The sequence below is a fragment of the Burkholderia sp. Z1 genome, assembly GCF_014893795.1.
Lineage (GTDB): Bacteria > Pseudomonadota > Gammaproteobacteria > Burkholderiales > Burkholderiaceae > Burkholderia > Burkholderia theae.
On the sequence record NZ_JACFYL010000002.1, the window covers coordinates 2229602 to 2459368 of the forward strand.

Here is a 229767-nt window from a genome sequence, read left to right on the forward strand (position 1 = left end):
GGATCGCCGCGCCCGCTTCGCCATCGAGATAGGCGGCACGCGCAGCCGCTACAACCGGCCGGTATGCGTCCGGTAGACGCTCCAGCACCCATGCCGCGGCGACGTCCTTGGGCGCGATCCTGCCGGTCGCGGCGCTGTACCCGATGCGCGCAAGCGCGAGCACCACGCTGCACGCGTCGCCGCGCCAGTCCTGTTCGACATCCCACTGCGCCACGGTAGCGAGAAGCGCGGCCTCAAAATCACACGCGGGCACCGGCTCGAACAGCACGGCCGCCGGCGGCCCGACCAGCGCGACACTGTGCTGTCGCGCCTTCGTCAACATGATTGCCAGATCGTGATCGAAGAGTGCCGGTTCGACGATGCCGGCTTCGAGGTCGCCGCGCTGCCACTCGCCGAACTGCAATTCGCGCCGCGCCGGATGACGCCACGGCACCACCTCGCCGTGCGCGACGACGGTGACCTCCAGCGCACGCAAGCCGCCTGCGCAACCGGGCGGTGACGACGCCGCGAGCAGGTCGAGCATCAGCGCGCGCCGTGCGGGTTCGTCGAGCCGCGCCGCCACCGTCACCAGCAGGTCGATGTCACTGCGTGGCTTCAATCCGCCGTCGAGCGCCGATCCGAACAGGTGGATCGCATTCAGCATCGCGCCGAGATGCCGCTCGATCGCGGAGCGCGCGGCGGCCACCTGCCCAACGATTTCGGTCGGAATGCATTCAGTCACGATGCGCATGCAACGGGCACGGCGTGCCGCGAATGGAAAGCAGCAAGCGTGAATGAAGATTGCCGTTCGGTATTGCGTGGGCGCGGCATGTCATTCGCCACGCGTTGCACGTCGAACCGGACATCGCTGCCGCACGATTTGCGCAGCGCAATAAAAATCCCCGCACGCTTTCGCGTACGGGGATCGTCGGACACTGCAACGGCTGCCGACATGCATCGGCAGCCGTTGCGCGGCATTACGCCGCCGCGTCCTTCAGCTTCTTCAGCGCACGTGCCTTCACGCGCACGCTGGCCGGCTTCGCCGGGAACCAACGCTCTTCGCCCGTGAACGGATCCTTGCCGAAGCGCTTCTTCTTCGCCGGCACGACTTGTGCCGTGATCTTCAGCAGACCCGGCAGCGTGAACTCGCCTGCGCCCTTCTTGTGGACCGAGCCCAGCACGACGTTCTCGAGTGCGGCGAGCACTGCCTTGACCGCCTTCACTTCCACGGCTGCGCGCTCAGCGATGTGCGTTGCGAGCGATGCCTTCGTGAACTTGTCCTTCAGCGGCGTCGGAGCAGCGGGCGCCTTCGCGACGGCGGCCTTCTTGGCCACTACTTTCTTCGCGGGCGCTACTTTCTTAGCAGCCACTTTCTTGGCCGGTGCGGCGGCAGCCTTCTTGGCCACCTTTTTTGCGGAAGTCGCCATGTTTCTCCTACCAGGTGTGGTCGTTCGTTGGATACACGAAGCGTGCAATGCGCGCGCTTCAACGCCGGATTCTACAAGCGCCTTGACGCTTCGTGCAGTACTTTTATGCGTTTTCGCGGGGTTTCCCGCAGGTTTTGTTGCGCCCGACCGACTTCGCCGATGCTCGAACGTCGAAAAACCTCGTTACGTATGCGTCCGAACGCGAATTACGTTCGATATTTGCGCACCTATACTGGGCTCGCTCAATGCCCGGATGCCTCCATGCGCGAAGCCAGATACGTCAAAGGACTCGACGGCCTGCGAGCCATCGCCGTCATCCTCGTTTTCCTGTCCCACAAGGGCCACGTCCTTGCCGTCGACGTCGGCAAGCTTGGCGTGTGGACGTTTTTCCTCATCAGCGGATTCCTGATCGTCGGCGAGCTGCATCGCAACCGCCAGGCGCTCGAGTGCGGCACGATGACGCGCCGCCACGCACTGGCGCTGTTCCTCGCGAAACGCGCGCTGCGGATCTTCCCCGTGTACTACCTGCTGCTCGCCGCGCTCGCGATCGCGCACGCGCTCTTCTACCAGCGCGGCGTCAATCTCGGGCTCGCGTGGCACGCGGTGTTCCTGTCGAATTACTGGATCGGTGTCGTCAAGGACGGCTGGCCGGGCTCCACGTCGCACTTCTGGAGCCTCGCGGTTGAACAGCAGTTCTATCTGATCGCGCCGCTCGCGCTGCTCGCGGTACCCGCCGCGCGACACGTCGCGCTCGGCATCGCGGCCATCGTGCTGTTCGCGGTCGCGCATCTCGCGCTCTACCTGTCCGACGCGTCGCCGGTGCTGATCTACGCGTTTTCCCCGTGGAATTTCGCGCTGATCGCGCTCGGCGGCGTCGGCGCGATGGCGCTCGCCGATCACGGCCCGGCCACCCTGCGCCGCATTCCGCCCGGCTGGCTCGGCGCGGCAGGCGTCGTGTTCTTCCTCGTGCTGCCCGCGTGCACCGCGTTGCCCGACGCGGTCGCGGGGCTCGCGGATCTCGGCCTGTCGGCATCGCTCGGCGCGCTGATGCTGTGGATCGTCAGCGAACCCGAGCATCCGGTCGTGTCGCTGCTCGACTGGGCGCCGCTCGTCTATCTCGGCACGATCAGCTACGGCTTCTACCTGTTCCACAACCTGATTCCCGCGCGCTTCGGCATGCTGCCCGCTCACTTCGCGCACGTGCCGATTCCGGAATTCGTCCGGGAAGCGCTGCCCGAGATGCTGCAATTCGCGCTCGCCGTGCTGCTCGCGCACCTGTCGTGGCGTTATCTCGAAAAGCGGCTGCTCGACTTCAAGAAGCCGATCGCCGCGATGCTGGCCCGGCACTTCGTCGCGCGGCCGGGCACGTCGGCGCGTTGAGCGCCACGAAGACGGCGACACGAAGGAACGGGAAAAACGCGATGCCGGTAACGGCCGGATGCTGATGCACGACGGCGCGGCGTCATTGACCGACTCCGGCAGGACCAACGCCAGCACACACGTCGATGCGCATCGCGCAACAATACCGACGATCCGCTCGCCCGGGCGAGCGCTTCGGCACCGGTTTCAGACGTCGCGCCAGACCACGACCGAGCGCCCCGCTCCACACACGGCACCACTCGTCACTCGAACCCGACGCAACGCGACACGCCAGTTGCACGCACCACGATCGCGCATCGGCAAAAGCAAAAAAGCCCCGGCGCGCGAACGGCCGGGGCCAACGGAACAACCACCACCTGAAACAACGGAGCGCGCGACTGCTTAAGCGACAGCAGCCAGCGCGGGCAAGCAGGTACGCAGGTACGCCTCGAATTCGCGGCTCACTTCCGGGTGCTGGAGCGCAAGCTCGACAGTCGCCTTGAGGTAGCCGATCTTGCTGCCGCAGTCGAAACGCGTGCCGAAGTAGCGATACGCGAGCACCTGTTCGTTCGCGAGCAGCGACTGGACCGCGTCGGTGAGCTGCAGTTCGCCGCCCGCGCCCGGCTTGAGCCGGCGCAGGTGATCGAAGATCGTCGGCATGAACACGTAGCGGCCGACCACGCCGAGGTTCGACGGCGCATCTTCCGGCGCGGGCTTCTCGATGATGCCCGACAGCTTGATGATGTCCTCCTCCCATTCGCGGCCTTCGACCACGCCATACGAGCGGCTGTCCTCGCGCGCGATCGTCTCGACCCCGATCACCGAGCTGTGATAGTGGTCGAACACGTCGACGAGCTGCTTGAGCACCGGCTGCTCGCCGTGCAGCAGGTCGTCGGCGAGGATCACCGCGAACGGCTCGCCGTGCACGAGCTTCTCCGCGCACAGCACCGCATGGCCCAGGCCGAGCGCTTCCGGCTGGCGCACGTAGAAGCAGTTGACGTTGCTCGGCTTGATGCCGCGCACGAGCTCGAGCAGCTTTTCCTTGCCGCGCGCCTCGAGTTCGGCCTCGATCTCGTACGACTTGTCGAAGTGATCCTCGATCGCGCGCTTGCTGCGCCCGGTGACGAAGATCATTTCGGTGATACCGGCGTTGATCGCTTCCTCGACCGCGTACTGAATCAGCGGCTTGTCGACGACGGGCAACATTTCCTTCGGGCTCGCCTTCGTAGCCGGGAGGAACCGCGTGCCGAGACCGGCAACGGGAAACACGGCCTTGGTGACTTTCAACATGTTCGCATCCTGATTGCGTTGACTGCGCCGCGTCGACCAGCGACCCGGCGCGATGGTTTTCCGAACGGCATATCGAGAATCGACGGCACTGCCAATTCCACTCCGCTCATTTTCGATATGGGCCGATTGCCCAATGATTCCGAAAAAAATATAATCCTTTCAACCCGGTCGATCTTGCCGGACCGCATGCCGAAGCGGAAACATATTACCGATTTTCTTGATACAAATTCTTACGATTCGAATTCCTCGATATAGGGCACGCCGCCCCGTTCGAGACCCGGGCGAATCGGTTCGTTCTTCAGCGCCTCGCGGTACGCCGACAGCACGACCATGACCAGCAGTACTGCCGCGCTCGCGATCCAATGCATGTCCATCTTGCCGCTCCTTGCATCAATCAACTGGAGCTTCAAACTATCAGAAAAAAATCGGTAAATAATTGAAGCGCCGCTGGAACCGCTTTCAGATCCGGATAAAACCATCATGCGGAATAGCATTATTTCCGCGCGATATTTTTTTATTCATTGATCGAATTCTTGCGCATTACGATTGGACCAGACTTCCCATTCGTCCATGCTCCACTCCATCCGTCGCAAGGAATCGAATCGCATGCAAGCTTTCAGCGGATCGTCTCTGACCGCGCCGCCCGTCGCCGATCACAAGGAACACGTGATCGACGCGATGCGCGGGTTCGCGGCGCTGCTCGTCGCCTATTTCCACTGCCGCCAGGTCGTCTGGGTCGGCATGCAGAGCTTCCATCACGCTTACGGTCACGCGCTCACCCCGAGCGCGATCGCCGGTTACCTGACCTTCCCGTTCGCGTGGGGTTCCGCCGGCGTACCGATCTTCTTCGTGATCAGCGGCTACTGCATCCACCGCAACGCGGCGCTCAAGCTCGCGGCCGATCCGGCATACCGGCTCGACGCGCCGAACTTCTGGGCGCGCCGGTTCGCACGCATCTACCCGGTGCTGCTCGCCGCGCTGCTGTTCACGCTCGCGCTCGACGCGGTCAGCCTGCAGATCGAGCCCGTCAGCCACAAGATCCGCGACATCGGCGTCACGGCGTTCCTCGTGAACCTGTTCTCGCTGCAGGGTGTCGCCGGCTACACGTACGGGTCGAACGGCGCGCTGTGGACGCTGTCGCTCGAAGTGCAGTTCTACGCGATCTACCCGCTGCTGTTCGCGCTGCGCCGTCGCATCGGCATGCCGGCCGTCGTAGCCGCGGTCGCCGTCGTCAACGTCGCGTCGGCGTGGCTGCTCGAACGGCACGACCTGCAATTCTTCACGTCGTACTGGCTGTCGTGGACGATCGGCGCGTGGATCGCCGACGTGCGCGCGCAGCAGGCCCGCGGCGCGGCCACCGTGCCGTCGCGTGCGTGGTACGGCGCGGCCGCCGTGCTGCTGGCCGCCGGCTGCGGCGCGTTCCATTTCGGCCAGTACGGCGCGTTCCAGCTGTGGTCGGCCGGCTTCGCGTGCTTCCTGTACCGCGCGCTCGCTCGTCCGCCGCAGCCGACGCCGCCGCTGCGCGTGCTCGGCTGGTTCGGCGACTTCAGCTACTCGCTGTACCTGATCCACCTGCCGCTGTTCGTCTGCCTCGGCTCGGTGCTGTTCCACTCCGAGTTGCAACTGTCGATCTGGCCGTCGTTCGCGTTCATGGCCGCCGCGATCCCGGTCGCGTACGTGTTCTACCGTTTGTTCGAACGGCCCGCGATGACGTGGTCGGCCAGCTTCAAGCCGACACGCAGCACCCGCGTGGTCGCATCGGCGCCCGAACGGGCTACCTGACCCGGCCGGTCCGCTTCCGGAGGAGCCCCCGCGCGGCATCTCGCTGCGCGGGGGCTTTTTCATGGCCGGAGCGCGGTCGCACACTGGGTTGAGCCGGATGTGCAACCCGCCTCGATCCGGCCGCGCTACGGCCCGCGTGGGCCGCTCCTGACCGGCTTTCATCACGTGCTTGCCGCCGCGCCGCCTTCGCTTCGCGCGTTGCCAGCGGCGCGCGATCCCGATCGGAACGGCGACCGGCCCGGCTCGTGCCCGATATGGCAGGCAGCAGCCCGACCGCAACTCACGCGACACGGCACCCGAGCCGAAAAGCGAAGCCCCCACGCAGCACAACGCCGCCTGGGGGCCCGTTTACCGCCGGCTCGCGCCGTTACTGCTTCTTCGCTTTCGCGGCCTTCGCCGTATCCGCGAGGATCTTCTCGACCCGCTGCACGTAAGTCTCGGTCCCGAACCGGCGCACCGCCGTCGCGCGCCCGCTCGCGACGAGCCGCTCGCGCAGCGCGCCGTCGCGCTTCAGCGTGTCCAGCGCATCGGCCAGCGCGGTCACATCGCCCGGCTCGCAGAGCAGCCCGTTGTCGCCATCCTCGATGATCTCGACGACACCGCCCGCGCGAGCCGCGACGACCGGCCGGCGCGCGAGCATCCCCTCGACGATCACGCGCCCGAACGGCTCGGGCGTGATCGACGTGTGCGCGACGACGTCGACCGCCGTCATGCACGCGGCCACGTCGCGCTGGAACCCGAGGAAATGCACCCGCTCGTCCATCCCGTGCCGCGCGACGGTTTCGTGCAGCTGCGCCGCGTATTCGTCCTCGCCGAACAGCGGCGCGCCGACCAGCACCACGTGCATGTCGGGATGCCGCGCGGCGGCCTCCAGCAGCACGTGCTGCCCCTTCCAGCGCGCGAGACGGCTGAACGAGCCGACGAGCCATGCATCCTTGGGCAACCCGAGGCGTGCGCGCAGCGCGGCCTGGCTGACGCCTTCCAGCGCATCGAACGGCTCGGCCGAAATGCCGTTGAACACGACGTCGACGTGCTGCGGCGTGAAGCCCGTCAGCGTGCGGAACGCCTGCGCGGACGCGTCGGAGTTCGCGATCACGCGCGTAACGCCGAGCCGCGTGCAGTATTTGATCGCCAGCAGCTGCTTGCTGCCGAAATGATCGGTGCTGACGATGTCGCGCAGGTGCCACACCACCGGCTTGCGCGCGAGCCGCCCGGCGAGCGCGGCAACCACCATCGCGCGCTGCGTATTCGCGTAGATCACCTCGGCGCGGCGCGCACGGCGCGCGACGTCGCGCACGAGCCGCACGAGCTGTTTCAATGCGCCGGCCGACACGCCGCCCTGCTTGCGCACGCCCGCGAGCGCGCCCTGGTCAACCACGTCGACGCGCGCGCCGATCTCGTCGAGCGCCGCGCGGAACGGACCGTCGTCGAACAGCAGCACGTCGGCGTTCGCGCGCATGTGCTTCATGATCTCGAGCAACGACAGCTCGGCGCCGCCGAGCACGCCGCTCTGGTCGAGCACGAGCGTCGCCGGGCCGCGTGCAGCCGGCATCGGCGCGGCGGCCTTGCCGCGCTGCGCGGTCGAGCCCGGCAAAGCTGCCTCCACGTAGTCGAGGAAGCGCCGCCGGAACGTATCGGCGGAAAACCGCTCCGCGTTCGTGCGACATGCATTCGGCGTGAAGCGCTGTGGCGCACGCTCGAAGTCGTCGACCGCCGCGACGATCGCGTGCGGTGTCTGTTCGTCGAAGAACAGCCCGGTCGGGTTCGGGGCCGATCGCGGGTCGAGCACGGTTTCGAGCGCGCCGCCCTTGCCGTACGCGATCACGGGCGTGCCGCAGGCCTGCGCCTCGACGACCGAGATCCCGAAATCCTCCTCGGCCGCGAACACGAACGCCTTCGCACGCCGCATCCGGTCGTGCAACACCGCGAACGGCTGGTAACCCATGATCTCGACGTTCGGGCCGGCCTTCGCACGGATCTTCTGCATCTCGGGGCCGTCGCCGATCACGACGAGCTTGCGCTCGGGCGTGCGCGAGAACGCATCGACGATCAGGTCGATCTTCTTGTACGGCACCATCCGCGACGCGGTCAGGTAGAAATCCTCCTTCTCCGCGTTCAGCGAAAACGCGTCGACGTCGACCGGCGGGAAGATCACCGCCGCATCGCGGTGGTAGACCTTGCGGATGCGCCGCGCGATGAACGCGGAGTTCGCGACGAAACCGTCCACCGCGTTCGCGGTGCGCGTGTCCCAGTTGCGGATGTAATGCAGGATCATCCGCGCGAGCAGCGATTTCGGCCCGTGCGTGAGGTTCGACTGCTCCAGGTACTGGTGCTGCAGGTCCCACGCATAGCGGATCGGCGAATGCACGTAGCTGATGTGCACCTGGTCCGGTCCCGTCAGCACGCCCTTCGCGACCGCGTGGCTGCTCGAGATCACGAGGTCGTACTCCGACACGTCGAGCTGCTCGATCGCGAGCGGCATCAGCGGCAGGTAGCTGCGGTACTTGGTGCGCGCGAACGGCAGCTTCTGGATGAACGACGTCGTCACCGGCTTGCCGCGCACGAACGCGCGGTCGTCGAGGAAATCGACGAGGCTGAACAGGTCCGCGTCGGGAAAGCACGCGACGATCTGCTCGAGCACGCGCTCGGCGCCGGCATAGGTGACCAGCCAGTCGTGGACGATCGCCACGCGCAGCGCACGCGCCGGGTGGCGCGCGTCGGCCCGCCCGGCCGGCTCGGAGCGACGCAGCGCAACGGTATCGCCCGCTTCGGCCACGGCCGCATCGGCGGTGGCGAGATTCAATACGGCGTGTTCCGCCAGATCGCGATTCATACGGTTTTCCTCGCATTGAGACGGACAAACAGGTCGCGCACGAGCGCGCGCAGCCCCGGCGTCATCGTGAGCGACCACGCGACGTTCAGTACCAGCACGATCGCGCACATGCCGATCGACTCGCCGAGCCCCGGCCACGCCTGCGCGAGAAACAGGCTCGCGAGCAGGAAGGCGAGGTGCGCCAGCATGTCGAGCACGATCGCGCGCATCCGGATCGCCGACAGATAGAGCAGCACGCCGTAATCGACGAACGCGCGCACCGCGACGACCACCGCCGCGCCGATCAGCCCGAAGTGATGAATGCCGAACCACAGGCCGCCGACGAAGAACGGCATTTCGACGAGCCCGGCGAACGCCGCGCGGGCCGGGTTGACCTGCGACTGGATCAGGATCCGCGTGACGCTCGCCTGGCCGACGAGCCACACGCTGATCACCAGCACGCGGCCGACCGGCGCCGAATGCGCGGCGAGGTCGGCGCCGACCCACAGCGTGAGGAACGGCGCGAGTGCGAAAATTGCAACGATGCCGACCGGCGTGAACACGCCGTTCAGGAATTCGAGCGACTGGCGCGCGAGCGTGTCCGCGTGGTCGCGGCCGACCGCCGACAGGCGCGGGAACAGCGTGCGCACGAGCGCGTTCGGCAGCATGTTCAGGCGCGTGACGAGGTTCTGCGGCACCGTGTAGTAAGTGACGAACTTCGCGCCCATGCCCGCGCCGAGCATCACGCGGTCGAGCGTGTCCGCGATCATGCTGGTCGTGCTCGCGATCAGCATCCAGCCGCCGAAGTTGAACAGCCCTTTCGCGGTGCCCCACTGCGGCGGATCGATGCGCCGGATCCCGAGCACCTTGATGCTCGCGTGGCCCAGCATCACGGCCGCGATCAGGCGCGCGACGACGGCCGCGGCAAGCACCGTCTGCAGGTTCGGCGCGATCCACCACGCGGCGCCGAGCGGCAACAGCTGGAACAGGAACGTGCCGATCGTCTGGTTCGTGTTGAACACGCCGAACCGTTCGGCGCCGTTGATCGCGCCGGCGAACACCCACGACACGTTCGCCAGCGGAATCGCGAGCGCGAGCCACGGCAGCGCCAGATACACCTCGTGCTGCATCGCGGCCGACACCTTCGTGAAATACGCGGTGTAGATGAACGCGCCGAAATAGATCAGCAGCCCGCCCACGATGCCGGTGCCGAGGTTCAGCCAGAACGCGCTCCAGAACACGCGCGCGCTTTCGTCGTCGTTGCCGCTCGCGAGCGCCTTCGAGATGTGGTTCTGCGCGGCCATGCTCATCCCGAGATCGAGGATCCCGAAATAGCCGATCAGCGTCCACACGAGGCTGACGACACCATATCGCTCGACGCCGAGCGCGTGGATATACGCGGGAACCGTCACCAGCGACACGAAGGTCGGCAGGATCAGCCCGATGAAGTTGATCGAAACGTTCTTGAGTATGCCTTTGTCCATGCTTGAGCCTTGTGTGACGGGGACGACGACGGCGCGCCGCCCGTCACGGTTTCCAGCGATACATCAGCACCTTGCCGCGCGCGTCTTCCTCGACGAACACGAGGTATTCGCCGTTCTCGCGCTTGAAGGCGCTGATGCCGAACGGCACGTCGACCCAGCCGGATGCCTTGCCGACCTCGGTGCCCGGGCTCATCACGCCCACTTCCTTGCCGGTGTCCTTGTCGTACACGTGGATCTTGCCGACCGGCTCCACGGTGAAGATGTAGCGGCCCTCGACCGTGATCCCGATCAGGTCCAGGATCGGCTTCGCGTCGAGCTGCCACGGCAGCGCGACCGTGTAGCGCACGACGGGCGAGCCGGTCGACCACTTGTCGAAGCGCACCAGCACGCGGCCGACTTCCTTGTTGATGCCCGGTTGCGGCGGCGCGTCGGCCGTGTAACCGGTCACGTACAGCGTGTCCGCCTGCGCGTCGTAGATCGAGCGGCGCAGTTGCGTGAACGGCTGCGGCATCGGGTAGGTCGTGACCTTGTCGTACGAGTAGATCGGGTTGCCGGCCTTGTCGACGCCGCCGTACCGGAACCGGTGAATGCCGCGCACGTCGCTCGTGCGCCAGATGTCGCCCTTCGTGTCGACCCACCAGCCCCAACCGCCCGCTTTCGCCTTGCCGGTCGTGTTCAGCTCGAATTCGTCGGCATCGAGGCGGCCGTTGCCGTTCGCATCGCGCCACAGCCAGTCGCCGCCGGGCGGCTTGTTCGGCACCTTGTCGACCGGCCGTGCGCGGCCCGCGATCACGCCCGACGGAATCGCGACCTCACCGTCGCGCTTCGCATCGAAGCGGTAGATCTTCAGGTGATCGGCGTACATGTCGGTCAGGTACAGGAACGTGCGGCCGTCGACGCGGCGCGCGATCGGCATGCCCGGCCACTGGTCCGTATGGAACACGGGGTCGTCCGGATACTTGAAGCGGTTCGACAGGAAGCCGACATATTTCCAGTCCTGGCCCGGCGGCTTCGACAGGTCGAGCTCGAAGCGCTTGTTGCCCGTGTACACGCTGTTCGGCCGTGCGGGATCGAGCCACGCGCCGTCGACGAACAGCAGCCCCTGCACCTGCCAGCGCGGCTTGCCGTCCGGCGTGTAGCTTTCGAGCACCGCGCCGAGCCCCGCGCCGATCGTGTCGTGGCGCAGCCCGATGCCGTTCATCGACACATAGACGTTACCCGCGCGGTCGACGCCGACGCCCGTCAGCCCGTTGAAGCGCTGCGGCCCCGGCCGCCCCGGCACGGGGCCCGCGAAGATGCCGCCGCGCTCGCCGAGCGTGCCGGACTGCGCATAACCCTTGCCGCCTTTCGAGAAGATCAGGATCTGCTGACGCGGCCCGTTGTCCGCGACGAGCACGCGCCCTTTCGTATCGACGGCCACGTCCACCGCGTCGGTGCCGTCGGGCAGCGCGGGCGCGTCGTCGATCTTGCGGCCGTCCGCGCGCATGTGCACGAGGTGCGCGGGCCCGTTGATCGTGTCCGTGAGCAGCCACAGCGTGCCGTCGCCCGCCAGCGCGATGCGGCCCGGCTCGTGCGCGCTCCACGTGCCCTTCTGCTGCATCGCCTCGGCGTCGTATACATCCACCGCGTCGCGCGACGGATTCGTCGCGAACAGCGTCTTGTCGTCGGCCGCGAGACCGCCCACTTCCGCCTTCGCGTCGCCGACTTCCGAGCGCGCGGGGGCCGGCACCTCGTTGACCATCATAAAGCTCGCGGCCATGCGCGCGCGGCCGGTATCGGCCCGGCCGCCCGGCGCCGGCTGCGGCGCCGCGCGAAACGGCGCGGGCTGCTTCAGGTCGCCGATCGTGCGCCGCGAAATGCCGAACCACTGCTTGCCCTTGTCCGGCCAGATGCCGGGCGACTGAAGGTGGCCGCGCTCGTTGCCGACGCCGATCGCGACGTACGCATACTTGCTGTTCACGGCGATCGCGTTGCCGCCGAGGTTGCCCCAGCCGTGCGTGCCGCCGGCGAAACCGAGCATCTTGCCGTCCTGGTAGACGCTCGCCTCGGCCCCGCTCTCGTCCCACGGCGCATTCGTATACACCTTGCCTTCAGGCGTCACCGCGATCGCGCGGATGTCGATCTGCGTCCAGCTGCCGTCGCCATAGCCGAACGTGTTGCCGATCCACGACGTCGTCGCGGGCAACACCGTTTCGGCCGGTGCGGCGCTCGCCAGCAGCGCCGCGCCTACCGTCATGCCAACCAGAATCAGACGTCGCAATGCGCTTCTCCAGACTTGATGCGGAAGCGACCGGCGCGGCCGCGGACTGCCGCCGGCGCACCCTGTCGCTACTAAATAGGTTTCAAACGTCGCGATGCAGGTTACAAGCAAAAATAATCACAAGAAATTTGGAAATATTTGGGGATGTTTCCGCCTGAAATATCGAACCGGAACAGGTTGAAAATCGCACCCGAAAACGGAAATAACGACCGCCTTTCATGCGTCGCGCTGTACAAAGTGCCGCTCTGCGTGGCTTGTCGCGGCTGCGCGGACGTCAACCTTTCATCTCGTGACCGAAATAATCGGCATTTGAACGTTTGTCGTCAGATAAATTGCGCGCGTTTTTTTACCGATTTCTTTTCCCTAGAATCGATTTCGAATCAATATTCCATTTAAAGGCATGCAATACGTACACGCATCGGATGCACGTCGCGAAGGAACCGCGCAATGACCGGCCTCGCGCGACCCGTCGACCTCGCCTCGCCGCAACACGGCCGCATCGTGCAGCTCGACGGGCTGCGCGCGATCGCGGTGGGCGCCGTGTTCCTGCAGCACGCGCTGAAGGCGCCGCTATGGATGGGCGTCGACCTGTTCTTCGTGCTGAGCGGCCTGCTGATCACCGGCATCCTGCTCGAGCGCAAGGCGCGCGGGCAGTCGTACTTCAGCCACTTCTACGCGCGCCGGGTGCGCCGCATCCTGCCGCCGTACGTGCTGCTGCTGGTGGTCTCGACGATCCTGTTCGGCGCGAGCTGGCTGCCGCACTGGCCGTGGTTCGCGTTCTTCTCGACCAACATCGGGCTGTCGCTCGGCAGCATCGGCCACGACAGCCTGAACGTGCTGTGGTCGCTGGCGGTCGAGGAGCAGTTCTATATCTTCTGGCCGTTCGTCGTGCTGTGGTGCTCGGAACGCGCGCTGCTGTGGGTCGCCGCCGCTCTGATCGTTGCCGCGCCGGTGCTGCGCGCGATCGCGACGCCGTGGTTCGATTCGTTCTGGCCGATCTACTACCTGACGCCGTTCCGGATGGACCTGCTCGCGGCCGGCGCGCTGCTCGCGATCGTGCTGCGCCGCGACCGGCGCGCGCTGGAGCCGTTCTACCCGCTCGCGATCGTCGGCGCGCTCGTGTCGCTCGCGATCCTCGGCTGGCTGCACCTGTCGTTCCCGCGCTTTCGCGCCGCGAACACGCCGCTGTCGAATGCGGCGCTCTACAGCATCTCGCTGCTGCTGTGCACGTCGATCGTCGTGATCGCGCTGCGCGGCCGCGGCGTCGTGCAACGCGTGCTGACGAACCCGATGCTCGTCTACGTGGGCACCGTCAGCTACACCGTCTACCTGATTCACCTGAGCGTGCTGTACGCGCTGTGGCCGCTGCACCTGAACCGCTTCGTCACGGCCGCGCTCGCGCTCGCGATCACGCTCGCCTACGCGACCTTGAGCTGGTACGGCTTCGAACGGCGCCTGACGCGCGGCCCCGCGCGCAGCCCATTACCGGCCGCCGCAAGCACGACCGCCTGAATTTCTCTATTTATGTTTTCGACAAGGACAACGCCATGAGCCAAACCCGCAAGAAGGCCATCATCACGGGGATCACCGGACAGGACGGCGCCTACCTGACCAAGCTGCTGCTCGACAAGGGCTACGACGTCACGGGCACCTATCGCCGCACCAGCTCGGTCAACCTCTGGCGCATCGCCGAGCTCGGCGTCAACATGCACCCGAACCTCACGCTCGTCGAGCACGACCTGACGGACGCCGGCTCGAGCATGCGGCTGCTGGAACGCACGCAGCCCGACGAGCTGTACAACCTGGCCGCGCAAAGCTTCGTCGGCGTGTCGTTCGAGCAGCCGTCCACGACCGCCGACGTCACGGGCCTTGGCCCGCTGCACCTGCTCGAGGCGATCCGCGTCGTGAGCCCGAAAACACGCTTCTATCAGGCGTCGACGTCCGAGATGTTCGGCAAGGTGCAGTCGATTCCGCAAACGGAAGCGACCTCGTTCTATCCGCGCAGCCCGTACGGCGCCGCAAAACTGTATGCGCACTGGATGACCGTGAACTACCGCGAGTCGTACGGCCTGTTCGGCAGCAGCGGGATCCTGTTCAACCACGAATCGCCGCTGCGCGGCCGCGAGTTCGTCACGCGCAAGATCACCGACACCGTCGCGAAGATCAAGCTCGGCAAGGCGACCCGCCTCGAACTCGGCAACCTCGACGCCAAGCGCGACTGGGGCTTTGCACTCGAATACGTCGAAGGGATGTGGCTGATGCTGCAGGCCGACGAGCCCGACACCTATGTGCTGGCCACCAATCGCACCGAAACCGTGCGCGACTTCGTGCGGATGGCGTTCGCGGCGGCCGGCTATCAGATCGAATGGGCCGGCAAGGGTGAGCAGGAACGCGGTCTCGATGTGGCGACGGGCAACGTGCTCGTCGAAGTGAATCCCAGGTTCTACCGTCCCGCGGAAGTCGATCTGCTGATCGGCTGCGCGGACAAGGCCAAAAGCAAGCTCGGCTGGGCACCGGAGACGACGCTCGAACAGCTTTGCCAGATGATGGTCGAGGCGGATCTGACGCGGAACCAGCACCATGACACGTTCTGATCTCGAACACGCCCCGCGCCGGGCGTTCGTCACGGGCCTGACGGGCTTCACCGGCCGCTACATGGTGCAACACCTTGAAGCGGCCGGCTACGAAGTCTGGGGCACGGTCGCGCCCGGCTCGCCGCCGTCCGACGATCCGTTGTTCGCGAACTGCACGCTGCTGCCCGTCGACCTGCTCGACGCGGATGCGGTACGCGCGGCCGCAGCCGACGCGCGCCCCGATGCGGTCGTGCATCTCGCCGCGCGCGCGCATGTCGCGCAAGATGACCCGTCGCAGACCTACGCGGTCAACGTGGTCGGCACGCGCAACCTGCTGGCCGCGCTCGCTGGCCTCGACCGCCGCCCGTCGGCCGTGCTGCTCGCGAGCAGCGCGAACATCTACGGCAACTCGACGGCCGGCGTGCTCGACGAAAACGTCCCGCCCGCCCCCGCGAACGACTACGCGATCAGCAAGCTCGCAATGGAGTATGCGGCGAAGCTGTGGGCCGACCGGCTGCCGATCGTGATCGCGCGGCCGTTCAACTACACGGGCGTCGGCCAGAGCGATACGTTTCTGCTGCCGAAGCTCGTCGCGCACTACGCGCGCAACGAACCGCGAATCTCGCTCGGCAATCTCGACGTGCGCCGCGATTTCTCCGACGTGCGCGACGTGACGGCCGCCTATCTGAAGCTGATCGAAACCGCGCCGGCCGGCGAGATACTCAATGTCTGCTCGGAGCGTGCGTATTCGTTGAAGGAAGTGCTGGCGATACTGTCCCGCATCACCGGCTACGTGATCGACGTGACGGTCGATCCGCGTTTCGTGCGGCACAACGAAGTGAAGAGCCTGAGCGGGTCGCGCGACAAACTGCGGCGCGCGGTGGGCGAATTGCCCGTCACGCCGCTCGACGAAACTTTGCGGTGGATGGTGAGCGCGGTGCGTGACGACATGCCGACCGCACGTACGCCGAACGGATCGCGCACGCGCGAAGGCGTGCGCCGTGACTACGGTGCCGATGGCGACAGGACGCCGGCGCGCCCCGTCGCATCGTTATGAACCCGCTCAGCCCCCGAGACCGCGCGCGAGATCGTTGCGCAGGTCGCCCGCGTCCTCGAGGCCGACCGACAAGCGGATCAGCCCTTCGGTGATCCCCGCCGCCGCACGCGCTTCCGGCGTGATGCGGCCGTGCGTCGTGGTCGCCGGATGCGTGATCGTCGTGCGCGTGTCACCGAGGTTGCCGGTGATCGAGATCAGCTTCGTGCTGTCGATCACGCGCCATGCATTCGCGCGCTGCTGCTCGGGCGTGTCGCCCTTCAGTTCGAACGACAGGATCGCGCCACCCGCCTTCTGCTGACGCTTCGCGAGTTCGTGCTGCGGGTGCGACTCGAGGCCCGGATGAAACACGCGCGCGACCGCCGGATGCGAATCGAGCCAGCGCGCGATCTCCAGCGCGTTCGCCGATTGCTTCTCGACGCGCAGCGACAGCGTCTCCATCCCCTTCAGCAGCACCCACGCGTTGAATGCCGACAGCGTCGGGCCCGCGCTGCGCACGAACGGGAACACCTTGCCCATGATGAACTCCTTCGAGCCGACCAGCGCGCCGCCGAGCACGCGGCCCTGCCCGTCGAGGAATTTCGTCGCCGAGTGCATCACGACGTCCGCGCCGAGCTTCAGCGGCTGCTGCAGCACCGGGCTGCAGAAACAGTTGTCGACGACGAACAGCGCGTTCGCCGACTTCGCGATCTTGCCGATTGCCTCGATGTCCGCGAGTTCGGTCAGCGGGTTCGACGGCGTCTCGAGGAAAAACATCTTCGTTTCCGGCCGCACGGCTTCCTGCCATGCGTTCAGGTCGGTCGGGTCGACGAAGGTCGTCGTGATCCCGAACTTGCTGAAGATCTGCGAGAACATCCCGAGCGTCGAGCCGAACAGGCTGCGCGAGCTGACCAGGTGGTCGCCCGCCTGCAGCGCGGACATCACGACCGACATGATCGCGGCCATCCCCGACGCGGTCGCGATGCACGCCTCGCCGCCCTCGAGCGCCGCAAGGCGCTCCTGGAACATGGTGACGGTCGGGTTCGTGAAGCGCGAATAGGTGAAGTAGTCTTCCGAATTCGCGAAGCGCTCGGCCGCGTCGGCCGCGCTCGAGAAGCAGAAGCTCGACGTGAGGAACAGCGCTTCCGAGTGCTCGTTGAAGTCGCTGCGCAGCGTGCCCGCGCGCACGGCAAGCGTGTCGAAGTTGAGGGAGTCGTCCATGTTCCGTTTTCCGTATTCGATGGTTGCGCGTGTCGCGCAAACCTGACCAAAACCAGGCCAAAACAAAAAGCCCGCTATGCATCGGCATCAGCGGGCTTCGGGGTACGACAGCGATCGACTCGGGCCGACTTCCGCCGACCTTCGCTTTAGCTGTTTTGGGAAGTTGCCCCGCGTCCGCAAGCTGATATCAAATCGACGCAAGGCCACATCCTATCACGCTTCGGCGAAAGCGTACGCCGGTGTCACTCGACCGACAATTGCAGGTTCATCTGCGAGCGCTCGGTCTCGCCGGCCGTGTCGCGATCGGCCTGCGACGCCGGCGTGAGGCGTGCACGCTCGATCCTGTCGAGATACTCGGGCGTCACGTCGCCGGTGATGTAGTTGCCGTCGAAGCACGACGCCTCGAAGCGTTCGAGCTTCGGGTTGATGTCGCGCACCGCGCGGCGCAGATCGTCGACATCCTGGTAGATCAGGTGGTCGGCGCCGATGATCTTCGCGACTTCGTCGTCGGTGCGGCCGTGCGCGACGAGCTCGCCACGCGTCGGCATGTCGATGCCGTACACGTTCGGGAACTTCACCGGCGGCGCCGCCGACGCGAAGATCACCGACTTCGCGCCCGCATCGCGCGCCATCTGCACGATTTCGTGCGAGGTCGTGCCGCGCACGATCGAATCGTCGACGATCAGCACGTTCTTGTCCTTGAACTCGATGCTCATCGCATTGAGCTTCTGGCGCACCGACTTCTTGCGCACGGCCTGCCCCGGCATGATGAACGTGCGGCCGACGTAGCGGTTCTTGAAGAAGCCTTCGCGATACTCGACGCCGAGCTTCGCGGCGACCTGCATCGCAGCCGGGCGCGACGAATCGGGAATCGGCATCACGACGTCGATCGGCACGTTCGGCAGCTCGCGCTTGATCTTCTCGGCGAGATAGTCGCCCATGCGCAGGCGCACGTTGTAGACGGGTACGCCGTCGAGGCACGAATCCGGACGCGCAAGGTACACGTACTCGAACATGCACGGGTTCAGCGTCGGCTTCTCCGCGCACTGCTGGCTGTGGAAGTTGCCGGCCGGGTCGATGAAGATCGCTTCGCCGGGCTGCACGTCGCGCACGAATTCGAAACCGATGCCTTCGACCGCCACCGACTCCGACGCGACCATCCACTCGGTGCCGTGCTCGGTCTCGAGCTTGCCGAGGCAGAGCGGGCGGATGCCGAACGGATCGCGGAACGCGAGCAGGCCGTAGCCGGCGATCAGCGACACGATCGCATACGAACCCTGCAGGCGGCGATGCACGCCCGACACTGCCTTGAACACCGAGGCCGGATCGAGCTCGAGGCCCGTGGTCGACAGTTGCAGCTCGTGCGCGAACACGTTGAGCAGCACTTCGCTGTCGGAATTGGTGTTGATGTGCCGGCGATCGATCCGGAACATCTCGTCCTTCAGTTGCTGCCAGTTCGTCAGGTTGCCGTTGTGCGCGAGGATGATCCCGAACGGCGCGTTCACGTAGAACGGCTGCGCCTCGGCTTCGCTCGACGCCGAACCGGCCGTCGGGTAGCGCACCTGGCCGATGCCGTAGGTGCCGGGCAGGCTGCGCATGTTGCGCGTGCGGAACACGTCGCGCACCATGCCGTTCGCCTTGTACATGTGGAAATTGCTGCCGTCCGCCGTCGCGATGCCCGCCGCGTCCTGACCGCGATGCTGCAGCAGCAGCAGGCTGTCATAGATCAGCTGGTTGACCGGGGATTGGGAGATAACGCCTACGATGCCGCACATGGCATGTCCTTCAGAATGACAAAATCGGTTCCGTCCTGCCCGGCCGCGTCGTCACACGCGTACGTACTGGGCCATGCCGTCGGGCAGGAGCTGCTTCAGCTCGTGCACGCCCTGTTCGGCAAAAGGACGCAATAGCGCATTGCGCCAGAAATCCTGTTTGGGCAGTTCGGTCAGCCCGGCCGCCGCGACCAGCAGCACCACCAGCACACAGCCGCGGACGAGCCCGAACATCATGCCCAGCGAGCGGTCGACGCCGCCCAGGCCACTCGCCTGCGCGATCCGCGACAGCAGCGCGTTCGCGACACCGGCGACCAGCACGACACCGATCACGAGCAACGCGAAGGCGATCACCCACTGCGTCAGCGCGCCGCCCGGCCAGTTAGCCGGGATATATGGCACGACCAGCCCGACGTAGCGGCCCGCGATCACGATCGCCGCAATCCAGCCGATCAGCCCGAAAATCTCCGAGACGAAGCCGCGCCACGCACCGCGTAGCGCCGACAACACGATCACCGCCAATACAGCGTAGTCGAAAGCCGTCAGCATCGTGCGTTATTGCGTCAGACCGGCTTCGCGCACCTTCGCGATCGCGGCGGAAGCCGCCGAGCGATCCGCGAATGGGCCCGCACGCAGCAGTGTAGCCGTGCTGCCGTCCGCCTGCTTGCGATGCTCGACATATGCGGGCACGCCCGCCGATTTCAACTTGGTGGCCCACGACCGGGCCGTCGCGTCATCCTTGAACGAACCGAGCTGCACCGCGAAGCGCGCACCGGCCGGCGACGCCGGCGACGATGCATCGCCGCTGTCCGGGCTCGCGGTGTCGGCATTCGCGACCGTCGCGGGCGCCGGCTTCGGCGCGGCGGGCTTCGGCGCGGCCGGTTTCGCCGCGGGGGCGGCCGGCTTCAGCGGCGTCACGCTTGCCGTGGTCGTCGTATCGGGTTTCGCGGCCGGCTTGTCGGCATCCTTCGGCGCGGGCGCCGGGACCGCCGCGATCGCGGCATCGGACGCCGGCGGCTCGTCGTGCGCGACGCCCGCCTGCACATCGGATGCGTCGTCGTCGCGCGGCGCGACCGCCTGGTGCGCGGGCCGGTTCGGGATGTCGATCGCGATGTCGTCCGTCACCGGCTTCGGGTGCGAATCGAGCACCATCGGCAGCACGATCACGGCGGCCACGACGAGCGCGATCGCGCCGACGAGGCGACGGCGCGCGCGTTGCTTTTCTGGAAGGGTCGGATCGAGGAGCAGCGCGTCCGATTCCGGACGCTCGGTGCGGCGTGAGCGTCGCTCGACGCGTTCAGTGCGCTCCGTGCGCACGTTCCGGGAGGTCCCGGTGCGACCGCCGCGCCGCGTGGGCGCGTCGTCGTCTTTTTTGCCGAACGAGAAAATTCCCATGAATGGCTGAGTCCGAAACTGCCCGTCAGTCAGTGTTGCTGCGATTTACGGTAGGCCAGCACGCCGGCAACCGTATGGAAACTGCCGAAAACCACGATTCTATCATTCTCGGATGCTCTTTTTAGTGCATCGCGAAACGCTTCGGCGGGCGACGCGTAACGCGTCACGCTCGAATCGGCCCCCTCCTCCACGCCGGCCTTGCGCAGCGCGGCTTCGAGCTGCTCCGCGGAGGCCGCGCGCGGCAGCGGCAGGTCGGTCACGCACCAGTGGTCGATCTCGCCCTTCAGGTGCCGCAGCACGCCGTCGATGTCCTTGTCGTGCATCGCGCCGAACACCGCGTACGTGTACGGGAAGAAGCCCATGTTGCCGAGATTCTGCTCGAGCACGGCCGCCGCGTGCGGGTTGTGCGCGACGTCGAGCACGATCGCCGGCTTGCCGGGCAGCACCTGGAAGCGCCCCGGCAGCTCGACGTTCGCGAGCCCGAGCCGGATGTCCTGCGCGGACACCGGCAGCAGCGGGCGCAGCGCCTCGAGCGCGGCGAGCGCGGCCGACGCATTGATCAGCTGATTCGCGCCGCGCAGCGCCGGATACGCGAGCGCCGGATAACGCTTCTCGCGACCGAGGTAGCTCCACTGCTGGCGCTCCGCACCTGCCTGCGCCTCGTAGCGGAAATCGCGGCCGACGAGCCACAGGTCGGCGCCGATCGCTTCGGCGTGGTCGACGAGCGTCTGCGGCACGGCCGGATCGCCGCAGATCGCCGGCTTGCCCGCGCGGAAGATCCCGGCCTTCTCGAACGCGATCTTCTCGCGCGTGTCGCCGAGATATTCGGTGTGGTCGATGTCGATGCTCGTGACGATCGCGCAGTCGGTATCGATGATGTTGACCGCGTCGAGCCGGCCGCCGAGGCCGACTTCGAGGATCACCGCGTCGAGCCCGCGCGACGCGAACAGATGCAGGATCGCGAGCGTCGTGAATTCGAAGTACGTGAGCGACACGGGCTCGGGCAGCGACGTGCGCGCGGCTTCGACGGCCTCGAAGTGCGGCAGCAGTTCGTCATCGGTGACGTTCAGCCCGTTCACGCGTGCGCGCTCGTTGAATTCAAGCAGGTGCGGCGACGTGTGGCAGCCGACCTTGTAACCCGCGCGCACGAGAATCGTCTCGAGGAACGCGCAGGTCGAGCCCTTGCCGTTCGTGCCGCCGACGGTAATGACGGGGCACGCGAATTCGAGCTGCAGCGCCGCCTTGACCTGCCCGATGCGGGTCAGGCCCATGTCGATGCCGACCGGGTGCGCGCGTTCGAGATGCGAAAGCCACGCGTCGAGAGTGGGAAAAGTGCTCATCGGATCAAATCTGGATCGGTACCGCCACTACGCCAAAAAACGAAGCGCGCCGCCTGACGCTGAAGCCAGGCGACGCGCAGAGTTCACCACCTTGCGCCGGTCAGGCCAGCGCGTCGGCCGGCTGTCGCTGCAGCAGCGCGAGCAGCTGCGCGATCTCGTCGCGCATCTTGCGGCGGTCGACGATCATGTCGATCGCACCCGTCGTCAACAGGAATTCGGCGCGCTGGAAACCTTCCGGCAGCTTCTCGCGGACCGTCTGTTCGATCACACGCGGGCCGGCAAAGCCGATCAGCGCCTTCGGTTCGGCGATCACGACGTCGCCGAGGAACGCAAAGCTCGCCGACACGCCACCCATCGTCGGGTCGGTCAGCACCGAGATGAACGGCAGCTTCGCTTCGGCCAGCTTGGTCAGCATCGCGGTGGTTTTGGCCATCTGCATCAGCGACAGCAGGCTTTCCTGCATCCGTGCGCCGCCCGACGCCGTGAAGCAGATGAACGGCACGTGCTGTTCGAGCGCGTTCTGCGCGCCGCGTGCGAAACGCTCGCCGACGACCGAGCCCATCGAGCCGCCCATGAACGAGAACTCGAAGCAGGCCGCGACGACGGGCAGCGTGTGGATCGCACCGCCCATCACGACCATCGCGTCGGTCTCGCCCGTCTCGTCCATCGCTTCCTTCAGACGATCGGGGTACTTGCGGCTGTCCTTGAACTTCAGCGTGTCGACCGGCACGACTTCCTGGCCGATCTCGTAACGGCCTTCCGGATCGAGCAACCCGTCAAGACGCTCGCGCGCGCCGATGCGCATGTGGTGATCGCACTTCGGGCACACGTGCAGGTTCGCGTCCACGTCGTTGCGGTACAGCACGGCCTCGCAGGACGGGCACTTGACCCACAGGCCTTCCGGAATGCCCTTGCGGCTTTTCGGGTCGGTCTGCTTGATCTTCGGCGGCAACAGTTTGTCGAGCCAGCTCATCGTATGGTTTCCTGTTCCGTGGCGGGCCGGGCCGCGTGCCCCGTTCCCGCCTTCCTATGTTGGTGTTATCGCGCCGCCTTGCCCGCGCCGTCCAGCGCGGCACGCAGCTCGGCGATGAACGTCTTCAGCGCGGCGGCGGCGCCTTCCGGCGCGGCGCTTTCGAGCAGCTGCACCAGACGGCTGCCGATCACGACGGCGTCCGACACTTCGGCCACCGCGCGCGCCGTTTCGGCGTCGCGGATACCGAAGCCGACGCCCACCGGAACCGGCACGCGCGACTTGATGGCCGGGATTTTACCCGCAATGCTCGAAACATCCAGATTTCCCGCACCGGTCACGCCCTTGAGCGACACGTAGTACACGTAGCCGCTCGCGATCTTGCCGACGTCGGCGACGCGTTCGTCGGTCGACGTGGGCGCGAGCAGGAAGATCGGATCGATCTGCGCGGCGCGCATCTTTTCGGCGAACACGCCCGCCTCTTCCGGCGGATAGTCGACGACGAGCACGCCGTCGACACCGGCCGCCTGTGCTTCGGCCGCGAACGCGTCGACGCCCATCCGCTCGATCGGGTTCGCATAGCCCATCAGCACGACGGGGGTTTTGGGGTCGGTTTCCCGGAAGCGCTTCACGTCAGCGAGCACGCTCTTCAGCGTGACGCCGCGCGCCAGCGCGCGTTCCGACGAGCGCTGGATCACGGGGCCGTCGGCCATCGGGTCCGAGAACGGCACGCCGAGTTCGATCACGTCGGCGCCGCCTTCGGCGAGCGCGTGCATGAATTCGACGGTCTTCGCGGGGTCGGGGTCGCCGGCCGTGATGAACGGGATCAGGCCCTTACGGCCTTGTTCGGCGAGCGCGGCGAAGGTCTGCTGGATACGGGACATGGCAATTTTCCTGGATGCATTGCGTTCGGCGATGCGGCGGCGCGATTCACGCGCATGCCTGCGCGGCGAGCGCGTTCACGCGCTCGTGCGCGATCGCACAATAACTTTCGTTGATCTCGTAGCCGACGAAGTCGCGCCCCTGCCGTGCGCAGGCCACCGCGGTCGTGCCGCTGCCCATGAACGGATCGAGCACGCGGCCGCCCGGCGGGCAGCTTGCGAGCACCATCCGCTCGATGATTTCCAGCGGTTTCTGGGTCGGATGATCGACGCGCTCCGCGTGCTGCCGGTGCAGGCGCGAGACCGACCAGACGTCCTTCGGGTTGTAGCCCATCTCCAGCCACTTGCTGCCTTCGAACAGCTTGCGCGAGCGGGCCTTCTTCGTGTCGGCGTCGTACGGGATGCGGACCGGATCGAGATCGAAGTAATACGCCTTGGAAACCGCGAAAAAGCCGATGTTGTCGTGCACCGACGTGAAACGGCGCGTCGTGCCGCCCATGCTCGGCACGCGCCGGTCCCAGATGATCTCGTTGACCATCGTGAGCTGCGTCTTCAGGAAACTGAAGATTTCGGGCGCGTACTGCCATGTGCAGAAGATGTACATCGACCCGCTCGGCTTGAGCTTCGGAATCGCCAGTTCGAGCCACTCGCGCGTCCACGCGAGAAACACGTCGCCCGACAGCTTGTCCGAGTCGTTGCCGTAGTCCTTGCCGAGCCCGTACGGCGGATCGGCGACGATCAGGTCGATCGACGCGTCCGGCAGGTGCGCGGCATGGGTCAGGAAATCGCGGTTATGCAGTTCGATACCGGACGGCAGCGCGCGCGGCACGGCGGCGGCAGGCTGAACCGCCTCCGCCTCGCTCGCGGCACCGCCGCCCGGTTCTTCGATCAGGTCACGCATCGGTCGGGGTCAGAGCTCGATGCCCGATCGCTCGGCGACCGTGTGCATGTCCTTGTCGCCACGGCCCGACAGGTTGACGAGCAGGATCTTGTCCTTCGGCAACGTCGGCGCGAGCTTCACGCCATATGCGATCGCGTGGCTCGACTCGAGCGCGGGAATGATCCCCTCGATCCGGCAGCAGTCGTGGAACGCCTTCAGCGCTTCCTCGTCGGTGATCGGGACATACTGCGCGCGGCCGCTGTCCTTCAGCCATGCATGCTCGGGGCCGACGCCCGGATAGTCGAGGCCCGCCGATACCGAATGCGTCTCGATGATCTGGCCGTTGTCGTCCTGCAGCAGGTACGTGCGGTTGCCGTGCAGCACGCCCGGGCTGCCGGCGATCAGCGACGCCGCGTGATGGCCCGTGTCGAGGCCGTCGCCGGCCGCTTCGACGCCGATCAGCTGTACCGATTGATCATCGATGTACGGATAGAAGATGCCCATCGCGTTCGAACCGCCGCCGACGCAGGCGATCACCGCGTCGGGCTGCCGGCCCGCGAGCTCGGGCATCTGCACCTTGCACTCGTCGCCGATCACGCGCTGGAAGTCGCGCACCATCATCGGGTAAGGATGCGGGCCTGCGACCGTGCCGATGATGTAGAACGTGCTCTCGATGTTCGTGACCCAGTCGCGCATCGCCTCGTTCAGCGCATCCTTCAGCGTGCGCGAACCCGACTCGACCGGCACGACCGTCGCGCCGAGCAGCTTCATCCGGTAGACGTTCGCGGCCTGCCGGCGCACGTCCTCGGAACCCATGTAGACGATGCACTCCATCCCGAAGCGCGCGCAAATCGTCGCGGTCGCGACGCCGTGCTGGCCGGCACCGGTTTCGGCGATCACGCGCTTCTTGCCCATGCGCTTCGCGAGCAGCGCCTGGCCGATCACGTTGTTGATCTTGTGCGCGCCCGTGTGGTTCAGGTCCTCGCGCTTCAGGTAGATCTGCGCGCCGCCGAGCGTCTCGCTCCAGCGCTGCGCGTGATAGATCGGCGACGGACGGCCGACGAAATGCTTCAGCTCGCGCTCGAATTCGGCGACGAAGTCGGGATCGTTCTGGAATTTTTCATACGCCGCGCGCAGTTCGTCCAGCGCGTGAATCAGCGTCTCGGCGACGAACACGCCGCCATACGGGCCGAAGTGGCCGCGACTATCAGGAAGGTTGTACATGGTGTCTCTCTCGATCGGTCGATGCGCCCCGCTTTCGGGGCCGCACCGGCTTGCATCACCCGGCGTCCGCTTCGCGCACCGCGCGTACGAACGCCGCCATTCGGGCGTGATCCTTCACGCCCTTCGCGCCCTCCACTTCGATGCCACTCGAGACATCGACAGCAAACGGGCGCAGCTGGCGGATCGCATCACCGACGTTTTGCGCGTTCAAGCCACCACTCAAAACGGCCCGACGCGCGAGCTCTGCGGGAATAAGAGACCAATCGAAGACCTTGCCGCTACCACCGTAGTCCGGCACCAGGGTGTCGAACAGGAGGCCGCGCGCTTTCGAATAATGAAGGTCCGATTCTACCAAATCGGACGGCTGCGTCGAGGGGCCGACGCGCACCGCGCGCAGCCACGGCAGGCGGGCCGCGCGGCCGAGCGCATCGCACTGCTCGGGCGTCTCGTCGCCGTGGAACTGCAGCAGCGTGAGCGGCACGTCGCGCACGACGGCCTCGATCTCCGCTTCGGTCGCATTCACGAACAGCCCGACCACCGACACGAACGGCGGCGCCAGGCGCGCGAGTTCGGCCGCCTGTGCGATCGTCACCGCGCGCGGGCTCTTCGGGTAGAACACGAGGCCGATCGCATCGGCGCCGAGCGCCGCCGCGTGCAGCACGTCCTCGGGACGCGACAGCCCGCACAACTTGATGCGCGTGCGCGGCGGCAGGCCGGCCGCGGCGGGAGTCGAAGGAGAAACCGCGTGATCCGTCATGATTGAAGGTCCAGATCGGCCCAGACGCTGCTCCACGGCACGCTGCCGAGCTGCGCGGGCGGGACGGCGAATTCCGCCGGGTAGCCGACGTGGGCGAGGTACAGCCCGTCGGCCATGAACGTGGGCGCCGCGAGGCCGCGGTCGCGCCCGGCCAGCACGTCGGCGACCCAGTCGGCCGGATAGCGGCCGCGCCCGACCGCGACGAGGCAGCCCATCAGGTTGCGCACCATGTGGTGCAGGAACGCGTTGGCACGAAAGCGGAAATGGATGAAATGGCCCGCGCGCCGCACGTCGATCTGATACAGGTGTTTGACCGGCGTCTTCGATTGGCATTCCGACGACCGGAACGACGAGAAGTCGTGCTCGCCGATCAGGTGCGCGGCGGCGGCGCGCATCGCGTCGTCGTCGAGCGGCGTATGGATCCAGCCCGCGCGGCCGGCCAGCATCGGCGAACGCACGGGGTGCACGTACAGCACGTAGTAATAGGTGCGCTCGAACGCCGAGAAACGCGCGTTGAAGGCCTCCGGCATCGGCTTCGCCCATTGCACCGACACGGTCGACGGCAGGAACGCGTTGGTGCCGCGCACCCACGAGAAATCGTCGCGATCGAGTTCCGTGTCGAAATGCACGACCTGCCCGAGCCCGTGCACGCCGGTGTCGGTCCGCCCTGCCACCGTCGTGTGCAACGGCACCCGCGCGAACTCGGCCAGCGCGTGCTCGAGTTCATTCTGCACGGTCTTTCCGTGCGGCTGCGCCTGCCAGCCGCAGAACGCCGCGCCGTCGTACTGGATACCCAGTGCGATCCGCATCACGCCTCGTCCGCCAGTTTCGCGAGCAGCGCACGCGCGTCGTCGCGCGTCGCGGCGTCGTTCGCGTCGACCACTTCCTGCAGCAGCGTCCGCGCGCCGGACAGGTCGCCCAGTTCGACGTACTCGGACGCGAGATCGAGCTTGTTGCGCGCGATGCGTGCGAGTTCGCCCGGCGTCAGCGCGGGCAGCGCGGCGCCCGGCGTGGACGGCAGGTCGAGATCGAAATCGAGCTTCAGTGCACCGAACTGCGCGCCGCCGAGCGGCGGCAGCGTCGACGTCGCGGACGGGCTGCCTGCGTGGCCGGCGGGTGTCGCCGCGTCCGGGTCCCAATCGAACTCGTCGTCCTGGTCGGCCAGATGTTCCGGGGTCGGATCGCTCGAGCCAATCGGCGGGTGCGGCGCGAATTGACCGTTAGTTGCGATTTGTTCGGTGTTGGACGGCTCTGCCCGAGCAGCCGGCTCGTCCGATGCCAGCGACGCCGGCGACAGCTCGTCAGGTGCGCGCGGCGGCAGCGGCATGTCGAGGCTGTTGAGCGCGCTGATCGCGTTCTGCATCAGCGCCGCGTGCTGCGCTTCGGGCGCCAAAGGCGCGGCCGGCGTCTCGGCCGGCTGGTCGGCGGCGGCCTCTTCCACCGGTTCCGTGTCGTTCGGCGCCGGCGGCGCGGCCGCCTCGCTCACGGGCAGGTCTTCGGCGTGGGCGGACGGCAACTCGAGCTGCTCGTCATGCGGCTTCGCCGCTTCCGGCACCGCCGCTCCATCCGCATCGTGCGGCTCGATCGTCTCCGCCGCTGCGGCAGTCGCCGCGGCAAGGTGCAGGTCGGCAGCCGCGTCGCGGGAGACCGGCATTTCGGGCTGGATCGGCAACTCGCGTTCGACGGCCGGCGCAACGTCAGCTTCCGCAGCCGCGGCACCGCCCGCTGCGGCAGCCGCCGTACCCGTATCGTCCGTGCGCCGGCCCTTGCGGCGCTTGCGCCACATGAAACCGGCCGCGAGGACGATCACGGCCGCGCCGGCCACCGCGGCCGGACGCCAGTCCATCTGCTCGGTACGGCGCGCAGGCGCCGCCACGGGTGTGGCCGGTTGCACGGGCACCGATGCCGGTTGCACCGCGCTGGCGGCTACGCCGGACGCGGCTTCGCCTGCCGTCGACGCGGCAGCCGACGCACCCGCATCGTTCGCGGCCGCACGCGGCGCGGCAGGAGCCGGCGCAGTCGACGGCGCGACGTCGTTCGGCCCGGCCGGCTTGCCGATCCCGTGCTTCTGCAACTCCATCAACACGCGGTTCTTCAGCGCCAGCAATTGCTGCAGGCTCGACGGCCGCGGCTGCGACGCGCCCGCGACGGGCGCCGCGCCGGCCGGTTCGTTCGCGCCGGAACCCTGGCTGCCCGGCGCAGGCTGGACCGCAACCTCGCTCGCGGACGACGGCGCCGACTGGATCGCGCCGCTCCACACGTGCGGGCCGCTTGCACCGGCCGCGGGCGCCGCCGGCTGCATGTTGTCGACAGCCGACGCGCCGACCGAAGCCGACGCCCCCGCAGCCGTCGCGACGCTCGCACCACTCACCGGAGCCGCATGCACGGCCGGCGCCACCGGCGCGGATTGCACGGCCGACACCGGATGCGGCGCGGACGCGCCATGCTGCGCGACCGCCGCCCCGCCCGATGCGGCGGCGGGTGCCGAGGCTGCCGCCACACCGGATGCGCCAGAGGCACCGGCCGGCACGAGTGCCGCGCCTGTCGCGTCGAGCGCGGGCACGGTCAGCGTCGCACCGACTTTCAGGCGACTCGCATCATGCTTCATGAACGCCTGCGGATTGGCGTCGAACAGCGCGCGGCCGGCGCGCGCGAGCACACCGGGATCGTGCGACTGCGTGGCCGCTTTCGCGAGATCGTTCAGCGACTGGCCCGGCTGGACCGTCACGGTAAGCGGCGCGGCGCCGGCAGCGGAAGCCGGCAGTTCGCCGGTGCCGGCCGCCCAGGCCGACGCGGCTGCGCCGAGCGCCAGGATCGCCAGCGCGCCACGCACGGCGCGCGACAGACGGGACTGACGCGGAAACAAGGAAATTCGGGACATCGTTGGCTCTATCGCCGCGCGCGGGCGCGGCTCGGATTCGCGGTTGGAAGCGTCAATAAAGTTGCCGCAGAAATGCAAAAGCGTCGCGCGGAACGCGACGCTTTAGGCGGGTCTGTGCGTCGTAACCGCGTAGTTTACTTCACGCGATCGGGTTCGGGCCGAATTCGTCGCCGGCAGGTGCAACCGGCCGCGCCGCCGCCCCGGTCCGCACGCTGCAGCCGGCGCGCCGGGGTGGTCAAAAGAACGCTCCCCGATGAACAAAAGCCCTCGCATCCCGAACGAATCACGCGGCTTTCGGGCGCGCACCGGAGGCTCGCCCGCTCAATAATTCGCACCGCCTGCCGTTAATGGATTAACAGCCGACAATCAAAACAAATCCCACCGGCCCGCCAATCCCATTCCAATAAATTTCAATTGAACGATAAGAAGGCAATTCCCCTCTCTTATCGTCGAATTGAACATTTCGGCCCAGAAAGCCCCGCCCCATAAGGCTTACAGCTCATACCGCCCTCCCCATTGGTCGTACAAAAGCAATCGTTTCACCGGCAATTCAATTACATTACACAAAATTACACAGATCAAATAATTGCGGTCGCTACGATCGACTTCAAACAAGAATCGGCGCAATTCGACCATCGCGTTCGCACATGCCGGAAAGGCGGGAGCGCGGGCCGGGCTGACGCCGTGAGGTGTCAGGGGGTCATCGCGCAGTCGCACGACTGCATTCACTCACCAGCTCGTTACGGGGATCGAACATGGGCTATCAGCAGGGTTTGAGCGGGTTGGCCGGCGCGTCGAGCAATCTCGACGTGATCGGCAACAACATCGCGAACGCAAACACGACCGGCTTCAAGCAGGGCCGCGCGAACTTCTCCGACATGTATGCGAATTCGGTCGCGACGTCGGTCAACACGCAGATCGGCATCGGCACGCAGCTCGCGTCGGTGCAGCAGCAGTTCGGCCAGGGGACGATCAATACGACCCACTCGTCGCTGGATATCGCGATCAACGGCAACGGTTTCTTCCAGATGTCGAACAACGGCGTGACGACGTACTCGCGTGACGGCACGTTCCACCGCGACAAGAACGGCGCCATCGTCGACTCGCAAAACCGCAACCTGATGGGCTATGCGGCCGGCGCGGGCGGCGCGATCAACACCGCGGCGACCGTGCCGCTGCAGGCGCCGACCAACAACATCGCGCCGCAGGCGACGACCAAGATCACCGGTCAGTTCAACCTGAACTCGCAGGACAAGGTGCCGGCCAAGACGCCGTTCAACGCGACCGACAACACGACGTACAACTACAACTCGTCGATCCAGGTCTACGACACGCTCGGTGGTTCGCAGCAGGTCACGATGTATTTCACGAAGGGCGCGGCCGGCACCTGGCAGGCGTACGCGGGCGTGCAGGGCCAGACGCCGACGAATCTCGGCACGGTCACGTTCGACACGTCGGGCCGGATCAGCTCGACGACCTCGGCCGCCACCGGCCAGCCGACGCCGAGCCTCGGCCAGTTCGCGTTCTCGGTCCCCAACACGACGGGCGGCGCGAACCCGCAGAACCTGACGCTCGACCTGGGCGGCACGACGCAGTACGGCGGGAAGAACGGCGTGACCAATCTCGCGCAGGACGGTTTCGCGAGCGGCACGCTGACGACGTTCTCGATCGGCCCCGACGGCAAGCTGACCGGCAACTACTCCAACGGGCAGAGCGCGCTGCTCGGCCTGATCGCGCTCGCGAACTTCAACAACCCGAACGGGCTCGTGAACATCGGCGGCAACCAGTACACCGAATCCGCCGCGTCGGGCGTGCCGCAGATCTCCGCGCCGGGCAGCACGAACCACGGCACGCTGCAGGGGAGCGCGCTGGAAAACTCGAACGTCAACCTGACGACCGAGCTCGTGAACCTGATCACCGCGCAGCGCAATTACCAGGCGAATGCGCAGACGATCAAGACCCAGCAGACGGTCGACCAGACGCTGCTGAACCTGCGCTGATCCGCGCATGAAAAACGCGCCACGCCAGCCTTGATTTCGTCAAGGCCGACGCGGCGCGTCATCTGGTGCAGCCCGGCCCGCGGGCCGGACCGGCAAGCGGGCTTACTTGTCGAGCAGGATGCGCAGCATGCGGCGCAGCGGCTCGGCCGCGCCCCACAGCAGCTGGTCGCCGACCGTGAACGCCGACAGGTATTCGCCGCCCATCGCGAGCTTGCGCAGGCGGCCGACCGGCACCGTCAGCGTGCCGGTGATCTTCGCCGGCGACAGGTCGCGCATCGATGCTTCGCGCTCGTTCGGCACGACCTTCACCCAGTCGTTCGCCGAGGCGAGGATGCCGTTGATCTCGTCGAGCGGCACATCCTTCTTCAGCTTGATCGTCAGCGCCTGCGAGTGGCAGCGCATTGCGCCGATCCGCACGCACAGGCCGTCGACCGGGATCGAGCCCGGCTCGCCCATGGCCGGCTTGCCGAGGATCTTGTTGGTTTCCGCGCCGCCCTTCCACTCTTCCTTCGACATCCCGTTGCCGAGATCCTTGTCGATCCACGGGATCAGCGAGCCGGCGAGCGGCACGCCGAAGTGGCTGGTCGGCATCGCATCGCTGTTCATCGCGGCCAGCACGCGGCGGTCGATGTCGAGAATCGCGGAAGCCGGATCGGCGAGCTGCTCCTGCACCGCGCCGTTCAGCGTGCCCATCTGCGACAGCAGCTCGCGCATGTTCTGCGCGCCCGCGCCCGATGCGGCCTGGTAGGTCATCGCCGTCATCCAGTCGACGAGATTCTCGCGGAACAGGCCGCCCAGCGCCATCAGCATCAGGCTGACCGTGCAGTTGCCGCCGACGAAGTTCTTCGTGCCCTTGACCAGCGCGTCCTTGATCACGTCGAGGTTGACCGGATCGAGGATGATGACCGCGTCGTCCTTCATCCGCAGCGACGATGCCGCATCGATCCAGTAGCCGTTCCAGCCGGCCGCGCGCAGCTTCGGGAACACGTCGTTCGTGTAGTCGCCGCCCTGGCACGTGATGATCACGTCGCACTTCTTCAGCTCGTCGACGTTGGTCGCGTCCTTGAGCGTAGTCTCGTTTTTCGCGAACGACGGCGCTTTGCCGCCCGTGTTGCTGGTGCTGAAAAACACCGGTTCGATCAGGTCGAAATCGCCCTCTTCCTGCATGCGCTGCATCAGGACGCTGCCGACCATGCCGCGCCAACCTACGAGACCTACGTTCATGACTAACCCTTTGATGGAGCTTCCCCGCCATTTCCGTCCCCGCTGTGACCGCGCGGGGAAAAAGGCGGGCACGACGGACGATCAGCGTTTAATGATCGTTTTCGTGGTAATGGTTTTCGTGATGACGATGGCGCGCGCACCCGCACGGGCAATGTTGCCGTGGAGTTTCAAGACCGGGGAGATCAGGGAAATATGCGCCATCGTTCGAGTCTACACAAAGCCGGTTGGCCGCACAACGGCCAACCGCGCGCAAACCGGCCGATTTTGCGGCCCGTTCGCGCCCTTTCTACATGATTGCCTGCGTGGTTGCCGCGCCGCTTACAGCGCCGCGATCACCGCATCGCCCATTTCGGTCGTGCCGACCAGCTTGCCGCCCGGCGTCGCGATGTCGCCCGTGCGGTAACCCTGTTCGAGCACCGTTTTCACCGCGCGCTCGATGCGATCGGCCTGCTCCGCGCGATTCAGCGAGTAGCGTAGCAGCATCGCGGCCGACAGGATCGTCGCGAGCGGGTTCGCGATGCCCTTGCCCGCGATGTCCGGCGCCGAACCGTGCGACGGTTCGTACAGGCCCTTGTTGTTCTTGTCGAGCGACGCCGACGGCAGCATGCCGATCGAGCCCGTCAGCATCGACGCTTCATCCGACAGGATGTCGCCGAACATGTTGCCCGTCACGATCACGTCGAACTGCTTCGGCGCCTTCGCGAGCTGCATCGCCGCGTTGTCGACATACATGTGCGACAGCTCGACGTCCGCGTATTCCTTCGACACGTCGATCATGATGTCGCGCCAGAACTGCGACGTTTCGAGCACGTTCGACTTGTCGACCGACAGCAGCTTCTTCGCGCGCTTGCGTGCCGCCTGGAACGCGACGTGCGCGATGCGGCGCACTTCCGGTTCCGAGTAGCGCATCGTGTCGAAGCCTTCGCGCTCGCCGGCGAACGGGCCGTCCGGTGCGGCGCGCACGCCGCGCGGCTGGCCGAAGTAGATGTCGCCGTTCAGTTCGCGCACGATCAGGATGTCGAGGCCCGCGACGAGCTCGGGCTTGAGCGGCGACGCGTCGACGAGCTGCGGATAGCAGATCGCCGGACGGAAGTTCGCGAACAGCTCGAGATGCTTGCGCAGCCCGAGGATCGCCTGCTCGGGGCGCAGCGCGCGCTCGAGCGAGTCGTACTTCCAGTCGCCGACCGCGCCGAACAGGATCGCGTCGGCTTCCTTCGCGAGCTTCAGCGTCGCGTCGGGCAGCGGATGACCGCTCGCCTCGTAGCCCGCGCCGCCGACCGGCGCCTGCTCGAGCTCGAACGTCTCGTCGAGTGCGTTCAACACCTTCACGGCTTCATTGACGATTTCCGGACCGATGCCGTCGCCGGGCAGCACTGCAATCTTCATGCGTTATTCCTGACTGGGTAGGTTATGGAGGCAGGCCGGCGAGCGCGCCGACAGCGCGCCCGCCTCGAAGGCGATATCAGCCGACCAGCTTGGTGTTGAGCCACGGCTGCTTCACGAGCCGCTCGGCTTCGAACTGGCGGATCTTGTCCGCGTGGCGCAGCGTGAGGCCGATGTCGTCGAAGCCGTTCAGCAGGCAGTACTTGCGGAACGCGGCGATCTCGAACGGATACTCGCGGCCGTCGCCCGTGCGCACCACCTGCGCGTCGAGGTCGATCGTCAGCTGATAACCGTTGAACGCGTACGTGTCGTTGAACAGGTGATCGACCTGCTGCTCGGTCAGCACGATCGGCAGCAGACCGTTCTTGTAGCAGTTGTTGAAGAAGATGTCCGCGAAGCTCGGCGCGATGATCGCGCGGAAGCCGTACTGCTGCAGCGCCCACGGCGCGTGCTCGCGCGAACTGCCGCAGCCGAAATTCTTGCGCGCGATCAGCACCGATGCGCCCTGGTAGCGCGGCTGGTTAAGCACGAAGTCGGGATTCAGCGGACGCTTCGAGTTGTCCTGGCCCGGCTCGCCGTGATCGAGGTAGCGCCATTCGTCGAACGCGTTCGGACCGAAGCCCGTGCGCTTGATCGACTTCAGGAACTGCTTCGGGATGATCGCGTCGGTGTCGACGTTCTCGCGATCGAGCGGCGCCACGACGCCGGTATGCACATTGAATTTTTCCATGATCCGTCTATCCGGTTGAAGGGCCGGCGTTCAGCCGGCGCACATCGACAAATTCTCGGCGGGAATCGTCACTCCGCGGCGCGCTTCAGCGCGTTGCCGGCGGCGTTGACGTCCTGCCCGAAGCCCTGGACGGTATTGCAGCCGGCGAGGCCGAAACCCAGCCCCGCCAGCGCCAGCGCGGCGACCAGCCGCGCGATGACCTTGGATGCCGTCACGCGTTACCCCAGCTTGCGAATGTCGACGAAGTGACCTTCGATCGCCGCGGCGGCGGCCATCGCGGGGCTCACGAGGTGCGTGCGACCGCCCGCGCCCTGCCGGCCCTCGAAGTTGCGGTTCGACGTCGACGCGCAGCGCTCGCCCGGCTCGAGCCGGTCGGCGTTCATCGCGAGGCACATCGAGCAGCCCGGCTCGCGCCATTCGAAACCGGCGTCCGTGAACACCTTGTCGAGCCCCTCGCGTTCGGCCTGCGCCTTCACGAGGCCCGAGCCCGGCACGACCATCGCGAGACGCACGTTCGACGCGATGCGACGGTTCAGCTTCTTCACGACATACGCGGCCGCGCGGATATCCTCGATCCGCGCGTTCGTGCACGAGCCGATGAAGATCTTGTCGACCTTGATCGCTTCCATCGGCGTGTTCGGCTCGAGCGCCATGTAGGCCAGCGCGCGCTCCATCGCGTCGCGCTTGACCGGATCCTTCTCGCGCTCGGGATCGGGCACGCGACCGTCGATCGACGTGACCATTTCCGGCGACGTACCCCACGTGACCTGCGGGACGATCTCGGCCGCGTTCAGCTCGACCACACGGTCGAACTGCGCGCCTTCGTCGGACTTGAACTGGCGCCAGTACTCGACGGCCTGGTCCCATTCCGCGCCGGTCGGCACGAACGGACGGCCCTTCAGGTAATCGATCGTCGTATCGTCGACCGCGACCATGCCCGCGCGCGCGCCGGCCTCGATCGCCATGTTGCAGACCGTCATGCGGCCTTCCATCGTCAGCGCGCGAATCGTCGAGCCGCCGAATTCGATCGCGTAGCCCGTGCCGCCTGCCGTGCCGATCTTGCCGATGATCGCGAGCACGATGTCCTTCGCGGTACAACCGCGCGGCAATGCGCCCTCGACCTTCACGAGCATGTTCTTGCTCTTCTTCTGCAGCAGCGTTTGCGTCGCGAGCACGTGCTCGACTTCCGACGTGCCGATGCCGTGCGCGAGCGCGCCGAACGCGCCGTGCGTCGACGTATGCGAATCGCCGCACACGATCGTCATGCCCGGCAACGTCGCGCCCTGCTCCGGCCCGATGATGTGGACGATGCCCTGGCGCACGTCGTTCATCTTGAACTGCGTGATGCCGAATGCATCGCAGTTGGAGTCGAGCGTGTCGACCTGCAGCTTCGAGACGGGATCGGCGATGCCGTGGCTGCGGTCCGTGGTCGGCACGTTGTGGTCCGACACGGCCAGGTTCGCGCTGATGCGCCACACCGGACGCTGCGCGATCTTCAGCCCTTCGAACGCCTGCGGGCTCGTGACTTCATGCAGCAGCTGACGGTCGATGTACAGCAAAGTCGTGCCGTCATCCTCGGTGTGGACCACGTGGGTAATCCACAGTTTGTCGTAGAGAGTCTGTGCCATGGGTATGCGGGGTCGTTGTGACTACAAGCCTTACGGATGCGGTCGATTATGCCACGCAGAACGCATCGCGGCGCAGGCCGGATGCGAAAAAACCCATTAAAAACAGTGGTTTGGCTGGTAGTGCCAATACCTGTATCGGCATTACCCGGCAAACGGGGCGCGCGGGATCCGCTGAACTGCGACCGCGGATCGCGTCGCCCGGATCGCGCGCGCCGGGCCGAAGCCCCGCGGTTCAGCCGTTCGGATATTCGCGGTTGATCAAATCGAGCCGCAGCATCGCGAGCTGCATGCCGACGTTGCTCATCAGGTACAGATCGCGGCGGCGCATCGCCGGCTGCTGCGCGGACGTATCGTAGAGCGACGGCAGCGCCAGCCCGGCCGGCACCGCCGCCTGCATCCCCGCCGCATTCGACACGCGCACGGCGATCGACGCCTGATCCGCGTGCGTGACGATCCCGACCGTGCCGAGCGCCGCGGCCGAGCCAGCCTGCCGGACGATCGCGGCGGCGACACCGTCGGGCGTCGGGATCGGGCTGCCGGCAACCGCGGCAGGCGTCGCGATCGACGTCACGCCGGCGGTCAGCCCGTACTTCAACGCGAGCACCGTCGCGACCTCCTGCTGCGCGAAAACCGGCATCGCAATCGTCTGACGCAGCCGGAACACCGCATCGGCGATCGCTTCGTTCACCGGCCCCGGTACGGGCACGGTGCCGGATGCCGGCGCGCGACTGCCGAAGCCGTACGCAATGATCGTGCGGATGCGGCTCGAATCGACGGTCGGCGGCGTCCACGAGAAGAAGGTGTCGAACAGGTAGCCGGTCTCGTCGGCAGCCGTTGCTTGGTCGTTCAGCTCGGTCGTCAGCTTGCCGAGCATCTGGCGTTGCAGTTCGGCATCGGAAACCGGTGCGTCGCTCGCGAAACTCGGCGCGCTGGTGGCGCACGACGCGGCGAACACGGAAGTGGAAGCCAGGAAATGGCGGCGGGTCGTCATGGTCATGAGATTCGAGTGAAAAACGGAAGGCATCAGCCCTTCGGGAACGCCTGCATCGTCGCAGCCATCGCGCGGCCAAGCATCTGCGCATACATGTCGTGCACGAGGTACAGGCTGCGATTGCGCGTCCACGGCTGGCCCGATTGCGGGTCGTACGTCGTCGGGAGCGGCACCTCGGCAACGGCTGCCGCCTTCATGCCCGCCTGCTGCGAGGTCTGGATGCAGCGCTTCGCATGGTCGCGATGGCCGACCACCGCGACGGTGCCCATCGCGGCCGCGCCGCCCGCGCGCGATACGGCCACCGCCGCGACGCCTGCCGTGCTCAGGTACACGATCGAACCGTCGCTCGCGATCACCGGCTCGATCGACGACAACACGTCGGTGCCCATCCCGTATTTCGACACGAGAAAGCGCGCGATTTCCCACTGCGCGTAGACCTTCACGGGCTTCAACTGGCGGATGCGGTACACGGCATCCGCGAGCGCTTCGTTGACCGGCCCCGGATCGGGCAGCGCGGACTGGTTGCCGCCCGTGCTCGACGTGTTGCCGCTTGCCGCGTTCGGACGGTTGCCGAAGCTGTACGCGACGATCGCGCCGACCTGCGCGGCCGGGGCCGTCGGCAGGTCCCACGTGAAGCCGACGTCGGTCAGCGCCGGCACGATCGCGTTGACCGTCGCCGCATCGCCGAGCTGCGCGTTCAGTTTTGCGGACATCTGGGCAGCAAGCGCCGTATCGGTGATGGGCGCCGACGTAACGTCGTCGCCGCCGCATGCGCTCAGCAGCGGTGCCGCAGCAACGGCCGGTGCGGCGGCAAGAAATTTTCTGCGTAAAGAGGCCGACGGATTCAGATTCATAAGAAATACGAAACGATGCGAACAGCGCCGGCGACGAGTCGCGGCGATGCAAATCGCGGGTTCACGGGAAATGACAATCGGGCACGTCGCGCGGTTGGAAGACGGGCGACAGGATCGACGCGCGGATCGGATCGCAGCATGCTGTCGATCGACGAGGCTGGATCGTAGTGGGCGTTTATTAAATTGCGGTGAACCTGTCGATCGAATGCGGGCGCATCGTGACGCCGTTTCACCGATGGACGATTTTGTTTCATGTGTGGCGAGCAGGCTTGCCGATGTTTCATCGGTGGCGAGCGATGCGATTCGCGTGCATCGTCGCGCGCTGAACCGTGATCGCCCAATTTCGCGATACGATGATGCAACGCACGTCCCCACGATCGGATCCGGAGCCCACCACGATGAAGCTCGGCCTGAACGAATCGCTTGCGCGCCTCGACTACGAAGGCACGCTATTCATGACACTGTTTCGCCACGGTTCGCTCGACGTCGAACTGTACCGGCCTCGCGTCGAGGACAAGCAGAAGCCGCATACGCGCGACGAGGTTTACGTGATCGCCACCGGCACGTCGCGCTTCGTCGTCGACGGACGCGAATGCAGCGTCACGGCCGGCGATGCGCTGTTCGTCGCCGCGCATGCGGAGCATCGCTTCGTCGGCTTCTCCGACGACTTCTCGACGTGGGTATTCTTCTACGGCCCCGAAGGCGGCGAACGCGGCGAGTGAAGCGTCATGCGTAACGCGCGCAGCGCTTTTCCCGTGATCTTCTAGACTGTCTATTCGCAACGGGCGGCACACGGCCGCCCGGTCTTCACGAAACCGCCAGCAGCCGATTCAGCGGACAGGAGCACAGCATGCGATATGAACTCTATTACTGGCCCGAGATCCAGGGCCGCGGCGAATACGTGCGGCTCGCGCTCGAGGCGGCCGGAGCCGACTATGTCGACGTCGCGCGCGAATCGGGGCGCGGGATGGGAGTGTCGGCGATGATGCGCATGATGGACAGCACGAAGGCGGAATACCTACCGCTCGCGCCGCCGTTCCTGAAGGCTGGCGACCTGGTCGTCGCGCAGACCGCGAACATCCTGCTGTTTCTCGGCGCACGGCTCGGGCTCGCGCCCGACGACGAAGCCGGCCGGCTGTGGGTGCACCAGCTCCAGCTGACCGTCGCCGATTTCGTCACCGAGATCCACGACACGCATCATCCGATCGCAAGCTGCCTGTACTACGAGGACCAGCAAGCGGAAGCGGCCGAACGCGCGGCCGATTTCCTCGAGAACCGGCTGCCGAAATTCCTCGGCTACTTCGATCGCGTGCTCGAACAGAATCCGCACAAGGGCGGCTACCTCGCCGGCAGCGCGCTCAGCTATGCGGACCTGTCGATGTTCCAGCTCGTCGAGGGCCTGCGCTACGCGTTTCCGAAGGCGATGAAGCGCGCGGAGCGGAAGGTCGCGGGGCTCGTCGCGCTGCACGACCGCGTCGCGCAGCATCCGCCCGTCGCGCGCTATCTCGAGTCGGAGCGCCGCATCCCGTTCAACGACATGGGGATCTTCCGGCACTATCCGGAGCTCGACAAGTAACAGCTGCCGACACACGCGCGTCGTCGCGCGCGGCGGCACCGTTCCCGTTCACGCGACCACGCACGTGCCGCAGAAGGTGCGCGCGTGGGTCGACTGTCTGGCCTGAACGCGGCGGCACACTCAGCCGCCGCGAACCCCCGCAGCCCCGCGTCGAACCGGCGCGCGTACTACGCGCCGTGCGATCGCTCGCGCGAGTCCGCCGCCGCGTCGATCGCCTCGACCGAGCGCGTCAGCCACGGCCCGATCTCCATCTCCTCGTAGCGCACGAGCCGGCTCTTGCGCGCACGGCGATACGCCCACCAGATCGCGACGAACAGCGGAATCCACACATAGATCGACAGCACTTCCATCCAGTCGATGCGGGCCGCGAAGAACGCCTGGTAATCCTGCCCGAGCGAGATCACGATGCAGATCGCGATCGCGAACAGCGGCCCGAACGGGAACCACTTCGCGCGATACGGCAGCTGATCGAGCCGGTAACCCTGCTTCAGAAACCCCTTGCGGAACCGGTAATGGCAGACCGCGATGCCGAGCCACGCGATGAAACCCGTGATGCCGACCGTATTCAGCAGCCACAGATAGATGCTCTGGTTGTTGGTCAGCGACGTGAGGAAGCACAGCCCGCCGACGGCCATCGTCGCGTACAGCGCGTTGCGCGGCACACCGCCCGGCGACAGCGTCGCGAACATCGCCGGCGCGCGCCCTTCCGAAGCGAGGTTGTACAGCATCCGTGTCGCCGCGTACGTGCCGGAATTGCCGGCCGACAGCACGGCCGTCAGGATCACGAGATTCATCGCGCCGGCGGCAAGCCCGAAGCCCGCATGGCTGAACACCAGCGTGAACGGGCTCACGCCGATGTCGGTCACGTCGCTCTTCAGCAGGTTCGGGTCCGTGTACGGCACGAGCAGGCCGATCACGAAAATCGCGAGCACGTAAAACAGCATGATCCGCCAGAAGATCTGTTTCACCGCGCGCGGGATCGTCTTGCGCGGATTCTCCGATTCGCCGGCCGTGATCCCGACCAGCTCGGTGCCGAGAAACGAGAATCCCGCGATCAGCGCGACGCTCATCATCGCGTGCACGCCGCCGACGAATGGCGCGTCGCCGGTCGTGAAGTTGTGCCAGCCGACCGGATGCGCGCTGCCGAGCACGCCGGCCGCAATCAGCAGCCCGGCCGCGATGAACGCGATCACGGTGACGACCTTGATCAGCGAGAACCAGTATTCCGATTCGCCGAAGCCGCGCACCGACAGCGTATTCAGCATGAAGATCAGCACGAGGAAAGCCGCGCCCCACCATACGCCCGGCACGGCGGGAAACCAGTAGCGCATCACGATCTGCGCAGCAACCAGCTCGATCGCGATCGTCACGGCCCAGCTATACCAGTAGGTCCAGCCGAGCGCGACGCCGAAGCCTTCGTCCACGTATTTCTCGCCGTAGATCGCGAACGAGCCCGACACAGGCATCAGCGCCGCCATCTCGCCGAGGCCCGTGACGACGAAGTAGACCATGATCCCGATCGCGATATACGCGGCGATCGCACCGCCCGGCCCCGCCTGCGCGACCGACGCGCCCGACGCGACGAACAGCCCCGTGCCGATCGAGCCGCCGATCGCGATCATCGCGATGTGGCGGCCCTGCAGACGGCGCTTGAGCGTCGTCCCGGACGGTGCGGCCGTCTCCGCTGCCGCTTGCAAAGCATCCATAGTTTTCACCTTGATTGGATTTCGGTTCGATCGATTTGATTCGGAATACAAATCGATTGGTTCGGTCATTCGCATTGAAGCCAGACCTTCCCGGCCGCGTCAAACGACGCTGCGCTTGATCGCCTGCAGTTCGGCCGTCGTCACGATCTTTTCGATCCGGAACCGCGGGCTTTCCAGCCAGACGTTCGCGATCCGCCGGTACTCGTCGAGATCCTCGCACGCGAGTCGCACGAGAAAATCGAACGTGCCGCTGACGAGCCAGCAATCGAGCACGGCCGGATTCGCCCGCATTTCGTCCTCGAACGGCGCCTGCGAACGACCGTGGTCGGCCAGCACGATCTGCGCGATCACGACGACCGGCTTGGTCGCGCGCGGCGCCTTGATCACTGCCCGGTAGCCTTCGATCACGCCGAGCGCCTCGAGTCGCTCCACGCGCGCCTGGCACGGCCGCGGCGTGAGATTCACGAGCTCCGACAGCTTCCGGTATGAAATCCGTCCGTCGGTGCGCAGAATGTCGAGGATCCGGAGATCGATCTTGTCGAGCTGCATCTTCTTGTCGGTCATCCGCGTTCGCTCCGGTCGGGTCGTGGCTGGTGCGCGGAACGTCTCCTTTTCCGCGCAGGGGCCACATTATCCGGCCGAAGCGGCCGCGCGCCAATCGGCTAGAACCGCAGCGACAGGCAGGTCAGGCCGCCGTCCATCTTGCGGAACTCGCTCGTGTCGATCACGTGCAGCGGCAGCCCGAGCGATGCGATCGCATCGTGCACGCGCGGATAGCCGGCCGGCGTGATCAGCGTGCCGTTCACGCGCAGCGTGTTGCCCGCGTATTCGTCGGCGGCCGAGATCGCGATCCGGCGGTAGTCCGCGAACGCCGGATGCGCGGCCAGCGCTTCGGTCACGAGCAGCGTGTCGTCGCCGAGCGCGTTGACGACCGATTTCAGGTGCAGGCCGGCGCCCACCGGCACCGCGACGACCGAATAGCCGTAGCGCGACACGAGCGATTCGAACGCGGCGATGCCTTCGGCGTCGGTGCGCCCCGTCAGGCCGATGTAGAAGCGCTTGCCGACCAGCATCACGTCGCCGCCGTCGAGACGGCCTTCCTGCATCGGCAGCAGGTCGCGATGCGCGGCGAGCGCCGCTTCGATATGCACCGTCTCGCCGCGCCGCGCGGGCGCGCCGGGGCGCGTGATCACCGCGAATTCCGGCGTCACGACGGCGACGTCCTCGACGAAGTGCGAATCGGGGAACGCCTCCAGCGGCGGCAGTTCGGTCAGCGCGACGCCGAGCGTGCGCAGCGCGTCGCAATACGCGTGGAACTGCGTGAGCGTCTTGTCATAGTCGGGTGCGCCGAGTTCGGCGGTGGTCAGGCCCGCGGCACAGGACGGCGCGGGACGGCGAACGATCGCTTGCGTAAATTGCATCGACTCCTCCATGGTCATCGCCACACCCGTGCGGGGCACGGGGCAGCTGCGTTGTGTCCGGACCATTATCGGAAGCCAAATTGCGCAATTCGCGTCGATTTCAGCTGCGCCGACAGCCGATTGCGTCGAATTGCATGCGGCAGGCAGCGGATTCGGCAGACGGCCGACCGCTGCATCGCGAACGGCCGCTTTCGCGCGCGGCGCGCCCCATTACGCGCCGGGCCCGAACCCCATCTGCGCGCGGCCGAGCGCCGTAAGATCGCCCTCCCCGCCACGGCCGTCGAATTCGACCTCGAAATGATCGGCCGGGAAATCGGGCGGGCTCTCGCCACGCAGAAACGCGGCCTGCTGGCGCTGCAGGTACGCGTCGTTCTTCGCGCAGCCAGGCGTGGCCGCGATGTACATCACGTTGCTGTCGCCGCTGCCGCGATGCGCATCCTCGACCGCATGCACGACGTCGCCGTGCCAGAACACCGCGTCGCCCGGCGCCATGTGCGGGATCGGCACCAGCGCATCGAGCAGCAGCGCGTGCCATTCAGGCCGGATCGACAGCGCGCGGCCGGGACGTGCGCCGCACAGGTCGTCGTCGGCGACATCGTCCTGCAGCGCGCGCAGCACGACATAGGCCATCGCGTTCGCCACCGGAATCAGCTGCAGCGTCCCGTCGCCCGGCCCCTGCGGCGTCAGCGCGGTCCAGCCCTGGAACGTGCGGAACATCGAACACACGGCCGGCGACGGAATCTCCTCGACGTCGGGGCGGAACGCGGCATCGAACGGGTCGTAATCGCGCCAGCGGCCGGCCAGCACGTGACGGTAGACCTGGCGGAAGTTCGCGCCGAGCCAGCGCTCGACGGAGCCGCCGTCGACATGCGGCGACAGCCCGAGCGACGTCGAGCCCGGCGGCCGGCGGCGAATCCGGTCCGCGTAGGCGGGCACCTGGTCGGGATCGAAATGCGTGTGCGCGCCGTCCGCATGCCGCCACAGGCGGTTCAGGAACACACGCGCCTGCGTGAGCGCCGGCGACTGGCGCACGGCCACCTGCGGCTTCGACCAGTAGACGCCGTAGATCTGCGGCTTGCCCGACGCGAGATTGCCGAAATAGCGGTCCTCGGCACGCGCATTCAACCGGTCGGCGAAGCGGTTCGATTCCAGGTACGCGCCGATCTCGTCATTCCAGTCGCGCGCCTGCTGCGCATCGAATACGCCGCGAATCACGACCGCGCCGTGCGTGCGGACCACGGCAATCGCGTGCGGATCGACGGTCCCGCCCGCGATATCCGCGAACGGCACCACCGGAATCACGTCATGACCATGCGCATGCGCGCGGCGAATCGCGTCGACCTGTCGCGCGATGTCGCCCTCCAGCTCGCGGAACGTCGCCGCGTAACCGGGCAGGTCGGCGCGCAGCGCGCGTTTCGCCGCGCGGATCGCGGCGGGCAGATCGTCAATCGTCAGTTGCATCGTGGTCTCCTCGCTGACGCGTGTCGTGATGTGCTATCAGCGTACGGCGAGCGCAGGGCCACCATCACCGCTATCCGGTCAACTATCGATACAATCCTGACAACCGCGCGTTACTCGGGACGATGACAGACCACGCAAAGCTTGTTGCCGTCCGGGTCGCGAAAATAGGCGCCGTAGTAGTCGCGGTGATAGTGCGGCCGCGGCCCCGGCGGCCGTTCGCAGGTGCCGCCGTGGCGCAGCGCGAGCGCGTGGCAGCGATCGACGTGCGCGCGGGTCGGCGCGTCGAATGCGATCGTGTGGCCATTGCCCGGTTCAGGCGCGCGTCCGTCGAGCGGCTGGCCGAAAAAGAACAGCGGCCGGTCGGTATCGGCCGGCATCCAGCCCGACCAGCCGTCCGGCTCGCGGAACTTCAGGCGCAGCCCGAGTTCCGCGAAAAGCGGCGCGTAGAAATCGTAGGCGCGCGCGGTGTCGCTGACGCCCACGCAAACATGTGAAAACATGGCATCGCTCCGTCGTGACGATCGCTCACGATCATGCCACGGCGCGGTGCCTGCCCTCGCCCGGAGGCCGCGATGAAACCGCAGTACGAGCACGTGACGTTCGCGCCCGGCTGTTCGATCCGCGTGTATCACCGCCAGCTCGCGCGCATCCCGTTCGAATGGCACCGCCATCCCGAATACGAGCTGACGCTGACGCTCAACAGCCGCGGCCAGCGCTTCATCGGCGATCACGTCGCGCGCTACGCGGACGACGATCTGGTGCTCGTGCCGCCCAACCTGCCGCATACCTGGTCGTCTAATGCGCGTATCGACCGCGATGCGCCCGAAGTCGCACTCGTCGTCTGGTTCGATGGCGACTGGGTGCGACGGCTCGCCGACTGTTGTCCCGAATACGCGCCGCTGCGCTCGCTGCTGCGGCGCGCGGCGCCGGGCCTGCGCTTCGATACCGACACGGCCCGCGCGATGCGCGCACGGCTACCGCGCTTGCTCGATCCTGCTCCGCGCATACGGCTCGCGGCCGCGCTCGACACGCTCGCCGACCTCGCGGAAGCCGGCGGCGAACCGCTCGCCACCGCCCATGCCTACGACCGGCGCGACGGAACGTCACCACCCGCCGATGCTGCCGCGCCCGAAGCCGAGCGCCTCGATCGCGTGCTTGACGCGATCGACCGGCACTTCCATGAACCGCTGCGCATCGACGCGCTCGCCGCTGCCGCGCATATGTCCGAACGCACGTTGCAGCGCCTGTTCGTCCGGCATCTCGGCGAAAGCGTCGGCCGCTACGTACAGCGGCTGCGGCTTGCGCACGCGTGCCGTCATCTCGTCGGCACCGACTGGCCGATCGCGATCGTGGCCGCGCGCTGCGGCATTCCGAATCCCGCGAATTTCAACCGCCAGTTCCTCGCCGCACGCGGAATCACGCCCGGCGCATACCGCCGGTTCTTCCTGCAGCACGGCCACCCGCCCGACGACGACGCACCGGCGCTCGAGACACGTCCGCCGTCGCTGGAGCGCCGCACCGATCCGGCGCGCAAATGAAAACACCCCGACGGGATGACCCGTCGGGGTGTCGTGGCGTTGCGTTTCGCCCGACGCGAGCGGCCTGCCGGCCGTTCGCGCCGCGCACGACTTAACGTGCGCTGATCGGCTTCGCTTCGCGCGGCGAATCGCCGATGAACAGCTGGCGCGGACGGCCGATCTTCTGTTCCGGATCGGCAATCATTTCGTTCCACTGTGCGATCCAGCCGACCGTACGTGCCATCGCGAAGATACACGTGAACATCGACGTCGGGATGCCCAGCGCGCGCTGGACGATGCCCGAGTAGAAGTCGACGTTCGGGTACAGCTTGCGCGACACGAAGTACTCGTCTTCCAGCGCGATCTTCTCGAGCTGCATCGCGAGCTTGAACAGCGGGTCGTCGTGCAGGCCCAGTTCGTTCAGCACTTCGTAGCACGTCTCGCGCATCAGCTTCGCGCGCGGGTCGTAGTTCTTGTACACGCGGTGACCGAAGCCCATCAGCTTCACGCCCGAATTCTTGTCCTTCACCTGCTTGATGAATTCGGGGATGTTGTCCGGCGAGCCGATCTGCTCGAGCATGTTCAGCGCGGCTTCGTTCGCACCACCGTGCGCCGGGCCCCACAGACAGGCGATACCGGCCGCGATACATGCGAACGGGTTCGCGCCCGACGAGCCGGCCAGGCGGACCGTCGACGTCGATGCGTTCTGCTCGTGGTCGGCGTGCAGGATCAGGATACGGTCGAGTGCGCGGACGAGCACGTCATTGACCTTGTACTCTTCGCACGGGTTCGAGAACATCATGTGCATGAAGTTCGCGCTGTACGACAGCGAGTTCTTCGGATACACGAACGGCTGGCCGATGCTGTACTTGTACGCCATCGCGACGAGCGTCGGCAGCTTCGCGATCATGCGGATCGCCGACACTTCACGGTGACGCGGGTCGTTGATGTCGAGCGAGTCGTGGTAGAACGCGGACAGCGCGCCGACCGCGGCGACCAGGATCGCCATCGGGTGCGCGTCGCGGCGGAAGCCACGGAAGAAGAAGTGCATCTGCTCGTGCACCATCGTGTGCTTCGTGACGGTGTCGACGAATTCCTTCTTCTGCGCTGCGTTCGGCAGTTCGCCCTTCAGCAGCAGGTAGCAGCTTTCGAGGAAGTCCGCATTTTGCGCGAGGTTGTCGATCGGGTAGCCGCGGTACAGCAGTTCGCCCTTGTCGCCGTCGATGTACGTGATCGCCGAATTACAGGCTGCCGTCGACATGAAGCCCGGGTCGTACGTGAACTTGCCGGTCTGGCCGTACAGCTTGCGGATGTCGATTACGTCCGGGCCCATCGTGCCCTTGTAAATCGGCAGTTCGACGCTCGGCGAGTTGTCGCTGAACGATAGCGTGGCTTTAACATCAGACGGAGTCATGGCACATCCTCAATCGAAATAAAGAAACGGGATTCGATAACGGGCGTAACGCGTTACACGTTGCGCAGCATCTCCAACAGCCGGTGAATATCCGGGCTGTCTAGGTCGCCTTCTGGTTCCTTGCGCGCGAGGAGCAAGTCCATCAGGTCGTTGTCGCTCAGATCGAGCAGGCGCGACAACGCGCCTACGTCTGCATCGGTGAGGTCATGCTCGTATCTGCTGAAGAAACGCTCGAAGATGATGTCGTTTTCCAGCAGACCCCGCCGCGCGCGCCAGCGAAGGCGCGCGCGGCGGTGCGGGTCGGATTGATGCGAATCGTCGCTCATCTCGACCTTAAACCGCGCGGCGGACCATCAGTTCCTTGATCTTGCCGATCGCCTTCGTCGGGTTCAGGCCCTTCGGGCAAACGTCGACGCAGTTCATGATCGTGTGGCAACGGAACAGACGGTACGGGTCTTCCAGGTTGTCGAGACGCTCGCCGGTAGCCGTGTCGCGGCTATCCGCGATGAAGCGGTAAGCCTGCAGCAGGCCGGCCGGGCCGACGAACTTGTCCGGGTTCCACCAGAAGCTCGGGCACGACGTCGAGCAGCTCGCGCACAGAATGCACTCGTACACGCCGTCGAGCTCGTCGCGTTCTTCCGGCGACTGGAGGCGTTCCTTCTCCGGCGGCGGCGCGTCGTTGATCAGGTACGGCTTGATCGAGTGATACTGGTTGAAGAAGTGCGTCATGTCGACGATCAGGTCGCGCACGACGGGCAGGCCCGGCAGCGGGCGCAGCACGATCTTCTGCGGCAGGTCGTTCAGGTTCGTCAGGCACGCGAGACCGTTCTTGCCGTTGATGTTCATCGCGTCCGAACCGCACACGCCTTCGCGGCACGAACGGCGGAACGACAGCGTCTCGTCCAGTGCCTTCAGCTTGACCAGTGCGTCTAGCAGCATGCGCTCGTGCTGGATGTCGAGCTCGTACGTCTGCATGCGCGGCGCTGCGTCCTTGTCCGGATCGTAGCGGTAGACTTCAAAAATGCGTTTTGCCATTTCGGATTCCTTTGACTCGGCTTAGAACGTGCGCGGCTTCGGCGGCACGGATTCGACCGTCAGCGGCTTCATTTGAACCGGCTTGTAGTCGAGGCGATCGCCTTCGCTGTACCACAGCGTGTGGCGCAGCCAGTTTTCGTCGTCGCGGTGTTCGTAGTCGCTGTGTGCGTGCGCGCCACGGCTTTCCTTGCGCGCTTCCGCCGACACCATCGTCGCGCGGGCGACTTCGATCAGGTTCTCCAGCTCGAGCGCTTCGACGCGCGCGGTGTTGAACACCTTCGACTTGTCCTTCAGGTGGATGCTTTCCACGCGCTCCTTCAGGCCGGCCATCTGGTCGACGCCTTCCTTCAGCAGTTCGGACGTGCGGAACACGCCTGCATGCTTCTGCATCGTCGAGCGGATGTCGTTCGCGACGTCCTGCGTGTATTCGCCCGCCGTCGACTTTTCGAGCTTGGCCAAACGCGCCAGCGAGAAGTCGGCCGCATCGGCCGGCAGCGGCTTGTGTTCCTTCTGGTTCTTCACGTGCTCGACGATGTGGTTGCCGGCCGCACGGCCGAACACCACGAGGTCCAGCAGCGAGTTCGTGCCGAGGCGGTTCGCGCCGTGCACGGACACGCACGAGCACTCGCCCACTGCGTAGAAGCCGTTGACCGGTTCCTTGTGATCGCGCGACGTACCGACGACCTGACCATGGATGTTGGTCGGGATGCCGCCCATCTGGTAGTGGATCGTCGGGACGACCGGGATCGGTTCCTTGATCGCATCGACGTTCGCGAACTTCAGCGCGATTTCGCGGATCGACGGCAGACGCTTCATGATCGTCTCGGCGCCGATGTGCGACAGGTCGAGCAGCACGTGGTCCTTGTTCGGACCGACGCCGCGGCCTTCCTTGATTTCCTGGTCCATCGAACGCGACACGAAGTCACGCGGCGCCAGATCCTTCAGCGTCGGCGCATAACGCTCCATGAAGCGCTCGCCGTTCGCGTTGCGCAGGATACCGCCTTCGCCGCGCACGCCTTCGGTGATCAGCACGCCCGCGCCGGCCACGCCGGTCGGGTGGAACTGCCAGAACTCCATGTCCTGCAGTGCGAAGCCCGAACGCGCAGCCATGCCGAGGCCGTCGCCGGTGTTGATGAACGCGTTGGTCGACGCCGCGAAGATCCGGCCTGCACCGCCCGTCGCGAACAGCGTCGTCTTGCCTTCCATGATGTAGACGTCACCCGTCTCCATCTCGAGGGCCGTCACGCCGAGCACGTCGCCGTCCGCGTCGCGGATCAGGTCGAGCGCCATCCATTCGACGAAGAACTGCGTCTTCGCCTCGACGTTCTGCTGGTACAGCGTGTGCAGCAGCGCGTGACCGGTACGGTCGGCGGCCGCGCAAGCGCGCTGGACCGGCTTTTCGCCGTAGTTCGCGGTGTGGCCGCCGAACGGACGCTGGTAGATCGTGCCGTCCGCGTTGCGGTCGAACGGCATGCCGAAGTGCTCGAGTTCGTACACGACGTTCGGCGCTTCACGGCACATGAATTCGATCGCGTCCTGGTCGCCGAGCCAGTCGGAGCCCTTGATCGTGTCGTAGAAGTGGAAGTGCCAGTTGTCTTCGCTCATGTTGCCGAGCGATGCACCGATGCCGCCCTGCGCGGCCACCGTGTGCGAACGGGTCGGGAACACCTTCGACAGCACGCCGACCGACAGGCCCGCGCGCGACAGTTGCAGCGCAGCACGCAAGCCGGAGCCGCCCGCGCCGACGATCACCACGTCAAACTTGCGACGCGGGAGGGAAGTTTTGATTGCAGCCATTCTTTACACTCTCCAGAGAATCTGCGCGGCGTAGCCCGCACATGCGAGCAGCCAGACGATGGTCAGCGATTGCAGCAGCAGGCGCACACCGACGGGCTTCACGTAGTCCATCCAGATGTCGCGCACGCCGACCCACGCGTGGTAGAAGAGGGAAAGCAGCATCACGAAGGTCGCGAGCTTCATCCATTGCGCGGAGAAGATCGATGCCCAGCCTTCGTACGAGAAGTCGTGCGCGCCGAAGAACAGGACGAGCAGAATGACCGTGTAGACCGCCATGATCGTGGCGGTGATACGCTGCGCAAGCCAGTCGCGCAGGCCGTAATGTGCGCCGACGACGAGGCGCTTCGAGCCGATTCGGTTGTTGGCTGCCATTTTCTTAGAATGCTCCGAACAGTTTGAGTGCCATGGCGATCGTCAGTGCGATCGAGACGACAAAGACGACGACTGCCGTCCGCTTGCCGCCTTCCTTCGTGACGGCGTCGTGGTTGACGTCCATCAGCAAGTGGCGAATGCCGGCGCAGAAATGGTGGAAGAACGCCCACGACAACGCGAGGACGATCAGCTTGACGATGATGTTGGAGAGGAAAGCCTTGAAGACTTCGAAGCTGAGCTCTGACGTGAGGCTTTGGTCGAAGAGGAACAGCAGGAACGGCAGGAACAGGAACAGCAGCGCGCCGCTGACTCGATGGAGAATCGACAAAGTCGCTGCCAGCGGCATGCGATATTTCATCGTGATATCGCTGAATCCGATGTTCCGGTATTCCGGCCTCGGCTTTCTTACTGCGTCAGTCATGCTAGACCCCTACTATGTTGTCACACTAATCCGCGATTTTAGCGCCTTTTTATATCGCGCTGCAGCGAAAGTCTGCTCTGGATAGTTGCGCGAACAAGAACAAAGGCGGCCCGAAACGTGCTTCGCGAGCGTGGGAAACGCGAATGCACTCGGCCTGAGCCGAATCATCGTCAACTCAAGTCATTCTGATAGTAGTACCCGGTTGTGACATACCAGCCGCGACGCACTTCCACCGGCCGATCCCCGTATGTATAGGACACGCGCTCGACCGACAGCAAAGGAAAACCCGCCGGCACGTGCAGCAGGTCGGCAACCGCCGGCTCCGCCGCCACCGCGCGGATCTTCTCCGTCGCGCGGATCATCCGCGTGCCGAACTCCGTCTCGAACATCGCGTAGAGCGGCCCCTTGTAGTCGCTCAGCCGCTCGAACGTGAGCCCGCGAAACATCGCGCCCGGCAGCCAGATCTCGTCGAGCACCGTCACCTCGCTGTCGAACTCCAGCAGGCGGCGCACCTGCACGACCGGATCGGCCGGCTTCAGGTCGAGCTGCCGCGCGATCTCGGCCGGCGCGCGCAGGCGCCGGCATTCGAGCAGGCGACTCACGTGCGGATGCTCGGCACCGTCGTCGGCCAGCAGACGAAGAAAGCGAAACTGCGCGCGATCCTCATTGTGCGTCGCAACAAAAGTACCCTTGCCCTGCCGCCGGACCACGAGGTTTTCGGCAGCCAGTTCATCGATCGCCTTGCGAACGGTGCCCTGACTCACCTTGTAACGGGCCGCGAGTTCCACTTCACTCGGGATGATCTCGCCCGGCTTCCATTCACCGGTTTCGAGACTTTGCGTGATCAATGACTTAATCTGCTGGTATAACGGGCTGAACGTCGGCGACGGAGAGGCCGCAGGCGAAGCGACGGGATCACCCGCGCCCGGCTGCCCTGGGCCGCCTGCGCCGGTCTGATTCGCGGTATTCGCCTGGTTCGATGTCATGGCGCGCATTTCATCACAAACCGCACTTTTTCGTCCACTCAATTTCCGCAAAACATCTGTCTTATATAAGACATATGATACCGTTTGACAATGCGCGTGACGGCTCCTACACTCCCGGTCGAGCAAGGGTTCGCGGGTGCAAGAGCGCGTCCCCGGCTACGTGCCACGGCCGTCTCCAGGTTCACCGCGTCTGCCATCGCGAGTCCTCCGCCCTGCTTCAATGCAACGTTACGCACAACGCGCATAGAATGGCGTTTTCGCTAGCGTCCAACGCTTCAACCGTCCTGGAGATTTTCAATGGCTAAGCCCGCAAAGCGCGTTGCCGTCACCGGCGCCGCAGGTCAAATCGCTTACTCCCTGCTGTTCCGCATCGCGAACGGCGACCTGCTCGGCAAGGACCAGCCGGTCATCCTGCAACTGCTCGACCTCCCGCAAGCCCAAGCCGCCGTCAAAGGCGTGGTGATGGAGCTCGACGATTGCGCGTTCCCGCTGCTCGCGGGCGTCGTGATCACCGACGATCCGAAGGTTGCATTCAAGGATGCCGACGTCGCGCTGCTGGTCGGTGCACGTCCGCGCTCGAAGGGCATGGAGCGCAAGGACCTGCTGTCGGCGAACGCCGAGATCTTCACGGTTCAGGGCGCTGCGCTGAACGAAGTCGCGAGCCGCGACGTGAAGGTGCTGGTCGTCGGCAACCCGGCGAACACGAACGCATACATCGCGATGAAGTCGGCACCGGATCTGCCGAAGAAGAACTTCACGGCCATGCTGCGCCTCGACCACAACCGCGCGCTGTCGCAGCTCGCCGCCAAGTCGGGCAAGCCGGTCGCGTCGATCGAGAAGCTCGCCGTGTGGGGCAACCACTCGCCGACGATGTACCCGGACTTCCGCTTCGCGACCGCCGAAGGCGAATCGATGCTGAAGCTGATCAACGACGACGTGTGGAACCGCGACACGTTCATCCCGACCGTCGGCAAGCGCGGCGCGGCGATCATCGAAGCGCGCGGCCTGTCGTCGGCAGCGTCGGCAGCCAACGCGGCGATCGACCACGTCCGTGACTGGGTGCTCGGCACGAACGGCAAGTGGGTCACGATGGGCATCCCGTCGGACGGCTCGTACGGCATCCCCGAAGACATCATCTACGGCGTGCCGGTCGTTTGCGAAAACGGCGAGTACAAGCGCATCGAAGGCCTGGAAATCGACGCATTCTCGCGCGAGAAGATGGACGGTACGCTGGCCGAGCTGCTCGAAGAGCGCGACGGCGTCGCCCACCTGCTGAAGAACTAAATTCAGCACCGTGACGGGCCGCCTCCGGGCAGCCCGGCACCGCAGGGCCGGCACGCAGCACCGCCGTCCCTGCAGCCCGATCCGATCCGGGCACGTTTTGCCGCCCCGCGCTCGCCGCGCATCGGCCCAGAACGCGCCCGAATCCGATTTTCTCCACGTTGACCCGCTTCCCTGACGTAGAAGAGATGGCCGCGCTCACTCCTGCACAAGTGCTGTACGACGGGGCGTCCCCGCCCGCGATCCTGCCATGCTGCGATCACTACGCGGGCAGCGAAAAGCTGATGCGCAAGTCGCTCGCGCTGCAGGCCGAAACGGGCCCCGTGTTCGACATCACGTTCGACTGCGAGGACGGCGCCGCCGTCGGCCAGGAAGCCGCGCACGCGGAACTCGTCGCCGAACTGCTCGGCAGCGCCGAGAACCGCTTCGGCCGCGTCGGCGTACGCATCCACGACTTTTCCCATCCGCACTGGCGCGACGACGTGCGCATCGTGCTGCGCGCCGCGCGCGCCCCCGCCTACATCACGCTCCCGAAGATCGCGAACGCCGCCGACGCGGCCGAAATGGCCGCGTTCATCGAAGGCACGCGCCGCGAGCTCGGCATCGCGCAGCCGATCCCGGTCGACGTGCTGGTCGAGACGCACGGCGCGCTCGCGCAGGCCGCCGCCCTCGCCGCGCTGCCGATGGTCGGCACGCTGAGCTTCGGGCTGATGGACTTCGTCTCCGCGCACCACGGCGCGATTCCCGATACCGCGATGCGCTCGCCCGGCCAGTTCGAACACCCGCTCGTGCGCCGCGCGAAGCTGGAAATCGCCGCGGCCTGCCACGCGCACGGCAAGACGCCGTCGCACAACGTGACGACCGAAGTGCGCGACATGGCCGTCGTGGCCGGCGACGCGCGCCGCGCGCGCGACGAATTCGCGTTCACGCGGATGTGGAGCATCCACCCCGCGCAGATCCGCCCGATCGTCGACGCCTTCGCGCCGCGCACCGACGAGGTCGCGCTGGCCGCCGAGATCCTGCTGGCCGCGCAGGCCGCCGACTGGGGGCCGACGCGCCACGGTGATACGCTGCACGATCGCGCGAGCTATCGCTATTACTGGTCGGTGCTGCGCCGCGCGCGCGCCACCGGCCAGCCCGTACCGGCCGAAGCCGCGCCGCTGTTCGGCCCGGCCGCCGCGGGCGACGCGCCGTGAGCGTGCGCCGCCGTGCCGATACACGCGTTTCATGCATTCGAAGAGGCGCGAACCCGACAGAGGTTTGCGAAACGACAAAAAACGTAACGGAGCCCGAAAACCTGATGAATGCGCGGCCAAATAGGTGAAAATAGCGGCCGCTGCGCGCTTTCGGGGCGCGTGCAGTTTCAAACCGGTCGGCAGTTTCGATTGCCGGCCCTTGTCAACTGATTATCGAAAGGTTCTGACTCCATGAAGAAACTCCTGATCGCTACCGCCATCGGCGCCTTGTCCGCCACGATGCTGGTGTCGGCTCCGAGCGCGTTTGCCCAGGGTACGACCACGACAACCGCGAAGAAGGCAACGGCCAAGCGCCCGGCGCCGGCCAAGCGCATCATCCCGCGCAGCAAGAAGGCACAGGCGCGTGCCGCAGCGAAGGTCGATCCGGTACCGGACGGCGCGGTGAAGTGGTCCTGTAAGGAAGGCCTGTCGTTCGATCTCGCCGGCGACATGAAGCGCGACCAGGTCGTCACGGTTCACTGGGCGAAGAAGAACTACAAGCTGCCGCGTCAGACCACGACGACGGGCGCCGACACGTTCTACGATCCGGCAGCAGGCTTCAAGCTGGTCGTGATCCCGACCAAGGCGATGCTGTTCTCCGACGCAAACGGCGGCGAGCGTCTCGCGGACGAGTGCGTGACGCCGGAAATGACCCAAGGCACGCCGGCGCCGACGCAGTCGAACGAGCTGAAGCCGGCAACGAACTAAGCGCGTTCCCCGCCCCTCGATGTCCGCCCCGGTCTCCAACGTCCGCCCTGCTCCGGATACGGTACTCGTCGATATCGTCGACTACGTGCTGAACGCCGGCATCGACAGCGCGCTCGCGCTGGAGACGGCGCGTCATTGCCTGATCGACACGCTCGGATGCGGACTCGAGGCGCTGTCCTACCCTGCCTGCACCAAGCTGCTCGGCCCCGTCGTGCCCGGCACGATCGTGCCGAACGGCGCGAAGGTGCCCGGCACGTCCTTCCAGCTCGATCCCGTGCAGGCCGCGTTCGGCATCGGCGCGATGATCCGCTGGCTGGACTTCAACGACACCTGGCTCGCCGCCGAATGGGGTCATCCGTCCGACAATCTCGGCGGAATCCTGGCGACGGCCGACTGGCTCTCCCGCACGGCCGTCGCGGCCGGCCGGAAGCCGCTATCGATGCGCGACGTACTGGTCGCGATGATCCAGGCCCACGAAATCCAGGGCTGCCTCGCGCTCGAGAATTCATTCAACGCGGTCGGGCTCGACCACGTGCTGCTCGTGAAGGTCGCGTCGACGGCCGTCGTCGGCCGGCTGCTCGGGCTCACGCGCGACGAGCTGATCAACGCGGTGTCCAACGCGTTCGTCGATGGCCACGCGCTGCGCACCTACCGCCACGCGCCGAACACGGGTTCGCGCAAATCATGGGCGGCCGGTGACGCCACCTCCCGCGCGGTGCGTCTCGCGCTGATCGCGAAAACGGGTGAAATGGGCTACCCGTCGGCGCTCACCGCGCAAACCTGGGGCTTCTACGACGTGCTGTTCGACGGGCAACCGTTCCGCTTCCAGCGCCCGTACGGCACCTACGTGATGGAGAACGTGCTGTTCAAGATCGCGTTCCCCGCCGAATTCCATGCACAAACCGCCGCCGAGGCCGCGCTGCAGCTGCACGCGCAGCTCGCCGCGGCGGGCCGCACAACTGACGAAATCAGCCGGATCACGATCCGCACGCACGCGGCCGCGATCCGCATCATCGACAAGCAGGGCCCGCTCGCCAATCCGGCCGACCGCGACCACTGCATCCAGTACATGGTGGCCGTGCCGCTGCTGTTCGGCCGGCTGACCGCGGCCGACTACGAAGACGCGGCCGCGGCGGACCCGCGCATCGACGCGCTGCGCGCGAAGACCGTGTGCGTCGAGGATCCGCAGTTCACGAAGGATTATCACGATCCGGACAAGCGATCGATCGCGAATGCGCTGACGATCGAGTTCACGGACGGATCGAAGCTTGCCGAAGTGGTAGTCGAGTATCCGCTCGGCCACAAGCGACGCCGCACGGACGGCATCCCGCTGCTGGTCGAGAAGTTCCGGACCAACCTCGCCCGCCGTTTCCCGGCAAAACAGCAACAAGCGATTCTCGACGTGTCGCTGGACCAGGCAAAGCTCGAAGCGATGCCGGTCGATGAGTACGTCGACTTGTATGTGATATAGCCGTCAGATACAGGACTCTTTGTTTCCTAGCCTTAAACCCAGGAAAATCACCATGGCCCACAATCTCCACAAGACCCTCAAGGAATTCGACAGCGGTTCCGGCAAAGGCAAGTTCTACTCGCTGCCGCAACTCGGCAAGGAGCTGAAGACGAAGATCGAACGCCTGCCGGTGTCGATCCGTATCGTGCTCGAGTCCGTGCTGCGCAACTACGACGGCAAGAAAATCACGGAAGAGCACATCGCGCAGCTCGCGAACTGGAAGCCGACCGCGAAGCGCGTCGACGAGATCCCGTTCGTGGTGTCGCGCGTCGTGCTGCAGGACTTCACGGGCGTGCCGCTGCTCGCCGACATCGCGGCCATGCGCGGCGTCGCGGAGCGCACGGGCAAGAACCCGAAGAAGATCGAGCCGCTGGTCCCGGTCGATCTCGTCGTCGATCACTCGGTCCAGATCGACTACTTCCGCCAGAAGGACGCGCTCGACCTGAACATGAAACTGGAATTCCAGCGCAACAACGAGCGCTACCAGTTCATGAAGTGGGGCATGCAGGCATTCGACACGTTCAAGGTCGTGCCGCCGGGCGTCGGCATCGTCCACCAGGTGAACCTCGAATACCTCGCGCGCGGCGTCCACAAGAAGGCGGACGGCGGCGACACCGTGTACTACCCGGATACCCTCGTCGGCACGGACAGCCACACGACGATGATCAACGGCATCGGCGTGGTCGGCTGGGGCGTGGGCGGCATCGAGGCCGAAGCCGGCATGCTCGGCCAGCCGGTGTACTTCCTGACGCCGGACGTCGTCGGCGTCGAGCTGAAGGGCAAGCTGCGCGAAGGCGTGACGGCCACCGACCTGGTGCTGACGATCACCGAAATGCTGCGCAAGGAGAAGGTCGTCGGCAAGTTCGTCGAATTCTTCGGCGAAGGCACGAAGTCGCTGTCGCTGCCGGACCGCGCGACGATCGGCAACATGGCGCCGGAATACGGCGCGACGATGGGCTTCTTCCCGGTCGACGAAAAGACGATCGACTACTTCGAAGGCACGGGCCGCACGAAGGCGGAAATCGCCGCGTTCGAAAACTACTTCAAGGCGCAGAAGCTGTTCGGCATTCCGAAGGCCGGCGACATCGACTACACGAAGACGGTGACGCTCGACCTCGCGACGGTCGCACCGTCGCTGGCCGGCCCGAAGCGCCCGCAGGACCGCATCGAGATCGGCAACGTCAAGTCGACGTTCACCGACCTGTTCTCGAAGCCGGTCGCCGACAACGGCTTCGCGAAGAAGGCGGACGACCTGAACACGCAGTACACGACGAGCAACGGCGTCGACGTGAAGAACGGCGACGTGCTGATCGCCGCGATCACGTCGTGCACGAACACGTCGAACCCGAGCGTGCTGCTGGCCGCCGGCCTGCTCGCGAAGAAGGCGGTCGAGGCCGGCCTCACGGTCGATCCGAAGATCAAGACCTCGCTCGCGCCGGGATCGCGCATCGTCACCGAATACCTGACGAAGACGGGCCTGCTGCCCTACCTCTCCAAGCTCGGTTTCGAAGTCGCGGCGTACGGCTGCACGACCTGTATCGGCAACGCGGGCGACCTGACGCCGGAACTGAACGAAGCGATCACGAAGAACGACATCGTCGCGGCCGCCGTGCTGTCGGGCAACCGCAACTTCGAAGCACGTATCCACCCGAACATCCGCGCGAACTTCCTCGCATCGCCGCCGCTCGTCGTCGCCTACGCGATCGCCGGCAACATCACGCGCGACCTGATGACCGAGCCGGTCGGCAAGGGCAAGGGCGGCCGCGACATCTACCTCGGCGACATCTGGCCGACGAGCGATGAAATCCACGCGCTGCTCAAGTTCGCGCTCGATCCGAAGAAGTTCGAGGACAACTACGCGAAGCTGACCAAGAAGGGCGACCTCTGGAGCAAGATCGAAGGCGAATCGGGCCAGGTCTACGACTGGCCGAAGTCGACGTACATCGCCGAGCCGCCGTTCTTCGGCAACGACTTCTCGATGGAACCGGCTGCGTCGATCCCGACGGTCAAGGGCGCGCGCGCACTGGGCATCTTCGGTGACTCGGTCACGACCGACCACATCAGCCCGGCAGGCTCGATCAAGGAAGACTCGCCGGCAGGCAAGTGGCTGAAGGAAAACGGCGTGCAGAAGGCCGATTTCAACAGCTACGGCTCGCGCCGCGGCAACCACGACGTGATGATGCGCGGCACGTTCGCGAACGTCCGGATCAAGAACCTGATGATCCCGGCGAAGGCAGACGGCTCGCGCGTCGAAGGCGGCCTGACGATCCACCAGCCGAGCGGCGAACAGCAGTCGATCTACGACGCGGCGATGCAGTACGTCGGCGCCGATACGCCGACCGTCGTGTTCGCGGGTGAAGAGTACGGCACGGGCTCGTCGCGCGACTGGGCCGCGAAGGGCACGCAACTGCTCGGCGTGAAGGCCGTGATCGCACGCAGCTTCGAGCGTATCCACCGCTCGAACCTGGTCGGCATGGGCGTGCTGCCGCTGCAGTTCAAGGGCTCGGACAGCATCCAGTCGCTCGGCATCACCGGCGAAGAGACGTACGACATCGAAGGCCTCGGCGACGATTTCAAGCCGCAGCAGGACGTCACGCTCGTGATCAACCGCAAGAACGGCGAAACGCAGCGCGTGCAGGTGCTGCTGCGTATCGATACGCCGATCGAAGTCGACTACTACAAGCACGGCGGTATCCTGCCGTTCGTGCTGCGCTCGCTGCTCGCAGCGTAAGCGCCCTGCTTTTGCAGGTGCCGCAGCCGCCTCGCGGCGGTTGCGGCCGATTTGGTGCCCGACCTCGTGTCGGGCTTTTTTTTGCCTGCGCGCTACGCGGCGCTGCCGCGGGCCTTCGCGCCCGTCCGTGCGTTCTTCTTCAGATGCGTGCGGTTGTATTCGATCGCCGCGCGCACGAGGGTCTTCAGCGCCCGCTTGTCGATCCGGTCGCCTTCGAAGAAGTCGATCGCGCGCCGCGCATTGCCGTCGAGGCCGTCATTGAACAGCGCGCCGGGATCCGGCAGATGCGCGCCGTGCATGAAGGTCAGCTTCACCTTGCCCTTGTGCGCGTTCGCGACCGCGATCATCCCGTCGCACGACCACACGGGGCTGCCCATCCATTTCCAGTCCTCGACGATCCCGTTGTCGGCCGCGAGAATCGTCTGGCGGAGATCGGCGAAGAGCGGGCCGCGCCAGTCGGCGATGCCGGCGATCAGCGCATCGATGCGCGCCGACGGTTGCAGGTCCGTGGTACTCATGCGCGGGCCTCCGTGCCTTCTTCCGGGCGTGCCAGCACCTGTTCAAGCGACTCGAGGAACCGGACCCAGCCGTGCTGCGCGCCGCGGTATGCCTGCTCCTGATCCGCGCGGAAGCCGACCTGCTCCATGCGCAGGTGCGTGCCAGCCGGCGTCGGCGTGAGCGTCCATGTGACGACGCTTTCGAGGCCGTACGCGGCCCACGTGTAGGACAGCGCCCGCGGCGGCTCGATCGTCAGGACCGTGCAGTCGACCGAGCCCCAGTCCGCGCGGAAGCTGAACGCGCGGCCCGCAACGGGCTCGAAGTCGCTCTTCATCAGCCACGCCTCGATCAGGTGCGGTTGCGTGAGCGCGCGCCAGATCTTCTCCGGCGGATGCGGGAGCTCCCGTTCGACGACGACGGAGCGCGTTTCGGTCGTGGCTTGGTTCATTACTGATCCATCCTTTTGAGCAGATCTTCGAGGGCATCGAACCGGTTCTGCCAGAAACCGGCCATCTGGCTTGTCCAGTCGATCAACGGGGCCAGCGCATGCGGCTGCGCGCTGTAGTGCGTCTGCCGGCCTTCGTGACGGTCGCTCACGAGCCCGGCCTGCTTCAGTACGCCGAGATGCTTCGAGACGGCCGGCTGCGAGACGCCCGCATGGGCCGTCAGCGCGGCAACCGTCAACTCGCCGTCCGCGCACAGCCGCTCGAAGAGCGCGCGGCGCGTCGGATCGGCAAGCGTCCTGAAAAGCATGTCGTGTGCGTTCTGCATGTCCAAATCCATAACCCTGTGGTTATGAATCGAAGGATATCCGCTGATCGGCGCAAGTCAAGACGGAATTTCGCGAACGACGTCGTTCGAACTTGCGCGGGCAGCGCATCCGTCGCATCGGCTCGTGTCCGCCCCGGAATTCGAGCGTTTCCTCTAATCCACCATCGCGGCACGCGATCCGAAAGCCCCCTGCAAGACTGCCCGGCGCGCTGTTCCACAGTTCGGGAAACGTTTGCGATCGGCCGGCCCCTTTCTTGTGCACGCGCGAATCCGTTCCTGCCGTGTCGCTTCGTTTGACCACATAGTGCGACGCGGCACACGGCAACGGCCGGTCGCCCGTCACGCGTTCGCGTGTCGATCCGCTCCGCGATCGCGCGCGTTCCGCTGCCGCGACGAACAACTCGTGCGTGCGAACGTCGCGCCTTGCCGCGCCGCCGTACCGCGAACCGGTTCCGTTCGCCGGGCTCGCCATCGCATGCGCGTACGACGCATCGCGTGCAAGCGCGGGCGCGGATGTCAGAACTGACAGCTATGGAAACTGGCAGCTACCCGAACGGCACCGACGCCCTACGCTCGTCACCGCTCGCGGCCCCACAAGGGTCGAGGGCTCCAGCAACGTCGTCTCTCCTAAAAAGGACTCCCGATGAAAAGGAACGCCTGGTTTGCCCTGCCCCTGCCGTCGCCCCGCCGCCTTGCGTGCGTGGCACCGCTCGTGTTCGCCGCCGCTGCGGCGCATGCGACGACGGATTGGGTCGATACTCATACGAAGGCCTTTCTGACCGGCCCGCAGTTGATGGCGCGCAGTGCCGCGCCGTCGCTCGAACTCGCGGCCGGTGAAACGACCAACGTCGTCGTCAGCCTGAATCTGCGCAACGCCGCGCAGCTCAAGCAACTGGCGCGCGACGTGAACCGGCCCGGCAGCGCGCACTACCGCAAGTACCTCACGCACGCGCAGTTCCTCGCCAGCTACGCGCCGACCGAAGCGCAGGTGAAGTCGGTCGTCGACTATCTGCACAAGAGCGGCTTCGTGAACGTCGTGGTCGCGCCGAACCGGCTGCTGGTGTCCGCGCGCGGTACGGCCGGCACGGTGAAGACCGCGTTCAACACGTCGCTCGTGCACTTCCAGTACGCGGGCCGCTCGGGCTTCGCGAACGCGTCGACCGCGCAGGTGCCGCGCGCGCTCGGCGACGTCGTTGGCTCGGTGCTCGGGCTGCAGAGCGTCGCGCGCGCACGGCCGATGCTGCGCGTCGGCAACGTGGCGAAGCCGCAGGCACTCGCGGCCGGCACGGCGACGGGCCACTATCCGAAGGAATTCCCGGGTCTCTACAACGCGACCGGCGTGCCGACCGCGGCCGGCGTGACCGTCGGCATCATCACGATCGGCGGCGTATCGCAGACGCTGCAGGACCTGAACCAGTTCACGTCGAGCAACGGTTACGGCACGGTCTCGACCCAGACCGTCCAGACCGGCGGCGCGGGCGGCAACTACAGCGACGACCAGGACGGCCAGGGCGAATGGGATCTCGACAGCCAGTCGATCGTCGGCTCGGCCGGCGGCCAGGTCGGCCAGCTCACGTTCTACATGGCGGACCTGAACGCCAGCGGCAACACGGGCCTCACGCAGGCCTTCAACCAGGCCGTGTCGGACAACACCGCGAAGGTGATCAACGTGTCGCTCGGCTGGTGCGAGACCGACGCGAACGCGGACGGCACGCTCAACGCCGAGGAACAGATCTTCACGACGGCCGCGGCGCAAGGCCAGACGTTCTCGGTGTCGTCGGGCGACGAAGGCGTGTACGAGTGCAACAACCGCGGCTATCCGGACGGCTCGAACTACACGGTGTCGTGGCCGGCTTCGTCGCCGCACGTGCTCGCGATCGGCGGCACGACGCTGTACACGACGTCGGCGGGCGCATTCTCGAACGAGACGGTGTGGAACGAAGGCCTCGACGGCAACGGCAAGCTGTGGGCGACGGGCGGCGGCGTCAGCACGATCCTGCCCGCACCGTCGTGGCAGTCGGGCAGCAACCGTCAGTTGCCGGATGTCGCGTTCGACGCCGCGCAAAGCACGGGCGCGTATATCTACAACTACGGCCAGTTGCAGCAGATCGGCGGCACGAGTCTCGCCGCGCCGATCTTCACGGGCCTCTGGGCGCGCCTGCTCGCGGCGAACGGTACGGGCCTCGGCTTCCCGGCCAGCAACCTGTATCGCGCGATTCCGTCGAACCCGTCGCTCGTGCGCTACGACGTCGTGTCGGGGAACAACGGCTATCAGGGGTATGGCTACACCGCGGGCACCGGCTGGGATTACACGACCGGCTTCGGCAGCCTGAATATCGCGAACCTCAACAAGCTGATCAAGTCGGGCGGGTTCTGAGCGACGTGTGAAGCGCGGCGCGCGGCGAAGCGGGTCGCGCGCCGGTTCGTGACTTTTCCTTGACCTACTCCGCCGCGGGCTCCTTCGCACGCTCAGGCGCGGCCGGTACGCCGGCCCGATGCGACGGCGCAAACAGCCGCAAGCCGCTCGCGACACTCGCGGCCCCGGCGAAGCCGGCGCCAAGCATCAGCGCCAGCGTCGGCCCGTGGCGCCCCGCGATCCCGAACGACAGCGCGACGAGCGCCGCGCCCGTCGCCTGCCCGATCAGCCGCGCGGTCGCGATGATCCCGCTCGCGCCGCCGCTGCGCTCGGGCGGCGCGCTCGACATCAGCGCCTTCAGGTTCGGCGACTGGAAGAAACCGAAACCCGCGCCGCACAGCATCATCCGCCAGCCGATGTCGATGACGCCCGGCAGCGCCGGCAGTGCCGCGAGCGACACCATGCCCGCGCTCAGCAACGCGAGCCCGATCGCGCCGAGCAGGCCCGGCGGGTAACGATCCGACAGCCGGCCCGCGATCGGCGCGGCGAGCGCGACGATCGCCGACCACGGCGTCATCAGGAACCCCGTCTCGACCGCGCTGCGATGCAGGACGGTTTCGAAATAGAACGGCAGCGACACGAACGCAAGCCCCTGCGCGGCGAACGCGCACACGGCGGTCAGCGCGGACAGCGTGAACACGGGCCGGCGAAACAGGTCGACCGGCAGCATCGGCGCCGGGTGCCCGGCCTGGCGGCGAATCAGCAGCCAGCCGAACGCGAGCGCAACCGCGGCCGCCGCGAACACGACGGAAAGCGGCCCGCGCTGCGCGAATTCGCCAAGCGCGAAGATCAGCGACGCGAACGTGATCACGTTGAACAGCGCGGCAATCGGATCGAACGCATGCTTGCCGCGCGCCGTCTGCGGCAGCGACGGAATCGCCACCGCGAGCGCGAACACGCCGAGCGGCACGTTCACCGCGAACAGCCACGGCCACGCGGCGACCGACAGGATCAGCGACGCGATCGTCGGCCCCACCGCGAACGACACGCCGACGACGAGCGCGTTGAAGCCGACGCCGCGCCCGAGCCGGTGCGCGGGAAACAGGCCGCGGATCAGCGCGACGTTGACGCTCATGATCGCGCTCGCGCCGAAGCCCTGCACGATCCGCGCGGCGGTCAGCATCGGCAGCGTCGACGCGAGCGAACAGCCGAGCGACGCAAGCGTGAACACCGCGAGCCCGGCGATATACACGCGCTTGTGGCCGACGATGTCGCCGAGCGACGCGAACGGCAGCAGCGTCGCGACCATCGCGAGCTGGTATGCGTTGATGATCCACACGGACGCGGCCGGCGACGCATGCAGGTCGGCGGCGATCGCGGGCAGCGCGGTGTTCGCGATCGCGGTGTCGAGCGTCGCGAGCGCGACGGCCAGCAGCACGGCGGACATTGCACGCCAGTTGACGGCCGGCTCGCTGGCGCCGGCGGGAGAAGCGAATTCGGACAAGATGGGGCTCGGCTGACGAGCGACGCGCGGCGTCGCGGATTGAGCGGCGCGGCGGCGTGCGTGCCATGCGGTGAAACCGGCTCGCGTGCCGTCGCGAACCGTATTGTTGCAGAGCCGCATCGAACGTGCAGCCGGCCGCTTCGTCAGTCAGCGAAACGAAAGCTTGCGTGTCGTCGTGCTACGTCGTTGTTCGCGCAACGAACTGCGCCGCCCCGCTGCCGCCGTCACGTCACCGCGCGCCGTGCATTGCGGCCGCGCAGCCATTCGAGCGCGAGCAGCAGGCTCGTCGAGAAGATGATCAGGATCGTCGCGAGCGCGGCGATCGTCGGGCTGATGTTTTCGCGGATACCCGTGAACATCTGGCGCGGCAGCGTCGTCTGGTCGGCGCCCGCGAGGAACAGCGTGACGACGACTTCGTCGAACGACGTCGCGAACGCGAACAGCGCGCCCGACATCACGCCCGGCGCGATCACCGGCAGCGTCACGCGGAAGAAGGTCGACACGGGATTCGCGCCGAGCGACAGGCTCGCGCGCACGAGGTTCTGGTTGAAGCCCTGCAGCGTCGCGGCGACCGTCGTCACGACGAACGGCACGCCGAGCGCCGCGTGCGCGGCGATCAGCCCCGTGTAGGTATTCGCGAGCCCGAGCGGCGCGAAGAACAGGTACATGCCGACGCCGACCACGACAACCGGCACGATCATCGGCGACAGCAGCACGGCCATCAGCAGCCCCTTGCCGCGGAAGTCGGCCTTCGTGAGACCGATCGCGGCGAGCGTGCCGAGCACGGTCGCGACGATGGTCGCCGACGGCGCGACGATGAAGCTGTTCTTCGCGGCCATGCGCCACTCGTCCGACGCGATCAGGTTCTCGTACCAGCGCGTCGAGAAACCCGGGATCGGATAGACGAGGAACGTGCTCGACGAGAACGACAGCGGCACGATCGCGAGCACCGGCAGGATCAGGTACAGCAGCGTCAGCACGACGAGCACACGCAGCGCGACGTACCACGCGCGCTCGACGAACGACATGTGCGGTGCGAACAGCGGCCTGGCGAGTTTCATGGTCGGATTCCCTTTCCCGTTTCCTGGTGCGCGGCGCTCAGCCGAGGCTCACGTTGGTGCGCGTGAAGCGCCCGTACACCGCGTACAGCACGAGCGTCGCCGCGAGCAGCAGCCCGCCGAGCGCGCACGCCATGCCCCAGTTGATCGTCACGTTCGTGAAGTACGCGACGTAGTAGCTGACCATCTGGTCGTTCGGCCCGCCGAGCAGCGCGGGCGTGATGTAGTAGCCGATCGCGAGGATGAACACGAGCAGCGCGCCCGCGCCGACGCCGGGATAGGTCTGCGGCACGTACACGCGCCAGAACGCGGCGAACGGGTGGCTGCCGAGCGACACGGCCGCGCGCTGGTAAGTCGGCGGAATCGACTTCATCACGCTGTACAGCGGCAGGATCATGAACGGCAGCAGGATGTGCGTCATCGAGATGTACACGCCGACGCGGTTGAACAGCAGCGTCAGCGGATGCGAGATCAGCCCGCTGCCGATCAGCGCCTTGTTGATGAGCCCTTCGCTCTGCAGCAGCACGATCCACGCGGCGACGCGCACCAGCACCGAAGTCCAGAACGGAATCAGCACGAGGATCATCACCAGGTTCGCGCGCCGCTCCGACAGCGTCGAGATCCAGTACGCGAGCGGATAGCCGAGCAGCAGCGCGAACAGCGTGACGGCAACGCCGATCACGAATGTGCGGCCGAAGATCGCGAGGTAGATCGACTGGTCGGGATCGGCCTGCACGATATGACCGAAGCCGTCCTGCTTGTGGTCGAGCGCCGCGAGCAGGTAGAACGGCGACATCTGGCTGCCGTTCTTCGCGATCGACTGCCAGTACGCGACGTCGCCCCAGCGCGCGTCGAGGTCGATGATTTTCGCGCGCGTCTGCGCGGGCGTCAGCGCCGCGTCGTTGTCGCCCTTCAGCGGCATCGCGCGCGCCGTCTTCGCGACGAGCGAGCGATAGCCCGGAATTTCGGTGTTCAGCCGCCGCGCGAGCGCGCCCATCGCCTCGCTGTCGGCCACCTTCGTCATGTCGGCCGCGAGCGCGACGTATGCGGCGTCGGCCGGCGGCGCCTTGCGGTCCCAGCCCGACAGCGCGGCGATCGTGTTCGGCAGCGCGGTCGCGATCTCGGGGTTCTGCACCGCGCGCGTGAGCAGCGTGCCGATCGGCACGACGAAGATCAGCAGCAGGAAAATCGCGAGCGGTGCGACCAGCAGCAACGCCATCGTGCGCTTGCGGGCCTCGGCGGCCTTCAGCTCGCGCTTGAGCGCGGCGGTCGACGGCGAGGAAGGCGCGATCGTCATCGTATTCAACGGTTCTCTCCGGCCGGGCACGCTCCGGCGGAATGCCGCGCGACGCGAATGACGCGCCGCGCGGCCGGTTGCATCAGGATGCCTGAACGGTTACTTCGTCGCCCACGCGGTGAAACGCTGCTCGAGCTCGTCGCTGTGGTCGGTCCAGAAGCCGATATCCTCGAGCACCGCGTTCTTGCCGTTGGCCGGCGAGTTCGGCAGGTTCGCGAGCGTCTTCGCGTCGAGCGACTTGATCGCCGCAATGTTCGCGGGGCCGTACGCGATGTGCTGCGCATACGCCTGCTGCGGCTTCGGCGTCAGCGAATACGCGATGTACTGCTCGGCCAGCGCCTTGTTCGGCGAGCCCTTCGGAATCGCCCAGTAGTCGAGGTCGTAGATGCTGCCGTTCCACACCACCTTCAGGTTCTTGCCTTCCTTCTGCGCGGCATCGATGCGGCCGTTGTACGCGGTCGACATCACGACGTCGCCGGCGACGAGGAACTGCGGCGGCTGCGCGCCCGCTTCCCACCACTGGATGTACGGCTTCAGCTCGTCGAGCTTCTTGAACGCGCGATCCTGGCCGGCCTTCGTGCCGAGCACCTTGTACACGTCCTTCGTCGCGACGCCGTCGGCCATCAGCGCGAATTCGAGGTTATAGCGCGCGCCCTTGCGCATCCCGCGCTTGCCGGGGAATTTCTTCACGTTCCAGAAATCGGCCCAGCCGGTCGGCGCCGACTTCAGCTTGTCCGCGTTGTACGACAGCGCCGTCGACCACACGAAGAAACCGACGCCGCACACCTGCGGCGATTCCGGAATCAGGTCGGACTTCTTCGCGATCTTCGACCAGTCGAGCTTCTCGTACAGCCCTTCGTCGCAGCCGCGGTTCAGGTCGCCCGATTCGACTTCGACCACGTCCCAGTTGACGTGCTTCGCCTCGACCATCGCCTTCACTTTCGCCTGCTCGCCGTTGTATTCCACGGCGGTGACCTTGTTGCCGGTCGCCTTCTCGAACGGCTGGTTGAACGCGGCCTTCTGCGCGTCGCCGTTCGCGCCGCCGAAGTTGACGACCGTGAGCTCGGCGGCCGAAGCCGATGCGCCGACTACGGCGAGCGCCAGTGCCAGCGCGGTACGACGCGCGGTAAAGCTTGCTCGGTTCATGGTGGTTCCTCTCCTCTCGTGGTGGAAGTGGGCAGTTGTTGTTGACGACGTGCTACGGAAAATCGGGGAAGCCGTGCTCATGCGAACACGCGCAGGTGTTCGGGCGCGAACGCGAGCGAGACCGGTGCGCCGGGCGAGAACGCGTCGAGCGCGCCGGTGCCGAGCGGCACCTTCACGAAACATTCGTCCTGGCCCGGCAGCGCGCAGCGCATGCGCACGTGATCGCCGAAATAGATGAGGCTGCGCGCCTCGCCGCTCAGCCGGTTGGCGGCGGCGCCGTTCGCGTGCCCGTTCGCGCCGTGCGCGGCGAGGCTCATGCGTTCGGGGCGGATGCACGCGACGGCCGACGCGCCCTCGGTCGCATCGCCGATATGACGGCCGACGAGCTTCGTGCCGTCGTCGAGCCGGAACTCGCAGAACTCGCCGTCGACGCGCGCGATGGTGCCGCGCAGCCGGTTGCTGTCACCGATGAAATTCGCGACGAATTCGTTGCACGGCGATTCGTACAGGCGGTCGACGGTGTCGAGCTGCTGCACGATGCCCTTGTCGAACACGGCGACGCGATCAGACATCGTCAGCGCCTCGCCCTGGTCGTGCGTCACGTAGACGAAGGTCACGCCGAGCTTTTCGTGCAGCGCCTTCAGTTCGTATTGCATGTGTTCGCGCAGCTGCTTGTCGAGCGCGCCGAGCGGCTCGTCCATCAGCACGAGCTTCGGCTCGAATACGAGTGCCCGCGCCAGCGCGATGCGCTGCTGCTGGCCGCCCGACAGCTGCGCCGGATAGCGTTTCGCGAAGCGCTCCATCTGCACCATCTTCAGCGCATGCGCGACGCGCTCCGCGCGCTCGGCGGCCGGCAGCTTGCGCACGGTCAGCGGATACGCAACGTTCTGCTCGACCGTCAGGTGCGGAAACAGCGCGTAATTCTGGAACACCATGCCGATGTTGCGCTTGTGCGGCGGCACATTGTTCAGCAGCTCGCCGTCGAGGCGGATCTCGCCGCCCGTCGGAAACTCGAAACCGGCCAGCATCATCAGGCAGGTCGTCTTGCCCGAGCCCGACGGCCCGAGCAGCGTCAGGAATTCCCCCTGGTGGATATCGAGGTCGAGCGATTTGACGACCAGCGTCTCGCCGTCGTAGGTCTTCCGCACGCCGCGAAAGCTGACGATCACATCATCGGACTTCATCGTGGCTGCCCCCTTGCTTCGCGACAATTGATTTTGAGATGCGAGCCACTATACGGCGCACACGGTTCTACAATAGGGAACCATTTCAATATTACTAGTAGGACCACTTTGGATACCGTGATCCTCGCCGACTGGCTCTCCGCCCGCCTCGACCGCGGCTCGTCCGAGCCGATGTACCGGCAGTTGCTGCAGCAGATGCAGCAGGCCATCCTGACCGGGGAATTGGGGCCAGGAACAAAACTGCCCAGTTCCCGCACGCTCGCGGCGGACCTGTCGATCGCGCGCAATACCGTGCTGCACGTGTACGACCAGTTGACGGCCGAAGGCTACGTGCTGACGACGACCGGCAGCGGCACCTATGTGGCCGACACGCGGCCGGACGCCGCTGCGATCCTGGCGCCGGGCGCCGCGCCGCCGCCGACGGACGCCGATGAACCGGCGCCGGACGCACAGGGCAGCCTGTCGATGCGCGGCCGGCAATTGATCGAGCACGCGGGGGTGTCGCGGCGCCAGTGGGGCGCGTTCATGCCGGGCGTACCGGACGTGTCGGAATTTCCGAGCCGCACGTGGAGCCGCCTGCAGGCGCGGCTGTGGAAGGAAGCGAACCCCGAGCTGCTGACCTATGCGCCGGGCGGCGGCTATCGGCCGTTGCGGCGCGCGCTCGCCGATTACCTGCGCGTCGCGCGCTCGGTCAAATGCTCGCCGGACCAGGTGATCATCACGACGGGCATCCACCAGTCGATCGATCTCGCGGTGCGGCTGCTGTCCGACATCGGCGATCGCGCGTGGGTCGAGGAACCGTGTTACTGGGGCGTGCGCAGCGTATTGCAGGCGGCCGGCCTCACGCTCGCGCCGGTTCCGGTCGACCAGGAAGGGCTCGATCCGCGTGCCAGCGACATGCAGCATCCGCCGCGCCTCGTGCTCGTCACGCCGTCGCATCAGTACCCGCTCGGCATGGTGATGAGCCTCGCGCGACGCCGGATGCTGCTCGAATACGCGCGCCAGCACCGCTGCTGGATCATCGAGGACGACTACGACAGCGAATTCCGCTACGGCAGCCGGCCGCTCGCGTCGCTGCAGGGGCTCGACGACGGCGGCCGCGTGATCTACGTCGGCAGCCTCGGCAAGATGCTGTTCCCGGGGCTGCGGATGGGCTACATGGTCGTGCCCGAGCATCTGGTCGACACGTTCCGCACGGGGTTGTCGGAGTTGTACCGCGAGGGCCAGCTGATGCAGCAGGCCGTGCTCGCCGAATTCATCATGGACGGCCACCTGACTTCGCACGTCAGGCGGATGCGCACGCTGTACGGCGAGCGCCGGCAACTGATGATCGACGCGATTCGCGCGCGCTTCGGCGACGCGCTGCCCGTGATGGGCGACGAGGCCGGCCTGCACCTGGTGCTCGGCCTGCCCGACGCCTGCGACGATCGCGCGGTCACGCAGAGCGCGTTCGATGCGGGCGTGATCGTGCGCCCGCTCACCAGCTACTACAGCCGCCAGGACACCGCGCGGCGCGGCCTGCTGCTCGGTTATGCGTGCGTCGCGCACGAAGGCATCGGGCCCGCGTTCGACACGCTCGCGGATACCATCGAGCAACATCTGCCGCGACACATCACGCGCGCGGCATAGGGCCACTCACGCGCGGCGCGCCGCCCGCGTCACTGCGCGCTGCCCGCGCCGCGATCGAGCGATGCCGCCCGCACCGCTTCGCCGGGTTTCGTGAACACGCGCTGCCGCAACGCGGCGATCTGGGCGTCGCGATCCTGCGGCGACAGGCCGGCCGACTCGATCTGCGCACGCTGCGTTGCATAGTCCGCGTAGCGGCTCTGCCACGATGCGTCGTCCTGCTGCATCTGCGCGACGCGCGCGGCGGCTTCCGGACCGAGCGTCTGCGTCAGTTGCGCGCGCATCGCGTCGGGCGTCGCGCCGCTCTTCTGCAGTTGCGCGATCTGGTCGATCGCGGCCCGCTGCTGGTCGACCCGCTGCTGCGCCGCGCGTTCGTCGGCCGGCATCTGCTGCTCGAGCGCCGCGAGCCGCTCGGCCTTCTGCGCGTCAGTGAGCGTGCGATCCTGCGCGATCTTCAGTCGCGCGAGATCGTAGCGCTGCCGCCACTGCTCCGCGCCGAAAAACGGCTGGCTCCAGTCGCCGAGCGTGCGATACGCGATCGACGCGCGCTGGTCGAGCGCGAGCTGCAGCGCCCCCAGGTCGGACTTGTCGACCGCGCCGGCATCGCGCAATTTCGCGAGCGCGTCGAGATACGCGCGATACCGGTGCCAGACGTCGAGCGCCTCGGCCTGCGCAACCGTGCCGTCGAGCTGCGCGGCGATCTGGCGTATGACGAACGCATCGAGCGCGGCCGCGCTCAGGTCACTCTGCGCGGTCAGGCAATAGTCGAAGAAATCGCGCACCGCGCGCGACTTCGCAAGATGGCCGCCGGCATCGAGCGGCAGCCGCGGCGCGCTGGAGCCGGCCAGCGACGACGGCAGGCCGGTGCTCGCCGGCAGCGCGGCCTGCGGCGGCGCGGCAGCCGCCCCGCCTGCCGCGGCCGCGTCCGGCAACTCGGCGGCCGTGCCCGTCCCGCGATGCCATCCCGCACCGCTCCACATCGCGACGCCGGCGATCGCCGCCAGCCCCACGACACCGTAGACCACAGCGCGCCGCGCCAGCGGCGCGCGCCCTTCACGTGCCGTCATCGATCACACGCCCGCGAGCTTCAGCCGGTTCGCATGCGTGCGGATCACCGCGACCGGGTCTTCCGCATTCGCGCCGCGCACGCCGAGCAACTGATTGATCTCGTCGAGATGGTTCCACTTGTAGCTCGTGCTCAGCACCTGGCCGTACAGTGCGCTGCACTTCGACACGACCCCGTCGTTCTGGCCCGAACCGCGGTTGATCATCACCGTGCCGGTGCCAAACAGCGCGAGCGTCGACGGGTCGAGCGCGTTCGCCGGATCGACGAGCGGAATGGTGCTCGTATCCGTCGCACCCGTGACGCCCAGCACGGAGATTGTCGGCTGGATCGCGGTGCCGGCCCACGAATACAGCAGATGCGTGTTGCCGCCGACGGTTTCCGTCGATGCGCCGGTCTGGCAACTGCCCGGCGCACCGAGGCCCGCGCTCGGGTAGTTCTGGTTGTACGTGGCGGCCTGTGCGGTCGTCAGCGTCTTCAGCGCCGCGAGCGCGTCCTGGTTCGTGTTGTTGCTGCTGCTCGTGAGGATGCCGAATACATTGACGAACGCGGCGATCACCGTCGACGACAGCCCGGTCGGATCGTACGCGAGCACGCCCTGCACGAAGTCGGCGAACTCGGAGCCGCGATGCGGCGTGCCGATCGTCGTCACCGACGCGACCAGATCGGGCGCGACGGCCGCGACATAGCGCGACGTCAGCCCGCCCTGGCTGTGGCCGACGAGGTTGACCTTGGTCGCCCCCGTCGCGGCGAGTACCGTCTTCACGTAGGCCAGCAACTGTTCGCCGCGCCCGTTCGGGCCGTCGTCGCTCTGGAAGCCCGACAGGTTCGCGACATAGACGGTCGCGCCATGCTGCTGCAGGTCCTCCTGGATCCCGTACCAGTACTCGAGCACACCTGCATATTTGTCGGTGCCCGTGAGCCCGTGCACGAGAATGATCGGATAGCGCGTCGCCGCGTAGTTGTCGGCGGGCGCGCTCGCCGCCATCACCGCATGCGTCGTCGCGAGCGTCATCGCCGCGGTCATCCCCGCGAACGGCGCGACGCTCATCGCGCATGCCACTGCCCCTGCCACCACCCTGGAACGCATCGATCTGGCCATGCATGTTCTCCTGATTATTGTGCTGCCGGTGCGAATGAACTCGAATCGACGCATGCAGCGCCCTCGTGTGCGCCGTGACCGTCGAATGCGGGAGTGAAGCACGACTAGCCAACGTTTGCGCCCTGACTAGACACGGTTCTCTAATCGGTTGACGCACCCCGCCCGTTCGGGCGGGGCCGCGTTCGCGCGCGCATTTGCTGCAACGCACACGCGTCGCGCGCTACAGCTTCGCGCTCACGCGCAACCACGCGGTACGGCCCGGTTCCATCACCGGCGCGTTCGCCGGATAACCGAAACCCGCGTTGCCGGCGAGGTTCAGGTGCTCCGTGTAGGCCTTGTTCAGCACGTTGTCGACGCCGACCGAGATCTGTACGGTCTTGCTGACGTTGTATTGCGTATGCAACGACAGCACGCCGAATCCGGCGCTCGAACCGAAGTCCTTGCCGACCACGTTGCCCTCATTCAGGGCATATCGATGCTGCGGCGCAACGATCCGCCACAGGCCACCCGCCGCCCATGCGCCGCGCGTGTATTCGAGCCCGAAACGCGCCTCGAGCGGCGGCATCTGCGGCAATGGATCGCCGCTCGCCACGTTGCGCCCCCACGCATACGCGAGCGACGTCTCGACGCGCAGCGGCGCAACCGGCCGCCACGACACGCCCGCTTCGCCGCCCATGATTTGCGCGTTGACGTTGGTGGCCTGCGTGGTCGAGCCCATCATGCCGGCGCTGTAGTTGAACAGGATGAAGTCCTGCACGTAGCCCGCATAGGCCGACACCCATGCGTCGAACCGGTCGCTCTTGTATTGCGCTCCAATGTCGAGCTGCGTGGTCTTCTCCGGCTGCACCGACGAAAATGCGTTGACCGAACCGGCCGGCCCGCGCTTCGCGGAGAACAGCTCCCAGTAGTCGGGGTAGCGCTCCGCATGACCGATCCCCGCGTACCACGTGACAGGCAGCGACGCGAGATCGCGCTCGTAGCGCACGAAACCGCTGGGCAGCACGCGCGCACGATCGTCGTCGAAGGTCGGATTCGGCTTGCTCATCATCATGCCGCTCACCGTCGCGCGTTTGTCGCGTGCGCTCGCATAGTCGATGCGCGCGCCGCCGATCACGCGCGACACGTCGCTCGCGTACCACGTCAGCTCGCCGAACGCGCCCGCGTTCCACATCGTCGCCTGCGCATCCCACGGCTGGTCGCCGTAGTTTTGCGACCCCATCGCCGAACGCGAATCGAGTCGGTTCGACTGCGCGTCGACACCCGTCACGAGCTTGAAGTCGTCGCCGAAACGGAACGTCGCCGCCGCGCGCGCACCGAACGTGCGGCGCCGCACCTCGGCCGCCATCCGCATCGGCATGCTGCTGGTCGGGTCGGGTTGCCGCAACGTGGTGTTGTCCATCACGTGGTCGGCTTCGTTGTAGTACACGCGCGCCTCGATCCGGTCAAGCACGTCGCCGAGATGCCGCTTGTCGAACGACAGGCCGAACGTCTCGCGGCGGAAATGCGCGCCGTCCATCCCGCGGCCCGCGTACTTCGCGTAACCGTCGCCCGTGCCGGCCGTCAGTTCGACGCGCGTGTGGTCGTCGGGCGTCCAGCCGAGTGCCGCATCGGCGTTCCACTTGTCCCACTGCGACGGCACCGTGTTGCCGTTGCCGTCCTTGTAGTCCTGCGAATGCGCGTGGTTCGCGGTCACGCGGCCGTAGACGTCCGGCGTGCCGGCCGTCACGTCGATGTTCTGGTCGTTGCGCCCGAACGAGCCGCCGACGAGGCTGCCGTCGAAACGCATGCCCGGTTTGTCGAATCGCGGCGTCACGCGCTCGAACAGCACGGTGCCGGCCGACGCGCCCGGGCCATACAGCACGGATTGCGGCCCCTTCACGACGGTGACCTTGTCATAGCTTTCCGGTGCGATGTACGACGTCGGCGCATCCATCCGGTTCGGACACGCGCCGAGCGTCGGCATCCCGTTCGCCAGGATGTTCAGCCGCGAACCGAACATCCCGCGCAGCACGGGGTCGCCGTTCGTGCCGCCGCTGCGGATCGACGTGAAGCCGGGGATCGTTTTCAGGTAATCGGCGCCGTCGCTGGCGGGCAGCGGCTGGCGCGGCGCCTTCGGATCCGTGACGACAACGAGCGGTGTCCTCAGCGGCGACGCGACGACCTCGACGGGCGGCAGCAGCGCGGCCGCGTCGTCAGCAGGCGCGCCGGCCGCGCGCGCCGTTTCGGCCGCGGCGGCGCTGGCGGCCATGGCGCCGACGGCCAGCGCGGGAACGGTAAGTTTCAGCATGCGCGGCATGCGCCGCGCACAGGCATTGCGTGACGCCCGTGGCGCACGCAACTGGAAAATGGTCATGATGGAAAGCCCGAGTGACGCCCTCCACGCGGCCTCGACGGGCCGCACGGATATCGGCGGTGGAACAGAACGGAAGAAAACGCGTCAGGCGCGCTCGGGCGGTGCGCGTGGATACGCGCGCGGATAGCGGTTGGCGCGCACCGCGACGGCAGGCGGCGCGGCGGCGGAAACGGAAACGATGGAAACGGAAGCGAACGACGCGGCGGCAGGCGCGCCGAGCACGGGACTGTGCGCGAAGAAGCCGCAATAGCCGCACGCATCGAGATGCAGCGCGTGATCGTGCGTGCGGCCCGCATCGGGCGACTGATGCGCGCCGTGCTCTGTACTGCAGACGATCGCTTCCGGCGTGGCTGCCTGCGCGACGCGCCACTGCGACACCAGCGGCGCCGCGATCGCGAACCAGATCGCGAGCACGCCGAGCCAGGCGGTCAGGTGACGATGTCGGTGCAGCATGCGCGGCGGCGAGTAAGCGGAATGTAAAAACAGCCGAGATGTTACAGAATGTTCGCCGCGATGGCCAGCCGCACATGACGGTAAACGCAGCGAGGGCGCATGGTTGTCAACACAACCATGCGCCCTCGCCTGCCGTGCGCGTCCGGAGCGCGGCGATCAGGGTGCCATGCGCCGCAGCACGTCGTCGCGCCGGATGAAATGGTGGTACAGCGCGGCCAGCGCATGCAGGCCGATCACGAAGTAGAACGCGTTACCGATCAGCTCGTGTGCTTCCTTGATCGTCGGCCGCAGCGCCTTGTCGGGCCCGAACAGCGTGAACGACACGCCGAGCCAGTCGAGCGACACCGGCTTGCCGCCCATATTGATCATCATGATGCCGAGCAGCGGCTGCGCGATGATGAACACGTAGAGCGCGACATGCGCGAGCTTCGAGAGCCAGCGCAGCAGCACCGCCTGCGGAATGGCTTGCGGCACGCGGCTGACCGCCCGCCACAGCACGCGCAGCACCGACAGCACGAGTACGAAGGTGCCCGCGGTGAGGTGCACGTTCATCCAGAACACACGGCTGTCGCTGCCTTTCGGCCCGCGGATCTCGATGGCCAGGTAGGCCAGCGCCACCAGCAGGAAGATGACCCAGTGGAAGAAGATCGCGGGCGAGCTGTAGCGCGTCTGTTTCGCGAGGATGTTTCTCATGCTTCGTCTCGTGTTGTATGCGGGGAGGGGCGCATGCCGCAATCGGCTCGGCAGCCCGGCAAAGCTGCCACGATTGTAGCCGCACGGGCGTCCGGTTTTGCGCGGCGCAGTCAAATATCGGACGAATCGTCAACGCGCGCCGCGCGGGGCGTTCATATGGAAAATCCGCATCGCGCCCGGAGACGGCTGTGGCACGATGAAGCTTTGGTGTCGACGTTGCGCGCGCATCATGAACAAGGCGTTCTTCGTTGCGGCCTACCGGCTGACCGCCGCGTTGCTCGCGGTGTCGACGACGTTGCACAGCATCGCCGGCTACTGGGGCATGCCCGCGTTCGAGCTCGGCAACTTTCTCAGCTACTTCACGCAACTGAGCAGTCTCTATGCGGCCGGGATGCTGGCCGCGGGGCTCTGGCGCATCGCGCGCCCCGGCTCGGCGCGCTACGAATCGATGCGCGGCGCCGCCGTGCTGTATATGCTGATCACCGCGATCGTCTACGAACTCCTGCTCGCGCGGCTCGATGCGCTGCGCCACGTCACGCCCGCGTTCAACAACTGGGTGCTGCACCGGATCGTGCCGCTCGTCATGCTGTGCGACTGGCTGTACGTGGAGCCGCGCTCGCCGATCCCGCGGCGCAGCGCGTTTGCGTGGCTCGGCTTTCCGGTCATCTATCTCGGCTATACGCTGGTGCGCGGCGCGCTGGAGAACTGGTATCCCTACCCGTTCGTCGATCCGCGGCCGCATGGCTACCTGCCGGTCGCGATCCAGTGTTCGCTGATCGCGCTCGGCGCGGCGGCGCTTGCAATGGGCATCTGCTGGCTCGGCAATCGCGCGAGACAGGCCGGCACCGCGGCGTTCAAGGAAGGATGAAAGTGGAAGAAGGCGGGAGCGTGTGCGCCGCCCGGCGCACACGTGGCGAGGCGGGTGGTCAGCCGCCGTTGCGCGGCAGGAAGTTCATCGGATCGACGACCTTGCCGTTCTGTCGGACTTCGAACTCGAACGTCGAACGGCCGCTTGGGTCGGTGCCCATCTCGGCGACCGGCTGGCCCTGGCGTACCGCGTCGCCTTCGTTGACGAGCAGCTTGCCGTTGTGTCCGTAGGCCGTGATGAGCCCGTTGTCGTGCTTCAGGATCACGAGCGGGCCATAGGCCTTGACGCCGGACCCGGCATAAACCACGCGCCCGTTCGCCGCGGCCCGCACCGAATGATCGGGCCCGGATGCGGCGATCACGACGCCGCGCGTCTTGCCGGCCGTAAACGGCGTCGCGACGACGCCCGTGGCCGGCCATGCCAGCGAGCCCGGCTGCGCGGCGGCGGACGGCTGCCCGAGCGACGTCGCGGCCGGCGGCGGCGCGACGCGCAGCACCTGGCCGGGCGACACCGCATCGGTGGGCGCCATGTGGTTCCAGCTGGCCACGTCCTGCACGCGCTGCCCGTAGGCGCCCGCGATGCCCGCGAGCGTGTCGCCCGGGTTCACGCGGTAATAGCCGGCGATCACGCCCGGCGTCGCGGCCGACATGGGGGTCGACTGACGCGCCGGCTGCCAGTTGTCGGTCCACGGTGTCAGCGTACAGCCCGACAACGCGACGGCCGCGGCGATGAGCGCCGCCTGCGGCAGCCAGCGCGCGAGCGCATCGTGGATGGGAATAGTTTCTCTCAAGGGTCCTCCCGGATTTGCGTCGTTGCGCCGCCCACCGCCCTCCGGCGCGCGACGCACGATGTCCGGCCGGAGGGCCGGACCAACCAGTATCCGACCGCTCTCGCGGCCGTCAGTTTCCACAGCGGAGTCGGCGCGAACGGGCTCACCGGCCCCTTTTTCACGTCGTTCCGACCGGCAAAGATACCATTTGTGGCGGTCAGGGCCGCGACAAGTGCCTGATCCGGCAACAATCTTGCGGCGCCGCACGTGCGTGCCGGCGGCCCGCAAACCGCGCCGTGCGGGCCGCCCGGCGGGCCTGTCCCGGGTCTTCCGCTCACTCGCCGCCCTCGCCCGTCATCTCGGCCCCGTCACATTCCCCCCTTCGATCGCTGCCTATACTCGGTGATGCGCAACGCGATCCAACGACAACGAGGAGCATGACGATGAACAACGCGACGTTTCTTTCCGTGCAGCTCAACGCCGACGATTTCGCCGGTTCCAGCGGCCTGGTCGAATTGCTCAACCGGCACCTGCTGTTCGCGACCGACGTCGCCGAGGCGGCCGACGCGCTTGTCCAGCTGGCGAGCGTCGCGCACCTGACGGGTACGCGCCACAGCGTCGAGTTGCCGGTCCTCGCGATCGAGCGGCTGCGCGAGGCGCTCGACACGCTGAGCGGCTACGACGAAACGTGGCTGCAGGTGCTGGAACCGGCCGAAGCGCTGTTCCGGGATATCGGGCGCGGCACGCGCCCGCTGCACTGAGCGCCGGCGCGGTACGCGCCATCAATAAGAGCAGCCCGTCGTTCCGCAAATCGGAACGACGGGCTGTTTGTACTACGGGGTCGGATCCGGCCGCCTGGGCGGCCGTCCCATTAACGACCCTTGTAGATCGGTGCGTCGTCAGCGATACGCTTGACTTGCCAGCCGGTCTTTGCAGCAGCCGGAGCGCCCGATTCTTGCGCGGCGGCCGGTTGTGCGCCGTAGCCGGTCGTGTCGGCGGCGGCGACGTTCTGTTGCGGGTTCACACGGGCTTCAGCAGCTTGGATGCCTTCCGGGTAGGTCGTACGGTCGCTGCCCAGCTTGTAGCCGGCTTGTTGCACGGCGACCAGTTCGGCCTTCACTTGCGCACGGGTGACGGGCGCGTTCTGTTGGGCGAACGACACGGCGGGAACGGCGAGGACAGCAGCTGCAGCGAACGTTGCGATCAGCGATTTCATGATTACCTCCGGGGATTTTTTTGCTCCGCCGCACACACCATGTCTGCAGCGATGGAACAGAGTTTAGTCCCGACGTCCCCTAGGGAAAACCATGAAAGAACGAAAACACTGTTTCCCCGGAGCCAACAATGTCGGCATCCGGGATAGAGAAACCCTATTCAAAGAATAGATTTTCGCAACAATGCTGCCCTCGCGGGCGGTTACGACCAGTTCGCGTGGAAGCTGCCCGGCTTGTCGGTGCGCTCGAACGTGTGCGCGCCGAAGAAGTCGCGCTGCGCCTGCACCAGGTTCGCCGGCAGCCGCTCGGAACGATAGCTGTCGAAGTACGCGACCGCCGACGCGAACGCCGGAACCGGTACGCCGGCCTTCACCGCGGCGACCACGACGTCGCGCAGCGACGCCTGGTAATTCGCGGCGATGTCCTTGAAGTACGGATCGAGCAGCAGGTTCGCGAGCGCCGGATCCTTCGCGTACGCGTCCGTGATCTTCTGCAGGAAACGCGCGCGGATGATGCAGCCCGCGCGGAAGATCTTCGCGATCGTCCCGAGATCGAGGTTCCAGCCGTACTCTTCGGACGCCGTGCGCAGTTGCGCGAAGCCCTGCGCGTACGAGATCACCTTGCTCAGGTACAGCGCGCGGCGCACCGCTTCGACAAACGCGGCGCGATCGCCGTCGAACGACGCGGCGGCCGGGCCCGACAGGATCTTGCTGGCCGCGACGCGCTCGGTCTTCAGCGACGACAGCACGCGCGCGAACACCGATTCGGTGATGAGCGGCAGCGGCACGCCGAGATCCAGCGCGTTCTGGCTCGTCCACTTGCCGGTGCCCTTCTGCGCGGCACGATCGAGGATCACGTCGACGAGGTGCTTGCCGGTCTCTTCGTCCTTCTTGCCGAAGATCTTCGACGTGATCTCGATCAGGTAGCTGTCGAGCTCGCCCTGGTTCCATTCGGTGTACACCGCGCCGAGCTCGTCGTTGGTCAGGCCCGCGACGTCCTTCAGCACCGAGTAGCTTTCGGCGATCAGCTGCATGTCGCCGTATTCGATGCCGTTGTGGACCATCTTCACGTAGTGGCCCGCGCCGTCCGGGCCCATGTACGCGACACACGGCTCGCCGTCCGACGGCGCCTTCGCGGCGATCTGCTTGAGGATCGGCTCGACCAGGTCGTACGCGTCGCGCTGGCCGCCAGGCATGATCGACGGGCCGCGCAGTGCGCCCTCTTCGCCGCCCGACACGCCGGTGCCGATGAAGTGCAGGCCCGATTGCGCGAGTTCCTGGTTGCGGCGGATCGTATCGGTGAAGTGCGTGTTGCCGCCGTCGATCAGCACGTCGCCCTTCTCGAGCAGCGGCTTGAGCGATGCGATCGTCGCATCGGTCGCTTCGCCTGCCTTGACCATCATCAGGATCCGGCGCGGCGTTTCGAGCGACGCGACGAACTCTTCGAGCGTATAGGTCGGCACCAGATTGCGGCCGGGGAATTCGGCGATCAGTTCGTCGGTTTTCTCGCGGCTGCGGTTGTACACCGACACCGCGTAACCGCGGCTCTCGATATTGAGTGCGAGATTGCGGCCCATCACCGCGAGCCCGATCACACCGATTGCTTGTTTGCCCATTAGTCAATTCTCCGGAAAAAACGGGGCGCGACCTGAACCTGGCCGCGCGCACAGGCGAAAGGATAGTGGAAACCCGGCGGCGATGCGCGCTTGCGTGTCATTGCTCCGCGTGCGGCAGCCGCCGGAACACGACGCTCAGGTTGTTCGCCGGCATCTCGACGACCTCGACGCAGTCGAGTCCGCGATCGAGGCCGAGCGCGACGACGGTTTCGAGATCGCGCACGCCCCACGACGGGTCGCGGCTCCGCAACTGCAGGTCGAATGCTTCGTTCGACGGCGCCGTATGCCGGCCTTCGCGGCGATACGGGCCGTACAGGAACAGCACGCCGCCCGGCCGCAGCAGGCGCGACGCGCCCGCGAACAGCGCGTCGGTGCAGGCCCACGGCGAGATGTGAATCATGTTGATGCAGACGATCGCGTCGAGCGCGCCAACCGGCCAGGCTGCGTCGCGCACGTCGAACGCCAGCGGCCCGGCGACGTTCGCGAGGCCCGCGTGCGCGACCCACGCGGAGATCGAGCGCCGCGCCTGCGCATCGGGATCGCTCGGCTGCCAGCGCAGGCCCGGCAACGCCTGTGCGAAGTGGACGACGTGCTGCCCCGTGCCGCTCGCGATTTCGAGCACGCTGCCGCTCGCCGGCAGCACGCGGCGCAATACGTCGAGGATCGGCCCGCGATTGCGTTCGGCCGCCGGCGCCGACAGCCGTGCGGACGGATCGGGCAAAGGCGTTTGATCGGTCACGATGCGTGCTCCGGTGCGCTGCCCGCGAGGCCCAGCCGCGCGGTCAGCGCGTCGAGCGCGGGTGCGCAACGCGCCTCGACCTTCAGCGTCAGCATCGGATCGGCGCGCGTGTGGCCGAGATTGAGCGCGGCGACCGGCTTGTGCTGCGCCTGCGCCCACACGCAGAAGCGGTAACCGGAATACACCATCAGCGACGAGCCGACGACAAGCAGCGCGTCGGCCGCATCGAGCGCCTGCGACGCCAGCGCGACGCGCTCGCGCGGCACATTCTCGCCGAAGAACACGACGGCCGGCTTCAGCAGGCCGCCGCACGCGGGGCACGCCGGGATGCGAAACGTGTCGAGCCCGGCCCATTCGAGATGCGCGTCGCCGTCCGCGGCCGGCTCGGCCTGCGCGCCCAGCAGTTCCGGATTGTCGGCTTCGAGCACGGTCTGGATCGCCGCGCGCGCATGATGCGCGCCGCATGCGAGGCACGTCACGCCATTGATCCCGCCGTGCAGTTCGATCACGTCGTCGCTGCCCGCACGCTGATGCAGGCCGTCGACGTTCTGCGTGACGAGGCGCTCGATCCGGCCGGCGCCGCCGAGCCGCGCCAGCGCGACGTGCGACCCGTTCGGCTGCGCGCGGCCGACGACGGGCCAGCCGATCATGCTGCGCGCCCAGTAGCGTCGCCGCGCGGCATCGGAGCCGAGGAATTCATGGAGCTGGATCGGCGGCGAGCGCATCCATTGACCGTTGCGGTCGCGATAGCCGGGAATGCCGGAATCGGTGCTGATGCCCGCGCCGGTCAGCACGAGCAGGCGCGGATGACGCTCGACGAAAGTGTGCAGCGCATCGAGCGCGGCCGGATCGACGCCGGCGGATGAGGGGTCGTGCAGGGCTTTATCGTTCATGTTGGCAACACGTGATCGGGCGCGCCGGCAGGCTGTGCGCCCGCATGGGCGGCCAGGCACGCCAGCACATCATACAGAACGCCGCGCGATCGGGCCGACGGCCCGCGCGGCCGACCGGCGCACAAAAAAAGACGCCCATCCGCCACTCGGCGATGGGCGCTTCAACAATTGATCCATCGGGGTAGTGGATCAACTGACAGCACAAACTTGCGGCGTCCGTCACGCTGCGACCGGCGAACGCTTCCCCTGAATTACGCATGTTCCGCGATGCCGCACGCATCGTTGCGCCGCCGGCTTTCCTGCATGATCCGGTTCGGGCTCGCCACGCCGCGGCCATTCGCGGCACGCGAACGAAAACGCCGCGCGACGACTTGCGTTGCGCGCAGCTTCATGACGATCCGGGATCCAGGCCGGGGCCATCCACAAGCGTTCACGGTTCATCCCCGACGGCCGACCGGCACCGGTCGGCCTCGTGCGTCACACATGCACGTCGTCGTTCAGTACGAACCCGATTGCTCGGATGGAACGGAAAGCCGCGCGCTCACGTCGCCTCAATCAACGGCGAAGCGAATGTCCCGGCAGGTCGGCGATTCATGTTTGCAACACGATACGTTGCGATTCGGTCTCTTTTCATTCTCTTGTCCCCGTCTTCGATACGTCCGACCCACTGAAGCGATCGCCGGCCCCACTGCACCCGCGACCGCGCTCACGGCTCGTACAGATATGCAAGGAGCGCACCATGCTTCATGCCGCAAGGCCGCGCGGGCCGAAACAGGGCCGTCGACGCATATCGCGCACCGGCAAGAAGCGCGAACGTTTCGAAACTGAAACGCACACGGCGGCCCGCCGGATCGGTGCAGGCTGCCCGAGCCTGCCGCCGTGCCGCTCGCGCACGGCCCGGGCGGGCACCGAGGCGTTGCATCTGCGCGCTGGCGCCAATCGCCTTACAATCGCCCGACAGTAGCCACACGCACACGAACGGACGTGGGCGCGCGGCCTTGCCCCTTCGCGTGGGTCGCCCCGCTCCCGCCTTGCGCAAACACGTTAGCATTCGGACACGCAGCGCCGCGCGTTCGCGTTGCACCGCCTCCCAGGATTCGACATGACCACGCCCGCCCCCGCCCGCCCCGACGTCGCGCATCGCGTCTTTTCGGCCGGGCGGCTGTCGATCGGCCTCACGCTGCCGCTACTTCGCAGCGACCAGATCGTCGCCGACTTCAACGAACAGCTCGAACTCGCGGCGCTGGCCGATACGCTCGGCTTTCGCGCGCTGTGGATTCGCGACGTGCCGCTGAACAGCGCCGACTATCCCGACCCGGTCGGCCACCTCGACCCGTGGGTGCTGCTCGGCGCATTGGCGTCGCGCACGCGCCGGATCGCGCTCGCCAGCGGCGCGATCGTGCTGCCGCTGCGTCATCCGCTGCATATCGCGAAAGGTGCACTGTCGGTCACGACGCTGTCGGGCGGACGCTTCATCCTCGGGCTCGGCTCCGGCGACCGGCCACCCGAATATGCGGCGTTCGGTGTCGACGCGGAAACGCGGCGCGACCGGTACCGCGCACACTGGGACGTCGTCGCGGCCGCGCTCGGCATGCCGTCTCGCGTGCTGCCCGACGACGCGCCGCCCGACGCGCCCGAATTCACACTGCTGCCGCGCGGCGACGGCGCGGTGCCGATGCTCGCGGTCGGCTCGGGCGGACAGAGCGTCGACTGGATCGCGCGGCACTCGATCGGCTGGATGACGTATCACCGCGATCCGGACACGCAGCGCGCCCGCTATTCGATGTGGCGCGCGGCGGTCGACCGGCTCGCGTCGCCGGCCTTTCGCGCGTTCGGCGTGTCGATGCGGCTCGACCTCGCCGCGCAGCCCGATACGCCGGCCACCGCATTGCCGCTCGGTTATGCAACCGGGCGCCATGCCTTGGTCGACATCCTGCACGGCATGCGCGCGGCGGGCACGCATCACGTCACGCTGAATCCGGGATCGGACCGGCCCGTGCGCGAGGTCATCGAGGAACTCGCGGAGCACGTGCTGCCGGTTTTTCACGACGAGCAGGCGTAATTCGTCAGGAATCCGAATTCATATGGCGCGGCGCACGCGCCGTTACAACCACCTTACGATCCGGCAAGCAGGACGTTCCCACATATCGGGTCGCCTACAGTCTGCGTCAGACACTTACATGACAGAACGTGCAGCCGGAATCGCTGCGATGCGATGCTCGAACGACTCGCAAACGCCCGTACCGCCTCGCGTATGCCCGATTCGAATACTCATCGAAGGAACTATTCGGTTCCGATCGCGATCATGTTAACTTCCGTCCATCGTTCAGCTCGGCGGGCCGCGCGCCGATGCGCGCCCGCATGCCCACTCATGCGACATTTCCTCCTCGGCTGGCTGCTGGCCGCCGTCGTCTCGGCCGCGCACGCGGCCGCTCCCGCCCCGGCCGCCGCGTCGGCCGCCTCCGGCACCGCGCCCGCGCTGACGCCGCAACAGGCGCAGCAGGCACTCACCGTGCTCGAAAACCCGCACGAGCGCGCGCAGGTCGAAACGACGCTGCGTGCGATCGCGGCCGTCGGCGCATTGAGCGCACCCGCGGTCGCCGCCAGCGAAACGGCCGCGGCCAGCGGCGCGTCGGCTGCCGCCGCCCCGAGCGCACTCACGTCGAACGGGCTCGCGTCGATGCTCGTCCGCCAGGGGTCGCGCTGGACCATCGAAATCGGCGGCGCGCTGAAGGAATCGCTGCGCTCGCTGCTCGATGTCGGCTCGGTCGGAAGCTGGTGGCATGACAGGCTGGTGCGCGCCGACGCGCGCGCGGATCTCATGCACACGATCTTCCTCATCATCGCCGTGCTCTTGCCTGCGCTCCTCGTCGAATGGTTCGCGAAGCGGCTGCTGCGACGCGCGCTGGCCACGGTGGCCGCACGGCGCGCCGACCCGTCGCGCCGCACCGCGCCCGATTCCGTCACGCCCGACGATGACGATGCGCCACCGCCGGTTGCCTCCGCCCCGCCCGACGCCGCGCCCGCATCGTCACAAGGTCTCGGCCATGCGCAACGTCAAACCACGCTGCTGCACCGGATGCCGCGCGCGCTCGTCAGCCTCGTGCTGCGCGCGGTGCCGCTGCTCGTGTTCGTCGGCGTCGCGAGCCTGACGATGTCGGTGATCGGCGATGCAGGCACGCCGATCGAATCCGCGCTCGAGGCATTGATCGACATCTACGTGATCTGCCGGCTCGTCACGATCGTCAGCCGGCTGTTCTTCCAGCCCGATGCACGGCAATTGCGGCTGCTGCATATCAGCGATGCATGGGCCGACTTCGCGCAACGTTCGATCGCGCGGATCGTGATCGTGGTCGGCGCGTGCACGGCCGCGGTCGAGATCGCCGCGAACTTCGGTCTCAGCGAGGCTGGTCACATCGCGCTGCTGAAAGCGATCGCGCTTGTTGGGCACGTGATGATCTCGGCGCTGATCCTCCAGTGCCGCCGGCCGGTCGCCGCACGGATCCGCGCGGCCGGCGCGGACCGGCCGACCTTCGCGGTGGTCGGCAACGCGCTCGCGGACGCATGGGCACCCGTGTCGGTATTCATCGTGATGGCGCTGTGGTTCGTGTGGGCGCTCGACGTCCACAACGGCTACCGCGTACTGATCACGCTCGGCGGCCGCTCGATCGCGGTGATGATCGGCATGCGGATGGTATCGATCGTCGTATTCGGCGCGCTTGCGCGGCTGTTCCAGGGCCGCGACGAAGACCGCACGCTCGTCCACCTGCACGCGTACCGCTACTACCCGCTGCTGCGCCAGATCGTATCGGGCGCGATCGGCATCGTGACCGTCGTGCTGCTGCTGCAGATCTGGGGCGTGCCGATCTTCCGCGCATTCGAGACCGGCACGATCGGCCACCGGCTCGCGTCGGCGCTGATGACGATCGCGATCGCGGCCGTCGTCGCGCTCGTCGTATGGGAAGCCGCGAACATTGCGATCGAGCGCCGTCTGCAGCGCTGGACGCGCGAAGGCAATCTGGTGCGCGCGGCGCGCTTGCGCACGCTGCTGCCGATGCTGCGCTCGCTGCTGTTCGTGATGATCGCGCTCGTCGTCGTGCTGACGGGCCTCAGCGAGCTCGGCGTGAACATCGGCCCGCTGCTTGCCGGCGCCAGCATCTTCGGCGTCGCACTCGGTTTCGGCTCGCAGAAGCTCGTGCAGGATTTCATCACCGGGATCTTCCTGCTGATGGAAAACGCGATGCAGGTCGGCGACTGGGTCACGCTCGCCGGCGTGTCGGGCACGGTCGAATACCTGTCGATCCGCACCGTGCGGCTGCGCGGCGGCGACGGTTCGCTGTACACGATCCCGTTCAGCTCGGTGACGACCGTCAACAACACGAATCGCGGGCTCGGCAACGCGGCCGTCAAGGTCAGCATCGCCTATGGCGAGGACATCGATCGCGCGATCGCGACGCTGAAGGAGATCGGCGCCGCATTGCGCGACGATCCGAAATACCACGACGGCATCCTGTCGGACTTCAGCTACTGGGGCATCGACCAGGTCGACGGCGCGGCGCTCGCGCTGGCCGGACAGATGCAGTGCACGGATTCGACGCGCTGGAGCGTGCAGCGTGAATTCAACCGACGGATCGCGGAGACCTTCCGCGAACGCGGCATCCGGATCGCCAATCCGCAGCGCAGCGTCGTCGCGTACGCGGATGGATCGCGGCCGGCCGGCAACGGCGAGAACGGCAGCCATGACGGCAACGGCAATGCCGCCGCAACAGCGCCCCGGCCGCCGTCAAGCGACGAGCCGGCGCGCAAGCCGAACTGACTGGACGGATTAGCGGCCCGTCGCGCTCAACGCGCGGCGGGCTTGGTCACGCGCCGCGTGTTTTTCGCCGCGGAGGTTGATGCATCCGGCTTCGTCGTGCGTTTCGCCGCAGCACGCGGCTTCCGCTTCACGACAGACTCCGAATCGGCGGCAAGCGCATCGCGCTGCGCATGCCATTGTTCGAGCAGCACGCGCGTCTGGTCGGCGATCGTCTCGATCAGCAGTGCCGCGCGCTCGCCATTGAACGCATCCCATTCGAGCACCTGCAGCGCAGAACGCTCCGCGATGTGGAACACCGTGATCTGCCCGTACAGGCTCATCGCGCGCAAGCGCGTGACGGGATCATCGGCCGGCCGCCCCGAGATGCGGCCGATCAGCTCGGCGCTCACGTCGTTGAGCGGCTTGCGCATGCGCTTCATCAGGATTTCGCTCGCGCTCGCCGGCTCCTGGCCGACCTGCTCGCGCGCGAAGAACAACCGCTGGTTCATCGTCTTCGGCGCCGTGAACATCCGGTCCGACAACGCGCGCAGCAGCCCGACGAACGCGTCGATCAGCACGTCGACGTCCGCGTCCGCGTCGAGCATCGCCCACGCATGGCCAACCGACGGCGCGAACACCTCCCAGCCGTTCTCGGCGATCGTCTCCACGCACGCGCGGTAAACGCCTTCCTTGTTCTCGAAGTAGTACTGGAGCGCCGGTGCGTTCACGCCAGCCATCGCGGCGATCTCGCGCGTCGATGCGCCCGCGAACCCGCGCTCGCCGAACAGTTCGATCGCCGCTTCGATGATCCGCTGGCGCGTTTCGTCGCCGCGCGCGTAGCCGCACGCCGACGTGCGACGCAGCTTCTTCGCTTCGTTCATGCCTTCCTCGTCATTCGATCGATCGACATTCTACTTGACACAATTCTAGCAACTGGAATAATTCTTCCACTCGGAATAAATTGGACGCCAGCATGTCGACGCTGCAAGACCCGCCACAGAAAGCAAATCGTCAGGAAACCGGAACAACGCCGCGCAACGAAAAGGTGGGATCGAAGCGGCGCATCCTGCTCGTGGTCGCCGTGCTCGCGGCCATCGGCGGCGCCGTCTGGCTCGGCCGCTGGTGGACGGTCGGCCGCTTCATCGAAAGTACCAACGATGCGTACCTGCAGGCGGACAGCATGACCGCCGCGCCGAAGGTCGCGGGCTACGTGACCGACGTGTATGTGCGCGACAACCAGGCCGTGAAGGCCGGCGATCCGCTCGTGCGGCTCGACGTCCGCCAGTACCAGGTCGCGCTCGCGCAATCGCTCGCGACCGTCGACGCGCGCCGCGCGGATATCGCGCGCGCCGAAGCCGACATCAGCCAGCAGCACGCGAATCTCGAACAGGCCGATGCACAGGCGAAGGTGTCGCAGATCAACGCACGCCACGCGAGCGACGAATACGCACGTTATGCGCCACTCGCGGCGACCGGCGCCGAAACGCATGAACGCGTGGCCGACCTGAAGAGCACGCGCGACCAGGCGGCCGCGACGCTCGCCGCGAACAACGCATCGATCGCCGCCGCCCGCACGCAGATCGCATCGTTCACCGCACAGCTCCAGCAGGCGCGCGCGCAGCTCGAGGCCGCGCAGGCCAGCGCCGCGCAGGCGCAGCTCGACCTCGACAACACGGTCGTGCGCAGCACGCTCGCCGGCCGCGTCGGCGATCGCACGGTGCGCGTCGGTCAGTATGTGCAGCCTGGCACGCGCCTGCTGACCGTGGTGCCTGTCGATGCGATCTACCTCGTCGCGAACTTCAAGGAAACGCAGATCGGCCAGATGCGCATCGGCCAGCCCGTCGAACTGCACGTCGACGCGCTGCCGGACGGCGCGCTGTCCGGCGTCGTCGACAGCTTCGCGCCGGGCACGGGCGCGCAGTTCGCGCTGCTGCCGCCCGAAAACGCGACCGGCAACTTCACGAAGATCGTCCAGCGCGTGCCGGTGCGCATCCGCCTCGCCGCGGACGCGCGTGCGCAGCGCATGCTGCTGCCGGGCCTGTCGGTGACGGTCGACGTCGATACGCGTTCGGCCCGCGACGAGCAGCACCATGGCTGATACGCCCGCCACGATGCCCGCGCCGCCGCACGAAGGCCGCGCGAGCGTGACCGACTGGATCGCGGTCGCGGCCGGCGCGCTCGGCGCGCTGATGGCGACGCTCGACATCTCGATCACGAACTCCGCGCTGCCGCAGATCCAGGGCGAAATCGGCGCCACCGGCACCGAAGGCACGTGGATCTCGACCGGCTACCTGATGTCGGAAATCGTGATGATCCCGCTCGCCGCGTGGCTCACGCGCGTGTTCGGGCTGCGCAATTTCCTGCTGACGAACTCCGCACTCTTCATCGCGTTCTCGATGATGTGCGGCTGGTCGCATTCGCTTCCGATGATGATCGCCGGCCGGATCGGCCAGGGCTTCACCGGCGGTGCGCTGATCCCGACCGCGCAGACCATCATCCGCACGCGGCTGCCGTTGTCGCAGTTGCCGGTCGGGATGACGCTGTTCGGCCTGATCGTGCTGCTCGGGCCGCTGTTCGGCCCCGTGCTCGGCGGCTGGCTCGCGGAGAACGTGAACTGGAGCTGGTGCTTTTTCCTGAACCTGCCCGTGTGCCTGCTGCTGATGGCGCTGCTGGTGTTCGGGCTGCCGTCGGACCGCCCGCAATGGGGCTCGTTCTTCAACGCGGACTGGCTCGGGATCGCCGGCCTCGCGATCGGCCTGAGCTCGCTCACCGTCGTGCTCGAGGAAGGCCAGCGCGAACGCTGGTTCGAATCGCAGATGATCGTCACGCTGAGCCTCGTGTCGCTCGCCGGGATGATCCTGATCGCGTTGTCGCAACGCTTCGCGAAGCGACCGATCATGCGGCTGTCGCTGATGCGCAACCCGCGCTACGCGAGCGTGATCGTGATCGTGTCCGCGGTAGGCGCCGGCCTGTACGGTGTGTCCTACCTGCTGCCGCAGTTCCTCGCGATCGTCGCCGGCTACAACGCCGAGCAGGCCGGCGCGATCATGCTGCTGTCGGGGCTGCCGGCCTTTCTCGTGATGCCGATCCTGCCGCGCCTGCTCGGCAAGGTCGATTTCCGCATCCTCGTGATCTCGGGGCTGCTGCTGTTCTGCCTGAGCTGCATGCTCGACATCAGCCTGACCGCGCAGAGCGTCGGCCACGACTTCGTGTGGTCGCAACTGATCCGCGGCGTCGCGCAGATGCTCGCGATGATGCCGCTCAACCAGGCATCGATGGCGGCGGTCGCGCGCGAAGACTCGGGCGATGCGGCCGGGCTCTACAACATGGCGCGCAATCTCGGCGGCTCGATCGGGCTCGCGATCATCGGCACCGTGATCGACCGCCGCACGACCTTCCATACGGCCGCGCTCCGCGAATCGGTGACCGCGAATTCGCTGATCGGGCAGGACCGGCTGTCGGCCTATGCGGCCAACTGGTTCGCGCACACCGGCGACCTCGCGTATTCGAACATGCGCGCGCTCGGCCAGCTCGCGCAGCAGATCCAGATCCAGGCGGTCGTGATGACCTACTCCGAAACCTTCTACCTGCTGGGCCTCGCACTGCTCGCCTGCGTACCGCTCGCGCTGCTGCTGAGAACGCCGCGCGGGCCGCAGCCGATGTCGTCCGGCCATTGAACCGTCTTACGCGATGAAACCCTTCTCCCTGCCCCGCCACCCTGCGCTCACGCTGTGTGCGGCCGCGTGCCTGCTCGCCGGCTGCACGGTCGGCCCCGACTACCGCGGCGCGCCCGCCGCGCCGGATGCGCCGACCTTCGTGCGCGCGCCGGCATCCGGCATCGACACTCGCGCGCCTGCGCCAAGCGCGTGGTGGCACGCGCTGAACGACCGCCAGCTCGACGACCTGATCGCCGCCGCGCTCGTGTACAACCCCGATCTGCACGCCGCGCAGGCGCGATTGCGCGCAGCACGCGCGCAGCTCTCGCAACAGCGCGCGGCCCAGTTGCCGAAATCGTCGGCCACCGTCGCGGCCATCCGCATGCGCGAACCGGACGTCAGCGCGCTCGGCTCATTGCTGCCGTCGAACGGCTCGAACCAGTCGGGCGGCACATCGCCGTCGCTGGGCGGCTCGGGCCCGCTGCAGCTCTATTCGGCAGGCTTCGACGCGACCTGGGAAATCGACCTGTTCGGCGGCACGCGCCGGGCGGTCGAAGCGGCATCCGCACAAGCGGAGGCCGTCGACGCCGATCTGTCGGACACGCAGGTTTCGATCGCCGCCGAAGTCGCGACGGCCTACGTCGACCTGCGCGACCAGCAACAGCGGCTCGCGCTGTCGCAACGCACGGCCGAACTGCAGCAAACGATGCTCGAACTGACGCAGCAGCGCCGCGCGCGCGGCGTCGCGGCCGATGTGGACATCGAACGCCTGACGACGCAGGTCGAGACCACGCGCGCGTCGCTGATCCCGCTCGATGCGCAGGTGACGGAATCGCTCGACCGGCTCGCGATCCTGACGGGCCGCGCGCCGGGTGCGCTCGACACCGCGCTGTCGGCACCGGACGCCCCGCTGCCGACGTTGCCCGGCAGTGTCGCGATCGGCGATCCGGCCGCGCTGCTGAAGCAGCGCCCCGACATTCGCGCGGCCGAACGCCGGCTGGCGTCGAGCAATGCGCAGATCGGCGAGCATGTCGCCGACTATTTCCCGAAGGTGACGCTGCTCGGCGATCTCGGCTTCAGCGCGACGGACCCCGGCCATCTGTTCCGCAAGCAGAACTTCACCTGGGTCGGCGCGCCGTATCTGCAATGGAACATTCTCGACTTCGGCCGCACACGCGGCGCGGTCCGTGCGGCCGAAGCGTCGCGCGATGAAGCGGAAGCGAATTATCAGAAAGCGGTACTCGGCGCATTACAGGATGCCAACACGTCGTTGCAGCGCTACGGGCACCAGCGCGAGCACGTCGTGGCACTCACCAAGGTGCAGACGTCGGCCGTGCATGCCCGATCGCTGATGGACGAGCGCTATCGCGCGGGCGTCGCATCGATGATCGACCTGCTCGATACGCAACGCGAGGCGCTGTCCGCGCAGCAAAACGTGATCGCCGGGCAAGCCGAACTGATCAAGGACTACGTGTCGCTGCAGAAGAGCCTCGGGCTCGGGTGGCAGACGAACGCGGGGTGACGGTGCCGGCGCGATACACGCACGATTGCGATGTGTCGCGCAGCGCAACAACCCATTGCGTGCGCAACAATACTCGTTCGTTCCCTCCGCAACGAACGGGCCCGCACCGCATCGACGCCGCGGCTATCGAAAACATATCCAATATCAATTAGCCAATCGTCTGACGATCTCTTTTAATTCAGTCGGCTTCCCCACCACCGATCGGATTCAAGGAGTTCCATCGTCATGTCCTCATCCTCCCATCGCGTGCCGAGACGCGCAGTTGCCGCGATCTGCGTTGCGCTTTCCGCCTCTTCGTACGCCGCCGAACTTACCCGCGACACCGGCGCGCCCGTCGGCGACAACCAGAATTCGCAGACGGCCGGCCCAGCCGGCCCCGTGCTGCTGCAGGACTCCGCGCTCCTCGAAAAACTGCAGCGCTTCGATCGCGAGCGCATTCCGGAACGCGTCGTGCATGCACGCGGCACCGGCGCATTCGGCGAGTTCGTGCCGAGCGCCGACATCTCCGACCTGACGAAAGCGAAGGTCTTCACACCGGGTACCCGCACGCCGGTGTTCGTCCGCTTCTCCACCGTGATGGGCTACCGCGGTTCGCCCGAACAGGCCCGCGATCCGCGCGGCTTCGCGGTGAAGTTCTATACGCAGCAGGGCAACTGGGACATGGTCGGCATCAACTGGCCGGTGTTCTTCATTCGCGACGGCATCAAGTTCCCCGACTTCGTTCACGCGAACAAGCCGAGCGCCGTGACCGGCGTGCAGGATCCGAACCTCGCGTTCGACTTCTTCGCGAACACGCCCGAAGCGACCCACATGCTGACGATGCTGTACACGGATGCGGGCATGCCCGATTCGTATCGTCACATGGACGGCTTCGCGGTGCATGCGTTCAAGTTCGTCAATGCGCAAGGCGACGTGCACTACGTGAAGTTCCACTGGAAAAGCCAGCAAGGCGTGCACGGCCTGCGTCCGCAAGACATCGCCGCGTCGATCGGGCGCGACTGGAACATGATGACGAACGACCTGTACGGCGCGCTGAAGCAAGGCGACTACCCGAAATGGGATCTGTACGTGCAGGTGCTCACGCCGAAGGACCTGAACCGCTTCGACTTCGATGCGCTGGACGATACGAAAGTCTGGACCGGCGTACCGGAACGCAAGATCGGCACGATGACGCTGAATCGCGTGCCCGACAACTACTTCCAGTCGACCGAGGAATCGGCGTTCGCGCCGTCGCGGCTGGTGCCGGGCATCGAGCCGTCCGAAGACCGGATGTTGCAGGACCGCCTGTTCGCATACGCCGACACGCAGATGTACCGGCTCGGCGCGAACTACATGGACCTGCCGATCAACCGCCCTGCCGTGCCGGTGGTCAACAACAACCAGGACGGCACGATGAATGCCGGCGACCGCAAGGGCGAGGTGAACTACGAGCCGTCGACGCTGCGCGAGCTCACGCAGGATCCGCAGTACAAGTCCGTGCGCATGGCGCTCGGCGGAACGACGCAGCAGGAAGCGATCCACAAGAAGCTGCTGTTCCGTCAGGCGGGCGAGTACTACCGTGGCCTGTCGCAACAGGACAAGGACGACCTCGTTACCGCGCTGTCCGGTGATCTCGGCAAGGTGACGAACGCGCACAACCAGTACGCGATGCTGTCGTACTTCTACAAGGCCGACGCCGACTACGGCACGCGCCTCGCGCAGGCCGTCCACGCAAACGTTCAGCAGGTACAGTCGCTTGCGGCGAAGCTGACCGAGAACTGATCCCGCGACGCTGTCTCGGTCGACGTGCGCGGTTGCGCCGAGCACGTCGGCCTTATCTCTTCTTCAGGACCTCCCCATGCGATCAGAACGCTTCACGCATGCAATCCGCGCGGCCGCAATGGCGCTCGCGCTGGCCGCGATCGCCGGCTGCGCGCACCTTCCCGATCGACCGGCGTACGGCAAGGCCGATCCCGCCGCGCTGCGTCGCTACGACGGCGACTGGTTCGACGCCGCGCGCGTCGGACGCGTCGACATCCTGCGTGCGTTGCGCGACGCCGGTTATCCGGTCGACGCCACCGACAGCCACGGTTATACGGCCGTGATACTCGCGTCCTACGACGGCCAGCCCGCCGCGCTCGACTACCTGCTGTCGGCCGGCGCCGACGCGTGCCTCGGCGATCGCCACGGCAACACGGCGCTGATGGGCGCTCTGTTCAAGAATGAACCCGGCATCGCGCGGCGCCTGCTCGACACGCGTTGCCCGATCGATCAGACGAACGGCGCCGGCGAAACCGCGCTGGGGTTCGCGACGCTCTTCAATCGCTTCGAACTGATTCCGCTGCTCGTCGCGCATGGCGCGAATCCGAACCATGTCGATCGGCGCGGCCAGTCGCTGCTGCGGCTCGCGCTGTCGCACGACAACGCGGAAGCCGCGGATGCGCTGCGGCACGCCGGCGCCGGGCAGTAACGCTGCTACGCGGTACCGGTAGGCAGATCGGCCGGCCACGCGATGGCCTCGTTCCGGACCATGCGGTGCCAACCGGACCGGCCGCCTATTCGCGCTCGCGACCGGCATCGCCGAGGCGCCTGTGTCCGGAAAAGCCCACGACTCGCTGCATGCATATCTCGTAAAATACGGACCGACGAAGCACGACGATCGTCAGCATTACAGTCGACATCGAGGCCGGCCCGCCGAAGCCCGTGTCGATTCATGGCGTAGCGTCGGCACGCCAATTCACCTCACCCTCACACAGGTTGCAACTTGAAGTCGCGTCACCATTCGCTCCGTCTCCGCCTGTCGACGCTCGTCGCAGCCTTCGCCTCGTGTGTCGCCATGTCGGCGGGTCATGCCGCCGTCAGCCCGTCGCCCAACGTCCGCGCCGCATCGTGGATCGTCGTCGACGGCGAGTCGGGCCAGACACTCGTCGAACATGACGCCGACGCCGAACGCCAGCCGGCCTCGCTCACCAAGCTGATGACGGCCTATCTCGTGCTCGATGCGCTCAAGCACGGCACCGTGCGATGGGACGAGAAGCTGACCGTCGACGCGGCCGTCATCGGTTCGGTCGGCAACGACGAAGCGAGAATGTATCTCGTGCCCGGCCAGCATGTCCCGGTGAAGGAACTCGTCCTGGGTCTCATCGCGGCGTCCGCGAACGACGCGGCACTGGTGCTCGCGAAGCGCATCGGCGGCTCGCCCGAAGGGTTCGAGCAGAAGATGAACGAGATGGCGCACCAGCTCGGGATGAACCACACGCACTACACGACACCGTCCGGCATCACGACGCAGGGGAACACCACGACGGCACGCGACCTGTCGGTGCTGGCGTTGCGCCTGACGAACGATTTTCCGGAGTACTACACCTTCTCGTCCGAGCAGAATTTCTCGTATGGCGCATTCCGCAAGCGCAACAAGAACTGGCTGCTCGGGAAGGATCCTTCCGTCGACGGGATGAAGACTGGCCACACGCAAGCGGCCGGCTACTGCATCGTGGCCACCGCGAAGCGCCGGCAAGCATCGCCGCCGATGACGCGACGCGTATTCGCGGTCGTGCTCGGGGCGCCCACGGCGAACGACCGGATCGCCGGCGCCGGCAGCCTGCTGAACTACGGATTCTCGGCGTACAACGACCAGCCTGCCGCCGGCAGTTCCGGGGCACACGTGGTTACGCAAAGGGTGCAATAAAGCGTTCGCGCGCCGCCCGTGAATACCTGCGCACTCAGAAAAACGCGTCGAGCAGCCGATAGAACGCGATCCGGTCGGGATCGGGGTGTTCGATCCCGTACCGCGTGAAGAAACGCGCGACCCATTCGCTGCCCAGATCCGCTTCGATATCGCGCGCCGCCAGCGCCAGATCCTGATAACGATCGGCCACCCCCAGGCGTCCGCAGTCGATGAATCCGGAGAAGCGGCCGTCGTCGGCCATGAGGTTGGGCAGGCACGCGTCGCCGTGCGTGACGACGCCCGCTGCCCCCCTCTTTTCGACACCTTTCGCCCCCTCCATCGAATCTCCATCTTTCCGCATCAAAGACGCCAACTATTCGACGCACACTCCGACCCGTCAAAGCAGGCAGTGGGCTGCCTGCGATTCCTGGAGTCGCTATGAAGAATCAGAAACGATGCTGCTACGGCGCCGTGTGCGCGCTGGTGGCGGCCATGCTGGCGGGTTGTGGGCCCGCCGAACAGCAGGCTGCCGCGCCGGCCACCCCGGTTGCGGCGATGACGCTGGCAGCCGTGCGCCTCGACGTGAGCGAAGACCTGCCGGGCCGCGTCGCGGCCGTGCGGGTCGCCGAGATCCGGCCGCAGGTCAGCGGCATCGTGCAGCGCCGGCTGTTCGAGCAAGGCACCGAAGTGCGCGCGGGCCAGCCGCTGTTCCAGATCAATCCGGCGCCGTTCAAGGCCGACATGGAGACGGCCGCCGCGTCGCTGCAGCGCGCGCAGGCCGCGCTCGAGCGCGCGAAGGTGCAGACGGCGCGCTTCAAGCCGCTGGTCGAAGCCGATGCGATCAGCCGCCAGGTGTACGACGACGCCGTGTCGCAACGCGACCAGGCCGCCGCCGATGTTGCGCAGGCCCGCGCGACGCTCGCGCGCCGCCAGCTCGACCTGAAATTCGCGACCGTGGAAGCGCCGATCGCCGGCCGTATCGACCAGGCGCTCGTGACCGAAGGTGCGCTGGTGTCGAGCACCGACAGCCAGCCGATGGCGCGCATCCAGCAGATCGACCAGGTCTACGTGGACGTGCGCCAGCCGGCCGGCGCGCTCGAATCGCTGCGCGGCGCGCTCGCGTCGCAGCCGGACGCGTCGGGCAACGGCCTGCCGGTCGACGTGCTGCGCGGCGACGACACGCGTTACGACGTGAAGGGCCGCATGCTGTTCTCGGGCGTCAACGTCGACCCGGGCACCGGCGACGTGCTGGTGCGCGTGCTGGTCGACAACCCGAAGCGCCAACTGCTGCCGGGCATGTACGTGCGGGCCCGCATTCCGCGCGCGCACTACGCGAACGCGCTGACGGTGCCGCAGCAGGCCGTCGTGCGCATGGACGGCAAGCCGGGCCTGTGGGTGCTCGACGCGAAGGGCAACGCGCATCTGAAGGCCGTCGAGGTGGGCGAGCTGACGGACCGCCGCTACCGCATCCGGTCGGGCGTGCAAGCCGGCCAGAAGGTGGTCGTCGAAGGCATGGAGCGCCTGACCGATGGCGCGGCCGTCGCCGCGACCGACTGGAAATCGCCTGACGCGGCCACGACCGCGGCAGCGCGCTGAGTCGGGGAGCGCATTCCATCATGGCTCAATTCTTTATCCGCCGACCGGTGTTCGCGTGGGTGATCGCCCTCTTCATCATCCTGATGGGGCTGATCGCGATCCCGCAACTGCCGATCGCACGCTATCCGTCGGTCGCGCCGCCGTCCGTCACGATCACCGCCACCTACCCGGGCGCAACGCCGCAGACCATGAGCGACGGGGTGCTGAGCCTCATCGAGCGCGAGCTGTCGGGCGTCAAGAACCTGCTCTACTTCGAGTCGTCGTCCGACACGTCGGGCATGGCGCAGATCACCGTGACCTTCAAGCCCGGCACCGATCCGGCGCTCGCGCAGGTCGACGTGCAGAACAAGATCAAGGCCGTCGAGCCGCGCCTGCCGGCCGCGGTGCGCCAGAACGGCCTGATCGTCGAATCGGCGTCGTCCGGCTTCCTGATGTTCATCAGCCTCCAGTCCCAGGGCGGCCGTTTCAGCGAAGCCGAACTCAGCGACTACATGGCGCGCAACATCGTCGAGGAGCTGCGCCGCACCGAAGGGGTCGGGCGCGTGCAGCTGTTCGGTTCCGAGCGCGCGATGCGCATCTGGGTCGACCCGAACAAGCTGATCAACTACGGCCTGTCGATGACCGACCTGACCACCGCGGTCGCCCAGCAGAACGTGCAGATCTCGCCGGGCAGCCTCGGCGCGGAGCCGTCGTTGCCGGGCCAGCGGGTCACCGTGCCGCTCACCGCCCAGGGCCAGTTGACGACCCCCGAACAGTTCGCCGCGATCGTATTGCGCGCCAACGCCAACGGCTCGAAGGTCGTGCTGGGCGACGTCGCGCGGGTCGAACTCGGCTCGCAGTCGTACACCTTCATGAGCCGCCAGGTCGGCAAGCCGGCGACCTTCGCGGCGGTGCAGCTGTCGTCGGGCGCGAACGCGGTCAAAACCGCCGATGCGCTGCGCACGCGCCTCGCGGAACTGAGCAAGGCGATGCCGACCGGCATGAGTTACTCGATTCCGTTCGATACGTCGCCGTTCGTGAAGATCTCGATCGAGAAGGTGCTGCACACGCTGATCGAGGCAATGGTGCTGGTGTTCCTCGTGATGTACCTGTTCCTGCAGAACGTCCGCTATACGCTGATTCCGGCGATCGTCGCGCCGGTGGCGCTGCTCGGCACCTTCACGGTGATGCTCGCGACGGGTTTCTCGATCAACGTGCTGACCATGTTCGGCATGGTGCTCGCGATCGGCATCATCGTCGACGATGCGATCGTGGTCGTCGAGAACGTCGAGCGCCTGATGGCGGAGGAAGGCCTGTCGCCGAAGGACGCGACGATCAAGGCGATGAAGGAGATCACGGGCGCGATCGTCGGCATCACGCTGGTGCTGACCGCCGTGTTCATCCCGATGGGGCTCGCGAGCGGCTCGGTCGGCGTGATCTACCAGCAGTTCACGATGTCGCTGGCCGTGTCGATCCTGTTCTCGGCGCTGCTCGCGCTGACGCTGACGCCCGCCCTGTGCGCGACGATGCTCAAGCCGGTCGAGCCCGGCCATCACGAGAAGCGCGGCTTCTTCGGCTGGTTCAACCGCCGCTTCGAGCGCCTGACGAACTGGTATGAGACCCGCGTCGGCCGGCTGGTCGGCCGCACGGGCCGCATGATGCTGCTGTTCGTCGCGATCTGCGGCGCGCTGGCGATGGGGTTCCGCACGCTGCCGTCGTCGTTCCTGCCCGAGGAGGACCAGGGTTACTTCATCACCAGCTTCCTGATGCCCGCGGATTCGACGACCCAGCGCACGATCGACGTCGTCAAGACGCTCGAGAAGCATCTCGAGTCGCGGCCGTCGATCCAGTCGAACGTGTCGGTGATCGGCTACGGCTTCTCCGGATCGGGGTCGAACGCGGCACTGAACTTCAGCGTGCTGCAGGACTGGGACAAGCGCAACGGCGCGACCGCCGCTGACGAAGCGATGCGCGCGCAGCAGGCAATGGCTGGCGTGACCGAAGGGATGGTGCTGAGCCTGATGCCGCCCGCGATCGACGAACTCGGCAACAGCTCGGGCTTCACGATGCGGCTGCAGGATCGCTCGAACCAGGGCGCCGCGGCGCTCAAGGCCGCCGAAACGAAACTGCTCGAACTGGCCGCGCAAAGCAAGGTCGTCGCCGGCGTCTATCCGGACAGCCTGCCCGCGGGCACCAGCATCCGCCTGGAAATCGACCGGCAGAAGGCCGAAGCGCTCGGCGTGTCGTTCACGAGCATCAGCGACACGCTGTCGGCTGCGATGGGTTCGACCTACGTGAACGACTTCCCGAACGCGGGCCGCATGCAGCAGGTGATCATCCAGGCCGACGCGCCGTCGCGGATGCAGATCGACAACGTGATGAAGCTCTACGTGCGCAACGCGGGCGGCGGCATGGTGCCGCTGTCCGAAGTGGTCCACCCCGTCTGGGCCGAGACGCCGCTGCAACTGGTGCGCTTCCAGGGCTATCCGTCCGCGCGCATCTCGGGCACCGCCGCGCCCGGCTACTCGAGCGGCGCGGCGATGGTCGAGATGGAACGGCTGGCCGCGCAGTTGCCGAAGGGGTATGCGGTCGAATGGACCGGGCAGTCGCTGCAGGAACGCCAGTCGGCATCGGAAGCGCCGATGCTGATGGTGCTGTCGATGATCGTCGTGTTCCTCGTGCTGGCCGCGCTGTACGAAAGCTGGTCGATTCCGCTGTCGGTGATGCTGGTGGTGCCGCTGGGCCTGATCGGCGCGATCGGCGCGGTGCTGTTGCGCGGCATGCCGAACGATGTGTTCTTCAAGGTCGGGATGATCACCGTGATCGGCCTGTCCGCGAAGAACGCGATCCTGATCGTCGAATTCGCGAAGCAGCTGCGCGAGGAGGGCAAGGGGCTGATCGAAGCCACCGTGCAGGCGGCCCGGCTGCGGCTGCGCCCGATTCTGATGACGTCGTTCGCGTTCGGTCTCGGCGTGGTGCCGCTGGTGATCGCGTCCGGCGCGAGCGCCGAAACGCAGCACGCGATCGGCACCGGCGTGCTGGGCGGCATGGTGGCCGCCACCGTGCTGGCCATTTTCTTCGTCCCGGTTTTCTTTGTGTTCGTGATGAGCATCCAGGAGCGCATCTCCGCCTGGCGGGCCTCCCGCCGGAAACCCGCCGCCGCGCACCACGAACAAGAAGGTTGATGCCATGCGATTGCTTATTCTTCCCCTCGTCCTGGCCCTGTCGGCCTGCTCGCTCACGCCGACGCTGATCAAGCCGGCCATGCCGGTGCCGACGGCCTACACGGCCGCCGCGGCGGCCGACCTCAAAGCCAACGCAGCCGATCTCGGCTGGCGCACGATGTTCGGCGACCGCCGCCTGCAGCGCCTGATCGAGATCGCGCTCGAAAACAACCGCGACCTGCGCGTGGCGGCGCTGAACGTCGAGGCCGCCGAAGCGCAGTACGGCATCCAGCGCGCCGCGCGCCTGCCGTCCATCGGCGCCGGCGCGAACTTCACGCGCCAGCGCACGGCGGCCGACCCGCAGTCGAACCCGCCGCTGTTCGAAACGACGCAGAACCAGTACGGCGTGAACGTCGGCATCAGCGCGTTCGAGATCGACCTGTTCGGCCGCGTGAAGTCGCAGTCGGATGCGGCGTTCGCGCGTTACCTCGCGACCGATCACGGCTGCCGCGCGGTGCAGATCTCGCTCGTCGGCGCGGTGGCGGACGCGTATTTCGCCGAGCGCCTCGCGCAGGAGCAGCGCCAGTTGTCCGAGCGCACGCTCGGCGACTGGCAGCAATCGCTCGATCTCGCGCGGCGCCTGAAGGAAGCGCATCAGGCGAGCGGCGTCGACATCGCGCAGGCCGAAGGCCAGGTCGCGAGTGCCACCGCCGATCTGGAAGCGCGCACGCGCGCCGTCGAGCAGGCGCGCAACGCGCTGCGCCTGCTGCTCGGCACCGAACCGCCGAAGGATCTGCCTGAAGCGCTGCCGCTCCAGCAGCAACCGGTGATGACGCAACTGCCGGCCGGCCTGCCGTCCGAGTTACTGTTCCGCCGGCCGGATATCCAGCAGGCCGAACAGAATCTCGTGGCCGCCAACGCGGATATCGGCGCCGCGCGCGCCGCATTCTTTCCGCGCCTGTCGCTGACGTCGTCGATCGGTTTCCTCAGCCCGGCGATGGGCAGCCTGTTCGCCGGCGGCCAGAACGTATGGAGCTTCGCGCCGCAAGTCACGGTGCCGATCTTCCAGGGCGGCCGGCTGCGTGCCGAGCTGGGTCTCGCGGAAGTGCGCAAGTCCAGCGCGGTGGCCGAATACGAGCGCTCGATCCAGGCCGCGTTCCGCGAAGTGGCCGACGGCCTGGCCGGGCGCGAAACCTTCGGCCGCCAGATCGAAGCGCAGACGCGTGTGGTCGGCTCGGCCGAACGCCGCACCGACCTGTCGAACCTGCGCTATCGCGCGGGCATCGAGGGGCGGCTGGAATTGCTGGATTCGCAGCGGCAGCTCTATGCGGCCCGGCAGGCGCTGCTCGACCTGCGTCGCAGCGAACTCGGCAATGCCGTCGCGCTGTACAAGGCGCTCGGCGGCGGCCTCACGGAAAAGGACGTCGCGCCGTCGACGAGCGTGGTGCAGAACTGAACGACCGGCGCTGTGCCCTCCCTCGCGGCATCGGGCAGGCTCAGCGCGATTCAGCCCGGCAACGGGCTGCTCCGATGGTTCGACATCGCACGGCAAACCCCATGACGAATTCCCTGATACTGATTGCAGAAGACGAGCCCGACATCTCGGACATCCTCGACGCGTATTTGACGCACGACGGTTTTCGCACCTACCGTGTGGCCGACGGGCAAGCGGTGCTCGACGTGCAGCCGCACCTGAAGCCCGACCTGATCCTGCTCGACGTGAAGATGCCGCACAAGAGCGGCTGGGACGTGCTCGCCGAGCTTCGGCGGCGCTGCAATACGCCCGTCGTCGTGATCACCGCATTCGACCGCGACCTCGACCGGCTGCAGGCACTGCATGCCGGCGCGGACGACTACATCGTCAAGCCGTTCAACCCGGCCGAGGTCGTCGCGCGGCTGCGCGCGATCCTGCGCCGGTCGGCCACGCCGCCGACCGCGCGCATGCTTCGTGTCGGTGCGCTGGAAATCGACACCGAAAGTTATCTGACGCGCGTTCGAACGGAATCCGCCGAGGTACCGATCGCGCTGACGCTGACGGAATTCCGGCTGCTCGCGCATATGGCTCGGGCGCCGAGCCGCGTCTTCACGCGCGGCGAACTGCTCGACGCTTGCATGGCCGACGTGAGTGCGCTGGAGCGCACCGTCGACAGCCACATCAGCAGGCTGCGCAGGAAACTTGAACAAGCCGGCGCGCCGGGCATGCCCGAAGTGATGCGCGGCGTCGGCTACCGGCTGCGGGGCACGCAGTGACTCCGCCGGCGAGGCCGGGCCGGCAAGATTCATCGAGGACTTCAACACAATGGCCATTCAACTGAAACACACGACTTCGTTCAATGCGGCCGCCGATTCCACCGGCGGTGGCAGCGACAGCGAAATACACGACCCGCTCGCGGCACTCGAAACCCGGCTCGAAGAAATCAAGGGTCTCGCCGCCGAAGCCGAAGCCGATGCCGATGCCGCATCGCGCGAAGCGCTGCTTCACCGTATCGACGGGCTGTTTCGGTTCGTCGACGACCTTCGGTTTGCCGAACAACCGGACACGCCGGCCATTCGAACACTTCCTCGATAACGATCGGCCGATTACGCAACGAATCGGAAGTGATCGGCGAATCGCCTCCGGCATTACCTTCTTTACCGGTTTCTAAAATTACAAAACGCCGTCAATCTTTTCAAAAACATTGCGCTTTATTCGATTTAATTTTGTTTCATATAATCAAAAAAAGTTTGACACTCTGCTTTCGTTCTTGATACCGTCCGATGCAAGCAATCTAACGAATTGCCAACCACGCAAACGATTCCGCTCCACGTTTTTTCGCTTCCGCCGCACCGCAGTGCTCGCCGCCGGCTGTGTCGTTCTCGCGCCGGCGCATGCAATATCCCGATGCATCTCATTGGACGGCTGCCATCCGGCAGCGGGCCGAAGGATCGAATCAAATGAGCAGGACAACGAAACTGTTGCTCTAGCAATCCCGCCCGCGCCGCGTCCGGCGCGGCTGCCCCGCAGCGCGGCGCAGCGCTCCCGTTACCGCGTTTTCCGTATTTCGCCCCCGGAGAAAACCCATCTTTCCGGATTGGGCGAAAGGCCCTGTCGCGTCCGTGCCATCCGCACGCGTGCGACAGAAAACGGCGGTGCATGACCCGCACCGCTGTCGACCGTTGTTGTTGTGCCGTTCGATGTTCAACCGGAGGGGTAATTCAAATGAATCAGGTTGCAGACAAGAAACAAAAGCACATTCGCATCGTCAAGCTCGCATGTGCCGCCGCCGCGGCCGCTTCGTTCGGCATGGCGACCGCCCACGCCGCACCGGCGGCCGGCTGGACGGAAACGCGCACCAAGGGATTCCTGCCGCTCGTGCAGCAGAGCGAAAGCGGTGCGGCCGGCGCGCCTGCCGCGAGCACGGCCGCCGCTGCCGCCGCGGCCATCGAAATGGCGCCCGGCGAATCGGTCGACATCGTGCTCGGGCTGAACCTGCGCAACGAAGCGCAACTCGACCAGTACCTGCACGACCTGCATACGCCCGGCTCGCCGCACTACCGGCAGTTCCTCACGCCGGCGCAGTTCGCGTCGCAATACGCGCCGACCGACGCGCAGGTCGCGTCCGTCGTCGCGCACCTGCGCAAGCAAGGCTTCGTGAATATCGTGGTCGCGCCGAACCGCCTGCTGGTCTCCGCGTCCGGCACCGCGGCAACCATCAAGTCGGCGTTCCGCACGACGCTCAAGCGCTTCACGCGCAACGGCCGCAGCGTCTATGCGAATACCGACGCCGCGCAAGTGCCGAACGCGATCGGCGGCATCGTGGGCGCGGTGCTCGGCCTGCAGAACGTCGAGCTGATGCATACCGGCGCGGCCGGCACGCCGCAAGGCAACACCAGCAACCTGACGATCCCGGCCGGCGCGTCGGCGGTGCCGCACAACCCGACCGAATTCTCGTCGATCTACGGCGGCGACGGCACGCCGAACGCATCGCAAACCACCGTCGGCATCATCTCCGAAGGCGACCTGTCGCAAACGGTGAGCGACCTCAACACGTTCGCCGCGAACAACAGCCTCGGCACGATCAGCAGCACCATCGTGCAGACCGGCCCGGCAGGCAGTTCGTACACCGATACGTCCGGCACCGTCGAATGGAATCTCGACAGCCAGTCGATCGTCGGTGCGGCCGGCGGCAGCGTGAAGCAGGTCGTGTTCTACGCCGCGCCGTCGATGACGCTCACCGCGATCACGGCCGCATACAACAAGGCCGTGACCGACAACGTCGCGAAGGTGATCAACGTGTCGCTCGGCGTGTGCGAATCGTCCGCGAACAGCACCGGCTCGCAGGCCACCGACGACACCATCTTCAAGCAGGCGGTCGCGCAAGGGCAGACCTTCTCCGTATCCGCCGGCGACCACGGCGCGTACGAATGCGCGAGCGGCACGCCGTCGCGCTCGACCTACACGGTGAGCGAACCGGCCACGTCGCCGTACGTGATCGCGGTGGGCGGCACGACGCTGTTCACCAATACGTCGACCAACGCGTACAACAGCGAAATCGTCTGGAACGATCCGAGCTGGCAACCGGGCACCGTATGGTCGACGGGCGGCGGGTACAGCAAGTACGAGGCCGCGCCGTCTTGGCAATCGTCGAGCCTCACCGGGTCGACCAAGCGCGCGCTGCCGGACGTCGGCTTCGACGCCGACCTGCGCACCGGCGCGATCCTGGTGGTGAACGGCCAGACGTCCGATACGCTGTGGGGCTCGGGCTACCTGAACAACGAAGGCGGCACGAGCCTCGCCGCGCCGATCTTCACGGGCATCTGGGCACGGCTGCAATCGGCGAACAACAATGCGCTCGGGTTCCCGGCATCGAGCATCTACAAGTACTTCCCGGCCAACGCGGCGCTGCTGCACGACGTCACGTCCGGCAACAACGGCAGCGGCACCTACGGCTACAAGGCGAAGGCCGGCTGGGACGCGACGACCGGCTTCGGCAGCGTGAACATCTCGAAGCTGAACGCCTTCATCCAGAGCACGTCGGATTTCGCGCGCTGATGGACCGCTGACCGCCCCGGTTCCGGGCGTGCGCCGTTTCGCGCGCCCGTAACCGCATACCACCGCGTAACAAGAACCCGCGACGGCTGCAAAGCCGTCGCGGGTTTTCTGCATTCTGCGTAATCTCGCGGAGCATCATCCGGCGGGACGAGACGCTCGCCGACCTTGCAATCGTTGCGCCAGCAACTTTCATATCGCTTACCCGGTCGGCGCCCGCCCGCTTACGGACTGCAAGGTACACACACTGTTACACAACCCGCTGACACCTTCCGTGCGTGTCGTGCGTTTAACTGAATATATAGATTCGTCGCGGGACAACCGCCATGCGGACACGATCGCGGCTCAGTGCTGAAGCCGATCGCGCGGCCCGCGTGCCCGACAACGCCGCACCACACCGAACCCACTCCATGAAAACCGCACGTGCACACTACCGTCCCGTCAGAACGCTGATCGCGTCGTCGATCATCGTGTCGCTGCTCGGCCTGTCGGCCTGCAACAAGAACAGCGACAGCAGCGCTGCCGTCCCGGCCAGCGACGCAAGCGCGGCCTCGGCGGCACTGCCCGCGTCGACGCCGGTCGCGTACACGCCGCCGACGGCCGACCAGCTCTACCAGATGGTCGCGCCGATCGCGCTGTTCCCCGACAAGCTCGTCGCACTGGTGCTGGCGGGTGCAACGTATCCGGACCAGATGACGGCCGCGAATACCTGGGTGACGCAGAATCCGTCGCTGAAGGGTCCGGCGCTCGCGACCGCCGCCGATACGCAGCCGTGGGACCCGTCCGTCAAGGCGTTGACCGCGTTCCCCGCGGTGCTCGCGCAGATGGCGTCGAACCCGGCCTGGACCACGTCGCTCGGCCAGGCGTACTACAACGATCCGACCGACGTGATGAACGCGATTCAGGTGATGCGCCAGCGCGCGCAGACGTCCGGGCATCTCCGCTCCGGCGGCCAGATGCGGGTCACGCAAGTCGCGCAGGCCGCGCCGGCCGGTTATACGCCGGCCACCGACGCGCCCGTGGTCTACGCCGGGCCGGCAATCGTGCCGCCGCCCGAGCAGGCGATCGAGATCGAGTCCGCGCAGCCCGACGTCGTCTACGTTCCGTCGTACAACCCGACCGTCGTCTACGGCGAGCCGGTTTCGGCCTACCCCGGTTATGTGTATCGGCCGCCCGCATACAGCACCGGCGAAATCGTCGCGGCCGGCGTGATCACATTCGGCGTCGGCATCGCCGTCGGCGCCGCGATCTTCGGGCACCACGACTGGGGCTGGCACGCATGGGGCATGAACTGGGGCGCGCCGCATCCGGACGGCCCGCGCTGGAACGGCGGCTGGCAGCGCCCGGCCGTGGTGTACAACCACACCACGTACGTGACGAAGTCGACCACCGTGATCAACAACATCACCAACATCCGCAACACGCGCATCACGAACAATTACGGCGGCAACGTCACCAACAACACGACGATCGAACGCAATACGATGCAGCCGGGCGCGGAGCCGATGCGCGGGCAGGCGATGGAGCAACGCCCGGGTGCCGCGCCGATGACGATGCCGCACTTCGCTGCGAACGACGCACGCCCCGGTGCCCGGCCGACGCCGGAAGACTTCGCGCAGCGCCGCGCGAACGAGCCGCATGCCGACGCACCGGCGCAGCACCCGCCCGGCGCGATGCACGACGAGCGACAGCAGGCGATGCAGCAGGAACGCGCCGCGCAGGAGAATCGTGCAGTCGAGCAGCAGCAACTTCAGCAACAGCAGCGCAACGAGGCGCAGCAGCAACGCGAAGCAATGCAACAGCACGACGCGGCACGGCAGGAGCAGCAGCAACGGGAGGAAATGCAGCAACGCAACGCGGCGCAGCAACAACAGCGCGAAGCAATGCAGCAACGTAACGAGGCCGAGCAGCAACTGCACAAGGAGACGCCGCCGCGCAACGAAGCGCAACCGCAGGAACACGCGGCCGCGCAGCCGCGGCAACCGGCGCCCGAGCACGCGCCTGCTCCGCATCCGCACCCTGCGGAATCGCATCCGCCGCAGCACGAGTCACGCGAACACCGCCCGGAGTGACAACGCCACACGACGGCAGCGCGACACGGATCACGCTGCCGTGCGAAGACGGCGCGGCTTTTCGCGCCGCACACCTTTTGTATTGCGCGCGACGCGCGCCGCCTGCTTCGTCAACGCTTCCCGGCCTTGCCGCGCCATTCAATCTGCCCAGTTGCGGACGTAGTCCGGCACGGGCACGTTGGCGTCGGCATGAACCGGCGTGCCGCGCGTCGTCTTCAGCGGCAGGATCCCCGCCCAGACAGCGAGCGCCAGATCTTCATCCTTGTCGGACGGCATCGAGTCGCTGACTTTCACGGCCGCTTCCGCAAGAGAAATCCGCAGCACGCTGGTCGCGTTGATCTCCTTCGCATTGCCCGGTCGCGCTTCATGCCTGCGGCCCGCTGCGATCTTGTCCATCAAGGCATCCAGCGCCGCGAGTTTCTCCGCACTGCCCTCCACCACGTCGAACTGCCCGTAGATCACCACGGATCGATAATTCATCGAATGGCTGAAGGCCGACTTGGCCAGCACCAGCCCGTCCAGCAACGTGATGGCGACGGAGGCCTGTGCGCCCGCCGACAGCGCCTTGATCATCCTGCTGCCGTTGGACCCGTGAATATAAAGGTCGTCGCCCCGTCTCCAGTGCGCGGTCGGGATGCAATGCGTGTCCTCGCCGGCGTTGAACGCGATGTGGCAGACGTACGCGTCGTCCACGATGCGGTAGAGCATCGTGCGATCGCGATTCGCCAGTTCGGGCAGGCGGCGAATGGTGGTACGGGATGTGGGAGAGAGGACGGTCTGGTCGTTCATGTTTCGTTTTCCTGTTCGCGCGGCCTTGCGCGCATCGATCGGCCCGCACTCCGGCAAGACGCGGGTATCCGCTCGAACATATATTTGCACTGCGAATTGAATGAAACCGGGATCGAATCGGAATCGTGCGGCATCCACGCCTGATCGACCACTCGATCGGCCCATCGACAGCCGCTCGCCAAATCGAGCAAAATACGCGCGTGCCGCCAGCCGAAACGATCGCCGGAAATACCCGCGTACTGGCCTGCACCGCGAGAACGTGAACAATACGATGCGCGTCGGATCTTCAAAAGAACCAGCTCAAGGATAATTTTTAGAACCAGCCCATGGATTTCGCGCTGCTCATCTCATCGCTTTCCCGACAGGACGGCACGACAACGCACAGCCAGCAGGAAGCCCTCTACCGGAGCCTGCGCAACATGCTGCTGGACGGGCACATTCCGCCCGGCACGCGGCTCGTGTCGACGCGCGTGCTCGCGGCGGAGCTGGGTATCGCGCGCAATTCCGCGGTCTATGCGTACGAGCGCCTTGCCGAGGAAGGCTTCGTGGCGGCCACGCGCAACGGCACGATCACGCTATGGGACGGTTGCGGCCACCCGAGCGCCGCGCACGAAAACGGCCCGGCCCCGGTTCGCCTGTCCGAGCGTGTGCACGGGCTCGAAAACGCCCACCCCGAACCCGAACGCATGATGCCGTTCGTCCCCGGCCTCCCTTCGCTCGACGAATTCCCCGTTGCCCAGTGGCGCCGTTGCATCGAGCGCGCGTGGAAAGTCATCAAGCCCGCCCAGCTCGCGTACGGCCCGGTCGAAGGGCTGCCCGAATTGCGGCGCGCCGTGGCCGCGTACATCCGGGTCTCGCGCGGCGTGCGCTGCGAAACCGGGCAGGTCTTCATCACCGACGGCACGCAAAGCAGCCTCGAATTGTGCGCGCGCATGCTGGCCAACCCCGGCGAATTCGGCTGGCTCGAGAACCCCTGCTATAACGGCGCCCGGACCGCCTTCCAGTCAACCGGCCTGAATATCGTGCCGATCGACGTCGATCACGAAGGGATGGCGCCGACCGACGAACAGTGGCGTACGCAACCGCCCCGGCTGATCTATACGACGCCGTCGCATCAATACCCGCTCGGCGCGCTGATGAGCCCCCGGCGGCGAGCGGCGCTCGTCGAGCACGCGCGTGCGTGCGGTGCGTGGATCATCGAGGACGACTACGACAGCGAGTTCCGCCACGGCGGCCAGCCGTTGCCCGCGATCCAGGGCCTGCATGCCGACGCGCCGGTCTGCTATCTCTGCACGTTCAGCAAGACGATGTTTCCCGCCCTTCGGCTCGGTTTCATGGTGGTGCCGCCGGTCCTGGTCGACCGCTTCACCAGCACGCTGCGCGAACTCGTCCATCGCGGCCATTCGGCCGATCAACTCGCGATGGCCGAATTCATCGACACCGGCCTCTTTGCGCGGCACCTGCGCAAGATGAGGGCGCTCTACGCAGACCGGCGGAGCAGCCTCGAAGCGGCACTCGCCCGCCACCTCGGCACCACGCTGAGCGTTCGGGACAGCCCGGGCGGCATGCATCTTTCGGCGGACCTCGCGATCGCGCTGCACGATACCGAAATCGCCCGCGCCGCATCCGCGCAGGGCTTGCAGCTTCAGCCGCTGAGCAGCTATCGCGTCGGCGATGGCCGTCGCTACAACGGCTTCGTGCTGGGGTATTCCGGGCTGGACGACGCGACGATCGAGACGGCGACGATGCAGTTCGCGGCCGTCATCGAGCAGCACGCACGCAAGCGGCGCTGAGCGTCGCGCGACGCAGCGTCGCTCACAGTTGCGATTCGATCGGAAACAGCCCAAGAAACCACACTTCCATCCGGCGCGCCGTCGACACCTCCGGTTCATGATCGAGCTCGGTGACCTTCCCGTCCGAATCGGTCTGAATCCACTTGAGCCGCCCTTGCCCAGCCGGATCGGTCCTCGGCTCGACACGCCACGCGATCCGGTCGAGTCGCGATTCCAGATCGTTCGCCACCTGTGACGCAATCGCCGGGCTCTCGCAGAAAACGCCGATCTCGGTATTGAGGTTCAGCGAGCGCGGGTCGAAATTCATCGACCCGATGAAAATGCGCTTGTGGTCGAACACGTAGGTCTTCGCATGCAGCGACGCACGCGACGACCCGATGATGACGTCCTTCGAAATGCTCTTGTCGCCCGACGGCCGCCGTTCGTAGAGCCGCACGCCGGCCGCGACGAGATCGCTCCGGTAGCGCCGGTAGCCGGCATGCACGGCCGCCACGTCGGTCGACGCGAGCGAATTGGTGAGTACCGTCACGCGCACGCCGCGCGCCGAATACGCGCGCAGCCGCTCGACGAAGTCCTTGCCCGGCACGAAATACGGCGACACGATCAGCAGGTCATGGTCGGGCTGCAATACGATGGCGCGCAACTGCGGCAACAGGTGCCCGTCGCTGTCCTTCGGCGAATGCGCGATCTTCGACGGATCGTCGTACAGCACCGTCGCGTGCCCCCACGACAGTTCCGTGCCCTGCCCGTGCACGATCCGGTCGAGCCGTTGCCTGGCCTCGAGCACGTACGGGTTGTCCTCCATCGCCCTCAGGTAGTCGCGCAACCGTTCGCGTTCGCGATCCAGCCCGCCCGGCGCCGCTTCGTGCCCGACCAGCGCGTCGATCGGATACGCGTACGGGGAATTCCAGAACGTGTCGAATTCCGTCGAGATGGCTCTCACGGCCGGACCGTGGACGACGACGTCGATATCGCCGAACTCCAGCATCGACGATGCGCCGAAGTATTCGTCGCCGATATTGCGGCCGCCGACGATCGCCGCCTGGTTGTCCGCGATCATCGCCTTGTTGTGCATGCGCCGGTTGACGCGCGAGAACTCGAACACCGTGCCGATCTTCTTGAACCGGCGTGCGGCAACCGGATTGAACAGCCGGATCTCGATGTTCGGGTGCGAACTGATCTCGAGCAGCTTGCGGTCGTCCGCGTTCGTGCCGAGATCGTCGAGCAGCACGCGCACGCGAACGCCGCGATCGGCCGCGCGAATGATCGCGTCGGCCAGTTCATGCCCGGTCAGGTCGTCGTGCCAGATGTAGTACTGAAGGTCCAGCGACCGGTCCGCGCGGTCGGCAAGCAGCACACGCGCATCCAGCGCGTCGACCGGATCGGTCAGCACATGAAACGCGTCCTGCCCCGGATGCATGCTGGCCTGCTGCTGGAACGCGGCGCCCAGCCGCGTGTTTTCCGTGTCGGTGAACGCATGCGTCGGTACGCGATCGGCCTGCGGCGGAAGGCTGGCGCACGCAACGAGCGCCAGCGACGAAAGAATCGCACCCCACGAACGCAGCATGGTCATGTTTGACGCCCCCCACTCCCGGGCGAAGGTTGTTTGTCCTGGCCGCCGGATGAATCACGGGGCTGGCCGGTTATCCACCGCGCTCGGCTGATGTCCGGCAGTCGCGCGTATCGGTCGCGCTACAGCATACTTCGATTGCCGACGGCGCGGCACCCCCTCCGTGTTTTCCCGATCCGGACGTGCGTTCAAGCAAAGAAAAGCCCGCGACGCATGAAGCCATCGCGGGTTTTCGGCATGCCACGACACGACGCGGCATAGCTTCCGTTTCTCGCACGAGAATCGCGCACATTCATTGCCACGTGTGCAGCAGCCGACTACCCGGCAGCGGCGAAACCTCGGACGACTTCACGAAGCAATCCAGCCGTGCCCAAGCCTCGCGATAGCGATACGTCGGCACGCCACCGACCAAGGTGTCCAAGCGAAGCAGCAACCGTTCGATGAAGGTCAGGTACTCGTCCGATACAAACCAGCCTTGCCCTTGCGCCGCGGCCTCGATGCTTTTCTGCAGGATTGCCTCGATATCCAGCAGAAACGCAAGATCGTCGGCCTGAACGGGGGCTTCCAGCATGAAATACGTCATGTAGAGCGCACGCATCAACGCGACCATCGTGTCATGCGTGCCGTTTCCCGATCGCATCGCGGCGAGTGCCAGATGGTATTCGATCGATATGTTGCGAGCGAGCGCCGCCGGTAACGGAAGCAGTGCCGCTTTCGTGCGCGGCGTGCGGCCTTTACGTTTCTGTTTCATGGCTAACCAATCAACGACACGATTCGACATTTACCACAAGAACCCCATTCAATAATGAACAATCGTCAAATCCACTCCCGACACAAAAATCCACACACCATCCAATTTTGATTCATCATCATAAAAACATCATGTGATAGCTTGAAAAGCAACAGCCACCTCAACAGGAGAATAACTTGTCCAGATATCGCGATTTAATCGAGCAACGAGCCGAACTGGAAAGGCAGATAAATGCCGTGAAATCGAGCGAAAGGGCTGCCGTACTCGACGAAGTAAGGCGGCTCGTGATCGAATTCGAGCTCAACGCGCGCGAGGTATTTGGCGTAAATAAAGCGAAAAAAGGTATTAAATTAACCCCGAAGTTCCGCGACCCTGAAACGGGTAAAACCTGGTGCGGACGCGGTAGGACACCCTTGTGGCTCAAAGACAAGGATCCTAAAGACTATTTAATTTCCCGATAAACCCTCAATGCGATATCCGAGCGATGTCGCATTTCTGTATCCGGCAAGCGTATTAAGTCGTTGAAGCCCTGTCCCGCCGCGTTGCCTCCCGGTCGGTCCGCTCCCCCCCTTGGTCGACAGCAAGAACGGCGCGGGCCGAAGTCTTCCGCCCGTCTCGCGATTCGTGCGCATGGAGTCGGATGCGCATCAAGTAACGTCAACCATCCAGGTCTAGGCCATCAGTAACGCACATCGACGATCACGCTGTCGGTGTAGCTACCGACCGGCGGTGTCGACTGATCGGAGTAAATTCGGGCGACATACGGAAATGTCTGCACCGCCGTGCCGTCCGCTGCCCCGCCGCTGCCGACCCGATTCGTTGCCTGCCCCCAGACCGTGCCGCCATTGGCCGCATAGATGTCGTACTGCAAGACGTTCGTGCCGCTCGCCATCTGCCTGCGTCCGTTCGCGGCGGCATGGCTGCCCGGGCTCAGGCCGACGGTATAGGTCATGCCTTTCGTGCAGGTCAACGACAGACTCCCGTTGACCTGCGCGAAACTCGCTACGGTCGGCGCGGATCCGAAGCTCACATCAGGGGCGGCGATCGTGCAATCGTTCGTCACCGTCAGCGTGACCGGAAACGTCGCCGTGTTCTGTCCGTCGTTCCATCCAAGGCAGAATGATCCGAAACCGGCGCCACTGCAGACATGCCAGTTCCACGCAATCGTCAAGGTATCGGTGTAGGTTCCGGCGGCAACATTGCTTCCCAATGCGGTTCGGAAAAATAACGGAAGCGCGACGCTCGAATCGCCGCCCAAACCGAGAAAGCTCACGAATTGGGTGTCGGCCCAGTTATAGAGCTGCCCGAAATTCAACGTCTGCGAGTAATTCTTGTCGGCGAACATCGTATAGGCGATCGCATCGCCGGCGGCACCACTCAGCTTGCCGCCGTTGGCCGACGTGATCGTTCCGTTGATCGCATTTCCGGTCACGAGAAAGGCTAAAAGCGCGCCACCGCACGACAGCCCGGCACTCGGCGACGACGTGGATTGCTGTCGGCTTGACAGGTTCAGCGACGTGACCGAGCCGAACGCCGCCGGCGAAGGATTGGCCGTCGTGCAGTCCGCGTAGGCGGATATCGGGGCAATCGTCGCGATGAGCGCCACGAATGCCGCACGTCGAATGAATCCGAGAAGCGATCTCATGGGATTGACCTCACAGTGACGCGTTGCATGACAGCGGCCCGATACGGCTCGTCTCGGCGGCGTTCACATCAAGCGGAAACGCCGCGCTGCAATGCTTGCCGTCCGGCAACGCCACGTTCAGATGATTGGTGCTCGAGAGCCCTTCGAAATAGGTTTCCCCGTTCCAGCCGACGAGCGACGTTTGCCCACTCTCGCGGTGCGTCACCGTTGAGCCGACCTTGACCGGTTTACCATTCGCGTCGACCAGCAGGATGGTGGCCGACACCACGCGTTCGATCGGAAACGTCACGAGCGCACCGGCACGGTGCCTCACGGCGACGCGCCGTTCGACCATCGACACCCGCATGTTGTCCGGCAGGCCAAGCGGGTCAATCTCGTACTTTGCCCCGTAGTAGGACGGCGCCCACGGCACCAGCAGATGGCCGCCGTTGTCCGTCGTGCCGATGCGCTGGTTCTCGTAGCGCACCGGAATACCTTTCTGCCCTTGCGTGTCGACCAGCACGAACGAATCGTCGACGCGATTGGCCGGCAGCACCGCACCATCCATGACGACCAGCGATCCCTGCATGTCGCCCCAGCGCGTATACCCCTCGCGCGAACCGTATCCGTAGACGCCGCCCTGCACCTGGAAGTAGCGATTGCGCCACGTCATGTCGCCCTGCTGATACCGGGAACCGCCGCCGGCATACGCGAGATTCCAGCCGAAGCCGCCATCGCTCGGCACGCCGCGGCTGTACTGCACGCGCTCGATCCGGTTGTCGTTGCCGTCTCGCGACGCACTGACGCTCACCGTACCCCGGCCACCGAGCGGCACGATCAGCTGAACCTGTGCATCGACGCCGCGGTTGCCCATCGTTCGGTTCAGCGATGCGTAAAGCGTCGCCCGGTCAAAGAGCGGCCGCGTATACGAGACGTTCACGATCCGCATGCGCGAGCCGTCACCGCCGCGTACGTCGAAATAACCCGCGCCGATCGCGCCGCCAATCGCACCGAGATTCAGCGCGCCCGTGGCCTGCGTGCTGCTGCGTACTTGCCGGTAAACGAGGCCCGCCGACAGATCGTATGCCGACAGATCCCGGAATCCGCCGGTTCGCTGGATCCGCTGCAACGAGACGCTGAAGCGTTGCGACGAATAGCCGTAACCGAACGCGTATTGCTGCCCCGACGTTCCGGCCATCGTGCTCTGGCTCGCGGCAACACTGGCGACGCCGAGCCGGCCGACGCCAAGACCGAAACCCAGGCCGCCGAGCGCGAAACGTTCGCCTCCTTCCACGTGCCCTTCGATCGTCAGCGCGTTCGTCAGGCCATGACGCACGGTTCCCGACACCGCAAACTTGCCGTACGAAAGCGAGCTGATCCCGTAGTCGCGCCGCATGGCGCCCGCCGACAACGAGAAATCCGACAATCCTTTCTGCAGCAGCGTATTGGCGACGTAGAACGGAATGGTCGTCGCAACCTGACGTCCGAGCGCATCGGTCGTCACGACGGTGGCCTCGCCCGCACCGTTGATGAACGGCACGTTGTTCAGCGTGAAGGGTCCCGGGTTGACCTGGCCGGTCGTCGCCTTGCTGCCGTTGATGAACAGATCGACCGCAGTCGGCACGGCCGCCTGCCCCGAAAACTGCGGCAGCGGATACGTCACGATGTCCGGACGCACGCTGAAGTCGCGCGCCACGGATATGCCGCCGAGACGCACGGCGCTGGTCCACGAAAGAGCCCCGGTGACAAGGTCGCCCGCCGTATACGTCAGCATCCGGTTCTGATCGGAGTAGCTCCAGGTCGTGTCGTAGCGCAGGTAGCGATTGTCGCCGCGCATGCCCGCGCCGCCACCGTACGATCGCCGGTAGACGCCGGTATTGGTCAGGATGCCCCAGCGATCGAACAGGCGCTGCTCGGTCCAGGCCGACGTATAGCCCGTGCCGCGCGTCGGCGAACTGGTGTAGACGTCGTAGTTGAACAGCAGGCCGCGACTCACCGCGGCAGGCGTCCTGTCGTACACCCTCGCCGATCCGACGGTCTGCTCCGGCAGCCAGTCGGATGGCACGGTCAGGTTCAACCGCTGTGCCGCGCCGTCGTATTCGACCTCGACGCCGTCGAGCTTGGCGAGATCGACCATTTCGTCGGCGGACGCTTCCGTCCGGACGGAAACCTTCGCAAGGTCTCCGGCCCGGACCGTATAGGTCCCGTCAAGATAGCGCACCGGCACGACCTGTCCGGTTGCCAGATGATTGACCACCAGTTCGAGAAACAGCGTGCCGCTACGAACTAACCGAGTGGGCGGCGGCAGTCCCGTGGCGTAGCTTTCCGCGAGCGTCGCATCGCCCGCATGCGCCGCGCTCGCCGCCGCCGCGAATGCAAGCCCGGTAACCCATACGGTGCAGCGCATGCGCGGCATCCGCTCGTTTCCTGCTCGAATATCTCGCACCGGCCCCCCGTCGAGTATCGTGATTGTCCGTTCCGAGCGACCTGTGAAACTACGGATGCATGTCAGCGTCATCCGGACGCATTTCGACGCCTGTCTTGCCGTTGACTGTGGCAACCAGATTCGACTGCGTGGCGAGCTTCAGGTCCTGCGGCAACGGCCAGCGCATCCGAGCACCGGGCAACACGTAGCCCAGCAGCCCCCGCTCGATCTCGGTGCGCTGTTCCCCCGACTCGAACGCAATCTGCGTGATGCGCGCATGCACGACGCCGCGATTCGCCACCACGAGCCAGCGCTTGCCGTCCTCACGAGCGATATGCCAGCCGAGCACCGGCGCCGACGCCGTGGCCGGATCGCGGCGTTTGTCCGGGTCTTCCTTGGTCCATACGCCGTTCCCGTCGACGAACAGCGGTATCGAGTAATGCATCTGGAACCGCACGCCGAGCGACGTATCGCTGCCCTTCCCCCCGGAATCCTCGGCCTGGGGAATCTCGTCGATGAGCACCCGATACGCGTCCTCGGTTCCAGGCGCGACATCGACCAGCTTCGTCAATCGGATCAACTGCCGCTTGCCGGGCAGCACCGTCGCCATCGGCGGGCTGCTCACGACGCGGCGTTGATTCTCCGCATGAAGCTCCTTCCAGTCGGCCTCGCGCCACGCGAGCACGCGAATCTGCAACGTGACCGGCTTGACGTCCTGATTCTCGAGCCACAACGCACTCGCGTGCTGGTCGCTCTCGATCACCGGATCGATCGGCCAGATCATCACCGACGTGGCCGCATGAGCGGCGCCTGTGCATGCGATCGTCGTCGACACCGCCATCGCGGTCGCGTGTCGCATCGTGCGTCCCGGCCGAGCGGTCGCAATCGGATCGTTCATCTCGGATTCCATCCTGATTCAGTAACTGATCGTGACCTGGGCGGTATCTGTATAAGTACCGGCCGGCGTGGAACCGCCCGGCAGACTGAGCGAGCCGTAGATCGGCAAACTCGCGACGCCCGACACCGGCATCGATACCGGCTGTCCGACGTTGAGCGTTTGCGTGTGGGCGGCATCCGCATAGAGCTGATAACCGATGAGCGTTTCGCCCGGTCCCCGCAGATTCCGTTGCGTATTGCCCGACGAGGGATTGAGTCCACCGTCGACGGCAATCTTCAGCGTCGTGCCGGACGAACACTGGATCTGCAGCGCGCTACCGGTCGCTACCGCATTGACCTGCCCGGCCGACACGGCGGGATAGGTGCCGAAATCCAGCAGCCCGAAATTGACGCTGGTTCCGCCGCCCGACACGCCACACCCCGACACGATCCGCGCGCTGATCGCGAAGGTCTTCGTCGTCGGTATCGGCGTATCCGCCATGCCGGCAACCGGAAACATGACAGCACTCAACAGAAGAGCCCGGGTTTTTCGGAGCCACATAGCGATCCCGTCGGGAGATGCGCGTCTTGCGGCACCGTCGGCCGCCGCAAGACCGGAGCAGGTTGGCGAGTGTGCTTACCAGCCGACCGTGACGTTCAGCACGTCGGTATACGTACCGGCCGCGAGAGCGGACGTGCTGGTCTTGTTCACGACACCGTAGATCGGCAGCGCGAGCGCCGTGCCCGCCGTCAACGGTACGGTCTGCGCGGTACTCGCCACATACTGATTCTTGAACGCGTTATCCGAATAGACTTCGTACGGAACGTAAGACGTACCGTTCGCCAGTGCGCGCGTGCCCGTTCCGACGCTGGCCCCCTTCCCCGCGTTCTTGCCGCCGTCGACCGTGACTTTCACCGAGGTCACGTCGGGCGAACAGGTTATCTGAGTCGTGCTCGTTCCGGTCCCGGTCGTTTGCGCATTCAACGACCCGGTAAAGCCGCTCGGCTGCGTGCCGAAGTTGAGCGAACCGAAATTGGTGGTCGTGCTGACCGAACCGCTACCGGCATTGATCGCGCAACCGCTGGTCAGCACGAGCTGCGCATTGACGGTACCGTTGATCGGATTCGATTGCGCATGCGCGAGCCCGCCGGCCACGGCGAACGAGACGGCAAGCAGAGCTTTCGAGTGAGCCTTCATGTTTTTCCCCGGTTAAGTTGATCACTGCATGGTTGACAACTGGAAGCACAACGTTCGCCGGCACCACCGCCAACCAGGCGACGGGACCGATTCAGACAATCCACCCCGAACCATTCGAGTGCCGTCGGCACCAGAACTTTGAGAGGCATGTCGACGTCATCAGCTTGATTCGCAATACGAATTAATTGATTTAAAGCATTGAACACGACGCTTGTTTGAACGATTCCTTACCGATTTCAGGCTTGTTCCGCTCAATCGGTTCGGACTCGATTAAATCATCCACACCGATTGCGGGAAAGAGCACGAACGGACAGGCGAGACGTAGTTTCGGACACCGGCATCTTATCGATATCGGGCAGGCTGTTCGGAAAATACCGGATGCTCCACCGCACGGCGCAGCATCCTCCGCACGATCAGCGCGCCTTCGGTGTCGCGTACCGGATCGGCAAATTGACCCTCGCCTGCGGCAGCAACTTGATCAGCTTCGCCCGAGCCTCGACCGCGTCCTCGAACGACGCAAAACGCAACGTGCTGATGCGCACCGGCGCGAAGTAGGCCGTCGCCACAGGTGATTTGCCGAGCAGACCGGCCACCTCGCGCACGCGATCCGGCTCGACTTGCGAGACGACCAATTCATTGCGGGTCTCGCCCACCACGCCACGCTCGTTGACAAGCAGCGTCGGTCGATCGCCTGCCGAACCGGCACGCATGGATTTGGCGGTTTCGCCCGCATTCAGATGCTTGAAGGTCTGACCACCCAGCAGCACCGATGGCGCATGCGCGTACTGCGCCAGTTCCTGCGGCGACAATTGCTTGCCGGCGATCGATTCGGCCGCATTCACATGCAGCGTTGCGAGCACCGACAGCATCGCGCCTGAAAGCCAGTGCCTGGTGAAAGATTGATGGCTCATGATCCGGGTCTCTCAACGGGCTGCGATGATGCGGTATTCGACGGACAACGGTTTGCTCAGGCGCGTGAGGTTACCGGGGGAGCTGTTGCATCCGGGCTGCGGCACTACGTTGACCGCGTAGACCTCCCAGGTTCCGGCGGATTGCTCACCGTAGAACGCGTAGCTGCCGAGGCCGTAATGGCTGACCTCCGAAACATTGTTCTTGTAGTAGCTGTTATACGGCACTGCAAGCGTCGAAATCGTACCGGACGGCGATTTGACGTACACACCCACGCTGCCGATACAGACACTACCGGTCAGGCGAAGCTGCAACTGATCGACGTTGTCGTTGCCGGATACGCTGAATTGGCCAAGCTTCTGAACGTGCCCGTATCGTATCTGCATGACGTCTGGAAAGGCCCGAGCGAAACCAGGAATCGTCAAATCGGCATCGGCGTGCGATGTGTAGGATCTCGCCTTCCGGACCGCCGCCGCAGCGTCGATCAGACCGAAGCCGTACCATGTCGAATATGCGTTGCCGGCACCATTCGTCTGCCAGCCATAGTCGAGACGCGCGGTGGTCGCTCCGTCGACAAGGTCTGAGCGGGTGTCGTCCGAGGCACTACCGTCGCCGAGGTCGATCCGTGCATCACGTCCGTCACGCGAACCATAACCGGCATCGATCTTTCGCGCGGTGGTGCGCAGAATGTCCCTGACGTCGCGCCACGTCAGCGTCGGGTTGACCGACAGCATCAATGCCACGACGCCTGACACCATCGGAGTGGCCGCCGAAGTGCCATTCATGCTCGAGTACTTGCAGTCGGGATTCTCGCGCAGGTTGACAGGCTCGCCGGCCGTGTCGAAGTCGTTCATCGCTTCGTCCTCCGAGTCAGCCGGAGAACGGTAGCGACTGTAACCGCGGTGACAGCCTGTCAAATCCGTCGAGAAAATCTTCGGACCAGGAACTGTCTCCCCGTACGCGCCACTATCTCCGTCTTCGCCTCCCAAAGCGGTAATCCAGTTGACCGGGCCCGCATTCGAGTAGCTTGCCTTTCTCCCCATCGCGTTGGCGGCGGCCACCATGATCACGCCCGGCTCGAGTCCTTCCGGATCATTGGCCGGATTCTCGCAGGAAATCATGCCGTGCTTGCCTCCAACCGTCGGGCAGTCGCGCGTGGTCTTGGTCGCCGCATTATAAATTCCGGCGTATTCGTTTCCCGTCGCCTTGAGCATGACGAGCCCCTTGCCGTCACGGCGCTCCGGAAAAGACCGGACGGCCTCCGTGCTCGACGTGTCGGTATCGTATTCAATCGGGCTCCGCGGATTGATCCCATACGATGCATTGATGATGTCAGCGTTCTCCGACCACGACACGCCGCCGTAAGCGGCGATCTGATTCGAAGCACCATCGTCGAAGCCGAGAAAGCGCGCACCGCCCAGATTCACATCCGGCGCAACGCCCACGATGCCTTTGCCATTCATTGCCGCGGCGGCTATTCCCGCGACGTGGGTTCCATGAGCTGATTCGATATCGTCTGGCGTGGGGTCGTTCGTATCGTTGAAGAAGTTATGCATCATCGAGCGTTTGACGTTCGGCGCCAGATCTTCGTGTGCGATGTCGATACCGTCGTCCAGCACCAGCAGATTGACGCCCTGCCCGAAAACCCCATCACGAAATACGCTCTCGACGTCGAGGTCCGTCTTGCCGTCGGCCACGTTCGGGAAGCCCGCGAAGTAGCTCCCCGGCTGCTTCAATGCCCATTGATATTTGAAAAGCGGCTCGCACTCGAAAACGAGTGCGCCCTGGAATGGGCAAGCCATTTTCGCCGTACTGTCACCTCCGTTGGCACGGCTGCCCGCGGCGGCACCGGTGCCGGACGCATCGTCGCCGCCGCAGGCAGACAACGCCAGACTCGCGATCAGCGTCACGCCGAATGTCTTTCGAGAACGATAGAGCATGGAATTTTCAGATCGATGTTGATGGGTATGCGCTGGTCCGCTTCCAGGATCGCGCTGCGATGCCGGCGTCGGGATCTTCGCGTCGCGCTCGCACAACGGCGCAACGCACCTTTTCCTGCCATTGACCTCTTCAAGAAATGTTCAGGACGTACTCCAATCCAGATCAACCTCGTCGCATTTACCCGATAACCGGTCTCGACCTGGAATCAATTCGAGTCGATACCCATACCCCCTCACGGCGGTGAGCAGGTAACCATTCTCCGGCGTCAGGTCGAGCTTCCTCTTCAGATTCGACACGTGCGTCCGTATCTTCCCGCGAGCTTCCCCGGTCGAAACGCCCCAAGTCATTTCCTCGAGATAGTTCAACGAAAGTGACTCGCTCAGATTCCGGAAAAGCGAAAGAGAAATATGGAACTCCATCACGTTGACCGGGATGTTCGTTCTCTGCCGCCGGACCTTCTTGCTGAGCAGGTCGAATTCGTACGCTCCGTGAATTTCCCTGCTGGGACGCCCCTTTCTCGCCCTCGCGCGCCTCACGAGCGCATCGACATACGACAGAAAAACGGGACGTGACGCGGTGGTCGCAATATATGCGTCAGCACCCGCGTCCAGCATCGACACGATTTTCCATTTTTCCACGCCCGACGTTACGAAAAGAATCGGCGTTTTTTCGAACGCGCCATTTTTACGGCGAAGCAAGATCCTCCCCGATACGGAATCAAGATCCTCGAACCTCGTTACAAGGACGCTTAAATCTTCTGGATTCGTACAACTTAATATATCGTTGAAATTTCTGAAAAATACGCAATCGTAATCGGAATCTTCCAGATTATTGATAATCCACGATTCTATTTTCGAATCCCTTGATAAAATTGCCGCCCTCTTCTTCGGCATCGTCAAAATCACGCGGCCACCCCTTTTCGTCCTCGACGCTTCAATTCGACACGCACGGCAGATCGACCGACTATCGCTCGGTTCTGCGTCCCCCATCCGAATCACGACCCCGACGATCCACGCAGATACGGAATCACACCCCACTCCACAGCGACCTATCGATCGCAAAACCCGTCGGGCACGTACGTCGCCGTGCGATCCCGGCGCCACGACCGGCCGATACGCGGGTACCGCGGACTTCGACTCACCGAACGCTATACGACGCCGGCATCTCGCCGAAAATCACTCGGACTACATCCGGTCCACCGGCGGAACGCATTTCTGAAGCTCGACGTATCCGCGTAACCGAGCTTTTCGGCAATGTCGTCCATGCGCAAACGCTTATCCAGCAGCAGGCGCTTGGCCCTTTTTTGTCGCACCATATCCAGGACCTCGCGATAGCTGCAACCTTCGTCGGTCAATCGCCGGCGCAGCGTTCGCTCGTTGATGCCAAGATGCCGGGCGACATCACTGCTGTCCGGATACTGGTCGGGAAGGGATTCAAGCAACGAGAGAATGCGCTCCCGATATCCGCGCACTTCCCGCGAGAGCATCGTATCGAGCGCTTCTCCGCTCATCGCGACGGCTGCCTGAAAGACCGCCCGGTTTGCACTCGGTATCTCCTGATCGAAGCAGCCGCCCGGCAACGTGAAAACAATGCTCCGGCCACCGAACCGAACCGGAACACCGAAGTGCGCCTCATACGGGCCCGGATCGTCGGCCGCTTCAGGAAGCCGCAGGCGAATCAATCTGACCTTGTCGCGCAGCAAATTCCTGGTGATCGCATATGACGCCGCGGCAACTACATTGGCATTGAAAAGCCTCAGTTCCGGGGGTAAATCCGGGCTGTCGCGCAGGTCGATGCTGACATCGACGGTACCGGCATCGGACGCGTCGACACGCACACCACGAATATTCTGGTTAAGCGGCAGCATGTACGTCCTGACGACTTGAAGCGCCTCTCCAAAGCTGGCGGCAGTCTTCAGAGCCAATCCGACAACGCCATAGTCCGATAGCCGATAGTGCTCGCCGATGCGAAGCGCTTCCCGCGGCGACATGCTGTTCTGGGCAATCCAGTCGTAAAGCAGCCCGCTAGGCAAGCGACCCGCCGACCGGGAATCGCCCCACAGATCGGGAATCGCGACACCCTTCTCCTTCAGATAATTGATGAGAGGCCGCCATTCGATGTCGAATCCGATGGTGTCGACGTGATCCATCCACCCTCTCTTTCCGTTCCCGTGCTCTATGCAATGACGCCGTGCACCCGACATTTCATCTTTCATTCACTCGTCGTCCATCGTGTATCTGTCATACGCCGAGTTCATCGCGCCCTTCGGTGACGCGGATCAACACATGCTTCTCCAACGAAATCGATGCCCGACGCCAGCTTCGGGACATCGCAAACCACAACGCTGTCACAACGCTGCCGCTCACAATCGGTGCACCCTTTGTTTCCTGTTAATTCGTTATCCGAATTTTTTCATCGGCATTAGAACTCCGACCAATGCGATTGCCCTTCTCGGTCAAGAACAAAGGCCGACATGCAACGGCTCGAGAACGTCCAAGAACCGCATCCGGCCTCCGCGCAATCGATCGAGCGTGTATCGAACGACTACTGTCTGCTCAATGTAAAAATTAGAACATTCGGCCCTGAACCGGGGAAGCGTAACAGCGGACAATGAGCAGGTTTTTTCGGACAACGCAATGCTGCCGCCGTCGCGATGAGAACCATGATCTGCATCGCCAATGCATGCTGGCGAGCTGGTCAGGATCCGGTCGCCGGCCGAAGCGGGCTACCCCTGAATCACTGTCGAACCGAAAGCATTCTCCCATGGCACGATCGGCACTCGATACTCTGCAAATGCAGACGCGCATTCCCGGCAGTTGCCCATCGTGCAGAAACCGGAACGATCGGAGAAATGGTCCGAATAGGTATGACGCCGGACCGCTGAAGGTCCAACCCTTGCCGGAGACGCCGGCGGCATTTTCCGATCGCGGACTCGCATACCCGAGGGTCGGTTGAGAAACGGGCAACGACCGACGATCATCCCCGCGCCAGGATTCAGCAGCTTCGCACGCGTCGGCAGGTTACATGCTGGCGGGTACCGCGGTCAGAATGGCTGGGCGCCCTCAACCTGGCCATCTGCCGAATCCGGAGCGAGCACTCTGCCCAACTGGACCTTGTTGCTCACCCCGAGGTGCGCATAGACACGCTGCAAATAGGTTCTGACCGTTGCGGGCGATAGGCCGATCACGCGTGAAATTTCCTTGTACGAGCGACCGGCAGCAAACTGATGCGCAATCGCCCTCTCCTTGGGTGACAGGACGAACCCATGCCCGTCCGGTGCAAGGGATACATGCAGATAGGATCCGAAATAGCCGATCTCGACCGTCCTTCCCCCCAGACGCGTACGGCAAGGCGCGTCGCTGAAGAGCTGAACGACCTCTCGCGGCAGCGTTCCGCCACGCCACGTCGGCCAGTTCACGGAGATGAACTCGCACAGCCCTCCGCCTATGCCGACAATTCTTCCGTCCTTGTCCGCAATCCCGCTCGAGTGCACGTTGTCTGCGGCCGGAACGGAAAGCATGCGTTGAAGATTCTTCCGCCATGTCTGCAACGTGTATTTCATGAGCTGTCCGAAATATGCCATTTCGATTTCATCGAACGGCCGCGCGTCCTGCCCTCGGTACAGCGTGCAAAAGAAATGATTCCTCGTGAACGGCTCACTCAGCAATACCGATACGCCATGCGCCAGATCGTATTCCCGGCAAAAAGCCCTGACCTCCTCTGTTTTCCCGGGAGCGCTGTAGTTCTCGTCCGTAGAAAAAGCGTGAACCTCCCCGATACGGCGTTCGACTTCTTTCGCGAATGCGTCCTGTGCCGAGATGAGAAGCCACCTTTCCTCGAAGTCTGCCGGTAGTCCGATCAACTCCTTCTTGTAGACCCTCGGTGTGGCTTCATTGGCCCCACGACCAACCAGCCCCCACCACGCGGAACGACAGGATATTGATTGACTGACAAGTGAAACCGCGGAGCCGATGAAGGAAGGGGCGGGAAGTTCGCACGAAAGCGCGTGGACCCGCAAAAAAACGTCTCCGAGGAAATTGATCGAATCAACCGATTCGCTCCGACTTGCCTGCATCACGTATTTCCTAACGAGAAGAATTCAAACGGAATGAATGCAATCGTCGCATCGACGTACGGAAAGCCGGCATGGAGCATTGAGTTGTTGCGGGAGGAACGGCTTGGGGCCAACGCATCGGCTTGATGGAGCCAGTGTCCGGTTGGGCGGAGCCAGTTGGTCGAGTTCGTGAGATTACCGACAGTCGTCGATCTTAAACGATAGGACCGGACGGCGTGATGCCACACCGGCATGGCCTGATGCCTGAGAGGCATACCGGCTGTCCACGAAACCGCCCGGACACCCTGAAAAACAAAAAACCCGTGAAGCCTTGCGGCATCACGGGTTTCGAATTTTCCTCGGCTAACCTTGGAACGGAATATGGTGGGCCCGGCGGGGTTCGAACCCGCGACCAATCGATTATGAGTCGACTGCTCTAACCGCTGAGCTACAAGCCCTGATGAGAAGCGAAGCGCGCTACACGCAGCCCCGGCAACGAAGCCGGGCCGGCATTGTAACAACAAAGACAGCAAAAGAGACAAACGCCACCGGCATCACATGGATACCGGCGGCGTTCACAGGAGAGACGCTGGAAATCAGTTCCCTTCGAGGAACGACTTCAGCTTGTCGGAACGGCTCGGGTGACGCAGCTTGCGCAGCGCCTTGGCCTCGATCTGACGGATCCGCTCGCGGGTGACGTCGAACTGCTTGCCGACTTCCTCGAGCGTGTGATCGGTGCTCATCTCGATACCGAAGCGCATCCGCAGCACCTTCGCCTCGCGCGGCGTCAGCGAATCGAGCACGTCCTTCACGACGTCGCGCATGCTCGCATGCAGCGCGGCATCCGCCGGCGCGACCGTGTTGTTGTCCTCGATGAAGTCGCCGAGATGGGAATCGTCGTCGTCACCGATCGGCGTTTCCATCGAGATCGGCTCCTTCGCGATCTTCATGATCTTGCGGATCTTGTCTTCCGGCATCTCCATCTTCTCGGCGAGCGTTGCCGGATCCGGCTCGAGACCGGTTTCCTGCAGGATCTGCCGCGAGATGCGGTTCATCTTGTTGATCGTCTCGATCATGTGAACCGGAATACGGATCGTGCGCGCCTGGTCAGCGATCGAGCGCGTGATGGCCTGACGGATCCACCACGTCGCATAGGTCGAGAACTTGTAGCCGCGACGGTATTCGAACTTGTCCACCGCCTTCATCAGGCCGATGTTGCCTTCCTGGATCAGGTCGAGGAACTGCAGGCCGCGGTTCGTGTACTTCTTCGCGATCGAGATCACGAGACGCAGGTTCGCCTCGGTCATTTCGCGCTTCGCCTGGCGTGCCTTCAGTTCGCCGGCCGCCATCTGGCGGTTGGTTTCCTTCAGGTCCTTCAGCGGCAGCACGACGCGCGCCTGCAGGTCGAGCAGGCGCTGCTGCTGTTCGCGGATCGCCGGGATGTTGCGCGACAGGACCGCGCCGTACGAATGGCCTTCGGCCGCGATCTTCTCGGACCAGTCGAGATCCGTCTCGCTGCCCGGGAAGCGCGCGATGAATTCCGAACGCGGCATGCCGCACTTGTCGACGACCGTGTGCAGGATCTGGCGCTCGACCTGACGCACTTCATCCACTTGCGCACGCAGCGTGTCACACAGGCGCTCGACGGTACGCGCGGTGAAGCGGATCGTCATCAGCTCGGTCTGAATCGTTTCCTGCGCCTTCAGGTAGGACTTCGACTTGTAGCCTTCCTTCTCGAACGCGCGGCGCATCTTGTCGAACCACTCGCTGATCTGCGAGAACTTGTCGAGCGATGCGCGCTTGAGGGCTTCGAGCTGGGCGGCGTTGGCCGATGCTTGCGCGGCACCGTCGTCCTCCTCTTCTTCCTCTTCTTCCTCTTCCTCTTCGGCTTCCTCGTCCTCGTTCTCGATGGCTTCCGCTTCCTTCGCGGAGAAGCCGTCGGTATCGGCGGTGTCCGAAGCGTTCGGATCGAGCAGGCCGTCGACGAGCTCGTCGACGCGGATCTCTTCGTTCGCGACGCGTTCGGCCATCGCGAGGATGTCGGCGATCGTCGTCGGGCACGCGGAAATCGCCATCACCATGTGGCGCAGGCCGTCCTCGATCCGCTTCGCGATCTCGATTTCGCCTTCGCGCGTGAGCAGCTCGACCGTGCCCATTTCGCGCATGTACATCCGGACCGGATCGGTCGTGCGGCCGAATTCCGAATCGACGGTGGACAGCGCGACTTCCGCTTCCTCTTCGACTTCATCGTCCGACGACGCGGCCGGCGCGTTGTCGTTCAGGAGCAGCGTTTCCGCGTCCGGCGCCTGCTCATAGACCGCCACGCCCATGTCGTTGAACGTGCCGATGATGCCTTCGAGGGCTTCGGTCTCGGTGAAGTTGTCCGGCAGGTGGTCGTTGATTTCGGCGTACGTGAGGAAGCCGCGCTCCTTGCCGAGCTTGATCAGCGCGCGCAGCTTCACGCGGCGCTCTTCGAGCTCCTCGGCCGTGCCGGGCGTGCTCGTCGCGAACGCTTCCTTCAGCAGCGCCTTTTCCTTGGCACGACGATCGCGCACCTTGGATTTGCCCGGGGCAGCCGCGGCTGCGGGCTGCTCGTCGCTCTGATTTGCGTCGTCAACGACGGATACTTCGTTCAGCTTTTTGGTCATGGAGTTCGCCGTACCGGCTATATCGACTCGCGGCTGCTGGACGACAGCCGGTTGAACCGTGGGTGCATGAGTAGTACGTACTGCCGTTTCGTCCGCGGCGGCAGTCGTGTCCCTTGCGCTTTTCGCACTTGCCCGCTTCGCCGCCGGCTTGGCCGGCCCGGAGTCGGGTCTGGCGGCAGCCCGTGTTCTGGCTACCGGCGCCGGCGCAGCCTGAGCAGTGCCGGCCGCGGTTTTCTTTCCCGCAGAAGCTGACGTGGCTGAAGACGTTGTCCTGGTGGAAGAAGCAGACTTGGCCGCTGTGACCTTCTTGGTCGGCTCCGTCGAGCCCTTGCCTGCTGCTTTCTTTCCGCCTGTCGTCTTTGCCATCGCGATTCTCGCCTCTGCTTAGAAAACAAACCGCTGGAAACCTTATATTATAGCACGCTGGGGCGCCCTCTCTAAGCGCCCCGGCCGCCTACAGCCCGAGCCGACGTTTCATGTCGGTTCGCTGCTGGTTCAATTCCGTCAGTTCGGCCAATTCCTCGGGTGTGAAGGTGGATTGCCGCGCCAGCCGGTCAAGCCGGTCGCAGCAGGCGTCATAGCGCATCTTGAGCACCGCCGCCTGCAGCTCCTCCCCCGCGATCCGTTCCTGTTCACGCTGCCGCTCGGGCACCGTCTCGTCTTCCGGATTCTGTAACAGCAAATCGCGGACGTTTTCATCATAGTCCAGAATTTCGCGGAAGATTTCCTCGTAAGTCGCCCCATTCGAGGAGGTCCGCAGGACATCCGACAGCAGCCGGAACTCCGCGCCGTCGCCCAGCGCGCGCGCATGGTCGACGACTTCGGCGAACAGCTCGCCGATGCGCGGCAACGCGCGCAGGGTCGCAATCTGCTCGTCGTCGAGCTGCGACGCGATACGCGGATGCATCACCAGCGTGCGCAGCGCACGCTTTTCGCTGTCCGTCACGCGACGCCGTTCGCTCCGCGCAGGCGCCTGGCGCGGCGGCGCCGCGATCCGCGTATCGACGTCGGACAGCCCCGCGACTTCTTCGAACGGGATATCGAGACGATCGGCGAACATGTGCATGATCTGCGCGCGCAACGCGTTCGCGGGCAGCGCCTGCAGCAGCGGCTTCGCATCGAACAGCGCCTTCGCGCGGCCTTCCGGCTGATCGAGCGCCTTGCCGGCAATTGCTTCGTTCAGCAGAAATTGCGACAGCGGCATCGCACGCTCGACCTGCTCGGAGAACGCCTCCGCGCCGAACTCGCGGACATAGCTGTCCGGGTCGTGCTCGGTCGGCAGAAAAAGGAACCGGATCGTGCGGTTGTCCGCCGCATGCGGCAGGCATGCCTCGAGCGCGCGCCGCGCCGCACGCCGCCCGGCCGAATCGCCGTCGAAACTGAAAATAACTGTGTCGGTCTGGCGCAGCAGCTTCTGCACGTGAATCGGCGTGCACGCGGTGCCGAGCGTCGCGACCGCGTTCGGGAACCCGAGCTGCGCAAGCGCGACGACGTCCATGTAGCCTTCGACGACCAGCACGTACTTGCGCTCGCGAATCGCGAGCCGCGCCTCGAACAGGCCGTACAGCTCGCTGCCCTTGTTGAACAGCGGCGTTTCGGGCGAGTTCAGGTACTTCGGCTCGCCGCTGCCGAGCACGCGGCCGCCGAAGCCGATCACCTGCCCCTTCACGTTGCGGATCGGGAACATGATCCGCTCGCGGAACCGGTCGTAGCGGCGCGCGGCCCCCTGCGCATCGGTTTTCTCGCTGACGATCACGAGCCCCGACTCGACGAGCGACTCGTCGCGATAGTCCGGGAACGCGGTTTCGAGGTTCTGCCAACCGTCCGGCGCATAACCGAGCCCGAAGCGTGCGGCGATCTCGCCGGTCAGGCCCCGGTTCTTCAGATACTGGATCGCGACGGTCGCGCCGCGCAGCTGCTTGCGGTAGTAGTCGCACGCAGTGGACATCGCGTCGGACAATGCGGTCGCAACCGATTTCGACACCGGCGCCGGATAGTCGCCGCCACCGCCTCCGCCCCCACCACCGCGCATCGACGGTTCGTGGGGCACGGTCAGCCCGACCGATTGCGCGAGTTCCTGCACCGCCTCCGGGAACGTCAGCCCCGCGTGTTCCATCAGGAAGCCGATCGCCGTGCCGTGCGCGCCGCAGCCGAAGCAGTGATAGAACTGCTTGGTCGGGCTGACGGTAAACGACGGGCTCTTCTCGTTATGGAACGGGCACAGCCCCATGAAATTGGCGCCGCCCTTCTTGAGCTGCACGTACCGACCCACCACGTCGACGATATCGACGCGGTTCAGCAAATCCTGCAGGAACGAATGCGGAATCACCGTGGGATCGAGCGAAAAAAGACAATACGATGCCCGGCGCACGCATCGCTGAGCGCGCCGGGAGCGGGTTTTACTTGGTGAGCGCGGCCTTGACCTGCGCGGAAACGGCCGTCATGTCGGCACGGCCCGCGAGCTTGCCCTTCAGCACGCCCATCACCTTGCCCATGTCCTGCGGGCCGGCTGCGCCGGTTTGCGCGACCGCCGCCTGGACTTCGGCCGCCACTTCGGCGTCCGACAGTTGCGCGGGCATGTAGGCGCCCAGCACGACCAGTTCGGCCTGCTCTTTCGCAACGAGGTCGTCGCGGCTGGCGGCCTGGAACTGGCTGATCGAATCCTTGCGCTGCTTGATCATCTTGTCGATCACGGCCGTGATGCCCGCGTCGTCGAGCGTGACCCGATCATCGACCTCGCGCTGCTTGATCGCGGCCATCAGCAGTCGAATCGTCGACAGGCGCTCGCTGTCCTTCGCGCGCATCGCGGTCTTCATGTCTTCGCTGATCTGCTCTTTCAAACTCATCTTTCACCCGGGATGGAAACGTGAATCCGACGCCCGCGAACAGGCGTCAACACAAAAACCCGCTTGGGACAGTGTCTCAAGCGGGTTGCTCGAATCCGGCATCGGCGGCTCGCTGCCTGATCGGCCAACTGATCGGTTTCCCGACCGGCTGCACGATTGCGCTTGATCGTCCGTGATCGCGCCCGATCGCACGGAGTCGCCGGTGCGCCGCTTAGCGAACCGCGCGGCGCCCAATCGTTCAGTACAACTTCTTCGGCAACGTCTGGCTGCGGATACGCTTGTAATGACGCTTCACTGCAGCAGCCTTCTTGCGCTTGCGCTCCGCGGTCGGCTTCTCGAAAAACTCGCGCGCGCGAAGCTCGGTCAACAGACCATTCTTCTCGATCGTGCGCTTGAAGCGACGCATTGCAACTTCGAACGGCTCGTTCTCTTTAACGCGAATGATCGTCATGATCCGACACGAATAAAGGTTTGCAGGGAAAGACTACCGAGTATAGCAGAGCGATTGCTCAAAGGCACGGGGCCTGGTCCCGCTAAAACCGGGCCTGCCGGGCATGTCACGCGCCGCGCGAATACTCCGCCGCGGCCTGCCCGGCCGCCGTGCCGGACGCCCACGCCCACTGGAAGTTGTAGCCGCCGAGCCAGCCCGTCACGTCCACCGCCTCGCCGATGAAGTACAGCCCCGGCACCCGCGCGCTCATCATCGTCGCCGACGACAGTTCCCGCGTATCGACGCCGCCCTTCGTCACTTCGGCCTTCTTGTAGCCTTCGGTGCCGTTCGGTGTCAGCGTCCAGCCGGACAGCGCGTCGCCGATCTGGCGCAGCGTCTTGTCGGGCAGGTCTGCAAGCCGCGCGTCGGCCGCGACGCGATGCGTGTCGAGCCACGCATGCGCGAGGCGCGACGGCACCCAGTCCGCGAGCAGCGAACCGATCTGGCGCTTCGACGTGCGCTTCGCGTCGAGCAGGTCGGCCACCGTGTCGCGCTGCGGCAGCAGGTCCACGCGGATCGGGTCGCCGGGCTGCCAGTAGCTCGAGATCTGCAGGATGCCGGGCCCGGACAGGCCGCGATGGGTCAGCAGCAGGTCCTCGACGAATTCGCCGCCGCGCTTCTTGTCGCCGGTCGACACGCGCACTTCGAGCGATACGCCGGACAACGCCGCGAACGGCTCCCAGTCCTGCTGCGCGAACGTGAGCGGCACGAGCGCGGGCCGCGTATCGATGAGCTTGTGGCCGAACTGCTTCGCGAGCCGGTAGCCGAAGTCGGTCGCGCCGATCTTCGGGATCGACAGGCCGCCGGTCGCGATGATCAGTGCGCGCGCGCCGATCGGCCCCGCCTGCTGCGTATCGAGCGTGAAGCCGTCGGACGGCGCGTGGCGCACCGCGTCGACGACGACCGGCCGGCGCCACGCGACGCCGCCCGCATCGCACTCGTGCTTCAGCACGTCGATGACCGCGTCGCTGCCGTGATCGCAAAAGAGCTGGCCCTTGTGCTTTTCGTGCCAGGTCACGTGATGGCGCTTGAGCAGCCCGAGGAAGTCGCGCGGCGTATAGCGCGCCAGCGCCGAGCGCGCGAAATGCGGATTCGACGACAGGTAGTTGTCGGGGCCTGCGTACAGGTTCGTGAAGTTGCAGCGGCCGCCGCCCGAGATGCGAATTTTCTCGGCGAGCCGCGGCGCGTGATCGATCAGCACGACGCGGCGGCCGAGCTGCCCGGCGACCGCGGCGCTCATCATCCCGGCGGCGCCCGCGCCGATCACGGCGATGTCATAAGTTTCCATGGCGCGGATTGTACCTGCCCGGCATCGGTCCCGGGCCGCAGCCAGCGGCGGCCAGCCCTCGCCTGCTATAATTTCCGGTTACGTTGACCTTCCTGCGGCGCGCTCGATACAGCGCGCCCCGCCCGCACCCATGCTCGTTCTCGGCATCGAAAGCTCCTGTGACGAAACCGGCCTCGCGCTCTACGACACGCAGCGCGGCCTGCTCGCACACGCGCTCCACTCGCAGATCGCGATGCACCGCGACTACGGCGGCGTCGTGCCCGAACTCGCGTCGCGCGACCACATCCGCCGCGCGCTGCCGCTGCTCGAGGAAGTGATGGCGCAAAGCGGCACGCGCCGTGACGACATCGACGCGATCGCATTCACGCAAGGCCCCGGCCTCGCCGGCGCGCTGCTGGTCGGTGCGAGCATCGCGAATGCGCTCGCGCTCGCGTGGAACAAGCCGACCGTCGGCATCCATCACCTCGAAGGCCACCTGCTGTCGCCGCTGCTCGTCGCGGAGCCGCCGCCGTTCCCGTTCGTCGCGCTGCTGGTTTCGGGCGGCCACACGCAACTGATGCGCGTGACCGACGTCGGCGTGTACGAGACGCTCGGCGAAACGCTCGACGATGCGGCCGGCGAAGCGTTCGACAAGACGGCGAAACTGATCGGCCTCGGCTACCCGGGCGGCCCGGAAGTGTCGAAGCTCGCCGAAACGGGCACGCCAGGCGCAGTCGTGTTGCCGCGCCCGATGCTGCATTCGGGCGATCTCGACTTCAGCTTCAGCGGCCTGAAGACGGCCGTGCTCACGCAGATGAAGAAGTTCGAAGCGGCGCAGCTGACCGGTGAAGCGCTCGAACGCGCGAAGGCCGACCTCGCGCGCGGCTTCGTCGACGCGGCCGTCGACGTGCTCGTCGCGAAGTCGCTCGCGGCGCTGAAGAAAACGAAGCTCAAGCGCCTCGTGGTCGCGGGTGGCGTCGGTGCAAACCGTCAGCTGCGCGACGCGTTGTCGGCCGCCGCCGCGAAGCGCGGCTTCAACGTGCACTACCCCGATCTCGCACTGTGCACCGACAACGGCGCGATGATCGCGCTCGCCGGTGCATTGCGGCTCGCGCGCTGGCCCGAACAAGCGAACGCCGACTACGCATTCACGGTGAAGCCGCGCTGGGATCTCGCATCGCTCGCACGCTGAGCCGCACAACGTAACGCCTGCGCAGAAATACAAAAAAGGCCGCTCAAACGAGCGGCCTTTTTCATCGGCGCGACAAAACGCCGCGGCGTTATGCCGCCAGCCGCTTGTCGCGTTCGATCAGCGCATAGGCGCTGTGATTGTGGATCGATTCGAAGTTCTCGGCTTCAAGCACGTACGCGACCACGCGCTCGTCCGCATCGAGACGCTGCGCGACGTCGCGCACGAGATCCTCGACGAACTTCGGGTTCTCGTATGCACGCTCGGTGACGAACTTCTCGTCCGGGCGCTTCAGCAGGCCCCACAGCTCGCACGACGCCTCTTCTTCGGCGATGCGGATCAGCGCCTCGACCGGCAGGTCGGCCGCGAGTTCGGCATCGATCGTCACATGCGAGCGCTGGTTGTGCGCGCCGTACTGCGAGATCTTCTTCGAGCACGGGCACAGGCTCGTCACCGGCACGAGCACCTTCAGGAACAGGCGCGTGTCGCCGTTGCGGCTTTCGCCCGCGAGCGTCACTTCATAGTCGAGCAGGCTCTGCACGCCGGACACCGGCGCCGTCTTGTTCACGAAGTACGGGAACGTGACCTCGATGCGGCCGGCCTCGGCTTCGAGTTTCTCGAGCATCGACGCGAGCATCGCGCGGAAACGCTCGACCGTCAGCGGCGCGCGGTTCTCTTCGAGCAGCGCGACGAAGCGCGACATGTGCGTGCCCTTCTGGTCGGCCGGCAGACGCACATCGAGATTCCAGACACCGACGGTCGGCTGCACGTCGCCGCTTTCGGTACACACCGTCAACGGATGCCGGACCGCCTTCACGCCCACGCGCTGAATCGGAATCTGGCGGGTATCCACCGTGCTCTGCACGTCGGGCATCACGAAGGCGGGATTCATCTGGTTCATCTTGTTCAATCCTTGTAAGCCGCGCGTTCGACAACGCGCACGCCGCGTCATGCGGCAGCCGGAAAAGCAACATGGGCCCGCAGGCCCATGTTTTCCGCATCAATGAAGACCGGTTGCGCCAGTCGCACCGACATCGCCCGCGGGCGGTGCCAGCTTATGCGACGCGCTTCGCCTGACCGGCGACATCGGCCGCCGGGTTCAGGAAGCGTTCGCGAATCGATTTCGCGATGCCCGCGCCGTCGAGGCCGCATTGCGACAACAGCTTTGCGTGGTCGCCGTGATCGACGAACTGGTCAGGGAGGCCCAATTGTAGTACGGGTCGGATAACCCCACTCTCCATCAGGGCTTCCACGCAGGCCGAGCCCGCGCCGCCCATCACGCAGCCTTCCTCGATCGTGACGAGGTAGTCGTGCGTTTCGGCGAGTTCGCGCACGAGCGCGGCATCGACCGGCTTCACGAAGCGCATGTTCGCGACGGTTGCGTCGAGTTCCTCGGCCGCGGCGAGCGACGGTGCGACCATCGTGCCGAACGCGAGGATCGCGACGCGCTTGCCTTCCGGCTGCGCCGTGTGACGACGCACTTCACCCTTGCCGAGCGGGATCTCGGTGAGCTCCTTTACCGTCGGCACGCCCGTACCCGCGCCGCGCGGATAGCGCACCGCGGTCGGGTTCGGCTGCTGCAGCGCCGTGTGCAGCATCTGGCGGCATTCGTTTTCGTCGGATGCCGTCATGACCGTCATGTTCGGGATGCAACGCATGAACGCGAGATCGTACGCACCCGCGTGCGTCGCGCCGTCCGCGCCGACGAGGCCCGCGCGGTCGATCGCGAACACGACCGGCAGGTTCTGCAGCGCGACGTCGTGGATCAACTGGTCGTAACCACGCTGCAGGAACGTCGAGTAGATCGCGACGACCGGCTTGAGCCCTTCGGTCGCGAGGCCGCCCGCGAACGTCACCGCGTGCTGCTCGGCGATGCCGACGTCGTAGTAACGATCCTTGAAGCGCTTCTCGAACTCGACCATGCCCGAGCCTTCGCGCATCGCGGGCGTGATGCCGACGACGCGCGAATCGCGCTCGGCTTCATCGCACAGCCATTCGCCGAACACCTGCGTGTACGTCTTCTTCGCGGGCGTGGGCGACGGCTTGATGCCTTCGGCCGGATTGAACTTGCCGGGGCCGTGGTAGAGCACGGGATCGGCTTCGGCGAGCTTGTAGCCCTGGCCTTTCTTCGTCACCACGTGCAGGAACTGCGGGCCGCGCAGTTCGCGGATGTTCTGCAGCGTCGGGATCAGCGAATCGAGATCGTGACCGTCGATCGGGCCGATGTAGTTGAAGCCGAACTCCTCGAACAGCGTGGCCGGCACGACCATGCCCTTCGCATGCTCCTCGAGCTTGCGCGCGAGTTCGAGCACCGGCGGCGCCACGCTCAGCACGCGCTCGACGCCCGCGCGCGCGGCCGCATAGAAGCGGCCCGACATCAGGCGTGCGAGATGGCGATTCAGCGCGCCGACCGGCGGCGAGATCGACATGTCGTTGTCGTTCAGGATCACGAGCAGCTTCGCGTCTTCCGACACGCCCGCGTTGTTCATGGCCTCGAACGCCATGCCGGCCGTCATCGCGCCGTCGCCGATCACGGCGATCGAGAAGCGGTCGTCGCCGTTCAGCTGGCTGCCGATCGCCATGCCGAGCGCGGCCGAAATCGACGTGCTCGAGTGCGCGGTGCCGAACGTGTCGTATTCGGATTCGCTGCGGCGCGGGAAGCCCGAGATCCCGTCGTACTGGCGCAGCGAATGCATCTGGTCGCGGCGGCCCGTCAGGATCTTGTGCGGGTAGGTCTGGTGACCCACATCCCAGACGATGCGATCGTTCGGCGTGTTGAACACGTAGTGCAACGCGATCGTCAGCTCGACCGTCCCGAGGTTGGACGACAAATGGCCGCCCGTCTTCGACACGCTGTCGAGCACGAACGCGCGCAGTTCATCCGCGAGCGGTTGCAGTTGGCGACGATCGAGGCGGCGCAAATCCGCCGGGTCGTCGATGGTTTTCAGCAAGTCGTACATCGTCGTTCCATTGTAGGAAATCAAACGCGCCCGCATTCTTTTGCACGCACCGTAGCGTGTGCGCGGCGGCGGGCTTTCGCGTCAGCTGACCCGGTTCACTACCAGGTCGGCAAGTTCGGCGAGACGCTGTGCGCGTGCGCCGAACGGTTTCAACGCATCATGCGCTTCGGCGCGCAGTTGCGCTGCGAGCTCGCGCGACGCCTCGAGGCCGAGGATCGAAACGTAGGTCGGCTTGTCGTTCGCGGCATCCTTGCCGGCCGTCTTGCCGAGCGTCGCCGAATCGGTCGTGACGTCGAGAATATCGTCGACGACCTGGAAGGCCAGACCCACGGCCCCCGCATAGACGTCGAGCGCAGCCATCGTTTCCGCCGTCGGCGTTTCGCCGGCCAGTGCGCCCATCCGCACGGCCGCGCGCAACAAGGCGCCCGTCTTCATCCGGTGCATCGTCTCGAGCTGCTCGCGCGTCAGCTTGAGGCCGACGCTCGCCAGGTCGATCGCCTGCCCGCCGGCCATGCCGATCGAGCCGCTCGCGAGCGCAAGCTCGCGCACGAGCGCCGCCTGCTGCACCGGCGACAGCGCATCGGCGTCGGTCAGCGCGACGAACGCCTGCGATTGCAGCGCATCGCCGACGAGCAGTGCCGTCGGCTCGTCGTACTGCACGTGCACGGTCGGCTTGCCGCGTCGCAGCGCGTCGTCGTCCATGCACGGCATGTCGTCGTGCACGAGCGAGTAGACGTGGATCATCTCCAGCGCCGCCGCCGCCGCGTTGCGCGCCGCTTCCGTCGCGCCGGTCAACTCGCCTGCTGCATGGCACAGCAGCGGGCGAACGCGTTTGCCGCCGCCGAGGACCGCGTAGCGCATCGCCTCGTGGAGTTGCGCGGGCATCGCGGTTTCAGCGGGCAAATAATGGCCGAGTGCGTCTTCGACACGGTCAAGCACGGACCGCATCCATTGTTCGAATGTCATAGATCGTCGTCTTCGCCGTCCGTGGCGGCCGTTCCGGACGAAAGCGGCTTCAGCGTCGCGCCGTCGAGCACGCGAACCTGCTGCTCCACTTTCTCAAGCTGCTGTTGGCAAAACGCAACGAGGGTCGCACCGCGGCGGTATGCCGTCAGTGAATCCTCGAGGCTCAACGCGCCGCCTTCCATCCGGGCAACCAGCGTCTCGAGTTCCGCGAGCGCCATCTCATAATTGTCCGGCAACGGTTCGGTGCCATTACCGGGCGGCGTGGCGCCTGGGGATGCGGTTTTCGCCATGGACGAGGGTGTCAAATTTCAAAACAAGTCGGACATTCTACGGCAAAAGAGAATTCTCCGATCTGCCGACGTGGGCGGCCTCGCGCATATTCTGGCCCCACCTCCGATGCACAGTGTGCGCCTCCTGATTGTCGCCGGACAAAAAATTGACACAAATCAGGCACTTAATTCTGGCCTTGCGAGGCGAACCGGGTATAATTCCGCGTTTCCCTAAATCGATTTTTCGATGGTTGGGTTGTTCACTGCTTTCACGCTAACACCGGGAGTGGGAATGTCCAATCTGAGCGATGCGCTTCAGTTGAAGTCGGCTCACAGCCAGCTTCCAGTCACTGCATACTTCGATGAGGCGCTACTCGAGCGCGAGATCGAAGCCCTCTTCAAGAAAGGACCCCGTTACGTCGGGCACGAGTTGATGGTGCCCGAAGCGGGGGATTATTTTGCGCTGCCGTCCGAGAAGGAAGGCCGCGTGCTGGTCCGCAACCAGGCGAACCAGATCGAACTGCTGTCGAACGTCTGCCGCCACCGGCAGGCCATCATGCTCAACGGGCGCGGCCACACGCAGAACATCGTGTGCCCGCTGCACCGCTGGACGTACGATCTGGAAGGCGAACTGCTCGGCGCGCCGCACTTCCCCGAGAAGCCGTGCCTGAACCTCGGCAAGAGCCCGCTGCAGAACTGGCAGGGGCTGCTGTTCGAGGCCGAAGGCCGGAATGTCGCGCGCGACCTCGCCCACCTCGGCACGAAACATCACTTCGACTTCTCCGAGTACCTCTTCGATCACGTCGAAGTGCACGAGTGCGATTACAACTGGAAGACGTTCATCGAGGTCTACCTCGAGGATTACCACGTTGTCCCGTTCCACCCGGGCCTCGGCAGCTTTGTGTCGTGCGACGACCTCAAGTGGGAGTTCGGCGACTGGTACAGCGTGCAGACGGTCGGCGTGCACAACGCACTCGCGAAACCGGGCAGCGCGACTTACCAGAAATGGCACGAGCAGGTGCTGAAGTTCCGCAACGGCGTGCCGCCGGAGTTCGGCGCGATCTGGATGGTCTACTACCCGGGCCTGATGATCGAGTGGTATCCGCACGTGCTCGTCGTATCGTGGCTGATCCCGCGCGGCCCGCAGAAGACGACCAACATCGTCGAGTTCTATTACCCCGAGGAAATCGCGCTGTTCGAACGCGAATTCGTCGAGGCCGAACGCGCCGCCTATATGGAAACGGCCGTCGAGGACGACGAGATCGCGATGCGGATGGACGCAGGCCGCCGTGCGCTGATGACACGCGGCGAGTCGCAGGTCGGCCCGTACCAGAGCCCGATGGAAGACGGCATGCAGCACTTCCACGAGTTCCTGCGCCGCCACCTCGGCGACATCTGACGGCCGGTGCGGCGCTTTGTCGCCGCGCCCCATCCGGCAGACGAAAAGACGGGCTTCGGCCCGTCTTTTTTTGTTTAGACTTGGAGTGTCAGGTCATTCGCACTCCAGGGAGCCGTCATGCCACACACCCATTACACCACGCTCATCTCCGCCGCCAATCTCGCCGAGCGCCTGGCCGCGGCGCCCGGCAGCGTCGTACTGTTCGATTGCCGCTTCGATCTCGCCGATCCGGGCGCGGGCGAAGCCGCCTATGCGGCCGGCCATATCCCCGGCGCGCAGTATCTTCATCTCGACCGCGACCTGTCGGGCCGCAAGACGGGCACCAACGGCCGCCATCCGCTGCCGACCCGCGATGCACTCGCCACGCTGCTCGCCAGCCGCGGCCTCAAGCAGGGCCAGCAGGTCGTCGCATACGACGCACAAGGCAGCGCCTATGCGGCGCGCCTGTGGTGGCTGCTGCGCTGGCTCGGCCACGATTCGGTCGCCGTGCTCGACGGCGGCCTGCAGGCCTGGGAAGCGGCCGGCCAGCCGCTGGCGACCGACGTGCCGCAACCGGCCGCCGGCGACTTCCGCGCGGGCGCGCCGCTCGAATCGACGGTCGACGCGGCAGCCGTGCTCGCGAACATCAAGTCGCCCACGCGCGTCGTGATCGATGCTCGCGCACCGGACCGCTACCGCGGTGAAAACGAAACGATCGATCGTGTCGGCGGCCACATCCCCGGCGCGCGCAACCGGTTCTTCAAGGACAACCTGACCGCCGACGGTCGCTTCAAGACCGGCCATGAACTGCGCGAGACGTTCTCCACGCTGCTGGCGGGCATCGAACCGAACAGCGTGATCCTGCAATGCGGCTCCGGCGTCACCGCCTGCCACAACGCGCTTGCGCTGGAGATTGCGGGGCTGCACGGCGCGTCGCTGTATCCGGGTTCGTGGAGCGAATGGAGCGCCGATCCGTCGCGGCCGATCGCCACCGGCCCGACGCCGTAAGCGAAGGCGAAGCGCAGCAACGGAGCGGCGGCATGTGCCGCCGCTTGCCGTTTACAGCACGCCGTACTTGCGGAACCACTCGATCGCGCGCTTCCAGCCGTCCTCGGCATCGGCCTTGACGTAGCTCGGCCGGTAATCGGCGAAGAACGCGTGGCCGGCATCCGGATACACGACGATCTCCGATGCGCGTGCAAGCTTCGAATCGCTGGTCTGGATCGCCTTGCGCATGTCGGCGAGCGACGCCTGCGTGATGTTCGTATCCTTTTCGCCGTAGAGCCCGAGCACGGGCACCTTCAGCTGCGACGCATGATCGACCGGATTGAACGGCGTCATCTCGTCGGTCTTGCCCTCGACGAACCCGTACCACGCGACGGCCGCGCGCACGTGCGGGTTGTGTTCCGCATACAGCCACGCCTGGCGGCCGCCCCAGCAGAACCCCGTGACGCCGAGACGCGCCAGGTCGCCGCCGTTCTTGCCGGCCCACGCGACGGTCGCATCGAGGTCCTCGGTGACCTGCCGGTCGGGCACCTTGCTGATGATGTTGTCGAACAGATCCTTCATCGTCGGATACTTCGACGCGTTGCCCTGCCGCGCGAACAGGTCGGGCGCGATCGCGAGGTAGCCGAGCTTCGCGAAGCGGCGGCAGACGTCGGCGATATGCGCATGCACGCCGAAGATCTCGTGGATCACGATGATGACCGGCAGGTTCGTCTTGCCGGCCGGCTGCGCGCGATAGGCCGGCACGCTTGCGTCGCCGGAGCGGATCTCGACGGTGTCGACGTCCAGCCCGGCGCTGTCGGTCGTGACCGTCTGCGCCGACACGGGCAGCACGGCCGCCGCGAAGGTGCCGCCCAGCGCGGCCTGCATGAACTTGCGGCGCGAGAACGGAACGTGGGGGACCAGGCTGTCGACTTCGGGTTTCAACATGAATGCACTCCTCGATTGAGCGCCACCGTCACGATCATGGATGCGGCATGACGGAGCATCGTGTCGGCGCGCGGCGCGAATATCGCGGCGGTTGGCACCCCGCCGCAAACGAAAACTCGGACAAGATGCCCAATAATCCGTTGTCGCGTCAACTGTCAGATGTGTAAGACTCAATTACGACGATTCGATCCGGCCGCTCCAATCGTAGCGCGGCCAGTCTATTTCGATCGTCGTTGCGCGACCGAATGCTCGCGAAATGAAAAGGAAAACGCGCGGACGATGCCGCCCGGCAAGCGCACACACGACCTTCCGGCTGCCCGCAAAAAAACACGGCCGGGGAACACGCATGTCGTGCGCGCGCCCCGCCCGCTTGTCGCGCGAACGCGCGGTCAGTGCAGCTTGACGCGCGGCAGCGTCGTGCGCCGCAGCCAGTGCGCGACGGTGTCGAGCATCATCCGCGGATAGCCGTGCAGCGCCGCGATGTGCAGCCGGTACAGCGACATGTACATGAAGCGCGCGAACAGCCCTTCGATCAGCATGTTGCCGCCGATCAGCCCGCCCATCAGGTTGCCGACCGCGCTGAAGTGGCCGAGCGACACGAGCGAACCGAAATCGCGATACGTGAACTCCGGCAGCGGGCGTCCATCGAGCCGGCAGCCGATCGCCTTCAGCAGGAAGCTTGCCTGCTGGTGCGCGGCCTGCGCGCGCGGCGGCACGTTGCGTTCGTTGCCAGGCCACACGCATGCCGCGCAATCGCCGAGCGCGAACACGTTGTCGTCGGTGAAGGTCTGCAGCGTGCGGCGCACGTCGAGCTGGCCAAGCTTGTTGACCTGGAGGCCGTCGAGATGCGAAAGCACCGACGGCGCCTTGATGCCGGCCGCCCAGACCGTCAGGTCCGCGCGCACCGTCTTGCCGCTCGCGGTATGCACGAGCCCCGGCGCGACCTCGGTCACGCGCTCGCTGAGCATCAGCCGCACACCGAGCTTTTCGAGCAGCTCGGCAGTCGCCGCCGACACGCGCTCCTGCAGCGCCGGCAGAATCCGCGGCCCCGATTCGATCAGCACGATGCCGACGTCGTGACGCGGATCGAGCTTGTGCAGCCCGTACACGGACAGCACCTGTGCCGTGTTGCGCAGCTCCGCGGACAGCTCGACGCCCGTCGCGCCGCCGCCGACGATCACGACCTGGATACGCGGCTCGGCCGTATCGCCCGGTGCGGTCGGCGCCGGTGCCTGGTGCTCGGCGCGCATGCACGCGGCGATCAGCCGCTTGCGGAAGCGCTCGGCCTCCCCGACTGTATCGAGCGCGATCGCGTTTTCCGGCGCGCCCTGCACGCCGAAGAAGTGGGTCGTGCTGCCGATCGCAATCACGAGCGTGTCATATTCCAGCTCGCGTGCCGGCAGCAGTTCCTCGCCGTCACTGTCGTTGATCGGCGACAGCGTGACGCGCTTGGCCGAGCGGTCGAGCCCGGTCAGTTCGCCCTGCTGGAACTCGAAGCCGTGCCAGCGCGCCTGCGCCGCATATTCGAGCTCCTGCGTGAACGGGTCCATGCTGCCGGCCGCCACCTCGTGCAGCAGCGGTTTCCAGATGTGGGTCGGATTGCGGTCGACGAGCGTGACAAGCGCACGCGCGGGACGATTGCCGCGCGCGCCGTAACGGTCGCCGAGCCGCGTCGCCAGTTCCAGGCCGCCCGCGCCTCCGCCTACGATGATGATCCGATGCATCTGATTCCCCCTTTGCGATTCGAAACTGCTGCCGCCGGACGCCGCGAACGCGATGCATTCGTGCCGCCCGGTGGATTAACCGGTTCGGACATCATCGATGTGCAGTTCGAAGCACTTCGATGCGTCCGATCCCGGAACGCGGGGCGCGCCGCCCCCGCTTCAATGACATGACCGACATGCATTGTCCGGGAGCTTGCGCGTTGACCACAAGCAAACCATCTCGATATTCAGCATCCCTGCAACAATATGCCGCGGGAAACGGGGACCGCTCGGGGGTGCGTCAGTGTGCCTCTTCCCAGTTCGCGCCGGCACCCACCTCGGCGACGAGCGGCACCTTCAGCTTCGCGACGCCGCACATCATTTCCGGCAGCTTCTCGCGCACGAGCGACAGTTCGTCGTCGGGCACCTCGAGCACCAGTTCATCGTGCACCTGCATGATCATCCGCGACGCAAGCCGGTCGCGCGTGAGCCAGTCGTCCACCGCGATCATCGACAGCTTGATCAGGTCGGCTGCCGTGCCCTGCATCGGCGCATTGATTGCCGCGCGCTCGGCCGCCTGGCGGCGCGGGCCGTTGCCACCGTTGATCTCCGGCAGCCACAGGCGGCGACCAAAAACGGTTTCGACGTAGCCCTTCTCCTTCGCGATCGCGCGCGTGTCTTCCATGTACTGCGCGACGCCCGGATAGCGGGCGAAATAGCGGTCGATGTAGAGCTTTGCCGCGTCGCGCGTGATGCCGAGGTTCGACGCGAGCCCGAACGCGCTCATCCCGTAGATGAGCCCGAAGTTGATCACCTTCGCGATCCGGCGCTGGTCGGAATGGACCTCCAGCGGCGTCACGCCGAACACCTCGGCGGCCGTTGCGCGGTGGATGTCCTCGCCCTGCGAGAACGCGCGCAGCAGCGACGCGTCGCCCGAGATGTGCGCCATGATCCGCAGTTCGATCTGCGAATAATCGGCCGACACGATGCGGTGGCCCGGCGATGCGATGAACGCCTCGCGGATCCGCCGGCCTTCGGCCGTGCGCACCGGAATGTTCTGAAGATTCGGATCGTTCGATGCGAGGCGGCCCGTCACCGCGACGGCCTGCGCATAGTTCGTGTGCACGCGACCCGTTGCGGGATTCACCATCCGCGGCAGCTTGTCGGTATAGGTCGACTTCAGCTTCGACAGCCCGCGATGCTCGAGCAGCAGCTTCGGCAGCGGGTAGTCCTCGGCCAGCTTCTGCAGCACCTCTTCGTCGGTCGACGGCGCACCGCTCGGCGTCTTCTTCACGACCGGCAACTGCAGCTTCTCGAAGAAGATCTGCCCGATCTGCTTCGGCGAACCGAGATTGAATTCGCCGCCCGCCAGTTCGTACGCCTGCGCTTCGAGTTCGATCAGGCGCGTCGCGATTTCGGTGCTCTGCGCCTGCAGGCGCACGTCGTCGATCAGCACGCCCGTGCGTTCCATCTTGCGCAGCACGAGCGACACGGGCATCTCGATCTCGCGATACACGCGCTCGAGGCCCGGCTCGCGCGTGACCTGCGGATACAGCGCGTGATGCAGCTGCAGCGTGACGTCCGCATCTTCGGCCGCGTACTCGGCCGCCTGCTCGAGCGCCACTTCGTCGAAACCGATCTGCTTCGCGCCCTTGCCGGCCACGTCTTCATACTTGATCGTCTTGACGCCCAGATGACGCAGCGCGAGGCTGTCCATGTCGTGCGTGCGGTGCGATTCGACCACGTACGATTCGAGCAGCGTGTCGTGCTCGATGCCGTTCAGCGCGATGTCGTAGTTCGCGAGCACCTGCGCGTCGTATTTCATGTGCTGGCCGACCTTCTTGCGATCGGCCGATTCGAGCCACGGCTTCAGGCGCGCGAGCACTTCGTCGAGCGGAAGCTGCTCGGGCATGTCGGGGCCGCGGTGCGCGACCGGCAGGTAGGCCGCCTTGCCCGGCTCGACCGAGAACGACAGGCCGACCAGCCGCGCGAGCATCGGGTCGAGCGCGGTCGTCTCGGTGTCGAACGCGGTCAGCGCGGCCGCGTCGATTTTCGCGAACCACGCGTCGAACTGTTCCCAGGTCTGGATCGTGTCGTATTCGCGCACGATGTCGGCCGCCACCACCGGTGCCGGCTCGCCTTCCGGCGCATCGGCGCCGCCGCCTTCCGCCGGGGCGCTGTCGACTTCGCGCAGCCACGTCTTGAAGCCGTAGCGCGCGAAGATGTCGCGCATCAGGTCGCGCGCTTCGCCGTCGCTCTTCAGCGACGCTTCGATCGATTCGAGATGCGGCGCGAGATCGCAGGCCGTCTCGACGGTTACGAGCGTGCGGCCGAGCGGCAGGAAGTCGAGCGCGCGACGCAGGTTGTCGCCGACCACGCCCTTGATCTCGCCCGCGTGCTCGATGACGCCGTCGAGGCTGTCGTATTGCGCCAGCCATTTCACGGCCGTCTTCGGCCCGCACTTCTCGACGCCCGGCACGTTGTCGACGGTGTCGCCGATCAATGCCAGATAGTCGATGATCCGCTCGGGCGGCACGCCGAATTTCGCGATCACGCCGTCGCGGTCGAGCGTCTCGTTGGTCATCGTGTTGACGAGCGTGACGTGGTCGCTCACGAGCTGCGCGAGATCCTTGTCGCCCGTCGACACGATCACGTTCATCCCGTTCCGTTCGGCTTCGCGCGCGAGCGTGCCGATCACGTCGTCGGCCTCGACGCCTTCGACCATCAACAGCGGCCAGCCGAGCGCGCGCACGGCGCCGTGGATCGGCTCGACCTGCAATGCAAGGTCGGGCGGCATCGACGGACGGTTTGCCTTATAGTCGGCATAAAGGTCGTCACGGAACGTCTTGCCCTTTGCATCGAACACGCAAGCGCTATACTCTGCACTGACTTCCTTGCGCATACGGCGCAGCATGTTGATGATTCCGTAGAGCGCTCCTGTCGGCTCCCCGCCAGGGCCACGCAAATCAGGCATCGCATGGTAGGCCCGATACAGATAGCTCGAACCGTCAACCAATAGCAGGGTCTTACCTTCCAGATTTCGTTCTTCAGGCATTATGAACAAGAGAAAAGTGATTCCGAGTCTGCGTTCGCTCGCAGATCAAGAACGCGCGACGGCCAAGAAGGCGCGCGCATCGTGGCAGATGTTCACGATTATGGCAGAGTTTATCGAGGCGACCGAGTACCTGTCGGAGATCCGCCCGGCTGTCAGCATCTACGGTTCTGCCCGCCTCAAACCCGATACGCCGCACTACAAGCTGGCCGCGCAGATCGCGCGCAAGCTGTCCGACGCCGGCTTCGCCGTGATCTCCGGCGGCGGCCCCGGCATCATGGAAGCCGCGAACAAGGGCGCACACGCCGGCAAGGCGCCGTCGGTCGGCCTGAACATCGAGCTGCCGCACGAGCAGGCCGGCAACCACTACCAGGACATCTCGCTGCGCTTCCGCCACTTCTTCACGCGCAAGGTCACGTTCGTGAAGAACTCGGATGCGGTGATCGTGATGCCGGGCGGTTTCGGCACGCTCGACGAGCTGTCCGAAGTGCTCACGCTGATCCAGACGAAAAAATCGCGCCTCGTGCCGATCATCCTCGTCGGCAGCGAGTTCTGGAAGGGGCTGCTGCAATGGTTCCGCGACCAGCTGATTCCGATGGGCCTGATCAATCCGGAAGACATGGATCTGATGCAGGTGATCGACGATCCCGACCAGGTGCTCGAAGCAGTGCTCGCGTTCTACGAGGACAGCGGCGAAGAGGAAGGCGAAGGCTCGGAAGAGCAGCAGCCGCGGCCTGACGAAGACCGGATGTTCTATCTGTAATCCATCCGTGGCATGAGCCGGCCCGACGGCCGGCGCACTGCTTCCCGCGCGGCAGGCCGGCGATTTTGCCACCTGCCGCGCGTCACTTTGTAACGCGCTGTTAATCGGGCTTCGCGGCCGCGCGCCGTCGAATGTCAAATCCGTGCAGCCGGTGCCGCGCGACGCGGCGCAATCGGCCATACCCGCGGCCCGCCATTGTCAAATTGCGCGGCCCGAAACCCGCACCCCGCCCTCGCCGGTCACCAACCCGCTGTAATAAACCCGCCTCGCCTTTTCCGTCACGCGCCAGCACACTGCATTCTGTCGGCGCGGCGTTCCCCCCGGTGGAACGGTCCCCCTCGCTTCCATCGCGTCGCGCCGGCCTATTCATAACGACCTCACGGAAAAGAACATGCAACGCTCGCTGATCGCCCTCGCCTTCGCCGGCCTCGGCCTTTCGCTGTCCGGCCTCGCTCATGCAGTCAACGTCGACGTCAACATCGGCACGCCCGCGCCGGTCGTCGTCGCCCCCGCACCCGTCATGGTCGCTCCGGGGCCCGCGGTCATCGTCGGCTGGCATGGCGACCGCTACTGGGACGGCCACCGTTACTGGGAACGCCGCGAGTGGGAAGATCACCAGCGTCATCGCGGTCACGACGACCACGACCGCCGCGGCGACGACCGACGCGGCGACTACCACTGCCCGCCGGGACACGCGAAGAAAGGCGAGTGCTGATCGACCTCGCCATCGCCTGACAAGCAGGGCCGCCCGCGCGCTTCGGCGCCGGGCGGCCTTGTCGTTTCTGGCGACCCGCTTCGGGATAGCGCGACCGCCGCCGGGATACCGAATGGGGCATCCCGGTGCGGGCCGATCGCACAACTCGCAGGCAGTCCCGCCGCGCATCTGCGCAGTCGATCTCGCGCTGCGGACACACGATACTGAGTGGTAGGATCGGCCTCACACAAGGCCATTTCCGCCACCATGCCACTCATCAGGATCTGGGCAGTCAACCATGCCCTCGCGTCCGGCATCGCCGCGCCGACCGACATCCTTACCGCGGCCAATCATCTCGCCCCCACGACGCCGGCCCGCCGGACAGCCGCCCCGTTCCGGTGGCGCATCGAATCGAGCGACGGCCGGCCGGTTCGTACGGCCTCCGGCCAGCTCGTCCCGGTCGACGGCGCGATCGACGGTGGCAGCGCCGCCGATGCGATCTGGCTGACCGCGCCGTTCGTCGCCGATCTGGAGCGGCTGCTCGCACGCCCCGGCTCGCTCGCGCCGCTGCTCGACGCGCTGCGGCGACAGCATGCGCGCGGCACGCTGATCGCGACTTATTGCACGGGCGCGTTTTTGCTGGCCGAGGCCGGCTTGCTCGACGGGCGCGCCGCCACCACGCACTGGTCGAAAGCCCCGAGCTTCCAGGCGCGTTACCCGGACGTCGCACTGCGCGCATCGGAGGTACTGACCGAGCAGGACGGCATTCTCTGTGGCGGCGCCATCACGTCGTATCAGAATCTCGCGCTGCGCCTCGTCGACAAGCTCGCGAACCCGCGTCTTGCGGCGTCCGTCGCGAAGCTCATGCTGATCGACATGAACCGCATTTCGCAGGATTCGTACATCGATGTCTCGCAGATGAGCCGCGCCGGGCACGATGATGCGGCTGTTGCGCGCGCGCTGCGCTGGATGGAAAGACACCTGCGCGAGCCGTTCAGCCTTGCCCGCTTGAGCGAGCACGTGGCGATGAGCGAACGTACGCTGCATCGTCGCTTCAGGGAGGCCGTGGGGGCACCGCCACTCAAGTATCTGCAGACGCTCAGGATCGAGGTCGCGAAGCGGCTGCTGGCCGAAACGAAGATCGGGGTCGACGCGGTCTGCGAGCGCGTCGGCTACACGGACATCAGCGGCTTTCGCCAGCTCTTCAAGCGCGAGACAGGCATTGCGCCCGGCGAATATCGCCGCCGCTTCATGCGCTAGCCGCCGAGCATCGGCATCGATCGTAATGTCCGGAATGGCATTGCCGAATGGCAGTTTCGCCACTTCGCGCGCAAAGGTGCGGTTCCTACACTGGGTTCACGTCGCCCGGAACCGGGAACGACGCCCTCTCAACCGCACCAGGACAACATCATGCCGATGATCGACGTCGCGATCCCCGAAGGTGCGCTCGCGCAGCCTGCCGAAGCGCAATTGATGAGCGAACTGACCGAGATCCTGATCCGTCACGAAGGACTCGACCCGAGTGACCCACGCGTGCGGGATGTGACGTGGATCTTCGTCCACCGGCCGGCGGCCGTGTACCGCTCCGGCGAACTGGCGCCCGCACCCATCTACCGGATCGTGCCGACCGTGCCGGAAGGCCAGTACACGGACACCGCGCGCGCCGGGCTGATCGCCGACGTCACGGCCGCGGTCGCCCGCGCGGAAGGCGTCCCACTCGACGCCATCGCGTCGCGCGTCTGGGTGCTGCCGACGGAAATCGACGACGGCTGCTGGGGCAGCCGCGGCGTCGTACGCCGCCTGCCGGACATCATGGAATATTTCGGCGGAGCGACGCTGCGCTCGCTCGGGGAACAGCGGCTGGCGATCAAGCGGCAGGCGGACGCGATCGGAATGCTGGAGGCCGTCCTCGATGCGATGCGAGATACGCATCGCGATCGGTCGCACGGCGGCACCGCCACACCCGCGCACTGACGCACGCGCGCCGGTATCCGACAGCCGAACGCATCGGCGCGCTCGCAACCCGAACGCCGCGCGTCAGGCCGGCGCCCCCGCCAGCAGGAGTGGCGCGAGTTCCGGATGCGCGCCGAGCCGGGCCGCAAGGAAATCTATCAGCAACCGGCTCCGCAGCGGAAGATGAGTGCGCTGCGGCATGCACAGATAGAGCCCGTAGCGGGAAGTGGCGTGCTTCGTCAGCAGCGGCACGAGACGGCCCTCGCGCACATGCGCGTGGACCGAATAACCGAAGAACTGACCGATCGCGGCACCGCTCAGCACGATGTCGAGCTCGGCGTCGATGTCGTTGGTCGCGATGAACGGGTGCACCTGTTGCGTGTCGACGCGGCCGTCGACGAGGAATTCCCATGGAAACGGCTTGCCCGTGCGCGGATACAGGAACGCCGTGCAGCGGTGATCGCGCAATGCATCGATCGTTTGCGGCTCGCCGTGGCGGCGCAGATACGCCGGCGCCGCACAGACGACCAGTTGCAGATCGGCGACGCGACGCGCGATCAGCCCGCTGTCGGGCAGATTGCCGGTCCGCACCGCGATGTCGATCCGCTGCTCGACGATGTCGGCCATGTCGTCGCTGACGATCAGCTCGGCCGTCACGCCCGGCTGCCGGTCGCAGAACTCGCCGAGCAACGGCGCGAGAAAGCGCCGGGCGAGCGAGTAAGGTGCAGCGACGCGGATCGTGCCGACCGCGTGCGCGCGATCGTCGTCGAGCGTACGCAATGCGGTTTCCAGTTCTCCGACCGCGCCGCGGCACTGCGCGAGCAGGCGCTCGCCCTCGGCCGTCAGCGCGATGTGATGCGTCGAGCGCTGGAACAGCCGCACGTTCAGCAGCGCCTCGAGCGCAGCGATCTGCTTGCTGGCCGCCTGCGGCGTCATGCCGAGCTCGCGTGCGCCCGCGCTGATGCCGCCCGCGGCTGCGACGCGGACGAATACCGTCAGCGCCTTCAAACGATCCATTCGGTGCTCCTGTCGAACCCGGCACGTCCGGGCACTCGTCAATGGCGTCGCGACGCCGGTCCGTCAAGTTGAATCGGTTACAACCGGATCGGTACTACTCGCGTGCCGCCCCGCTTCGCACAATGGCGCCATCTTCGACGATCAGCCCGCACGGGCCGCTCACCATGAACCTGCGCTCGTTTTCCATCGCCTCCCGGGCCACCGTCGCGGCCGCCTCGATCATCGCCGGTGCGTCGTCGCCCGCGCTCGCGGACGATGCGCCCGCCCGTGTCGTCGAAACGGTGCTGCTGCGGACCACGCACGCATGGGACGGCTCGCCCTACCGAGCCTACCCGACGCATCAGCCCGAGGTGACGGTCGTACGCTACACCATCCCGCCGCACGCCGTACTGCCCTGGCACACGCATCCGTCGATCAACATCGGCTACGTGCTGTCGGGCCATCTGACCGCCGTACGCCGCAGCGACGGCAAGCGGCTGGCGCTCGGCCCCGGCGACGTGGTGCCGGAAATGGTCGATGGCGCGCATCGCGGCGAGACCGGCGACGAGACCGCCGAGCTGATCGTGTTCTACGCCGGCACGCCCGGCGCACCGCTGACCGTTCCGGACGGCGAAGACTGAGCGCCGGCCCTTCGGCCGGCTCGTTTCACCCTGACGCGGAGCGCCACCCATCATGTCCGATTCACACACCCTGTCCACCCCCTCCTCCACGACGCGGCCGCTGCCCCGGCTCGACGGGCGCGTCGCGCTCGTCACGGGCGGCGGCACCGGCATCGGCCGGGCGGCCGCACTCGCGTTCGCGCGCGACGGCGCCCGCGTCGTCGTGGCCGGACGCCGCGCGGCGCCGCTCGACGACACCGTGCGCGCGATCGCCGAACGCGGCGGCGAAGCGTTCGCGATCCCCGTCGACATCGCCTCGGCCGACAGCGTACGCGCGCTCGTCGACGCGACGCTCGAACGCTACGGCGCGCTGCACGCGGCGTTCAACAACGCCGGCACGGAAGGCACGTTCGCGCCGATCGTGGAGCAGACGGTAGCCGACTTCGACGACGTGATCGCCACCAATCTCAAGGGCACCTGGCTGTCGATCAAATACGAGATGGAGGCGATGCTCGCGCACGGCGGCGGTGCAATCGTGAACACGTCGTCCTGGCTCGCGAAAGGCGCGCTTGCCGGCTCGTCGACCTATTCGGCGAGCAAGGGCGCGCTCGATGCGCTGGTGCGCGCGGTCGCGCTCGAAGGCGGCCCGCACGGGATCCGGATCAACAACGTCAACCCCGGCATCATCGACACGCCGATGGCGCTCCGGTTCGGCGACGACGAGATGTTCCGCCCGTTCGCCGCGTTCACGCCCGCGCGACGGATCGGCACCCCCGAGGACGTGGCGGACGCGGCCGTCTGGCTCTGCAGCGACGAAGCGCGCTTCGTGACCGGCGAATCGATCCTCGTCGACGGCGGCTACACGATCGGCGGCATGCGCTGATCGGCGCCGCACGGAGGATGAATCAATGGAATACGTGAGACTGGGAACATCCGGGCTGAAGGTGTCGAAGCTGTGCCTGGGCTGCATGACCTACGGCGATCCCTCGTGGCGGCCGTGGGTCGCGACCGAGGACGTAGCGCGCCCGTTCATCCGCGCGGCACTGGACGCCGGCGTGACGTTCTTCGACACGGCCGACATCTACTCGGGCGGCGAGAGCGAACGCATTCTCGGGCGCGCGCTGCGTGATTTCGCGACACGCGACGACGTGGTGATCGCGACCAAGGTGTTCTTCCCGACCGGCGACGGTCCGAATGCGCGCGGGCTGTCGCGCAAGCATCTGTTCGCGAGCATCGACGCGTCGCTGCAGCGTCTCGGGACCGATTACGTCGATCTCTATGTCGTTCACCGGTTCGATCCGGATACGCCGATCGACGAAACGCTCGACGCGCTCGACGCAATCGTGAGGAGCGGCAAGGTCCGTTATCTCGGCGCCTCGTCGATGCATGCGTGGCAGTTCATGAAGATGCTCGCATTCCAGCGGCATCACGGCCTCGCCCGGTTCGCGTCGATGCAGAGCCAGTACAGCCTGATCTGCCGCGACGACGAACGCGACATGCTGCCGCTGTGCATCGAGGAAGGCGTCGCGTACACGCCGTGGTCGCCGCTCGGCCGCGGGTTGCTGGCCGGTTCGCGCGATGCCGGGACGACGCGGGCCGCGACCGACCGGCAGATGGTGTCCTGGTACGACGGCCGCGATGCGGTCGCGGCGACCGTCGAGGCCGTCGGACAGGTGGCGCAGGCACGCGGCCTGCCGCCCGCCCGGATCGCCCTCGCGTGGGCACTGCGACGGCCCGGCGTCACGGCACCGATCGTCGGATTGTCGAAGCCGCATCACGTGACCGATGCGCTCGCGGCGCTCGACCTGACGCTTGACGATCGAGAAACCGCGCTGCTCGAAGCCGCGTTCGACCGAACGATCGAGCCGGTGCAGTGGTAATCACGGCTACGGCAACCGACCGGGTCGAGTCAGGAGGCTGAAGCCGAGCAATCCACCGCCAGCAGGCCGGACGGCGCAAAACCCGGCGGCCGCGCCCCGCAGGGCCCGCCGGTCGTCACGCTTACTGAAACGCCACTTCCGCAAAACTCCGCAACTTCCGGCTATGCAGCTTGTCGAGCCCGTTCGTGCGCAGGATCTCCATCGCCTTCACGCCGATCTGCAGGTGCTGATCGACCTGCCCGCGATAGAACGTGTCGGCCATCCCCGGCAGTTTCAGCTCGCCGTGCAGCGGCTTGTCCGATACGCACAGCAGCGTGCCGTACGGCACGCGGAAACGGAAGCCGTTCGCCGCGATCGTCGCGCTTTCCATGTCGAGCGCGACCGCGCGGCTCTGCGACAGCCGCTGCACCGGCTCGCGATGATCGCGCAGTTCCCAGTTGCGGTTGTCGACGCTCGCGACCGTGCCCGTGCGCATCACGCGCTTCAGTTCGACGCCCTCGAGCCGCGTGACGTCGGCCACCGCGCGCTCCAGCGCGAGCTGCACTTCGGCGAGCGCCGGAATCGGCACCCACAGCGGCAGGTCGGCGTCGAGCACGTGATCCTCGCGCACGTAACCGTGTGCAAGCACGTAGTCGCCGAGGCGTTGCGTGTTGCGCAGCCCCGCGCAGTGACCGAGCATCACCCACGCGTGCGGGCGCAGCACCGCGATGTGATCGGTGATCGTCTTCGCGTTCGACGGACCGACGCCGATATTGACCATCGTGATCCCGCTGCCGTCCGCGCGCTTCAGGTGATACGCGGGCATCTGCGGCAGGCGCGGCGGCGCGGCGCCCTCGGCCGGCTCGCTGCCGAGGTTCGCGTTGTACGTGACGACATCGCCCGGCTCGACGAACGAACTGTACTGGCTGCGGTACGCACGCACCTCGGGATCGGTGCTTTCCGTCATCATCGTGCGGCCGAGCTTCACGAACTCGTCGATGTAGAACTGGTAGTTCGTGTAGAGCACGTAGTTCTGGAAATGCGTGGGCGACGTCGCCGTGTAGTGACGCAGCCGGTGCAGCGAGAAGTCGACGCGCGCGGCCGTGAACAGCGCGAGCGGATGCGGTTCGCCCGGCGCCGGCTCGAACGTGCCGTTGACGATGCGGTCGTCGAGATACGACAGGTCGGGCGTGTCGAAGATGTCGCGCATCGCGAGCAGGCGGTCGCGGTCGAGCTCGCCCTCGAGATGGATGCCTTCCGGAAACGCGAAATGGATCGGAATCGGCTGCGACGACACGCCGATCTCGATCTTGACATGGTGGTTCTTCGACAGCAGGCGCAATTGCTCGCGATAGTAGTTCGCGAAGAGATCGGGGCGCGTGACCGTCGTCTCGAACACGCCGGGGCCCGCGACGAAACCGTACGAACGGCGCGAATCGACGTGCGTGTTGACGTCGGTGCGGATCCGCACGAACGGGTAGCACGCGCGCACGTGCTCGGTAATCGGTTCGTGGCGGCGATAGCGCGCGAATGCGTCGCGCAGGAAACCCGTATTCGTGTCGTAGATGGCGGACAGCCGCGCGACGGCGGCGATCGAATCGTCGAAAGCCTCGACCGACGGGCTCTCGGGCGTCAGCACTCGGTGCCGGCGGCTCAAATCGTTCTTCATTTTCATCACCTCGTCTGATCCGACGACATTACCACGGAACCCGGTCACCCTTATGGCCGCCCGGATACACGCAGGGGCCGGATGGTGCGCAGTATTTGCTAAAATCGGTGGGTTCACTGGAGACTCATCATGAAGCCGCTCATTCTCGTCGCCGCTGCCGTCGCGTTTGCCGCCGCCAGCAGCGCTTACGCCGCCGGCGCCACGCCTGACGCCGACGCGCAGGCCCGGGCCGAGGCCAACGAAGCCGCCGGCCTGCCCGATCTCCGCAAAATCAACCGGCCGGCCGCCGAAGTCTCGTCGAAAGTCGACTTCGCCGACATTCGACGCACGCCGAGCTTCCACGAAAAGAGCAAGAACGGCACCGAGGTCACCGAGTACCGCGACCGCGGCAAGCCGGTCGAGATCGACGTGAAGTCGAACTTCGGCACGCGCTACCAGATGAGCTCGACGCCCGACACGTCGCCGAAGCCGCACGACGCGGGCATCCCGATCACGCGCCTGCCGTCGCTGAACCTGCGCTACTGATTTCGTGGCGCGCCGTGTCGATCACGGCGCGCCGCCTCCCCTCCACCTGCTGTTGCGACGCACGCCGCCCGCGTGCCGACAACCTGACCTGACGCATCTCGCATGGCCGTTTTCACTGCTGTTTCCGACTCCGATCTCGCGCAATGGATGCGCCACTACGAACTGGGCGACGTGCTTGCGTTCCGCGGCATTCCGTCCGGTATCGAAAACAGCAATTTCTTCCTGACGACGACACGCGGCGAGTACGTCCTCACGATCTTCGAAAAGCTCACGGCGCAACAACTGCCGTTCTACCTCGACCTGATGCGCCACCTGGCCGGCCACGGCGTGCCGGTGCCGGATCCGGTGCCGCGTGACGACGGCGCGCTGTTCGGCGAGCTGCACGGCAAGCCGGCCGCGATCGTCACGAAGCTCGACGGCGCGGCCGAACTCGCGCCGGGGGTCGAACACTGCATCGAGGTCGGACAAATGCTCGCGCGCCTGCACCTCGCGGGGCGCGATTACCCGCGCAACCAGCCGAACCTGCGCAGCCTGCCGTGGTGGCAGGAGAACGTGCCGGCGATCGTGCCGTTCATCACGGACGCGCAACGCACGCTGCTCGAAGGCGAGCTCGCGCACCAGGCCAGCTTCTTCGCGTCGGACGACTACGCGGCGCTGCCGGCCGGGCCGTGCCATTGCGACCTGTTCCGCGACAACGTGCTGTTCGCGCACGCGGCGCCCGGCACCGGCCACAACGTGCGGCTCGGCGGCTTCTTCGACTTCTATTTCGCCGGCTGCGACAAGTGGCTGTTCGACGTCGCGGTGACCGTCAACGACTGGTGCGTCGACCTCGCGACCGGCGTGCTCGACGTCGCGCGCGCCGATGCGCTGCTGCGCGCCTACCAGACGGTGCGGCCGTTCACGGCCGAGGAGCGCCGCCACTGGAGCGACATGCTGCGCGCGGGCGCGTACCGCTTCTGGGTGTCGCGCCTGTACGACTTCTACCTGCCGCGCGCGGCGGAAATGCTCAAGCCGCACGACCCCGGCCATTTCGAACGCATCCTGCGAGAGCGTATCGCCCATACGCCCGCGCTTCCCGAGATCCAAACCGCATGCAACTGATCGAAGTGCCCGCCAAAACGGGCTATGTCTGGTTCCGTCAAGGCGTCTGGCTGTTCCGCCGGAACCCGCTCGCGTTCATCACGCTGTTCTTCACGTACCTGCTGGCGATCACGCTGGTGTCGATGGTGCCCGTGATCGGCTCGGCGCTGCCGCTGGTGTTCATTCCGGGCATCGCGGTCGGCTTCATGGCCGCGTGCCGCGACACGGTGGCCGGCAAGCCCGTGATGCCGACGATCCTGATCGACGGCTTCCGCTCGTACGGCGCCGTCGCGTCCCAGCGGCTGCTGGTGCTTGGCGTGATCTACGTCGCGTCGATGGTGCTGGTGTTCGCCGCGTCGTCGTTCGTGGACGGCGGCGCGCTGTTCCACGTGATGATGGGCGCGGCGGACGAAGCGAGCACGACGCCGGAAACGCTCGCCGCGCAAGGCACGCTCGGCGCGCTGTTCTTCGCGACGCTGCTCTATCTGCCGATCTCGATGTTGTTCTGGTTCGCGCCGGTGCTGGTCGCGTGGCATGACGTCCCGCCCGCCAAGGCACTGTTCTTCAGCATCGTCAGCTGCTGGCGCAATCGCGGCGCGTTCACCGTGTACGGCGCGCTGTGGTTCGGCGTCGCGCTCGGCACGTCGCTCGCGCTGTCGCTGCTGCTGCAGGCGCTCGGCGCCGGCGCCTATGCGCTGACGATCATGATGCCGGTGACGATCATCATCGTCACGATGCTGTACTGCTCGTTCTACGCGACCTATCGCGGCTGCTTCGGCGTGCAGGAGCCGGGCGCGCCGACCGCCACGTCGGGCCGCTGAAACCTCTCCCGGCCGGCGCGCGCTGCCGGCCGTCATGCTGTTCCGCGCGCCGGGTTGTCTCCCGGCGCCTCTCCCGATCCCCCTGTTTCGCGGCATCCGCCGTCGGGCGCACCTTGCCAGGCTCCCCTGTTCAACCCGATCTTTTGCGCGCAAAATAATTTGTGTGCAAATTGTTCGCGCGTCCGCCGCGCCTCCCGAATCATGGACCGCCCACCCTCGCTACCCCAGACGCTCGACGAGCAGCTGTGCTTTGCGCTCTACTCGACTTCCCACGCGATGACGAAGGCGTACAAGCCGCTGCTCGACAAGCTGTCGCTGACCTATCCCCAATATCTCGCGATGCTCGTGCTGTGGGAGCGCGACGACATCGCGGTGAAGGACATCGCCGCGCGGCTCGACCTCGATCCGGCTACCGTCACGCCGCTGCTCAAGCGGCTGGAAGCGCTTGGCTACGTCGAGCGCGTGCGCAGCGCGGCCGACGAACGCGTCGTGAACGTACGCGTGACGCCTGAAGGCCGTGCGCTGAAGGATCGCGCACGCTCGGTGCCCGCCGATCTCTTTTGCGCGATGCAGCAAACCCCCGAGTTCCTGGTCAGGCTGCGCGCCGATCTCCAGCAGTTGCGCGACGCGCTGTCGGCCGCCAACGAACGCTGACGAGCGAGCGTCGGCCGACCGGCCCGGCACTGCCGGGCTTTTTCTTCAAAATTTCATTTGCACACTAATGATTTGTGTTCTATATTTTCTTCGTGGCCGGCGACATCCCGTTCGACCGGGCCGCTTTTCTCCCCTTTTCCCGACAGGAGCTGCACGATGAACATTCTGTACAAGACCAGCGCCACGAGCACGGGCGGCCGCGACGGCCGCGCAGTATCCGCCGACAACAAGCTGGAAGTGAAGCTGGCCGCGCCGCGCGAACTCGGCGGCACGGGCGCGGAAGGCACGAATCCGGAACAACTGTTTGCCGCAGGTTACTCGGCCTGCTTCCTGAGCGCGATGAAATTCGTCGCCGGCCAGAACAAGCAGGCGCTGCCGGCCGATACGCAGGTCACGGCGGAAGTGGGCATCGGCCCGAACGACGCAGGCGGCTTCGGGCTCGACATCGAGCTGCGCGTGTCGCTGCCGGGGCTCGACAAGGCCGACGCGCAGGCGCTGGTCGACAAGGCGCACCACGTGTGCCCGTATTCGAACGCCACGCGCAACAACGTGCCGGTGCGCCTGACGGTCGTCTGACGCGACCAAGGTCGCGAATGCAAAAAGGGCGCGTGCGGCATCTAGCCGCACGCGCCCTTTTGCATGACTCGCCGGAGCGGCGGGCCGGCGGGCCCGCCTCGCTGCTTAGCGCGAGCCGAGCGAATACGGACGGTTCATCGCCGCTTCGCGATCGATCTTGCGCATACGGAATTCGAGATCGTAGATGTCGGTCGCTTCGGACAGGTACGCCTCGGCGCGCTCTTTACGGGCCGTTTCAGCGTTCTTGGTCAGCATCAGGAAGAGGTGGCTCAGCAGGTACATGGTCGATCTCGCAATCCAAAGGTTCTTTGACTAGGGTTTTCCCGAATTATAGGGAAAACCCTAGGCTTTGGCCAGCGTCGATCAGACGATGCGTCGTTCGGTCGCCACAGTCCGGCGATGTGTTTCGAAAAAGGCCCAGATCATCGAGCTCGCATCGGGGCCGACGGCCGCATGGAACGGCACGGCTTCGTCGCCGCCGGCCCATGCATGATCGAGCCCTTTCACATGGCAGAGCCGCACGACCGGTTCGCCATCGCGGCAGACATCGGTGATCTGCGCGCCCGACTCGCGCGTCTCGACCCGCTCGCCGCCGCGCAGCGCGCCGCGGCTGTCGGCCAGCCCGTTCAGGCGCATGAACTGCACCGTCAGCTGGTCGGCATTCTTCGGCGCGACGACGTGGTCGCCGTCGCCCTGGACGATCAGCGCGGGCATGCCCGGATACGTACCGGCCTCGACCAGCGCATCGACGGCCGCGGCCGGGTTCTGCCGCAGCCCACGCCGCATCACGTCCATCGCGGTGATGCCGGAATTCGCCTCGCCGAGCGCGGGGCCCGAGTGCAGTGCCACCGCCGCGAAGCGGTCGGGATGGTGCAGTGCAAGAAGCGCCGCAAGGCCCGCGCCGGCCGACAGCCCCGCGACGTAGACGCGCGACGCATCGAAACCGTGTTCGTCGACGACCGCGTCGACGAGCGATGCAACCGAATTCGCCTCGCCGCGGCCCGCGCGCTCGGTGTCTTCGTACCAGTGCCAGCAGCCATGCGCGTGCGCACGCAGCGACTGCTCTGGATACAGCACCGCGAAACCGTGCTTGTCGGCCAGCAGGTTCATCCGCGTGCCCTGCACGAATTCGTCGACGGACTGCTGGCAGCCGTGCAGCATCACGACGAGCGGCATCGCGCCACGCCGGCGGCCGGGCGGCACGTAAAGGCCATACGCGAGATTCTGGACGAGACGCCCGAGCGCGGGCGTCATCGGATGTTCGCCGCGCGTCCATTCACCCGCCGCCCATGCCGCCGCACGCGGACGCACACGCGATTCGCGCGGCGGGGACAGATCGGATACGGCGGGAGAGGCAGCGGCCTCGAGTGCGTCGCGTGTGATGCGCTGCGCATCGCGCACCGCATGTTTGGCGGCCGGAGACAGCATGCGTTTCATGCCGCCCAGCCACACCTTGGTCAGACTTTTGGTCATCGATCGGGCTCGCAGTCAGGAAAAATAGGGGCGCCATGAGAAGGCGCCGCAACGGATGCATCGTTCGGCTTTGTGCAATGCACCATAACATTGTTTCTGGGATTTTTCCTGCGCGCGGATAGTTCCCGGTGGCGCAAAAAACGGGGCGCGTGCGCACGCGGCGCTATACTGGGGTTTCGCCGCTTGTATCCGTTGTAGTCGTTCTTCCCGGCTCGCGCGTTGATTTAAGCATCCTCCCCGCCTCCGTTCGTCCGTTTTCCGATGTTCGACCTGTCGTCTCACCTGTGGATCATGATCACCGCGTTCGGCGGCGCCGGCCTGACCTTGCCGCTCGCGATCACGATTGCCGTCTGGCTCGCGCTCGGTTACTCGTGGCAGCGCGCCACCGCCTGGCTGGGCGTGCTGGCGGCCGCGATCGGCGTGGTGGCGCTGACGAAGATCGCGTTCCTCGGCTGGGGCATCGGCATCCGCGCGTGGGATTTCACGGGGTTCAGCGGCCATGCGATGCTGTCGACGTCGGTCTATCCGGTCGCGATTTTCCTGATGCTGATCCGCACGCGCACGCCGGTTCGGATCGTCGGCATCGCGCTCGGGCTCGCGGCCGGCGTCGCGGTCGGCGTATCGCGTGTCGCGCTCGACGCGCATTCGCCGTCCGAATCGATCACCGGCTGCATCGTCGGCGCGATCGCCGCGCTCGCGTTCATCGCCGGCTCGTGGCGTGCGGTGCCGCACCGCTGGTCGGTGCCGGCGGTCGTCGCGAGCCTCGCGCTCGTCACCGTCGCGCTGCACGGCATCACGGTGCCGTCGCATCGCTGGGTCACCAAGGTTGCGCTGCAACTGTCGGGGCACGAGCGCCCGTTCGTCCGCGCGCGCTGGAAGGCCAATCCGAACTACCGCCCCGCGTCGCAGCCGTCGTCGCTGCAGCGCACCGAATCGGCGACGCACACGCTCCACACGTGACAGGCCGCCCGGCCGTCACGCCCGCCTCCTTTCAGGTCTGACCAATTCATGCACACCGTCGCATGATCGGTATGTCGAGCGTTATAACCCGCCCTATATTACGATTACGTTTTCCACCCATTCAAAACGAATCCACCATGCGCTCACCCGTCCGTCCGCTTCGCCGCACCCTGCTCCGCCTGCTGCCGATCGTCACGCTTGCCGCCGGTGTCGGGTTCAGCGCGCCCGCCTCCGCCGCCGACGAACTGGTCGTGTCGGCGGCCGCCAGCCTGACGAACGCGTTCAAGGCCGTCGGCGACGCGTACGAGAAGCAGCATCCGGACACCAAGGTGCTGTTCAACTTCGGTGCGTCGGACGTGCTGATGCAGCAGATCGCCAAGGGCGCGCCGGCCGACGTGTTCGCATCGGCCGACCAGAAGGCGATGGATCGCGCGGCCGACGAAAAGGTGATCGTGCCCGGCACGCGCCGCGACTTCGCCGCGAACTCGCTCGTGCTGATCGTGCCGGCGGACAGCCACGCGGCCGCGCCGACGTCGCTGAACGACCTGACCGCGCCGGGCGTGAAGCGCATCGCGTACGGCGACCCGGCATCGGTGCCGGTCGGCCGCTACACCGAAGGCGCGCTGCGCGCGGCCGGCGTGTGGGACGCCGTCAGCGCGAAGGGCGTGCTGGCCGCCAATGTGCGCCAGAGCCTCGACTACGTTGCGCGCGGCGAGGTCGACGCGGGCTTCGTGTTCGGCACCGACGCCGCGATCATGCCCGGCCGCGTGAAGGTTGCGCTGACGGTGCCGACCAAGACGGCCATCACCTATCCGATCGCCGTGGTCAAGGACAGCCGCCACGCCGCGCAGGCGCAGTCGTTCATCGATTTCGTCTCGTCGGCGCAGGGCCAGGCCGTGCTGTCGACGTTCGGTTTCAAGCCTGCGGGCAAGTGAGCATATGGAGATGCAAGGCGCCTGGGTACCGCTGCTGCTGTCGCTGAAGGTCGCCGGCTGGGCGACCGCGCTCGACATCGTGCTCGGCGTCGCGGCCGCGTTCGCACTCGCGCGCTGGCGCTCGCCGATGCGCGACGTCGTCGATTCGCTGCTGACGCTGCCGCTCGTCCTGCCGCCGACGGTGCTCGGCTATTACCTGCTCGTGCTGCTCGGCCGGCGCGGCGTGTTCGGCGCCTGGCTCGACCAGCTCGGCATCGAGCTGGTCTTCACGTGGCAAGGCGCGGTGATCGCGTCGATGGTCGTCGCGTTTCCGCTGATCCTGAAGTCGGCGCGTGCTGCATTCGAAGGCGTCGATCCGCATCTCGAACGCGCCGCGCGCACGCTCGGGCTCGGCGAAGCCGCGGTGTTCTTCCGCGTGACGCTGCCGCTCGCCACGCGCGGGATCCTCGCGGGCGCGCTGCTCGCGTTCGCACGCGCGCTCGGCGAGTTCGGCGCGACGCTGATGATCGCCGGCAACCTGCCCGGCCGCACGCAGACGCTGTCGGTCGCGATCTACGCGGCCGTGCAGGCCGGTGACGACAGCACGGCCAACTTCCTCGTGCTGGTGACGTCGATCACCTGCGTGCTCGTGCTGCTCTCGGCCGGCTGGCTCGTGCCGGCGCGCGCGTCGCGGAGTCAGCTGACATGAAGCATCTGTCTCGTCCGTATCGGCTGTTTCGCCCGGCGGCCGGCTTGCTTCGGCGGAGGCCCGCATGAGCCTCGTCGTCGACATCCGCAAGACCTACGCGAACGCCGAGCGCCGCTTCACGCTCGACATGTCGTTCACGGCGACGACGCAGCGCGTCGTGCTGTTCGGGCCGTCCGGCGCGGGCAAGAGCATGACGCTGCAGGCGATCGCCGGCCTGCTGTCGCCGGACGAAGGCACGATCACGCTGAACGACGAACCGCTGTTCGACGCCGCGCGCCGCATCGACGTGCCGACCCGTGCACGCCGCGTCGCGTATCTGTTCCAGGATTACGCGCTGTTTCCGCATCTGAACGTGCGCCAGAACATCGCGTTCGGGCTCACGCCGGGGCTGCGCAACCCGCGCGCGAAAACGGTGCCGCCCGAAGTCGCGTACTGGCTGCACGCATTCGATCTCGAATCGCTCGCGGGGCAGTATCCGTCGCAACTGTCGGGCGGGCAGAAACAGCGCGTCGCGCTGGCGCGCGCGCTGGTCGCGCAACCGCGGATCCTGCTGCTGGACGAACCGTTCGCGGCGCTCGACGGCGCGATGCGCCAGCGCATGCGCCACGAGCTCGCCGAACTGCAGGCGCGGCTCGATATCCCGATGGTGCTGATCTCGCACGATCCCGACGACGTCGCCGCATTCGGCGACCAGGTCGTGCAGTTGAGCGAAGGACGCGTGCAGGCGACATCGCCGCACGCCGAGTGGCCGACGCGCGTCGCATGAGCGCGCGAGGCCGTGGTCGTGGCAGGCACGTTGGAGCCTGAGAGAAGCCGCATGTAGCGGCACAAGCTGAAAACGGAAACGAAGCCGGCGCCAAGCAGACGCTGCGCGACGCCGGCTTCACTCCGTCCCTCTTCGTACGCGCGCCGAAGCGCGCCACCCTGCCTGGGCCGTCAGCCCGTCACCGCGAGAATCACGCTCGACGCCTTGAACAGTGCGATTGCCCGCCGGCCGTCGGCGAGCTGCAGCGCATCGACGCTGTCGTTGGTCACGACGGCCGTCAGCGTCCCGCCGCCGTCGAGCGCGAGCGTCACTTCGCTGTTCACCGCGCCCGCCGCGACGGATTCGACGCTGCCGTGCAGTTGGTTCCGTGCAGACACCTTCAGGTCGGGTGCGCCATCGTCGACCGCGAGCACGACCCACGACGCCTTCACCAGCGCGCATGCGTCCGCGCCCGCCTGCAGACCGAGCGCATCGGCGCTTTCGTGCGTCAGCACCGCGACGACCGGCTGCCCGCCTGGTAGCGTGAGCGTCACCTCGTCGTTGACCGTGCCGCGCACGATCGACGCGACCTTGCCGAACAACTGGTTGCGCGCGCTGGTCTTCATCCCGATCCGGCCGATCAGCGCCCAGTCGACGTCGAAGCCGGCAACGGCCGCGCTCGCGGCCTCGATGAAACGGCGATGCTCGCGCTCGATCGTGCGGAACGCGGCGATCAGCGACGTCGCGCGCGCGGTCAGCGTCGTGCCGCCGCCGCCCTTGCCGCCCGTCGAACGCGCGACGAGCGGTTCGCCGGCGAGATTGTTCATCGTGTCGACCGCATCCCATGCGGCCTTGTAGCTGAGGCCGACGGCCTTCGCCGCGCGCGTGATCGAACCGGTGTCGCCGATCGCCGCGAGCAACGCGATGCGCGTGGCGCCGCCGAGCGTCTGCTCGCCTGCGCGCAACCACAGTTCGCCGCCCAGTTCGAGCGGTTCGGAGGACGGGGAAGAATGCGGTGCGTCGGTCATCGGGAGGCGTGCGGGAAACGGGTGGCCATTATAGTCAGCGTACGCCGCTCAACCCGGCTTGCCATCGAGCTTCGGCGGACGCAGGCTGGCCAGCAGCGCCTCGGCGTCGCGCGCCGCGCGCTGCTCGAGCGCCGCGCCGTAACCGCGCACGAAACCGAGCTGGTACGGCGGCGCCGCCAGCTGCTCGAGATGATGCAGCGCGACGATCGTGTCGTTCGCTTCGCCCAGCACGCTCTGCACGCGCGTGAGCGTCTTGACCGTCTCGGTGCGTGTACGGCGCGACGCCAGCGATGCAAAGAATTCGAGCGCATAGCGCAGCCGCTTCGCATCGATCCGCACCTGATGGCGCGCAGCGGTATCGAGCGAAGTGAGCGACGGCGATGCATATAGTTCGCCGAACAGCCGACGCACGCGCTTGGTCGCATGACGCCGCAGCGAGGGCGCGTCGCCGGCTTCGGCAGGCGGCAGCGCGAGCGAGCTCAACCATTCGAGCCAATCGAGCGTCAGCCGCGCATAACGGGCCGAGTGCAGCGCCTGCCGCAGTTCGACGCGCGCGGTCACGCACTGCGCGCGCGCCGCGTCGAGCGTGCCGTCCCAGTCGGCGCCGCCGCCGTCGGCCGCGATCAGCGCGGGCAGGCTTTCGGTCGAAAACACGTCCCAGTCGCGCACCGTGCCGAGCAGCGCGGCAAGCCAGCGCAGGTCGACGCCGAAGGTGTCCTGCCATTGCCGGTCGGCGAACAGCGGGAAGAAGCGCATCAGCGTGCGCAGGCGGCGCAGCGCGACGCGCATCTGGTGCACGAATTCGGGATCGTCGCGATCGAGCACGCCACCCTCGTTGCCGAGCCATTGCGCGGCGATGTCGCCGGACAGCGCGAACAGCGCGGTGCGCTGCGAGCGGATGCCCGTCAGGTCGACGAGCTGCGCCTTGACGGGCCTGGTGGCAGCCGGCTCGCCCGCACAAGCACGGTCGATCACGCTCGTCAGTTGCACGAAGGCGGGCCATGCGCCGCTCAGTTCGCGCGCCGCGGCAAACAGCGCGTGCAGCGCGGCCGTGCGCGCGGCGAGGGTTTCCCAGTCGGGCGCGGTGAGACGCAGCTCGACGTAGCGGCGCGGCGACTCGCCGCCTCCGTGCAGCGTGACGTCGTCGAGCGTCATCTCGACCACGACGCCGCTATCGTCCGCCCACCGCCCGCGCCGCCGTTCGCTGACGAGGCGCAACGCCGTCGATTCGGGCAGTTCACCGGCGGCCGAGGGCGCGGTGGCGTTCGGCGCGACGCCGTCGACTTCGCCGATCGCCGCATCGGCATCGGCGGGCGCGGCGGTCACGGGGATAGGTAGCGGCATCGCGACGACGATCCCCGCATGCTCCGCGTCGAACAGTTCGCGCTGCGTGACGCCGGGCGCGAATGCCCTGGCGCGGGACGCGACGACCCGCCTTCCATGCGCATTCGATTCGACCCAGGTCCACCAGCTCGCGCCGGGGCTCCGCTCGGCCTCCTCGACCTGGCACGGCTCGATCGTCACACGTTCATGGCCTCGACGCATCCGGACCTGCGGACAAATTCGCCAAGCGCGCACGAGTTCGGCGCCGAAGTCGCGCTGCGTGCCACGGGCGCGACTCGCAGCCTTGACCGGCCAACCTTCCAGCGACAGCGACAACACGATTTCCAGCACACGCGACATGGAGGCTCCCGCACATGAAGAATCGCCGGCGCATCGACCGCGCCGGCGTCGCCTGTGAAGCAACTTCCATAGTACACGTCGGAAAACCGGTCAGGCGACGATCTGGCCCTGTCGCCCTGTCGCACATCAAACGGCGTATTGCGCGATGCCGTTGCCGAACGACCAGTCCTCCTTCAGCACCTCGACGAGACTGATGAATACGTCCTGCTGCCGCACGCCGGGCTGCTGCGCGAGGTTCTCCGCAATGGTCCGGTACAACGCCCGCTTCTGCTCGAGCGTGCGCGTGTTGTTCGCAGTGATCTGGATCATCACGAGATCGTCGCTGCGTTCGATATCGAGGTAATGGCGGCCGAACACGAAGTTCTCGGCCGCATGCTCGGTCACGACCATGAAGATGTCGTCCTCGGGCACGTTGAACGTGTGCATCAGCGCGCGATGCACGCCGTCGACGAGTGCCGCGCGGTAGGCGGCCGGTTTGCCTTCGCGCACTGCGATTCGGGTGAATGGCATGGTCCTGCTCCTGTCGGTGACATTGAAGAACGGAAACACGGCGTCAGGTTAGGTCCACCGAACTATAATAAACAGCCATCGACGCATATTTCATCCATTTACATCTGAAATGAAAGTACTCGACCTCGATGCCGTGCGCGCGTTCGTGCTGGTCGCCGATCTCGCCAGCTTCACGCGCGCCGCCGATGCGCTCGGCACCACGCAATCGGCCGTCAGCCTGAAGCTGAAGCGGCTGGAAGCCCACCTCGGCAAGCCGCTGCTTGAGCGCACGCCGCGTGTGGTCAAGTTGGCCGCCGACGGCGAGAACTTCCTGCCGGCCGCCCGTGCGCTGCTCGACGCGCACGACCACGCGCTCGGCGCGATCTCGGCCGGCACGCATCGCCTGTCGCTCGGCGTCAGCGAGCACGTCGCGGTGCCCGACCTGCCGGCCGTGCTCACGAGCCTGCATCGGCAGGATCCGGGGCTGTCGCTGGAAATGCATCTCGGGATGTCGTCGAGCCTGCTCGTGCAATACGACGAACGCCGGCTCGACGCGGCGATCGTGCGGCACGAACCCGGCGAGGATCCGCCGCGCGAAGACGGCGCGCTGCTGTTTACCGAACCGCTGGCCTGGCTCGCCGCGCCGGACTGGGCACCGCGCGCGGACGAGCCGCTGCCGCTCGCGGTGCTGGCCGGCCCGTGCGGTGTACGGGCCGCCGCGCTGCGCGCGCTCGACCTTGCGGGGCGGCCGTGGCGCGAGCGCTTCACCGGCGGCGGGGTCGCGGCGGTCACGGCCGCCGCCGCGGCGGGGCTCGCCGTCTGCCCGCTCGCGCGTCGCGTCGCGCCGCGCACGCTGGTCGACGTCGGCGCGAAATTCGGGCTGCCGCCGCTGCCGCTGTCGCAGGTCGTGCTGTATTCGCGGGTGCGCGACGCACGCGCAGCCGCCGCGTTGCGCAGGTTTGCCGACAGCCTTGCAATCTCGGCGTAAACTAACGGGTTCCGCCGCCCGCAATCTCCTGAAGAATTCCGATGAAGCCCGAAGCCCGCAAGCACCTCCGCGCCAACCTGCTGATGCTCGCCGCCGCCGCGATCTGGGGCACGGCTTTCGTTGCGCAACGCCTGAGCCTCGACGTGATCGGGCCGTTCCTGTTCACCGGGCTGCGCTTCCTGCTCGGCGCGCTCGTGCTGGTTCCGCTGCTGATGCTCAACGCGGCATCGCGCGCGCAACTCGCGGCGATCCGCCGCGATCCGGCGCTGCTGCTGCCGGGCCTCGCGCTCGGCGGGCTGCTCGCCGTGTCGATCTCGCTGCAGCAATTCGGCCTGCAGTACACGCGGGTCGCCAACGCCGGCTTCATCAGCTCGCTGTATGTGGTGATTGTGCCGCTGATGGGCGTGTTCGCGCGTCACCGGATCGGCGCGGGCACCTGGTTCGGCGCGCTGCTCGCGGCGATCGGCCTGTATTTCCTCAGCATCGACGAGCATTTCTCGGTGCTCTACGGCGACTGGTTCCAGCTCGCGGGCGCCGTCATCATCGCCGCGCACGTGATGGCGGTCGGCCATCTCGCGAAGCGCCACGATCCGCTCGTGCTCGCGTTCATGCAGTTCGCCGTATGCGGCGTGGCGTGCCTCGTGGCAGGCCTCGTCATCGAGCCGGTCAGCGTCGCGATGCTGCGCGGCGCGCTGCCGACGCTGCTGTACGGCGGGCTGCTGTCGGTCGGCGTCGGTTATACGCTGCAGGTCGTCGCGCAACGCGACGCGGCGCCTGCGCACGCAGCCGTGATCTTCAGCATGGAAGGCGTGTTCGCGGCGATCGCCGGCTGGGCCGCGCTCGGCGAAACGCTGACGCTGCGCGCGCTGTTCGGCTGCGCGCTGATGCTGGCCGGTCTGCTCGCGTGCCAGTTGCTGCCGAACGGCGACGCCCGGAAAAAGGACGAGGACGCGCTGCCGGCGTGACACGCACCGTCCCTATAATGGCGGTTCGCGTGACTTCCACGCCAACCGCTTCCGACAGGCCTGCTCCGTGACGTCCACTTCCGTCGATCCCGCCGCCGACCTGCTGCGCGAACGCGCAGCGCACTACGCCACCGAGGCGGCGCTGTTCCTGCGCGACCAGGCGCTCTCCACCGCATCGCACGACCTGCGCAGCCCGCTGAACGCGATGCATAGCTGGGCGTACGTGCTCGAACGCCAGCTCGCCAGCGCCGACCCCAACCTGCAACGCGCGCTCGCGGGCATCCGCACGGGCATCGACCAGCAAGTCGCGCTGATCGACGACGTGCTCGACGCGCCGCGCGCGGAAACCCGCACGCTCGCGATCGCGCCGCGGCCGTTCGCGCTGCGCGCGCTGCTCGACGACACGCTCGCGCTGGTCCGTTTTGCGCTCGCCGATGCACGGCAGGTCGCGCTCGATGCAACGCTGCCGGACGGCGAACCGTCGCTGACCGCCGACCGCGAACGCATCGCGCAGGCACTCTGGACGATGCTGACGGCCGCCGTCGAGGCCAGCGCCACCGGCGGCCGCGTGACGTTCGCGTGCGCGCGCGACGGCGCGCAGTTCGTCGCGCGCGCCACCTGCACCGTGAACGCCGACGCACTCGCCGATCCCGCGCAGCCGCACGCGTTCGAATCGTTCGCGCGCCGCGAGATGCTGCGCGAGCGCGATGCGAAGCGGATCGCCTGGGCGCTCGCGCTCTGCCAGCGCGTCGCGCTCGCGCACGGCGGCACGTTGTCGCATACCGCGTTCGCCGACGGCGCAACCGCCGTCATCACGTTCTCCGTCCCCTGCGAGGCGCCGGTGTAAGTCATCGGCCGTTCGCTCGATACATTACAAATTCCTTTCTGGCTCTATACTGATGGGCCTTACATAACCGGAGCGATTCTTTGGTACAGATCTTCGCGCTCATCGGCGCGTTGTTCCTGGTGGCCCTGAACGGGTTTTTCGTCGCGGCCGAATTCGGCCTCGTCAAATTGCGCGCCACGCGCGTCAAGACACTGGCCCGCAAGCACGGCCTGCGCGGCCGCATCCTCGGCATCGTGCACGGCCGGCTCGACGCGTATCTTTCCGCGTGCCAGCTCGGCATCACGCTCGCGTCGCTCGGCCTCGGCTGGGTCGGCGAACCGGCCTTCGCGCAATTGATCGGCCCGCTGCTCGACCTGATCGGCGTGCAGTCCGAACGCGTCGTGCACCTGATCTCGCTGGTGTTCGCGTTCTCGCTGATCTCGTTCCTGCACATCGTCGTCGGCGAGCTCGCGCCGAAATCGATGGCGATCCGCCAGTCCGAGAAGGTCGGCCTGTGGGTCGCGCTGCCGCTGTATGCGTTCTACTGGGCGATGTATCCGGCGATCTGGGTGCTCAACAACAGCGCCAACGCGGTGCTGCGGCTCGCGGGGCTGTCGGCCGACCACGGCGGCGACGCGCACTACTCGACCGACGAGCTGAAGCTGATCCTGCGCAGCCGCCGCAGCACGGCCGGCAACGCGGCCCAGCCCGCGCGCGGCACGTACAGCAACGACGAGTGGAACACGCTCGCGCATTCGCTCGATTTTTCGTCGATGACCGTGTCGGACCTGATGCGGCCGGCGCATGAAATGATCGGCCTGCGGCGCGACCTGCCGCTGCCGGACAACATGGAGATCGTCGCGCGGCACCGTTTCAGCCGTTATCCGCTGTTCGAGGATGCGTCGCGCGAACAGGTGAGCGGGCTGATCCACCTGAAGGACCTGCTGCTCGCACGTCACGCCGGTGCGGCACTCGAAGACCTGTCCGACTACGTGCGCCCGGTGCAGTACGTGAAGCCCGACACCCCGGCGCTCGACCTGTTCCGCCGCTTCCGCAAGGGCGCGCCGCACTTCGCGCTGGTCGGCAACAAGGGCGAGAAGCCGATCGGCTTCCTGACGCTCGACAACCTGCTCGGCGCGCTGGTCGGCCAGATCCACGACGAGTTCCGCCAGGGCGACGCCGACTGGAGCCGCCTCGACGACGGCACGCTGATGGGCAAGGGCAGCCTGCCCGTCGTGTCGCTCGAGCAGGCGCTCGGCATCGACATCGACGAAGGCCGCGCGGAATCGGTCGGCGGCCTCGTGATCCAGGCGCTCAGCGACCTGCCGACCGAAGGACAGCGCGTGTCGTTCGACCGCTTCGACGTCGTCGTGAAGAAGATGAACGGGCCGCGTATCGTGCTCGTGCGCGTCTATCCGAAGATCGCGAAGGAGGCCGACGAATGACGGCCTTTCGTGGTCGTCGCCGCACGCGATGAATGCAACGCTGCCGCGCTGCTGCGTGATCACGCCGGAACCGGTGTCCGCGTCGGCAGCCGATTGCGCGGCGTTCGTCGACCGGCTGGCGGCCGTGCTCGCGCGCGGTGAAACGCTCGTGCAACTGCGCGTGAAATCGTTCGACGCGGCCGCGTTCGCGCGGCTCGCCGCCGCGGCGCTCGCGCGCTGCGAAGCGGCAGGCGCGCACCTGATGCTCAACGGCCCGATCGATGCGGCCGGCGTGATGCGGCTCGACGGCGCCGGCTGGCATCTCGACGGCGCGGCATTGCGCGCCGCCACGCAGCGGCCGTTGCCGGCCGGGCGATGGGTGTCGGCCGCATGCCACACACACGACGACCTGCTGCTGGCCGCACGCGCCGGCGCGGATTTCGTCACGCTGTCGCCCGTGTTGCCGACGCTCAGCCATCCCGGCGCGCCAGCGCTCGGCTGGAAACATTTCGGCGCGCTGGCCGCGCAAGCGGCGATGCCCGTCTACGCGCTCGGCGGGATGACGCGCGCACACCTCGGCGATGCGCGCCGCCACGGCGCGTACGGTATCGCGGGTATTCGCGGGTTCTGGTAACTCTGGGCGTATCTGCAGCGCAAGCCGGGCGCTGCTGCGCCCGGCCGTCGGACAATCACGCTCTCACGCTTTCACACGCTCATGCGTTCAGGTTCGGTCGCACGCCGCGCCACGAACCGTCGTCGATGAGACGCGCGTCGTGCGTAAGCGCATACCGGTTGACGTCGCCCGTCAGCCACGCGACGAGCGAATACGGCGGCAATTCCCCTTCATCGACGCGGTCGCGCGCACGCGCCGGCGTCTCGAACACGACCTGCCCTCTCGGCGCATCGAACGGCACCGCATCGGGCGACAGATTCAACGCGATCGTCAACGTCTCGTCGTCGGCGAGCCGCCACGATGCGAGCAGCGCGTCGGCATCGCCGTCGCCGTCCGCCTTCAGCGCATGCGCGTCCTGCGGCCGGCAATCGGACAGCCGCGGCGAGATCAGCTTCGCGCGCACCGCGAGCGCCGACTGCACGAAATGCGCACGATCGGCGTCGCGCGCGGTTTCGTCGAAGATCAGCGGGATCTGCGGCGTGAGCAGCGACAGCGCGAGCGCGGCCAGACCGCCCGCTTGCGCCGGGTCGCCCAGGCCGCTGTCGCGCCACGCGCCATCGGACAACACCAGCGACGTCAACGACAACCCGCTGTCGGCGCCCATGCCTTCGGGCTGGAAGGCCGTGCCGGACGCGGTCAGCGCGCGGGCGAGCGTGTGGATCGACTGGTGCGTGGAAATGCCTTCGTGTGGCGACGTATCGCGCCCCGTCAGCCGGTGCAGCGCGCGTTCGCCGCAACCGTTCCACTGCGCATCGAAATGGGTATCGGCAAGATGCGCCGGATGCCGCTCGCTGCCGAGCACGAGATGGATCAGCCGGTCGGCCGGCACGGCCGCGCGCACGCGGTCCGCGATCTCGCGCAGCCACGACACGCCGATCCGGTCGGCCTCGCGCAGGCGCAGCCCGTCGCAACGGTATTCGTCGATCCAGTACAGCGCGTTGTCGCAGAAGAAATCGCAGACTTCCGGATGATCGAGCGCCAGCGGCGGCGCCTGCAGCGGATCGTCGCGCGTATGGAAGAACGGCGCCGCGTAGTGGCGCAGCGCGTCGGTGCCGCTGCCGAAGCGCGCGTAGTCGAGTTCCAGCAGCACCGCGAGACCGTAGCCGTGCGCGTCGTCGATCAGCGCCTTCAGCGCATCGGGGCCGCCTTCGGCCGCGAGCGGCGCGAACGGCAGGCTGTCGTGCGGCGACGCGAGCAGTTCCAGCGCGGTCACGCCGAGGCGCGCGAGTTGCGGCAGGCGGCGGCGCACACCTTCGAAGCCGCCCACTGCATGCGGGCGAATCGCGTAGAGCGCGATGTCTTCCCACGGGCGCCCGCGCCAGAACGTGTGGCGCCACGTGAACGCGCGCGGATCGACGACCTCGCTCGGGCCGTTGAGCCCTTCGGGTTGCGAGCGCGACGCGGGATCGGGAATCGATACGGCATCGTCGAGGCGATAGCGGTAACGCTCGCCCGCACCGCAATCGGCGAAGACTTCGAACCAGTTCGGGCCTGCCGCCGCCATCGGGACGAAGGTCGGACCGAAGCCGGTATCGAGTTCGAGCTGGACTTGCGTGCTGCCCGGCGCCCACACGCGAAAATGCGTGCGCGGCGTCGCGCAGAGCGCGCCACAGGGCTGTGCGCCGAACGGCAAACAATGAATGTAGTGCTGCGCATACGGATCGTGCGGACAATCGGACATCATGCGCTCCTCGTGCGTGCCGAGCGGCATGGCCGCGCCAGCGGCGCGGCGCATCGGGGCCCGGCATGCGATGGCCAGGCGGGGGGAGAGAAACGAGTATGCGCCGGATTCGCCACCTCGATGCGGCGTGGTTGGACATTTTTAAATACGAATCGACCCCTGGAAAACCGGCGTGCCGGCACGCGCCGAGTCGGGTAGTCGGCATACCGGAATGATCGCTCGCCTTGTTGCGCTAACCGCACACGCTTACGCTCTGCGCCATGCTCGCGGACACGTCGTCCGCACCCGACCCGAGGACCCCGCCATGTCGCTTCCCGCCAGCGCCGCGAAATTCGATCCGGCACGCGCGCACGAATACGCCGAGCAATCCCGCATCGCACTCGCCGGCTACGATGCGTGCCATGAACTCACCGCGTGCATGCTCGCGTCCGCGATCGGCGCCGCCGATGCGCGGATCCTCGTCGCGGGCGCGGGCGGCACCGGGCAGGAGATCTGCGTGTCGGCCGCGCTCGAGCCGGGCTGGCGGTTCACGGCCGTCGACCCGTCCGCGCCGATGCTCGCGCTCGCGCGCTCGAACGTCGAAGCCGCGGGCTTCGGCGCACGCACGACGTTCGTCGAAGACGGCGTCGATGCGCTGCCCGACGCACCTGCGTTCGACGGCGCGACGCTGATCGGCGTGCTGCACCATGTCCCGGGCGACGATGCGAAGGCCGCGCTGCTGCACGCGATCGCGCGGCGCCTGAAGCCCGGCGCGCCGCTCGTGCTCGCCGGCAACCATCGCCGCTACGCGGACCACCCGCGCCTGCTCGACGCGTGGCAGCAGCGCTGGCGCATGAAGGGCGCCACGCCCGACGCCGTGCGCGCGCAACTCGCGAAGATCCTGCAGGGCGCCGATCCGCCGGGGTCCGAGGAAGCCGTTTTCGGCCTGCTGCGCGATGCGGGCTTCGATGCGCCGCTGCGGTTTTTCGCGAGCCTGTTCTGGGGCGCGTGGATCGCGGTGCGGCGCGCATAACGGCTCGAAGCGGCTCGAAACGGCCCGCCACGCGATTCGCGTGCACGCGATGCGCGCTAGGTATGATGTCGTTCCCGCCCCCCTTCCGGCCTCGACATGCTCACCGTCCATCACCTGAACAACTCGCGCTCGCAGCGCGTGCTCTGGCTGCTCGAAGAACTGGATGTGCCGTACGAGATCGTGCGCTACGAGCGCGATCCGAAAACGATGCTCGCGCCACCCGCACTGCGTGCGATCCATCCGCTCGGCAAGTCGCCCGTCGTCACCGACGACGGGCGCACGTTCGCGGAATCGGGCGCGATCATCGAGTACCTGGTGGAACGTTACGGCAACGGTCGCCTCGCGCCGCCGCCCGGCACGCCGGAGCGGCACGACTACACGTACTGGCTGCACTACGCGGAAGGGTCGGCAATGCCGCCGCTGCTGCTCAAGCTCGTCGCGCTGCGGATCGCGCATGCGCCGATGCCGTTCTTCGCGCGGCCGATCGCACGCAAGATCGCCGCGACGCTGCAGTCGGGTTTCGTCGATCCGCAGATCGCGCTGCATCTCGGTTATATCGACGACACGTTGAGCCGCACCGGCTGGTTCGTCGGTGATAGCTTCAGCGCAGCCGACATCCAGATGAGCTTTCCGCTCGAAGCCGCGACCGCGCGCGGGGGCAGCAGCCGGCATCCCGCGATCGCGCGCTTTCTCGATGCGATCCACGCGCGGCCCGCGTACCAGCGGGCACTGGAACGGGGCGGCCCGTACGAACTGCTCAAGTAACCGGCGTCAACTCAGCAATCCCGCCGCGACGTTGATCGACAGCCCGAGCACGGCCATGTTGAAGTAGAACGACAGGATCGACTGCGCGAGCACCGAGCGCCGCGCGGAACGGTTCGTCAGCGACACGTCGGCCGTCTGCGATGCGACCGCGAGCGTGAATGCGAAATACAGGAAATCCCAGTAATCGGGTTCGGGGTGCTGGTCGGGGAAGCGGAGCGCGCGGTCGCTGCTCGGCGAGCCGTAGTAGAGCCGCGCGTAGTGCAGCGTGAAGATCGTCGGGATCAGGAACCATGCGCCGAACAGCGTCGCGCCGGTTACCGCGTAATGGCCGAGCCCCGCGCGAAACCCGACGCCCTTGGCCGTCGCCAGCTCGATCGCGATCGCGGCCACGCTCGCGACCGTCGCGAGGCACACGACGGTCAGCACGGTGGTGGCGTTTTCGTCCTCGCGGATCGCGATTTCGCGCACCTTGTGATGGTGCGCGGTGACCATGCGCACCCACATCAGCGCGAGATACAGCCAGATCGCGCAATCCCAGCCGATCAGCGCACGCACGGTCGGACGCAACGGAAACGGCAGCAGCACCGCGCACAGCAAGCCCGCGACGAACGCCGCGACCATGCGCGGGCGGTTGCGTAATACCTGCGGATAAAACGTCATCGTGAAATTCCGAAAGCGGATGGAAAGGGTTCGGCCGGCGCGCGAGAGGCCCGCTGCGCCGCACCGGCGGGTACCGCCCCCGATTATCGCCATTCCATCGTGACGTGGCGATGGGCGCGAGCGCCTAAGATAAGGGGATGACTGCCACCGCCCCCCTCTGCCGCCATCCCGCGAACACGGCCGGCCGCGACTTCGTCGTGGGCGATCTGCACGGCTGCGTGGACGTGCTGCGCGCGCTGCTGCACGACATCCGCTTCAATCCGGCTCGCGACCGCCTGTTCTCGGTCGGCGATCTCGTCGACCGCGGCCCCGCATCCGAAACCACGCTCGACCTGCTCGACCGCCCGTGGTGCCACGTCGTGCGCGGCAATCACGAGGAAGTCATGAGCCTCGTGTCGCGCGGCAAGCTGTCGCCCGACGCATGGCGCGGGATCGGCGGCGATTGGGGCGCAGACCTGCCGCCGGAACGGCTGCACGCACATGCGGCGCGCGTCGACGCGCTGCCGCTGGTGCGCGTGATCGGCGACGGCACCGGGCGCTTCAACGTGCTGCATGCGGAATTCTTCGGCTCGGACGCCGACCTCGACACGGGCAGCTATTCGCACGACGTGCGCGAGCGGCTGATCTGGGGCCGCGATCTCGTCCAGGGGCTCGCCGATCCCGCGCGGCAGGCTGGGCTGTCGCTGACCTGCACCGGGCATACGCCGGTGCGCGCGCCGCAGCGGATCGGCGCGCAATGGTTCATCGACACGGGCGCGTTCTCGCCGTCCGGGCGGCTCACGCTCGCCGAGCCGCGCACCGGCAGCACGTGGTCGATGACGCAGGCCGAAGCGCGCGAACGCCACGCGGGCGACTGGCCGCTGCCGTAACGTCTTTACGTATTCACACCTTCGCACCTTCGCACCGGCAACGGCATGCGGACGGACGCGCGCGACCTAACCGACCTGGCTCAGCTCGAACACCGCGTCGACGGCCGTGCCGTTCCAGTTGTATTCGAGATAGGCCGCGTGATGGCAGTCGCGCAGCAGCGCGGTGCGGAACGCCGCCAAGCACTCCCCACTCGGATCGCGCACCGACGGATAGACGATTCCCGCGCCGCCGGCATTGCGCACCGCGCGGCCGAGCGCCTGCCCCGCGCTGTAATCGAGCGGATGCAGCAACGCCGGATCGCGCTGCGGCCACGTGCGCACGTCGGCCACGGCGCCCTGCGCGAACACCGTGTAGAGCCGCATCTGCTGGCGCATCGGTGGCTCCCTGGTCGCCGCCATGAACAGCGCGCTGTGATAGCGCGTTTCGGCGATCGCCGTATCGCGCGAGCGGGCGCAGTAGAACACGCCGTAGCTGCCGTCGGAAAAGCGGCTGCCCTGCGGATTCAGGTGCGTGAACGCGGCCATGATCGGCCCCCAGCCCAGCCCGTAGCGGCGCTCGGCGGTCGGCACGAGATCGAGCGTGCCGACTTCGTTGCGGATGCGGTCGTTGGTCAGCGATTCGAGCGCGTAAAGCGCGTCGAAATCGTCCGATGACGCAACGCGGTCGAACAGGTTGATCGCCGGAAAACGGGTGGGGATCACGCGATAGGCAGGTGCCCAGTCGACTGCGGTCGTGGGCCATTGTTGTGATTCGATCGGCATCGTCACGCCCAGCCACCTCGCATCGCGTCGAGATATTGCCGGACCGCGACCAGATCGCCGACGTTGCCGGCCAGCATCCGGTCGAGTGCGCGCTTGCCGCCGAACGGCGCCGCATCGTTGGGCCGCTTGACCCATGCGTCTGCCGCGGCCGGCTGCGGCAGCAGGATCTGCAGCGCCTTGTAGATGCCGAGCAGCAGCGATAGCCGCTCGAGCGTATCGCGCGGCAGGCGCGCCGATGCCGGCGTGGCCTTCCACTTGAAGAACGTCGAACGGCCGGGCGACCCGAGCAGCACGATCTGCTCGTCGATCGTCAGCTCCCAGTCGCGCGCGATGTTGAAAAACGCACGCAGGCCGGCCGCCGACATCTGCGCGACCGAAGCCTGCGGCGGGGCGGAATGCGATTCGTAGGCGGGCTGTGACATGATCGTTAGTCTCGAAATGAATCTACTAACAAGATTAGTCCATTTTCGTATTTTTGCAAGGGTCGACACCCGCCGACCGTCCAGCGGTGGCCGCCCCGCGCATCCGACAAAACGATATTTTTTGTCCATTCTGGACTCTTATTTTATTTTCTGCGTTAATGGCCGTGCGGACCCCGCGTGCAGACGCGGTTCGCGTCCGCGGAACCGTGTCGTACAGAAACCGGAAGCCCCCCGCCAAGGAACGCACATGAAGAGACTGATTGCCGCTGTTTCGATCGCCCTGCTCGCGGTATCCGCAGGCCCCGCCGTCGCGAAGGACTGGAGCACGATCCGGTTCGGCACCGATGCCAGCTACGCGCCGTTCGAGTCGAAGGCGCCCGACGGCAAGCTCGTCGGTTTCGACATCGACCTCGGCAACGAGATCTGCGCGCGCCTGAAGGCGAAGTGCGTGTGGCTCGAGAACGATTTCGACGGGATGATTCCCGCGCTGAAGGCGAAGAAGTTCGACGCGGTGCTGTCGTCGATGTCGATCACGCCGCAGCGCGCGCAGCAGATCGGCTTCACGACGAAGATCTACAACCAGCCGACGCGGCTCGTCGTGAAGAAGGGTTCGCCGCTGCTGCCGACGGCCGAATCGCTGAAGGGCAAGTCGATCGGCGTCGAGCAGGGCACGACGCAGGAGACGTATGCGAAGGCGTACTGGGGCAAGCAAGGTGCGAACGTCGTGTCGTACCAGAACCAGGACGGCGTGTATGCGGACCTGACCTCGGGCCGCCTCGACGCGGCGCTTCAGGATGAAGTACAGGCGGCGATCGGGTTCCTGAAATCGCCGCGTGGCGCGAACTACACGTTCGTCGGGCCCGAACTCGTCGACGAGAAGGTGCTCGGCATCGGCGCCGGCATCGGGCTGCGCCAGGAGGACACGGACCTGAAGGCGAAGATCGACCGCGCGATCGTCGACATGGTCAAGGACGGCACCTACAAGCGGCTCGCATCGAAGTACTTCGACTTCGACATCTACGGCGGCTGAAACGGCGTCGCGCGCGTACGGGCACACCACCCGTCGCGCGCGTCCGACCGCCCTCCCCTCACCACCGGACGGCAACGGCATTGCGCCGTTCGCCGTCACATCGAATGCTTCATCCGCCGCGTGCATCGCGCGACGTTCCATACATCATTCGGATTGCAGATCAATCACTCACGGGAGCGACGGGCCATGCATCCGGATGGCGTGCGACTTCGTTCAGTAGGCGAAGACCGGGCGTCGAGGTATCGGCGCCCGTGCGCACATGCCCTTGCGAATCGGGTTCGCGTGCAGGAAAGTGCCGACCCGGCGCGGATGACCGGCAATCAGCCGGATCCGCCTCGCACCGGGCGCGGAGAGATGGCCTGTCGATGCATGCCGGCCCGCTGCGAGAGCGAGGTTCGACCGGCGATGCGCCGAATCACTGCGATCGCGGCCTGCCGGCAGCGGCGTGTGATGATCGATCATTTTTCTACCCCGTTTTCAGTCTGATGTTGTATCGGCAACCGGACGATGCCGGTGCTCCGACGATCAGGCGACGACGGTCCGTGCTCGCCGGAACGCAACTGCTGTGCCGCGTTCCGCCGCCGCATCCCCGCGGACTGCATCCTGGCCGGTATTGACAGGGTTCGCTGCCGGACCGGACAGACCTCGCGTTGTCGACTTTCGCATGCCCTCATTCGCAAGGAGCGGGCCAGCTTCGCGCGAGCCCGTCCGGACAAGGGGTTGGCCGGTCCGGGCGGCAGCCGGAACGGGCGCGGAATGCCGGAAGTTGCGAAACTGAAACATGCGATGCGCGGCGTGCGTCGGCCGCGTGGCGGCCAAGCCTTGCCGGATAAGGCTGAACAATGGACCACGGAATTTTTACCGACGGGCGTCCAGCCGATCGGCCCGATTCGCCGCGCAAATTCGCCCGGCTGCCCAGACGAAATGTTTCATGCGCTTTACATGCGGTCGGCAGCCCGGGGGATGCAGGTCGTCCGCGAGAGGGAATGGCGTGTGCCGGGACGGCCGATCGCGCGGCTATACTGCGACACCGACCCGCGCCCCGCGACACCACCCTGCCCGCAAGACCGCCCTCGATGATCCGCACCGCCTATGTCGCCGAACGCACCAGACTGATCCGCTTCGGCGTGTCGGGCCTCGGCTCGACCGCGCTGCATGCGCTGATCGCGGCGGCGATGTTCGCGCTGTTCGACGCAACGCCCGTGATCGCGAACGCGACGGCGTTCGCCTGCTCGACCACGTTCTCGTATCTCGCCAACACGCTGTGGAGTTTTTCGTCGCCCGTGACGTGGGGCAACTTCGTGCGTTTTCTCGCCGTCGCGCTGGCCGGCCTCGTCGTGACGATGCTGCTCGCGCACGGCACCGAGACGCTCAGGCTTGCGCGCGCATGGAGCGTCGTCGCGGTCGTGCTGTGCGTGCCGCCCGTCACGTTCGTGCTGCACCGGCTCTGGACCTATCGCTGAACCGGTTCACGCGCGCATCGTGCGCCGCTCAACCGACCCGCTGATGCCCCGTGTCGCCGGACGGCGCGCCGTCATGCCCGCCGTTGTCGCCGTTGTTGTCGTGATCGTTGAGCCCGTGCTCGATCATCATCCGGTAGAGCGTCACGCGCGAGATACCGAGTTCGGCGGCGGCCTTGTTGATCCGGTGATCGTTGCGCAGCAGCGCGTTCTCGATCGCGGTGCGCTCGGCGAGCGCCCTCGCCTGTTCGAGCGTCACGGGTTCGGTTTCGCCGGGCGTGTCGAGCCCGAGATCGTGCGGCGTCAGCAGCCGGCTCTCGGCCATCACGATCGCGCGCCGCACGCGGTTGATCAGCTCGCGCACATTGCCGGGCCATTCATAGCGCCGCATCGCGTCGAGCGCGGCCGACGTGAAACCGCTGATCTTGCGGCCGCTGTCGGCCTTGTATTTCTGCAGCACGTAGTGCGCGAGGATGTCGATGTCCTTGCCGCGCGCGCGCAGCGGCGGCTCGTGAATACGCAGCACGCACAGGCGGTGATACAGATCCGCGCGGAAGCGCCCGGCCTCGACCGCGCCGTCGAGATCCACGTGCGTCGCGGAAATGATCCGCACGTCGACCGCGATCGATTCCTGCCCGCCAAGCCGCTCGATCTTCCCTTCCTGCAGGAAACGAAGCAGGCTCGCCTGGCTTTCGACCGGCATGTCGCCGATTTCGTCGAGAAACAGCGTGCCGCCGTTCGCCGACTCGATCCGGCCCGCGCGCCGCTGGTTCGCGCCGGTGAACGCACCGCGCTCGTAGCCGAACAGTTCCGACTGCAGCAGGTGATGCGGAATCGCGCCGCAATTGATCGCGACGAACGGCCCCTTGCCGCGGCTGGAACGCTCGTGAATCGCGAGCGACGTCAGTTCCTTGCCGGTGCCCGACTCGCCCGAGATGAACACGCTGGCGTCGGTCTTCGCGACCTTGCGGATCGTGCTGAACAGCTGCTGCATCGCCTCGCAGTTGCCGATCATCCCGTGTTCGCCGATCGACGCCGCATAGGCCGCGCCGTCGACGCGATCGAGCGCGGCCATCCCGCGCGCATGGCCGAGCACATGCGAAATCCATTCGTAGGGCAGCGGCAGCGTCACGTAATCGAAACAATAGCTGCGAATCAGTTCGCGCACGGCGGGCGTGATCGTGATGCCGGCCTGCGCGATGGAGATCCAGCCGATCGCCGGCTGGCTCAGGCACGCCTTCAGCGCCGGATATTCGCGCGACGTGAACCCGGTGAAATCGACCAGCCCGGCGGCCACGCTCACGCCGGAAGTCATGTTCTGCGCGGCGCCGGCGGTCTTTGCGACCGCAATCTCCCAGCCAAGCTCGCGCAGTTGCGCAAGCAACGGCTCGTCGGGCGAACGCATGATCACGAACAGCTTGCGTCCGGCTTCGGGAGCGGTGACGGACACATGCGTCAGCTCGGGCGCCGCATGCCCGTTTGCGTCGGGTGACCTTGCAACCATCGTTGTTCCCCGCTTGGCGTTGGTATCGCGCATCGGCTCGCCGCCGCGTGCGACGACCTCGATAGAACCGACATATTGGCCGCATTTCCGTCCGAATAAAATCCCCCTGCGCATGAATCGCGCCGGGGTGGACACTGTCATGAACGGTATATCGATACGGCAGGCGTGCGGCTAGATGGGTGTTATCCCGGTGGCGGGCGCGGCGCGAACTCGGGAAAGACGGGCAACCTGCCCGCAAAGCCGCGCCGGTGCTGGCGCGCCGCGCGCGCATGCGATCCGGCGGACGCAAAAGTGCTGCGCCGGGGAGCGCCCGCGCGGCCAGTCGACCGGGCAGGCGTATACCCGCGCTACCGGTTCCGATTGACTTCGGTCAATCGTCAGAGGAAGTCGGTTGATGCACGAACGCAACAGGCGCGATCCGGCACCGCGCATCGCGGCGCGGCGGATGCGTCACCGGCCCGACGCGAGCGGCACCGGTACGTTCGCGCGGCCGCGGCCGGCCGGCGTGCCGTCGTGTTCGCCATACGTGGCGGCGAGCGCGTCGACCCGCGCGAGATGGTGGCGGTTGTCGTGATCCCACGGATGGAAGCTCGGCCGGAAAAAGCTCAGCCATTCGCCCGCGATGCGCGGAAACAGCCCGCGGCGCGGCCCGTACAGGAACGCGAGCATCCGCAGCATGCCGCGCACGTGATGCCCGGCGCCGCGATCGCGCCACAGCAGCGTCACGTGCATCAGGAACACGGTGGGCCAGAACGTCAGCGTCGTCAGCAGATACACGCCGATACGGATCAGATAACGGCGCGGCCCCGGCTTCATCGCGGCATTCCAGACGTCGAACGACACGGCCTTGTGCTCGGTTTCCTCGAGCGCGTGCCAGATCCACATCTGGCGGTAGCCTTCGACCGAGCCTTCGAGGCGCGTCGGGTCGCGCAGCAGCCAGTCGGCGAGCATCGCCGTGTAGTGCTCCGCCGCGACCGTATGCGCGAGCTGCACCGAATGCGGCAGCTTGCGCTTCATGAAGCCGAGCACCGCCCACACGCGCTTGTCGAGCTTGCGCGCGGGCAGGTGGTTCGCCTGCATCAGCTCGTTGTATTCGACGTGCTCGCGCGTATGCATCGCTTCCTGGCCGATGAAGCCGAGCACCTGCTGCTTCAGCACGGGATCGTCGATCCGGTCGCGGTAATTGCGCACCGAATCCATGAAGAAGCGCTCGCCGGCCGGAAACAGCAGCGACAGCGCGTTGAAGAAATGGGTCACGTGCGACCCGAGGCCATGCCAGTCCTTCGCGCGTTCGACCGGCAGGTCGAAGCGCAGGTCGCGGCGCACCGGCATGATCCCGGCTGCGGTGGCGGAAGCGGCTGACTTCATGTTGATCGTTCTCCTTGTTCCGGAGCGGCCCGGCGCGTCATCCGACACGGCCGGCGCGGGCCCCGGCGGCGCGTCGCGCACCGCCAAAATCTTGACATCGACAGATGTAAAGATAGGCCGCCCGCGCCGGCGCGCGCAAGCCGCGCGGTAGATGCGCGCTTCCAAACAGGGCACGGTCGAAACGGTGGAAAAAACGGCGCTCGAACGGCGCCCGGACGCGCCGCGATTCGAACGCGCGCACCGGCTGGCGAGCGATGCGCGGCGGTCGGCACGGCGCCCCGCCGTCGCCGCGAAAGCCCGGTGCGGCGGGCGTTTCGCGGCATCCAGAGGCGACATGCGGCACGCGGCTGGCCGCCCCGGTAGCACCGATTCATACACGCGGCGCACTCGCGTGGTGCAACCTCGGGCGCGCGGCCCGCGAAAAATTCAAACGCGCGTTCCATTTGCGCTTCGGGCCATCGCGGGCGCCGCGGCCCGCGACCGTCCGCGACACGCCGGCCGCGGGGCAATCGCCACGTGCGACGGCCCGCTGCGCGCTCGCCTACAATAGCGGTTTTACGAAACCTCTTTCAGGAGAAGTCATGTCTGTCACCACGACCGAATCGGGCCTCAAATACGAAGACCTGACCGAAGGCACCGGCGATGTCGCGCAAGCCGGCCAGACCGTCAGCGTCCACTACACGGGCTGGCTGACCGACGGTCAGAAATTCGATTCGAGCAAGGACCGTAACGACCCGTTCGCGTTCGTGCTCGGCGGCGGCATGGTCATCAAGGGCTGGGACGAAGGCGTGCAGGGCATGAAGGTCGGCGGCGTGCGTCGCCTGACGATCCCGCCGCAACTCGCCTATGGCCCGCGCGGCGCAGGCGGCGTGATTCCGCCGAATGCGACGCTCGTGTTCGAAGTCGAACTGCTCGCCATCTGACGACGCAACCGGCCGGTTTCCGTTCGATGGAACGCATCGCCTCCCCCGCCATCGCGCTGCGCCGCTACGACACGTGCGAAGCGTCGGACGTGCACGACTTCCATCAGGTCGTGCTCGGCGTCGATGGCGCGATGGTGATGGCGGTGGACGGTATCGGCCAGCGCATCGACCGGCACGCGGCCTGGCTGATTCCGGCCGGCGCGCGCCACGACTACGCGGGCCTCGGCGACAATCGCCAGCTCGTGATCGACCTGCCCGCCGCGTCGCTCGCGGTGCCGCAGCGGCTGTTCGACCGCGCGCGCGCCGTGTCGATCGATCCGGCCCTGACGTCGCTCGTCGCGCAAGTCGCAGCGGCCGCCGCGCAGCTCGATGCGCCGGCCGGCGACGCACGACAGGCCGCCGCGCACCGTTTCCAGTGGCAGGCCGCCGCGCGCCTGTGCGGCGCGCTGCTCGACGACGCCGGCATCGCCGCGCCGCTGTCGGGCCTCGAGTCGGGCCTGGATTTCGCGCGCATCGACCGCTGGCTGCGCGCACGGCTCGCCGAGCCGCTGCGCATCGCCGATCTCGCCGCGCACTGCGGCTACGGGATGCGCCGGTTTCATCAACTGTTCGTCGACGCATTCGGCGAAACGCCGCATCGCTACCTGCAGCGGCTGCGGCTCGACGCAGCGATCGTGCTGCTCGCCGACGGCCGGCATCCGCTCGTCGACATCGCGGGCATGGTCGGCTTCGCGGACCAGAGCACGTTCACGCATGCGTTCACGAAACGCTTCGGCGTCGCACCGGGACGCTGGCGCGGCGAGCGCCACTGAGCGGATCCGTTCTGCGGAATACGCGACAACGCATGTAGCTGCACGGTTCGTGCAGGCCGCACCCGTATCGGTCCTTTCATAGCCTTCGTCTTCCACGCTTTCGGCTTCTGCACATTCGCAGCCCGGCCCCATCGCATCGCGCGTATCGACGCTTCACGTCCCGCTGAAACATCGCCCACCCGCCGCGTCCTACGATGGACGCATGAACACGACCACACCCTCCCCCGTCTTCCCGCCCGCGCTCGCTCGCGTCGTCGCGACCGTCAGCATCGGTTTCGTCGTGACGCAGCTCGACGTGACGATCGTCAACATCGCGCTCGCGCATCTCGCCGCCGACCTGCACCTGCCGGTCGCCGGCCTGCAGTGGGTCGTCGATGCGTACACGCTCGCGTTCGCGGTGCTGATGCTGTCGGGCGGCGCGCTCGGCGACCGCTTCGGCGCGCGCCGCCTGTATGTCGCGGGCCTCGTGCTGTTCGCGCTCGCATCGCTCGCGTGCGGCGCCGCGAGTGCGCCCGCGATGCTGATCGCGGCCCGCGCGCTGCAGGGCGTCGGCGCCGCGGCGATGCTGCCCAATTCGCTCGCGCTGCTCAACGACGCGTGCCGGCACGACCCGCACCTGCGCGCGCGCGCCGTCGGCTGGTGGACGGCGGCCGGCTCGATCTCGATCGCGGCCGGCCCGGTCGTCGGCGGCCTGCTGATCGCGGCGTGGGGTTGGCGCGGCATCTTCCTCGTGAACCTGCCGTTATGCGCGGCGGGGCTCGCGGCCGCGTTCGCATGGGTGCCCGCACGCCGTGCGACTGCGGCGACTGCGGCACCGGCCGCACCGTCCCGGTCCGGCCGCGCGCTCGACCTGCGCGGCCAGCTCATCGCGATCGCGATGCTGACCGCGCTGACCGGCGCCGTGATCGAATGGCGGCCGCTCGGCTTCGCGCATCCGGTCGTCGCCGGCGGTTTCGCGCTGGCGGCGCTCGCCGCGCTCGCGTTCGTCGCGGTCGAATCGCGTACGGCCACGCCGATGCTGCCGCTGTCGCTGTTCCGCCATCGCACGTTCAGCGCGGCCGTGCTGTTCGGAATCTGCGTGAACCTCACGTACTACGGCACCGTGTTCGTGCTCGCGCTCTACCTGCAGCGCGCACGCGGCGAATCGGCATTGCAGGCGGGCCTCGCGTTCCTGCCGCTGACGGGCGGTTTCCTGCTGTCGAATCTTGCGAGCGGCCGGATCGTTGCACGTCACGGCCCGCGCATGCCGATGCTGGCGGGTGCGCTCGTCGCCGCGCTCGGTTACGGGTCGCTGCATTTCGTCGACGCGTCGACGCCGCTGGCCTTCCTGCTCGTGCCATTCCTGCTGATTCCGTCGGGCATGGGTTTCGCGGTGCCGGCGATGACGACGGCCGTGCTCGCGTCGGTCGCACCCGAGCGGGCCGGCATCGCGTCGGCCGTGCTGAATACCGCGCGGCAGGCCGGCGGCGCGATGGGCGTGGCGGCGTTCGGTGCGCTCGCCGGTGGCGGCGGCGCGTGGCAGGTCGTGGACGGGTTGCGGATCGAAACGGCCGTATCGGTCGCGCTGCTGGTCACGGCCGCGCTGCTCGCGACACTGGTCCGGCCCGATGCGCATCGCGGCGCGTCGCCCGCGAGTCAGGCGCTGCCGGCTGCGGATTGACCGTGTGCGTTCATCGCGGTCACGCTTCGCCGGGGTCGCGCTGGATCAGGTGACGCCACGGAAAAACGTTGTCCTTGAAATGACTCACGTAGCCGCCACTGCCGGCCTGGATCACCATGAACTGAAGCCGCGGATGCAGTGCCTGCAGCGCTTCGAGTTGTTCGCGATCGAGACAGGTATTCCTCAACGTCAGCGTGTGGAGCCGCTGGCCGGCGTTGCTCTTCAGCAAACGCTCGTAGACATCGAACGACGTCACGCTGCCGGCATCGCGCTTGTGCTTCCACGTCGAGTGCAGCTCCGTCGATTCGGAAAAATCGAGCCAGCCGAGCGACAGCAGGTTGTCGCTGCCGGCAAGACGATCGATGAACTGCTGCGTGTCGTATCCGCCGCCAATGCGCAGCCGGTTCAGATGCGGCAGCGGCACCTCGAAGAAGTGCGCATCGGGTGCATTCGGCACCGCCAGCTCGGTGAGAAACGGCGCCTTCGCAGCGAAGCGGGCAATCTCGCCGCCCTCCTCCATGATGAGGTCCCGGCGAACGATCATCGACAGGTTGTGATCGGCCGGCTCGGTCGGCTTCACGTACAGCGAACGCAGCATCGGAAAGCGCGCGTCCGAATCGAGCAGCGGACCGAAATCCCATTCGCGCGTGCCGTTCGCCCCTTCGTCCGGGCCGCTGAACGCCAGATCGGTCACGAGATCCGCGACGTGCCGGTCCGCAAGACATTGCAGTGTCCAGTCGAACGGCTCCTCCCACGCGTCGCCGAAGTACCGGACATGCAGCCCGGCCCGCATCGGCGCGACGACGACATGGTTGAAATCGGTCTGCCACAACGGTTCCGCCGGATCCGTATGGTCATGCCCGTCCTCGGCTCCCTCGCGCTCGCAGTGGTCGTGGATACGGCGCTGCAGGTCGAGCAGCAGCCGATAGCCGGCGGAATCCAGCGGATGGGTCATGGTGATGCGGCTCCGGTCGACGACGATCGCGACAGTCTATCCGACGGTGCGACTGCCTCGCATGACGCTCACCGCCGCGTCGCGCCTGCTTCGTCGTCGAGCTTCCGCACGATCGTCTCGGCCGCCTTCACGGGCCGCCCGTCGTCGTGCCGCAGCGCGAGCTTGCGGATCGCCCGCCCCGTGTGGCGATCGACCAGCACCGAATGCGGCTCGCCGCGTGCGAACAGGTTCGCCTCGCCCCACTGCCGCAGCATCACGATGACCGGAAACAACCCCTCGCCCTTTTTGGTCAGCGCGTACTCCTGATACGCGCTGCCGTCCGACGCCGGCACGACGTCGAACACACCGGCGTCCACCAGCATCCTGAGCCGGTCGGACAGGATGTTGCTCGCGACGCCGAGGCTCGCGCGGAAATCGCCGAACCGGCGCACGCCGTCGAACGCATCGCGCACGATCAGCAACGCCCAGCGATCGCCGACGATATCGGTCGCCCGCGCCACCGGGCACGGCGAATCCGCAAGACTTTTCTGCCTGGCCATGTTCCTCTCCGCAATCGTGCCGGCCGCCTTCGCGGCAGCGCCGGCCATCCGTGCGCGGGCCCGTCGCCCGCCGCACAACAAGTTGCATTTTAAAACTACTTTTCCTACACTCACACTAGTTTCAAATTGCAACTACATTGCGTGAGGAAACCCGTGGAGTCTTCCTGTCATTCAAGCACCGTGCCGTCAAACGCATCGAACGCGGCGCATCCGGCCGACGGCGGCCGCCTGTCCGCGGCCAGCGTCGCGCTGCTGGCCGTCTGCTGCGCGGCGAGCGTCGCGAACGTCTACTACGCGCAGCCGCTGCTCGATTCGATCGCGCGGGATTTCGGCGTGTCGCAAGCGGCCGTCGGCGGCGTCATTACCGCGACGCAGCTCGGCTGTGCGCTCGCGCTGCTGTTCGTCGTGCCGCTCGGCGACCTGCTGAACCGCAAGCGCCTGATCACCGTGCAGCTTCTGCTGCTGACGGCGGCCTGCATCGGCGTGGCCGCGGCGTCGACGCGCATCGCGCTGCTGGCGGGAATGGTCGCGGTCGGCCTGCTCGGCACCGCGATGACGCAAGGGCTGATCGCGTGCTCGGCCGCACTCGCGGGCGCCGGCGAACGCGGGCGCGTGGTGGGTGCCGCGCAGGGCGGCGTCGTGATCGGGCTGCTAGCCGCGCGCTCGCTGGCGGGCGTCGTCACCGACGTGGCCGGCTGGCGCGCGGTCTACCTCGTGTCGGGCGCGCTCGCGATCGCCATGCTCGTCGTGCTGTCACGGCTGTTGCCCGACACGAACGGACCTCGCGAACGCATCGGCTACGCGGCGTTGCTGCGCTCGATGGTGGCGCTGCTGCGCGATGAACGCGTGCTGCGCGTACGCGGCGCGATCGCGCTGCTGATGTTCGCGGCGTTCAGCATCTTCTGGAGCGCGCTCGTGCTGCCGCTGAGCGCGCCGCCGCATTCGATGTCGCATACGCAGATCGGCGCATTCGGCCTGGTCGGCGCACTGGGCGCGGCGGCGGCCACGCGTGCGGGCCGGCTCGCGGATCGCGGGCGCGGCGAAACGACGACCGGCGCCGCACTCGCGCTGCTCGCGCTCTCGTGGCTGCCGCTCGCGTTCGGCGATACGTCGATTGCATTGCTGATCATTGGCATCGTGCTGCTCGACATCGGCGGGCAAGCCGTCCATGTCGTCAACCAGAGCATGATTCTCGGTGCACGTCCCGACGCGCATGCGCGCCTCGTCGGCTGCTACATGCTGTTCTACTCGGCCGGCAGCGGGCTGGGCGCGATTGCGTCGACGATGATGTATGCGCGCGCCGGATGGACGGGCGTCTGTGCGCTCGGTGCGGTCGTGAGCGTTGCCGCGCTCGGCGTATGGGCCGCGACGCTCAGGCGAGCATGACGTGTGCCGGTGATGCCAAGGGAATCAGGAAAAGCCGGCCCGCCCACTTCGGGCGGCCGGCACGCGAACCGGCCGCGCACGCGCGCCGGTTCGACCTTCGATTCGGCACGCCGGTTGCGTGCCGCGGGGGCTTCAGCCGGCCGTCTGGATCGCCTCTTCGTACACGCTGGCGACGCGCCGCGCGATCACCGCGTTATCGAAATGATCGCGTGCGTAGCGCTTGCATGCGAACTCGTCGGGCAGCGTGATCGCGCCCGACAACGCGGCGCCGAGCCCTTCCGCGATCGCGTCAGCACCGGTCGACGGCAGCACGAGATCGTCGGACAGCCCCGCGACCGCCTCCGGCAGCCCGCCGACCGGCGTAACCAGCACGGGCGTGCCGGACGCGAGCGATTCGACGGTGATCAGCCCGAAACCTTCGAGCGCGACCGTCGGCACGACACTGACCGTCGCCGCGCGGTACAGCGCCGCGAGATGATGGTCGGGCACGAAGCCGAGCAGCTTCACGTTGTCCTGCAACCCCGCCCCATCGATGCGCTGCTGCAGTTCCTCGCCGATCTTGCCCTTGCCCGCGATCAGCAGCAGCACGTCCGGTTGACGATGCTTGATGAGGCCGATCGCATCGATCAGATCCTCCAGCCCCATGCGCCGCACGAGCCGGCGCACGGCCAGCACGATCGGACGGTCCTGCGGCAGCTGCAGCTTGTGTCGCGCCTCGACGGGCGTGAGCGGCGTGTCGAACTGCGCGGTATCGACGCAGCCGGGAATCACGCGCACGCGTGACGGCTCGATCCCGTAGCGGTTCGTCAGAATCTGGCCGAATGCCTGCGACAGCACGATCAGCCGCGACGAGCGCGTATAGACGGCCTGTTCGAGATAGCGCTTCGCGCGCTGGCCGAGCGACGCGGCGCCCTCGACCTGGCTTTCGTCGGCCCACGGCCCCTGGAAGTGCGACACCTGCGGAATCCCGCGCGTCACGTCGAGACCCGGGAACGTGTACAGCGCGAAGTGCGACGAGATCACGTCCGGCCGCTCGCTGCGGATCTCCTCGCGCAGCGCGCGCCGCGCGGCGAGCATCCGGCGCGCGAGCGGTTCCGATGCGGGACCGAAGCCCTGGATCGCGCCGCCCGTGTCGTCGGCGACCTTCGGCGAGCCCGCGACGAGCCCGCGCACCTCGACGCCCGCGCCCGGTAGCGCGCCGACGAGCGAGTAATACATCCGGTCAAGGCCGCCCGCGCGTTCGGGGAACCAGTGCATACCGATCTGCAGCGATTTGATCGGCCGGGAAGGTTGAGACATCACGGTTGCTCCTGCGTGACTGCATGCTCGACCCGCTCGAAAGCGGACGGCTGCGGGGGTTGGCCGATGCGCCGATAAAGCGCGATGTACTGGGCGCCCATGTGCGCCCAGCCGAAACGGGTCATCAGTTCGCGGGCCGCGTCGCCCATCGCACGGCAGGTGTCGCGCGATGCCGCGAGCGAGCCGATCGCCTGCGCGAGCGCGGCCGGATCGTCCGGATCTTCCAGCACGATCCCGCATTCGCGCGTGATGATTTCCGCGCCGCCCGCCGTGCGCGCGGTGACGACCGGCAGACCGGCCGCCATCGCCTCCAGCAGCGACAGGCTCATCGCTTCGTAGCGCGACGGAAATACGTACGCGTCGACCGAGCGCATCAGCGTCGGCATGTTCTTCACCAGGCCGAGGAAATGCACGCGCGAATCGATGCCGAGCGCACGCGCCTCGTCCGGATACGGGCTGCCGGGCAGATACCCGGCCACCGCGAGATGGACGTTCGCCGGCAGCTTCGTCAGCGCCTTCAGCACGGTGCCGAGGTTCTTGCGCGGCGTGCGCAGGTCGCCGACGAACAGCAGCAGGAACGCATCGTCCGGCAGCTTGAAGGCCGCACGGTCGGCTTGCGCGCCCGCGAACGCGCTGCCGTCGACGCCGTTGTAGATCACGCTGATCTTGCGGCTGTCGATGCCGAGCGCGGCGATCTCGTCGGCCACTTTCTGCGACACGGCGGTGATCGCGCGCGAACGCCGGTACGCCCAGCGCTCGAGCACGGTGTTCACGCGCGTGTAGACGTACTGGTAAGCCGACCACAGCCCCTTCGTGGGCCCGAACGGGTAGTACGGGCTCTTGAACCAGCCACCGTGCACGAAGTGCGCGGTATTCACGTCGGCCTTGATCCACGAAATGAAGCCGTTCACGTGCAGCACGTCGTAGTCGCCGCGGTGCGCGCGCAGCCACCACGCGCTCTTCAGCGCGAACACCTGCTGCTTGACGAGATTCGACGGCCAGAAGCCGCCGACCTTCACGGGCACCCAGTGCACGCGCGGGTCGGCCAGCAGCTCGGGCGCGACGTGCGATGCGACCAGCGTGACCTCGTAGTTCTCGGCCAGCGCCGCGCGCGCGATTTCGTAATTGACGCGGCCCTGCCCGTCGTTATGTCGCACGACATGCGTGACGATCGCGATTCTCAATGCTCGCCTCCCCGTGAACGCGCGGCGGCCAGCAGGCGTTGTGCCTTTTGCCAGTGCGCCGCGGAAAGAATCGAAAAAATGGCTGTAAACATCAGCAGGCCGCCCGTGCCGATCAGCGAGTTCGTGAACACGAGCATCGCGAACGTCGACAGGCACAGGCTCAGGCACGCGCCGACGAACTTGTCCTTGCGCAGCTTGAACGCCGCGCGCAGCGTGCGGCCGAACAGCATCACGACGCCGGCGAGGTACAGCAGCGTGCCGGGCCACCCGAGCACGAACGGCACGTTCATCACGCCGCTGTCGAAGCTGCCGTACTTGCCGAGCTCGCCGCTGTCGCTCGACAGCTTCGTGGATGCGCCCGTCGCGCCCATCCCTTCGCCGGCGACGTCGGTGAATGCCGTCTGTGCGAAGGTCGCGTAGAACTTGTTGCGGTCGTCGTAGCTGCGGTCGTCCTTCAGGTTCGTGATCGACTGGAGACGCTGGCCGAGACGGTCGGCCACCGGCCCGACGGTCAGGAGCGGTACGCACAGTCCGACCAGCACGACGCCGCTGATGAGGATCCGCATCCGCACGCGGTTGTTCGACTGCGCGAGCTGGATCGCAAGCGCGATCACCCAGCCGCCCCACGTCGAGCGCACCAGACACAGCGCGAACGACACGAAGCCGGCCGCCCCCGCGACCCAGCGGATCTTCTGCGGCGCCGCGAGCACGAACACCAGCGCGCCCATCATCGCGAACGCGAACGGCCCCGACGAGTTCATCGTGCTGAACACGCGCACGCCATACGGCACCGGCTCGCCCTGCGAACCCATGTCCGACCCGATCATCCACAGCACGTCCCACTGCGGCATCACGAAGTACTGCACGACCCCGTACACGCCCATCACGAGCATGCCCCACATGAACGTGGACAACAGCACGTCGCGGTACTCGGGATAGTCGCGCGCGTTGACCATGATGTGAAAACCGATCAGCACCGGGTACACCCAGTTCGCGAGGTCGTAGGTCGCGGCCATCACGCCGCTCGACACGATCCCGACGAGGTACGCGTACGTGAGCCCGAACAGCATCAACAGCACGGGTATGCCGCGCCGCTGCGCGAGCACGCGGTAATGCCGGATCAGCCCGAAGCCGGCGATCATCGTCACCGCGAGCGGCGCGACCTGGATCAGGCTCGTCGGCGTGAACGCCCCCTTCGACCAGTCGGCGAGACGCCGCACTTCCGGGCTCAGGAACCACACCCACCACATGAAGCCGACGTAGCGCGCCGGGCTCTTGAAATACAGCCAGATGCCGACCGCGATGGCCAGCACCGGAAACGCGAGCGTCAGCACCTTGCCCTGGTGAACGGCGATCAGCGCGGCGGTGAACGTCCACAGCCCGGCCTGCCCGACCCAGTGTTTCGGTTCGGCAAACCAGCTGCGATTGCGCGACGGTGCGCGTTCGGCGGTAATCGTACTCATCGATGCGCACTCACCGCGACGAAGGACGCGAATCCGCGAGCGGCATCGCCCGCCCCGCGGCCGCCGGCGTCCGGCGCCGGCGCAGCATGTCGCGCGTGATCCGCACGTGCTGCTCGGCGAACGCCTGCGTGGTCAGGTCGCGCTCGCGCAGGCACGCGACGGCAGCCCGCGCGCAGTCGAGCGCCGCGACCGGATCGGCCGCGAAGCGGTCGGCGGCCTGACGCATCGCCTGCGCGTCGAACGCCGGCACATACGCGGCCGTATCGTGCGGGAAATAATCGCTGAGCCCGCCGACGTCGGACACGATCATCGGCTTGCCGACAGCTGCCGCCTCCAGCATCACGGTGATGCCCGATGCATGGAAGTTCGGCCGCAGCGGCACGACGATCACGTCGGCCCACGCGTACAACTCGTGCTGCTTCGCGAGCCCCGACGCCGAACCGATCTTCACGTTCGGCGCATGCCACTCGCGCGGCACGCGGCGGCGCGTCGCGAGCCGCACGTCGTAGCGCTCGTCGCCGCCGAACGCGGCGAGGAACGTGCGCCAGTCGCGGTCGCGGTCGTTGCCGATCGCCGCGATCCGCAGCGGCCGGTTCGGCTGCCACTGGCGCGGCTCGGTGATCGGGAAATCCTGCGTGTTGAGCCCGTAGTAGACGAACTCCGCATCGCGCCCGAGATAACGGCGGCACAGCTCGGCGTTGTCGCGGGCGAGCGTGGTCAGTGCGTCGGCGCGCGCGATCAGCTTGCGGTACAACCAGCGGCGCGGGCCGCCGAACGTGCCCCACTTGTCGAACAGCCACACGCTCTGCGCGAGCAGCAGCGGGCGCTTGCCCTGCGCGCCGGCGAGCTTGAGGATCAGCGACGCGGCGAGATGCTCCTGTTCGGTGTGCGTCCAGATCACGTCGGTGTTCAGCAGCGCGGCGCGGTTGCGCCACGCATGCACGACGTCGAAACCGAGCGCCGCCTTCAGCGCGCGGCGCGCGAGGCTGGCGATGCGATTTTCGCCGCCGTCCTGCGAATAGGACAGCCGGAATTCGTCGGATTCGGCATGGTGATAACCGTACAGGCAGCCGATGTTCTCGCCTTTCCGGTAGGTACGCGGATCGGCGCCGTAAAACAGATGGACGTGGACTTTGGTCGCTGTCATTCAAGCGCTCCGGGTTCGGCCGCGCGCGGCATCGCGCGCGGCGCGTTCATGACGTCACCGGCGGCATGGCCGCACGGTGCGGGGCGACGGTGGCGCGACGCGCATCGCGCGCGCCGCGGCGCACCGCGCGCCAGTGCGCGAGCACGCGGCCGCGCCGCGCGGTATGCAGCGACAGCAGCACGTGCGCGAAGCCCGGATAGACGCGCGTGCCGACCAGCGCCCACCACCACCACGCGATCTCGCGCCGTACCGGCGGCAGATGCTCGCGCAACGTCAGTTGCAGGTTGTACGCGCCGTTGCTGATCGCGTTCAGCGACGCCGCGTCGCGCCGGTCGTCGTCGAAGCGTTCGGCGGGATAGTGATCGACGGCGATCGCCGGGTCGTACAGCAGCTTCCAGCCCGCGCGCTGCACTTCCATGCTGAACGCGGTGTCGTTGTGGGTCTGCGCGCCGGCGCCGCGCAGCCGCGTATCGAAACGCAGCGCGCCGATCGCCGAACGCCGGTAGCTCATGTTCGCGCCCTTCAGCGTGTCGACTTCGCGCGCGCCGCCGACACCGAGGTGATGATTGCCGACGATCTTGCCCGACAGCGTGAGCCGGCCAACCAGCTCGCGCGATTCGTCGAGCAGGCGGCCCTTCTCATGTACCCAGTCGCGGCCGCCGACCGCGCCCACGCGCGGATCGGACAGGAACGCGGACTCGATGCGCGCGAGCCAGTCGGGGTGCGGCGCCGCATCGTCGTCGGTGATCGCGACGATGTCGCCTTGCGCGGAGTCGAGCCCCTTGTTCAGCGCGGCGACCTGCCCCGGCACATCGACCGGCACGATACGCAGCGGCAGCGCACCGCCGACCGACGGATCGGCGAGCCGTTCATGCGTGGCGTCGTCCTCCGGGCGCGCGACGACGATCACCTCGTCGGGCAGCCGGTGCTGCCGCTGCAGCGCCAGCAGGCAGCGCGCGAGGTCGGCGGGACGCCGGTAGGTCGGAACGAGCACGGAAATTTTCATGGCGGTTCTCCAGTCGATCGGTCAGGCGCTCAGGTATTCGTGCACGGCCGCATAACCGCGGCCGTAGCCGCGCGACTTCGGCGGCACGCCGTTGAAGATCCCGCCTTCCAGATCGACGCCCGCGGTGCGCAGGCGCTTGATCGCGTCGGCGATCTCGCCTTCGGTATGCATGCCCGAGCGCAGCACGAGGAACGTCGAGCCGGCCATGCGGCCGATGATGGTCGCGTCGGTCACCGCCAGCACCGGCGGCGAATCGATCAGCACGACGTCGTAACGCTTGCTGAGCCCTTCGAGGTATTGCGGCAGGCGCGTCGACATCAGCAGTTCCGACGGGTTCGGCGGGCGCGTGCCGGCTGCGATGAACGACAGGCCCGGAATCGGCGTCTCGCGCACCGCGTCCTCGAGCGCCGACTGGTCGCTCAGCAACTCGGACAGGCCCGGCTGCGGAGTGAGGCCGAAGTAGCGGTCGAGCAGGCCGCGCCGCATGTCGGCGTCGACCAGCAGCACGCGCTTGCCCGAATGCGCGAGCAGCACCGCGAGGTTGACCGCCAGGAAGCTCTTGCCGATGCCGGGCGTCGGGCCGGTCAGCACGATCACGCGGTTCTTCGCGTCCATCATCGCGAACTGCATCGCGGTGCGCAGGCTGCGCAGGCTCTCGACGCTGAGATCCTTCGGACGCAGGCTCGCCAGGATCGGCCGCGCGCGGCCACCGCCCTTCTCGGCCGCGGCGTCGAGCTTCGCCAGCTCGGCGCTTTGCGGCACCAGCCCGTACAGCGGCAGGTTGAACGCACGCTCGACGCGGTCGGGATCCTCGATCCCCTGGAACATGTTGCGGCGCAGGAACACGACGCCCGTGCCGAGGATCAGCCCGAGGAACACGGCGGCCGACAGGATCAGCACCTTCTTCGGCTTGACCGGGTCTCCCGGACGCAGCGCCGAATCGACGAGGTGGATGTTGCCGCCCGTGCCGGCCTTCTGCACCGACAGCTCCTGCACGCGGTTCAGCAGCAGCACGTAGATGTCCTCGGCGACCTTCGCGTCGCGCTGGAGCTGGACGGCCTTCACTTCGGTCGCCGGCAGGCTGCGGAAGCGGTTGCTGAACTTGTCCTTCTCGCCCTGCAGCTCCGCGAGCTGCTGCTTCGCGGCGATCACCATCGGATGCGAATCGGTGAAGCGCTGCGCGAGCGACGCGAGCTGCAGGCGCTGCGCGGCGATCTGCTGCTCGTACTGCACGCTGCCCTCGAGGTAGACCTTCGCCTCGTCGCTCGCGTTGATCGAGCCCGACGTGCGCTGGTACTGCGTCAGCGCGGCTTCCGCGCGTTCGAGGTCGGACTTCAGGCGCGGTTCCTCGCCCTTCAGGAAGTCGAGCATCTTGGTCGTTTCGGCCTGCTTCGCGACCACGTGCTGGTTCAGGTACGACTGCGCGAGCGCGTTCGCGATCGCGGCGGTCTGGTCCGGGTCCTTGCCTTCGAGCGAGATCTGCACGACGCCCGTCTGCTTGCCCTGCTCGGTCACCTGGATGCCGGTCTGGAAGCCGCTGATCGCGTCGAGATCGTTGTAGCGGACCACCGTGAACTGCGTGCCGGGGCGTGCGACAAGCTTCTGCACGAGCAGCGTCACGCCGCCGCCCTGCGCCGATTCGCCGACGCGGCCCGACAGCAGCCGGCCGCCGTTCTCGTCGGCCAGCGCATAGGTGTCGTTCGGGCCGGCCGTCAGCGTCAGCTTCTTGCCTTCGAGCGCGGGCGCGACACTGATCGAATCGATGTCGGCGACTTCACCGCCCCATGCATACGACTTGAGGCCTAGCCACGGCCGCGCCGGCACGCCCGGTGTCGCGACGCGCGCGGCGAGGCTGCCGATCACCGGCAGCGTCTTCGGCATGACCGAGAAGTTCAGCTTGAACTGCTCGACGACCGGCGCGACGACGCCGCGGCTCTTGATGATTTCGATTTCCGCATCGGTCTGCGCCTGCTGCGGACCGGTGTTGATCATCGCGCCGGTCTGCGTCTGCGTCAGCGCCTGCGACGTGTTGTCGTTGCTCTCGACCCGCACGTGCACATCGGCCTGATAGACCGGCTTCGCGATGTAGCAGTAGAGGCCGGCGAGCGCGATGACCGTCACCGCGATGCCGAGCAGCAGCCAGATGTCGTCCATGATCACCTGGAGCAACTGGCCGAGGACGACGTCCTCTTCCTCGGTTTTCACGGACAGATCCGCGTAGGAGTGTTTCGCTTGCGTGTTCACCATTCGTTCCCGCTTGAGTGGTGCCGGGGCGGAGGCGCCGCCCCGGCGGGCTATCAGCGCGTGATTTGCTTCATGTAGAAAATCGTCTGGATCGTCGGCAGCACCTGCTGCAGCACACGGTTGAACTGCACCGAGCCGGCCGTGCTGACGTAGACGACGTCGAGCGGTTGAAGCGGGAAGCGGCTCGACAGCATCAGCGCATCGGGCTGCGTCATGTCGAGACGGAATACTTCAGGCTTCGTCGGGTTGTCGCGCATCCCGCGCATCACGTAGATCTTGCGCGGGTTCGCATCGGTGTCGAGGATGCCGCCGCCCGCCGTCAATGCATCGGCGATGGTCAGCTTGCCCTTGAGCATCGGCACCGTGACCGGCGTCTTGACCTCGCCCATGATGAACACGCGGCTGTCGCTGCGGTCCGGCACGTTGACGATGTCGCCCGGCTGAAGCATCACGTTCTGCCGCACTTCGCCGCGATCGAGCACGCCGTTCGCGTCGAGCGTGTAGAGCTTGCCGTCGCGCGTCAGGCGCACACGCTGCAGGTCGGCGTCGGTGGTCGAGCCGCCCGAGCGCGAGATCGCGTCGACCAGCGTCAGCGGCACGTCGCTCATCGCGAGCGGGCCCGGCGTCTTCACTTCGCCCGTCACCTGCACCTTCTGGCTGCGGAACGACAGCACGCGCACGTCGAGCTGCGGATTCTTCACATAACGCGCGAGACGCGTGGCCAGCTCGTCACGGGTCTGCGCGATCGTCTTGCCGGCCACGTGGATGCGGCCGACGAACGGGAAGAAGATCGTGCCGTCGGCGGACACCGTCTGGCCGTATGGATCGGCCTGGCCCGGCAGCGACGACGAATAGGGCTGCTGCAACGCGCCCGCGATCGTCTGCGTCGTGTTGCCGCCGCTCGAGAACGACTGGCCCTGCGGCGTCGTCAGCTCGGGGTGGTCCCACACGGTGACGCCGAGGATGTCCTGCGGGCCGACGCGGTACACGTACTGCGACGGATCGGTATAACGTCCCGGCGGCAGCGGGTGCTCGACCTGCTGCTTCTGCAGCTGGTCCATCACCACTTTCGCGTCGATGTAATGAACCGGATAGGTCTCGGCCGCTTGCTGCCGGCCTTCGTCCTTCAGGTTCGACGAGTCGAGGTAGTTGCCGGGCGCGGTTGCACAGGCTGACAGAAAAGTCGTCAGCGCGACGGCAAGCGCCACCGGGCGCATCGGGCGTTTCAGCATAGTTTCTGTAGCCATCCTTGAACCAGACGTTCGATCTGCGAGTAGCTCTCGCGGTAATCGGCCTCGGGGCCGCCGTGCGGATCGGCAATCTCGGCCCCTTCCCACTTGCCAAGCAGGTGGACCTTGCCGCGCGCGAACGGATCGACCGCTTCGACGGCCGCGATCTGTCCGCGCTCGCTGACGAGAATCAGGTCGGCGTCGCGCACGATCCGGCGCGACAGCCGCCGCGAGCGGTGGGTCGTCGCATCGACGCCCCGCTCGGCGAGCAGGCGCCGCATCACCGGATCGATGCCGTCGCCGTCGTTCGCATGCACGCCGGCCGAGTGAAACGTCGGGCGCGGGCCGCCGCGTGACGCGAGGTGCGACTTGAACAGCATTTCCGCCGCCGGACTGCGGCAGACGTTCGCGTGGCAGACGATCAGGATGTTCCGGAACATGACGCCTCGTAACGAGTGACGGGAAAGGGTTACGCGCTGGCGCGCGCGGTGCCCGGCACGCGGGCCGCGACGGCCTGGCGCGAGCCCGGCCGGCCGATCGGGTGGTATTCGATGCCCTGCTCGCTCATCGTCTCCGGCTCGTACAGGTTGCGGCCGTCGAAGATCACCGGCGCCTTCCACAGGCGGCCGAGCGCGACAAAGTCGGGGCTCTTGAACACCTTCCATTCGGTGACGATCACGAGCGCGTCGGCATCGCGCGCGGCCTGTGCTTCGTCGTCGACGAAGGTCAGGCGCTCGAGCCAGCTCGGGTGATCGGCGAGATCGAGCGCGATCACCCGGCGCGCTTCCTGCTGCGCGACCGGGTCGTACGCGGCGACACGCGCGCCGCGCGACAGCAGCTCCGCGATCAGCTCGCGGCTCGGCGCTTCGCGCATGTCGTCGGTGTTCGGCTTGAACGCGAGGCCCCAGATCGCGAACGTGCGCCCCGTCAGGTCTTCGCCGAAACGCGCGACGATCTTGTCGGCGAGCACGCGCTTTTGCGTGGCGTTGACCGCCGACACGGCCTTCAGGATCTGCAGCGCCTGGCCGTGCTCGTCGGCCGTGCGGATCAGCGCCTCGACGTCCTTCGGGAAGCACGAGCCGCCGTAGCCGCAGCCGGCATACAGGAAGTGATAACCGATGCGCGGGTCGGAACCGATCCCGCGGCGCACCGACTCGATATCCGCGCCGAAGCGGTCGGCGAGGTTCGCCAGCTCGTTCATGAACGAGATGCGCGTCGCGAGCATCGCGTTCGCCGCGTATTTGGTGAACTCGGCCGAGCGCACGTCCATGTACAGCGTGCGTTCGTGGTTGCGGTTGAACGGCGCGTACAGCTTCTTCATCAGCTCGCGGGCACGCTCGCCCGGCACGTCGTCGTCGCAGCCGATCACGATGCGGTCCGGCCGCGTGAAATCGTCGACCGCCGCGCCTTCCTTCAGGAATTCCGGATTCGACACGACCGAGAACATCTGGTCGCCGCCGCGCTTCGCGAGCTCCTCGGCGACCGCGGCGCGCACGCGCTCGGCCGTGCCGACCGGCACCGTCGACTTGTCGACGATCACCTTGAAGCCCGTCATGTACCGGCCGATGTTGCGCGCCGCCGCGAGCACGTACTGCAGGTCGGCCGAGCCGTCCTCGTCGGGCGGCGTGCCGACCGCGATGAACTGCACGTCGCCGTGCGCGACCGCGGCTTCGACGTCGGTCGAGAAGCGCAGGCGGCCGGCCGCGCGGTTGCGCGCGATGACTTCCTTGAGGCCCGGCTCGTGGATCGGCACGCCGCCGTTGTTCAGGACGTCGATCTTTGCCTGGTCGACGTCGAGACAGAACACGTCGTGCCCGATGTCGGCGAGACAGGCGCCGGTGACAAGACCTACGTAACCGCTGCCGATGATAGTCAGATTCATGATGTGTCGGACCTCGTGACCAATGATTCGAAAATCGTTAAACCGGAATGCCTGCGTGGCACTGCCGCTCGGAAAAATGCCGGGCCGCCCCGGGTTTTCCGCTCCGCCGAAAGTCCCGTCTCGGGGACCCAGCGCGAAGCGGCACGCCTGGGGCGCTCAATAAGCGTTGCTGCCAGTGAAGCCTTTCCAGAGCGTCAGCGCGACGATCTTGATGTCGAGCCAGAACGACCAGTTCTGCATGTAGTACAGATCGAGCTTCACGCGTCCCATCATCTTCTCGATCTGGTCGGTCTCGCCGCGAAAGCCGTTGATCTGCGCCCACCCGGTGATGCCGGGCTTGATCCGGTAGCGGAACATGTAGCCCTTGACCAGATCCTTGTAGATGTCGTCGTGCGCGAGCGCATGCGGGCGCGGGCCGACGACCGACATCTCGCCCTTCAGCACGTTGATGAACTGCGGCAGTTCATCGAGGCTCGTGCGGCGCAGGAACCGGCCGACCGGCGTCACGCGCGTGTCGTTCTTGGTCGCCTGCGTGACCTGCCCGGACACTTCCTGATGCACCTTCATCGAGCGGAACTTGTAGATCTCGAACTCGTGCCCGTCGATGCCCTTGCGCTTCTGGCGGAAGAACACCGGCCCGCGCGACGTCAGCTTGATCAGGCCGGCGATCAGCACCATCACCGGCGCGAGCATCGCGAGCGCGGCCAGCGCGAACAGCCGGTCGAACACGAATTTCGGCAGGATCCGCACATCGGTGATCGGCGACGCCGCGAGATTGATCGCCGGCACGCCGAGCACCTCGACCACCTCCTGGTTGAAGAACGACAGCGTGCGCACGTCCGGGATGAAGCGGATATTCACGAAGTCGTGGCGGAACACCGTCACGATCTGGTGAATCCGGCGCTCCTCCGAAACCGGCAGCGTGAGCCACAGCTCGCTGATCGCCCGACTGCGCACCAGCCACACCAGCGATTCGAACTGCCGCTCGATCCGCACGTTGTCGAGTGCGACTTCGCCCGGCGCTTCGCTTTCGTCGTACACGCACACCGGGTTGAAGCCCGCTTCCGGCCGCGCCCGCATCTGTGCGATCAGCCGCCGCGCGGCCGGCGTACCGCCGACGATCGCGACCGCCTTCAGGTTGTAGCCGCCGCGGCGCAGTTGCCGCAGCACGACGTGCACGCAGGCCTTCGAGCCAGCCAGCAGTGCCATCGTCGCCAGCGCCCAGTAACCCAGCCACAGTCGCGACAGGTCGCCCGACTGGTGAAAGCTGAAGCTCATCAGGATGCCGGCGAGTTCGACCGCGAGCCACGCGAACGCGACACGCCCCATCAGCCCGACGAGACGCTTGCCGCGCCACGACTGGTAAATGCCGACGGCCGGAAAGAACACAACGACGAGCAGGCAGTCGAACAGCACCGTCGTGCGCTGCAGGTCGTTGAGCCAGATGCTGCCGCCGTGCAGCGCGGCGGCGATCAGCGCCCCCGTCACGACCATCGCGATATCGATGATTCTCGCCAGCACGCTCAACATGTCTGCTTCCTCTCTGAACAGGCGTTTGCCGAACAGCTCCTTGCGCAGCCCGTGCCGCACATTCGATTCAAACGTTGCATGACGCTATTGAAGCGACAAGAAAATTTCTCCTCAAGCGCACAAGTATTTCGAAAAATAATCGGAAAATCTTGCCGTGATATTTTTTAATTAAAGCGGCACGTTTTCCCGAATTGTTCAGGAATTGGAAATTTTTCGGAATCTTTACAATTTCCGCTGATCCTTTGCGGGCGGTCATGCCCGGCCGAAACACGGAATTATTTTTTATTTTTTTATTGGCATCGGATGCTATCGATGAAAAATTTCCCGGATGCGCGCCCGGCGAATGGCGGGCAATGGGTCCGGTTTTATTGTCGATTTACTTCATGCTAAAACGACAGGCACTGACTTCAACCGTGGAGAGTGTCATCATGAATGCTCCGGCCGTGGCAGCCGAAACGCGCCCTTCTTCTTCCGCCGCACCCGCCGCGGGCACGCGCCTCGCCGTGCAGCCGGTGATTCTTGCCGGCGGTTCCGGCACACGCCTGTGGCCGATGTCGCGCGAACGTTTTCCGAAACAGTTGATCGGCCTGCTCGGCGATCATTCGCTGCTGCAGTCGACCGCACTGCGCCTCGACGGCCTGACGGCCGCCCATCCGCTGAACGACGACGTGCTGATCGTGTGCGGCGAGGATCACCGCTTCACGACCGCCGAACAGCTGCGCCTGACGGCCAAGCGCGCGACGATCATGCTCGAGCCGCTCGGCCGCGACACCGCGCCCGCACTGACGCTCGCCGCGCTGCGGCTCGTCGCCGGCGGCAACGATGCGGTGATGACCGTGATGCCGGCCGACCATGCGGTCGCCGACCTGCCGCGCTTCCACGCAGCCGTCGCGGCCGGCGTGCACTGCGCGGCGCAAGGCAAGATCGCGACGATGGGCATCGTGCCCAAGCACGCGGAAACCGGCTACGGCTACATCCGCGTCGGCGCGCCGCTCGGCGACGCCGCGACGGGCAGCCTCGACGTGCGCCGCCTCGACCGTTTCGTCGAGAAGCCGCATCTCGAACTTGCTCAGCAATACGTCGCGTCGGGCGAATACTGGTGGAACAGCGGCATCTTCATCGTGCGTGCGTCGGTCTGGCTGAAGGCGATCCGCCAGCTCGAACCCGCGATCTACGCGGCCTGCGAACAGGCCGTCGCACAGGGCAAGGCCGATGGCGATTTCTTCCGCGTCGATCGCGATGCGTTCGCCGCGGCGCCGTCGAATTCGATCGACTACGCGGTGATGGAACCGCTCGCCAGCCTGCCGCAACTGTGCGAGAGCGTCGTCGTGCCGCTCGACGCGGGCTGGTCGGACGTCGGCTCGTGGGATGCGATCTGGCAGATCTCGCCGAAGGACGATGCCGAGAACGTCGGCCGCGGCAACGTGCTGTTCGAAGACGCCGAATCGACTTTCGCACATTCGGAAAGCCGGCTCGTCGCCTGCGTCGGCACGCAGAACCTGGTCGTCGTCGAAACGCCCGACGCCGTGCTCGTCGCGGACAAGTCGCGCGTGCAGGACGTGAAGAAAATCGTCGGGCGCATCAAGGCGCAACGCGGCGCGGAAGCGACCGATCACCGCAAGGTGCATCGTCCGTGGGGCCACTACGACTCGATCGACATGGGCGAGCGCTTCCAGGTGAAACGCATCGTCGTGAAGCCGGGTGCGCAACTGTCGCTGCAGATGCACCACCACCGCGCCGAACACTGGATCGTCGTGCGCGGCACCGCGTGCATCACGCGCGGCGACGAAACGTTCCTGCTGTCCGAGAACGAATCGACGTACATCCCGCTCGGCGTCTCGCACCGCCTTGAGAACCCGGGCAAGATGCCGCTCGAACTGATCGAGGTGCAGTCGGGCGCGTATCTCGGCGAGGACGACATCGTCCGCTTCGACGATACCTACGGCCGACAGTAATGCATCACGCGCCCGGGGCGCCGCTTCGACAGCGGCGCCCGCGGGCGTGGCAGGCAACAGGGTGGTAAGACGGACTTCCGCGCGGGCGTCGTGGCACACGACGGCCCGCGCGTTTCATTCGAACGGCGTTCAGCCTACGCGGTACTCGTATTCGCGACGCTCCGGCTGCACCGGATCGTTGCGGCCTTCGGACAGCGCACCCGAGTGACGCTCGGCGATAAAACGCTTGATGTCCGACTCCGCGCGCGCCAGCGCGGACAAGCCGGCCAGCACCTCGCTTTGCGGCGCGCGCGCCGGCTCGTCGCTCGCACCGTGGCGATCGATCCACTGGCGTGCCCAGTCGAGCGCGTACTGCTCCGCTTCCTCGGCATCGGTAAAGCGCGGACCGATGAGGCCCGAACGCTCGACGCGCCGCTCGTCCTGCGTGATCTCGGCCCATGCGCGATACATCAGGTTCTGCACGGGCTGCGCGATACCGCAGATCGTATAACCGCGATATTCGTCGACCTGCGGTTCGGCCGCGGCGAAGCTCGCCGACGACGGGCGCGCATGGCGCAGTTCCGCGGCCGGCGCGCCGGGCACCGCGAACGACGCACCGGACGGATCGCCCGTTTCGTCGTTCGGCATCGCGCTCATCGACGCACCTTCGCCCTCCCAAACGTTTGCCTGCGCAACCGGCAATTGCCACGATTCGGGGTTTTGCCAGAACACGCCGCGCAAGCGATCGTTGTCGGGCACGGGCTCCGCGCGACGCGCAGGAACGACCGCTTCCGGCGGCGGCGGGATATACGCGAACGTGCGCCCGCTGAACTGGGTCAACGCATCGATCATCTGCAGCAACGTGCCGTTCGCGAGCCATTCCTCGTAGCGGCGGCGGCACGTCGGCCCGGACGGATAACGGCCGGGCAGCTTGGACCAGGCTTCACCGGTCGTCAGGATCCAGAGCACCGCGTTGGCAACGACGCGCGGTTCGGCTCGTGGACGCCCACGACGATTCAGCCGGATGGGTTCATCGGCGATCAGCGTTGAAAGACGAAACCACTCTTCATCGTTAAGCTCATCGAAGAACATAGTAGATCTCTCCACGCAGCCAGGCCGGGCTGCGATTGGCGGCGCCGTCGCGATGCTTCGCGTCGCGGGGCGGCCAGGTTGCACATTATGGTTATCCGGTGTTGTGCATGCCGGCGCGACACCGCACTTTCACGGTGCCGCCATTCCCGGCAATGGCGCACAAATCACGGTCTCACTCCAATGTGGGAATTTTTGTGCACGAAGCATACCATCCTCAGGGTTTATCTCAATATGACAATGACTTAATGTTACGCACTGAAACAACCTGCCATGGATAGGTAATCTATTTACGCATGAATTTTTTTGCGAGATCTTTATGCGCTCCGCTGCAAAAGCCCGCCTGGCGGGGCTCCGCATGGTCTGAAGAATGCCCGCCAATAGGCCTTTTCGGGCCGCTCCGACCCTTGCCGGCAACAATCTCCGGAATTGCTTCCGAAAATCGGTAAATCAGAGGAAATTTCGTAACAAGATATTCACGAATCGGTAAATCATTCGAATACCGCTCAGTCGAATTATCTCCATGCACAATCTTTTTATTGTTTCTCCGCGAGTGATGAAAACACGGTGACGCACGATGCACATTGTTTCTCCGCATGCAAATCGTGACGCCTGTTACATCTTCGCGGCGGCCGGCGACCGGCAGCGCCGCACCATGTGCGGAAATTCTGTTTCGGGTCGGAACGGAAAAACGGAAACCGGCGTGCAGGACGTGCGCGTCAGCGCAGATCGCCGGCCAGCGACGCGGTTACGTCCGCGTCCACGCGCTGCGGCGGCATCGTGTAGGCCGGGTGATCGCAGCCGATCGACAGCCCTGCCCCGCCCTTGAGCGCCGCGCGCATCGGCGCATCGAGTTCGAAGCGCACGAAGTGCACAGCCGAGGTCTTTTCGGCGTTGTCGCGGTCGAGATCCTCGTCGGCGTGCGCGTACACGCTCGCGTGCCCGTCGACCCGCAGGTACACGCGATCCTCGACGCCGATCAGCCGCGCGAGCGCCGCGCGCCGCTCGACCTCGTGCTCGTATTCGATCTGCAGCGTCGCCTTCAGGTTGGTGCCGTCGGGCACGAGCGGCAGGTACGCTTCCAGCTCCCCTTCGATGCCCGCCTCGTCGAAGATCTTCTCGATGTGCAGCATCTCCTGGATCTGATAGCGGATCGTCGTCTCGTCCTCGAACAGGAAACGCAGATGGTTGCCGAGCGCCACCGCGCGGCGGCGCTTGTACGCGACGAGCCGCGCGTGTTCGGTCCTGCGGATCTTCGCGTACGCTTCGAGCGTCAGCAGGGAGTCGCGGGTCAGCGTCATGGGATGTCCTCGTGGGTCGGCCGGCATCGGCTCAGATGCCGTACGCGCGACGCAGCAGCGTGAGCGGATGCGCGAGCGGCGCGGACGGCAGCCCCTTCTCGTCGATGCCCTGCACGATGTGATGGCCGGCGAGCGCGCAGTCGGACGACACGAAATCCGGCTTCGGCTCGGCCATCGCCTTGAACACGGGCGCGCCGATCCGCATCGCGTCCGCATGGAACTCCTTCTTCACGCCGAACGTGCCCGCATGGCCCGAGCAGCGCTCGACGACATTCACGCGCGTATCGGGCACGAGCGACAGCGCGTCGGCCGTCTTGCGACCGATGTTCTGCACGCGCGCATGACACGGCACGTGATACGACACGGTGCCGAGGCCGGTCTTGAAATCGGTCTTCAGCAATCCGTCGCGATGCCGCGCGATCACGTATTCGAACGGATCCCAGAATGCGTCGGCCACCGCGCGCACGGTTTCGTCGCCGGGGAACATCAGCGGCAGTTCGCTCTTGTACATCAGCACGCAACTCGGGATCGCGCCGATCAGCGCGTAGCCTTCGCGCGCATAACGTTCGAGCACGGGCATGTTCACGGCCTTCTTCGCGGCGACGCCCGCGAGGTTGCCCTGCTCGAGCAGCGGCATCCCGCAGCAGGCTTCGCGCGTGACGAGTTCGTACGGGATGTCGTTGTGCGCGAGAATCGCGAGCAGGTCGTGGCCGATGCCCGGTTCGTTGAAATTCACGTAACACGTCGCGTAGATCGCTACCTTACCGGGCGTGCGTTCGCCGTCGCGCACGGGCGGGTTGGCCGAGCGCTTCGCGGCGCGGCGGAACTTGCGCGGCGCGAACTCCGGCAGCCACGCGTTGCGATCGACGCCGAGTGCCGCTTCGAGCGCATGCCGCGCCGGCGGCGTACGGTTCACCGCGTTCACCGTCTGCGTGACGATCGGAATGCCCGCGAAATGACCGAGCGCATCGGTGTTCGACAGTATCTTGTCGCGCAGCGACGCTTCGCCGCGCTGGTAGCGCGCGGCCTTGCCGCGCAGCATCAGGTGCGGGAAGTCGACGTTCCATGCGTGCGGCGGCACATACGGGCATTTCGTCATGTAGCAGAGGTCGCACAGATAGCACTGGTCGACGACCTTGCCGAACGCTTCCTTCGGCACTTCCTCGATATCGCCCATCGGCGTGTCGTCGACCAGATCGAACAGCGCCGGAAACGCGCCGCACAACGACACGCAGCGCCGGCATCCGGCGCAGATGTCGAACACGCGCGTCATTTCCGCATCGATCGCGGCCTGGTCGTAGAACGCATCGGACTGCCAGTCGAGCGGATGCCGGGTCGGGGCTTCGAGACTGCCTTCCTTGTGGGGCATGGGGCGCTCCAGCGTGGCGCGCATGCGCGCGCGCGCCGCCCGCGCGCTGCGGGCAGCGATGAACGAACGGCCTGCCGCTGGCCGGTCACCCGGCACGTGCCGTGCGGCCCGCGGCGGCCCGTCAGTCGACGAGGCTGTCCAGCGCCTTCGTATAGCGGTTCGCGTGGCTGCGTTCGGCCTTCGCGAGCGTATCGAACCAGTTCGCGATTTCGTCGAAGCCTTCGTCGCGTGCCGTCTTCGCCATGCCCGGATACATATCGGTGTATTCGTGCGTTTCGCCGGCGATCGCCGCTTCGAGATTCAGCCGCGACGAGCCGAACGGCAAGCCCGTTGCCGGATCGCCGACCGCTTCCAGATATTCGAGATGGCCGTGCGCATGGCCGGTTTCGCCTTCGGCGGTCGAGCGGAACAGCGCGGCGACGTCGTTCTGCCCTTCGACGTCAGCCTTCGAAGCGAAATACAGATAGCGCCGGTTCGCCTGCGATTCACCCGCGAATGCGGCCTTCAGGTTCTCTTCGGTTTTGCTGCCCTTGAGTTGAGCCATTTGCGCCTCCGTGCGAGTCGGCGCGGCCGCGTATGAAGCCGGGCCGATGATGTATGTGGGGAACGATGCGTTTGCCGGGGCGCGCGCATCGCGCTCTTTAATCTAGGCGCTCGCGTTCGCATCCCCCAATAGGCTTTTTCAATGCTGGTGATAGTGCCGGGTGCTGGAATCGTCGGGAAGGCGGGTTCGGCGCGCGGTGCGCCGCGCTCACGCGCAGCTCATGCGTCACGCATCCGTCGCGCGCCTGAGCAGCAATTCGCGTTCGCGTTCGTTGCGCGTCAGTTCCGCCGCGCGGCGGAACTCGGTCTTGGCCTCGTCGGCGCGGCCGAGCTTCGCCAGCAGGTCGCCGCGCACGCTCGGCAGCCAGTGATAGCGCACGAGCGCGGGATCGTCGCGCAACGCGTCGACGAGTTCGAGCGCCGCGGCCGGCCCGAACGCCATGCCCACGGCCACCGCGCGATTCAGCTCGACGACGGGCGACGGCGCGACTTCGGCGAGCGCGTCGTACAGCGCGACGATCTGCGCCCAGTTCGTGTCCGACGGCTGCCGCGCGCGCGCATGGCAGGCGGCTAGCGCAGCCTGCAGCGCATACGGCCCGCGCACGCCGCCGAGCTTCGTCGCCCGTTCGAGCGCCGCGAGCCCGCGCCGGATCAGCAGCGGATCCCAGCGGCTGCGGTCCTGGTCGAGCAGCAGCACGGGCCGGCCCTGCGCATCGGTGCGCGCATGCATGCGCGACGCCTGCAGCTCCATCAGCGCGACGAGCCCGAGCACTTCACTCTCGTCCGGCGCGAGCCCGGCCAGCACGCGGCCGAGCCGCAACGCCTCGTCGCACAGCGCCGGACGCGTCCAGTCGTCGCCCGCGGTGGCCGCATAACCTTCGTTGAACACCAGGTAGATCACTTCGAGCACCGATGCGAGCCGCGCGGGCCGCGCATCGGCGGCCGGCACCTCGAACGGCACGCGCGCCGCCGCGAGCGTGCGCTTCGCGCGCACGATCCGCTGCGCGATCGTCGGCTCGGGCGTCAGGTACGCGCGCGCGATCTCGCCCGTCGTCAACCCGCCGAGCAGCCGCAGCGTCAGCGCGACCCGCGCATCGGTCGACAGCACCGGGTGGCACGACGTGAAGATCAGCCGCAGCAGGTCGTCGCCAATGTCGTCGTCGCTCGCGTCGGCGAGTGCATCGGCGATATCGGGAACGACATGCGCTTCGAGCGCGTCCATTTCGTGGCCAAGCTGGTCGCGCTTCGCCGCATGGAGTGACTCCTGCCGGACGCGGTCGAGCGCGCGACGCTTCACGGCCGTCATCAGCCACGCGGCCGGGTTGTCGGGCACACCGTCGACGGGCCAGTGCTCGAGCGCCGCGACGAGCGTGTCCTGCGCCAGTTCCTCGGCCACGCCGACGTCGCGCACCACGCGCGCGGCGCGCGCGATGATTTTCGGCGCCTCGATCCGCCAGACCGCTTCGATCGCACGATGCGTCGCCTCACGCGTCACGACGCGTGCCCCTGCGCGGTCGCGTCCTGCTCCATGTACATCAGCTCCCACGTGTGGCCGTCCGGATCGGCGAACCCGTGGCCGTACATGCCCGGGTACTCCAGCGGCGGACGCGGCGTGGACCCGCCGGCCGCGCGCGCCTTCGCGACGACTTCGTCGACTTCGGCACGGCTTTCGCACGACAGGCACGACAACGCCTGCACGTGCGTCGCCGGATCGACGATGGTCTTGTCGGTGAAGGTCTGGAAAAACGGCCGCACGAGCAGCATCGCGAAGATCGTGTCGCTGATGCGGATGCAGGCGGCCTGGTCGTTCGTATAGGCCGGTACGACCTCGAAGCCGAGCCCCTGGTAGAACGCCTTCGAGCGCGGCAGGTCGGTCACGGGCAGGTTGATGAAAACCATTTTGTGCATGACGGGTGCTCCGGTAGGAATGGATTCAGGCTTCAGGCGGAAATTCAGGCGGCGTTGCCGCGGCCGACGTGGAGTTCGCGGAACCGCTCGACCGCGTCGCTCGGCGTGAGGTCGTCGAGCTCGAACAGCGGCCGCACCTCGATCTCGCAATCCATCTCGGCGCCGAACGGCGCGGGGAACCGGCGCGTCCATTCGAGCGCCTCGTCGCGCGAACGCACCTGGATCAGCGTATAGCCGGCGATCAGCTCCTTCGTTTCGGCGAACGGGCCGTCGATCACCGCGCCCTTGCCGCCCGTGTAGCGCACGCGCCAGCCGCGCGCGCTCGGCCGCAGCCCGTTCGCGTCGAGCAGCACGCCGGCGTTGGCCAGTTCCTCGTGATAGACGGTCATGGCCTCGACCAGCCGGTTGTCCGGCAACGCGTCGGATTCGCTGACGGCGTTCGCCCGGATCATGATCATGAATCGCATCGTTCACTCCTTGTCTTCGGTGGCAGGAGGCGTCCGTTCATCGGCGCCTTATCCTGACGACGGGCGGCACCCGGCCGAATCGACACGCGCCGCTACGCATCAGGGTAAATACCGAGTCACGGCATTCACAGGAAGCATGGGCCGACCGCGCGCACCTCGACCGTGCACCATTGCGCGGCCGGGCACTGGCGCGCGATCTCGATCGCTTCTTCGCGCGTGTCGACGTCGACGAGGAAGAAGCCGCCGACCATCTCCTTGGCTTCCGCGAACGGGCCGTCGAGCAGGCGCGTCTCGCCGTCGCGCACCTGCACGCGCGTGCCGCGCTCGGAGCGCTCCAGCGACTCGACGCCGCGCAGCACGCCGCGCGCCTTCAGCGTCTCGGCGAAATCGACCATCCGCGCGTACAGCGCCTGCCCTTCGTCGAGCGTGCGTTCGGCGCGCTGGTCGGTCGGTTCGACAATCAACAGCATGTAAGACATGGGCTTCTCCTGTGGGGACGGGGTGCAGCAGCGTTCACTGCGCGATCGGCGTGCGACACCCGATGCGAAAGCGTAACAGCCGCGGCAGGGCCTGCCTGCATCGTTAGCCATCCAGCACTGGCCGGACGGCCAATTCGGCCGCTTCCTGACATTTTGCCGTCAAGATGCGTTCCCGAACTGTCGGATTTTCTTCCAGTGGACCGTCCCATGTCACACCTGCTTCCGTCGCTTGCCGTTGCGCTATCGCTTGCCCTCTCCTTCCTGCCGGCCGCGGCGGCGCTGCCGGTCAGCACCGGCTGCGGCGGCGCGACCACGGCCATCGCCGACCTCCGCAGCGCCCGCGGCCCGTCGCCGATGGCCGGGCAAACGACCTCGATCGAGGCGGTCGTCACCGCGGCGTTCGGCGGCGCCGACGGCCTTGGCGGTTTCTTCGTCCAGCAGGCCGACGCGCAACGCCGGCACCGGCCGGGTGTCCCGGAAGGCCTGTTCGTGTACGCGCCGAAGGTGCGTGCGAACGCCGGCGATCTCGTGCATCTCACGGGCAGGGTCGACGACCGATACGGCCGCACGCAGCTCGTGCTGTCGGGCGGCATCGCCGTCTGCGCACGCGGGCAGACGGTCACGCCGGCGACGCTCACGCTGCCGGTCGCCACCCCGGCCGTGCTGGCCGCGCACGAAGGCATGCGGGTGCGCCTGCCGCAAACGCTGACGGTCAGCGATACCCACGAACTCGGCCGCTACGGCAGCGTCGTGCTCAGCAACGGCCGGCTGCGCATCCCGACCCAGGTCGCGCCGCCGGCCGAAGCCGCTGCATATGCGGCGGCCAACGCGCTCAACCGCATCGTGCTCGACGACGGCTCGAACCGCCGCGATCCCGCGACGGTCCGTTATCCGTCGCCCGCGTTGAGCGCCGCCAACACGCTGCGCGCGGGCTACACGGTGCGCGGCGTCGAAGGCGTGCTCGAACTGCGCTACGACACGTGGCGACTGCAACCGGCAGCCGGCGCGGCGCCGGTGTTCGACGCCACCGCGAATCCGCGTACCGATGCGCCGGGCCGGCATCCAGACGCCGATGTGCGCGTCGCGTCCTTCAACGTCTTCAACTATTTCAACGGCGACGGCCAGGGCGGCGGATTCGACGCGCCGACCAACCGCGGCGCGAAAACGCACGCCGTGTTCGTGCGGCAGGAAGCGAAGATCGTCGCCGCGTTGCGTGCGCTGCGCGCCGACGTGATCGGGCTGATGGAAATCGAGAACAACAGCTACGGCAACGCGAGCGCCGTGCGGCGTCTCGCCGCGCAACTCGGCGACGGCTGGCGCGCGGTCGATCCCGGCACCGCGCGGCTTGGCCGCGACGCGATCGCGGTCGCGCTGCTGTACGACAGCCGCACAGTCGAGCCGGTCGGGCGCGCCGCCACGGTCTCGCTCGGCCGCCGCCACCGCCCGCCGCTCGCGCAGACCTTCCGACGCATCGACGGCACGCGCGCGTTCACCGTCGCGGTCAATCACCTGAAGTCGAAGAACTGCCCGCACGCGACCGGCGCCGACCTCGACCAGTCCGACGGCCAGGGCTGCTGGAATGCGGCACGCACGCGGGCCGCCACGCGCATTGCCGACTGGCTCGCCGCGTCGCCGACGGGTGTCGCAGCCGACGGCGTGCTGCTGATCGGCGACCTGAACAGCTATGCGAAGGAAGATCCGGTCCGCGCATTCGAATCGCACGGTTACGCAAACCTGGTAACCCGCTTCGTCGGCGATGCTGCGTACAGCTACGTATTTCGCGGCGAAGCCGGCAACCTCGACCACGCGCTTGCCACCTCGACGCTCGCCGCGCGCGTGAAAGCCGTGCACATCTGGCACATCAACGCCGACGAACCGGTTGCACTGCAATCCGTGCCCGATTACAAGACACCCGCGCAACGGTCGTCCTACTACGCACCCGACGCGTACCGCTCGTCGGACCACGATCCCGTCATCGTCGATATCGCACTTGACGACAGCGGCACCGGGCCGGCCTCGGGCGCGAACCGCGGTCCGCGAAACAGCGTGGACTAGTGCATTTGCATCAGCACAACGCATGCAACGGCACTATTTACCTGATGCCCCTGGCGACGCCATATTTACCGGGCATTCATTTCGTATCGCTGCCCGATACGCCGACTCGCCCAATTGCGAAATTTTTTCAACCGCTGCGCCGCCCCGCACGACGGGGCTTCGCGGCGATCCTGCCGACAAATTGAAAATTTGTCTCGAAACTCAATCGGATCAAGTGAATCACACTAGTTGCTGGGATTCGTCTTATCTTCAAATTAGCCTTGAATCGAAGGAGGATAAACACCATGGCACTCACCGACTCGATCGAACACAAGCTGGACCGGGGCCTGTCCGACATCCGGCGCACCGGCCGGCGCGTGGGCCGCACGACACGGTCGGCCGCTCGTGACCTGCACGCCGACGTGACCGACGATCTGCGCGGACTGGTCGACGAACTGGAAGACCTGCTGAAAAACGATGGCGACGGCGATATCGCCGCGCTGCGCAAGCGCGTGCAGTCCCGGCTCGATGAAGCGCGCAGCACGCTCGACCACGCGTCGGGCAGCGCGGCCGCCCGGCTGCGCGATTCGGCCGAACGCGTGTCGCAGGCCGTGCACGACAACCCGTGGCAAACCGCCGGTGTCGTCGCGGGCCTCGCGTTCGTTGCGGGCCTGCTCCTTTCTCGCCGTTGAACGGCGCCGGCCGCCCTGCTGCCCGCCCCGCTGCCCGCCCTGTCCGTCCTCAATCAGACAACGAAGGAGAATCGCCATGCAGAAATCTCTCGCCATGAAAGCCGCCGCCGCCGTGATGCTCGGCAGCCTCGCGCTCGCCGGCTGCACGACCACGCCCGACAAACCCGAAAACGCGTCGACCAGCGCGTCGAAGCGCCAGTCGATCGACGCCAGCGTGAACGCAACGCTGTCGCGCCTCTATTCGACGGTGCCGGGTTCGCGTGAGCTCGTCGGGAAATCGCGCGGCGTGCTCGTGTTCCCGAACGTGCTGCAGGCCGGCTTCATCGTCGGTGGCCAGTCCGGCAACGGCGCGCTGCGCGTCGGCGGCAGCACCGTCGGCTACTACAACACGTCGTCGCTGTCGGTCGGCCTGCAGGCCGGCGCGCAGTCGAAGGCGATCGTGTTCCTGTTCATGACGCAGGATGCACTCGACTCGTTCCGCAAGTCGGACGGCTGGGCCGCCGGCGCCGACGCATCGGTTGCGGTCGTGAAGGTCGGTGCGAACGGCGCGGTCGATACCACCACGGCCACCGCGCCGGTCGAGGTGCTGGTTCTGACCAACGCGGGCCTGATGGGCGACCTGTCGGTGAACGGCACCAAGGTCACCCGGCTCGATATCTGACGACGCGGCGCGCGGCCTCAGGCCGTGCCCGCTTCCCGGCAGCGCCGCGGCCCCGGCCGCGGCGTTTTCGCATGGGTCACGCGCAGCGGCTATGATGGCGGCACCTTTGCGGGCATACTCCGGTTGGGCCGCCCCTGCGATGCGTTTCACCGCGAACCCGTGACGTTCGCGAGCCGATCGTGCCCCGGGCAACGAGATTCAATCAAACCAAGCATCAATCTGCGCGAATGCCACCCATGGATAGCGGACATCACGACCACCAAAAGTTCTTCTATTTCCTGCTGTTCGCGGTCACCGTCGGCATGTGCGGGATTCTCGCGCCGTTCTCCGGCGCCGTGTTCTGGGGCACCATTCTCGCGATCCTGTTCCAGCCGGTGCAGCGCTGGCTCGCCGCGCGTTTCGGCAAGCGACGCAACCTGGCCGCGCTCGTGACGATGACGCTGATCATCCTGATCGTGATCCTGCCGCTCGTGTTCGTCGCCGGCACGCTCGTCCAGGAAATCGCGTACGTCTACCAGGAACTCAAGACCGCGCAGCCGAACTATGCGCAGTACTTCCAGGACATCATCCACGCGCTGCCGACCTCGATCCAGCGCCTGCTCGCGAAATACGGGCTGACCAACATCCCCGGCATCCAGAAGAAGCTGGCCGACGGCGCCGCGCAGATCAGCCAGTTCGCGGCGGCCCAGGCATTCAGCATCGGCCAGAACACGTTCCAGTTCATCGTCAGCTTCGGCGTGATGCTGTACATGGTGTTCTTCCTGCTGCGCGACGGCGGCGAGATCGGCCGCCGCGTGCGCCGCGCGCTGCCGCTCGACGAAGAGCACAAGAACCTGCTGCTCGCGAAGTTCACGACGGTCGTGCGCGCGACCGTGAAAGGCAACATCGCGGTCGCGCTCGTGCAGGGCGCGCTCGGCGGGCTGATCTTCTGGATCCTCGGCATCCAGGGCGTCGTGCTGTGGGGCGCGCTGATGGCGTTCCTGTCGCTGCTGCCCGCGATCGGCGCGAGCCTCGTGTGGATACCGGCTGCGCTCTACTTCCTGGCGACCGGCGAGATCTGGAAATGCGCGATCCTCGTCGCGTTCTGCGTCGGCGTGATCGGCCTCGTCGACAACCTGCTGCGCCCGATCCTCGTCGGCAAGGACACGAAGATGCCCGACTGGGTCGTGCTGATCTCGACGCTCGGCGGGATGGCGCTGTTCGGCATCAACGGCTTCGTGATCGGGCCGCTCGTCGCCGCCCTGTTCATGGCGAGCTGGGACATCTACGCGCGCGCCGAACAAGTCGAATGACACCCCGCGTGGCCGCGTGCCACGCACTCGGCTGCCGGCGGTCCGCACACGCGCGGAAGCTTGCGCATCGCAGCCGATGCTGCCCGCTTCGCATTGCTCCGCACGTTCCCTCTCCTCTGCCGCGTGACCAGAAAAAAAGCGGCGTGACGCATCTGTCACGCCGCCTTTTTGCTGGCGATCACTTTAGGGAGAGAGGCCGGGAATATATGGGATAAGTCCCAAACCGAGTCCCGTTTGATCGAACTCACCGCGTTCGACAACCCTTTACCGCAACCCGCGGCCGGCATCGCGCGCCGCGCCGCAGGCCGATCACGCGTCCGGATCGACGCGCAGCACGAGCTTGCCGCGATGATCGCCGTCGAACAGGCGATTCAGCACGTCGGGCGCGTTTTCGAGACCGTCGGCCACGGTTTCCTCGGCCTTGAGCCGACCGTCGCGCAACCAGCCCGCGAGCGTCTGCACGGCTTCGCGGCTCTTGCGGTAGTCGAGGATCAGGAAGCCGCGCATCGTCAGCCGCTTCGAGATCAGCACGCCGACGTCGTCGGCCGCGCGCCCGCTGTTGTAGTTCGAGATCACGCCGCACAGCGCGACGCGCCCGCCGATCACCATCCGCGACAACACCGCGCGCATCACCTCGCCGCCGACGTTCTCGAAGTTCACATGCACGCCGTCCGGCGTCGCCGCCTTCAGTTGCTGGCGGAAATCGTCGGCCTTGTAGTCGACGGCCGCGTCGAAGCCGAGCGTCTCGGTCAGGTAGCGGCACTTGTCCGCCCCGCCCGCGATACCGACCACGCGCGCGCCGTGGATCTTGCCGATCTGCCCGGCGATCGAGCCGACCGACCCGGCCGCCGCCGACACGACCAGCGTTTCGCCGGGCTGCACCGGCGCGATGTCGGTCAGCCCGTAGTACGCGGTCAGCCCGCTCATCCCGCACGCGCCGAGCAGCGTCGGCAGCGGCAGGCCCGACTGCGCGGGCAGCTTCACGAGCTGCGCGACCTGGTCGGCCGGCACAACCGCGTAGTCCTGCCAGCCGACGAGCCCCTGCACGAGATCGCCTTCCGCGAAACCCGCGTGGCGCGACGCGACCACGCGCCCGATGCCGAGTGCGCGCATCACCTCGCCGATCGCGACGGGCGGCAGGTACTGCGGCACGTCGCTCATCCACACGCGGTTGGTCGGGTCCATCGACAGGTACTGCACACGCACGAGCACCTCGCCGTCCGCGAGCGCCGGCACCGGCGTCTCGACGAACGAGAAATGTTCGCGGCCGACCCGCCCTTCCGGGCGCGTCTTCAGCAGCAGTTGGCGGTTCACGGGTGTCGACACGATGTTCTCCTCCGGTAGTTGTTGTGCGGGATGCGCGTCAGACCGCGCACATGCCGCCGTCGATCACGAGTTCGGCGGCCGTCACGAAGCGGCTCTCGTCGGATGCGAGATACACGGCCGCATGCGCGACGTCGTCCGGTTCGCCGAGCCGGCGCAGCGGAATGCCGCGGGCGAGCTTGCGCGTTGCGTCGCGTTCGCCGAGCGTCTGGAACAGGGGCTCGACGATCCCCGTGCGGATGAACGCCGGGTGAATCGAGTTGCAGCGCACGTCGATCTCGCGGCGTGCGCAGTCGATCGCGACCGACTTCGTCAGCGACGCGACCGCCGCCTTCGACGCGTTGTACGCGGTGAAATCCGGCTCGACCTTGAACGCAGCGACCGACGAGATGTTGATGATCGACGCGGGGTGGCTCTCGGCCAGATAGGACAGCGCATGCTTGCAGCCGAGCACGATGCTCTCGACGTTGATCGCCATCACGCGCCGCCATTCGTCCAGCTCGATTTGCGCGGGCGAGCCGATCGAGCCGACCCCCGCGTTGTTGACGAGCACCGACAGCCCGCCCATCGCATCGGTCGCCTGCGCGAGCAGCGCCTTCCAGCGCGCTTCGTCGCGCACGTCCTGCGTCGCGGCGAACGCGACCGGCGTTGCGTGACCCGCGTTGAGTTCCTGTGCGAATGCGTCGAGCACCGCCGCTTCGGCGATGTCGGTCACGAACACGCGTGCGCCCTGCTCGACCATCCGCCGCGCGATCGCGCGGCCGAGGCCGCCCGCGGCACCCGTGATGTAAGCGCACTTGCCTGCGAGGCGCGAAGAAACGACTGTCATGGAACCTGCTCCTATCGTGAATCGTCGTCGCGCAACGCTGCCGCGACGGGTTTTCCGTGTGTATCCCGGCTGACAGATGCCGGTTGACGGCGCCTCGGCGTGACGAGGTGCCTGACGGTTTCCGCAAGTATATCGAGACGAACGTGACGCGCGCCGGGCAAGCCGGGCAGCCGGCCCCCAGTCGAACGACAGCCAGCGTACGCGAATGCCGCCAATCGATGAAATGAATATTCGTTATGCCCGGTCATAGATTATGTTCATGACCTTCGCGCGCCAACGCCAGCGCGCAAGCCGGCGCGGCCGATCCTGCCGATCAGCCGGTTGTGTGATTCAGGGGGATAACGAACGTTGCGTTCCGCGACCGAAAGGAAGCGCTCGGAAAGAGGAATCGGGCCATTGCCGGGCGATCGCAAGCAACCACACAGCGGCGCAGGAATCCCCGCCGCCGAAACCAACAACCGTCAGAATCCGTCGCCCGATGGCGCGCGCACGAACGCGCAGAGCTGCGGCGAATGCGTGTCGATCATTTGCTGGAACGGCGCACGGTGCCCGTACGCGATGCCCGACACGAGCAGCAGGCAGACCGCCGCGACGCGCGGCGAGAACGCGCGCTGGCGCGCACCGTCGTAGCCGCGCAGGAACACCAGCGCGACCAGCGCGCCGAGCATCCAGCCGACGACGACTTCGGGAATCGTGTGCGAGTGATCGAACACGCGCGCCACCGCCGTGATCGCGCCGACGGCCAGCCCGGCCGCGATGCCGGGCGCCTTCCCCGGCCGGAACGCCTGCCACAGCATCGACAGCGCGACCGTCCACACGGACGTCGACAGCATCGTATGGCCGCTGATCACGCGGAAATCGAATTGCGGGAGTTCGATGCCGCACCCGGCATACAGGATCTTCGTTGCACCGACCAGGCCCATGCCCGCGGCAAGCAGCACGCTCCAGCGGACCGCGAGGCGCCAGTCGGTCAGCGCCAGCCACGCCGCACACGTCAGCGCGATCGGCAAGGTCAGCGCGGCATCGCCGATGTTGCTGATGTCACTCCACATAACGGACTTCGGACGGCTATCGAAAGGCCGCAGTTTACCGTATGCGCGCCGTGCGTCTGTGTCAGCCTGTTTCAGGCTGTATCAGCCCGCGACACCGGTAATCAAAAGCAGGTTCGTACCGGTGATGACGGCGAACAGCGCCCACGCGGCAACCTGCATCCCGCGGCCGATCGCGTGCGCGCCCATCGTGTTGCGATCGCTGACCGACCGGATCAGCGGCCACATCGCAAACGGCAGCTGCAGGCTCAGCAGCACCTGGCTCCAGACGAGCAACTGCCCGACCGAGCCGTCGCCGAGCCACAGCACGCCGATCAGCGCCGGCACGAGCGCGAGCCCGCGCGTGATCAGCCGGCGCTGGTAGCACGGGATCTTCGTATGCAGGAAGCCGTCCATGATCACCTGGCCGGCGATCGTGCCGGTCAGCGTCGAGCTCTGCCCCGACGCGAGCAGTGCGATGCCGAACAGCAGCGCGGCCGCGCCACCGGCGATCGGCGTAATCAGCTTGTAGGCCTGTTCGATGTCGGTCACGTTGTGCTGGCCCGTCTCGTGAAACGCCGCGCCCGCGACGATCAGGATCGCCGCATTGACGAGCATCGCGACGAACAGCGACACGAAGGTATCGATGCGCACGAGCGCGAGCGTATCGCGGACCACGCCGCGCGCGCCGCCGACCACATGCCGCGTCTGCACGACCGACGAATGCAGATACAGGTTGTGCGGCATGATCGTCGCGCCGACGATGCCGAGCGCGAGCACGATCGCGTCCTTGCGGTCGTGGCCCGGATCGCCGGGCACGAGGCCGCCGACCACCGCATGCCAGTCGGGCGGCGTGAGCGCGACCTGCGCGACGAAGCAGAACGCCATCGTCGCGATCAGCGCGAGCACGATCGCCTCGATCTGCCGGAAGCCCTTGCCCTGCAGCCCGAGCACGATCAACGTGTCGAGCGCGGTCAGCACGATCCCCCACGCGAGCGGCACGCCGAGCAGCAGCTTGAACGCGAGCGCGCAGCCGAGCACTTCCGCGATGTCGCACGCGATGATCGACACTTCGGCGGTGACCCACTGCACGATCCGGCCGAGCCGGCCGTAGCGGTCGTAGCTGGCCTGCGCGAGATCCTTGCCCGCGACGAGGCCGAGCCGCGCCGCGAGCATCTGCAGGAAGATCGCCGCGAGGCTCGAGAACGCGACGACCCACAGCAGCGAATAGCCGAACTGCGAGCCGGCCTGGATGTCGGTCGCCCAGTTGCCGGGATCCATGTAGCCGATCGCCACGAGCAGGCCGGGGCCGAAGAAACGCTTGAGCTTCTGCCAGCGCGGCGCGCCGGCGTCGATCGTGATGCTGCCCTTTACTTCCGACGGGCAGAAAGGGGCAGTGGCGGTAGTGGGGAGGAAGGGCATGTAAACAGGGGATCGGGATCGCGACACGACGATTTTACGGGTATCCGTCCCGTTTTCTCGCGCGCGTCGGCGCATGCGACGCAACGCGTCTCGTCGCCCGCGCAAAACGCGGCTGCGGGCCCCTCGTCCGCATCGTGCAACGCGGTGCCGTGGGCGAGGATCTTGTCCCGCTCGGCGACGCGAAATTCGGTCGGCGACATCAGCAGGCGCTGGCGAAACAGCTTCGCGAGCCGCTCGCCGCTGCCGAACCCCGTGCGACGCGCGACCTTGTCGGCCGGCAGCGTCGTATGGATCAGCATGTGGCACGCGCGCTCGAGCCGCACATGCTGGACGAACTCGGTCGGCGTGACGCCGATCTCCTTCTTGAAGCGCCGCAGGAAATTGCGCTCGCTCATCGCGGCGGCCTGCGCGGCGTTCGCGATCGAGATGCGGTTCACGCTCTGCGCGCGCAACCGCTGCGCCGACATCCGGATCGACGGGCTCGCGCTCAGTTCGCGGAACGCCCACATCGACTGCGCATAACGCTGCTCGACCGGCCGCAGCATGTTGCTGGCGATCTCCCGCGCGGCGCTGTCGCCGAGATCGTCGCGGAACATGTCGAGCGCGGCGGCGAACACGTCGGTTTCGCCGGCCTCCAGTTCGATCGTCGTGGCGGCACGGCGCCCGGCCCGGCCGGGCCGCATGTCGATCGCCGCCGACGGCCGCTGCGTGGCCGCGAGCGCGGGCAAGTCCATCGCGTCGACGATCCAGCGCGCATGATGACGAATGTCGGTCAGGCGCCGCTGCAATGCAGCATCCCAGTTGACGGCCGCGCGGTCGCCGTGAAGATGAAAGAACGCGAGCGCACGGCGACTGTGCTCGTCGCCGAGCGGATCGGCGGCGATTCTCACGCCGGACGACGACTGCAACAGTCCCCCGCTTTCGGATACGTACTTCAACTGGTAATCCGCACTGAACGCATGCAAACGATTCGCCAGATTGAAAGCCTCGCCAAGACGCGCGGCCTGGGCCAACGAAAACCCCGTACTCAAATAGATAACGACCCACCTCTGATCTGCTGCATTCACTGGCCAAGCCCCCGACTTGTTTCGACTTCTTCTAATACCGTCGAACTGTCAGGCTTATATTTGGTTTGAATGCGTGCGACAGGACGGCTATCCCGAAATATGAAGCGACGGCATCTTAGCCGAACGGGTCACGCCTTTGGCGCGAAATGGCCGACGGGGACAGCATGATGGCGGATTACTACAGGCTGCCACCGGCCGCTGGTATGCCGCCATGGAATCACGCTTCTCTATGCGGCCGATTGTTGCGGCCATCATTTATCACGGGCCGCATTGTGTTGCAGCGCGTATCGGTTCGAACGGCATCGACATGCAGCGAACGCCATCGATCGCCGTGCACGAAAGCCCGCGCATCCGTTGCCTGCGCATCCTTTAGAATCGATCCACCGTTGACCACCCCGCCCGCACCCCGTGCCCGCCGACCACCGTCTCGACCTGAACCTGTTTCGCGTGCTCGACGCCGTCTACGTGCACGGCGGCATCGGCGCGGCCGCCCGTGCGCTGCATCTCACGCAGCCGGCCGTCACGCACGCGCTCAACCGGCTGCGCGCGCATTTCGACGATCCGCTGTTCGTGCGCCAGGGCAACCGTGTCGTGCCGACCGAGCGCACGCGCTCGATCATCGCGGACGTGCAGCTGCACCTGAACGGCCTGCAGGGCACCGCGCGCGACCCGTCGGCATTCGATCCCGCGACGCTCGACCTGAGCATCGCGGTGGGCATTCGCGACGTGCTCGAATCGATCGCGCTGCCGCGGATCGTCGCCGCGTTCGCCGACGAAGCGCCGGGCCTGCGGCTCGTGAGCCGCCGCATCGCGGTGCCCGACATCGAGCGCGAACTCGCATCGGGCAATCTCGATCTCGTCGTCGATCGTCGCGTGCAGACGGGCCCGCGCATTGCCACCGAACACCTGCTCGACGATTCGCTCGTCGTCGCGCTGCGCCGCGATCATCCGCTCGCGCGCGACGCGCTGCGGCGCGGCGATTATTTCGCGGCGCAGCATATCGCGGTGTCGTCGTTCGGCGAACCGCAATCGCTCGACGTGCTGCTCGGCAGCGATGGACGCTTCCGCGATATCCGGCTCACCTGCCAGCACTATTTCGCCGCGTGCCAGATCGCGGCGACCGGCGACCTGCTGGTCACGTTGCCGCACACCTATGCGTTGCGGATGGTCGCGCTGCTGCCGATCGTCGTGCGGCCGCTGCCGCTGCGGCTCAAGCCGTTCCCGCTCCTCGCGTACTGGCACGAATCGCGCGATACCGACCGCGCGCACCAGTGGGTGCGTGAACGCATCGCCGCGCTCGTGCGCAGCAGCGCCGGCGCCGCCGACGCGTAGCACGCTACGGACGCCGTTCCGGGCGAAACGCTATGCTGACGGCTTTGCACTGCCACGCAGCGCCTGCCGCCTTCTTCCCGCTTACCGGAGACTTGCCATGTCGCTCATCCATGCCGCTGCCGTCCTCGATGCCGACGCGCCCGACTACGTCGTCCAGTTGCAGGCCGGCACGCACGCGCTGACCGGCGACGAAGGCCCACACGAAGGCGGCCAGGACCGCGGGCCGGCGCCGTACGAGTTCGTGCTCGCCGGCCTCGCGCAATGCACGGCCGCGACGCTGCGCATGTATATGCAGCGCAAGTCGTGGCCGACCGCGCGCATCGACGTGCGCACCGAGCTGCATGCCGATCGCGAAGGCGTGCAATACGTGCGCCGCGTCGTGACGCTCGACGGCCCGCTCGACGACGCGCAACGCCAGCGCCTCGCGGAGATCTGCGAGAAGACGCCGGTCACGCAGTTCATCAAGCGCGGCACGCGGATCGAGACGACGTTGAACTGACGCGCGATCGCCACGCGCAAAACAAAACGGGCGGGCCGCGCACGATGCGCGGCCCGCCCGTCCTTCGATGCAGTCAGGCGCTTACAGCCCGAGCGCCGACAGATCCAGCTTGCCGCCCTTCATCGGCGGACACCAGAAATACGCGCCCGTCAGCGGCCGCGTGAAACGGAACAGGCCGTCGACGATGCCGTCTTCCGCGCCGCTCATCCGGCGCATCTGCACATCGAACGCGCGGAACGAGCAGCCGAACGCGACAAAGTACAGGCCCGCGCGGCGCGCGTCCGACCACGGCGACGAACGGCGCAGCATGAACGCCTCGGGCTCGAAGCTTTCCTGCGCGGTGCGCTTCACGTGCGCGAACTCGGGCGCGTCGTCGAGTTCCTCGTTGTCCGAACGGCGGCGCCCGATGATGTTGTCCATGTCGCCGGACGGGATGCGCTCCATCTGGTCGAAGTCGTGCAGCCACTGCTGCACCGCGACGAAACTCGCGCCGTCGAGCCCCGCGCCCTGCCCCGTCACGATCGCCGCGTCGAGCGCGTCGTCGCCAGTCGGGTTCTCGGTGCCGTCCTCGTAGCCGGACAGGTCGCGATCGTTCGAATAGCGGAAGCCGTCGACGGTGTCCTGCAGCGCGAACGCCGGCGCCAGCGCGCGTTCGATCGCCCGCGCACGCAGCACGATCTCGCCGCGATCGTCGGCGCGCAGCCAGACCCACACGTCGGCCGGCGTCGCCGGCAGCGTGCGGTCCTTCACCGCGAACGCCGGGTAGTCGGTCAGGCCCGGAACCGGGCGCCCGAGGTGCGCCGCCAGCGCCTGTCCGAAACCGACGACCGTGTCGCGCCCGTCGACGATCTCGCGCAACGCGGCGAGCGCCGCCGCCACATTGCCGTCATTCGAAATCGTGAAAGTGAGGTATCGGGCCGCCGTATCGATCGGAGCCAGGATGCCTTGCTGAACGTCGCTCATCGTTTCCTCAGGAATGGTTCGTGGTGAATCTGCGAGGGCCGCGTCGCGCGCCGCTCGTCATGCCGGGGCCGCGCCGCGGACAGCCCGCGAAAGCAGGGCCGAAACCCTGAATACTAACCGTATCGACGCCGCAACGCCGCATTCGTCGGACGTTGCAGCGCGCCGGACAGTACTGATAGAATCTTTACACGTCTTTTCGGCGTCCTTTCAACCGTTCACTTCAGGGGAGGTGCAGATGTTCCGAATGCCAGCAACCTTCCCGAACGTGGTCCCACGGCGTAGCTGATCCAGCCCGCCGTCCGCGCCGGCTCCCGAGTTTTCCGCTAACCCGTCAGCCGCGCTTTTTCCCGACAGCCCGTTTCGTTCCGCCCGCGTTTTCCGCGCGGCTCCGGCTGTTGCGTTTTCGACGTTCTCCGAACCGGAAAGTCCCGTCGCGCGATGCGCCGGGCAACGATACATGACCAGAAAAACCACCCAACTGGGCGGCCATGCATTCCAGGCCGTCTTCGGCTTCACCTTCCGCTACTGGCGCCAGCAGCCGGCCCGCATCGCCACGGTCGCGGCGTTCGCGCTGCTCGCCGCGCTCGCCGACGTGCTCACGCCGCTGTTCGCCGGCCGCCTCGTCGACGCGCTGTCGACCGGCCTGACCGACCGCGCCGCCGCGTGGCATTCCGCCATCACCGCGTTCGGCACGCTCGCCGCGCTCGGCATCGGCGCGACGCTGCTGCGGCAAGGCGTCTACCTGAACATCATCACGCTCACGCTGAAGATGATGAGCGAGATCGCCGCCGCGTCGTTCCACCGCGTGCAGCGCTTCTCGACCGACTGGCACGCGAACAGCTTCGCGGGTTCGACCGTGCGCAAGATCACGCGCGGCATCTGGGCGCTCGACCTGCTGAACGACACCGTGCTGATCGCGCTGCTGCCGTCGGTCACGATGCTGGTCGGCGCAACCGTGCTGCTTGGCACGCACTGGCCCGTGATGGGGCTCGTCGTCGGCGTGGGCTCGCTGCTGTACATCTCGGTGACGGTCGCCGTGTCGCTCGGCATCGTCGCGCCGGCCGCGCGGCTCGGCAACCTGTGGGATACGCGCATGGGCGGCGCGCTCGCCGACGCCGTGAGCTGCAACGCGGTCGTCAAGGCATTCGGTGCGGAAACGCGCGAGGAAGCGCGGCTCGCACGCGTGATCGGCAAGTGGCGCCAGCGCACGCGCCGCACGTGGGTGCGCGGCACGTTCAACGGCGGGTTGCAGGGCGCGATGCTCGTCGCGATGCAGGCCGCGATGATCGGCGTCGCGCTGCGGCTGTGGGCGAACAACGAGGCGAGCGTCGGCGACATCGCGTTCGCGCTGACGATGTTCTTCATGCTGCAGGGTTACCTGCGCGACGTCGGCATGCACATCCGCAACCTGCAGCGTTCGGTGAACGACATGGAAGAGCTCGTCGCGCTCGAGCGCCAGCCGCTCGGCATCGATGATCGTCCCGACGCACCGGCGATCCGGATCGGGCAAGGCGAGATCCGCTTCGAGCACGTGACGTTCCGCTACGGCAACCATCCGGTGCCGCTGTACGACGACTTCTCGATGCGGATCGCGCCCGGCGAACGCGTGGGCCTCGTCGGCCACTCGGGGTCGGGCAAGACGACGTTCATCAAGCTGATCCAGCGCCTGTACGACGTGTCGGGCGGCCGCATCACGATCGACGGGCAGGACATCGCCCGCGTGCGGCAGGATTCGCTGCGCGGCCAGATCGCGATCGTCCAGCAGGAGCCCGTGCTGTTCCACCGCACGCTCGCGGAGAACATCGCGTATGCACGCCCCGACGCGAGCCGCGCGGACATCGAGCGCGCCGCACGTCTCGCCAGCGCACACGACTTCATCGTCGCGCTGCCGGACGGTTATGACACGCTCGTCGGCGAACGCGGGATCAAGCTGTCGGGCGGCGAGCGCCAGCGCGTCGCGATCGCGCGCGCGTTCCTCGCCGATGCGCCGATCCTGATCCTCGACGAAGCGACGTCGAGCCTCGACAGCGAAAGCGAGCTGCTGATCCAGCAGGCGATGGAACGGCTGATGGTCGGCCGCACGACGCTCGTGGTCGCGCACCGGCTGTCGACCGTGCGCGCGCTCGACCGGCTGCTCGTGCTCGATCGCGGCAAGGTGATCGAGGAAGGCAGTCACGACGCGCTGATCCGTATCGACGGCGGCATCTACCGCCGGCTGTTCGAGCGGCAGGCGCTGGAGCTCGCGAAGGGGCTCGCCGATTCGCCGCGGCGCACCGCGGACGATGACGCCGGGCCACTGGGCGAACCGGCCGAGGCGTGATGCAGGCGGGTCGCGATGCGGCCCGGCGGTGGGGTCATCACCGCCGGGCCGGGCCGTGTCGACCCGACCGGATTCGGATCGAGGCCGTGCCACGTGCACGGCCTTTTTCTCGTCTGCGGATATCGCCGGCTGCCCCGCCACCGCGCGGCGCTGAGTCGTTTTTTCCGGGATCACTTATCATGTCGGCCAGGAAATTTGCGACGAGGGATCGATCATGTTTACAGGAATTGTCCAGGGCGTAGGCGCCATCAAGGCCATCAAGGATCACGGGGAGCTGCGCACTTTCAGCATCGAATTCCCCGAGCGGTTTACCGACGACATCGAGATCGGCGCCAGCGTCTCGGTCGACGGCGTCTGCCTGACGGTGACGACGATCCATTCGCCGGAGCTGATCGACTTCGACGTGATGTTGCCGAGCCTGAAAATCACCACGCTGGCCGACCTGTCGACCGGCGCACGGATCAACGTGGAACGGGCCGCGAAGGACGGCGCGGAAATCGGCGGGCATCCGCTGTCCGGCCATGTCGACTTCCCGGGCACCATCCTGCACATCGCGACGTCCGAGCACAACCGGATGATCCGCATCGGCGTGCCGGCCGAGTTCAAGCGTTACGTGTTTGCGAAGGGCTATATCGCGATCAACGGCTGCAGCCTCACCGTGTCGGACGTCAATCGCGAAGAAGGCTGGTTCGAGATCTGGCTGATTCCCGAAACGCGGCGCGCGACGACCTTCGACGCGAAGGGCGTCAACGACAAGGTCAACATCGAGATCGAGCGCAGCACCCAGGTCGTCGTCGATACGATCCGGGAATCGGTCAAGGAAACGCTCGGCGAACTGACCGGCATCGTCACGACGTTGCTGGCCGAAAAAGGCGTCGATATCGAGGAACTGCTGGCTCGCCATGTCGCGCGCCTGCCGAAGAAGTAACAACGGATGCCGGTTGGCTAGGTGATCCGCTGGATCACCGAGTACCGGCTGCCGTCGGAAAACACCTCGACCCACGGTTCCGATTCCTCGAACGTCCAGAGGACGAGATCGAGGCCGATCAGGTCGTCCCAGTCGTCGTCGGGCCAGGGAACGTGCCACCCGCCCGCGACGGCGACCACGCCGGTCGTATAGAGCGGGCATTGCCTCATCCATTCGCGCGCGTAGTCGTGCGCCGCGAGGCCCTTGAAGTTATCGTTGAATCCCCAGTCGCGTTGCCACCCGTATGCGCTCAGGTAGGCGTCGATCGCAGCCGAGCCGAAGCGGAACACCGCTTCGATCGGCGGCAGCGAGGTCGCGTCGGAGCGGCACAGCGGGTGTTCGGAAGGAACGGGTTGCGCGGAAGTCTCCACGCGGCCTGACGCGCCGTGCTCGTCGAGATACACGTTCAGCCAGGTGCCATCGCGCTCGACGGACACGCACAACGCGCCCGCGTCGACACCGTGCCAGTATCCGGTGACGGGTGCTCCGTCATCCGCGAAACGGTATTGACGGCATGGCCTGGCAAGGCGATGCGCTTCGGTCAGGAAATCGTCGAGTGTCATCGGATGTCCGTCGCCCGGTTTTCGGCACCTTGTGTACGAAGAACGTATTCCGTCATGTCAGGAATGCGTCAACCCTTTGCGCCCGTCCCGAACACCCGGGTTCGGCGCTGCGACACCCGGCGCACGCCCGCCAGCGAACCAGATTCGGACAACATAGATCACCAGTACACCGATGACCAACCCCGACAACACGTCGGACAGGTAATGCCCGCCCTGCGTCGGCGTCGAAACGATCATCAGCGCATTCAGTGCAATCCCGATCGGGAACACAAACCGGACATGGCGCAGCGAATAGGCAAAGCTCAGCGCAAGCATGACGTGCAGCGACGGGAAGGAAATGAGCCCCTGGGCCGATGCGAATATCACTTCCCGGGCTGCTCCGCTTCGCAACCGCGCAAAGTCGGATACGGTCGAGACGGTACCGGGGTCTTGAATATTGAAATGCAGGAATGCGCTCTCGGCCGGAAGAAAGACAGAGATCAGAATCGACACGATGACCGAGACGATGAATTGCACGACGAACTCGGCGTAGTCCCGCGAGTTCGAAGTAATCGCAAGAATGACGGGGATGGCGAGGAGTTGCACATCGCCGGACACATACGCGAGCCCAAGGACGGCGTGCATCCAGTGATGCATCGTCACCCAGCGATACGTTTCCAGCCAGTGAAATCCGAGTGCGGCGTCAACCGCCACCAGGGCGTCGCCCACGAGCGGGAAGTTGGTCGTGACGCACAGGTATTGAAAGACCAGCGCGACATGCGTGAACACGGCCAGAACCGCGATCCATTGAAGTGAATGCGCGACATTTTCATAGAACGCCTTTCTGGCGGGCACCTTGTACGGTATGCGCGAAATCAGCCAGAACGCCAGGGCAACAGCAAAGACAACCGAAAGCATTCGCGCACTTTGCACCAGGCTGCCCTTTTCGATTCGAAAATCGACGCGGTACGCCCAGATCAGGTCGACGAGTATCAGCAGGACGGTCACCAACCACGCGGCCAAGTAAATTTTCTGGCTATTTTTCGACATACGTCATTCTCATTTTTCTGTGTCGATCCCGCCGGGACGAGCCAATACCGGCAGAGGGTCCAATGCATTTTCTGGCGATGCGTGCGGGATTGTCGGCGATACAGGTGATCGTGTCGAACCCCTCAACCCGACCGAACACCCACGACACCCGCCGTATTTCCCGCCAATTCGCGGCGAACCCA

General features: G+C 66.5%; 201 protein-coding genes, 1 tRNA gene and 2 pseudogenes (1 of these 204 running past the window's edge). 78 read left to right on the plus strand and 126 right to left on the minus strand.

The annotated features are described in order from the left end of the window. Positions 1 to 721, minus strand: partial view of an AadA family aminoglycoside 3''-O-nucleotidyltransferase gene (locus H3H55_RS26935; RefSeq protein WP_193102171.1) — the 5' portion only. Its footprint begins 71 nt before the window's first position; 721 of the gene's 792 nt are visible here — the first part of the coding sequence; the start codon lies at positions 719 to 721; the stop codon falls past the left edge of the window. 235 nt (positions 722 to 956) lie between these two features. Further along, positions 957 to 1406 carry an HU family DNA-binding protein gene (locus H3H55_RS26940; RefSeq protein WP_069747789.1) on the minus strand — a complete coding sequence of 150 codons (450 nt, stop codon included), beginning with the start codon at positions 1404 to 1406 and terminating at the stop codon, positions 957 to 959. A 261-nt stretch (positions 1407 to 1667) separates the two neighbouring features. Between H3H55_RS26940 and H3H55_RS26945 the strand changes: the two genes are divergently transcribed. Next, positions 1668 to 2786, plus strand: coding sequence for an acyltransferase family protein (locus H3H55_RS26945; RefSeq protein WP_193100930.1), 1119 nt, complete (start codon positions 1668 to 1670; stop codon positions 2784 to 2786). A gap of 381 nt (positions 2787 to 3167) precedes the next feature. On the opposite strand, the gene galU is transcribed toward H3H55_RS26945, so the two are convergent. Together galU and H3H55_RS26955 are read right to left on the minus strand one after the other, a co-directional pair. Beyond that, positions 3168 to 4055, minus strand: a complete 888-nt coding sequence (galU, locus tag H3H55_RS26950; RefSeq protein ID WP_129516958.1) for a UTP--glucose-1-phosphate uridylyltransferase GalU — start codon at positions 4053 to 4055, stop codon at positions 3168 to 3170. Between the two features lie 230 nt (positions 4056 to 4285). Beyond that, complete coding sequence (locus H3H55_RS26955) at positions 4286 to 4429, minus strand: hypothetical protein (protein WP_164992100.1); 144 nt, start codon at positions 4427 to 4429, stop codon at positions 4286 to 4288. A gap of 232 nt (positions 4430 to 4661) precedes the next feature. On the opposite strand from H3H55_RS26955, the gene H3H55_RS26960 reads away from it, so the two are divergent. After that, complete coding sequence (locus H3H55_RS26960; protein ID WP_193100931.1) at positions 4662 to 5837, plus strand: acyltransferase family protein; 1176 nt, start codon at positions 4662 to 4664, stop codon at positions 5835 to 5837. 367 nt (positions 5838 to 6204) lie between these two features. Here the strand turns inward: H3H55_RS26960 and H3H55_RS26965 are convergent, their stop codons facing one another. The 3 genes from H3H55_RS26965 to H3H55_RS26975 are packed head-to-tail and all read right to left on the minus strand — an operon-like array spanning position 6205 to position 12369. Next, the gene (locus H3H55_RS26965) at positions 6205 to 8670 is read right to left on the minus strand and encodes a glycosyltransferase family 4 protein (RefSeq protein WP_193100932.1); all 2466 of its coding nucleotides are present in this window, start codon (positions 8668 to 8670) and stop codon (positions 6205 to 6207) included. After that, positions 8667 to 10133 (minus strand): flippase, encoded by a 1467-nt coding sequence (locus tag H3H55_RS26970; protein ID WP_193100933.1) that lies wholly within the window; start codon positions 10131 to 10133, stop codon positions 8667 to 8669. The genes H3H55_RS26965 and H3H55_RS26970 overlap by 4 nt, the downstream gene beginning before the upstream one ends. Positions 10134 to 10176: 43 nt before the next feature. Then, the gene (locus H3H55_RS26975; protein WP_193102173.1) at positions 10177 to 12369 is read right to left on the minus strand and encodes a hypothetical protein; all 2193 of its coding nucleotides are present in this window, start codon (positions 12367 to 12369) and stop codon (positions 10177 to 10179) included. Positions 12370 to 12840: 471 nt separating this feature from the next. On the opposite strand from H3H55_RS26975, the gene H3H55_RS26980 reads away from it, so the two are divergent. The 3 genes and pseudogenes from H3H55_RS26980 to H3H55_RS26990 form a co-directional block, all read left to right on the plus strand. Next, entirely contained in the window at positions 12841 to 13905 is a 1065-nt protein-coding gene (locus H3H55_RS26980) for an acyltransferase family protein (protein WP_193100934.1), read from the plus strand. Between the two features lie 35 nt (positions 13906 to 13940). Continuing rightward, a complete protein-coding gene (gene gmd / locus H3H55_RS26985; RefSeq protein ID WP_193100935.1) occupies positions 13941 to 14987 on the plus strand; it encodes a GDP-mannose 4,6-dehydratase in 1047 nt (348 codons plus the stop codon). Next, positions 14974 to 15912 (plus strand): annotated as a pseudogene (locus tag H3H55_RS26990) (NAD-dependent epimerase/dehydratase family protein); the annotation flags it as partial. The gene gmd and the pseudogene H3H55_RS26990, both read left to right, overlap by 14 nt. Before the next feature lie 117 nt (positions 15913 to 16029). Here H3H55_RS26990 and H3H55_RS26995 read toward each other — a convergent pair. The 12 genes from H3H55_RS26995 to H3H55_RS27050 form a co-directional block, all read right to left on the minus strand. Then, the gene (locus tag H3H55_RS26995; RefSeq protein ID WP_129516950.1) at positions 16030 to 17220 is read right to left on the minus strand and encodes an O-succinylhomoserine sulfhydrylase; all 1191 of its coding nucleotides are present in this window, start codon (positions 17218 to 17220) and stop codon (positions 16030 to 16032) included. A 242-nt stretch (positions 17221 to 17462) separates the two neighbouring features. Then, positions 17463 to 18995, minus strand: coding sequence for an amidophosphoribosyltransferase (purF, locus tag H3H55_RS27000; RefSeq protein ID WP_129516949.1), 1533 nt, complete (start codon positions 18993 to 18995; stop codon positions 17463 to 17465). Positions 18996 to 19046: 51 nt separating this feature from the next. Then, a complete protein-coding gene (locus H3H55_RS27005; RefSeq protein ID WP_027782633.1) occupies positions 19047 to 19541 on the minus strand; it encodes a CvpA family protein in 495 nt (164 codons plus the stop codon). Positions 19542 to 19547: 6 nt separating this feature from the next. Then, positions 19548 to 20387, minus strand: a complete 840-nt coding sequence (locus H3H55_RS27010) for an SPOR domain-containing protein (RefSeq protein ID WP_193100937.1) — start codon at positions 20385 to 20387, stop codon at positions 19548 to 19550. 29 nt (positions 20388 to 20416) lie between these two features. Beyond that, positions 20417 to 21727 carry a bifunctional tetrahydrofolate synthase/dihydrofolate synthase gene (folC, locus tag H3H55_RS27015; RefSeq protein WP_193100938.1) on the minus strand — a complete coding sequence of 437 codons (1311 nt, stop codon included), beginning with the start codon at positions 21725 to 21727 and terminating at the stop codon, positions 20417 to 20419. A gap of 100 nt (positions 21728 to 21827) precedes the next feature. Then, entirely contained in the window at positions 21828 to 22700 is an 873-nt protein-coding gene (accD, locus tag H3H55_RS27020) for an acetyl-CoA carboxylase, carboxyltransferase subunit beta (protein WP_129516946.1), read from the minus strand. A 65-nt stretch (positions 22701 to 22765) separates the two neighbouring features. Then, entirely contained in the window at positions 22766 to 23581 is an 816-nt protein-coding gene (trpA, locus tag H3H55_RS27025) for a tryptophan synthase subunit alpha (RefSeq protein WP_193100939.1), read from the minus strand. A gap of 46 nt (positions 23582 to 23627) precedes the next feature. Further along, complete coding sequence (locus H3H55_RS27030; RefSeq protein ID WP_048250480.1) at positions 23628 to 24479, minus strand: DNA-methyltransferase; 852 nt, start codon at positions 24477 to 24479, stop codon at positions 23628 to 23630. A gap of 9 nt (positions 24480 to 24488) precedes the next feature. Next, positions 24489 to 25682 (minus strand): tryptophan synthase subunit beta, encoded by a 1194-nt coding sequence (gene trpB, locus H3H55_RS27035; RefSeq protein ID WP_129516945.1) that lies wholly within the window; start codon positions 25680 to 25682, stop codon positions 24489 to 24491. 55 nt (positions 25683 to 25737) lie between these two features. Beyond that, entirely contained in the window at positions 25738 to 26439 is a 702-nt protein-coding gene (locus tag H3H55_RS27040) for a phosphoribosylanthranilate isomerase (protein ID WP_193102175.1), read from the minus strand. Then, positions 26436 to 27248, minus strand: coding sequence for a tRNA pseudouridine(38-40) synthase TruA (gene truA / locus H3H55_RS27045; RefSeq protein WP_129516943.1), 813 nt, complete (start codon positions 27246 to 27248; stop codon positions 26436 to 26438). Before truA ends, H3H55_RS27040 begins: the two co-directional genes overlap by 4 nt. Continuing rightward, positions 27248 to 29320, minus strand: a complete 2073-nt coding sequence (locus H3H55_RS27050; RefSeq protein WP_193100940.1) for a FimV/HubP family polar landmark protein — start codon at positions 29318 to 29320, stop codon at positions 27248 to 27250. Before H3H55_RS27050 ends, truA begins: the two co-directional genes overlap by 1 nt. A gap of 755 nt (positions 29321 to 30075) precedes the next feature. On the opposite strand from H3H55_RS27050, the gene flgE reads away from it, so the two are divergent. Continuing rightward, positions 30076 to 31320 (plus strand): flagellar hook protein FlgE, encoded by a 1245-nt coding sequence (gene flgE, locus H3H55_RS27055; protein ID WP_193100941.1) that lies wholly within the window; start codon positions 30076 to 30078, stop codon positions 31318 to 31320. A 102-nt stretch (positions 31321 to 31422) separates the two neighbouring features. On the opposite strand, the gene asd is transcribed toward flgE, so the two are convergent. The 7 genes from asd to H3H55_RS27095 form a co-directional block, all read right to left on the minus strand. Next, complete coding sequence (gene asd, locus H3H55_RS27060) at positions 31423 to 32544, minus strand: aspartate-semialdehyde dehydrogenase (RefSeq protein WP_034185812.1); 1122 nt, start codon at positions 32542 to 32544, stop codon at positions 31423 to 31425. A gap of 318 nt (positions 32545 to 32862) precedes the next feature. After that, positions 32863 to 33930 (minus strand): 3-isopropylmalate dehydrogenase, encoded by a 1068-nt coding sequence (gene leuB / locus H3H55_RS27070; RefSeq protein WP_048250492.1) that lies wholly within the window; start codon positions 33928 to 33930, stop codon positions 32863 to 32865. 76 nt (positions 33931 to 34006) lie between these two features. After that, positions 34007 to 34657: a 3-isopropylmalate dehydratase small subunit gene (gene leuD / locus H3H55_RS27075; RefSeq protein WP_193100942.1), complete on the minus strand. Its 651-nt coding sequence runs from the start codon at positions 34655 to 34657 to the stop codon at positions 34007 to 34009. Between the two features lie 68 nt (positions 34658 to 34725). Continuing rightward, positions 34726 to 34872 (minus strand): entericidin A/B family lipoprotein, encoded by a 147-nt coding sequence (locus H3H55_RS27080; protein WP_021158717.1) that lies wholly within the window; start codon positions 34870 to 34872, stop codon positions 34726 to 34728. Between the two features lie 3 nt (positions 34873 to 34875). Then, complete coding sequence (leuC, locus tag H3H55_RS27085) at positions 34876 to 36285, minus strand: 3-isopropylmalate dehydratase large subunit (RefSeq protein ID WP_193100943.1); 1410 nt, start codon at positions 36283 to 36285, stop codon at positions 34876 to 34878. Between the two features lie 232 nt (positions 36286 to 36517). Continuing rightward, the gene (locus H3H55_RS27090; RefSeq protein WP_193102177.1) at positions 36518 to 37276 is read right to left on the minus strand and encodes a Tat pathway signal protein; all 759 of its coding nucleotides are present in this window, start codon (positions 37274 to 37276) and stop codon (positions 36518 to 36520) included. Positions 37277 to 37308: 32 nt separating this feature from the next. Beyond that, entirely contained in the window at positions 37309 to 38130 is an 822-nt protein-coding gene (locus H3H55_RS27095; protein WP_193100944.1) for a hypothetical protein, read from the minus strand. A gap of 398 nt (positions 38131 to 38528) precedes the next feature. Between H3H55_RS27095 and H3H55_RS27100 the strand changes: the two genes are divergently transcribed. After that, positions 38529 to 38852 (plus strand): cupin domain-containing protein, encoded by a 324-nt coding sequence (locus H3H55_RS27100; protein ID WP_193100945.1) that lies wholly within the window; start codon positions 38529 to 38531, stop codon positions 38850 to 38852. Positions 38853 to 38980: 128 nt separating this feature from the next. Beyond that, positions 38981 to 39706, plus strand: coding sequence for a glutathione S-transferase family protein (locus H3H55_RS27105; RefSeq protein ID WP_193100946.1), 726 nt, complete (start codon positions 38981 to 38983; stop codon positions 39704 to 39706). 167 nt (positions 39707 to 39873) lie between these two features. Here the strand turns inward: H3H55_RS27105 and H3H55_RS27110 are convergent, their stop codons facing one another. The 5 genes from H3H55_RS27110 to H3H55_RS27130 form a co-directional block, all read right to left on the minus strand. Then, on the minus strand, positions 39874 to 41412 hold the full coding sequence (locus H3H55_RS27110; RefSeq protein WP_193100947.1) for an amino acid permease: 1539 nt from the start codon (positions 41410 to 41412) through the stop codon (positions 39874 to 39876). Positions 41413 to 41511: 99 nt separating this feature from the next. Beyond that, entirely contained in the window at positions 41512 to 41976 is a 465-nt protein-coding gene (locus tag H3H55_RS27115; protein WP_048250506.1) for an Lrp/AsnC family transcriptional regulator, read from the minus strand. 98 nt (positions 41977 to 42074) lie between these two features. After that, the gene (locus H3H55_RS27120) at positions 42075 to 42833 is read right to left on the minus strand and encodes a dimethylarginine dimethylaminohydrolase family protein (RefSeq protein WP_193100948.1); all 759 of its coding nucleotides are present in this window, start codon (positions 42831 to 42833) and stop codon (positions 42075 to 42077) included. Positions 42834 to 43043: 210 nt separating this feature from the next. Continuing rightward, a complete protein-coding gene (locus H3H55_RS27125) occupies positions 43044 to 44294 on the minus strand; it encodes a DUF1479 domain-containing protein (protein WP_193100949.1) in 1251 nt (416 codons plus the stop codon). Positions 44295 to 44404: 110 nt separating this feature from the next. After that, a complete protein-coding gene (locus H3H55_RS27130) occupies positions 44405 to 44794 on the minus strand; it encodes a VOC family protein (protein WP_193100950.1) in 390 nt (129 codons plus the stop codon). A gap of 72 nt (positions 44795 to 44866) precedes the next feature. On the opposite strand from H3H55_RS27130, the gene H3H55_RS27135 reads away from it, so the two are divergent. Further along, entirely contained in the window at positions 44867 to 45832 is a 966-nt protein-coding gene (locus H3H55_RS27135) for a helix-turn-helix domain-containing protein (protein ID WP_193100951.1), read from the plus strand. Between the two features lie 91 nt (positions 45833 to 45923). Here H3H55_RS27135 and gltA read toward each other — a convergent pair whose 3' ends face one another. The 7 genes from gltA to H3H55_RS27170 form a co-directional block, all read right to left on the minus strand. Continuing rightward, on the minus strand, positions 45924 to 47225 hold the full coding sequence (gene gltA, locus H3H55_RS27140; protein ID WP_048250513.1) for a citrate synthase: 1302 nt from the start codon (positions 47223 to 47225) through the stop codon (positions 45924 to 45926). 53 nt (positions 47226 to 47278) lie between these two features. Beyond that, positions 47279 to 47551, minus strand: a complete 273-nt coding sequence (locus H3H55_RS27145) for a succinate dehydrogenase assembly factor 2 (RefSeq protein ID WP_011355742.1) — start codon at positions 47549 to 47551, stop codon at positions 47279 to 47281. Between the two features lie 7 nt (positions 47552 to 47558). Next, entirely contained in the window at positions 47559 to 48260 is a 702-nt protein-coding gene (locus H3H55_RS27150) for a succinate dehydrogenase iron-sulfur subunit (RefSeq protein ID WP_059237255.1), read from the minus strand. Positions 48261 to 48281: 21 nt separating this feature from the next. After that, positions 48282 to 50057: a succinate dehydrogenase flavoprotein subunit gene (gene sdhA / locus H3H55_RS27155; protein ID WP_129516931.1), complete on the minus strand. Its 1776-nt coding sequence runs from the start codon at positions 50055 to 50057 to the stop codon at positions 48282 to 48284. Positions 50058 to 50060: 3 nt separating this feature from the next. After that, positions 50061 to 50429 carry a succinate dehydrogenase, hydrophobic membrane anchor protein gene (sdhD, locus tag H3H55_RS27160; protein ID WP_034180015.1) on the minus strand — a complete coding sequence of 123 codons (369 nt, stop codon included), beginning with the start codon at positions 50427 to 50429 and terminating at the stop codon, positions 50061 to 50063. Positions 50430 to 50433: 4 nt separating this feature from the next. After that, positions 50434 to 50850: a succinate dehydrogenase, cytochrome b556 subunit gene (gene sdhC, locus H3H55_RS27165; protein WP_048250517.1), complete on the minus strand. Its 417-nt coding sequence runs from the start codon at positions 50848 to 50850 to the stop codon at positions 50434 to 50436. A gap of 170 nt (positions 50851 to 51020) precedes the next feature. After that, positions 51021 to 51845 carry a GntR family transcriptional regulator gene (locus H3H55_RS27170; protein WP_080971008.1) on the minus strand — a complete coding sequence of 275 codons (825 nt, stop codon included), beginning with the start codon at positions 51843 to 51845 and terminating at the stop codon, positions 51021 to 51023. A gap of 288 nt (positions 51846 to 52133) precedes the next feature. Here H3H55_RS27170 and H3H55_RS27175 point away from each other — a divergent pair, with 288 nt between their 5' ends. The 5 genes from H3H55_RS27175 to acnA all read left to right on the plus strand — a co-directional run bounded on the left by H3H55_RS27175 (position 52134) and on the right by acnA (position 59301). Beyond that, the gene (locus H3H55_RS27175) at positions 52134 to 53120 is read left to right on the plus strand and encodes a malate dehydrogenase (RefSeq protein ID WP_048250518.1); all 987 of its coding nucleotides are present in this window, start codon (positions 52134 to 52136) and stop codon (positions 53118 to 53120) included. A 185-nt stretch (positions 53121 to 53305) separates the two neighbouring features. Beyond that, on the plus strand, positions 53306 to 54313 hold the full coding sequence (locus tag H3H55_RS27180; protein ID WP_193102179.1) for an HpcH/HpaI aldolase/citrate lyase family protein: 1008 nt from the start codon (positions 53306 to 53308) through the stop codon (positions 54311 to 54313). 231 nt (positions 54314 to 54544) lie between these two features. Next, positions 54545 to 55060 carry a hypothetical protein gene (locus H3H55_RS27185; protein WP_193100952.1) on the plus strand — a complete coding sequence of 172 codons (516 nt, stop codon included), beginning with the start codon at positions 54545 to 54547 and terminating at the stop codon, positions 55058 to 55060. 19 nt (positions 55061 to 55079) lie between these two features. Next, the gene (locus H3H55_RS27190) at positions 55080 to 56531 is read left to right on the plus strand and encodes a bifunctional 2-methylcitrate dehydratase/aconitate hydratase (protein WP_193100953.1); all 1452 of its coding nucleotides are present in this window, start codon (positions 55080 to 55082) and stop codon (positions 56529 to 56531) included. A 52-nt stretch (positions 56532 to 56583) separates the two neighbouring features. After that, positions 56584 to 59301: an aconitate hydratase AcnA gene (acnA, locus tag H3H55_RS27195; protein ID WP_129516928.1), complete on the plus strand. Its 2718-nt coding sequence runs from the start codon at positions 56584 to 56586 to the stop codon at positions 59299 to 59301. Between the two features lie 92 nt (positions 59302 to 59393). Here the strand turns inward: acnA and H3H55_RS27200 are convergent, their stop codons facing one another. From H3H55_RS27200 to H3H55_RS27210, 3 genes are read right to left on the minus strand one after another with little or no spacing between them, the layout of a single operon-like run. Next, the gene (locus H3H55_RS27200) at positions 59394 to 59819 is read right to left on the minus strand and encodes a DUF1801 domain-containing protein (protein WP_193100954.1); all 426 of its coding nucleotides are present in this window, start codon (positions 59817 to 59819) and stop codon (positions 59394 to 59396) included. Further along, the gene (locus H3H55_RS27205; RefSeq protein WP_193100955.1) at positions 59816 to 60247 is read right to left on the minus strand and encodes an SRPBCC family protein; all 432 of its coding nucleotides are present in this window, start codon (positions 60245 to 60247) and stop codon (positions 59816 to 59818) included. Before H3H55_RS27205 ends, H3H55_RS27200 begins: the two co-directional genes overlap by 4 nt. Next, a complete protein-coding gene (locus H3H55_RS27210; RefSeq protein ID WP_129516926.1) occupies positions 60247 to 60570 on the minus strand; it encodes an ArsR/SmtB family transcription factor in 324 nt (107 codons plus the stop codon). Before H3H55_RS27210 ends, H3H55_RS27205 begins: the two co-directional genes overlap by 1 nt. A 643-nt stretch (positions 60571 to 61213) precedes the next feature. Between H3H55_RS27210 and H3H55_RS27215 the strand changes: the two genes are divergently transcribed. Then, positions 61214 to 62947: a protease pro-enzyme activation domain-containing protein gene (locus tag H3H55_RS27215; RefSeq protein ID WP_193100956.1), complete on the plus strand. Its 1734-nt coding sequence runs from the start codon at positions 61214 to 61216 to the stop codon at positions 62945 to 62947. Between the two features lie 64 nt (positions 62948 to 63011). On the opposite strand, the gene H3H55_RS27220 is transcribed toward H3H55_RS27215, so the two are convergent. The 5 genes from H3H55_RS27220 to H3H55_RS27240 form a co-directional block, all read right to left on the minus strand. Continuing rightward, positions 63012 to 64430 (minus strand): MFS transporter, encoded by a 1419-nt coding sequence (locus H3H55_RS27220; protein WP_193100957.1) that lies wholly within the window; start codon positions 64428 to 64430, stop codon positions 63012 to 63014. Positions 64431 to 64654: 224 nt separating this feature from the next. Then, positions 64655 to 65491, minus strand: coding sequence for an ABC transporter permease (locus H3H55_RS27225; protein WP_129516923.1), 837 nt, complete (start codon positions 65489 to 65491; stop codon positions 64655 to 64657). 37 nt (positions 65492 to 65528) lie between these two features. Then, positions 65529 to 66785: an ABC transporter permease gene (locus tag H3H55_RS27230; RefSeq protein WP_193102181.1), complete on the minus strand. Its 1257-nt coding sequence runs from the start codon at positions 66783 to 66785 to the stop codon at positions 65529 to 65531. Between the two features lie 99 nt (positions 66786 to 66884). Continuing rightward, positions 66885 to 67931 (minus strand): ABC transporter substrate-binding protein, encoded by a 1047-nt coding sequence (locus H3H55_RS27235; RefSeq protein WP_129516921.1) that lies wholly within the window; start codon positions 67929 to 67931, stop codon positions 66885 to 66887. A 77-nt stretch (positions 67932 to 68008) separates the two neighbouring features. Next, positions 68009 to 69115: an ABC transporter ATP-binding protein gene (locus H3H55_RS27240; protein WP_193100958.1), complete on the minus strand. Its 1107-nt coding sequence runs from the start codon at positions 69113 to 69115 to the stop codon at positions 68009 to 68011. 108 nt (positions 69116 to 69223) lie between these two features. Here H3H55_RS27240 and H3H55_RS27245 point away from each other — a divergent pair, with 108 nt between their 5' ends. Further along, on the plus strand, positions 69224 to 70744 hold the full coding sequence (locus H3H55_RS27245; RefSeq protein WP_193100959.1) for a PLP-dependent aminotransferase family protein: 1521 nt from the start codon (positions 69224 to 69226) through the stop codon (positions 70742 to 70744). Positions 70745 to 70773: 29 nt separating this feature from the next. Here H3H55_RS27245 and H3H55_RS27250 read toward each other — a convergent pair whose 3' ends face one another. The 5 genes from H3H55_RS27250 to H3H55_RS27270 form a co-directional block, all read right to left on the minus strand. Beyond that, positions 70774 to 71808 carry a lipase secretion chaperone gene (locus tag H3H55_RS27250; protein WP_193100960.1) on the minus strand — a complete coding sequence of 345 codons (1035 nt, stop codon included), beginning with the start codon at positions 71806 to 71808 and terminating at the stop codon, positions 70774 to 70776. Between the two features lie 3 nt (positions 71809 to 71811). Then, positions 71812 to 72906 carry an esterase/lipase family protein gene (locus H3H55_RS27255; protein WP_193100961.1) on the minus strand — a complete coding sequence of 365 codons (1095 nt, stop codon included), beginning with the start codon at positions 72904 to 72906 and terminating at the stop codon, positions 71812 to 71814. Between the two features lie 220 nt (positions 72907 to 73126). After that, positions 73127 to 75259, minus strand: coding sequence for a TonB-dependent copper receptor (locus tag H3H55_RS27260; RefSeq protein WP_193100962.1), 2133 nt, complete (start codon positions 75257 to 75259; stop codon positions 73127 to 73129). Between the two features lie 84 nt (positions 75260 to 75343). Continuing rightward, positions 75344 to 75712 (minus strand): DUF2946 domain-containing protein, encoded by a 369-nt coding sequence (locus H3H55_RS27265; RefSeq protein WP_193100963.1) that lies wholly within the window; start codon positions 75710 to 75712, stop codon positions 75344 to 75346. Between the two features lie 156 nt (positions 75713 to 75868). After that, positions 75869 to 76405, minus strand: a complete 537-nt coding sequence (locus H3H55_RS27270; RefSeq protein ID WP_048250537.1) for a cytochrome b — start codon at positions 76403 to 76405, stop codon at positions 75869 to 75871. Positions 76406 to 76634: 229 nt separating this feature from the next. Here H3H55_RS27270 and H3H55_RS27275 point away from each other — a divergent pair, with 229 nt between their 5' ends. Continuing rightward, positions 76635 to 77273 carry a Pr6Pr family membrane protein gene (locus H3H55_RS27275; RefSeq protein ID WP_193100964.1) on the plus strand — a complete coding sequence of 213 codons (639 nt, stop codon included), beginning with the start codon at positions 76635 to 76637 and terminating at the stop codon, positions 77271 to 77273. Positions 77274 to 77331: 58 nt separating this feature from the next. On the opposite strand, the gene H3H55_RS27280 is transcribed toward H3H55_RS27275, so the two are convergent. Continuing rightward, a complete protein-coding gene (locus H3H55_RS27280; protein WP_129516913.1) occupies positions 77332 to 78063 on the minus strand; it encodes a peptidoglycan DD-metalloendopeptidase family protein in 732 nt (243 codons plus the stop codon). Positions 78064 to 78485: 422 nt separating this feature from the next. Here H3H55_RS27280 and H3H55_RS27285 point away from each other — a divergent pair, with 422 nt between their 5' ends. Beyond that, a complete protein-coding gene (locus H3H55_RS27285) occupies positions 78486 to 78803 on the plus strand; it encodes a hypothetical protein (protein WP_129516912.1) in 318 nt (105 codons plus the stop codon). 110 nt (positions 78804 to 78913) lie between these two features. Here H3H55_RS27285 and H3H55_RS27290 read toward each other — a convergent pair whose 3' ends face one another. The 5 genes from H3H55_RS27290 to H3H55_RS27310 form a co-directional block, all read right to left on the minus strand. After that, positions 78914 to 79258: a DUF4148 domain-containing protein gene (locus H3H55_RS27290; RefSeq protein WP_129516911.1), complete on the minus strand. Its 345-nt coding sequence runs from the start codon at positions 79256 to 79258 to the stop codon at positions 78914 to 78916. Positions 79259 to 79458: 200 nt separating this feature from the next. Further along, a complete protein-coding gene (gndA, locus tag H3H55_RS27295; RefSeq protein WP_193100965.1) occupies positions 79459 to 80871 on the minus strand; it encodes an NADP-dependent phosphogluconate dehydrogenase in 1413 nt (470 codons plus the stop codon). A 97-nt stretch (positions 80872 to 80968) separates the two neighbouring features. Further along, the gene (locus H3H55_RS27300) at positions 80969 to 81610 is read right to left on the minus strand and encodes a DUF938 domain-containing protein (protein WP_193100966.1); all 642 of its coding nucleotides are present in this window, start codon (positions 81608 to 81610) and stop codon (positions 80969 to 80971) included. Then, positions 81607 to 82503, minus strand: coding sequence for an NAD-dependent protein deacetylase (locus H3H55_RS27305; protein ID WP_193100967.1), 897 nt, complete (start codon positions 82501 to 82503; stop codon positions 81607 to 81609). Before H3H55_RS27305 ends, H3H55_RS27300 begins: the two co-directional genes overlap by 4 nt. 251 nt (positions 82504 to 82754) lie before the next feature. After that, entirely contained in the window at positions 82755 to 82895 is a 141-nt protein-coding gene (locus H3H55_RS27310) for a hypothetical protein (protein ID WP_193100968.1), read from the minus strand. A 710-nt stretch (positions 82896 to 83605) separates the two neighbouring features. Between H3H55_RS27310 and H3H55_RS27315 the strand changes: the two genes are divergently transcribed. Then, a complete protein-coding gene (locus H3H55_RS27315) occupies positions 83606 to 84565 on the plus strand; it encodes an LLM class oxidoreductase (protein WP_193100969.1) in 960 nt (319 codons plus the stop codon). A 309-nt stretch (positions 84566 to 84874) separates the two neighbouring features. Then, positions 84875 to 87319 (plus strand): mechanosensitive ion channel domain-containing protein, encoded by a 2445-nt coding sequence (locus tag H3H55_RS27320; RefSeq protein ID WP_193100970.1) that lies wholly within the window; start codon positions 84875 to 84877, stop codon positions 87317 to 87319. A 26-nt stretch (positions 87320 to 87345) separates the two neighbouring features. Here the strand turns inward: H3H55_RS27320 and H3H55_RS27325 are convergent, their stop codons facing one another. After that, on the minus strand, positions 87346 to 88179 hold the full coding sequence (locus tag H3H55_RS27325) for a CerR family C-terminal domain-containing protein (protein WP_193100971.1): 834 nt from the start codon (positions 88177 to 88179) through the stop codon (positions 87346 to 87348). Between the two features lie 92 nt (positions 88180 to 88271). Between H3H55_RS27325 and H3H55_RS27330 the strand changes: the two genes are divergently transcribed. The 6 genes from H3H55_RS27330 (at position 88272) to H3H55_RS27355 (ending at position 96143) form a co-directional block, all read left to right on the plus strand. After that, entirely contained in the window at positions 88272 to 89396 is a 1125-nt protein-coding gene (locus tag H3H55_RS27330; RefSeq protein WP_193100972.1) for an HlyD family secretion protein, read from the plus strand. Further along, a complete protein-coding gene (locus tag H3H55_RS27335) occupies positions 89389 to 90975 on the plus strand; it encodes an MDR family MFS transporter (protein WP_048252177.1) in 1587 nt (528 codons plus the stop codon). The genes H3H55_RS27330 and H3H55_RS27335 overlap by 8 nt, the downstream gene beginning before the upstream one ends. A gap of 13 nt (positions 90976 to 90988) precedes the next feature. Then, a complete protein-coding gene (locus H3H55_RS27340) occupies positions 90989 to 92476 on the plus strand; it encodes an efflux transporter outer membrane subunit (RefSeq protein WP_193100973.1) in 1488 nt (495 codons plus the stop codon). Between the two features lie 225 nt (positions 92477 to 92701). Next, positions 92702 to 94237, plus strand: coding sequence for a catalase (locus H3H55_RS27345; protein WP_193100974.1), 1536 nt, complete (start codon positions 92702 to 92704; stop codon positions 94235 to 94237). Between the two features lie 76 nt (positions 94238 to 94313). Beyond that, positions 94314 to 94925 (plus strand): ankyrin repeat domain-containing protein, encoded by a 612-nt coding sequence (locus H3H55_RS27350; protein WP_193100975.1) that lies wholly within the window; start codon positions 94314 to 94316, stop codon positions 94923 to 94925. A 366-nt stretch (positions 94926 to 95291) separates the two neighbouring features. Further along, positions 95292 to 96143, plus strand: coding sequence for a D-alanyl-D-alanine carboxypeptidase family protein (locus H3H55_RS27355; protein WP_193100976.1), 852 nt, complete (start codon positions 95292 to 95294; stop codon positions 96141 to 96143). A 34-nt stretch (positions 96144 to 96177) separates the two neighbouring features. Here H3H55_RS27355 and H3H55_RS27360 read toward each other — a convergent pair. After that, positions 96178 to 96420: pseudogene (locus H3H55_RS27360) on the minus strand (phosphotransferase); the annotation flags it as partial. A 140-nt stretch (positions 96421 to 96560) separates the two neighbouring features. On the opposite strand from H3H55_RS27360, the gene H3H55_RS27365 reads away from it, so the two are divergent. From H3H55_RS27365 to H3H55_RS27395, 7 genes are all read left to right on the plus strand, one after another. Continuing rightward, positions 96561 to 97718: an efflux RND transporter periplasmic adaptor subunit gene (locus H3H55_RS27365; RefSeq protein ID WP_193100977.1), complete on the plus strand. Its 1158-nt coding sequence runs from the start codon at positions 96561 to 96563 to the stop codon at positions 97716 to 97718. Positions 97719 to 97738: 20 nt separating this feature from the next. Next, positions 97739 to 100882, plus strand: a complete 3144-nt coding sequence (locus H3H55_RS27370) for an efflux RND transporter permease subunit (RefSeq protein ID WP_193100978.1) — start codon at positions 97739 to 97741, stop codon at positions 100880 to 100882. Between the two features lie 4 nt (positions 100883 to 100886). Continuing rightward, complete coding sequence (locus tag H3H55_RS27375; protein ID WP_193100979.1) at positions 100887 to 102317, plus strand: efflux transporter outer membrane subunit; 1431 nt, start codon at positions 100887 to 100889, stop codon at positions 102315 to 102317. A 101-nt stretch (positions 102318 to 102418) separates the two neighbouring features. Then, the gene (locus H3H55_RS27380; protein WP_129516894.1) at positions 102419 to 103111 is read left to right on the plus strand and encodes a response regulator; all 693 of its coding nucleotides are present in this window, start codon (positions 102419 to 102421) and stop codon (positions 103109 to 103111) included. 49 nt (positions 103112 to 103160) lie between these two features. After that, positions 103161 to 103430, plus strand: coding sequence for a hypothetical protein (locus tag H3H55_RS27385; protein WP_193100980.1), 270 nt, complete (start codon positions 103161 to 103163; stop codon positions 103428 to 103430). Between the two features lie 630 nt (positions 103431 to 104060). After that, positions 104061 to 105893: a protease pro-enzyme activation domain-containing protein gene (locus H3H55_RS27390; protein ID WP_129516892.1), complete on the plus strand. Its 1833-nt coding sequence runs from the start codon at positions 104061 to 104063 to the stop codon at positions 105891 to 105893. A gap of 407 nt (positions 105894 to 106300) precedes the next feature. Continuing rightward, positions 106301 to 107962, plus strand: a complete 1662-nt coding sequence (locus H3H55_RS27395; protein WP_193100981.1) for a DUF3300 domain-containing protein — start codon at positions 106301 to 106303, stop codon at positions 107960 to 107962. Positions 107963 to 108100: 138 nt separating this feature from the next. Here H3H55_RS27395 and H3H55_RS27400 read toward each other — a convergent pair whose 3' ends face one another. Then, positions 108101 to 108751, minus strand: a complete 651-nt coding sequence (locus tag H3H55_RS27400; protein ID WP_193100982.1) for a pyridoxamine 5'-phosphate oxidase family protein — start codon at positions 108749 to 108751, stop codon at positions 108101 to 108103. Positions 108752 to 109077: 326 nt separating this feature from the next. Here H3H55_RS27400 and H3H55_RS27405 point away from each other — a divergent pair, with 326 nt between their 5' ends. Beyond that, a complete protein-coding gene (locus tag H3H55_RS27405) occupies positions 109078 to 110544 on the plus strand; it encodes a PLP-dependent aminotransferase family protein (protein WP_193100983.1) in 1467 nt (488 codons plus the stop codon). 22 nt (positions 110545 to 110566) lie between these two features. On the opposite strand, the gene H3H55_RS27410 is transcribed toward H3H55_RS27405, so the two are convergent. Both H3H55_RS27410 and H3H55_RS27415 read right to left on the minus strand, forming a co-directional pair. Beyond that, positions 110567 to 112117 carry a phospholipase D family protein gene (locus H3H55_RS27410; RefSeq protein WP_193100984.1) on the minus strand — a complete coding sequence of 517 codons (1551 nt, stop codon included), beginning with the start codon at positions 112115 to 112117 and terminating at the stop codon, positions 110567 to 110569. 289 nt (positions 112118 to 112406) lie between these two features. Next, a complete protein-coding gene (locus tag H3H55_RS27415) occupies positions 112407 to 112865 on the minus strand; it encodes a hypothetical protein (RefSeq protein ID WP_226800382.1) in 459 nt (152 codons plus the stop codon). Positions 112866 to 113041: 176 nt separating this feature from the next. Between H3H55_RS27415 and H3H55_RS27420 the strand changes: the two genes are divergently transcribed. Continuing rightward, positions 113042 to 113326 carry an H-NS family nucleoid-associated regulatory protein gene (locus H3H55_RS27420; protein WP_193100985.1) on the plus strand — a complete coding sequence of 95 codons (285 nt, stop codon included), beginning with the start codon at positions 113042 to 113044 and terminating at the stop codon, positions 113324 to 113326. A 218-nt stretch (positions 113327 to 113544) separates the two neighbouring features. Here H3H55_RS27420 and H3H55_RS27425 read toward each other — a convergent pair whose 3' ends face one another. From H3H55_RS27425 to H3H55_RS27500, 16 genes are all read right to left on the minus strand, one after another. After that, on the minus strand, positions 113545 to 114510 hold the full coding sequence (locus H3H55_RS27425; RefSeq protein ID WP_193100986.1) for a spore coat protein U domain-containing protein: 966 nt from the start codon (positions 114508 to 114510) through the stop codon (positions 113545 to 113547). 10 nt (positions 114511 to 114520) lie between these two features. After that, positions 114521 to 116905, minus strand: a complete 2385-nt coding sequence (locus H3H55_RS27430; protein WP_193100987.1) for a fimbria/pilus outer membrane usher protein — start codon at positions 116903 to 116905, stop codon at positions 114521 to 114523. Positions 116906 to 116984: 79 nt separating this feature from the next. Next, on the minus strand, positions 116985 to 117812 hold the full coding sequence (locus tag H3H55_RS27435) for a molecular chaperone (RefSeq protein WP_193100988.1): 828 nt from the start codon (positions 117810 to 117812) through the stop codon (positions 116985 to 116987). An 18-nt stretch (positions 117813 to 117830) separates the two neighbouring features. Next, positions 117831 to 118352 carry a spore coat U domain-containing protein gene (locus tag H3H55_RS27440; RefSeq protein ID WP_193100989.1) on the minus strand — a complete coding sequence of 174 codons (522 nt, stop codon included), beginning with the start codon at positions 118350 to 118352 and terminating at the stop codon, positions 117831 to 117833. 75 nt (positions 118353 to 118427) lie between these two features. Beyond that, on the minus strand, positions 118428 to 118988 hold the full coding sequence (locus tag H3H55_RS27445) for a spore coat protein U domain-containing protein (protein WP_129516882.1): 561 nt from the start codon (positions 118986 to 118988) through the stop codon (positions 118428 to 118430). A 413-nt stretch (positions 118989 to 119401) separates the two neighbouring features. Next, positions 119402 to 119899 (minus strand): hypothetical protein, encoded by a 498-nt coding sequence (locus tag H3H55_RS27450; RefSeq protein WP_129516881.1) that lies wholly within the window; start codon positions 119897 to 119899, stop codon positions 119402 to 119404. A 12-nt stretch (positions 119900 to 119911) separates the two neighbouring features. Further along, positions 119912 to 121837 carry a S8 family peptidase gene (locus H3H55_RS27455; protein WP_193100990.1) on the minus strand — a complete coding sequence of 642 codons (1926 nt, stop codon included), beginning with the start codon at positions 121835 to 121837 and terminating at the stop codon, positions 119912 to 119914. 141 nt (positions 121838 to 121978) lie between these two features. Next, complete coding sequence (locus H3H55_RS27460; protein WP_193100991.1) at positions 121979 to 122743, minus strand: response regulator transcription factor; 765 nt, start codon at positions 122741 to 122743, stop codon at positions 121979 to 121981. A 242-nt stretch (positions 122744 to 122985) separates the two neighbouring features. Continuing rightward, positions 122986 to 123987: an AraC family transcriptional regulator gene (locus H3H55_RS27465; protein WP_129516878.1), complete on the minus strand. Its 1002-nt coding sequence runs from the start codon at positions 123985 to 123987 to the stop codon at positions 122986 to 122988. A gap of 894 nt (positions 123988 to 124881) precedes the next feature. Continuing rightward, positions 124882 to 125913 carry a response regulator transcription factor gene (locus H3H55_RS27470; protein WP_226800384.1) on the minus strand — a complete coding sequence of 344 codons (1032 nt, stop codon included), beginning with the start codon at positions 125911 to 125913 and terminating at the stop codon, positions 124882 to 124884. 361 nt (positions 125914 to 126274) lie between these two features. Next, positions 126275 to 126350, minus strand: a tRNA-Ile gene (locus tag H3H55_RS27475). Positions 126351 to 126488: 138 nt separating this feature from the next. Beyond that, the gene (gene rpoD, locus H3H55_RS27480; protein ID WP_193100993.1) at positions 126489 to 128906 is read right to left on the minus strand and encodes an RNA polymerase sigma factor RpoD; all 2418 of its coding nucleotides are present in this window, start codon (positions 128904 to 128906) and stop codon (positions 126489 to 126491) included. 88 nt (positions 128907 to 128994) lie between these two features. Next, positions 128995 to 130869 carry a DNA primase gene (gene dnaG, locus H3H55_RS27485; RefSeq protein WP_193100994.1) on the minus strand — a complete coding sequence of 625 codons (1875 nt, stop codon included), beginning with the start codon at positions 130867 to 130869 and terminating at the stop codon, positions 128995 to 128997. 70 nt (positions 130870 to 130939) lie between these two features. Next, positions 130940 to 131386, minus strand: coding sequence for a GatB/YqeY domain-containing protein (locus H3H55_RS27490; protein WP_048250245.1), 447 nt, complete (start codon positions 131384 to 131386; stop codon positions 130940 to 130942). 238 nt (positions 131387 to 131624) lie between these two features. Continuing rightward, a complete protein-coding gene (gene rpsU, locus H3H55_RS27495) occupies positions 131625 to 131837 on the minus strand; it encodes a 30S ribosomal protein S21 (protein ID WP_006751743.1) in 213 nt (70 codons plus the stop codon). 106 nt (positions 131838 to 131943) lie between these two features. After that, positions 131944 to 133173 (minus strand): NAD(P)/FAD-dependent oxidoreductase, encoded by a 1230-nt coding sequence (locus H3H55_RS27500; RefSeq protein WP_268991238.1) that lies wholly within the window; start codon positions 133171 to 133173, stop codon positions 131944 to 131946. A gap of 121 nt (positions 133174 to 133294) precedes the next feature. Here H3H55_RS27500 and tsaD point away from each other — a divergent pair, with 121 nt between their 5' ends. Next, positions 133295 to 134335, plus strand: coding sequence for a tRNA (adenosine(37)-N6)-threonylcarbamoyltransferase complex transferase subunit TsaD (tsaD, locus tag H3H55_RS27505; RefSeq protein WP_048250243.1), 1041 nt, complete (start codon positions 133295 to 133297; stop codon positions 134333 to 134335). Positions 134336 to 134423: 88 nt separating this feature from the next. Here tsaD and folE2 read toward each other — a convergent pair whose 3' ends face one another. From folE2 to H3H55_RS27525, 4 genes are all read right to left on the minus strand, one after another. Continuing rightward, a complete protein-coding gene (folE2, locus tag H3H55_RS27510) occupies positions 134424 to 135233 on the minus strand; it encodes a GTP cyclohydrolase FolE2 (RefSeq protein WP_089428001.1) in 810 nt (269 codons plus the stop codon). A gap of 154 nt (positions 135234 to 135387) precedes the next feature. Continuing rightward, positions 135388 to 137292: a 1-deoxy-D-xylulose-5-phosphate synthase gene (dxs, locus tag H3H55_RS27515; protein ID WP_048250241.1), complete on the minus strand. Its 1905-nt coding sequence runs from the start codon at positions 137290 to 137292 to the stop codon at positions 135388 to 135390. A gap of 81 nt (positions 137293 to 137373) precedes the next feature. Then, on the minus strand, positions 137374 to 138258 hold the full coding sequence (locus tag H3H55_RS27520; protein ID WP_048250240.1) for a polyprenyl synthetase family protein: 885 nt from the start codon (positions 138256 to 138258) through the stop codon (positions 137374 to 137376). Then, positions 138255 to 138548, minus strand: a complete 294-nt coding sequence (locus tag H3H55_RS27525) for an exodeoxyribonuclease VII small subunit (RefSeq protein WP_011355806.1) — start codon at positions 138546 to 138548, stop codon at positions 138255 to 138257. The genes H3H55_RS27520 and H3H55_RS27525 overlap by 4 nt, the downstream gene beginning before the upstream one ends. A gap of 271 nt (positions 138549 to 138819) precedes the next feature. Between H3H55_RS27525 and H3H55_RS27530 the strand changes: the two genes are divergently transcribed. Beyond that, positions 138820 to 139926: an aromatic ring-hydroxylating oxygenase subunit alpha gene (locus H3H55_RS27530; protein ID WP_193100995.1), complete on the plus strand. Its 1107-nt coding sequence runs from the start codon at positions 138820 to 138822 to the stop codon at positions 139924 to 139926. A 117-nt stretch (positions 139927 to 140043) separates the two neighbouring features. Further along, positions 140044 to 140913, plus strand: a complete 870-nt coding sequence (locus H3H55_RS27535) for a sulfurtransferase (RefSeq protein WP_193100996.1) — start codon at positions 140044 to 140046, stop codon at positions 140911 to 140913. A 51-nt stretch (positions 140914 to 140964) separates the two neighbouring features. Here H3H55_RS27535 and H3H55_RS27540 read toward each other — a convergent pair whose 3' ends face one another. From H3H55_RS27540 to polA, 3 genes are all read right to left on the minus strand, one after another. After that, complete coding sequence (locus H3H55_RS27540) at positions 140965 to 141840, minus strand: dienelactone hydrolase family protein (RefSeq protein WP_193100997.1); 876 nt, start codon at positions 141838 to 141840, stop codon at positions 140965 to 140967. A 389-nt stretch (positions 141841 to 142229) separates the two neighbouring features. Next, on the minus strand, positions 142230 to 143564 hold the full coding sequence (locus H3H55_RS27545; protein WP_193100998.1) for an NAD(P)/FAD-dependent oxidoreductase: 1335 nt from the start codon (positions 143562 to 143564) through the stop codon (positions 142230 to 142232). A 280-nt stretch (positions 143565 to 143844) separates the two neighbouring features. After that, the gene (gene polA, locus H3H55_RS27550; protein WP_193100999.1) at positions 143845 to 146598 is read right to left on the minus strand and encodes a DNA polymerase I; all 2754 of its coding nucleotides are present in this window, start codon (positions 146596 to 146598) and stop codon (positions 143845 to 143847) included. 1 nt (position 146599) lies between these two features. Between polA and H3H55_RS27555 the strand changes: the two genes are divergently transcribed. From H3H55_RS27555 to H3H55_RS27570, 4 genes are all read left to right on the plus strand, one after another. Next, positions 146600 to 147358 (plus strand): TIGR00730 family Rossman fold protein, encoded by a 759-nt coding sequence (locus tag H3H55_RS27555; protein WP_129516867.1) that lies wholly within the window; start codon positions 146600 to 146602, stop codon positions 147356 to 147358. 391 nt (positions 147359 to 147749) lie between these two features. Beyond that, positions 147750 to 148073: a hypothetical protein gene (locus H3H55_RS27560; RefSeq protein ID WP_048250233.1), complete on the plus strand. Its 324-nt coding sequence runs from the start codon at positions 147750 to 147752 to the stop codon at positions 148071 to 148073. Positions 148074 to 148319: 246 nt separating this feature from the next. Continuing rightward, positions 148320 to 149312: a GlxA family transcriptional regulator gene (locus H3H55_RS27565; protein WP_193101000.1), complete on the plus strand. Its 993-nt coding sequence runs from the start codon at positions 148320 to 148322 to the stop codon at positions 149310 to 149312. 150 nt (positions 149313 to 149462) lie between these two features. Then, positions 149463 to 150026, plus strand: coding sequence for a tautomerase family protein (locus tag H3H55_RS27570; RefSeq protein ID WP_193101001.1), 564 nt, complete (start codon positions 149463 to 149465; stop codon positions 150024 to 150026). Positions 150027 to 150089: 63 nt separating this feature from the next. On the opposite strand, the gene H3H55_RS27575 is transcribed toward H3H55_RS27570, so the two are convergent. Next, positions 150090 to 151022 (minus strand): LysR family transcriptional regulator, encoded by a 933-nt coding sequence (locus H3H55_RS27575; protein ID WP_193101002.1) that lies wholly within the window; start codon positions 151020 to 151022, stop codon positions 150090 to 150092. Positions 151023 to 151186: 164 nt separating this feature from the next. Between H3H55_RS27575 and H3H55_RS27580 the strand changes: the two genes are divergently transcribed. The 3 genes from H3H55_RS27580 to H3H55_RS27590 are packed head-to-tail and all read left to right on the plus strand — an operon-like array spanning position 151187 to position 153501. Next, positions 151187 to 151642 carry a cupin domain-containing protein gene (locus H3H55_RS27580; protein WP_226800385.1) on the plus strand — a complete coding sequence of 152 codons (456 nt, stop codon included), beginning with the start codon at positions 151187 to 151189 and terminating at the stop codon, positions 151640 to 151642. A 52-nt stretch (positions 151643 to 151694) separates the two neighbouring features. Continuing rightward, positions 151695 to 152504, plus strand: a complete 810-nt coding sequence (locus tag H3H55_RS27585; RefSeq protein WP_193101004.1) for an SDR family NAD(P)-dependent oxidoreductase — start codon at positions 151695 to 151697, stop codon at positions 152502 to 152504. A 25-nt stretch (positions 152505 to 152529) separates the two neighbouring features. After that, positions 152530 to 153501, plus strand: coding sequence for an aldo/keto reductase (locus H3H55_RS27590; RefSeq protein WP_193101005.1), 972 nt, complete (start codon positions 152530 to 152532; stop codon positions 153499 to 153501). 121 nt (positions 153502 to 153622) lie between these two features. On the opposite strand, the gene H3H55_RS27595 is transcribed toward H3H55_RS27590, so the two are convergent. Further along, on the minus strand, positions 153623 to 155149 hold the full coding sequence (locus H3H55_RS27595) for an AMP nucleosidase (protein WP_129516860.1): 1527 nt from the start codon (positions 155147 to 155149) through the stop codon (positions 153623 to 153625). Positions 155150 to 155278: 129 nt separating this feature from the next. On the opposite strand from H3H55_RS27595, the gene H3H55_RS27600 reads away from it, so the two are divergent. From H3H55_RS27600 to H3H55_RS27620, 5 genes are all read left to right on the plus strand, one after another. Then, positions 155279 to 155674: a hypothetical protein gene (locus H3H55_RS27600; protein ID WP_129516859.1), complete on the plus strand. Its 396-nt coding sequence runs from the start codon at positions 155279 to 155281 to the stop codon at positions 155672 to 155674. Between the two features lie 102 nt (positions 155675 to 155776). Continuing rightward, a complete protein-coding gene (locus tag H3H55_RS27605; protein ID WP_048250225.1) occupies positions 155777 to 156775 on the plus strand; it encodes a homoserine kinase in 999 nt (332 codons plus the stop codon). Beyond that, the gene (locus H3H55_RS27610; RefSeq protein WP_048250224.1) at positions 156766 to 157575 is read left to right on the plus strand and encodes a BPSS1780 family membrane protein; all 810 of its coding nucleotides are present in this window, start codon (positions 156766 to 156768) and stop codon (positions 157573 to 157575) included. The genes H3H55_RS27605 and H3H55_RS27610 overlap by 10 nt, the downstream gene beginning before the upstream one ends. 201 nt (positions 157576 to 157776) lie before the next feature. Continuing rightward, a complete protein-coding gene (locus H3H55_RS27615; RefSeq protein ID WP_193101006.1) occupies positions 157777 to 158229 on the plus strand; it encodes a MarR family winged helix-turn-helix transcriptional regulator in 453 nt (150 codons plus the stop codon). 156 nt (positions 158230 to 158385) lie between these two features. Beyond that, entirely contained in the window at positions 158386 to 158805 is a 420-nt protein-coding gene (locus tag H3H55_RS27620) for an organic hydroperoxide resistance protein (RefSeq protein ID WP_031399791.1), read from the plus strand. Between the two features lie 105 nt (positions 158806 to 158910). On the opposite strand, the gene H3H55_RS27625 is transcribed toward H3H55_RS27620, so the two are convergent. Further along, a complete protein-coding gene (locus H3H55_RS27625; protein WP_080970993.1) occupies positions 158911 to 159087 on the minus strand; it encodes a DUF3563 family protein in 177 nt (58 codons plus the stop codon). A gap of 81 nt (positions 159088 to 159168) precedes the next feature. Further along, positions 159169 to 160278: a PHB depolymerase family esterase gene (locus H3H55_RS27630; protein ID WP_193101007.1), complete on the minus strand. Its 1110-nt coding sequence runs from the start codon at positions 160276 to 160278 to the stop codon at positions 159169 to 159171. Between the two features lie 261 nt (positions 160279 to 160539). On the opposite strand from H3H55_RS27630, the gene H3H55_RS27635 reads away from it, so the two are divergent. The 4 genes from H3H55_RS27635 to H3H55_RS27650 all read left to right on the plus strand — a co-directional run bounded on the left by H3H55_RS27635 (position 160540) and on the right by H3H55_RS27650 (position 163627). Then, a complete protein-coding gene (locus H3H55_RS27635) occupies positions 160540 to 161238 on the plus strand; it encodes a phosphatase PAP2 family protein (RefSeq protein WP_048250221.1) in 699 nt (232 codons plus the stop codon). Between the two features lie 137 nt (positions 161239 to 161375). Then, positions 161376 to 162173, plus strand: coding sequence for a molybdate ABC transporter substrate-binding protein (gene modA / locus H3H55_RS27640; protein WP_048250220.1), 798 nt, complete (start codon positions 161376 to 161378; stop codon positions 162171 to 162173). Positions 162174 to 162183: 10 nt separating this feature from the next. Beyond that, positions 162184 to 162861 carry a molybdate ABC transporter permease subunit gene (gene modB / locus H3H55_RS27645; protein WP_129516854.1) on the plus strand — a complete coding sequence of 226 codons (678 nt, stop codon included), beginning with the start codon at positions 162184 to 162186 and terminating at the stop codon, positions 162859 to 162861. Between the two features lie 64 nt (positions 162862 to 162925). Continuing rightward, entirely contained in the window at positions 162926 to 163627 is a 702-nt protein-coding gene (locus H3H55_RS27650; RefSeq protein ID WP_193101008.1) for a sulfate/molybdate ABC transporter ATP-binding protein, read from the plus strand. Between the two features lie 170 nt (positions 163628 to 163797). Here H3H55_RS27650 and H3H55_RS27655 read toward each other — a convergent pair whose 3' ends face one another. The 3 genes from H3H55_RS27655 to H3H55_RS27665 all read right to left on the minus strand — a co-directional run bounded on the left by H3H55_RS27655 (position 163798) and on the right by H3H55_RS27665 (position 166827). Then, positions 163798 to 164634 carry a TOBE domain-containing protein gene (locus tag H3H55_RS27655; protein ID WP_193101009.1) on the minus strand — a complete coding sequence of 279 codons (837 nt, stop codon included), beginning with the start codon at positions 164632 to 164634 and terminating at the stop codon, positions 163798 to 163800. 48 nt (positions 164635 to 164682) lie between these two features. Beyond that, complete coding sequence (locus H3H55_RS27660) at positions 164683 to 166317, minus strand: CHAD domain-containing protein (RefSeq protein ID WP_193101010.1); 1635 nt, start codon at positions 166315 to 166317, stop codon at positions 164683 to 164685. A gap of 126 nt (positions 166318 to 166443) precedes the next feature. Then, positions 166444 to 166827 (minus strand): tautomerase family protein, encoded by a 384-nt coding sequence (locus tag H3H55_RS27665; protein ID WP_047901420.1) that lies wholly within the window; start codon positions 166825 to 166827, stop codon positions 166444 to 166446. Positions 166828 to 166936: 109 nt separating this feature from the next. Here H3H55_RS27665 and H3H55_RS27670 point away from each other — a divergent pair, with 109 nt between their 5' ends. The 5 genes from H3H55_RS27670 (at position 166937) to H3H55_RS27690 (ending at position 171643) form a co-directional block, all read left to right on the plus strand. Further along, on the plus strand, positions 166937 to 167794 hold the full coding sequence (locus H3H55_RS27670; protein WP_193101011.1) for a LysR family transcriptional regulator: 858 nt from the start codon (positions 166937 to 166939) through the stop codon (positions 167792 to 167794). A gap of 41 nt (positions 167795 to 167835) precedes the next feature. Further along, positions 167836 to 168759, plus strand: a complete 924-nt coding sequence (locus H3H55_RS27675; protein ID WP_129516849.1) for a DMT family transporter — start codon at positions 167836 to 167838, stop codon at positions 168757 to 168759. A gap of 67 nt (positions 168760 to 168826) precedes the next feature. Continuing rightward, a complete protein-coding gene (locus H3H55_RS27680) occupies positions 168827 to 169606 on the plus strand; it encodes a sensor histidine kinase (protein ID WP_193101012.1) in 780 nt (259 codons plus the stop codon). Positions 169607 to 169686: 80 nt separating this feature from the next. Next, a complete protein-coding gene (locus H3H55_RS27685) occupies positions 169687 to 171030 on the plus strand; it encodes a hemolysin family protein (protein ID WP_129516847.1) in 1344 nt (447 codons plus the stop codon). Positions 171031 to 171058: 28 nt separating this feature from the next. After that, entirely contained in the window at positions 171059 to 171643 is a 585-nt protein-coding gene (locus tag H3H55_RS27690) for a thiamine phosphate synthase (RefSeq protein WP_193101013.1), read from the plus strand. A gap of 79 nt (positions 171644 to 171722) precedes the next feature. Here the strand turns inward: H3H55_RS27690 and H3H55_RS27695 are convergent, their stop codons facing one another. Continuing rightward, positions 171723 to 173363 carry a DUF3459 domain-containing protein gene (locus H3H55_RS27695; protein WP_193102183.1) on the minus strand — a complete coding sequence of 547 codons (1641 nt, stop codon included), beginning with the start codon at positions 173361 to 173363 and terminating at the stop codon, positions 171723 to 171725. Between the two features lie 304 nt (positions 173364 to 173667). Between H3H55_RS27695 and H3H55_RS27700 the strand changes: the two genes are divergently transcribed. Continuing rightward, the gene (locus H3H55_RS27700) at positions 173668 to 174375 is read left to right on the plus strand and encodes a class I SAM-dependent methyltransferase (RefSeq protein ID WP_129516845.1); all 708 of its coding nucleotides are present in this window, start codon (positions 173668 to 173670) and stop codon (positions 174373 to 174375) included. Between the two features lie 96 nt (positions 174376 to 174471). Continuing rightward, entirely contained in the window at positions 174472 to 175140 is a 669-nt protein-coding gene (locus tag H3H55_RS27705) for a glutathione S-transferase (protein ID WP_193101014.1), read from the plus strand. A gap of 6 nt (positions 175141 to 175146) precedes the next feature. Here H3H55_RS27705 and H3H55_RS27710 read toward each other — a convergent pair whose 3' ends face one another. Further along, positions 175147 to 175800, minus strand: coding sequence for a DUF1345 domain-containing protein (locus H3H55_RS27710; protein WP_048250208.1), 654 nt, complete (start codon positions 175798 to 175800; stop codon positions 175147 to 175149). Positions 175801 to 175937: 137 nt separating this feature from the next. Here H3H55_RS27710 and H3H55_RS27715 point away from each other — a divergent pair, with 137 nt between their 5' ends. After that, positions 175938 to 176669, plus strand: a complete 732-nt coding sequence (locus tag H3H55_RS27715) for a metallophosphoesterase (RefSeq protein ID WP_193101015.1) — start codon at positions 175938 to 175940, stop codon at positions 176667 to 176669. A 66-nt stretch (positions 176670 to 176735) separates the two neighbouring features. On the opposite strand, the gene H3H55_RS27720 is transcribed toward H3H55_RS27715, so the two are convergent. Next, positions 176736 to 177431, minus strand: a complete 696-nt coding sequence (locus H3H55_RS27720) for an RES family NAD+ phosphorylase (protein WP_193101016.1) — start codon at positions 177429 to 177431, stop codon at positions 176736 to 176738. A gap of 2 nt (positions 177432 to 177433) precedes the next feature. After that, positions 177434 to 177853: an MbcA/ParS/Xre antitoxin family protein gene (locus H3H55_RS27725; RefSeq protein WP_048250205.1), complete on the minus strand. Its 420-nt coding sequence runs from the start codon at positions 177851 to 177853 to the stop codon at positions 177434 to 177436. Between the two features lie 247 nt (positions 177854 to 178100). Here H3H55_RS27725 and H3H55_RS27730 point away from each other — a divergent pair, with 247 nt between their 5' ends. Together H3H55_RS27730 and H3H55_RS27735 are read left to right on the plus strand one after the other, a co-directional pair. Beyond that, on the plus strand, positions 178101 to 178883 hold the full coding sequence (locus tag H3H55_RS27730) for an ABC transporter substrate-binding protein (RefSeq protein WP_048250204.1): 783 nt from the start codon (positions 178101 to 178103) through the stop codon (positions 178881 to 178883). A gap of 1076 nt (positions 178884 to 179959) precedes the next feature. After that, positions 179960 to 180346 (plus strand): GtrA family protein, encoded by a 387-nt coding sequence (locus H3H55_RS27735; RefSeq protein WP_193101017.1) that lies wholly within the window; start codon positions 179960 to 179962, stop codon positions 180344 to 180346. Positions 180347 to 180374: 28 nt separating this feature from the next. Here H3H55_RS27735 and H3H55_RS27740 read toward each other — a convergent pair whose 3' ends face one another. Together H3H55_RS27740 and H3H55_RS27745 are read right to left on the minus strand one after the other, a co-directional pair. Beyond that, positions 180375 to 181847, minus strand: coding sequence for a sigma-54 dependent transcriptional regulator (locus H3H55_RS27740; protein WP_193101018.1), 1473 nt, complete (start codon positions 181845 to 181847; stop codon positions 180375 to 180377). A 450-nt stretch (positions 181848 to 182297) separates the two neighbouring features. Next, positions 182298 to 183215 carry a metal-dependent hydrolase gene (locus H3H55_RS27745; RefSeq protein ID WP_193101019.1) on the minus strand — a complete coding sequence of 306 codons (918 nt, stop codon included), beginning with the start codon at positions 183213 to 183215 and terminating at the stop codon, positions 182298 to 182300. A 581-nt stretch (positions 183216 to 183796) separates the two neighbouring features. Here H3H55_RS27745 and H3H55_RS27750 point away from each other — a divergent pair. From H3H55_RS27750 to H3H55_RS27760, 3 genes are all read left to right on the plus strand, one after another. Then, positions 183797 to 184138 (plus strand): FKBP-type peptidyl-prolyl cis-trans isomerase, encoded by a 342-nt coding sequence (locus H3H55_RS27750; protein ID WP_048250201.1) that lies wholly within the window; start codon positions 183797 to 183799, stop codon positions 184136 to 184138. 26 nt (positions 184139 to 184164) lie between these two features. Beyond that, positions 184165 to 184950 (plus strand): helix-turn-helix transcriptional regulator, encoded by a 786-nt coding sequence (locus tag H3H55_RS27755; protein ID WP_193101020.1) that lies wholly within the window; start codon positions 184165 to 184167, stop codon positions 184948 to 184950. A gap of 202 nt (positions 184951 to 185152) precedes the next feature. Continuing rightward, positions 185153 to 186610, plus strand: a complete 1458-nt coding sequence (locus tag H3H55_RS27760; RefSeq protein WP_193101021.1) for an MFS transporter — start codon at positions 185153 to 185155, stop codon at positions 186608 to 186610. Positions 186611 to 186629: 19 nt separating this feature from the next. On the opposite strand, the gene H3H55_RS27765 is transcribed toward H3H55_RS27760, so the two are convergent. Continuing rightward, positions 186630 to 187565 (minus strand): hypothetical protein, encoded by a 936-nt coding sequence (locus H3H55_RS27765; protein ID WP_193101022.1) that lies wholly within the window; start codon positions 187563 to 187565, stop codon positions 186630 to 186632. A 68-nt stretch (positions 187566 to 187633) separates the two neighbouring features. Next, a complete protein-coding gene (locus H3H55_RS27770; RefSeq protein WP_193101023.1) occupies positions 187634 to 188104 on the minus strand; it encodes a winged helix-turn-helix transcriptional regulator in 471 nt (156 codons plus the stop codon). A 153-nt stretch (positions 188105 to 188257) separates the two neighbouring features. On the opposite strand from H3H55_RS27770, the gene H3H55_RS27775 reads away from it, so the two are divergent. Beyond that, positions 188258 to 189490 carry an MFS transporter gene (locus H3H55_RS27775; RefSeq protein WP_193101024.1) on the plus strand — a complete coding sequence of 411 codons (1233 nt, stop codon included), beginning with the start codon at positions 188258 to 188260 and terminating at the stop codon, positions 189488 to 189490. A 132-nt stretch (positions 189491 to 189622) separates the two neighbouring features. Here H3H55_RS27775 and H3H55_RS27780 read toward each other — a convergent pair whose 3' ends face one another. The 10 genes from H3H55_RS27780 to H3H55_RS27825 all read right to left on the minus strand — a co-directional run bounded on the left by H3H55_RS27780 (position 189623) and on the right by H3H55_RS27825 (position 202474). Further along, the gene (locus H3H55_RS27780; RefSeq protein WP_193101025.1) at positions 189623 to 190789 is read right to left on the minus strand and encodes a glycosyltransferase family 4 protein; all 1167 of its coding nucleotides are present in this window, start codon (positions 190787 to 190789) and stop codon (positions 189623 to 189625) included. Continuing rightward, positions 190789 to 191973, minus strand: coding sequence for a glycosyltransferase family 4 protein (locus tag H3H55_RS27785; protein ID WP_193101026.1), 1185 nt, complete (start codon positions 191971 to 191973; stop codon positions 190789 to 190791). Before H3H55_RS27785 ends, H3H55_RS27780 begins: the two co-directional genes overlap by 1 nt. Further along, on the minus strand, positions 191970 to 193436 hold the full coding sequence (locus tag H3H55_RS27790; protein ID WP_193101027.1) for an O-antigen ligase family protein: 1467 nt from the start codon (positions 193434 to 193436) through the stop codon (positions 191970 to 191972). Before H3H55_RS27790 ends, H3H55_RS27785 begins: the two co-directional genes overlap by 4 nt. Positions 193437 to 193446: 10 nt before the next feature. Then, a complete protein-coding gene (locus H3H55_RS27795) occupies positions 193447 to 194583 on the minus strand; it encodes a glycosyltransferase family 4 protein (RefSeq protein ID WP_193101028.1) in 1137 nt (378 codons plus the stop codon). A 46-nt stretch (positions 194584 to 194629) separates the two neighbouring features. After that, on the minus strand, positions 194630 to 195589 hold the full coding sequence (locus H3H55_RS27800; RefSeq protein ID WP_193101029.1) for a glycosyltransferase family 2 protein: 960 nt from the start codon (positions 195587 to 195589) through the stop codon (positions 194630 to 194632). A 21-nt stretch (positions 195590 to 195610) separates the two neighbouring features. After that, positions 195611 to 197836, minus strand: coding sequence for a polysaccharide biosynthesis tyrosine autokinase (locus H3H55_RS27805; RefSeq protein WP_129516828.1), 2226 nt, complete (start codon positions 197834 to 197836; stop codon positions 195611 to 195613). Positions 197837 to 197886: 50 nt separating this feature from the next. Beyond that, complete coding sequence (locus H3H55_RS27810) at positions 197887 to 199065, minus strand: polysaccharide biosynthesis/export family protein (protein ID WP_193102185.1); 1179 nt, start codon at positions 199063 to 199065, stop codon at positions 197887 to 197889. Beyond that, the gene (locus H3H55_RS27815; RefSeq protein WP_048250188.1) at positions 199059 to 199502 is read right to left on the minus strand and encodes a low molecular weight protein-tyrosine-phosphatase; all 444 of its coding nucleotides are present in this window, start codon (positions 199500 to 199502) and stop codon (positions 199059 to 199061) included. The genes H3H55_RS27810 and H3H55_RS27815 overlap by 7 nt, the downstream gene beginning before the upstream one ends. A 29-nt stretch (positions 199503 to 199531) precedes the next feature. Further along, positions 199532 to 200944, minus strand: a complete 1413-nt coding sequence (locus H3H55_RS27820) for a UDP-glucose dehydrogenase family protein (RefSeq protein WP_193101030.1) — start codon at positions 200942 to 200944, stop codon at positions 199532 to 199534. Between the two features lie 156 nt (positions 200945 to 201100). Beyond that, on the minus strand, positions 201101 to 202474 hold the full coding sequence (locus tag H3H55_RS27825) for an undecaprenyl-phosphate glucose phosphotransferase (protein ID WP_129516826.1): 1374 nt from the start codon (positions 202472 to 202474) through the stop codon (positions 201101 to 201103). 428 nt (positions 202475 to 202902) lie between these two features. On the opposite strand from H3H55_RS27825, the gene H3H55_RS27830 reads away from it, so the two are divergent. After that, positions 202903 to 204429 carry a mannose-1-phosphate guanylyltransferase/mannose-6-phosphate isomerase gene (locus H3H55_RS27830; RefSeq protein WP_193101031.1) on the plus strand — a complete coding sequence of 509 codons (1527 nt, stop codon included), beginning with the start codon at positions 202903 to 202905 and terminating at the stop codon, positions 204427 to 204429. A gap of 129 nt (positions 204430 to 204558) precedes the next feature. Here the strand turns inward: H3H55_RS27830 and H3H55_RS27835 are convergent, their stop codons facing one another. From H3H55_RS27835 to H3H55_RS27870, 8 genes are all read right to left on the minus strand, one after another. Beyond that, positions 204559 to 205500, minus strand: a complete 942-nt coding sequence (locus H3H55_RS27835; RefSeq protein WP_193102187.1) for a transposase — start codon at positions 205498 to 205500, stop codon at positions 204559 to 204561. Positions 205501 to 206216: 716 nt separating this feature from the next. Next, the gene (locus tag H3H55_RS27840) at positions 206217 to 206798 is read right to left on the minus strand and encodes a DUF3501 family protein (protein ID WP_193101032.1); all 582 of its coding nucleotides are present in this window, start codon (positions 206796 to 206798) and stop codon (positions 206217 to 206219) included. A 31-nt stretch (positions 206799 to 206829) separates the two neighbouring features. Next, complete coding sequence (locus H3H55_RS27845; protein ID WP_193101033.1) at positions 206830 to 208167, minus strand: heterodisulfide reductase-related iron-sulfur binding cluster; 1338 nt, start codon at positions 208165 to 208167, stop codon at positions 206830 to 206832. Between the two features lie 121 nt (positions 208168 to 208288). After that, positions 208289 to 208711: a rubrerythrin family protein gene (locus tag H3H55_RS27850; RefSeq protein ID WP_193101034.1), complete on the minus strand. Its 423-nt coding sequence runs from the start codon at positions 208709 to 208711 to the stop codon at positions 208289 to 208291. Between the two features lie 225 nt (positions 208712 to 208936). Beyond that, a complete protein-coding gene (locus H3H55_RS27855) occupies positions 208937 to 210205 on the minus strand; it encodes an RNA polymerase sigma factor (RefSeq protein WP_193101035.1) in 1269 nt (422 codons plus the stop codon). Beyond that, on the minus strand, positions 210202 to 210618 hold the full coding sequence (locus tag H3H55_RS27860; protein WP_048250180.1) for a VOC family protein: 417 nt from the start codon (positions 210616 to 210618) through the stop codon (positions 210202 to 210204). Before H3H55_RS27860 ends, H3H55_RS27855 begins: the two co-directional genes overlap by 4 nt. Before the next feature lie 44 nt (positions 210619 to 210662). Continuing rightward, positions 210663 to 211085 (minus strand): YciI family protein, encoded by a 423-nt coding sequence (locus H3H55_RS27865; protein ID WP_193101036.1) that lies wholly within the window; start codon positions 211083 to 211085, stop codon positions 210663 to 210665. Between the two features lie 125 nt (positions 211086 to 211210). Next, the gene (locus H3H55_RS27870) at positions 211211 to 211564 is read right to left on the minus strand and encodes a YciI family protein (protein WP_034185206.1); all 354 of its coding nucleotides are present in this window, start codon (positions 211562 to 211564) and stop codon (positions 211211 to 211213) included. Positions 211565 to 211771: 207 nt separating this feature from the next. Between H3H55_RS27870 and H3H55_RS27875 the strand changes: the two genes are divergently transcribed. The 4 genes from H3H55_RS27875 (at position 211772) to H3H55_RS27890 (ending at position 216243) form a co-directional block, all read left to right on the plus strand. After that, positions 211772 to 213619: an ExeM/NucH family extracellular endonuclease gene (locus tag H3H55_RS27875; RefSeq protein ID WP_193101037.1), complete on the plus strand. Its 1848-nt coding sequence runs from the start codon at positions 211772 to 211774 to the stop codon at positions 213617 to 213619. A 284-nt stretch (positions 213620 to 213903) separates the two neighbouring features. Continuing rightward, entirely contained in the window at positions 213904 to 214290 is a 387-nt protein-coding gene (locus H3H55_RS27880; RefSeq protein WP_175776084.1) for a DUF883 family protein, read from the plus strand. A 76-nt stretch (positions 214291 to 214366) separates the two neighbouring features. Next, entirely contained in the window at positions 214367 to 214951 is a 585-nt protein-coding gene (locus tag H3H55_RS27885) for a YSC84-related protein (protein ID WP_048250176.1), read from the plus strand. A gap of 236 nt (positions 214952 to 215187) precedes the next feature. After that, positions 215188 to 216243: an AI-2E family transporter gene (locus tag H3H55_RS27890; RefSeq protein WP_048250175.1), complete on the plus strand. Its 1056-nt coding sequence runs from the start codon at positions 215188 to 215190 to the stop codon at positions 216241 to 216243. A 309-nt stretch (positions 216244 to 216552) separates the two neighbouring features. Here the strand turns inward: H3H55_RS27890 and H3H55_RS27895 are convergent, their stop codons facing one another. From H3H55_RS27895 to H3H55_RS27915, 5 genes are all read right to left on the minus strand, one after another. Continuing rightward, the gene (locus tag H3H55_RS27895; RefSeq protein ID WP_193101038.1) at positions 216553 to 217569 is read right to left on the minus strand and encodes an NADP-dependent oxidoreductase; all 1017 of its coding nucleotides are present in this window, start codon (positions 217567 to 217569) and stop codon (positions 216553 to 216555) included. A gap of 37 nt (positions 217570 to 217606) precedes the next feature. After that, the gene (locus H3H55_RS27900; protein ID WP_193101039.1) at positions 217607 to 218395 is read right to left on the minus strand and encodes an SDR family oxidoreductase; all 789 of its coding nucleotides are present in this window, start codon (positions 218393 to 218395) and stop codon (positions 217607 to 217609) included. Between the two features lie 461 nt (positions 218396 to 218856). After that, a complete protein-coding gene (locus H3H55_RS27905) occupies positions 218857 to 219447 on the minus strand; it encodes a phosphatase PAP2 family protein (RefSeq protein WP_048250172.1) in 591 nt (196 codons plus the stop codon). 81 nt (positions 219448 to 219528) lie between these two features. Further along, on the minus strand, positions 219529 to 220845 hold the full coding sequence (locus H3H55_RS27910) for an Nramp family divalent metal transporter (protein ID WP_193101040.1): 1317 nt from the start codon (positions 220843 to 220845) through the stop codon (positions 219529 to 219531). After that, entirely contained in the window at positions 220794 to 221858 is a 1065-nt protein-coding gene (locus H3H55_RS27915) for a helix-turn-helix domain-containing protein (protein ID WP_193101041.1), read from the minus strand. The genes H3H55_RS27910 and H3H55_RS27915 overlap by 52 nt, the downstream gene beginning before the upstream one ends. Positions 221859 to 222123: 265 nt before the next feature. Between H3H55_RS27915 and H3H55_RS27920 the strand changes: the two genes are divergently transcribed. The 3 genes from H3H55_RS27920 to H3H55_RS27930 all read left to right on the plus strand — a co-directional run bounded on the left by H3H55_RS27920 (position 222124) and on the right by H3H55_RS27930 (position 223743). Continuing rightward, the gene (locus H3H55_RS27920; RefSeq protein WP_193101042.1) at positions 222124 to 222285 is read left to right on the plus strand and encodes a hypothetical protein; all 162 of its coding nucleotides are present in this window, start codon (positions 222124 to 222126) and stop codon (positions 222283 to 222285) included. A gap of 35 nt (positions 222286 to 222320) precedes the next feature. Beyond that, positions 222321 to 223244 carry a LysR family transcriptional regulator gene (locus H3H55_RS27925; protein ID WP_193101043.1) on the plus strand — a complete coding sequence of 308 codons (924 nt, stop codon included), beginning with the start codon at positions 222321 to 222323 and terminating at the stop codon, positions 223242 to 223244. A 97-nt stretch (positions 223245 to 223341) separates the two neighbouring features. Continuing rightward, positions 223342 to 223743, plus strand: coding sequence for an OsmC family protein (locus H3H55_RS27930; protein WP_193101044.1), 402 nt, complete (start codon positions 223342 to 223344; stop codon positions 223741 to 223743). An 81-nt stretch (positions 223744 to 223824) separates the two neighbouring features. Here the strand turns inward: H3H55_RS27930 and H3H55_RS27935 are convergent, their stop codons facing one another. Continuing rightward, positions 223825 to 224706, minus strand: a complete 882-nt coding sequence (locus tag H3H55_RS27935; protein ID WP_193101045.1) for a Dyp-type peroxidase — start codon at positions 224704 to 224706, stop codon at positions 223825 to 223827. Positions 224707 to 225163: 457 nt separating this feature from the next. Here H3H55_RS27935 and H3H55_RS27940 point away from each other — a divergent pair, with 457 nt between their 5' ends. Next, a complete protein-coding gene (locus H3H55_RS27940) occupies positions 225164 to 227026 on the plus strand; it encodes an ABC transporter ATP-binding protein (RefSeq protein ID WP_193101046.1) in 1863 nt (620 codons plus the stop codon). A 214-nt stretch (positions 227027 to 227240) separates the two neighbouring features. Further along, on the plus strand, positions 227241 to 227954 hold the full coding sequence (locus H3H55_RS27945) for a riboflavin synthase subunit alpha (RefSeq protein WP_193101047.1): 714 nt from the start codon (positions 227241 to 227243) through the stop codon (positions 227952 to 227954). 17 nt (positions 227955 to 227971) lie between these two features. Here the strand turns inward: H3H55_RS27945 and H3H55_RS27950 are convergent, their stop codons facing one another. Next, a complete protein-coding gene (locus tag H3H55_RS27950) occupies positions 227972 to 228556 on the minus strand; it encodes a hypothetical protein (protein ID WP_193101048.1) in 585 nt (194 codons plus the stop codon). A 57-nt stretch (positions 228557 to 228613) separates the two neighbouring features. After that, positions 228614 to 229585: a phosphatase PAP2 family protein gene (locus H3H55_RS27955; protein WP_193101049.1), complete on the minus strand. Its 972-nt coding sequence runs from the start codon at positions 229583 to 229585 to the stop codon at positions 228614 to 228616. Between the last annotated feature and the right edge of the window lie 182 nt (positions 229586 to 229767).

What these genes read in the sequence shown, in the direction of transcription:
- H3H55_RS26940 (WP_069747789.1), bottom strand. Translation starts at nt 1,406, where the DNA reads ATGGCGACTTCCGCAAAAAAGGTGGCCAAGAAGGCTGCCGCCGCACCG.
- H3H55_RS26945 (WP_193100930.1), top strand. Translation starts at nt 1,668, where the DNA reads ATGCGCGAAGCCAGATACGTCAAAGGACTCGACGGCCTGCGAGCCATC.
- galU (WP_129516958.1), bottom strand. Translation starts at nt 4,055, where the DNA reads ATGTTGAAAGTCACCAAGGCCGTGTTTCCCGTTGCCGGTCTCGGCACG.
- H3H55_RS26955 (WP_164992100.1), bottom strand. Translation starts at nt 4,429, where the DNA reads ATGGACATGCATTGGATCGCGAGCGCGGCAGTACTGCTGGTCATGGTC.
- H3H55_RS26960 (WP_193100931.1), top strand. Translation starts at nt 4,662, where the DNA reads ATGCAAGCTTTCAGCGGATCGTCTCTGACCGCGCCGCCCGTCGCCGAT.
- H3H55_RS26965 (WP_193100932.1), bottom strand. Translation starts at nt 8,670, where the DNA reads ATGAATCGCGATCTGGCGGAACACGCCGTATTGAATCTCGCCACCGCC.
- H3H55_RS26970 (WP_193100933.1), bottom strand. Translation starts at nt 10,133, where the DNA reads ATGGACAAAGGCATACTCAAGAACGTTTCGATCAACTTCATCGGGCTG.
- H3H55_RS26975 (WP_193102173.1), bottom strand. Translation starts at nt 12,369, where the DNA reads ATGACGGTAGGCGCGGCGCTGCTGGCGAGCGCCGCACCGGCCGAAACG.
- H3H55_RS26980 (WP_193100934.1), top strand. Translation starts at nt 12,841, where the DNA reads ATGACCGGCCTCGCGCGACCCGTCGACCTCGCCTCGCCGCAACACGGC.
- gmd (WP_193100935.1), top strand. Translation starts at nt 13,941, where the DNA reads ATGAGCCAAACCCGCAAGAAGGCCATCATCACGGGGATCACCGGACAG.
- H3H55_RS26995 (WP_129516950.1), bottom strand. Translation starts at nt 17,220, where the DNA reads ATGGACGACTCCCTCAACTTCGACACGCTTGCCGTGCGCGCGGGCACG.
- purF (WP_129516949.1), bottom strand. Translation starts at nt 18,995, where the DNA reads ATGTGCGGCATCGTAGGCGTTATCTCCCAATCCCCGGTCAACCAGCTG.
- H3H55_RS27005 (WP_027782633.1), bottom strand. Translation starts at nt 19,541, where the DNA reads ATGCTGACGGCTTTCGACTACGCTGTATTGGCGGTGATCGTGTTGTCG.
- H3H55_RS27010 (WP_193100937.1), bottom strand. Translation starts at nt 20,387, where the DNA reads ATGGGAATTTTCTCGTTCGGCAAAAAAGACGACGACGCGCCCACGCGG.
- folC (WP_193100938.1), bottom strand. Translation starts at nt 21,727, where the DNA reads ATGAGCACTTTTCCCACTCTCGACGCGTGGCTTTCGCATCTCGAACGC.
- accD (WP_129516946.1), bottom strand. Translation starts at nt 22,700, where the DNA reads ATGAGCTGGCTCGACAAACTGTTGCCGCCGAAGATCAAGCAGACCGAC.
- trpA (WP_193100939.1), bottom strand. Translation starts at nt 23,581, where the DNA reads ATGTCCCGTATCCAGCAGACCTTCGCCGCGCTCGCCGAACAAGGCCGT.
- H3H55_RS27030 (WP_048250480.1), bottom strand. Translation starts at nt 24,479, where the DNA reads ATGCGTGACCTGATCGAAGAACCGGGCGGCGGTGCCGCGAGCGAGGCG.
- trpB (WP_129516945.1), bottom strand. Translation starts at nt 25,682, where the DNA reads ATGTACAACCTTCCTGATAGTCGCGGCCACTTCGGCCCGTATGGCGGC.
- H3H55_RS27040 (WP_193102175.1), bottom strand. Translation starts at nt 26,439, where the DNA reads ATGACGGATCACGCGGTTTCTCCTTCGACTCCCGCCGCGGCCGGCCTG.
- truA (WP_129516943.1), bottom strand. Translation starts at nt 27,248, where the DNA reads ATGCGGATCGCACTGGGTATCCAGTACGACGGCGCGGCGTTCTGCGGC.
- H3H55_RS27050 (WP_193100940.1), bottom strand. Translation starts at nt 29,320, where the DNA reads ATGTCCCGAATTTCCTTGTTTCCGCGTCAGTCCCGTCTGTCGCGCGCC.
- flgE (WP_193100941.1), top strand. Translation starts at nt 30,076, where the DNA reads ATGGGCTATCAGCAGGGTTTGAGCGGGTTGGCCGGCGCGTCGAGCAAT.
- asd (WP_034185812.1), bottom strand. Translation starts at nt 32,544, where the DNA reads ATGAACGTAGGTCTCGTAGGTTGGCGCGGCATGGTCGGCAGCGTCCTG.
- leuB (WP_048250492.1), bottom strand. Translation starts at nt 33,930, where the DNA reads ATGAAGATTGCAGTGCTGCCCGGCGACGGCATCGGTCCGGAAATCGTC.
- leuD (WP_193100942.1), bottom strand. Translation starts at nt 34,657, where the DNA reads ATGGAAAAATTCAATGTGCATACCGGCGTCGTGGCGCCGCTCGATCGC.
- leuC (WP_193100943.1), bottom strand. Translation starts at nt 36,285, where the DNA reads ATGGCACAGACTCTCTACGACAAACTGTGGATTACCCACGTGGTCCAC.
- H3H55_RS27090 (WP_193102177.1), bottom strand. Translation starts at nt 37,276, where the DNA reads ATGACGACCCGCCGCCATTTCCTGGCTTCCACTTCCGTGTTCGCCGCG.
- H3H55_RS27095 (WP_193100944.1), bottom strand. Translation starts at nt 38,130, where the DNA reads ATGAATCTGAATCCGTCGGCCTCTTTACGCAGAAAATTTCTTGCCGCC.
- H3H55_RS27100 (WP_193100945.1), top strand. Translation starts at nt 38,529, where the DNA reads ATGAAGCTCGGCCTGAACGAATCGCTTGCGCGCCTCGACTACGAAGGC.
- H3H55_RS27105 (WP_193100946.1), top strand. Translation starts at nt 38,981, where the DNA reads ATGCGATATGAACTCTATTACTGGCCCGAGATCCAGGGCCGCGGCGAA.
- H3H55_RS27110 (WP_193100947.1), bottom strand. Translation starts at nt 41,412, where the DNA reads ATGGATGCTTTGCAAGCGGCAGCGGAGACGGCCGCACCGTCCGGGACG.
- H3H55_RS27115 (WP_048250506.1), bottom strand. Translation starts at nt 41,976, where the DNA reads ATGACCGACAAGAAGATGCAGCTCGACAAGATCGATCTCCGGATCCTC.
- H3H55_RS27120 (WP_193100948.1), bottom strand. Translation starts at nt 42,833, where the DNA reads ATGCAATTTACGCAAGCGATCGTTCGCCGTCCCGCGCCGTCCTGTGCC.
- H3H55_RS27125 (WP_193100949.1), bottom strand. Translation starts at nt 44,294, where the DNA reads ATGCAACTGACGATTGACGATCTGCCCGCCGCGATCCGCGCGGCGAAA.
- H3H55_RS27130 (WP_193100950.1), bottom strand. Translation starts at nt 44,794, where the DNA reads ATGTTTTCACATGTTTGCGTGGGCGTCAGCGACACCGCGCGCGCCTAC.
- H3H55_RS27135 (WP_193100951.1), top strand. Translation starts at nt 44,867, where the DNA reads ATGAAACCGCAGTACGAGCACGTGACGTTCGCGCCCGGCTGTTCGATC.
- gltA (WP_048250513.1), bottom strand. Translation starts at nt 47,225, where the DNA reads ATGACTCCGTCTGATGTTAAAGCCACGCTATCGTTCAGCGACAACTCG.
- H3H55_RS27145 (WP_011355742.1), bottom strand. Translation starts at nt 47,551, where the DNA reads ATGAGCGACGATTCGCATCAATCCGACCCGCACCGCCGCGCGCGCCTT.
- H3H55_RS27150 (WP_059237255.1), bottom strand. Translation starts at nt 48,260, where the DNA reads ATGGCAAAACGCATTTTTGAAGTCTACCGCTACGATCCGGACAAGGAC.
- sdhA (WP_129516931.1), bottom strand. Translation starts at nt 50,057, where the DNA reads ATGGCTGCAATCAAAACTTCCCTCCCGCGTCGCAAGTTTGACGTGGTG.
- sdhD (WP_034180015.1), bottom strand. Translation starts at nt 50,429, where the DNA reads ATGGCAGCCAACAACCGAATCGGCTCGAAGCGCCTCGTCGTCGGCGCA.
- sdhC (WP_048250517.1), bottom strand. Translation starts at nt 50,850, where the DNA reads ATGACTGACGCAGTAAGAAAGCCGAGGCCGGAATACCGGAACATCGGA.
- H3H55_RS27170 (WP_080971008.1), bottom strand. Translation starts at nt 51,845, where the DNA reads ATGCGCGCCATGACATCGAACCAGGCGAATACCGCGAATCAGACCGGC.
- H3H55_RS27175 (WP_048250518.1), top strand. Translation starts at nt 52,134, where the DNA reads ATGGCTAAGCCCGCAAAGCGCGTTGCCGTCACCGGCGCCGCAGGTCAA.
- H3H55_RS27180 (WP_193102179.1), top strand. Translation starts at nt 53,306, where the DNA reads ATGGCCGCGCTCACTCCTGCACAAGTGCTGTACGACGGGGCGTCCCCG.
- H3H55_RS27185 (WP_193100952.1), top strand. Translation starts at nt 54,545, where the DNA reads ATGAAGAAACTCCTGATCGCTACCGCCATCGGCGCCTTGTCCGCCACG.
- H3H55_RS27190 (WP_193100953.1), top strand. Translation starts at nt 55,080, where the DNA reads ATGTCCGCCCCGGTCTCCAACGTCCGCCCTGCTCCGGATACGGTACTC.
- acnA (WP_129516928.1), top strand. Translation starts at nt 56,584, where the DNA reads ATGGCCCACAATCTCCACAAGACCCTCAAGGAATTCGACAGCGGTTCC.
- H3H55_RS27200 (WP_193100954.1), bottom strand. Translation starts at nt 59,819, where the DNA reads ATGAGTACCACGGACCTGCAACCGTCGGCGCGCATCGATGCGCTGATC.
- H3H55_RS27205 (WP_193100955.1), bottom strand. Translation starts at nt 60,247, where the DNA reads ATGAACCAAGCCACGACCGAAACGCGCTCCGTCGTCGTCGAACGGGAG.
- H3H55_RS27210 (WP_129516926.1), bottom strand. Translation starts at nt 60,570, where the DNA reads ATGCAGAACGCACACGACATGCTTTTCAGGACGCTTGCCGATCCGACG.
- H3H55_RS27215 (WP_193100956.1), top strand. Translation starts at nt 61,214, where the DNA reads ATGAAAAGGAACGCCTGGTTTGCCCTGCCCCTGCCGTCGCCCCGCCGC.
- H3H55_RS27225 (WP_129516923.1), bottom strand. Translation starts at nt 65,491, where the DNA reads ATGAAACTCGCCAGGCCGCTGTTCGCACCGCACATGTCGTTCGTCGAG.
- H3H55_RS27230 (WP_193102181.1), bottom strand. Translation starts at nt 66,785, where the DNA reads ATGACGATCGCGCCTTCCTCGCCGTCGACCGCCGCGCTCAAGCGCGAG.
- H3H55_RS27235 (WP_129516921.1), bottom strand. Translation starts at nt 67,931, where the DNA reads ATGAACCGAGCAAGCTTTACCGCGCGTCGTACCGCGCTGGCACTGGCG.
- H3H55_RS27240 (WP_193100958.1), bottom strand. Translation starts at nt 69,115, where the DNA reads ATGAAGTCCGATGATGTGATCGTCAGCTTTCGCGGCGTGCGGAAGACC.
- H3H55_RS27250 (WP_193100960.1), bottom strand. Translation starts at nt 71,808, where the DNA reads ATGACGGCACGTGAAGGGCGCGCGCCGCTGGCGCGGCGCGCTGTGGTC.
- H3H55_RS27255 (WP_193100961.1), bottom strand. Translation starts at nt 72,906, where the DNA reads ATGGCCAGATCGATGCGTTCCAGGGTGGTGGCAGGGGCAGTGGCATGC.
- H3H55_RS27260 (WP_193100962.1), bottom strand. Translation starts at nt 75,259, where the DNA reads ATGACCATTTTCCAGTTGCGTGCGCCACGGGCGTCACGCAATGCCTGT.
- H3H55_RS27265 (WP_193100963.1), bottom strand. Translation starts at nt 75,712, where the DNA reads ATGCTGCACCGACATCGTCACCTGACCGCCTGGCTCGGCGTGCTCGCG.
- H3H55_RS27270 (WP_048250537.1), bottom strand. Translation starts at nt 76,405, where the DNA reads ATGAGAAACATCCTCGCGAAACAGACGCGCTACAGCTCGCCCGCGATC.
- H3H55_RS27275 (WP_193100964.1), top strand. Translation starts at nt 76,635, where the DNA reads ATGAACAAGGCGTTCTTCGTTGCGGCCTACCGGCTGACCGCCGCGTTG.
- H3H55_RS27285 (WP_129516912.1), top strand. Translation starts at nt 78,486, where the DNA reads ATGAACAACGCGACGTTTCTTTCCGTGCAGCTCAACGCCGACGATTTC.
- H3H55_RS27290 (WP_129516911.1), bottom strand. Translation starts at nt 79,258, where the DNA reads ATGAAATCGCTGATCGCAACGTTCGCTGCAGCTGCTGTCCTCGCCGTT.
- gndA (WP_193100965.1), bottom strand. Translation starts at nt 80,871, where the DNA reads ATGGGCAAACAAGCAATCGGTGTGATCGGGCTCGCGGTGATGGGCCGC.
- H3H55_RS27305 (WP_193100967.1), bottom strand. Translation starts at nt 82,503, where the DNA reads ATGAACGATAAAGCCCTGCACGACCCCTCATCCGCCGGCGTCGATCCG.
- H3H55_RS27310 (WP_193100968.1), bottom strand. Translation starts at nt 82,895, where the DNA reads ATGAAGCTGCGCGCAACGCAAGTCGTCGCGCGGCGTTTTCGTTCGCGT.
- H3H55_RS27315 (WP_193100969.1), top strand. Translation starts at nt 83,606, where the DNA reads ATGACCACGCCCGCCCCCGCCCGCCCCGACGTCGCGCATCGCGTCTTT.
- H3H55_RS27320 (WP_193100970.1), top strand. Translation starts at nt 84,875, where the DNA reads ATGCGACATTTCCTCCTCGGCTGGCTGCTGGCCGCCGTCGTCTCGGCC.
- H3H55_RS27325 (WP_193100971.1), bottom strand. Translation starts at nt 88,179, where the DNA reads ATGAACGAAGCGAAGAAGCTGCGTCGCACGTCGGCGTGCGGCTACGCG.
- H3H55_RS27330 (WP_193100972.1), top strand. Translation starts at nt 88,272, where the DNA reads ATGTCGACGCTGCAAGACCCGCCACAGAAAGCAAATCGTCAGGAAACC.
- H3H55_RS27335 (WP_048252177.1), top strand. Translation starts at nt 89,389, where the DNA reads ATGGCTGATACGCCCGCCACGATGCCCGCGCCGCCGCACGAAGGCCGC.
- H3H55_RS27340 (WP_193100973.1), top strand. Translation starts at nt 90,989, where the DNA reads ATGAAACCCTTCTCCCTGCCCCGCCACCCTGCGCTCACGCTGTGTGCG.
- H3H55_RS27345 (WP_193100974.1), top strand. Translation starts at nt 92,702, where the DNA reads ATGTCCTCATCCTCCCATCGCGTGCCGAGACGCGCAGTTGCCGCGATC.
- H3H55_RS27350 (WP_193100975.1), top strand. Translation starts at nt 94,314, where the DNA reads ATGCGATCAGAACGCTTCACGCATGCAATCCGCGCGGCCGCAATGGCG.
- H3H55_RS27355 (WP_193100976.1), top strand. Translation starts at nt 95,292, where the DNA reads ATGTCGGCGGGTCATGCCGCCGTCAGCCCGTCGCCCAACGTCCGCGCC.
- H3H55_RS27365 (WP_193100977.1), top strand. Translation starts at nt 96,561, where the DNA reads ATGAAGAATCAGAAACGATGCTGCTACGGCGCCGTGTGCGCGCTGGTG.
- H3H55_RS27370 (WP_193100978.1), top strand. Translation starts at nt 97,739, where the DNA reads ATGGCTCAATTCTTTATCCGCCGACCGGTGTTCGCGTGGGTGATCGCC.
- H3H55_RS27375 (WP_193100979.1), top strand. Translation starts at nt 100,887, where the DNA reads ATGCGATTGCTTATTCTTCCCCTCGTCCTGGCCCTGTCGGCCTGCTCG.
- H3H55_RS27380 (WP_129516894.1), top strand. Translation starts at nt 102,419, where the DNA reads ATGACGAATTCCCTGATACTGATTGCAGAAGACGAGCCCGACATCTCG.
- H3H55_RS27385 (WP_193100980.1), top strand. Translation starts at nt 103,161, where the DNA reads ATGGCCATTCAACTGAAACACACGACTTCGTTCAATGCGGCCGCCGAT.
- H3H55_RS27390 (WP_129516892.1), top strand. Translation starts at nt 104,061, where the DNA reads ATGAATCAGGTTGCAGACAAGAAACAAAAGCACATTCGCATCGTCAAG.
- H3H55_RS27395 (WP_193100981.1), top strand. Translation starts at nt 106,301, where the DNA reads ATGAAAACCGCACGTGCACACTACCGTCCCGTCAGAACGCTGATCGCG.
- H3H55_RS27400 (WP_193100982.1), bottom strand. Translation starts at nt 108,751, where the DNA reads ATGAACGACCAGACCGTCCTCTCTCCCACATCCCGTACCACCATTCGC.
- H3H55_RS27405 (WP_193100983.1), top strand. Translation starts at nt 109,078, where the DNA reads ATGGATTTCGCGCTGCTCATCTCATCGCTTTCCCGACAGGACGGCACG.
- H3H55_RS27410 (WP_193100984.1), bottom strand. Translation starts at nt 112,117, where the DNA reads ATGACCATGCTGCGTTCGTGGGGTGCGATTCTTTCGTCGCTGGCGCTC.
- H3H55_RS27415 (WP_226800382.1), bottom strand. Translation starts at nt 112,865, where the DNA reads ATGAAACAGAAACGTAAAGGCCGCACGCCGCGCACGAAAGCGGCACTG.
- H3H55_RS27425 (WP_193100986.1), bottom strand. Translation starts at nt 114,510, where the DNA reads ATGAGATCGCTTCTCGGATTCATTCGACGTGCGGCATTCGTGGCGCTC.
- H3H55_RS27430 (WP_193100987.1), bottom strand. Translation starts at nt 116,905, where the DNA reads ATGCCGCGCATGCGCTGCACCGTATGGGTTACCGGGCTTGCATTCGCG.
- H3H55_RS27435 (WP_193100988.1), bottom strand. Translation starts at nt 117,812, where the DNA reads ATGAACGATCCGATTGCGACCGCTCGGCCGGGACGCACGATGCGACAC.
- H3H55_RS27440 (WP_193100989.1), bottom strand. Translation starts at nt 118,352, where the DNA reads ATGTGGCTCCGAAAAACCCGGGCTCTTCTGTTGAGTGCTGTCATGTTT.
- H3H55_RS27445 (WP_129516882.1), bottom strand. Translation starts at nt 118,988, where the DNA reads ATGAAGGCTCACTCGAAAGCTCTGCTTGCCGTCTCGTTCGCCGTGGCC.
- H3H55_RS27450 (WP_129516881.1), bottom strand. Translation starts at nt 119,899, where the DNA reads ATGAGCCATCAATCTTTCACCAGGCACTGGCTTTCAGGCGCGATGCTG.
- H3H55_RS27455 (WP_193100990.1), bottom strand. Translation starts at nt 121,837, where the DNA reads ATGCTCTATCGTTCTCGAAAGACATTCGGCGTGACGCTGATCGCGAGT.
- H3H55_RS27465 (WP_129516878.1), bottom strand. Translation starts at nt 123,987, where the DNA reads ATGGATCACGTCGACACCATCGGATTCGACATCGAATGGCGGCCTCTC.
- H3H55_RS27470 (WP_226800384.1), bottom strand. Translation starts at nt 125,913, where the DNA reads ATGCAGGCAAGTCGGAGCGAATCGGTTGATTCGATCAATTTCCTCGGA.
- rpoD (WP_193100993.1), bottom strand. Translation starts at nt 128,906, where the DNA reads ATGGCAAAGACGACAGGCGGAAAGAAAGCAGCAGGCAAGGGCTCGACG.
- H3H55_RS27490 (WP_048250245.1), bottom strand. Translation starts at nt 131,386, where the DNA reads ATGAGTTTGAAAGAGCAGATCAGCGAAGACATGAAGACCGCGATGCGC.
- rpsU (WP_006751743.1), bottom strand. Translation starts at nt 131,837, where the DNA reads ATGACGATCATTCGCGTTAAAGAGAACGAGCCGTTCGAAGTTGCAATG.
- tsaD (WP_048250243.1), top strand. Translation starts at nt 133,295, where the DNA reads ATGCTCGTTCTCGGCATCGAAAGCTCCTGTGACGAAACCGGCCTCGCG.
- folE2 (WP_089428001.1), bottom strand. Translation starts at nt 135,233, where the DNA reads ATGAACCAGATGAATCCCGCCTTCGTGATGCCCGACGTGCAGAGCACG.
- dxs (WP_048250241.1), bottom strand. Translation starts at nt 137,292, where the DNA reads ATGTACGACTTGCTGAAAACCATCGACGACCCGGCGGATTTGCGCCGC.
- H3H55_RS27520 (WP_048250240.1), bottom strand. Translation starts at nt 138,258, where the DNA reads ATGACATTCGAACAATGGATGCGGTCCGTGCTTGACCGTGTCGAAGAC.
- H3H55_RS27525 (WP_011355806.1), bottom strand. Translation starts at nt 138,548, where the DNA reads ATGGCGAAAACCGCATCCCCAGGCGCCACGCCGCCCGGTAATGGCACC.
- H3H55_RS27530 (WP_193100995.1), top strand. Translation starts at nt 138,820, where the DNA reads ATGTCCAATCTGAGCGATGCGCTTCAGTTGAAGTCGGCTCACAGCCAG.
- H3H55_RS27535 (WP_193100996.1), top strand. Translation starts at nt 140,044, where the DNA reads ATGCCACACACCCATTACACCACGCTCATCTCCGCCGCCAATCTCGCC.
- H3H55_RS27540 (WP_193100997.1), bottom strand. Translation starts at nt 141,840, where the DNA reads ATGTTGAAACCCGAAGTCGACAGCCTGGTCCCCCACGTTCCGTTCTCG.
- H3H55_RS27545 (WP_193100998.1), bottom strand. Translation starts at nt 143,564, where the DNA reads ATGCATCGGATCATCATCGTAGGCGGAGGCGCGGGCGGCCTGGAACTG.
- polA (WP_193100999.1), bottom strand. Translation starts at nt 146,598, where the DNA reads ATGCCTGAAGAACGAAATCTGGAAGGTAAGACCCTGCTATTGGTTGAC.
- H3H55_RS27555 (WP_129516867.1), top strand. Translation starts at nt 146,600, where the DNA reads ATGAACAAGAGAAAAGTGATTCCGAGTCTGCGTTCGCTCGCAGATCAA.
- H3H55_RS27560 (WP_048250233.1), top strand. Translation starts at nt 147,750, where the DNA reads ATGCAACGCTCGCTGATCGCCCTCGCCTTCGCCGGCCTCGGCCTTTCG.
- H3H55_RS27565 (WP_193101000.1), top strand. Translation starts at nt 148,320, where the DNA reads ATGCCACTCATCAGGATCTGGGCAGTCAACCATGCCCTCGCGTCCGGC.
- H3H55_RS27570 (WP_193101001.1), top strand. Translation starts at nt 149,463, where the DNA reads ATGCCGATGATCGACGTCGCGATCCCCGAAGGTGCGCTCGCGCAGCCT.
- H3H55_RS27575 (WP_193101002.1), bottom strand. Translation starts at nt 151,022, where the DNA reads ATGGATCGTTTGAAGGCGCTGACGGTATTCGTCCGCGTCGCAGCCGCG.
- H3H55_RS27580 (WP_226800385.1), top strand. Translation starts at nt 151,187, where the DNA reads ATGAACCTGCGCTCGTTTTCCATCGCCTCCCGGGCCACCGTCGCGGCC.
- H3H55_RS27585 (WP_193101004.1), top strand. Translation starts at nt 151,695, where the DNA reads ATGTCCGATTCACACACCCTGTCCACCCCCTCCTCCACGACGCGGCCG.
- H3H55_RS27590 (WP_193101005.1), top strand. Translation starts at nt 152,530, where the DNA reads ATGGAATACGTGAGACTGGGAACATCCGGGCTGAAGGTGTCGAAGCTG.
- H3H55_RS27595 (WP_129516860.1), bottom strand. Translation starts at nt 155,149, where the DNA reads ATGAAGAACGATTTGAGCCGCCGGCACCGAGTGCTGACGCCCGAGAGC.
- H3H55_RS27600 (WP_129516859.1), top strand. Translation starts at nt 155,279, where the DNA reads ATGAAGCCGCTCATTCTCGTCGCCGCTGCCGTCGCGTTTGCCGCCGCC.
- H3H55_RS27605 (WP_048250225.1), top strand. Translation starts at nt 155,777, where the DNA reads ATGGCCGTTTTCACTGCTGTTTCCGACTCCGATCTCGCGCAATGGATG.
- H3H55_RS27610 (WP_048250224.1), top strand. Translation starts at nt 156,766, where the DNA reads ATGCAACTGATCGAAGTGCCCGCCAAAACGGGCTATGTCTGGTTCCGT.
- H3H55_RS27615 (WP_193101006.1), top strand. Translation starts at nt 157,777, where the DNA reads ATGGACCGCCCACCCTCGCTACCCCAGACGCTCGACGAGCAGCTGTGC.
- H3H55_RS27620 (WP_031399791.1), top strand. Translation starts at nt 158,386, where the DNA reads ATGAACATTCTGTACAAGACCAGCGCCACGAGCACGGGCGGCCGCGAC.
- H3H55_RS27625 (WP_080970993.1), bottom strand. Translation starts at nt 159,087, where the DNA reads ATGTACCTGCTGAGCCACCTCTTCCTGATGCTGACCAAGAACGCTGAA.
- H3H55_RS27630 (WP_193101007.1), bottom strand. Translation starts at nt 160,278, where the DNA reads ATGACCAAAAGTCTGACCAAGGTGTGGCTGGGCGGCATGAAACGCATG.
- H3H55_RS27635 (WP_048250221.1), top strand. Translation starts at nt 160,540, where the DNA reads ATGTTCGACCTGTCGTCTCACCTGTGGATCATGATCACCGCGTTCGGC.
- modA (WP_048250220.1), top strand. Translation starts at nt 161,376, where the DNA reads ATGCGCTCACCCGTCCGTCCGCTTCGCCGCACCCTGCTCCGCCTGCTG.
- modB (WP_129516854.1), top strand. Translation starts at nt 162,184, where the DNA reads ATGCAAGGCGCCTGGGTACCGCTGCTGCTGTCGCTGAAGGTCGCCGGC.
- H3H55_RS27650 (WP_193101008.1), top strand. Translation starts at nt 162,926, where the DNA reads ATGAGCCTCGTCGTCGACATCCGCAAGACCTACGCGAACGCCGAGCGC.
- H3H55_RS27655 (WP_193101009.1), bottom strand. Translation starts at nt 164,634, where the DNA reads ATGACCGACGCACCGCATTCTTCCCCGTCCTCCGAACCGCTCGAACTG.
- H3H55_RS27660 (WP_193101010.1), bottom strand. Translation starts at nt 166,317, where the DNA reads ATGTCGCGTGTGCTGGAAATCGTGTTGTCGCTGTCGCTGGAAGGTTGG.
- H3H55_RS27665 (WP_047901420.1), bottom strand. Translation starts at nt 166,827, where the DNA reads ATGCCATTCACCCGAATCGCAGTGCGCGAAGGCAAACCGGCCGCCTAC.
- H3H55_RS27670 (WP_193101011.1), top strand. Translation starts at nt 166,937, where the DNA reads ATGAAAGTACTCGACCTCGATGCCGTGCGCGCGTTCGTGCTGGTCGCC.
- H3H55_RS27675 (WP_129516849.1), top strand. Translation starts at nt 167,836, where the DNA reads ATGAAGCCCGAAGCCCGCAAGCACCTCCGCGCCAACCTGCTGATGCTC.
- H3H55_RS27690 (WP_193101013.1), top strand. Translation starts at nt 171,059, where the DNA reads ATGAATGCAACGCTGCCGCGCTGCTGCGTGATCACGCCGGAACCGGTG.
- H3H55_RS27695 (WP_193102183.1), bottom strand. Translation starts at nt 173,363, where the DNA reads ATGTCCGATTGTCCGCACGATCCGTATGCGCAGCACTACATTCATTGT.
- H3H55_RS27700 (WP_129516845.1), top strand. Translation starts at nt 173,668, where the DNA reads ATGTCGCTTCCCGCCAGCGCCGCGAAATTCGATCCGGCACGCGCGCAC.
- H3H55_RS27705 (WP_193101014.1), top strand. Translation starts at nt 174,472, where the DNA reads ATGCTCACCGTCCATCACCTGAACAACTCGCGCTCGCAGCGCGTGCTC.
- H3H55_RS27710 (WP_048250208.1), bottom strand. Translation starts at nt 175,800, where the DNA reads ATGACGTTTTATCCGCAGGTATTACGCAACCGCCCGCGCATGGTCGCG.
- H3H55_RS27715 (WP_193101015.1), top strand. Translation starts at nt 175,938, where the DNA reads ATGACTGCCACCGCCCCCCTCTGCCGCCATCCCGCGAACACGGCCGGC.
- H3H55_RS27720 (WP_193101016.1), bottom strand. Translation starts at nt 177,431, where the DNA reads ATGCCGATCGAATCACAACAATGGCCCACGACCGCAGTCGACTGGGCA.
- H3H55_RS27725 (WP_048250205.1), bottom strand. Translation starts at nt 177,853, where the DNA reads ATGTCACAGCCCGCCTACGAATCGCATTCCGCCCCGCCGCAGGCTTCG.
- H3H55_RS27730 (WP_048250204.1), top strand. Translation starts at nt 178,101, where the DNA reads ATGAAGAGACTGATTGCCGCTGTTTCGATCGCCCTGCTCGCGGTATCC.
- H3H55_RS27735 (WP_193101017.1), top strand. Translation starts at nt 179,960, where the DNA reads ATGATCCGCACCGCCTATGTCGCCGAACGCACCAGACTGATCCGCTTC.
- H3H55_RS27740 (WP_193101018.1), bottom strand. Translation starts at nt 181,847, where the DNA reads ATGGTTGCAAGGTCACCCGACGCAAACGGGCATGCGGCGCCCGAGCTG.
- H3H55_RS27745 (WP_193101019.1), bottom strand. Translation starts at nt 183,215, where the DNA reads ATGAAGTCAGCCGCTTCCGCCACCGCAGCCGGGATCATGCCGGTGCGC.
- H3H55_RS27750 (WP_048250201.1), top strand. Translation starts at nt 183,797, where the DNA reads ATGTCTGTCACCACGACCGAATCGGGCCTCAAATACGAAGACCTGACC.
- H3H55_RS27755 (WP_193101020.1), top strand. Translation starts at nt 184,165, where the DNA reads ATGGAACGCATCGCCTCCCCCGCCATCGCGCTGCGCCGCTACGACACG.
- H3H55_RS27760 (WP_193101021.1), top strand. Translation starts at nt 185,153, where the DNA reads ATGAACACGACCACACCCTCCCCCGTCTTCCCGCCCGCGCTCGCTCGC.
- H3H55_RS27765 (WP_193101022.1), bottom strand. Translation starts at nt 187,565, where the DNA reads ATGACCCATCCGCTGGATTCCGCCGGCTATCGGCTGCTGCTCGACCTG.
- H3H55_RS27770 (WP_193101023.1), bottom strand. Translation starts at nt 188,104, where the DNA reads ATGGCCAGGCAGAAAAGTCTTGCGGATTCGCCGTGCCCGGTGGCGCGG.
- H3H55_RS27780 (WP_193101025.1), bottom strand. Translation starts at nt 190,789, where the DNA reads ATGTCTCAACCTTCCCGGCCGATCAAATCGCTGCAGATCGGTATGCAC.
- H3H55_RS27790 (WP_193101027.1), bottom strand. Translation starts at nt 193,436, where the DNA reads ATGAGTACGATTACCGCCGAACGCGCACCGTCGCGCAATCGCAGCTGG.
- H3H55_RS27795 (WP_193101028.1), bottom strand. Translation starts at nt 194,583, where the DNA reads ATGACAGCGACCAAAGTCCACGTCCATCTGTTTTACGGCGCCGATCCG.
- H3H55_RS27800 (WP_193101029.1), bottom strand. Translation starts at nt 195,589, where the DNA reads ATGAAAATTTCCGTGCTCGTTCCGACCTACCGGCGTCCCGCCGACCTC.
- H3H55_RS27805 (WP_129516828.1), bottom strand. Translation starts at nt 197,836, where the DNA reads ATGGTGAACACGCAAGCGAAACACTCCTACGCGGATCTGTCCGTGAAA.
- H3H55_RS27810 (WP_193102185.1), bottom strand. Translation starts at nt 199,065, where the DNA reads ATGCTGAAACGCCCGATGCGCCCGGTGGCGCTTGCCGTCGCGCTGACG.
- H3H55_RS27815 (WP_048250188.1), bottom strand. Translation starts at nt 199,502, where the DNA reads ATGTTCCGGAACATCCTGATCGTCTGCCACGCGAACGTCTGCCGCAGT.
- H3H55_RS27820 (WP_193101030.1), bottom strand. Translation starts at nt 200,944, where the DNA reads ATGAATCTGACTATCATCGGCAGCGGTTACGTAGGTCTTGTCACCGGC.
- H3H55_RS27825 (WP_129516826.1), bottom strand. Translation starts at nt 202,474, where the DNA reads ATGTTGAGCGTGCTGGCGAGAATCATCGATATCGCGATGGTCGTGACG.
- H3H55_RS27830 (WP_193101031.1), top strand. Translation starts at nt 202,903, where the DNA reads ATGAATGCTCCGGCCGTGGCAGCCGAAACGCGCCCTTCTTCTTCCGCC.
- H3H55_RS27835 (WP_193102187.1), bottom strand. Translation starts at nt 205,500, where the DNA reads ATGTTCTTCGATGAGCTTAACGATGAAGAGTGGTTTCGTCTTTCAACG.
- H3H55_RS27840 (WP_193101032.1), bottom strand. Translation starts at nt 206,798, where the DNA reads ATGACGCTGACCCGCGACTCCCTGCTGACGCTCGAAGCGTACGCGAAG.
- H3H55_RS27845 (WP_193101033.1), bottom strand. Translation starts at nt 208,167, where the DNA reads ATGCCCCACAAGGAAGGCAGTCTCGAAGCCCCGACCCGGCATCCGCTC.
- H3H55_RS27850 (WP_193101034.1), bottom strand. Translation starts at nt 208,711, where the DNA reads ATGGCTCAACTCAAGGGCAGCAAAACCGAAGAGAACCTGAAGGCCGCA.
- H3H55_RS27860 (WP_048250180.1), bottom strand. Translation starts at nt 210,618, where the DNA reads ATGCACAAAATGGTTTTCATCAACCTGCCCGTGACCGACCTGCCGCGC.
- H3H55_RS27865 (WP_193101036.1), bottom strand. Translation starts at nt 211,085, where the DNA reads ATGCGATTCATGATCATGATCCGGGCGAACGCCGTCAGCGAATCCGAC.
- H3H55_RS27870 (WP_034185206.1), bottom strand. Translation starts at nt 211,564, where the DNA reads ATGTCTTACATGCTGTTGATTGTCGAACCGACCGACCAGCGCGCCGAA.
- H3H55_RS27875 (WP_193101037.1), top strand. Translation starts at nt 211,772, where the DNA reads ATGTCACACCTGCTTCCGTCGCTTGCCGTTGCGCTATCGCTTGCCCTC.
- H3H55_RS27880 (WP_175776084.1), top strand. Translation starts at nt 213,904, where the DNA reads ATGGCACTCACCGACTCGATCGAACACAAGCTGGACCGGGGCCTGTCC.
- H3H55_RS27885 (WP_048250176.1), top strand. Translation starts at nt 214,367, where the DNA reads ATGCAGAAATCTCTCGCCATGAAAGCCGCCGCCGCCGTGATGCTCGGC.
- H3H55_RS27890 (WP_048250175.1), top strand. Translation starts at nt 215,188, where the DNA reads ATGGATAGCGGACATCACGACCACCAAAAGTTCTTCTATTTCCTGCTG.
- H3H55_RS27900 (WP_193101039.1), bottom strand. Translation starts at nt 218,395, where the DNA reads ATGACAGTCGTTTCTTCGCGCCTCGCAGGCAAGTGCGCTTACATCACG.
- H3H55_RS27905 (WP_048250172.1), bottom strand. Translation starts at nt 219,447, where the DNA reads ATGTGGAGTGACATCAGCAACATCGGCGATGCCGCGCTGACCTTGCCG.
- H3H55_RS27910 (WP_193101040.1), bottom strand. Translation starts at nt 220,845, where the DNA reads ATGCCCTTCCTCCCCACTACCGCCACTGCCCCTTTCTGCCCGTCGGAA.
- H3H55_RS27920 (WP_193101042.1), top strand. Translation starts at nt 222,124, where the DNA reads ATGGAATCACGCTTCTCTATGCGGCCGATTGTTGCGGCCATCATTTAT.
- H3H55_RS27930 (WP_193101044.1), top strand. Translation starts at nt 223,342, where the DNA reads ATGTCGCTCATCCATGCCGCTGCCGTCCTCGATGCCGACGCGCCCGAC.
- H3H55_RS27935 (WP_193101045.1), bottom strand. Translation starts at nt 224,706, where the DNA reads ATGAGCGACGTTCAGCAAGGCATCCTGGCTCCGATCGATACGGCGGCC.
- H3H55_RS27940 (WP_193101046.1), top strand. Translation starts at nt 225,164, where the DNA reads ATGACCAGAAAAACCACCCAACTGGGCGGCCATGCATTCCAGGCCGTC.
- H3H55_RS27945 (WP_193101047.1), top strand. Translation starts at nt 227,241, where the DNA reads ATGTTTACAGGAATTGTCCAGGGCGTAGGCGCCATCAAGGCCATCAAG.
- H3H55_RS27950 (WP_193101048.1), bottom strand. Translation starts at nt 228,556, where the DNA reads ATGACACTCGACGATTTCCTGACCGAAGCGCATCGCCTTGCCAGGCCA.
- H3H55_RS27955 (WP_193101049.1), bottom strand. Translation starts at nt 229,585, where the DNA reads ATGTCGAAAAATAGCCAGAAAATTTACTTGGCCGCGTGGTTGGTGACC.